This is a genomic window from Bradyrhizobium sp. LTSP849 (assembly GCF_000938255.1).
In the GTDB taxonomy this organism is placed as follows: domain Bacteria; phylum Pseudomonadota; class Alphaproteobacteria; order Rhizobiales; family Xanthobacteraceae; genus Bradyrhizobium.
This window is the reverse complement of the sequence record NZ_JYMR01000051.1, coordinates 229,382-439,694: the sequence shown is the minus strand read 5'-3', so window position 1 is coordinate 439,694 and position 210,313 is coordinate 229,382. Positions and strand designations below refer to the sequence as shown.

Genomic DNA, 210,313 nt, shown 5'->3' with positions numbered 1-210,313 from the left:
GACGACCACAAGCCGCTTGCGTCGCAGTTCGGCAACCACCGCCTGCTCATAGCCGCCGCTCGCCTCGATCCCAACCCGCTTGACCTTGTGGCGTTGCAGCCATTCCAGCAGCTCCGTGTAGCCTTCCGGTGTGTTCTCGACCTGGATCCGCTCGGAACTGCCATCGAGCGCCACATCGAGCTTGTGTTTGCCGGTATCGATCCCGGCACAGATCATGATACGCTTGGCCATCTTCCTCGACCCTCCCTTGTGAATGCGAACCTGAAGTTCGTTCAACCATGCGGGTCCCGATGAAGTGCCGACCGCGATCTTGCTACGAAACGCAGCCCTCAAGGCTTCGGTGGGCATCGATCCGATCGATCGGCGGCCCAGCTCGGGCGGCCACCCGGGCTGGGCCATTCCTCACGGAACGAGGCCATTCTAATCCGGCGCGCTAATACAAGGGTGGGCAAAGCGAAGCGTGCCCACCATTCTTGGTTCGGTTGCTGATGGATGGTGGGCACGGCGCAAGAGCGCCTTTGCCCACCCTACGACCGGCTACTCCATCACCAACGCCACACGCCCGATCGCCTTGCGGTCGAGCAGCAGCCGCATCGCCTTCGCATAGTCCTCCAGCGGCAGGCGGTGCGAGATGTTGGGGCGCAGCTTCCCCTCCTCCGCCCATTTCAGCAGCGCCTTCAGCCGCACCTCACCAAGCGCCGGATTTTTCCGTACCGCTTCGCCGGCGCGCACGCCGAGCACGCTGGCGCCCTTGATCAGCAGCAGATTGGTCTTCGCCGAACCGATGCCGCCGGTAAAACCGATCACCAGCAGCCGCGCGCCCCAGGCGATACAGCGCATCGAGTTCTCAAACGCCTCGCCGCCGACGGGATCGAACACCACATCGGCGCCGCGACCGTCGGTGATGCGCTTGACGGCATCGCGAAACGGCTCGCGGTCGTAGCGCACGAGATGATCGGCGCCGCGCGCCTTGGCGATCGCGAGCTTCTCGTCGCTGGAGGCGGTCGCGATCACGATCGCGCCCAGCATCTTGCCGATCTCAACGGCGGCCAAGCCCACGCCGCCGCCGGCGCCGTGCACCAGCAGCACCTCGCCGGGCTCGACCCTGCCGCGATCGATCAACGCATGATAGGCGGTGCCGTGGCCGGCGAGATAGGTTGCGCCCTCCGCATAGTCGAAGGTCGAGGGCAATGGCGTGAGCTGCGACGGCGTCACGACGACTTCATCGGTAAATGCGCCGTGGCGCATTTTCACGATGACCTTGTCGCCGACCGCAACACCCCTCACCTCCGCGCCCACCTCGGTCACATCGCCCGCGGCCTCCATGCCGGGCGTGAACGGCAGCTCCGGCTTGAGCTGATATTCGCCCGCCGCCATCAACACATCAGGAAAGTTCAGCCCGGCGGCACGGATCGCGACGCGCACCTCACCCGGCTTGAGTGGCCGGGAGGGAAACTCCTCCAGCCGCAAGGTCTCGGGCGCCCCGAGTTCGCGGCAAACAACAGCCCGCACCATCAGGCGGCACTCGCCTTGCGGCGCAGCAACGCCTCGCGGATCAGCGGCAGACGGTCATTGCCGAAATACATGTCGGTCTTGTCGACGAAGATGGTCGGCGAGCCGAAGCCGCCACGCGCCACGACCTCCTCGGTGTTGGCCTTGAGCTGGTCCTTAATGTCCTGCGCCGAAATGCCTGCGAAGAACTTTGGCTCATCGATGCCAACCTTCTTGCAGATCTCGGCTAGCACCGCGTCCTGCGAGATGTCCTTGTCGCCGCCCCAATAGGTCTCGAACACGGCGGTCGCGAACGGCACCATGTCCTTGCCAAGCCAGATGCAGCCCCGCATCGCCTTGACGCTGTTCACCGGGAACACCGTCGGTGGCATCTTGATCGCGAGGTTCGCCGAGCGCGCCCAATCCTGAAGGTCCTTCTTCATGTAGCGCGCCTTCAGCGGCACCGGTGTCTCACGCTGGGCGTAGACGCTGGGGTTGACCGTGTTGAAGATGCCGCCGACCAGAATCGGCCGCCAACTAATCTCGACGCCGAGCTCCTTGGCGAGCGGCTGGATGTTGTGGAAGGCGAGATAGGTCCAGGGGCTGGAGCAGTCGAAGAAGAATTCGATCATGGCGTTTCCTTATTACGTTTAGCTTCTCTTTCCTCCGTCATTGCGAGCGCAGCGAAGCAATCCAGAATCTTTCCGCGGAGGCAATCTGGATTGCTTCGCTGCGCTCGCAATGACGGGCGTGGCGGCAGCTTACTTCTTTCCCAACAATTCCTTCGCACGCTGGCCGAACATGATCTTGCGTGAATCCTCGTCGAACGGTTCCTTGACGAACTTGCCGATCGCAAGCCCCGCCTGCACCTGCGGCCGTGCGCGCACCTCGGCGTACCAGCGTTTCACGTTCGGATAGTCGTCGAGCGTAAAACCCTGCGCCTTGTGGGTCATGGTCCAGGGGAAGCAGGCGATGTCGGCGATGGAATAGTCGCCCGCGACATAGGCGCCGGTCGCGGCCAACTGCCGGTCCAGCACGCCATAAAGTCGCGCCGCCTCGTCGTGGTAACGCGCAATCGCGTAGGGAATCTTCTCCGCGGCGTAGAGCGCGAAATGGCCGTGCTGGCCGAGCATCGGCCCCAGCCCCGCCATCTGCCACATCACCCATTGGATGGTGGTGGAGCGGCCGCGCAGATCCGCGGCCAAGAAGCGGCCGGTCTTCTCCGCCAGATAGATCAGGATCGCGCCGGTCTCGAACGCAGAGAACGGTTCGCCACCATCGGCGGGTGCGTGATCGATAATCGCTGGAATGCGGTTGTTCGGCGAGATCGCGAGAAACTCGGGGTGAAATTGTTCGCCGGCGCGGATGTTGACGGGGATCACCCTGTAAGGGAGCCCGAGTTCCTCCAGCATGATCGAGATTTTCCAGCCGTTCGGCGTTGGCGCATAATAGAGGTCGATCATGACCTTTCCTTTGGCCTTCCCTGTCGCTATCGCCGGTTAAAATGACGACTTTCGTTGTTCTGTACCTCGACGTTAAGACATGGCAGGAAGGGGCGCAACATAACCCGCCGGAAGGGCCGCCATGCTGTTTCCAACCACGATCGCCGGCTCCTTGCCGAAGCCGGAATGGCTCGCCGAGCCCAACATGCTCTGGGCGCCCTGGAAGTCGCAAGGCGACGAGCTTCTCCGCGCCAAGCGCGATGCGACCATGCTTGCCGTAAAGGTCCAGGAGGATGCCGGCATCGATATCGTCACCGAGGGCGAGCAGGCCCGGCAGCACTTCGTGCACGGTTTTCTGGAGAAGATCGAAGGCATCGACTTCGCCCACAAGGTCGAGATGGGCATCCGCAAGGATCGCTACAAGGCGATGGTGCCGCAGGTGGTCGCGCCGCTCCGGCTCAAAGGCCGCGTCCACGCCGACGAGGCGCGCGTGGCGCGGACGCATACGAAGAAGAAGCTGAAATTCACCCTGCCCGGCCCGATGACCATCATCGACACCATCGCGGATCGCTACTATGGCGACCGCGTCAAGATGGCCTTTGCCTTCGCCGAGCTGCTGAACGAGGAGGCCAAGGCGTTGCAGGCCGACGGTGTCGATCTCGTGCAGTTCGACGAGCCCGCCTTCAACGTCTACATGGACGAGGTCAACGACTGGGGCATCAAGGCGCTGGAGCGCGCCGCGCAGGGCCTCACCTGCGCCACCGCCGTGCACATCTGCTACGGCTACGGCATCAAGGCCAACACCGACTGGAAGGAAACGCTCGGCGCGCAATGGCGGCAGTATGAGCAGATTTTTCCGGCGATCGATGCGAGTCCGATCCAGCAGGTCGCGATCGAATGCCGCAACTCGAAGGTCCCGCTCGACCTGCTCGCGCTGCTGAAAAACAAGATCGTGCAGGCCGGCGTGATCGATGTCGCCAGCGACACGGTCGAGACCGCCGAGGACGTCGTCCAGGTGATCGATGCCGTGTCGAAATTCGTGCCCAAGAGCAACATCATCGCCACCACCAATTGCGGCATGGCGCCGATGCGGCGGGAGATCGCGGAAGCCAAGCTGATGGCGCTTGGCGCCGGCGCTGCGCTGGCGCGTGAGAAGCTGGGCTAATGGCGGCGATCCGTCTGGCACTGATCATCGCTGCACTTCTGGTGGTCGTACAGGCTGCGCGCGCGGAGGACCGCTCCGTGCTGCTGAACTGCAAGGCGATGGTCGAGCATGCGTCGAAGGATACGAATACCGCGAGCGAGGCCGAGCTGACCCGCTGCCGTCAGGTGATCCGCGAATGGGCGCTGCGCGATGCGCGGACGACGGTGGATCAAGACGGTAAGCCGCTCCGCTAGCCGCAAGCCGTCGGATGCAGCACAGGTTGATATCCGGCGATCATCGCGCGCAGCGTGGAAGGCGGCGTCAGCAGCATCGGGCGATCGAGGGCGTGCGCATGCGGCGCGTAGCCCGCGGCTGACCACAACAGCGCCTTGCCCTGTGCGACCAGGAAGCAGTCATTGCCCTGCTGCACCATCGCGCCGTCAGGCAATTCTGCGAGCGGCATCGGCAGCGCATACAGCCGCTTCTTGCCGCGATCAAGGCGCTCGCGATGCAGCACCGCGTCCATCGCCTTCGCGCTGATGTCGCTTCCACCATTCCCCGCTTCCCACGCGGAGCAAAAGCGCTTGGCATCGTCGCGGCGACAGAAGAAGCAGGGCCGGTGGCCCGCGGCGAAGGCCGTAGCTTCGTCGAGGAAAAACAACTCGGTCCAGCTCCGCCGCGCCATCACCGACCGCCGCCAGCCGCGGAATTCACAGAGACAGGTGAGCCAGGCCGGAGAAGACCAGCGCTTCTTCAACAGCGTCTTGGTCGCGGGATCATGGATGATGCCGCGATTGCCGGTGAACATCCCGCGATGTGGCGTCGAGATGATCTCGCCGGTTGGCGTGACGCGGTTTTGCAGCGGCATGGCTGCCTCCACCCGTCATTGCCCGCGGGGCGAAGCAATCCAGAAATGCATCCGCGGAAGCAGTCTGGATTGCTTCGTCGCTTCGCTCCTCGCAATGACGGCGATACTCACGCCGCGCCGTCGCGGAGTGGCGGGTGGTAGGACAGCGCGGTGTCCCAGGGGAAGAAGATCCAGGTGTCCTGCGAGACCTCGGTGATGAAGGTATCAACCAGCGGACGGCCCTTCGGCTTGGCGTAGACGGTGGCGAAATGCGCATCGGGCAGCATCTCGCGCACCAGCTTGCCGGTCTTGCCGGTGTCGACGAGGTCGTCGACGATTAGGAGCCCCTTGCCGGTACCGCCCCCGAGCTTCATCGCCTGATCCGAGATGCCCTTGAGGACCTGGAGATCGCCCTGCTTGGTGTGATCGTAGCTGGCGATACAGACCGTATCGATCACGCGGACCCCAAGCTCGCGCGCCACGATCGCCGCTGGCACCAGCCCGCCGCGGGTGATCGCGATCACCGCGTGGAACGGGCCGACCTCATTGAGCCGCCAGGTCAATGCCCGGCAATCCCGGTGGAACTGGTCCCATGAGACCGGGAAGGCCTTGCCCGCGCGCTCCTGCGCGCTCAGTTCCGGTGTTTCACCAGCCATTATCGTCTCCCGCCATTCGTCTGCCGGCAGCTTCCTGCTACCGGGTGATGTTCAATCCTGCCAGCATTTCCTTCACCGCCGCCATCGCGGCCGCGAGCTTGTCCGCGTCGCGCGAGCGCACCACCAGATTGGTGTTCGGCTTCGAGTCCTCGTCCATGAAGGGATAGCTGCCGATGATGGTGTCGGGGTGGTCGGCGGCAATCGTCCGCAGCGGACTGCCGATGTCGCCCTCCCGCGCATTGGCGCGGACCGATTCGGACAGCATGCGAACGCCGGATTTCAGCTTGGGCGAGACGATGTCCATCATCGCCTGCATGATCGACGGCACGCCCGCCATCACGATGACATTGCCGATCTTGAAGCCGGGGGCCAAAATGGTCGCGCTCTGGATCAGCTCGGCGCCGTCGGGGATGCGGGCCATCCGCAGGCGGGCCTCGTTGAGATCCTGCTCGCTCCAGCGCTCGCGGAAACGGGCAACCACCTCCGGGTGGTGGTCGATGCCGACCCCGAACGCCTTGGCCACGCTGTCAGCGGTAATGTCGTCATGAGTCGGGCCGATGCCGCCGGTGGTGAAGACGTAATTGTAACGATGCCGCAGTGCGTTCAAGGCGGCGATGATGTCGTCCTCGTCGTCGGAGACGACCCGGACTTCCTTCAGGTCGATGCCGATATTGGTCAGGTATTCGGCGATGAAGCCGATATTCTTGTCCTTGGTCCGGCCGGACAGGATTTCATCCCCGATGACCAGAATGCCCGCCGTGACGATCTCGCTCATAACTTACGTCCCTCACCTTTCCCGCCGAATTTGCCGGGGTAACGCGTTGAAGTCACGCGGTTTTGCTGCCGAAATAAGCAGTCCTCAGCCATTTTTTCAGGCAAGCCCTCGGCCCATCCCCGGCAAATATCTCAAGTCCATGCTTATCGCGCTGGCCCGCCCCTTGCTACCACCTAAGAAAGTCATGCACTCTCGCCGCATGGCCAGGGAAACAAGTCGGGATCTATGGCAGTCGCGTTTGATGAAATGAACATTCCGGGTGGGGACCTTCGCCCCGCCTATCAGGAGCTGGCGCGCTGGCTCAAGGAGACGCCTCCCGAGGCGCTCGAATATCGCCGCCAGGAAGCCGAGCTCCTGTTCCGCCGGATCGGCATCACCTTTGCCGTCTATGGCGATTCCGAATCCACCGAGCGCCTGATCCCCTTCGACGTGATCCCGCGGATCATGTCGGGCAAGGAGTGGGCGCTGCTGGAGAAGGGGCTGAAGCAGCGCGTGCGCGCACTCAACATGTTCCTGCGCGACATCTATCACGGCCGAGATATCCTCCGCGCCGAGATCGTACCCGACGACCTGATCTTCCAGAACCCGGTGTTCCGGCCCGAGATGAACGGCCAGCAGGTGCCGCACGACATCTACGTGCACATCGCCGGCATTGATATCATCAGGGTCGATGCCAACGACTTCATCGTGCTGGAGGACAATGCGCGCACGCCGTCGGGCGTGTCCTACATGCTGGAAAACCGCGAGATCATGATGCGGCTGTTTCCGGATCTGTTCGCCCGCCACAGGGTGGCGCCGGTCGAGCGCTATCCGGACGAGCTGCTCTCCGCGCTGCGCTCGGTGGCGCCGCAAGGTGCCTCCGGCGAGCCGACGGTCGCGCTGCTGACCCCCGGCGTCTACAACTCGGCCTATTACGAGCACTCCTTCCTCGCCGACAAGCTTGGCATCGAACTGGTCGAGGGCCGCGACCTCATCGTCAAGAACAACGAAGTGTTCATGCGCACGACGGAAGGGGTGAAGCGGGTCGATGTGATCTACCGCCGCGTCGACGACGATTACCTCGATCCCCTCACCTTCCGGCCCGACTCGGCGCTCGGCGTGCCCGGGCTGATGTCGGCCTATGCGGCCGGCAACATCACGCTGGCCAACGCCGTCGGCACCGGCATCGCCGACGACAAGGCGATCTACTCCTACATGCCGGAGATCGTGAAATTCTACCTCGGCGAGGAGCCGATCCTGAAGAACGTTCAGACCTGGCGCTGCCGCGAGCCGAAGGATCTGGCTTACGTACTGGACAATCTCGGCGACCTCGTCGTGAAGGAAGTGCACGGCTCCGGCGGCTACGGCATGCTGATCGGTCCCGCCGCGACCAAAGCGACGATCGAAGCCTTCCGCGAGAAGCTCAAGCGCGAGCCGGAAGGCTTTATCGCGCAGCCCACGCTGGCACTCTCGACCTGCCCGACCTGCACCGCAAGTGGCCTCGCGCCGCGCCATGTCGACCTGCGGCCCTTCGTGCTCACGGGCAGCAAGAGCACCACGATCGTGCCCGGTGGGCTGACACGTGTTGCTCTCAAGGAAGGCTCCCTGGTGGTGAATTCGAGCCAGGGCGGCGGCACCAAAGACACCTGGATTTTGGACGAGTAGAGAGATGCTGTCGCGTACCGCCGAAAACCTCTACTGGCTCGCCCGCTACGTCGAACGGGCCGAATATCTCGCGCGCACCATCGACGCAACGCTACGCGTCACCGCGCTTCCGGCTGCCTATATCGGCAAGACCAATGAATGGGATTCGGCGCTGCTCACCGCCGGTGTCGCCGCGAGCTTCTATCAGCAATATGAAGAAGCCAACGAGCATAACGTCGTCGACTACCTCTCCTTCTCGGCGAACAATCCGTCCTCGATCAGGAACTGCATCGAGGCGGCGCGGCTGAACTCACGCTCGGTGCGCACCGCGCTGACCAGCGAGATGTGGGACACCATCAACTCGGCCTGGATCGAATTGCAGGAAGTCTGGAACAAGGGCACCTCGACGCGCGAGGATCTCGCAAAGTTCCTGCGCTTCGTGCAGGAGACCTCGCTGCGTTTCGACGGTTCGGCCTACCGGACCATGCTGCGCAACGACGCCTACTGGTTCTCGCGCCTCGGCCTGCATCTGGAGCGTGCCGACAACACCGCGCGCATTCTCGACGTGAAGTACCACGTGCTGCTGCCCGAGGAGGAGCATGTCGGCGGCCCGCTCGACTTCTATCAGTGGAGCTCGATCCTGCGCTCGGTCTCGGCGCTGACGGCCTATCACTGGGTCTACCGCGAGACGCTGAAGCCGTGGCTGGTCGCGGATCTGCTCATTCTCAACGGGACGCTGCCGCGCTCGCTGGCGAGCTGCTACGACAATCTAACGCGCAATCTCGACCAGATCGGCGTCGCCTATGGCCGCCAGGGCCCGGCCCAGCGCCACGCCCGCGGCATCCGCAACCGGCTCGAACACTCGAATATGAACGACATTTTCCAGCATGGCGTCCATGAATTCATTCAGGAATTCATCGCAGACAATTCCAGGCTGGGCGAAATCATCACAAAGCAGTATTTGATCTGATACTGCCGTCATTCCCGGGCGCCCGCAGGGCGAACCCGGAATGACGTCGCCAGAACAACGGTTCACCATGCGCCTGCGAATCCAGCACATCACGACCTATCGCTACGAGCCGCAGGCCACCAGCGTGATCCAGATCCTGCGCATGACGCCGTGCAGCCATGACGGACAATATGTGGCGGAATGGCAGATCGACGTCTCGACCGACACCAAGCTCGACACCCATGAGGACGCCTTCGGCAACGTCACCCACGTGCTGTCCTGTGGACCCGTCGGCGACATCAAGATCACCGCCGAGGGCCTGATCGAGACCCATGACACCGGCGGCGTGCTGCGCGGTGCCGACGAGCGCTTTCCGGCCGGCATGTTCCTGCGCACGACCGAATTGACCGAGGTCAATCCCGCGATGGCGGCGGTCACACGCCAGTTGCGCAGCGAGGCCGAGAGCGACACGCTCGGCTTCCTGCACACGCTGATGACGCAGATCAGCGAGCACATGACCTTCGACGAGGACCCGACCAACAGCGGCACGTCGGCTGCCGAAGCGTTCACGCTCAAGCGCGGCGTCTGCCAGGACTACGCGCATATCTTCATCGCCTGCGCCCGCACCGGCGGCGTGCCGGCGCGCTTCGTCTCCGGCCATTTTTTGCGCTCCGACGGCACGGTGCATCAGGACGCCGGCCATGCCTGGGCGGAGGCTTACGTCGACGGTCTCGGCTGGGTCGGCTTCGATCCCGCCAACAGCATTTGCACCACCGATGCCCACGTCCGCGTCGCGATCGGGCTCGATTATCTCGGCGCAGCCCCCGTGCGCGGCACTCGCTATGGCGGTGGCGCGGAAACGCTGTCGGTCGCGGTCAAGGTCGAGCAGGCCGGCCGTGGCGGCCAATCGCAGTCGCAATCTCAGCGGCAGAGCTAGACTAGGCGCACAGCCCCATCTCGCCAAGCGGCGTGGCCGACCGACCGCCTGAGCCGTGCTACATTCGCAGGATCAGATCAGACCCTGCGAGGCACCCCATGGCGACCGTAAAGCTGCTTTCGGACGATGAGCTCTCCAGCGAGGCGCGCGCCGTCTTCGACGACATCCGCAAAACGCGGCAGTCGGATTTCGTCAACAATTTCTGGCGCGCACTGGCGCATGATCCGAAGACGCTGCGGCGGACCTGGGAGAGCATCAAGGAGGTGATGGCGCCAGGCGCGCTCGATCCCAAGATCAAGGAAATGCTCTATGTCGCGGTTTCGGTGGCGCATGGCTGCAATTACTGCATCCATTCGCACACCGCCGCCGCACGGGCCAAGGGCATGACCGAGGCCGAATATGGCGAGATGCTCGCCATCGTCGGCATGGCCGCGGAGACGAACCGGCTGGTCACGGCGCTGGGCGTCCCCGTCGATGCGGCGTTTCTCGTCGATGGCCCTGAATAAGATAGGCTTTTGCTCCTCAGTGCACGGCGCCCGCAGGGAACAGGGGGTTTCATGCGCCCCCGAAATTGGCTACTAGTTTGGCGCCGATAAAAGCGCTCGCGTTCGGGGACTGGAAATGACCTATTGTTGCGGAATCCTGGTTCGGGACGGGCTCGTCATGATCGCCGACACCCGCACCAATGCCGGCCTCGACAACGTCTCGACCTTCCGCAAGCTGCACATCTTCAACAAGCCCGGCGACCGCATCATGGCGATCGCCAGCGCCGGCAACCTCGCCATCAGCCAGTCCGTGCTGTCCACCCTCACCGAGGGTCTGGAAGATCCGACCACTGGCGACATCGAGACGCTGATGAACGCGCCGACCATGTTCCAGGCGGCCCAGCGCATCGGCCGGGCGATCCGGGCGGTGCACGCCACCGAAGGCCCGGCGCTGAAATCCGAGGACGTCTCGTTCGACGTCTCCTTCCTGTTCGGCGGCCAGATCAAGGGCGCCCGCATGCGCCTGTTCATGGTCTACACGGCAGGCAATTTCATCGAGTGCACCACCGACACGCCGTACCTTCAGATCGGCGAGCACAAATACGGCAAGCCGGTGCTCGACCGCGCCATGCATTACGACGTCGAACTCTACGAGGCGCTGAAGACCGGCCTGATCTCGATGGATTCGACCATGCGCTCCAATCTCGGCGTCGGCCTGCCGATCGACGTGCTGGTGGTGCGGGCCGATGCCTGCGATGCCGATCTCAACCATCGCATCGAGGCGGGCGAGCCCTACTTCCACGATTTGCGCTCGCGCTGGTCGGCGGCCTTACGCGCCGCGCATCAGAACATTCCGCGGCCGCCCTACAAGAACGAAAAAGAACCCAAAACCTGACAGCTTAAGAGAAAAGGCAGGAAACGATGAGTGAAGCAAAGAAGATCGCAGTGGTGACGGGCGCCGGCACCGGAGTCGGACGCGCCGCCGCACTGGCGCTGATGAACACCGGCTTCACCGTGGTGCTCGCAGGCCGCCGGCTCGACATGCTCGAGGAGACCGCCAAGCTCGGTCCGGCCGGTAAGAGCCTGTGTGTCACGGCTGACATGACCAAGCCGGACTCGATTGCAGCATTGTTCGCCAAGGTGGCGCAGACCTACGGCCGGCTTGATGTGCTCTTCAACAATGCCGGCATGGGTGCCCCGCCAGTGAACTTCGAGGACCTCAGCCTCGAGCAATGGCAGGCGGTGGTGAACACCAACCTCACCGGCCCGTTCCTGTGCACCCAGCACGCCTTCCGCATCATGAAGGACCAGACCCCGCGCGGCGGCCGCATCATCAACAACGGTTCGATCTCCGCGCATGCGCCGCGGCCGTTCTCGGCCGCCTACACCTCGACCAAGCACGCCATCACGGGCCTGACCAAGGCGAGCAATCTTGACGGCCGCATGTACGACATCGCAGTCGGCCAGGTCGATATCGGAAATGCCGCAACGCCGATGACCGACCGCATGGTCGCGGGCCCCGGTGTGATGCAGCCCGACGGCACCATGAAGCAGGAGCCGCGCATGGACGCCAAGGCGGTCGGCGATGCCGTCGCCTACATGGCCGGCCTGCCGCTCGATGCCAACGTGCTGACCATGACGGTGATGGCGAGCAAGATGCCGTTCGTCGGACGGGGCTGAACTAAAAACTGAAAAACAACCCCATGCACAGTAGGCGTCAAGAGGCGCTTACTGCTGCTCGGCCGCCGGGGTGACGCGAGGTAAGTCCACGAGCTGCTTCAACAATCGTCATTGCGAGCGCAGCGAAGCAATCCAGGGTCTTTCCGCGGTGGAATTCTGGATTGCTTCGCTGCGCTCGCAATGACGGGAGAGAGAGCGAGCTCCCTACTCCAGGGTTTCCACCTGCCGCAGGCTTGGAAACAGCTTCATCCAGAGCAGCGCCACCGCGACGGTGCAGACGCCGCCGAGCACGGCGGCCGGCATCGCGCCGAACAGCGCGGCGGCCACGCCGCTTTCGAACTGGCCGAGCTGGTTCGAGGCATTGATGAAGAGGAAGTTGACTGCGCCGACGCGGCCGCGCATCTCGTCGGGCGTGGAAAGCTGCACCAGCGAGAAGCGGATCACGACGCTGATCGTATCGGCCGCGCCCAAAATGGCGAGCGACAGCACCGACAGCCACATCCAGGACGACAGCGCGAACACGATTGTGGCGATGCCGAACACGATCACCGCCTGAAACATGCGCATACCGACATGCCGCGTGATGGCGTGACGCGCCAACACCATGGTCATCGCCAGCGCGCCGACAGCAGGCGCTGCACGCAAGATCCCGAGCCCCATCGGGCCGGTCTGGAGGATGTCGCGGGCATAGATCGGCAACAACGCAGTGACGCCGCCGAACAGCACGGCGAACAGGTCGAGCGAAATGGTGCCGAGGATCGCGGGATTGCTCCGGATGAAGCGGACGCCGGCAAAAATATTGTCCGAGCCCGTCCCCTCCTTGGCGACCGCCTGCGGACGCGGCTGGATGAAGCCGGTCAGGATCATGCCAAAGATCCAGAACACCAGCATCACGGCATAGGCAAGATGCGGCGCGATCGCATACGCGAAGCCGCCGAGCGCAGGGCCCGTGATGGTCGCGACCTGCCCCGCACCGCTCGCGACCGCCGTCGCGCGCTGGAGCGATCCCTGCGGCGCGATCAGCGGCAAGAGCGCCGCGGTGGTCGGGCTTTCGAAGGCGCCGGCAATGCCGAGCACGAAGGTCGCGACAAAGATCTGCACTTCGCTGACCGCGCCGAGATAGGTGATGACGGCGAGATAGAGCGCGGTCGCGGCCTCCACGAGCTGGCAGAGCTGAACCACGCGCTTGCGCTCAAAACGGTCGGCGGCGTGGCCGGCGACGAACACCAGGAGTGCTGTGGGCAGGAACTGCACGAGGCCGACCATGCCGAGATCGAAGGCCGAGCCGGTGAGGTCGTAGATCTGCCAGCCGATCGCGACCGCCGCGATCTGGCTGGAAAAGCGCGACAGACTGCGCGAGAGCAGGAAGAACAGGAAGGCACGGTGGGAGAGGAGCGCGCGGGCGCTGACCGGCTGATTCGCTGCTATCGGCTGCTCCGTCATCGCCTCTTCGGTCACGCTTGGACTATCCGCCCCCTTGATGTCGATGCGCCCCGCGTGGCTGACGCAGAGGTGCTTGTCAACAGCGGGACACCTCTCGCAGTCTTCCGGCATTGCGTTTGCATCGCACGCGCGGCCATAATCATTGAGGGTTTGGGGACATCATGCTGCGGCTGCAATCGGCACTCGGCGTTTTCGCATTGCTGCTGATCGCGTGGGCGTTGGCAGAGAATCGCCGCGCGGTCTCGCTGCGCCAGGCGGCGATCGGCCTTGCCATGACCTTCGTCACCGCGATCGTTCTCCTGAAGGTGCCCGTCGTCGCGCACGCCTTCGGCGCCATCAACGACGCAGTCGGTGCGATCTCCGCGGCCTCGCGCGCCGGCTCCTCCTTCGTGTTCGGTTATATCGGCGGCGGTGCCCTGCCCTTCGACCTGAAAGTGCCGGGAGCCGATTTTATCCTGGCGTTCCAGGCGCTGCCGATCGTGCTGGTCATGAGCGTGCTGACGACGCTGCTGTTCTATTGGCGTGTGCTGCCGCCGATCGTGCGTGGCATGGCGTGGCTGCTCGAACGCACGCTTGGCGTCGGCGGCGCGGTCGGGCTCTCGACCGCCGCCAACATCTTCCTCGGCATGGTCGAGGCGCCGCTGTTCGTCCGGCCTTACCTCGCGCAGATGTCCCGAAGCGAATTGTTTCTGGTGATGACCGGCGGCATGGCCGGCATCGCCGGCACCGTGCTGGTGCTCTACGCGACGTTGCTGGCCCCGCTGATTCCCGACGCGGCCGCGCACTTCGTCATCGCGTCGGTGCTGGGTGCGCCGGCGGCGATCCTCGTCAGCCTGATCATGGTACCGGAAACCAGCGATAAGCGAACCGGCGGCGCGCTGGAGGATCCGGAGATGGAGGTCTCCAGCACGATGGATGCGATCGTGAAGGGCACCGGCGCAGGCCTCGAGCTGCTGCTCAACATCGTCGCCATGTTGCTGGTGCTGGTGGCGCTGGTCTATCTCGTCAACGCGATCCTCGGGCTTCTACCTGATATCGGCGGCGCAGCGATCTCGCTGCAACGGCTGCTCGGGCTGGTGATGGCGCCGGTGTGCTGGCTGATGGGATTGCCCTGGGATCAGGCGGTGACGGCCGGCAGCCTGATGGGCACGAAAACCGTGCTCAACGAACTGATCGCCTATGTCGACTTCTCAAAGCTGCCGCCGGGTACGCTCGATCCGCGCTCGCGCCTGATCATGCTCTACGCGATGTGCGGCTTCGCCAATTTCGCCAGCCTCGGCATCATGATCGGCGGCCTCGGCGTGATGGCGCCGGATCGGCGCGACGAGATCAACGCGCTCGGACTGAAGTCAATCGTGTCGGGCACTCTGACGACGTGTTTGATGGGCGCGATCGTGGGGGTCATTACGTGACTCCCGTCGTGATGTCGTAGCCTGGATGGAGCGCAGCGCAATCCAGGAAAGTATCTCCGTCGCAGACAGTCGCCCCGGATTTCGCTTCGCTCCATCCGGGCTACGAGCTGCCATCCCGCTCAGCCGCACAACTTCGTCTTGTCCAACATACGACGGACCTCACCCAGCTTGGCGCGGCACACCTCGGCCGCCATGGCCTTCGCCTCGCTGGACCGTCCTCGCGCGAGCAGCAACTGCGCCAGCAAGGCCTGCGCCACGGATCGCACCGACCCGCCCGCCACATCCGAGGTGGCGAGCGACATCGCGGTTTGCACTTCCGTCTCGGCAGGACCGAGGCTGTTCTGTTCAATGAAGTAGATCGCGCGGAACAGGTGGGCCCGCGGGTCTTTCGGGTAGCGGTTGACGAAATCAGTAGAACGGCTGGCCATCTCGCGCGTGCTCGCCGGCATTTCCGACGCGCGCATATACTGCCCGGCATCAGCGATGTAGGACCGATAATGAGCAGCGGCGAAGCCGGCGCAGATCAGTGATCCGGCGAATCCTCCGAGCAACACCATGCCAGCGCTTCGCGGCAGGCTGTCATAGGACCAGAAGGCGAGCCACGGCGTGATGGCAAGCGCGGCGCCGGCCAGCGCACCGCCTCCATGCGCATAATAGTTGACATTGCCGGAGGCTCCAAAGGCAAGCGGCAGCAGCGCTGGAACACCGAAGAAGAGCGACGTCTTCAGTCTCGATATCGTTTGATCGGCGTCCGCCTCTGGCTCGAAGCTCGCGACGAACAGCGCGGCGATCAGCCCGGTAATGGCGCCGGACGCGCCGACGCCCACCGAGCCGGGGCCATTGCCCAGGAGCGAGCCAGCCTCGCCGGCCAGCGCACTGGCAACGAAGATCAGCGAGAACCAGCCACGACCGATCAGGGGCTCCAGCCTGACGCCGACGATGAACAGCGCAACGCAGTTGCCGATGAGGTGCCCCTGGCTGCCATGCAGAAGCGGCGCAAGGCCAATCCGCCACCACTCGTTTCGTCCGACAACAAGGTCGTAGCCGGACGCACCCTGAGCGATCAGCGAGCGGACATCGAGTGAGCCGTCCCGCGCAATGTCGATGGCCAGACTGCGTTGCAGCGCGAAGATCAGGACCAGACCGAAAATCAGGGCAATGGTGAGGAAAGGGATATCGGCCAGAAGCTTGTTCTCGCCAAAAAGCGTCTCCTCACTGGACAAGGGCCGAGGTGCGATCGGCGCGGCGACGGGTTGAAATGATGCCCTTGGGGTTGGCGCTACGACGCCGCGTCGGCCAAAAGTATTGGTCGCCATGAAAACATGTCCCGCATTCTCACAGCTTCGAGTTGACGCGAGGAATATTTTCGACTGGTTAGCGACCGCCCTGCGGGACGGCTGAAACCATCCGAGTGGTAACTGCCCGGTTTTGCGGATCGGGCGCTTTCTAACGATCGCCTCACCGTCGGGGGCTGAGTTAGCAACGAACTCGTAGCCCGGATGGAGCGCAGCGCAATCCGGGAAAGTGCACCGTCACGCACGGTTTCCCGGATTTCGCTTCGCTCCATCCGGGGCTACAAGGACCCGATTCACATCAGCGGGTGCTCTAAACCAAAGCTGAGGCCGCGGTCCGAAATGCCAGGACCGCGCGATCGATATCCGCGTCGTCGATATGGCGATGGGTCACACAACGCAGGCGATGCCTGCCCCAAGGCCTCGCCCTCAGGCCCGCCTTCTCCAGAGCCCCCGACCACGCGGCGCTGTCGCGCCCGGAGAGAGAGACATCGACCTGCACGATATTCGTCTGCGGAATTGTCGCGCTGACCTTTGGATGCAACGCGTTCAGCGCATCACTCAGGGCTCGCGCACGTCGGTGGTCCTCGCCCAGACGCGCACCCATGACCTGAACCGCTTCCAGGCCGGCTGCGGCCAGGATGCCGATCTGGCGCTGCGTGCCTCCCAGCATGCGGCGGAATCTGCGGCTGCTGTCGATCACGGCGCGCGGCCCCGCAAGCACGGCACCGGCCGGCGCACTCAGGCCCTTCGATAGACACAGGGAGACCGTGTCGCAATGCTTAGCAACCTGATCCGGCGCCACGTCAAGGGCGACCGCGGCGTTGAACAGCCGCGCTCCGTCGAGATGCACCGGGACGCCGCGGGCCGAGGCCATGGCGTGCACCGCCTGCATATGCTCCAGCGGCAGCACGGCGCCGCTCGCATTGTTGTGCGAGGTTTCCATCGCGACAAGGGCGGTCCTGAGCTTAAGCCCCTCGCCCTGTAGCGCGTCCTCCAGCAAATTCAGGTCCATCGCGCCAGCGGTGCCGGCAACGGCGAAGTAAAACTGCCCCGTGAACGTCGCCGCCCCTCGTTCAGAGGTGTACATATGAGCACTGGATTCCAACACGATCTGTTCGCTGCGCTGCGACTGCGCCAGCGTCGCCAACAGATTGGCCATGGTGCAGCTCGGCACAAACAAACCGGCTTCCTTGCCCAACGCCGCAGCCGCAACGACCTCCAACTCCCGCGCCGTGGGGTCACCGTCCAGCCCGTCATCGCCGAGCGGCGCCGATGCCATGCGGGCATACATCGCTTCGGTCGGCTTGGTGACCGTATCGCTGCGCAGGTCGATAGGTGGCAACCCAGCGCCCGCCGGACTCGTGTCGTGTTGTGCCATTGCGAGAACCTCTAGAGCGCTTGATAGAACGCTTGGCGCGTCATTCGTAGACTGCCGGGTCGCCGGAATCGGTCGGGTTGGCCAGCGCCCGCTTGAGGGCGGCGCTCATTGGAAATTTCAGGTTGAGGCCATGCGGTGGGATGGGTGAATTAAAGTATTTGTCGTAGAGCGCCGCAATCTGTCCGTTCTTGATCAGGTCGATCACGGCCTCGTCGACCATCTTCTTGAAAGCAGGATCATCCTTGGGTTGGACGATGCCATAGGGCGCCGCCTCGAGGCTCTTGCTACCGATCTGGAAATCATCCGGCGTCCTGGACGAGGCGACCGTGGCATAGGCGAGACCGTCATCATTGGCGGTGCCGGCCACCCGGCCCGTCGACACCATCAAGAAGGTCTCGGCGGTGTCCTTGGCCGGCACCACCGTGATGCCAAGATTGTTCTTGGCGTTGATCAGCGTAATCACCTTGAAAGTCTGGCCGCCGGCTTGGGCGGCGATGGCCTTGCCGCGAAACGAAGCCGGGTCGTTGACATCGACCCCGCCATCCTTGCGCGCGACGAGGACGACCTGCGCAACGAAGGTGGTGGGAGCAAAGGCGACGAGTTTATGCCGCTCGATATTATTGGTCGTGTTGCCGCATTCGAGATCGATCGTACCGTTGGCGAGCAGCTGAATACGTGTCGCCGAGGTGATGGGATTATAGCGAATCTCGAGCTTGGGAAGCTTGAGCGCCGTCTTGATCGCCTGCACCACCCGTTCACAGATTTCCACGGTGTAGCCGATCGGCTTCTGGTTGCCGTCGAGATAGGCGAAGGGCACCGAGGTCTCGGGATACCCCAATGTGATCGCGCCGCTCTCACGGATCTTGTCCAGCCTGCTCGCACCCTGGGCCATGGCCTCGCTGGAAAGAAGAACGATAGCGACGGTCGCCGCGGCGAGTGCCTTGATCGTTGTCGCTTTCATGTCGTCCCCTTTTTTTCCCGAATGTCCGTGACGCCGCCCACGGTGGGCAGGCAACGACACGGCGGCTCCGTGCGAACGGCTTCATGCTCTGGACTATCGTCCAAAAGCCCGATCTGATGAAATTCCAGTTTCACACTCCCCTATACGGATTTGATATGGCCCCCAGACGCATGGGCTTGAAGCATGTGGAGGCTTTTCGGGCCGTCTTCGTGACGGGATCGATGACGCAAGCGGCTCAGCGCATGCATACCTCGCAGCCCCAGATCAGCCGCCTGATCGGACAGTTAGAAGCGATCACGCAATTCCCGCTGTTCGACCGCAGCGGCGGCCGCCTCCGTCCGACCGTGGACGGATCGCGCTTCTTCCAGGAGGTCGATAAGACTTTCATCGGCTTGGCCGGACTGGAGGCCAGCGCAGCCAGCATCCGCTCGTTCGGTATGGGTCGGCTAAGCGTTGCGGCGATGCCGCGCTTGGCCGGCGGCCTGCTGACGCGCATCGCGGCGCGTTTCAAAATGGATTATCCGCATGTGATGATCTCGATCCGGTCCGGCACGGCGAGCGCGGTGCACGACTGGGTCAGCTCCGGGCTTTGCGACACCGGGTTGGCCATGCTCTACGGCGAGGTTGCGGGGGTGCATGTCGAACCGGTGCTCAAGACCCGTTGCGTCGCAATCATGCCGAAGGCGCATCGTCTTGCGCAGAAGAAGACGCTGCGCCCGGCCGATTTCGCGGATGAGGCCTTCATCTCCTTCGCTACGGGCAGTCCGCTCTACGATCGCATCGATACGATCTTCGCGCAGGCGGACGTCACGCGCCGCATTGTTGCCGAGACCGATCTGGGCGCATCGGTCTGTGCCCTGGTCGCGGCGGGTCTCGGCATCAGCATCATCAACCCGATTGCCGCGCATGACGAAAGCTCTGGCGCGGCCCTGATCACGCGCCCCTTCAACCCGGCGGTCCCGGTTACGATCGCACTGCTCTATCCGCCTTATGCCGCGCGCGGCCGGTTGATCGATGCCTTCAGCGAATATGCTCGCAAGATCATGAGCGAGGAATTGGGTTATCTTGAGCGGTAGTCGGCCGTTAGTTGCCGTAGCCCGGATGGAGCGCAGCGCAATCCGGGTCAACCTTCTCCGCGGAGAGACTTTCCCGGATTTCGCTTCGCTCCATCCGGGCTACAAGTGGCCCGTCAATGACGAACGAGAGAGCGTCTACGCCTTCAGCTCCACCGTCTTGAACTCCGCCGGCAAAATCACCTCCAGCAGTTCGACGTCATCGGAATAATCCAAAATCATGTGCTTGATCTTCGGCGGCTGGGTCCAGGCGCTGCCTTCTTTCATCAAGGTCTCGCCCTCTCCGTCCATGTAGGTTTTCACCCAGCCCTTGAGCACGTAGACCATCTGGAAATCGACGGCGTGGAAGTGCAGCTTTGAGACTTCGGCCGGATTGCAGGGACCTTGCAAACGGATCACGTGCGCTTGCGCGAGGCCGTGGCTGGCAGCGGCGATGCCGAGATCGCGGTACTTTGCGTAGGCACGCAGACCGTCGGCCTTGAAGTCTTCCTCGCGATGATGGCTGATCGCGATGCGCTGCTTGGGCCGTGCGGATTTCTTCGGCGCGGTCTTGGCGGGCGCGGAGCGCGCCTTCGACTTCACGGCCTTGCGTGCAGATGATCTCGCTGCGGGCTTGGTGCCGCTCCGCTTCTTCACTGCGGCCTGCGCTGCGTTGCGCGATTTCGTTATCTTGGCCATGGACGGCCTCCCCTATTGTTATGGCGGAGAGGCTAACACGAAATGAGATATCGTAGGGTGGGCAAAGCGAAAGCGTGCCCACCACTGCCAGATGCGATCGCGGAGAGGTGGTGGGCACGGCGCGCAAGTGCGCGCCTTTGCCCACCCTACGAGTCCCGCTCGCCTCAATGCAGCCGAAACACACCGTCGACCGCGCGCAATTCCGCCGGCTTGATCAGCTTGGAATGCGCGACGGTCACCGAGTGAAGCGGACCATCGAGCTTCTGCTGCCAGAAGGCCAAGAAATCCTTCAGCGCCGGAAATTTCGGAAACATGTCGTAGTTCTGCCAGACGTAGGTCTGAAGCAACGATGGATGATCCGGCATCCGGTAGAGAATTTGTGCCGTCGTCAGCCCATAACCCAACAGCTGTTTCCGGAAATCGTCGGAAACGGCGCCTGCCCGCAAGCCCATGCCAACCTCCTTTGCAGGAGCGCATATTCAGGGGGTGGCTTCCCGGTACGCTGTTTACGAGCCACCCGGTGGAGATGCGCTCACATGAGAGAAATGTGACGCAAACTGACAATCCATCTCAAGCCCAAAAGTTTAACAAGTTGTTGAAATACAATGCGTTAGCAGCAGAGGCGGCTCCGTGCTAATACGGCCTCAAGGCCGGTTAACGATGGTAAAGAATTCTGGCACACAGCGCTTCTGAGTGCTTATTTTTCTGCTAGAAGCCCTTGCTCCCGCAAAAATCCTGGCTTATCTGAGCTTCACCCGCATTGGCACTCGCGGGCATCGATTGCTAACACCCTGAAAACATCAATCTGAGCAAAAGCTTAGGAGGACTGCATGAAATTCCGTCCGCTTCACGACCGCGTCGTGGTCAAGCGCATCGACGCAGAAGAGAAGACCGCTGGCGGCATCATCATTCCCGACACCGTCAAGGAAAAGCCCTCGCAGGGCGAAATCGTCGCTGTCGGCCCCGGTGGCCGCGACGAAGCCGGCAAGCTGATCCCGATCGATCTGAAGGTTGGCGACCGCGTGCTGTTCGGCAAGTGGTCCGGCACCGAGGTCAAGATCGACAATGAAGATCTGCTGATCATGAAGGAAAGCGATGTCATGGGCGTCCTCGACGTCCCCGCTTCCAAGAAGAAGGCGGCCTAAGAGCCCCCTCTCCCACCCAGCTAAACCCCTCAAGGAAAAATCCAGATGGCAGCTAAAGAAGTCAAATTCGGCGTCGATGCACGCGACAAGATGCTGCGTGGCGTCGACATCCTCGCCAACGCTGTGAAGGTCACGCTCGGTCCGAAGGGCCGCAACGTCGTCCTCGACAAGTCGTTCGGCGCTCCCCGCATCACCAAGGACGGCGTCACCGTCGCCAAGGAGATCGAGCTCGACGACAAGTTCGAGAACATGGGCGCGCAGATGGTGCGCGAAGTCGCCTCCAAGTCGGCTGACGCGGCCGGCGACGGCACCACCACCGCAACCGTGCTCGCGGCTGCGATCGTTCGTGAAGGCGCCAAGTCGGTTGCCGCCGGCATGAACCCGATGGATCTGAAGCGTGGTATCGACCTGGCTGTGGAAGCCGTGGTCGCCGACCTCGTCAAGAACTCCAAGAAGGTGACCTCGAACGAGGAAATCGCCCAGGTCGGCACCATCTCCGCCAACGGCGATGCCGAAATCGGCAAGTTCCTCTCCGACGCCATGAAGAAGGTCGGCAACGAGGGCGTCATCACGGTTGAAGAAGCCAAGTCGCTCGAGACCGAACTCGACGTCGTCGAGGGCATGCAGTTCGACCGCGGCTACATCTCGCCCTACTTCGTCACCAACGCCGACAAGATGCGCGTTGAGATGGACGACGCTTACATCCTCATCAACGAGAAGAAGCTCTCCTCGCTGAACGAGCTGCTGCCGCTGCTCGAGGCCGTGGTGCAGACCGGCAAGCCGCTGGTGATCGTGGCTGAGGACGTCGAAGGCGAAGCGCTGGCGACCCTCGTCGTGAACCGCCTCCGTGGCGGCCTGAAGGTTGCGGCCGTCAAGGCTCCGGGCTTCGGCGATCGCCGCAAGGCCATGCTCCAGGACATCGCAGTTCTGACCGGCGGCCAGGCGATCTCGGAAGATCTCGGCATCAAGCTCGAGAACGTCACGCTCAACATGCTCGGTCGCGCCAAGAAGGTGATGATCGACAAGGAGAACACCACGATCGTCAACGGCGCCGGCAAGAAGGCCGACATCGAAGCGCGCGTGGCGCAGATCAAGGCGCAGATCGAGGAAACCACCTCGGACTACGACCGTGAGAAGCTCCAGGAGCGTCTTGCCAAGCTCGCAGGCGGCGTCGCGGTGATCCGCGTCGGCGGCGCGACCGAGGTCGAGGTGAAGGAGCGCAAGGATCGCGTTGATGACGCGATGCATGCGACCCGCGCGGCTGTCGAGGAAGGCATCGTCCCGGGCGGCGGCGTCGCCCTGCTCCGTGCCTCCGAGCAGCTCAAGGGCCTGCGCACCAAGAACGACGACCAGAAGACCGGCGTCGAGATCGTGCGCAAGGCGCTGTCGGCTCCCGCTCGCCAGATCGCGATCAACGCCGGTGAAGACGGTTCAGTGATCGTCGGCAAGGTGCTGGAGAACAAGTCGTACGCTTTCGGCTTCGACTCCCAGACCGGTGAATACGGCGACCTCGTCAAGAAGGGCATCATCGACCCGACCAAGGTGGTCCGTACCGCGATCCAGAACGCTGCCTCGGTTGCGGCGCTGCTGATCACCACGGAAGCCATGGTCGCCGAGCTGCCCAAGAAGGGCGGCGCCGGCCCCGCAATGCCTCCGGGCGGCGGCATGGGCGGCATGGACTTCTGATCCAGCCGTTCAGGCACAGTCGAGAAATGCGAAACCCCGGCAGCGATGCCGGGGTTTTGTTTTGGGGCAAACTCTTCGCCCTTGTCATTCCGGGGCGCGTCCCTCTTGGGCGCGAGCCCGGAATGACGAAGCCGCTCACCTCACCTTCCCGATGCGTCCGCCGCGCGGCTCGCCGTTGGGCGCAATCGACCAGAATATCCAGACCGCCCGGCCGACGAGATTGTCCATCGGCACAAATCCCATCGCACTCATCGCGCGGCTGTCGGTCGAATTATCGCGGTTGTCGCCGAGCACAAACAGATGGCCCGGCGGAACCGTATAGACGGGCGTGTTGTCGTAGAAGCCGTTGTCGAAACAATCGTAGGTCTGGTAACTCGCGCCGTTCGGCAGCGTCTCGCGCCAGCGCCCGTTCTTCGTGCCTGGATCGAGCCCGCAAGAGGCCCCGCCGAACCCGCTCGCGAGAGCAACGCGTGTCACCGGCTTGTCGTTCAGCATGAGCTGACCCTGCCGCATCTGGATGCGGTCGCCGGGCAATCCGACGATGCGCTTGACGTAATCGACCGAGGTGTCCTTCGGGTTGCGAAATACAGCGACATCGCCGCGCTCGGGGGTTGATGCGAGGACGCGACCCGAGATCGGCGAATAAGGAAACGAATAGCGGCCGTAGCCGTAGGCATATTTTGCGGCGAGCACATAGTCGCCGACGACCAGCGTCGGGACCATCGAGCCTGACGGGATGTTGAACGGCTGGAAAAGGAAGACGCGAAACAGGATCAGCGGCGACCACAATGCCGGGACCAGCAGGATCAGGATGACGATCGCCTTCCATTCCCTGGATCGGGCTTTCGGCCGGATGGTGTCCTGAAGAGTGGTCATCGTTTGTCCTGCCGGAGATCGTAGCGATCGCAAGATTACGCAACCTGCGGAGGTGCGCAATCCCCGCTTGATGGATTTGGTCGTGCGGCTCGCGGGCTGCGTTCAACTGCGCTGAACCGCGTAACCGCCCCAAGCGATCAGTCGCGTGACAAATCCCTGAAGCAATGGCGTATCCATTCGATCGCGAGGCGCGTCGCCGGGTCGCGCTTCAGATGATTCTGCACCAGGAGCCAGACGTCGCGGCGCTTGGTGAGAAGTGTCGCGCGCAAACTGCGGTCGGAGAGCAAGTCCGCGCAGCTAAGTTCTGGCAGCACGCCGACCGCCTGATGCGACTGGATCATGGTCCTGACAATGCGGACATTGTCGGTGACGCAGCGCGCGTTCTTCACGCGCCGGGTGCGTAGGAACTGCGCTTCGGGAATGGCGTCGAGCTCGTCCGGAAAGACGCAAGCGATCGGCGCGTCATTTGGACTGTCGACCGGCTCGAAGAAATACAGCCGCAGATCGGCGAGTTTGGAGATGGTGAAATCGCCCTTCTCCGGCTTGCGCAGCCGGATGGCGAGATCGGCCTGCCAGCGCGAGAACTTGACGTTGCCGCTGGCGGTCAGGAATTGCAGGGTCAGGCCGGGGTGATCGCGCAGGAAGGCGCTGGCGTGCGGCGCCAGCAGCTCTTCGGCCACCGTATTGGTCGAGGCGATGCGCAGGCGGCCGACCGGGCCCGGCTGGCTCTCACCGATGCGATCGATCGCCGCGACATGTGCGGCCATCGCGCCGACATGCTCGAGCACCGCCTCGCAATGGCGCGTCGGCCGGCGCAAGCCATCGATCGCGTCGAACAGGGGCACGCCGAGATCGCGCTGGATCCGCGCAAGCCGGCGGCCGACGGTGGTCTCGTCGATGCGCAGCCGCGCGCTGGCGCCGGCATAGGTGCCCTCGTCCCTCACCGCGGCAATGATGCGCAGATCGTCCCAGTTCATGGCGGCGAACCTAGCAGGCGCCGCCCTATCCTGCAAATTTGCAGCCATATGCTGCAATAGTCCTGCACAATGGCAGGCCGCCGCCGCGCTAGTCTGGCGCCATCCGATCGTCTCGAAAGGCCTGACATGACCGCTCCAAAGACCCTGCTCGAACTTTCCGGCGCCGACCTCAATCCGCCAAACCTCGCTGACACCTGCCTCGTGCTGATCGACATCCAGAACGAATATCGCGCCGGTCCGCTGGCGCTGCCGGACGCCGAGCCCGCGATTGCCGCGGCCGCGTGCCTGCTGGCGCGCGCACGACAGAGCGGTGCGGCGATCTTCCACGTCGCACACAAGGGCCGTGCCGGCAGCCTGTTCGACCGCGAGGCCGAGCGTGGCGCGATCGTCGACAGCCTGGCGCCGCTCACGGACGAAGCCGTGATCGAGAAGGCGCTGCCGAACGCCTTTGCCAGCACCGACCTGCAAGCGCGGTTAGCTGTGACCGGACGCACCAACATCGTGATGGCGGGCTTCATGACCCATATGTGCGTCAGCTCGACCGCGCGCGCCGCGCTCGACCTTGGCCTGCGCACCACCGTCGCAGCCGATGCCTGCGCCACGCGCGATCTGCCCGACAGACGCGGCGGGACGCTCAACGCAAAAACCATTCACGAGGTCGCGCTGGCCGAGCTGTCTGACCGCTTCGCGCTCATCGTGCGCAGTGACGCGCTCGTCTGATCCGGGAGGTCGCATGCTGCAACTCTATTTCTCGCCGATGGCCTGCTCGCTTGCGAGCCGCATCACGCTGATGGAGGCCGGCTTGGATGCGCGCTACCACCTCGTGCATCTCCTGACCAAGAAGCGCATCGAGGATGATGCCGACTTCCGCATCATTTCAGCGAAGGGCGCAGTGCCGGTTCTGATCCTGGAGAATGGCGAGCGGCTGACGGAGAGTGCCGCGGTGCTGCAATATATCGCCGACCTGAAACCGGAGACCGGCCTCGCGCCGCCGCCCGGCCATGTCGATCGTTACCGGCTCCAGGAGTGGCTGAGCTTCGTCGGCACCGAGATCCACAAAGCGTTCCTGTTTCCGACCTTCTGGTACAAGGACGACGGCTCGCTCGCCAAGCCCCGTGCAAGGATAGCGCAGACATTGTCTGTGCCGGCCACGCACCTTGCGGATCGCAAATTCCTCGTTGGTGACTGCTTCACCGTCGCGGATGCCCACCTCACCTGGGCCTTGCTGCTGCTGCGCCCCGCAGGCGTCGACATCGCGCAATGGCCATCCTTGTCGGCCTATCTCGAGCGCATGCAGGCGCGGCCCACCGTGAAGGAAGCGATTGCGACGGAGATAGCGCTCCGCAAGACCGTGGCGGCCACCCCGGCGTGACAGGATGTCACGGTCGCCGAATTTGACGGTTCCACAGCGAGGGCATTGATGTCGGCGCGGCATGCGCTAGTCTGAGGGATATTTTTCGATATTTCCTTGGAAGGCATTCATGCGTGCTCTTTCCGGAATTTGCACTGCAAGATTTTCTCTGGCCCTCCTCGCCTGCTGGCTGTGCCTCGGTCCCGCATCGGCGGAAACGCGGGTCGCGCTGGTCATCGGCAACGGCGCCTATGCCAGCACAGCGCAGCTTCCCAACCCGCCGCACGATGCCGAAGACGTCGCGGGCTCGCTCAGGCGCAGCGGTTTCGAGGTCTACCAGGGTGTCGACCTGCGCCAGGCCGACATGCAGGACCTGACCATCCGCTTCGCGCGCGCCGCGAGCAGAGCTGATGTCGCCATGTTCTACTACAGCGGCCACGCGATGCAGTACAACGGCGTGAACTACCTGATGCCGATCGACGCCGTGCTGACCGACGAAGCGGATCTGAAGCGCTTCGTGCGGGTCGACGACATCGTGAACGACCTGCAACAGGCCAAGAACCTGCGCATCCTCGTGCTCGACTCCTGCCGCGACAATCCGCTGGCGGAAAACCTCAAGCGTTCTGCCGGCACGACGCGCGCCGCCTCAATCGGGCGCGGGCTGTCGAAAGTCGAAGCACCGCGCGGCACGATCGTGTCTTTCTCGACGCAATCCGGGCAGACCGCAGCCGATGGCAGCGGCCGCAACAGCCCCTATACGAGCGCGTTCCTGAAGCACATCGAGGAGCCGCAGGAGATCGGTGACGTCTTTCGCGACATCAGCAGCGACGTCTATGACAGCAGCGGCAAGACCCAGCTTCCGGAGCTGTCACTCTCGATCATCGGCAAGTTTTATCTGAACGGGCCGGTGTCGGTCACGGTGGCGCCAGCGCCTCAGGCCGCACCGCGAGCGGATCCTTGCGCGGCCGCCGAGGCCCATTGGAAGGCTGCGGACGGCATCGGCACGCTCGGTGCCTACGAAGACCATCTCGCCAGATTCCCGAATTGCATCTTCGCCAATCTCGCCAAGGCGCGGATCGAGGGCCTGAAGCAGAAGGTGACCTTGGCGCCTGCGGCCGCCCCCCGAGCCGGTGGAAGCAAGGATTTCGACGGCAACTGGGACGTGACGTTGAATTGCCAGACCAGCGGCAAGGCGCAGGGCTTTACCCGAGCCCTGGCTGGCACCGTTGCGAACGGCGTGCTTCACGCCGAGGCTCAGGGCCCGGGCGGCAACGTCAACCGGCTGGAAATCGACGGCCAGATCCCGCCGGACGGCAAGACCACCTTGAGCGCGCGCGGGACGACAGGGGCGAGCACCTATACGCTCAACAACATGCCGCCAGGCTCTCCCTACGCCTTTACGGTCGATGCGCAGTTCGATCGTAGCCGCGGCAGCGGCAAGCGCAACGAGGCGCGTCCGTGCAACCTGGTTTTCGTCAAACGCTGATCGAGCAGGAACCGGCGAGGCGCGTTGCGCCTCACTCGACCCGCGCGACCACCGCGAGCCTGCGGATGCCCTTGTTGCGATAGGCGTCGAGGAACGCGTAGTAGTCCTTGAACGACACGCAGCCGTTGGAATCGCCGTTCGGCCCGAGCATGAAGGTGTGGGCGAGCAGGCCGTCGCGGCCGTAGATCGCATTCTCGCCGCCGATCGGCGTCAGCCGCAGCGCGGGCACGCCGTGAAACAGCGCTTCGCGCGGCTTCAAATCGTAGATGTGCGGTGGCGTCACACCGCGCATGCGGACGCGCGAGGAACGGGGATCGTCGAGATTAGAGCCGAGGCCGGAATGTGCCTCGAGCTTGGTGCCGTCGGGCAGATACACCGTCTTCGCGGTGATGTCGTAGACCGCGGTCGAGCGGTCATACGGCGCCGAACCGCCCAGCATCGGGTTCTGCTCCTTCGGCGCGATGGAAGCGGTCACGCTGGCATCGGCGGAGGCATAGGCCAGCAAGCCGCCGGAGGGCTCACGCTTGCCCCAGAGCTTCTCGACCATCGATTGCCGCGGCCCGGTGATCGACATCACCGCAGCCTTGGCGCGATCGGCGAACGATTTGGTGGGCTTCGCTTCAGGCGCCGGCACGATCTCGGCCGGATCGGCCGAGGCCAGCTGCACCGGCGCGTCAGTGCCGCGCTTGGCCTTCGCGGCATCCGCGATCTTTTCAGCAACCTTGGACGGGCTCAGCGGCTTCAGCGCGTCCGCGACCTTCGCCATGACGGTCGGTTTGGCCGTCTCGGCAATTTTCGTTGCGGGAACCTGAGCTGCGACGCTCGCCGCATTCGAATCCACCCCTTGCGTCGCGGCGGCAGCAAAGCGTTCGTTGAACATTTCGCGCGAGATCGGCGTAACCACCTGCACCCGGTCGGGCAGCAGCGCAAAGGCTTCCTTGATGGCATCACCCGCCTCGCGCAGCGCAACCTTGGGCGCGCGCTTGATCACGGGCTCGTCGTAGCCAATGCTGCCGACAGTCGGATAGACGCTGGCGGCGAGGATGTTGGTGTAGACGGTCCAGCCGGCGCCAAGCACGGCGCAGCCGATCACAGCGGCGCCAAGCACGTTTTGGGTGGTCATTTTCCGGGAAGGCTTCCGATAAAAATTCAGACTCGGATTTTTGGACTTCCGTGCCGCGTTACTTTGCGCAGCGATACTCGTACTCATTCGCCTTGCGTCCAGGACGGTGTCACTAGGTCCCCCTTCGAAGTGCCGCTGGTCACGTTCCCAAGACAGCATCTCGCAGAGGGTCGGAGCGGCATTAAGGCTGCTTTTAGTTAAATGCGGATTAAGTTCTGGCAGATCTGGGGCAACTCGTTAACGCTGTCCCATTTAGAGAAAAAAGCCCGCAGAAATACGGACTTAGCCGTAGCTGTTAACCATGTTTCTCGGCCGGTTTGGCGCGATCCCAGTACGCATCCAACTGCGTCCTTTCCATGATCTTCAACACCACCGAACCGTAGCAACGAAGCATTGCGCGAGGCTGGCGTGCGCCGCCTTCCACGCGACGCTTGCCGGCCCAGGCTCGCGCGAAAATGCCGCCTGACCGAAAGTTGATCGCCGCCAAATCTGGAAATGTTGGCCGCGACAAAATAGCTCAGAGGCCACGGCACTTCTCAACAGCCTCCGCGCGTGATACGGTACCGTATCAAGATCGCCTTGAAATGTGCCGAGCGCTTGGAATGGAGGCTGGCATGACAAAGGTTGCACGCGCCGGATTTTTTGTCCTGGCGTGCTCGTTTCCATTGGTGGGATCAGCTCTCGCGCAGCCTGCGACCAATGCGGGCTGTATGTCGTCGGCATCGGCCGCCGGCACGCAGACCTGGCGCTGCGACAACGGCATCACCATCGTTGCTGAAAATGGCGCCAGATTTGAACTTAAGGACGCCAACCGCGACGGACATATTGACTCGATCGAGCTGAGCAGCAAAGCCCTGCTGGTCGAGGTGCCCAAGAAGCCCGGCGGCAATCCCTTCAAGGTGCTGACGCCGCAGGCGATCGCCGCGGTGCGCGGCACGAAATGGGCGGTCGATGTCGCTGACGCCAAGACCTCGGACGCCAAGACTTCGGACGCCAAGACCTCGGTCTTCGTTGCCAACGGCCGCGTCGGGGTGAGCCGCAGGGCGCGAGGCCGCGCCGTGGTGCTCGGCCCCGGCGAAGGCGTCGACGTCGACGCGACCGGTCCGCTGACCGTCAAGCAATGGGGCCAGCCGCGTGTCGATGCGCTGATGGCAAGACTGGGTCAATAAGGCTTGGTCAACGAGGCCTGGTCAGCCAGGCCCCAACAACAAAGCAGATTGCAGTACGACTTGATGAATAGACGCGTTCAGATCCTGGTGGCCCTCGTCCTCACCGCGCTGTGGGGCGCCGGCGTTTATGCCGCTCACGCCAACGGCCATCTGCGTTTTCTCGATCGGCTCGAGGCAACACTGACGGATCTGCGCACGCTCGCCCGCGGCGTGCAGCGGCCGCCCGATCTCGTCACCATCGTCGCGATCGACGACACCGTGGTGAAGCGCGGCGGCAGCTATCCGCTGCCGCGCGCCGATCTTGCGCGCGTCGTCGACACCATCGTGCAGTTCAAGCCGAAGGTCATCGCGATCGACCTGCTGCTGGTCGACCGCAGCGCCGCGATCGGCGACGCCACGCTGGCGCATACGCTGGCCACCGGTCCCATGGTCCTCGCTGCCGCTGCGATCTTCCCGACCGAGACCGTGGCGCCGAGCAGTGATGGGCCGCTCGCGGCCCTGCCGGAGGCGGAGCGCTTCCTGCTGCCGTTACCGGCGTTCGCCGATCACGCCGATGTCGGAATCGTCAACGTCGCGACCGGACAATCGGGCTCTCCCCTCTCCATCCCGATGCTGTTCCGGACCAGCGACAAGGTCGAGCTGTCATTTCCGCTGCGAGTCGCGAGCCGCGCGCTCGACAAGCCGCTGACGATCGCGCCCGACCATCTCATGCTCGGCGATCGCGCGGTGCCGACCGACACCGACTTTGCGCTGCCGATCACCTATTACGGCCCGCGCCGTACCATCCGCACTGTCAGCGCGCAGAGCATTTTTGACGGCACGCTCGATCGCGCCGCGATCGAGAACCGGATCGTCGTGATCGGCGCCGCGGTCGCCGGTGGCGGCGACTTCTTCCCGACGCCGTTCGATACCCTGATGCCCGGCGTCGAGGTGGTCTCGACCGCGATCACGCATCTCGTTGCCGGCGACAGCATCGTGCGAGACCGCAAGGTTCACATCGCCGACGCGCTCGCGGCGATCCTGCTGCCGATGCTGCTGGTGGGCCTGCTCGCCTGGCGGCGCAGCGCGCCCGGCCTCATCGCGGCAGCCACGGTGATGATCGCCTGGGCCGGGCTCAATGTGTTCGCGTTCACCCATGGCGTCTGGCTCAACGCCGCGACCACGCTCGCGGCTGCCATGCCGCCGGTTGCGATCTTTGCCGGCGTGCAATTGTGGGCGGGCGGACGCCGCACGCAATATCTCGCCGCCAAGAGCCGGTCGCTGGCACAATTCCAGGCACCCGCGGTGCAGGAGTGGCTGGCACGCGATCCCAATTTCCTGGCGAAGCCCGTCCGGCAAAATGCGGCCGTCGTCTTCATCGATCTCTCCGACTTCACCGCACTGAGTGAACGGATCGATCCGGACGAACTCCAGGACATTCTGAAGGCGTTCCACGTGCTGCTCGACAAGACCGCGGTCGATTGCGGCGGCATGATCACCAGTTTTCTCGGCGACGGCGCCATGATACTGTTCGGCCTGCCCAGCGCGATGCCCGATGACGCGGCGCGCGCGCTGAAATGTTCGATCGACCTGCATCGCGGCGTCGAAGCCTGGATCGCCTCGCTGCCGCCTGCGATCGGCGGTCAGCTCGGCTTCAAGATCGGCGCGCATTTCGGCCCGATCGTCGCCTCCCGTCTCGGCGAGAGCCACCAGCACATCACGGCAAACGGCGACACCGTCAACGTCGCGAGCCGGCTGATGGAGGTTGCGGCCCAGAACGGCGCGCGGCTCGCGATGAGCGATACGCTGCTAGATACAGCCGACTTCCTCGGTGATCCCGACAGCACGCTGAGAGGGCCGCTGCGCACACAAATTCGCGGCCGCTCCGGCACGGTCGCCGTCTGGTTCTGGCGCGATGAGAGCAAGCCGAGCCAGACCGCGGCCAAGACCGAGATGATGGACTGAATAGCCACCGCTGCCCACCCAACACTCCACCGTCGTCCCGGCGAAGGCCGGGACCCATACCGCGTGATCTATCGATAGGTGCAGGTGTGCGTACCGCGGGTAAGAACGGATAACGACCAGCCTTCGCCAAACTTCTCCCTGGGGTTATGGGTCCCGGCCTTCGCCGGGACGACGATGAGGAGGCGGCGGAGCCTCTTCGCAGCCTGCTACCGCGCTTCCGGCGGCGGCGAGCGGTCCAGCACGTCGCCCTTGGCGCCCTCCAGCAGATCGACACTATAGGTCTCGACGAGCAGCGGCCCGCGCTTGCGCTGCAACTCCGCAACGCGCGTCACTTGCGCAAAGAGGTCCTTGAGGAAGGGCTGGCCGTCGGGACGCAGCTCGTCGACATAGAGCAGCTTGCCCGCCAGCAGCTTTGGATCGGGCTCGCCCATGTTGACCCAGCGGATGCGCTGGTTCTGCTGCACCACGCAGGTGCCGTGCGGCAGATAGAAGGCAAGCCAGCCGGTGGTGCCGTAGTCCGGCGCGAGCACGCAGGTCGCGCCAGTGCGGACGCGCGCCGCTTCGATCCCCGCGGCAAGCTCACGCCAGCCGACGCCGACGCTGCGCACAGTCGCATCACGGCGATAGCCTGACAGCCAACCGGTGTTGGCCTGAAGGATCAGAGCTGCAAACATCACGATGCCAGTGGGTGCGGCCCAGCGCAGGCAGAAATCCACCAGGCGGCGCGCACGCGGCTTCCACTGCACGAGGTTGGCAGCCGCGGCCGCGGCGACGACAAAGGGCGGATAGACCGGTGCGAACCAGTTGGCCTCGACGCGCGCATGCAGCGAATGCCAGACGAAATAGGCGACGATGGTCCAGAACAGCGTCTCGATCAGCACGCGCGAGGCCAGCGCGCCGGCCCTGCGCCAGGTCAGCGCATGCAGTCCCATCGCGCCGAGGATGAAGACGAGCGGCGTCGCGAACGCGATCTGGGTTGGGATCAGCTCGGCAATGAAGACCGGGCGGAAATCCTCGATTTTGGCGCGCCCAAGCTGCTTTGCGAACGAGACCCATTGATGATCCGCATTCCAGAGGATCACCGGCGAGAACAGCGCGAGCGCAACGATGCCGCCGAGATAGGGCCAGGGTGAGAGAAACCAGCGTCGCAGTTTAGGTACCGCCGCGAGCCAGATCAGGATCGCAGGGCCAAAGAACATCGCGGTATATTTTGACAGCAGCGCCGCGCCGACGGCCGCACCGACCGCGAGCCACCAGACGCCGCGGCCGGTCTCCAGCACTTTTGCAAGAAAGAACAGCACGAAGCTGGAGGCGACCAGCAGCGGCGCATCCGGCGTCACGATCAGCGTGCCGACAGACGCCATCATCGTGACATTGAGCAGGATGGCACTGGTCGCAGCCACCCGCGCGCCACCGAACAGGATCGCGGCGGAGCGATAGATCGCGTAGCTCATCGGCAATGCGAGCAGGATCGAGACGAGGCGGACGCCGAGCTCGGTATCGCCAGCGATCATGGTGCCGGCGCGGATGACATAGGCGACCATCGGCGGGTGGTCGTAATAGCCGCCGGCGAGGCTCTTCGACCACATCCAATAATAGGCTTCGTCGAAGGTGATCGGCGTGAAGGCGGCCGCGACCAGCCGCAAGCCGACCAGCGCAAGGATCACTAGCGCCGTATTACGGACGATCCGCGCGTCAGCCCCGCCCATTACCGGTTTCCTTGACCCGTTCCCTGGCGCGCTATTTCTTGCGCCAGACGAACAGTCCGGACATCGCGTAGTTCCACACCACGCCCATCAGCGCGCCGGCCGCACCAGCAAGCCACCAGATCGGCTCCTGGTCGTAGACCGAGAAGGCGACGCCGACATTGGCAAGCAGGCCGACGCTGCACACGACGTAGAACATGATCAGGCCGCTCAGAAGCGCAAAGCCCTTCAGTCGCTGATCGCGATAGGTGAGGAAATTGTTGAGGATGAAGTTGCTGGTCATGGCGACGATGGCGCCGGCGGCCTGCGCCTCCGCGAACGGCACCTTGATCAGCTCGAGCCCGATGAACAGCGTGGTGAGATGCACCACCAGGCCGATGCCGCCGACCATCGCGAACAGGATGAAGCGCAGCGAGACGATGTCATTGCTCAGCTTCGCCAGCACCAGGCCGATAAAGTCCAGCGCGACCATGGAGTCGAGCTTACTCTCGCCGTGCTGGCGCTCACCGAACGTGTAGGGAATCTCGACCGCGCGCAAGCTACCATGCGCGGTCGCAACGAGGTCGAGCAGGATCTTGAAGCCGTGCACCGACAATTTCGGCGCCAATTCCTCGAAACGGTCGCGACGAACCATGAAGAAGCCGCTCATGGGATCGGCGATCTCGACCCGCAACATCTTCTTCGCGACTTCCGTGGCGAGTGCGCTGGCGCCGGCGCGCTGCTTGTTGAAGCCTTCGCTCTTGTAGCCCTCGATGTAGCGGCTGCCGACCACGAGGTCGGCCTGCCCGCTTGCGAGCAGCGACAGCATTTTCGGCAGCTGCGTCTCGTCATGCTGGAGATCGGCGTCGATCACGGCCGCATAAGGCGAGCTCGAAGCCAGAATGCCCTCGATGCAGGCGCCTGACAGGCCGCGGCGGCCGATGCGGCGGACGCAGCGCACGCGGCTGTCGCGCTGGGCCAGCGCGCGCACGACGTCCCAGGTGCCGTCTGGCGAATTGTCGTCTACGAACACGACCTCCCAGGCGATGCCGGCAAGCGACGCCTCCAGGCGCCGGTACAGCACCGTGACGTTGTCGCGCTCGTTGAAGGTCGGGACGACGACCGAAAGCTCCGGCGATCGCGAGTTCGCTTGCGGAGGAGTTTCGGGGCCCGGTCTGATCGCTTCATTCATGACGGCAGCGTATATCCGCCGCGTCCTGCGATGCCAAGGTCCTGCGATGCCAGCCGGGTTCTCGGGGAATGGCCCAAAAGGGGCCCTAAAATGCCAACGACCCCGGAACGGCGGACCGCGCGTACATCCGGCGCAGGCCAAGCTATTCCAAGGTCGTCTCAACAACGGAGATTGTTACTCAACGTTGCCGTTAGAAACTAAATAGGAACGACCAGACCGCTTCGCAAGGGGCCGAAAGTACCTTTTTCCGGCCGCTATTGGTTGGGCACTTCCTTAATCACCGGGCCTCGCGGTGCCGGCGCGGCAGGGGCCGCAGGCGCCATGGCAGCCGGCTCGGCCTTCGCAGGCTTGACGGGCTTGCCGTATTGGCCGATCGGCCCGAACACGACGGCGACCGCAAGCACGATCGCCGCGACGATCGCGCCAAAAATGCCACCCACCGACTCAGACGACATGCGAACCCGCCCCTGTTCCAGACGAGCCCAGTCTACCATGGATGAACGCGGAGCCGGAAGGGCCCCGGACCGCAACGGTAAATGGGACTATTTCTGCGGCGGCCTGTGCTTGACGAAGGCGGTCACGATATCCTTCTGCGCCGACTCCACCGCCCTGTTCGCGGTCGCGAGATGGGCGCCGGAATCGATGGTCGGATATTGCGTGGTGAGATAGTCGAGCAGCGCGACCCGGTAATATTGCCGCTCCGACGGACAGGCGCCGGCGACCGAGCGGCCAAAATCCTGTTCCGACAGGCCCTGATTGCTGTCGCGCGAATATTCCCGCGCCAGGCAATGCCAGTAATCGTCGCGGCCCTGCATGGCGAGCTTCTGCGCGCCCTTCGCATCGTCGTCGTCAGCCATGGTGGCAGACGTCATGGCAGCAGATGTCATCATCGCGAGCGCCGCTCCCATCATCAGTCTCCGCATCTTGTTCTCCTTTTTGCGCAGATTCCGTCGAGAGCTTAGACGGGACAGGGCAACTGGCCAATCACTTCTGGTTTGATTAGGATGACAGCCCTCCCCTCCTCGTCGATGTGAGATCCTCCCGTGGCCAAAGCAAAAACCGCGACCAAAAAATCCGGCAACATCTTCATCGGCGTCGGCGGCTGGACCTTCGAGTCCTGGCGCGGCGTGTTCTATCCCGAAAAGCTGACGCAGGCGAAGGAGCTGTCCTACGCGGCCTCGAAGCTGACCTCGATCGAGATCAACGGCACCTATTACGGCTCACAGAAGCCGGAGAGCTTTCGCAAATGGGCCGGTGAAGTCCCGGAGGATTTTGTGTTCTCGGTCAAGGGGCCGCGCTTCGCCACCAACCGCCGCGTGCTGGCGGAGGCCGGAGATTCCATCAAGCGGTTTTATGATTCCGGAGTGCTGGAACTCGGCGACCATCTCGGCCCCGTGCTCTGGCAATTCGCACCGACGAAGAAATTCGACGGCGTCGATTTCGGCAAGTTCCTCGAGCTGTTGCCGCGCAAGCTCGACGGCCGCGCGCTGCGCCATGTGGTGGAGGTGCGTCACGATAGTTTCTGCACGCCGGACTTCGTCACGCTGATCCGCGAGTTCGAGACGCCGGTGGTGTTTGCCGAGCACGGCAAATATCCGGCGATCGCCGACGTCGCCGGCGATTTCGTCTATGCCCGGCTTCAGAAGGGCAATGACGAGATCAAGACCTGCTATCCGCCGAAAGAGCTCGATGCCTGGAGCAAGCGGTTTCAGGCCTGGGCCGAGGGCGGTGAACCCGATGACCTGCCGAAGGTCGACAAGACCAAACCCAAGAAAGAGCCGCGCGACGTGTTCGCCTACGTCATCCACGAGGGCAAGGTGCGCGCGCCGGCCGGCGCCATGGAACTGATCGCGCGGGTGGCCTGAGGTGTTGCATGGCAAAGACGAGAAAGCTCTTCACCATCGGCTATGAGCAGACGCCGCCCAAGGCCGTGCTCGACGAATTGGAGCAGGCCGGCGTCAAGCTGCTGGTTGACGTGCGCGCGGTGACGTCGTCGCGGCGGCCCGGCTTTTCCAAGAAGCAACTCGCCGCAGGCCTAGATGAACGCGGCATCGCCTATGTCCACCTCGCCGCGCTCGGCACGCCGAAGGAAGGCCGGCTCGCCGCGCGCAGCGGGCAGTTCGACGTGCTGGAAAAGATCTATTCAAAGCACCTGAAGACGCCGCAGGCCCGGGAAGAGATGGACGAGCTCTCCGCGCTGGTGAAGAAGGCGGGACCCGTGTGCCTGCTCTGCTACGAGCGTGACCATACGCATTGTCACCGGCAGATGATCGCGGAGGTGATCGAGGAGCGGGATGGGGTGGCGGTGAGGAATTTGGTGGGGCGGCAGGTGTAGCTACACTGTCGGCGTCAGCCGTAGCCGTCATCCTGAGGTGGCCGCTTCTTCAGCGGCCCTCGAAGGACGACGGCGTGCCACGGAGGTTAGATCTCGGCCGTGCATCCTTCGCGGCTCGCAAGGGCTCGCACCTCAGGATGACGGAGAGAGCGCCTACCCCTCCCCCGCCAGACGGAACGTGCCTTCCATCATCTGCACACAGCTGCCGCCGACATGCGCAGACACGATCTTGCCGTCCTGCTTGCGCACGCGCGTCAGCAACAGGCTCGGCCGGCCCATGTCAAAGCCCTGTCCGACTGTGAGCTTCAACTCGCCGTCGCGCGTGGGATCGAGATCGGCGAACAGCGCGGCGGCCGCGACCGTGGCGCTGCCGGTGGCGGGATCCTCGGCGAGACCGCCGGCGCCGCGCATGAACATGCGCGCCTGCCGCTCGCAGGACACCTCCGTCGCGGGCACGTCGCGCGTGTAGAACCACACCGAGCGGGCGTCATCGCGTGGCAATACCCTGCCGAACGCAGCCGCGTCGGGCCTCGCCCGCTTGAGCGCATCGCGCGAGTGCACCTCCGCCACCAGGAACGGCGTTCCGACGCCGACGACCTGCGGCGCGTGGCGATCGACCTTGATGTCATCGGCAGTCAAGGAGATGCAGGCCGCAACGTCAGCGGCGGAAACCTCCGCCATTCGCGAGAGCGGCTGCGGCGCGGTGAGCTCGGTGCTGATCACCCTTCCTTGCTCCCGCACGATATCGACCGGGACCAACCCGGCTATCTCCTCGAACAGCAATCGCGGCTTCGGCTCTTTCGCGAGGCTCGCCAGCACGAAGGCGGTGCCGACATTGGGATGGCCTGCAAAGGGCATCTCCCTCACCGGCGTGAAGATGCGCACCTCGGCGTCATTGGCCTTGTCGCGCGGCGGCAGCACGAAGGTCGTCTCGGAATAGTTGAACTCGGTCGCGATCGCCTGCATCTGCTGCGTCGAGAGCCCGCCGGCATCGAGCACCACGGCGAGCTGGTTGCCGCCGAAGGCGCGGTCGGTGAACACGTCGACGGTGATGTAGCGGCGCTGCATGTGCGGTCCTCACGCAAGTGGCGACCGCAATCGGCCGCGTCACCGGCAGTCTACAAGCCGGCGACATCGCCCGTCATGCCCCAAAATTCGGAGCAATCGGAGCATTCACGACGCGTGTCAGAAACGGAAGAGCTGATACGGCGATGCCAGCACTAGCGTGCGCTCGCCTGGATCGGCGATCAGCACATCGAGGAATTGCCGGTTCTTTTCGTAAGTCTGTGCCGCCTCGAACTGCGTGTGCGGCCAGTCGCTGCCCCACAGCAGACGATCGAGGCCGTAAGCGTTGCGCAACAGCGGATAGGCCTCTTTCGCAAAATTCTCGCCGGCCGCGCCGTTGCGGTACGGCGCGGAAATCTTCACCCAGATTTTTTTCGTCGCGCCAAGCTTCAACACCGATCGAAAGCCGGGATCGGCGACCCCGAGCTTTGGATCGGGCAGCGCGTAGTGATCGAACACGACGGTAACGCCATGATCGATAAGCTGCGGCGCCAGCACTGCGAGATCGGACGCGTTGCGCTGGATCTCGACCTGCCAGCCCATCGCCTTCACTTGCGCAAGCAGCATCTTCCATTCGGCAGCGGTGAGATCGGGCAAGGGCTGGCCGACGAGATTGAGGCGGATGCCGACGACACCGGCACGATCGAGCGCGCGCAGCTCGTCTGCGGAGACAGCGAGATCGACGACGGCGATGCCGCGCAGGCGGCCGCTGGTCTGCTTCAGGCACTCGACCAGATAGGAATTGTCAGTACCGAGAAAGCTCGGCTGCACCAGCACGCCGTTGCTCATGCCATTATGGTCGAGCTGCTCGAGATAGAGCGACAGCGGCGCGTCATAGTCGGGCGCATAGCGCCGGCCCGGCGCGAGTTTCAAGCCGCGATGAAACACATGCGCGTGGGTATCGATCGTCGGCAAGGCCGTCTCACTCATGGCTCTGGTTGCGGTTGCCGTCGCGAGGGACGCCAGGCCCACACTGAATTGACGGCGCGTCAGGCCGCGCTGGACAAATGTCATGGTGGTTGCTCCCCATTCCCGTCAGACGCGCGCTGCCGCGGCCTGCTCGAACACCTTGCCGCGCGTTTCGGGCAGGAGCAGCACTGCGATCAGCACGAGCGAATAGGCAAAGGCCGCATCGATCCCGATCGCCGGTCCGAGGCCGATATGATCGCTGAGAAAGCCGACCAGGAACGGGAACGCGGCGGAGACAACGCGGCCAAAATTGTAGCAGAAGCCGACGCCGGTGCCGCGCACGCCGGCCGGATAGAGCTCGCTGAAAAGCGCGGCCATGCTGGCAGGAATACCGGCGGAGAAAAAACCGAGGGGGAAGCCAAGCACAAGCATCTGCGCATCGGTGAGCGGCGCGAAGATATAGACCAGGACGGTGGCGATACAGGCGCTCGCGAACAAGGCGACGTTGGCGCGGCGGCCGATGCGGTCGCTGATGATGCCGCTTGCGACACAGCCGCAGAAGAAGGCGGCGATGATGACGGCGAGATAGCCGCTCGAGCCCAGCACCGACAGATGCCGCACTTCGCGCAAGTAAGTCGGCAGGAACGTGGTCAGCGCGGCGTAACCGCCGTGGGCGCCGATGCCGAAGAGACCGCCGACCAGGGTCGCGCGCAGCACGTCGCGATGGAAGATGCCGGAGAGCGTGGCGAAGAGCGGCGCCTTGGCGTCGGCAGCCACGGCGCGCGGCGGCTCTTTCAAGCCGCGGCGGATGTAGATGATGAGGAGCGCCGGTAACAGCCCAATTGCAAACAGGATGCGCCAGGCGATATCCGCCGGCGCATAAGTAAAGACCAGCGCGGACAGCAACACCGCCGCGCCCCAGCCAACGGCCCAGGCGCTCTGCACCGAGCCAAGCGCCTTGCCGCGATGCTCGGCGCGGATGATCTCCGCCATCAGCACCGCGCCCACGGCCCATTCGGCGCCGAAGCCGAGGCCCTGGATCGCCTTGAGCACGAGGAGCTGGGTGTAACTCATTGCGAATGCGCTGGCGAAGGTCGCGAGCGCAAAGGTCAGAACCGTGATCTGGAGCGCCTTGACGCGACCGAAGCGGTCGCCGAGCGCGCCGCCGAGCCAGCCACCGAACGCGCCGAAGAACAGCGTGACCGAGCCGAGCAGGCCGGCGTCGGCCTTGCTGATGCCGAACGCTGCGATCAACGCTGGAATCGCGAGGCCGAACATCTGGACGTCGAGCGCGTCCAGCGCCCAGCCGCCAAAGCTTGCCCAGAACGTCCGCTTCTCAAGCGGCGAGCATTCGCTGTACCAGTTTGACATCGTTTCCCCCTGAATTCGTTATTGGTTGATCTTGTTGAAGTCCGCCGTTACCGGATCTCGGCGTGGTAGCGGAACCGGTCGGCCGGCCCGCGCGACCGTCGCCATTCGATTGGCCTTCGCTCCAGATCGAGCGCGAGGCGCTCGATCACGATCAGCGGTGCGTTCGCCTCGAGCCGCAGCAGGCGTGCCTGCATCTCGTTGGCCATCTCGACCGTCAGGACTTCATCGGCCGAGACCACGACCTCGCCGCAGCGCTCTTCGTAGAGCGGATAAAGCAAATCGCCGAACTCGGCGGTGTCGATCTCAAGTATTTCAGCGAAGCGCGATTGCTGGAGCCAGATCTCTTCGGCCAGCAGCGGCACATCGTCGATCAGCCGCAGACGCGACAGGCTGATCACGGGCTCGCCGACGGGGATGCGCAACGCGGAAGCAACAGCCGAAGTCGCCGCCACGCTCTTGCGCCGGATGATGCGGCTCTTCGGCACACGGCGCTCACCGCTCTCGGACTGGAAGCGGAAGAAGCGGAACAGCGAGGAGTTGAAGCGGGCCCGGCGCACGAAAGTGCCGCGGCCCTGCTGGCGCTCCAGCACGGCATCGGCGACGAGCTGGTCGATCGCCTTGCGCACGGTGCCGATGGCGACGCCGTAATGCGCGCCGAGTTCGGCTTCGGACGGGATCGGTTCGCCCGGCCGCCACTCATTGCGGTTGATCCGCGCGGCGAGGTCATCGCGCAGGCGCTGGTAGCGTGGCAGGCGGTCGTCGCGCACATAATTCATATAGTCATATAGATGACTATATGAAAATGGAGTCAAGCACTACCTGGATACCTCCAACGGTAAGGCTGTCGCGGACGTCCAAGCCGGGCTGGTGGACTTCACCAGCCCGGCTTCGTCTGCGTGATCGGTTAGTACGAGTACGCCGTGTTCGGCAGGCAGGGCGGCTGCTTGTAGGGCGCAGAAGCATACGCGCCCTCGGCCGGAGCCCTGATGCAGTAGTCGGCCGCCGCCTCGGTTGCAGCGCGCGGTGCGGCGACGTGGCGCGCTGATGCGGCCTGGGTTTGGTAGACAGCGGCGGCGATCACGGCAGCCGCAACAAGGGTCAATCTGGTCATTGGCTTTCTCCGGGTGACAAAGGCAAGCCGAGATTTTTCGGCTTCCACAGTGCGAGACCCGAAAGCTAGCAGAGATATTTCATCACGCGCCTTCACCGAAGCGCGACCTACATCAACGAAGCGCGACTCGCATTTGAAGGTGCGTTACCCCAACTGAAACACCGCCATCGGCTGCTCATAGCCGCGCACCGTGACCTCGCCGAGCGCCACGGCATCGCCGCCGTCGTCGCCCAGCGCCTCGCGGACGGAAGCGGAGATCAAGAACTGCGAGCCGAATTCCTTGTTCAGCGCTTCCAGCCGCGAGGCAAAATTCACGGTGTCGCCGATCACGGTGTATTCCTTGCGCCGGGGCGAGCCGATATTGCCGGCGACGACCTCGCCGAAATGGATGCCGATGCCGATGCGTAGCGGCCAGCTCGTCTGCGCATTGATGCGGTCCATCGCGGTCAGCATCTCGCGACCGGCGGCGACCGCGCGATGCGCGGCGTCGGAGGCCTCCAGCGGCGCACCAAACAGCGCAAGAAAACCGTCACCGAGAAACTTGTTCACGATGCCACCCTGGCGGTCGAGAATGTCGACCAGCACGGCAAAGGCGCCGTCGAGCCGGTCGACGACCTCCTGAGGTGTGCGCGACTGCGCGCCGGCGGTGAAGCCGCGGAAATCGACGAACATCACGGCGACACGGCGGAGGTCTCCGGCAGCACTCGTCCCCTCCGCCATCAACCGCTCGACCACCTGCGGCGAGACGTGTTGGCCGAACAGGTTCGTCACCCGGTCGCGCGCGGTGGCGGCTGCAATGCTCGCGGCAAATTGTCGCCGCAACTGCGCGCCGACGGAGCCTGCGAGCACGCCGCAGATCAGGATGATGGTGCTGCGTACGGCGTGAAAGTAGATCAGGGGTTCGCCGGCGTCGCTCACCGAATTGTAGTACAGCGCGACGACCAGGAGTTCGGTTGCGGCCACAAGTCCCGTGAAGGTGGACAACCAGAAATCCAGCCGGAGGGTCGAGAGAATGACGAAGATGAAATAGACCATTGGCAGCACGAAGCCCAGCGCCTGGCTCGCACCCATGCTGCGAATCTGGAGGATCAGGATGATCGTCGGCAGCGACGTTTCGATGAGGGCGCCGATATAGCGCCTGATCACCGGCAGATCGCGATCGAGCTTGAGGTTTCGCCTGATCTGGCTGTGGACCCAAACCTCGAAGAGGATGAAGCTCGCCAAGATGGCGTATTCGCGGACGAGCCCTTCCGTCCCATGCCAGACCCGGTTCACGATGGTCGGATCGATCAGGTAGGTTGCGGTGAGGAACAAGATTATGACGCAGCCGGTCGTGATCAGCGCCCTCACCCGCAACAGCTCGGTGCGCAGCACTTCCCGCGTCAGCTCGCGCTCGAACTCCTCCGACAGAACGGCGCGCCCGCCGGTCTTCCCGCTTGCAAAACCGACCATTCCACCCCCTCGATTCCGGGGCAGTCTGCCTCAATCCAGCGTGCGGCGGAAGCGCGTCACGGCGATGGTCATGGCGATCAGCATCAGGGCCGCCAGCGCCAGCGTGTCGAAGCGCAGATTCTGCATGGTGGCGCCCTTCAGCATGATGGCGCGGACGATGCGGATGTAGTGCGTCAGCGGCAGGCCTTCGCCGACATATTGCGCCCAGGCCGGCATGCCCGCGAACGGAAACATGAAGCCGGACAGCAGGATGCTCGGCAGGAAGAACATCATCGACATCTGCATAGCCTGGAGCTGGTTCTGCACCACCGTCGAGATGGTGTAACCGATCGCCAGATTGGCGGTGATGAACAGCGTCGAGAGCAGCGCCAAGAGGAACAGATTGCCGAGCACGGGCACACCGAACAGGAACACGCCGATGCTGATGATCAGGAAGGCCTGGACGAAGCCGACCAGCACGTAAGGGATGATCTTGCCGAACATCACCTCGACCGGCTTGATCGGCATTGACAGCAGGCTCTCCATGGTGCCGCGCTCGACTTCGCGCGTGACCGAGAGCGCAGTGAAGATCAGCATGGTCATGGTGAGAATGGTACCGACCAGGCCCGGCACGATGTTGAGGCTCGAGACCGCCGCCGGATTGTAGCGGGCATGCGCGCGAATCTCGAACGGCATCGCCGGGGGATCGCCGATATAGAGATCGTGCTGGAGCGCGGTCTGCACGACCATGCCGAGCGAGCCGAGCGCGGCGCTCGCCGCCACCGGATCGGTGGCATCGGCCGCGACCAGCAGCGCGGGCTTGTCGCCGCGCCGCACCGCGCGTTCGAAGCCGCGCGGGATCTCGACGCCGAACAGCACCTTGCCGGATTTGAGGAGGTTGTCGAAATCGTCGACGTCGTGCACCTCGTAGATGAAGCGAAAATAGGCGGTGTTCTCCAGCGCCTTCAGAATCGAGCGAGCGAGATCGGAATCCTCCTGGAGCAGCACGGCGCTCGGCAGATTGTGCGGCGTGGTGTTGATGGCGTAGCCGAACAGCAGGAGCTGCATCACCGGCAGCATCACGATCATCGCGAACGAGACGCGATCGCGCTTGAGCTGGATGAACTCCTTGATCAGCATTGCATAGGAGCGCCACCAGAAGCCGAAGCGCTCGCGGATTTCGTGTGCTGGCGCGGGACGATCGACGGCGCTCATTGGAAATTGTCCTTGGAGCGACCCATCAGCTCGATGAAGACGTCTTCCAGCGAAGGCGCCGACTTCTGCCAATGCAGGCTAGCTTTCTCGCGCCATGGCGCAATGCTCGACTCCAATGCGGCAACGTCGCGCCCCGAGACGTGCAGCGAGGTGCCGAACGGCGCCACCATGTCGATTCCGGGCTTGCCGGTGAGCTGCGCCGTCAGGCTGTTCAGGTCCTCGCCCGTCACCGTGTAGGTGGTGAGCGCGGATTTCGCGATCACCTCGTCGACGGTGCCGTGCGCCAAGAGATGGCCATAGGCAATGTACGCAATCTCGTGACAGCGCTCGGCCTCGTCCATGTAGTGGGTGGACACCAGCACGGTGAGACCGTCGGCCGCGAGCGCGTGGATCTCGTTCCAGAAATCGCGCCGCGCCTTGGGATCGACGCCAGCGGTCGGCTCGTCGAGCAGCAGCAATTGCGGATTGGGCAGCGTGCAGGCTCCCAGCGCCAGCCGCTGCTTCCAGCCGCCGGACAGCTCGCCCGCAAGCTGCTCCTCGCGGCCCGAAAGCCCGATCCGCTTGATCATGTCACGCGCGGCGCCGCGCGCGTCGCGCAAGCCGTAGAGCCGCGCGACGAATTCGAGGTTCTCGCGGACCGACAGATCCTGGTACAGGCTGAAGCGCTGGGTCATGTAGCCGACCTGGCGCTTGATCTTTTCGGCATCGCGCAGGATGTCGTAGCCGAGGCAGGTGCCCTCGCCGCTGTCGGGCGTGAGCAGGCCGCAGAGGATGCGGATGGTGGTGGTCTTGCCCGAGCCATTCGGCCCGAGGAAGCCATAGATCGAGCCGCGCTTCACCTGCATCGACAGATCGTGCACGACCTCGCGGCCGCCGAACGATTTACTCAGGCCCTTGACGTCGATCGCGATGCCATTGCCGCCGCTCATCGCTCGTCCGCCACCGGAGTTTTGGGATTGAGATAGACGCTGATGGGCTGGCCGACGCGCAAAGTATCCGGCCGCGACGGCCGCGCCTGGATCAGATAGACGAGCTTGTTGCGCTCATCGAGGCTGTAGATCACCGGCGGGGTATATTCGGCATTGGTCGCGATGAAATAGATCTTTGCGGTGAGATCGGCGGCGCAATTGTCGCAAGCGATCCGCACCTCGTCGCCGATCGCAAGTTTCGGCAACTCCGTCTCCGGCACGAAGAAGCGCAGCTTCATGTTGCCGGGCGGCATGATCGAGAGCACCGGCCGCTGCGCCGCCACCATCTCGCCCTCGCGGAAATAGATCTGCTGGACGGTGCCAGCGACCGGGGCAAAACCCTTGCGCCGCGCCAGACGCGTCTGCGAGGTCACCACGCGAGCTTGTGCGACCCGCAAATCCGAGACCGCGGAATCGAGCGTCGCCTGCGTACCGGAACCGGTCTTCCGTAAGGAATCCGCTCGGTCAAAGACCTGTTGCGCATTGGCCAGCGTCGCCTTGGTCTGATTGAGATCGGCGAGCTGGAGATCGTCGTCGACGTCATAAAGAGCATCACCGACCTTCACGGCGTCGCCCTCGCGGATGTCGAGCTTCGTGACCCGGCCTGCTTCGTCGGGGCTGACGAAGATCATGTCGGCCTCGACCCAGCCCTGGAAGCCGGGATCGCGCTTCTCGTTGCAGCCGGCAAGCCCGGTCGCGAGCATGACGGCCAATGCGAATGAAAAAAATGCGTGCGACGACCTCATGTCGTCCTCCGTTCGCCAAAAATCAAATCGAGATGGACGCGCAGCATGTCCTGAGCGTCGAGCGGCGCGTGCCGCGCAAACAGGCTCTGCCAGATCACCGCGATCATCGCCGGCGCGATCAGGATCTGCGGATAGCGCGCGAGGTTCTTCTCGCGGATTTCACCGCGGGCAATGCCGAGCTCGATCAGCGCGCGCATGCCGGCCATCCCGCGCGAGACGACCTCGCGATAGTAGAAGTCGGCGACGGACGGAAAGCGCGGCCCCTCCGCCACGATCAGGCGCACCAGATCGCCGCGCCTGGTGCCGATCACCTCTTTCAGGAAGTTGGTCGCAAAGGCTTCGATCAGATCGCGCACCGAGCCCGTGAGCGGCGGCAATGCATTGAGCCGCGCCACCACCGGCACGATCACGGTGCGCACCAGCTCCTCGAACATCGACTCCTTATCCTTGAAGTGCAGGTAGATCGTGCCCTTGGCGACACCTGCACGCTTGGCGATGTCGTCGAGCCGCGTCGCGGCAAAGCCGCGGGAGATGAATTCCTCCATCGCAGCCTCCACGATCGCTGCTCGCCGCTCCGCCGCGCGCGTGGTGCGGTTGGACGCAGGCGCGGCCTCTTCGCCAGCTTCGGGCGCGTGGCTCCTTGCTTGGGATGCGGCGGTTTTGGTGGGTTTCTTTGCCATCCCAAATTTATGACTGACTAGTCAGTCATAGTCAATTGAGGATCGAACCCCACGCACCACGATAAATAATTAGCGTTGACTAATGCATTAGTATTTACTAATTGATCGGTATGATCGAAGCAGCCCCAAATCCCGTCACCGCCGTGATGCGCGCCCTCGCCGATCCGACCCGCCGTGCCGTGTTCGAGCGCGTGTTCGAGAGCAAGGAGATCAGCGTTGCGGAGCTGACGCGCGGCAGCGGGGTGACTCAAGGAGCCATCTCGCAGCACCTGAAATCGTTGAAGCAGGCCGGCCTCGTCGCCGAGCGTGCCGAGGGCCGTAACGTCTATTACCGCGCCGCGCCTGAAGGACTCGAGCCGCTGGTGACCTGGATGGATCATTACGGCGTCTTCTGGCGCGAGCGCTTCCAGAACCTGCGTGACCTCTTGAAGGAGATCGACCCGTGAGTGCAGCCGAGCTGAAAGCCGAGACCAAAGACATCGTGTTGGACGAGGTCTTCCCTCACGCGCCCGAGACGATCTGGAAGACGCTGACCAGCGCCCAGCTGATCGCGCGCTGGCTGATGAAGCCAACCGGCTTCGAAGCCGTCGTCGGCAACACTTTCACGTTCCAGACCACGCCAGGCGGCAACTGGGACGGTGTCATCCATTGCCGCGTCCTGGAGGTCGTGGCTTTCAGGCGCCTCGTCTACGCCTGGAAGGGCGGCGATGAACGCAACACCGGCTACGGCGCCCCGCTCGACACGACAGTGACGTGGTCCCTCACCCCGATCGAAGCCGGCACGCGGATTCAATTGGTTCATGCGGGCTTCGTGCTGCCCAGGAACGAGAGTGCCTACACGGTCATGAGCGGTGGCTGGAAGAAGGTCGTCCGGCGGCTCGACGAAATCAGCGGCGAAGAGAGTTAAGGAGTTATCGCGATGGACAAGCCCTATACCGGCGGCTGCGCCTGCGGCGCGATCCGCTATTCGATTGCCAGTGAGCCTCTGTTCAGCAATCACTGCCAGTGCCGGGACTGCCAGCGCGAGAGTGGCACTGGCCACGGCTCGTACGCGACTTTCGCGCGCGACGGCGTCACGGTGACCGGCGAGGCCAGGCGATGGGACATGGTCGGCGACAGCGGCAATGTGAAGACGCGCGCGTTCTGCGCCGTGTGCGGCCTGCCGGTCTACATGACATTTGCCGCGATGCCCGGCATCTTCACCATCCGCGCCGCCAGCCTTGACGAGCCCACCCGCTACAAGCCGCAAGTGGTCACTTACGCCGCGCGCGGGCATGACTGGGATCATCTCGATCCGGGACTGACGAAGTTCGAGACCATGCCGCCGATGTGAGTGGTGCGCTCCCTCTCCCGCTTGCGAGAGAGGTGAAACAACAGCACCTACGTTCAACTATGAAACTTCAATCCATCGACGATCTTGTCGATCACCTTGCGCTCGGCGCGCATCGCGATCCCGACGAGATTGAGCTCTGTGCGCGCCACCGCCTTCACCACCTCGCGATTGGCCGCGTCATGCGTGGTCTTGAACATGTCCTCGGTATAGACCGCCGGCGTGACATCGCGCGCGAGTGCCCGATCGAGCGCGCGCGACAAGGCCGGACCATCGGCGCCATAGATCAGGATCGGCTGGCCGATCAGCGCAAGATATTTCGTGCCTGAGGCATCCCCATAGGCTTCGCCGATGCATTCCGGAAAGGCAGCGGCGACGCCGCCGGTCAGGAACGACGCGACATTGAGCTTCTGCCAAGCTTGGAGATCGTTGCGAATAACAACGGCAATCTTCGTATCGAACAGCATGAATTCTCCCGCACACATTCAAGCGTCGGGAAAGAAACGACAATTCCTCGCGCGCCGGCTGCGGACACGAATGTAACCCGAATTGTCCTATCGATCACAGTTGGGAAATTTCAATCGAGATGCGTCCGGCTGCGCTTCTCCTCGGGAGTCGAGTGGGCTATATATCGCGGCCCTGTCATCGAACTGTCATAAATTGAGTATGTCGGAAACCGGCGCGATCAAGCGAGCCATCGAACCCGTGCAGCGGCTTGCGAGGGCCAACGGCCATCTGGTTCCGGAGAACGGGAAGAAAATCAAGAACTCCGCCACCTCAGGCACAGCGTCTGGTTCCGAGTTCCCTGACAACACGCTCTCATCGCACGAAACTTCGCAGGCCGACCTCTTCGCCGATGACGCGCGTGGCGAGGCGACGACGTCGGAAACCTCTCTGTCCCGCGATGCTGCGCCACGCGCCACCGAGATCGAGCTCAAGCTGCTCGTGGATGCCGATCGCCTCGCCGATTTCAGGGACGCGCCCGTCATCGTTGCTAACGCGCGCAACAAGGGTTCGCGAAAACACCTCAAGGCCGTCTACTACGACACGCCCAAACGCGCGCTTCAACGCAACGGATTGAGTTTTCGGGTCCGCCAGAGCGGCGCGCGTTTTACGCAGACGATGAAGGCCGAATTCGGCAACGATCCGCTGCGGCGCGGCGAATGGGAGGCGAGCGTGCCCTCCATTGCTCCCGACATCGCGCTGGCGCTCCCCTTCATTCCCGAAAAGCTACGCGCCGATCTCGAACGACACCCGCTCGAAGCCGTCTTCACCACCGACATTCGCCGGCATCAGCGCATCGTCGACCTGCCGTCCGGCACAGTCGAGATCGCTTTCGACCAGGGTCAGCTGAAATCCGGCGATCGATCGATGCCGGTCAGCGAAATCGAGCTGGAGCTCAAGGCTGGCAACCCATCGGCGATCTATGAACTGGCGCTACGTCTCGCGGAGCATGGACCGGCCAGGCCTTCCATTCGCAGCAAATCCGCGCGCGGATTTGACCTCGCAGCCGAGACCTCGCCAGCCGCGAAAAGGCCGCGCAAGCTTCGCCTTGATCCATCCGCATCGCTTGACGAGGCATTTGCCACGATCCTGCGCGCCTGTCTGCATCATCTGCTCCAGTCGCTTCCCGCCGCCGAGGACGGGCGCGATCCCGAGGGCATTCACCAGCTTCGTGTGGCACTGCGCCGCCTCCGATCCGCGCTGGACCTGATGCGATCGGTGGTGTCGTTGAGCAAGCTCGATCTGCTGCGGACGGAAGCCAAATGGCTGGCACAAAATCTCTCCCCCGCGCGTGACTGGGACGTCTTCCAACAGGAGACATTGCGCGTCGTTGCACAAGGCTGCCCCGCGATTGCGGGCTTCGACGCGCTGGAGGAAGCCGTCGAGCAGCGCCGGGCGGCCAGCTACGACAAGGCGCGCATGGTACTGGCCGATCGCCGCGCGTCATGTTTCCTGATCGGGCTTGGCGGCTGGATCGAGACCCGCGGCTGGCGCAGCGACGTCGCTCCGGAACATCTGGGGCAACTGGCCGTGCCCGCCATGAACTTCGCGCAACGCATTCTCTCGGCTCAGCATACGAAAGTGCTCAAGCGCGGCCGTCGATTCAAATCGCGCACCCCGGAAGAGCTGCACCGGCTGCGGCTCGCCGCGAAGAAGCTGCGCTACGTCGCCGACTTCCTGTTGCCGCTTTACGGACAGCGAAAATCGGCCAAGCGCTTTTCCAAAGGGCTGGCCGACCTGCAACAACAGCTCGGACTCTACAACGACATGGCGACGACGGCTTCGCTGCTCGCAGATGTCGGCACCGAGTCCTCGGACAGCAGCACCGCGGCCGCCGCGATCGCCGGCTGGCAGGCCCACGCGATGGTCGGCGTCGAGCCACGCCTGAAGCAGGCATGGTCGGATTTCGTCAAGACCAAGGTCCCCTGGTCGGCCGAGGCACAGGACTGATCGACCGGGCAGCGACTTCCAAGGGCGGCTGTCAGCCTTTGGCGTCGCAGGCCCAGGCGCGGATCACGCATTCCTTGCCGCCAAATTTGTAGCATTCGCGCGTCGCGGCATTGAGCGTGGCCGAGATCCTCGGCTTCACGGCATAGCCATAGGCGCCGCAAGGGTTGGCCATATCGACCGACATCGCCGCACAGGCGCGCTTCATCGTCACGGTCGTGCAGTCGCCCTTGCACTGCTTCTGCGCCGCGGCGCGGGCCTCGTGCTCGGCGCCATAATCAAAGGCCTGGCCATAGGCGCCGCACTTGCCGACCGCAAACGCGCCGGCAGCCTGGGCTTCGGTGATGTGGCGGGCGCCGGCGACACAAACCGACAGCGCAAAGAAAAACATCGCGCAACGGCGCGCGACGACGTTCGAAACCATGGAAAACCCCTCCCCCCAAGGCAGGTGGGACGACTCTAAGCGCGGGACCGTTTCCAGATGGTGAACGGCGAGTTGAAATTGGGCGATCGCGAAGTGCCGTAGGGTGGATCAGCGAAGCGTAATCCACCAACTGTTTCACCGCGGAAACAGTGGCGTAGGGTGGGCAAAGCGTAGCGTGCCCACCAATTTAGCGATGACGTTATGGAGAGATGGTGGGCACGGCGCTATGCACCTTTGCCCACCCTACGCACCGTCATCCTCGCCGTGCCGCTTCCAGTGCCTGCGGCGTGTCGATGTCGAGGAAGGCGCCCTCGCCGTCGACGGCCACTTCGGCGACTGCCTCGGTGTGCCTGGCGATCAGGTGACGCGCGCCGACATCGCCGTCGAGCGTCATCAATTCCTTGAAGAAGCGGCGCGACCACAGCACGGGATTGCCGCGGCGGCCGTCGCTGACGGGAACGACGATGAGATTGCCGCGGTCCGGCGCAAAGCCGTCGATGAGACGGTCGATCAGGCCGGCATCGATCAGCGGCATGTCACCGAGACAGACCACGGCGCCGTCATAGCCTTCCGGCACGGCCGCGATGCCGGCCTTGACCGAGCTCGCGATGCCGCCGGCGAAATCCGGATTGCGGACGAACCTCACCTTCAGGCCCTTCAGCGCCTGCTCGACCAGCTCAGTCTGATGTCCGGTGACGACGATCACCTCGGATGCTTTCGAGGCCAGCGCCTGCTCGGTCGCGATCCGCACCAGCTTCTTGCCGTCGAGCTCGGCCAACATCTTGTTCGGGCCGCCCATCCGGGTCGAGCGGCCTGCCGCGAGCACGATGGCTGCGATGTTGCTGTTGCCCTCGGTCTCGGGCTTTGCGCGCGGCTGCGGCCGCGTCACGATCTCCATCAGGAGCCCGCCGACACCCATGCCCATCAGCTCGGAGCGCGTCACCTTGATGCCGGCCAAAAGCCGCATCAGCACCCAGTCGAACCCGTTCTCGACCGGCGAGCGCGCACAGCCGGGCGCGCCCAGCACCGGCACGCCGCCGACGCGGGAAATCAAAAGCAGATTGCCGGGATCGACCGGCATGCCGAAATGCTCGATCTCGCCGCCGACCTCGGTGACCGCGGCCGGGATCACGTCGCGGCGGTCGGCGATCGCGGAGGCCCCGAACACGATGACGAGCTCCGCGCCGAGCGCGAGCAGCTCCTTGATCGCCGCCGACAGCGCTGGTTCGTCGTGTTGAACGCGGCGCTCGGCGATGATCTTGGCGCCGGCCGGCGCGAGCCGATCAGCGGTCACGCGCAACGTCTTGTCGACCACCTTGGAGGATAGTCCCGGCAGCAGCGTCGAGACGATGCCGACGCGCTTGATGATGTAGGGCGCGATCTTCAGGACGTCCTTGCCGGCCGCCTCCACCGCGGCATCACGCAAGCTTCCTTCAACGCCGAACGGAATGATCTTGACGGTGCCGACCATCTCGCCCTCGACCACCGGCTTGAAGGCGGAGAGCGTCGCAAAGGTGATGGCTTCGTCGATATTATTGATGCGGTCGACCGCCCCGCGGTCGATCACCAGCAGGCCCGGGCGTGCGGCAAACAGATTGGCGCGGCCGGTGAAGGCGCGCTCGACATGGATGCCCTCGCCGCCGATCGCAAGCGCGATACTGGCGGCCGCGACGTCCTCGGAGACATCGCCCTCTTCCATCCGCACCACGACAACGTCCTTGATGCCGGCGCGCGTCAGCGCCTCGATCTCGGCGGGGCCGATCGTCGTGCCTTTCTTCAGCACCAGCGGTCCCTGGCGCAGGGTGTGGACGGTCACCCCGCCGATCGCGTCCTTGGGGCTCGCCGGACCGAACTTCATGCCGCTTCTTCTTTTTCCTTAGGAGGTAGCCGAAGCACCGCCGTGATCTCGGCCATGATCGACACCGCAATCTCGGACGGTGAAACCGCGCCGATCGCAAGTCCAATGGGGGCGCGGATGCGCGCCACGTCGCTGTCCTTGGCGCCCTGCGCCCGCAGCCGGTCGCCGCGCTTGGCGTGCGTCTTCCGCGAGCCAAGCGCGCCGATATAGAAGCAGTTGCGCTCGAAGGCGTGCAGCAGCGCGGGATCGTCGATCTTCGGATCGTGCGTCACCGCAACGAAGGCCGTGTAGGCATCGACATTGAGCGGCGGCAGCGCGGTATCGGGCCATTCGGCGACCAGCGGAATATCGGGGAAGCGCTCGGGGCTCGCAAAGGCGGTGCGCGGATCAATCACCGTGACGTCATAACCAAGCGAGCGCGCCAGCGGCGCCAAGGCCTGGCTGATATGGACCGCGCCGATGATGACGAGCTTTGCAGTCGGCGCGTAGACGTTGAGGAACAGTTTCTTGCCGCCAGCTTCGACATTGCCGCTCTTGCCCATGCGAAGCTGTTTTTCAAGCTCGGCACCCAGCGGGTCTTTGGCAAAATCCTTCGCCTTCACCAGGCGCTGCTCGCCGCTCTCGGTGTCCGTCACCAGGATCGCCGGCCGGCGCGCGGCGCGCTCGGCGTTGAGTTCGTGCAGGATCGCGAGCTTCACGACTAACCGACTTTCTCGACGAAGACGCGGATGGTGCCGCCGCAGGACAGCCCGACATTCCAGGCGGTCTCGTCGGCGACGCCGAACTCCAGCATCCTCGGCTTGCCACTCTGGATCACGTCCATGGCCTCGGTGACCACGGCGCCCTCGACGCAGCCGCCGGAGACCGACCCCAGAAAGGTGCCTTCATCGTTGATGACGAGGCTGGAGCCCGCCGGGCGCGGCGCCGAGCCCCAGGTCTCCACCACGGTCGCCAGCGCGACGCCACGGCCGGCCTTCTGCCAGTCCTCTGCCGCCTTCAAGATATCCTCGTCACGATCGAGCATGGTTGGCCTCTCAGGCTGCGGAGCGGATCAGGCTGCGGTGTTGCGGCGGCAGCGGCCGGGAGAGCGCGGCGATCAGCTCCTGGATCGAACTCAAATTATGCACGGGGCGGAATTCGTCAACGTGCGGGAGCATCATTTTGATGCCCTGCGCCTTGGCTTCGAAGCCGCTGAACCGCAAGAGCGGGTTCAGCCAGATCAGCCGCCGGCAGGACCGGTGCAGCCGATCCATCTCGAAGGCAAGCTTGGAATCGGCCTCCCGCTCCAGCCCGTCGGAGATCAGCAGCACGATGGCGCCCTGGCTTAGCACGCGCCGCGCCCACAATTTGTTGAAGTTGTGCAGCGAGCCCGAAATCCGCGTACCGCCGGCCCAGTCCTCGACCGCCGCCGAGCAACTCGCCAGCGCCTCGTCGGGATCGCGCTGGCGCAGCGCGCGGGTGACATTGGTGAGCCGGGTGCCGAACAGGAACACCGAGACGCGCTTTCGGGCGTCGCCGATGGCATGCAGGAAGTGGAGAAACAGGCGGGTGTACTCGCTCATCGAGCCCGAGATATCGAGCAGCGCCACGATCGGCGCCGGCTTCTCGATGCGCCCGAGACGGTGGATGTTGATGATGTCGCCGCCGGTGTGGAGCGAGGCGCGCAAGGTGCGGCGCAGGTCGAGCCGCAGGCCGCGCGGATCTGGCCGGTGCCGGCGCGTCAGAAGCTCGGCCTGCGGCAGCCGCATCCGCTCGATGGCGCGCAGTGCTTCGGTGATCTCCGCCGCGCTCATCTGCGCGAAATCCTTCTTCTGAAGGATCTCCTTATCGGACACCGACAGGCGCAGATCCTGCTCCTGGTGCTGCGGCGTCTCCGTCATCCGCGGCTGCGACATCGCCTCCTGCACCCGGCGCGCGGCCGCCGGCGGTTTCTTCTTGGCGCCATCTGGCAGCGGCACCGAATCCAGCATGTGCTTCCACTCCTCCGAAGCGCGGAAGAACAGATTGAAGGCCTGCTTGAAGATCAGCGCATGCTCGTGGCGCTTGACGAAGATCGCCTCCAGCGTAGTGAAGACGTCAGCGCGGCTGCCGATGTCGATCACCTGAAGCGCGTTCATGGCATCGATGACCGCGCCCGGCCCGACCGGCATGCCGGCCGCACGCAAGGCGCGGGCAAAGCCGACGATGTTGTCGGCGAACTGCTCGGTTTGCTCTGGCGCCAGATGGTTGATGGCCATGGTCTCGTATCCATCCCCTCGTCATTCCCAGGCGCGCCTAGCGCAAACTCGGAATGACGGCTAATCGCTCGTCGCTTCCTTCAGCACCTTCTGCAAGGTGTCGCCCTGCATCCGCGTGATGTCGTCCTGGTACTTGAGCAGCGCGCCCAGCGTGTCGCCGACCACCTGCGGGGTCAGCGAGCGGGCATCGAGCTCCGACAGCGCGGTAGCCCAGTCGATGGTCTCGGCGACGCCCGGCGATTTGTAGAAATCCTGGTTGCGCAGCGCCTGGACGAAGCGCACGACCTGCTGCGACAGTTTTGCGGAGATGCCGGGCACGCGCGACTTGACGATCGCTAGCTCGCGATCGGCGGCGGGATAATCCACCCAGTGATAGAGACAGCGCCGCTTCAGCGCATCGTGGATCTCGCGGGTGCGGTTGGAGGTAATGATGACGATCGGCGGGTGCGGCGCCTTCACGGTGCCGAATTCGGGGATCGTCACCTGGAAGTCGCTGAGGATTTCGAGCAGATACGCCTCGAACGCCTCGTCGGCGCGGTCGAGCTCGTCGATCAGCAGCACCGGCGGGCCGGCGACGTCAGGCTCCAGCGCCTGGAGCAGCGGCCGCTTGATCATGTAGCGGTCGGCGAAGATATCGGAGGACAACTGATCGCGATCGGTATCGCCGGCGGCTTCCGCCATCCGGATCGCGATCATCTGCGCGGCGCTGTTCCACTCGTAGACAGCCGAGGAGACGTCGAGGCCTTCATAGCACTGGAGGCGGATCAGCTTCCGCCCCAGCGCCGCCGACAGCACCTTTGCGATCTCGGTCTTGCCGACGCCCGCCTCGCCTTCGAGAAACAGCGGCCGGCCCATGCGCAGCGAGAGATACGTCACCGTCGCCAGCGACCGCTCGGCGAGATAGCCGCGCGATGTCAAAAGTTCGAGCATCGCGTCGACCGATGCCGGCAACGCACCGGAAGTATTGGCCGCTGAAGTCATGAAAGAGCCAGTCTCGCTACGCCCTCACGAGGGACAAGTATTGGGCCAATGCGCGAGGCCCATTTATTCCTTGGCATTGGCGGCGTCGACGGCGCGCCGCGTCAGCACCCCGATGAGATGCGCGCGATATTCGGCGCTGCCGTGGATGTCGCTGTTCAGCCCCTCCGCCGGCACGTCGATGCCTTCCAGCACCTTCGACGAGAAGCGCTTCTTCAGCGCCTCCTCGAACGCCTCGATGCGGAACACGCCATCGGAGCCTGCACCGGTGACAGTGACACGCACGTCCGAGGGACGGCGCGCCACGAACACGCCGACCAGCGCATAGCGCGAGGCCTGGTTGCGGAATTTGATGTAGGCCGCCTTCTTCGGCAGCGGGAACATCACCTTGGTGATGATCTCGTCGGCCTCCAGCGCCGTCGTGAACAGGCCCTGGAAATACTCTTCCGCCTTGAGCCGGCGCTTGTTGGTGACGATGGTCGCGCCGAGCGCGAGCACGGCGGCGGGATAATCCGCGGTCGGGTCGTTGTTCGCGAGCGAGCCGCCGATGGTGCCCTTGTGGCGCACGGCGGGGTCGCCGATCTGGCTCGCCAGATTGGCCAGCGCCGGGATCGCCTCACCGACGATGGCGGAGGTCGCGACCTCGGCGTGCTTGGCGGTGGCACCGATCACGAGCGAGCGGCCCTTCATCTCGATCGTATTGAGCCCCTCGATGTGGGAGAGGTCGACGAGATGCGGGGGGCTGGCGAGGCGCTGCTTCATGACGGGAATCAGCGTGTGGCCGCCGGCGATCAGCTTGGCGTCCTCGTTCTTCACCAGGAGGTTGGCCGCCTGCCGCACAGTCCCGGGGCGATGGTATTTGAATTCGTACATGTGGGTGTCCTGATCGCGGAATGCGCGCGCGGTTTACACGAGATCGGAGTTCGCCATCGCCTTCGCGCCGGCGGCGATCGAGGCGACGATGTTCTGGTAGCCGGTGCAGCGGCAGAGATTGCCTTCCAGCTCCTCGCGAATGGTGTGGTCGTCGAGCTCGTTGCCCTTGCGATGCACAAGGTCGATCGCGGTCATGATCATGCCCGGTGTGCAGAAGCCGCATTGCAGACCATGGTGCTCGCGGAAGGCCTCCTGCATCGGATGCAGCGGCGCGCCGTCGGCCGCCAGTCCCTCGATGGTCTTGACCTCATGGCCATCGGCCATCACCGCAAGCGTGGTGCAGGATTTCACGGCCTTGCCGTCGAGATGCACGACGCAGGCGCCGCACTGCGAGGTGTCGCAGCCGACATGGGTGCCGGTGAGCTGCAGATTCTCGCGCAGGAACTGCACCAGAAGCGTGCGCGGGTCGATATTGCCGGTAACAGGATTGCCGTTCACGATAAGGGAGATTTTTGCCATAAGCACTCTCTTCAGCGCCCCGACGGGTCCCGTCGAAGCGGTTTTTATAGTTATTCCAACCCATCATATGGGCCATTGTCCCCTTGGGCAACATCGCCCGGGACGCAAGCCGCCATGCCGAAAGGCAAGGGCCGCTAGCCCTGTACCGCCTTGGCGAAATTCGCAAAAAATTCGTCGGCCAGCTTCTTGGCGGTGCCATTGATCAGGCGTTGTCCAAGCTGCGCCAACTTGCCGCCTATCTGCGCCTCGACGTCATAGACGAGCAGTGTGCCGCCGTCCTTATCGGACAGCTTCACGACTGCGCCGCCCTTGGCAAAGCCGGCCACCCCGCCCTCGCCTTCGCCGGAAATCTTGTAGCCGTTCGGCGGGTCGAGATCGCTCAGCGCGACCTTGCCCTTGAAGCGCGCCGAGACCGGGCCGACCTTCATTTTCGCCACCGCGCGAAAACCGCCGTCGTCGGTCCTCTCGAGCTCCTCGCAGCCGGGGATGCAGGCCTTCAGCACCGCGGGGTCATTGAGCTTCTCCCACACGGCCTCGCGCGGCGCCGCAAGCTGGACTTCGCCGTTCATTGTCATGGCCATGGGGTGCCTCCCGGGATCGCAATAAGATAACGTTGCTCAAGTAACGCACGGAGGCCGCAAAGGAAAGGGCGGCGCCCGGCCACGTGCAATGCATATTCGCAACCGCAAAAAGCCTGCCGCGGGCGGTTTGGGATTGGCACGGCCGGGCCATGGTGGTTAGGTCCCGCACACCATGAGCACAGCCCTCTCCCCCCTGCTCGCGCCGATGCTGTCGAGCGCAGCCATGCGCACCGTCTGCGACGACCGTTCCACCCTCCAGAATATGCTCGATTTCGAGGCAGCTTTGGCACGGGCCGAAGCCGCCACGGGCGTGATCCCTAAGGCCGCGGTGGGGCCGATCGAGGCAGCCTGCAAGGCCGATTCCTTTGACATGACCGCACTCGCGGAGGCCGCGACGCGATCGGGCAATCTGGCGATTCCGCTGGTCAAGATGCTGACTGCCAATGTCGCGAAGGCCGACGGCGAGGCCGCCCGCTATGTGCATTGGGGTGCGACCAGCCAGGACGTCATCGACACCGCCACCATGCTGACGCTGCGCGCCGGCGTCGAAGCGCTGGATGCCGATCTCAGCCGTGCCATCAGGGGGTTTGCCGCACTGGCGCGGGCCCATCGCAATACCGCGATGGTGGCACGGACCTGGCTCCAGCACGCGCTGCCGATGCCGTTCGGGCTGAAGGCCGCCGAATATGCTTCAAGCCTTGCCCGTGCGCGCTGCCGCTTGCGACGGCTACGCCGCGAGGGCCTCGCGCTGCAATTCGGCGGCGCCGCCGGCACGCTCGCAGCGCTCGGCAATAACGGGCTCGCGGTGTCCGAGCGGCTGGCGCAGGAGCTGAACCTGCCACTGCCCGAAGCGCCCTGGCACACCCATCGCGACCGGATCGCGGAGGCTGCCGCGTGCTTGGCGATTCTCGCCGGAAGCTGCGGCAAGATCGCACGCGACGTCTCGCTGATGATGCAGACCGACGTCGCCGAGGCGTTCGAGCCCGCCGGCGTAGGCCGCGGCGGCTCTTCGACCATGCCGCACAAGCGCAACCCGGTCGCAGCCGCCAGTGCGCTCGGCTGCGCGACCATGGCCCCGCAGCTTGCCGCAACGATCTTTGCAGCCCAGGTACAGGACCACGAACGCAGCGCCGGTCCCTGGCATGCGGAATGGCCGACGCTGCCGCAACTGATGCTGGTGACCTCGGGCGCGCTCGCGGCGATCGTCGATATCGCCGAGGGCCTCGACGTCGATGCCGCGCGCATGCGCAGCAATCTCGACGCGACGCACGGCCTGATCATGGCCGAAGCCGTCACCTTTGCGCTGGCCGAGAAGATCGGCAAGAGCGACGCGCATCATCTGATCGAGGCCGCGAGCAAGCGCGCGGTCGCCGAGAAGAAGCATCTGCGCGAGGTGCTGTCGGCCGATCCGCAGGTCACCGCGCATCTCGCACTGGAAAAAATTGCGGCATTGTTCGAGCCGATGGCCTATCAAGGGGCTTCCCAAGCCTTGATCGACCGCCTGCTCGACAGCGTCGAGCGCGAATAGAACAGCCCTGAGCGGAACTAAACGGAGACGCCATCCATGCCCATGATCGATGCCGACGGTTGCCTGCTCAACGTCTCCGTCGAGGGCCGCGACGGCGGGCCGACCTTGATGCTCTCCAATTCGCTCGGCTGCACGCTTCAGATGTGGGAGCCGCAGATGAAAGCGCTGACGCAGGTGTTCCGCGTCATCCGCTACGACCGCCGCGGCCACGGCAAGTCCAGCGTCGCGCCCGCTCCCTACACGATGGAGCGATTCGGCCGCGACGTGCTCGCGATCCTCGACGATCTCAACATCGAGAAGGTGCATTGGTGCGGCCTGTCGATGGGCGGCATGGTCGGACAATGGCTGGGCGCCAACGCGCCGGAGCGGTTCGGCAAGCTGATCCTCGCCAATACCTCCTGCTACTATGCCGAGCCGACCAAATGGCTGGAACGCATCGACGCCGTGAAGAAGGGCGGCATCGCCGCGGTCGCGGATGCCGTGATCGCAGGCTGGCTGACCGCCGATTTCCGCGAGCGCGAGCCCGATGTCACCGCCAGGATGAAGTCGATGCTGCTCGCCACCCCCGTCGAGGGCTATCTCGCCTGCTGCGAAGCGCTGTCGACGCTCGACCAGCGTGAGCTGCTGCCGAAGATCAAAAGCCCGACGCTGGTGATCGCCGGCCGCCACGACATGGCGACGCCGATCTCGGCGGGCGAATTGATCCGTTCAAATATCCCCGGCGCGAGCATGACCATCATCGACGCCGCCCATATTTCCAATGTCGAGCAGCCACACGCGTTCACCGACGCGGTGGTGGGCTTCCTGACGCAGCGCTAGGCGCTATCCGGAGAGAACACATGGACGACCAGAAGCGCCGCGATGCCGGCATGAATGTGCGCCGAAAAGTGCTGGGCAATGCCTGGGTCGACAGGTCGATCGCCAACCGCAACGCCTTCAACACCGACTTCCAGGACATGATCACGCGCTACGCCTGGGGTGAGATCTGGACGCGGCCGCATTTCGACGAGCGCACGCGGCGGGTGCTGGTGATCGGCACCATGGTCGCGCTTGGGCAATGGGACGAATTCCGCCTGCATGTGCGCGCGGCGCTCGCGGAAGGCGGCTTCACCCCCGACGACATCAAGGAAATCTTGTTGCAGCAGGCGATTTATTGCGGCGTCCCCGCGGCGAACCACGCCGTGAAGGAAGCCTCAGCTATTGTGCAGGAGCTCGGCCTGCTCAAGGGCTAGCGGCGCTGGCACCTCGGCGGTCTGCGGCGCCATCGCCGGCCGTTCGATCACCAGCACGATGGCCGCACCGAGCAGAAGCAGGAGCTCGGTGGCGTGCAGCCGGAGCGCGGCCATCTCGCCGACCTTCGAGGCCATCATCATGCTCGCAAACGAGATCAGGCTGCCGATCGCCAGCGCAATGCCGAGCGCCTCGTCGCTGCCGCCGCTCTTGCGGGTGCGGGGAATGACGAGAAGCGCGAGATAGATCGCGAAGAACGCCACCACGGTCAACCGTCCGAGTGCCAGGAGCCAGGCGGCGCGCACCGTGCCGATGCCGGACATCTGGAGCTGGTCGCTGAGGAACAGCGCCACCGCGACGCTCGGCCGCTCGTAGAGGCCGTGCACCGGCGCTACCATGATGTTGAAGGCGACCAGGGTCCAGGCCGGAATGAAATAGGCCGCCAGCAATGCGCCGTTGACCGAGCCGATCCGCCAATTCCTGAACATGCCGCTTCCCGCTTCGCTGACCCGCGGCCCTCGACGGGCGGCGGATTTGCCACGAGCTAACTCGCATCGGACTGTGGCGGCAATTTAAACCGTTTGTTTACCTTAACCGCCCCGTCGAGCAGCGCGGCCGACGAAAAGGGCCCCGCCTTTCGGCGGGGCCTTCATCACTACCCTTCGTTCTTGGACTCCCAATTTCTTGGGCTCCCAAATCTACTTGTTGTCCTGATCGTGCTGCCCGCGCTGGCCGCCCTGCTGCTGACCGGGCTTGTCGCCCTGGCGCTGCGGATCCTGTTGCTGCTGGCCGGGCTTGTGACCGCCACCCTGCTGCTGGCCGGGACGCTGACCGGGGTTCTGGTTCTGCTGGCCCGGATTCTGGTCTTGCTGCTTCGTCATTGGGGGAAACTCCCTTGTTAGACGTCAGAGGCTCGATAACGGCTCGTGTCCGCTTTGGTTGCCTGCGGAACCCAATTCCTCGCAAATGCGGGAACCGGAACGCGAAATGACCTCTGTACAAACCTTTATGCCAAGACATGGCCAGTTGCAGCCGCCAGTTCCCTCCTGTTACAAAACGGAGAATGCTCGAGGGCTGCCGGGGCCCAAGAACTCTCTCTCAAGAGCTCCCTTTGAGCCGCGTCAGGTTTGGGTAACGGCAGCCTATGGATTATTTCACCCAGCAGCTCATCAACGGCCTCGTGCTCGGCTCGATCTACGGCCTGATCGCGATCGGCTACACGATGGTTTACGGCATCGTCGGCATGATCAACTTCGCCCATGGCGACGTCTTCATGATCGGCGGCTTCATCTCCCTGATTACCTTCCTGATCCTGGTCTCGTTCGGCCTGACCGCGATCCCACTGATCCTGATCGTGGTGCTGCTGGTCTCGATGGCGATCACCGCGCTTTATGGCTGGACCATCGAGCGCATCGCTTACCGGCCGCTGCGCCACTCCTTCCGCCTCGCCCCGATGCTGTCGGCGATCGGCATGTCGTTCGTGCTGGTCAACTTCTCGCAGGTGGCACAGGGCGCCCGTGTCAAGCCGATCCCGCCGCTCATCACCGGCGGCTACACGCTGCATGAGAGCGCGGACGGCTTCGTGATCCAGCTCTCCAACATCCAGATCATGGTGGTCCTCACCACCATCGTGCTGCTCGCGATCTTCACCTGGCTGGTCTCGCGCACGCGGCTCGGACGCGACATGCGCGCCTGCGAGCAGGACCAGACCATGGCGGCGCTGCTCGGCGTCGACGTCGATCGCACCATCTCGATGACCTTCGTGATCGGTGCCGCGCTCGCCGCGGTCGCAGGCCTGATGTACCTGCTCTATTACGGCCTGGTCGATTTCTTTATGGGCTTCGTCGCCGGCATCAAGGCGTTCACCGCCGCCGTGCTCGGCGGCATCGGCTCGCTGCCCGGCGCCATGCTCGGCGGCCTCGCAATCGGCCTGATCGAGACGTTCTGGTCGGCCTATTTTTCGGTCGAGTACAAGGACGTCGCGGCGTTCTCGATCCTGATCGTCGTGCTGATCTTCATGCCGACCGGCCTGCTCGGCCGTCCCGAAGTCGAAAAAGTCTGACGGACCGCCGCGTGACACCCATCCCGCACGAGACCAAGCACGCAAGTCGCACCGCCGGCATCCCCGCCCTTCTGAAGACCGCCTTGTTCAACGCGCTGATCGCGCTGGTGCTGTTCTCGCTGATGGTCGGCATCCGCACCGAGGCAGGCTCCGACGGCCAGCTCACCTATTGGACGCGCTTCGGCGAGCTTGCCTCCCTCGTCGCCGCGGTGTTCGGCGGCTCGATCGTGATCGAGCTGCTGCGGCAATGGATCGGTCCCAGCGGTGCCGAGAAACTGGTGCCGCCGGCGGTGCAGAACGGGATGTCGTTCGTCGGCCGCTACGTCGCACCGGTACTCCTGGGCTTTACGCTGCTGATGCCGGTCATCTTCTATGACCAGCGCTACATCCTCGACCTCGGGATCCTCGTGCTCACCTATGTGATGCTGGGTTGGGGGCTGAACGTCGTGGTCGGGCTCGCCGGCCTGCTTGATCTCGGCTACGTCGCGTTCTACGCGGTGGGCGCCTATTCCTACGCGCTGCTTGCGACCAATTTCGGCTGGTCGTTCTGGGTCTGCCTACCGCTCGCCGGCATCCTTGCCGCGTTCTGGGGCGTGTTGCTCGGCTTCCCCGTGCTGCGCCTGCGCGGCGACTATCTCGCCATCGTGACACTCGCTTTCGGCGAGATCATCCGCCTCGTCATCATCAACTGGCAGGATTTGACCGGTGGCCCCAACGGTGTCTCCGGCATTCCGCGTCCCTCCTTCTTCGGCATCCCGCTCGACAACAGCGACGACGGGCTCGCCGCCAAGCTCGGCATCGAGTACTCGCCGACCCATCGTATCGTATTCCTGTTCTACGTGATCCTGGCGCTCGCGCTGCTCACCAACTGGGTCACGATCCGCCTGCGGCGCTTGCCGATCGGCCGCGCCTGGGAGGCGCTCCGCGAGGACGAAGTCGCCTGCCGCGCGCTCGGCATCAACACCACGACCACCAAGCTCACCGCGTTCGCGACCGGAGCGATGTTCGGCGGCTTCGCCGGCGCGTTCTTCGCGACCCGCCAGGGCTTCATCAGCCCGGAATCCTTCACCTTCCAGGAATCGGCGCTGGTGCTCGCCATCGTCGTGCTCGGCGGCATGGGCTCGCAGCTCGGCGTGGCGCTGGCCGCACTCGCCATGATCGGCGGCTTCGAGCTGTTCCGCAGCCTCGAGACCTACCGCATGCTGGTGTTCGGCATCGCCATGGTTCTGATCATGATCTGGCGGCCGCGCGGCCTGATCGGCCATCGCGCGCCGACCGTTTATCTGACCAAGGCGCAAGCGATCTCCTCCGACCTCGTCAAAGAGGGACACGGATGAGCGGCGAGACCATTCTCAGCGTCGACCGGCTCACCATGCGTTTCGGCGGCATCGTCGCCGTGCAGGACCTGTCGTTTGCGGCCGAGCGGAACAAGATCACCGCACTGATCGGGCCGAACGGCGCCGGCAAGACCACCGTGTTCAACTGCATCACCGGCTTCTACAAGCCGAGCGGCGGCGCCATCCGCCTCACCCATGACGACGGCAAGACAATCGCGCTGGAGCGGCTCAACGATTTCCGCATTGCCAAGCAGGCCAAGGTCGCCCGCACCTTCCAGAACATCCGCTTGTTTCCCGGCATGACCGCGCTGGAAAACCTGATGGTGGCGCAGCACAACACGCTGATGCGCGCCTCCGGCTTCACCTTCCTCGGCCTGATCGGTGCGCCCACCTACCGCGACGCCGAAAAGCACGCGATCGATCTCGCCACCGACTGGCTCAAGCGGATCAACCTGCTCGACCGCGCCGACGACGCCGCCGGCAATCTCGCCTATGGCGACCAGCGCCGGCTCGAGATCGCGCGCGCGATGTGTACGGAGCCCGCACTTTTGTGCCTCGACGAACCCGCCGCCGGCCTCAATACGCGCGAGAGCGCGGCCCTCAGCGAGCTGCTGCTCTCGATCCGCAACGAGCTGGGCACCTCGATCCTCCTGATCGAGCACGACATGTCCGTGGTGATGGAGATCTCCGACCACATCGTGGTGATGGACCATGGCGTGAAGATCTCGGAAGGATCACCCCGTGCTGTCCGCGACGATCCCAAGGTGATCGCCGCCTATCTCGGCACCGACGAGGAAGAGGCCGTGGCCGTGATGGAGAGCGGGTCGTGACGTCGGCTGCGCCCCTGCTCGCGATCCGCGGCCTGCGTGCGGCCTATGGCAAGATCGAGGCGCTGAAGGGCGTCGACGTCGAAATCAATTCCGGCGAGATCGTCGCGCTGATCGGCGCCAACGGCGCCGGCAAGTCGACTTTGATGATGACGATCTTCGGCAAGCCGCGCGCCCGCGCCGGCCAGATCCTGTACGAAGGCCGCGACATCACCGACGTTCCCACCCACGAGATCGCGCATTTGCGTATTGCGCAATCGCCGGAAGGCCGCCGTATCTTCCCGCGCATGAGCGTGGCGGAAAACCTCCAGATGGGCGCGGACGCCACCGAATGCACGGACGCCGAGCGCGACGCGACGCTTGAACGCGTGTTCTCGCTGTTTCCGCGGCTGAAGGAACGCTACGTCCAGCGCGGCGGCACGCTGTCCGGCGGCGAGCAGCAGATGCTGGCAATCGGCCGCGCCTTGATGAGCCGCCCTCGGCTGCTCTTGCTTGACGAGCCCTCGCTCGGGCTCGCCCCGCTGATCGCCCGCCAGATCTTCGACGCGATCCGCACCTTGAACCGGCAGGACGGCCTGACCGTCCTGATCGTCGAGCAGAACGCCAATCATGCGCTCAAGCTCGCCCATCGCGGCTATGTCATGGTCAACGGCCTGATTACTCTCGCCGGAACCGGCGCCGAGCTGTTGCAGCGCCCCGAGATTCGCGCCGCCTATTTGGAAGGCGGCAGGCACGGCTAGCGAAACGCAGTGCGTCGCCGTGCCTGCCCATCCCTATTTCGCGGCGCAGCGGCTCTTCGCAACAGGCTTGCTCGTATCGTCGACTGCGCAGAACGGGATCGACCAAACAAAATCCGCGGAAAACGCCGCCGGAATCTGCCCGGTCGCACCAACCGGCAACGCAGCCGGCCCCCAGGGGCCCCCGATCTGCGTCGTCCAGTACCACTCGCCGTGGACGGGACCGAGCGGAGCGCCGGTCGTGTTGTCGAATCCGGCGATCGTGGTCGCCGAACCATCGGCGCCGAAGGCCGCACGAGAGTGGCAGGTCATGCACGACGATTGAAAGTCGAAGGTCTCCTCCGTGATCGAATTGCCGAGCCTGATGGCCATGCCGGTTGCATCGGTGAAATCGGTCTGGGATCCCTTCAGGCAGTAGAACTGGAATGCCGGGTCGAGCTGCGCCTCCTTGAACAGACTCGCGAGCGCCGGTGTGTGCGTGCACACCGGATAGGGCTTCGGATTGTTCGCCGGATTTTGGTAGCTCGGATCACTGGGATCCGGGATCGTCGTATCGGGAGCGACAGAGGCGTGCGTCGAGCCGAAACTGTCGTGGCAGCCGATATATTCGCAGCGGCCAGGATTGTTCCGATGCTCGAAGGTCGCCCACGTCCAGTTCGGCACCATCTTCGAGATGAGGTGCATGGAAACGAGGGCGTACTGCTTACCTGCCGCGGTGTTCACGTGGTAGAACTTGCCCGCATCAGCCGGACTGCCCGTATATCCGGGAATCCCGCTCTTGGTCGGATCCTGTGGGTCCAGCACAGGAAACCAGTTCGCCTTGACCTCGATTGCATCGGCAGGGAAGGACAGGAGCTTGCGGTCCCGCGTGAAGGTTTCGAACGCCTTTTGTAGACCCGAGATCTTGTGGAGATCATGCGAGACGATGAAGTCGAAGTCGATCTTGTTGCGGCGGGTCTCCTCGAGGTTATCGCCCTCTTTCAGCGGTCGCGGCGGCGGCAGAACGAAGGGTTGAAAGGCTCGTCCCTGCTTCCCGAGCTGGAACACGCGATCGGACTCGCGAATCTGCAACAGAATGTTCGGCCTCAGAACCTTCGGTGCGGGCGTGGTCGGCCATTGCGGGTTCATGTTGAATGTCTCGCCGTCGCTGGCCCAGGTCTCGAACAGCGCATTGTTGTTCCCCGCTGTTGCGCTCCCGGAGCTCACGTAGAGGAACAGGCACCACGAGACGCGGTCCGGGTCCGAAATCGCCGGGTTGAACGATTTGAAGATGTCTTCCTGCGTCGACGGCTTTGCACGAGGGGTGGCGACGCATTCGTTCAGACGCTGCAAGGCCTGGTCCGGTCCCTGCTGAGCGAGGGAGCACGGCGCCGTTGCGATCAGGACGCCAAAAATTACGAGTGGGAGGATGCCTTTCATGGAATTCTCCAATCAAAAAGAGTGCACGTCGATCAACGTCTTGTGATTGTATGAAATGAAAAATATCTCTTGTAGTTGATCATATTTCACGTGCTGCTGCAATCGCCGTCATTGGCCCGGAACGGGCTGGCAGCGCGCCGCGAAACCACGCGACGATGATGAGGTCACCTGAGGCCCGCTGGACTTTGCGATTGACGAATCCGACGCGCGTTCTGGGAAGCGGCACGCCCGGCAAGACCGGCCGTTTTGCCTGATGCGGCCCGAAGTGCTGCCGAATGTGGCGAGATATCTCCGTCAATGCCCGTATTTTGCCGGTGACTTCTCGCCAAATTCATTCAACAATGGCGCCGGTTTGGACCGGGCATGCCCCGGCAACTTCCATAGGCGACCACCCGCGAGGTATCTCATGAAATCACTGAAGCTCATCGGTCTGGCATTCGGCGCGTCGATCGCGCTGTCGAGCGCGGCGTTCGCGCAGGATGTCACCATCGCAGTCGCAGGCCCGATGACCGGCGGCGAATCCGCCTTCGGCCGCCAGTTGAAGAACGGCGCCGAGATGGCCCTGGCTGACATCAACGCCGCCGGCGGCGTCAACGGCAAGAAGCTCGCACTCGACATCGAGGACGATGCCTGCGACCCGAAGCAGGCGCGCTCGGTCGCCGAGAAGATCGCCAGCGCGAAGATGCCGTTCGTGGTTGGGCATTATTGCTCGTCGTCGTCGATCCCGGCCTCCGAGGCCTATGCCGACGGCAACGTGCTTCAGATCACGCCGGCCTCGACCAACCCGCTCTTCACCGAGCGCAAGCTCTGGAACGTGGCGCGCGTCTGCGGCCGCGACGATCAGCAGGGCCTGATCGCGGCGCAGTACATTGCCAAGAACTTCAAGGGCAAGAACATCGCGATCCTCAACGACAAGACCACCTACGGCAAAGGTCTTGCCGATGAAACCAAGAAGGCGCTCAACAAGGCCGGCGTCACCGAGAAGATGTACGAGTCCTACAACAAGGGCGACAAGGACTTCAACGCGATCGTCTCGCGCCTCAAGCGCGACAATATCGATCTGGTCTATGTCGGCGGCTACCATCAGGAAAGCGGCCTGATCCTGCGTCAGATGCGCGACCAGGGCCTCAAGACGATCCTGATGGCCGGCGACGCGCTCGCCGACAAGGAATACGCCTCCATCACCGGCCCCGCCGGCGAAGGCACCCTGTTCACCTTCGGTCCCGATCCGCGCAACAAGCCGAGTGCGAAGAAGATCGTCGACGCCTTCAAGGCCAAGAACATCGACCCCGAAGGCTACACGCTCTACACCTACGCGGCGATGCAGGTCTGGTCGCAGGCGGCGAAGAAGGCTGGCACCACCGACGCCAAGAAGGTCATGGAGGCGATGAAGGCCGGCAAATGGGACACCGTAATCGGCCCGATCGAGTACGACGCCAAGGGCGACATCAAGCAGCTCGATTACGTCGTCTACAAGTGGGACGCCAAGGGCGGCTATACCGAGATCAAAGGCAACGGCACCTGAGACAGGTAGCCTGACCTTTTCGCCAGATTGTCACCAACGCCCCGGTTCGCCGGGGCGTTTTCTTTTGCAGCACGCTCAGACGGCTGCGGAGAGTTCCCCGCCTGCCGCTGCCTGCGCCTTCCGGAGTGCTTGTAGCAGATCGTTCGGTCGAAACGGCTTTTGCAGGCAGATCACATCGGCAAGACCGGGCGCTTCGCCTATGAAATCGAGCGCCGTCATCCCTGAGACCGCCACGATCGGGAACCCAGGCGCTCGCTCGCGAATAGTCGCCATGACGTCGACGCCGCTGGTATCGGCCAGGAAAATGTCCACAATCGCAGCGTCGAAGGTCTCTTCACCAAAGGCCTTCAACCCGGCCGCACCACTCTCGGCCTCGACAACGTCATAATGGTTGACCCGGAGGACGATCGCGACCATGGCGCGGACGTCCTTCTGGTCGTCGACAATTAGGACACGGGGCATGGGAACAACTCCCGGATTCGTATCATTAATTGGTTCAATTCAATGGCGGCGTGCGGCAAGGCAGTATGGGTCCGTCCAGTAAAGCCAACCTTACCGATTCCCTATTCCGCGTCCCTGTCCAAGTTAAGTAAGCTGTAACCTTCGGTTGAGTCGCGGGCCCGTCCCCCCAGGACGCGCGCCCGGAGCCGGCTATCATGGCGACCAAGGCAGCCGGCCAACGAAGTCACGTGGACTACCCTTATGCCGACCCAGCGAGAGGTCAACGTGCACGCAAAGAACGACCGAAGCACATTCCTTTCGACCTTGCCCGCCACGCAGAACGATCGCACTGCAGCATTGGCGATCGTCGGTATCTCCGCGATCCTGTTCGCGCTGGCTGTCCCATTTGCGGGTACGCCGCTGCCGCCGGTGCCGGCCTTCGTGTCCAGCTACCAGTCGGCGCTCGCCGTCAGCGACATCATCACGGCCGTTCTGCTCCTGTCGCAATTCTCCGTCCTGCGCAGCCGTGCGCTGCTGCTGCTGTCGACCGGATATTTGTTCACGGCGGCGGCCGCGGTGACCCACGCCCTCACCTTCCCGGGGCTGTTCGCGCCGACCGGACTGCTGGGCGCCAGCACGCAGACCACGGTCTGGCTCTACATGGTCTGGCACGGCGGGTTCCCGCTATTCGTGCTGGCCTATGGGTGGCTGAAGGACGGCAACGGCAGCAACAGGATCGAGGGACCGACGGAGCGTTCGATCGCGCTCGCCGTCCTTGGCGTGATCGCAGCGATGATCGCCATCACCTGGATGGTCACTGCGCAGCACGATCTGCTGCCGGTCCTGCTGAGGGACGGCCGCTACACCACCACCATGATCGGCGTGGTGTCGTTCATCTGGTCCTTGAGCTTCGCAGCGCTGATCACGCTGTGGTTCCGCAAGCCGCACACGGTGATTGACGTCTGGCTCATGGTCACGATGTGCGCCTGGCTGTTCGACATCGCGCTGTCGGCAATCGTCAATGTCGCCCGCTACGATCTCGGCTTCTACGCCGGCCGCCTCTACGGCCTCTGCGCCGCGAGTTTCGTGCTCGCTGTGCTCTTGATCGAGAACGTCCGCCTCCAGGCGAACACGGTGGGCCTCGTCGGCCGGCTGCGCGAACAGTCGGCCTCCGACCGCGATTACTACGGCAAGCGCCTCGCGCTCTACGGCGCCGTCGTCGAATCCTCCAACGATGCCATCATCACAAAATCGCTCGACGGCGTGATCACGGGCTGGAACAGGGCTGCCGAGCAGCTGTTCGGCTATTCGGCCGCCGAGGCCGTCGGCCAGCCGATCGACCTCATCGTGCCCGAGGACCGCAAGGCCGAGGTCAGAGGCATCCTCAACCGCATCAGCGGCAACGAGTCGATCGCCCAGCACGAGACGGTCCGTATCCGAAAGGACGGCCGTCAGCTCGACGTCGTCATCAACGTTTCTCCGCTGCGATCGGACAGCGGTGAAATTATTGGCGCCTCCAAGATCGCCCATGACATCACCGAAGAGAAGCAATCGCGGGAGAAGCTGCGCCGCGAGACCGAGGAGCGCCAACGCATCTTCGAGACCTCGCAGGACCTGATCCTGGTCACCGACGGTTTTGGCAATTTCATCCAGGTCAGCCCGAGTGTGACCGACATCCTCGGCTACAGTCCGCAGGATATGATCGGGCACAGCGCAACCGACTTCATCCATCCCGACGATCTCGAGAACACGCGCAGCGAGATGCGCGCCGCGCGGCGCGGCCAGATCAAGCGCAGCTTCGAGGCGCGCTACTATCACTACGATGGTCACGAGGTCACGCTGAACTGGATGGGGACTTGGTCCGAGCCGGTAAAGCGCCACTTCTTCATTGGCCGCGACCTGACCGACAAGCAGGCCGCCGAGGCCCAGCTCCGGCAAGTCCAGAAGATGGACGCCATCGGCCAGCTCACCGGCGGCGTCGCCCACGACTTCAACAACGTGCTGACCGTCATCACCGGCACGATCGGCATTTTGGCGGACGCGGTGGCCGACCGGCCCGAGCTTGCTGCCATCACCAGGCTGATCGACGACGCTGCCGATCGCGGCGCGCAACTGACCAAGCATCTGCTCGCCTTCGCCCGCAAGCAGCCGCTTCAGCCGCGCGAGATCGACGTCAATGCGCTGGCGGTCGAGGCCGCCAAGCTGTTGCATCCTACCCTGGGCGAGCAGATCACCATCACGCCGCAGCTCACCGAGGATGCCTGGCCGGCGCTGGTCGATCCGAACCAGCTCACCTCCGCGATCCTCAATCTTGCGCTCAACGCGCGAGACGCCATGCCCGACGGCGGCACGCTGGTGCTGGAGACGCGCAACATTTTTCTCGACGACGGCTACGCCAGCATGAACGTCGACGTCACGCCCGGCAACTACGTGATGATCGCGGTCAGCGACACCGGCACGGGCATTCCGCCGGCCCTGATCGAGCGGGTGTTCGATCCTTTCTTCACCACCAAGGAGGTCGGCAAGGGCACCGGCCTCGGACTCAGCATGGTGTTCGGCTTCGTCAAGCAGTCCGGCGGCCACATCAAGATCTACAGCGAGGAAGGCCACGGCACGAGCGTGAAGATCTACCTGCCGCGCTCCACGGGCGTGCAGGAGACCGAGTACGAGGCGCTCCAGAACGTGCCGATCACCGGCGGCGACGAGAAGATTCTGATCGTCGAGGACGACGCACTGGTGCGGCAGTATGTCGTGACCCAGGTCAAGAGCCTCGGCTATACCGCGCTCGAAGCGGCCAACGCAGCCGAAGCCCTCATCATCATCGACGCAGACAAGGGCATCGACCTGCTCTTCACCGACGTCATCATGCCGGGCAACATGAACGGCCGCCAGCTTGCCGACGAGGCGGCCCGGCGGCGCCCCGACCTGAAAACGCTGTTCACCTCGGGCTATACCGAAAACGCCATCGTCCATCACGGCCGGCTCGATTCCGGCGTACTGCTGCTGGCAAAGCCCTACCGCAAGTCCGAACTCGCCAAGATGCTCAGGACGGCGCTTGCGAGTTGAGCCTGCGGTATCGGTGCGCTATCGCTAAGGCAGCAGCGCATGGAGTGCCGTCCTTGAAAAACCTTCTCACCGATATCGCCGGCGTTCGCGTCGGCCATGCCGAAGATACGAAAGTCGCCTCCGGCACGACCGCGATCATCTTCGATGCCCCGGCGGTGGCAGCGATCGACGTCCGCGGCGGCGGCCCCGGCACGCGCGAGGCCGCGTTGCTCGACCTCGCCAGTACGCTCGAGCGGGTCGACGCGATCGCGCTGTCCGGGGGCTCCGCCTTCGGCATCGATGCGGGCGGCGGCGTCCAGGCCTGGCTCGCCGAACAGGGCCGCGGCTTCCGCGTCCGCGAGGCGCTGATCCCGATCGTGCCGGGCGCGATCCTGTTCGATCTGCTCAACGGCGGCGACAAGGCGTGGGGCCGTTTTTCGCCCTATCGCGACCTCGGCTACGCCGCGGCGGTCTCCGCCGGGACGGAGTTTGCGCTCGGCAGCGTCGGCGCCGGCCTCGGTGCCACCACCGCGACATTCAAAGGCGGACTCGGCTCAGCCTCGGCGGTGACGACCGACGGCATCAAGGTCGCGGCGATCGTCGCTGTCAACGCGGTGGGCAGCGTCACCGTCGGCGACGGGCCGTGGTTCTGGGCGGCGCCGTTCGAGGTCGCCGGCGAGTTCGGTGGCCGCGGCCTGCCAGACGCGTTCACGGACGACATGCTCAAGATGCGCATCAAGGGCGGGCCTGCTGCAAGCGAGCGCGAAAACACCACGATCGGCGTCGTCGTCACCGACGCGGTGCTGACCAAGCCCCAGGCCAAGCGCCTCGCGATGATCGCCCATACCGGCTTTGCCCGCGCGATCTATCCGGTGCACGCCCCGACCGATGGTGATGTGCTGTTTGCCGCCGCGACGTGCGCGAAACCGATTGAGCCGGTCGCTGGCCTCACCGAGCTCGGCATGGTCGCCGCCAACGTGGTCGCCCGCGCGATCGCGCGCGGCGTCCACAGCGCGACCGCGCTGCCATTCGCCGGCGCGCTGCCGGCGTGGAAGGATCGGTTCGGCTAGGGCGTCAGAACGTGCGTCAGACGCTCATCGACATCGATGAAGCCGTGGCGCCCGACGATCCCTGCCCCTGACGTTGCATCAACTGCGCGAACAGGTCGTACGGCGAGGTGGCGGTGGCTGACGCGCCCGGCACCGTGGTCGTCATCTTGAAGCCGTCGGCATAGGTGACGGTGGTGGTGCTCGAGCCGTCGGAGCCGGTCGTCGTGGTCGAGGTCGACCCGCCGCTCGACGATGACGACGAGGAATCCGAGGCGTCGCCCGAGCCGCTCGCCGCCTGCGCGTGGTGGTGGCCACCATGATGGCCACTGCTTTTCAGCGCCTTCGACATCTCGTCCAGGCTGACGCTGCCGTCCGAATTGCTATCCAGCTTCGAGAACACGTCATCGGCCTGCGCCGTGTTGGTGCCGCCGGCGCCCAGCGCGCTCTCGAATTCCGACTTGCTGATCTGGCCATAGCCGTTCGCGTCGAGCTGCGAGAACAGATCCTTCAGCGCATCATCCCGGCTCGTCGATGTCGAGGACGTCGCGCTCGAGGATGATGTGGAGCTGGTCGAGCTGCTCGTGGCGCTCGTGCTGGCTGTCGACTGGCTTTGTGCCGCGAGCAGCGCGCTCATCGTCTCCGGCGAGATCTGCGCGCAATTGCCGGAATTGACCGACGAGGTCGCGCCAGTGCTCGTGCTGTTGCTGCTGGTGTCGATCGCAAATGGATTGGTCGTGCCTTGCGACGATCCCGTCTGCTGCGTCGCAGACGATTTCGAACTCATCAGTGACGAAATGGCGTCAAGCGCACTCGAAGCGGCGCCAAGGGCAAACAACATTGCACAACTCCAACCGATGCGGCACGCCGCAGCCAATGTTCTGGCGGTGAGGTCAGCAAGCTGCGTGCCAGCGCGAAAAGCTCAATGAAATCCGCGCCCACCGTGCTTTGCAGGACCCGGGAACATCGGCAATTCATGCCGCAGACGGCAGAATTTTCCGCCCACAGGAAGCACGCCGCCCCTGCATTGCCCGGCGCGGAGGCCCATGTTAGGCGAGGCCCATTCGTCTTTCGGCCGCCACGGGAAACCGCGCCATGACCCAAGCCTTCGCCCCCCGCCCCCTGGCAATTGCACCCTCGATCCTGGCCTCCGATTTCACCAGGCTCGGCGAAGAGGTGCGCGCGGTGGATGCCGCCGGCGCCGACTGGATCCATCTCGACGTGATGGACGGGCACTTCGTTCCCAACATCTCCTACGGCCCCGACATCATCAAGGCGATGCGCCCGCACACCAAGAAGATCTTCGACGCGCATCTGATGATCTCGCCCTGCGATCCCTATCTCGAGGCCTTCGCGAAGGCCGGCTGCGACCACATCACCGTGCATGCGGAAGCGGGCCCTCATCTGCACCGCTCGCTGCAAGCGATCCGCGCGCTCGGCAAGAAAGCCGGTGTCTCGCTCAATCCGGGCACGCCGATCAGCGCGATCGAATACGTGCTCGACCTGGTCGACCTCGTGCTGGTGATGTCGGTCAATCCAGGCTTCGGCGGCCAGGCCTTCATCCGCTCCGCGATCGGCAAGATCAGCGACATCCGCGCGATGGTCGCCGGTCGGCCGATCGACATCGAGGTCGATGGCGGCGTCGGCCCTGACGTTGCGGGCGCGCTTGCAGCTGCCGGCGCCAACGCCTTCGTTGCCGGCACCTCCGTGTTCAGAGGCGGCACGCAAGAGGCGTACAAGACCAACATCGCCGCGATCCGCAACGCGGCGCTCGGGGCACGCGGCGAAGCAATCTGAAGCACATGCGCCCGCAAATCTGCGGTTCTTACGGGTGTTTGCGACGCGTAATGCCTAAAATTGCAACCTAAATCCGTACTCCTCCGGACTTCCCTGATTCGCGCAAATCACCGCTAGTGATTCCTGCCTGCTTTTGACGGGAGCACATCATGACGACGACCCTGGTTTGGACTGGCGTGGCGTTGTGGATTGGTTTTTGCGCATTTGTTGTGTTTGGCCCATCGGAGGGACCGGTGAAGGTCACGGCGCGTTCCACCCGCATCATCGGTCGCGACCGTTATCGGGCCTGACGCCATGCGGATCGCGATCGTGAAGCGTCAGCCGAAGCGCAGGTGTCGTATCCCGCGCCGTCCGCACCCGAACCTCGACTATTTCTTCGGCCGGCTCGAACGCACCGAAGACGAGATGGGCGACGACGCCGGACCCGAGACGGCGGACCTGGATCACCCGTTCCGGTCACCGCGCCGGCATTGAAATCTTTTCTGGACCAGGACCGATGAAACCGCATTGCCCGAACTGCCTGAAGGAAATGACCAAGGCATCCGCCTCGCGTAACCTCTTCAACTGCGAACCCTGCCGCGAGATCATCCAATATTTCGGCGGCCATGCCGATCACGGCGAGTCCGGTCCGCGGTTCACCTGGCCGATCCGCCGCAAGCGCGTCGTCCACACCGCCCACGCGGCGTGATCTTTCCTAGCCCCACACCACGCCGGCGTCTGGTTTCGCCGTAGCCATCCGCGGCGGCCGCACCACCGTGACGGTGCAGGTCGCTTCCGAGGCCACCTTGGCCGAGACGCTGCCGAGCAGCGTGCGCCTGAACGAGCCCTGCCGCGCGCCGACGATGACATGGTCGACCTGGTTGACCTCCGCGAACTCCAACAGCGCGGCGGCGGGATCGACAGATTCCAGCACATGAACCGACAGCCGGCTCTCGTCCAATTTGAGTGGCGTGGCCCAATGCCGGAGCGCGACCAGGCGGTCGATATGCTTGTTGGAGCCCTGCTCGTCCAGGGTCCGGTCGATGGCGATGCGGTTGAGCTTCAGCACATTGACACAGGCGAGCCGCGCTGACGGCAGAGTTGCAAGGATGCGCTCCGTCGTCATGCGCAGCGCCTCGTTCAGCTCCGGCGCGCCTTCCACGGTATCGAGCGCGACGGCAAGGATGGGACTCGAGGCGATCTGCTCGGCGACATCCGCCTTTGCGCGCGGCTGCATGACGCCCTCGTTGAAGCGGCGCCGCAACGCAACGGTGCACGGGTCGCGCTTCATCCGCTCCGAGCGCGCAGTCAGCCTGACCTGGTCCGGATGGGCGAGATCGAAGGCGAGCTGCGCCGCGGTCGGATAGCGCCACTCCGGCTCGATCTCCAGGCACCGCAGCACTACTTCCTGAAGCCAGGGCGGATAGTCAGCACGTAGCTTGCGCGGCGGATGCGGATCGCGCCACAGCCTCCGCCGCATCGCGCGCAGCGTCTCGCCCTCGCCGAACGGACGTTCGCCGGTGGTGAAGAAATAGAGCAGCACACCGAGCGAGAACAGATCGCTGCGCGGATCGTCGCGCACCCCCAACAGCCGTTCCGGCGCCATGTAGGGCGCGGTGCCGTAAGGCAGGCGGAACTCGGCCTGCAACAGGTCGGGCAGATGGTTGTGGTGCGACAGACCGTAATCGATCAGCACCGCCTCGCCGCTCTCGCGGAACATGATGCTGCTCGGCTTGATGTCGTGATGGATCACGTTCTGCCGGTGCAAATCGGCGAGCGCGGCCGCGATCTTCGACACCAGCAACCGCGCCTCCTCGTAAGGCAGCGGCAGGTCGGGCAACCTCTTGTAGAGCGTGGTCCCGGCAATGCGCTCGATCACGGCGTAGGCCTGATGCGCGAAATCGCCGGTGCCGAAGCACGCCGGAACGTGGGGACCTGCGAGCCGCGGCAGGATCATCATCTCCATCTCGAACGAGACGATCGCCGCGGGGTCCTCGCCCTCCGAAGCCCGCGGGATCTTCATCAGCAGCGGCACGTCGATGCCGGGATGGGTGACGATCCACAGCGTCGCCATGCCGCCGGCATGGACGCATTCGCCGATGGTGTAGCCGTCGATCTCCGCACCGGGCTTGACCAGGGGTTGGGGCATCGGCTTCTAGCGCCCCTGCAACAATCGGTCGGCGAGCCAGGGCGGCAGGCCGTTCTCGCGGATCCTGTTCGCCGCGGTCGCGACGTCATAGGGCACGCGGCAATAGGTGATCTCGCAGGAGACGGTGTCGAACAGCACGAAGGCAGCCGCCGGATCGCCGTCGCGGGGCTGGCCGACCGAGCCGAGCACGGCGAGCCATTGCCGCCCACGCAGGAGCTGCACCGAGACGTCGGTCTTGGGCACAAAACTCGTCATCTTCGCCGTCACCGACATCGAATAGAGCGCGGGCCGGTGGATGTGGCCGCAGAAGGTGACGTGGGAAGGCGTCGAGATCAGGCTCTTGGCCGCATCCGCCGTCGAGCGGATATAGTGCCAGCGCTGGGGGCTCGAGGCCTCCGAATGCACGAACAACCGGCCGTTGTCCTCCACGCGCATCGGCAGCTCGGCCAGGAAGCGCCGCTGCGCCACGTCGAGGCGCCCGCGGGTCCATTCGATCGCGATCTGCGCCTCGACATTCATGGTCTCGGTCGTCGTGCTGACGGCTTCGTCATGATTGCCGCGTACAGCGACGGCACCATCGGCGACCAGTTCCATCGCGGTATCCACGACCCATTCCGGATCGGCGCCATAGCCGACGAAATCGCCGAGCAGGATGAACCGCTCCGCGCCCTTCGCACGCGCCACCTTCAGACACGCCTCGAACGCCTGCCGGTTGCCGTGGATATCCGAGAAAACCGCGAGAAGCACGCACCCTCCACCCTCAAATTCTTATTGGAAGCCGATAAGGCCAAATTGAGGGAGGTCAACAAGATGCGCCAGCGCGAGACGGTTTACCAGCGCACCGCTGATGTGATGGTGAAGAGCCTATTGCTCGTCCTTGGGCGGCATCCGGGGCGGCGGCAGCGGCGTGAACACGGCGCCTTGGGCGCCGGCCGGCGGCGCATTGAACTCGCCGGTCGAGGAGTCGCCGCCGCTGGTCTCGAGAATGACCTTGGGCGTCACATATTCCCGGACCATGTCGATCAGGCTCCCCTCGCCGCCGCCAAAGTCCGCGGCGCGCCCGCCTTGCGGATGCCCGGCCGCGATCTCGTTCTGCGCCGCGTGGGTCTTGTCGGCCAGCGTGTCATTATAGGGCACGCGAAACGCCCGGGGGATGCCGCTCGGGCGATGGTCCTCGTCCAGTTCCTCGACCCACAGATAGATCGAGCCGGGATCGCCCTCCAGCGAATGCGGCTCGACAATGCGGGCCTGGAGCAGCTTGAAGGAGGTCGGCAGCCTGTCGGTGCTGGCCCAGCCAAGCAGCCCGCGCATTTCCGTGAAGCTGACGACATAGAAGGCGCTGGTCACGACCACCGCGACCGCTTTCAGCGACCAGTGCAGACGCGCATAGACCAGCACGACCAGCAGCAGTGCACCGATCACGGCGTAGGCGACCGATAGCGTAAGTATGATCGTCGGCAGGCTAGTCACGGCGCACCCTCGCAGCGTTCTTGCTCACACCGGTGCTCGGGTCGAGATCGGCGCCGTTGCGCCAGCCGCTGCGGAACGTCTCCAGCAGCGATTTCGGCCGCTGGTCCACATTGACCACCTTGCCTTCGGAATCGAGCCGAAACCGCACCGCGGTCTTCTCGTCACCGGTGTGGTCGAGCGTGAATTTGTTGTCGAAGACCACCTGCGCGGTCGGATTCAGTTTCTGCACCTTCACATTGGCCGTCACCGGCTCGCCGGTCGTGGCCACGAAATGCGAGACGTTGACGGTGTATTCGCCGGCGACGATGCCGCGCACCGTTACGATCTCCTCGCGGATGGGCGAGGCGATCTTCTTGCCGTTGACCATGATGAAGTCGTTGGCCCCGCCCCGGTCGTCGCGATCGAGCGTGAGGAAGCCCGCCTCGCGATGGCGATACCAGGCAATGTTGCCGGCGGGATCCTGCACGAACAGGTCGAGATCGTCGGGATGATTGTCCGGCCAGTCCAGCGTGATCATGAACTCGGCCTTGGAGTCGATCTTGCCCTCCTTGGCGTCCGGCGAGACCGCAAGCAGCGCGAGAAAGAACAGGAAGGCGACCACCTGGAGCGCCTTGAACAGCATCACGCCCAGCGGATCGAACGGCTCCTCACGCGGATAGAGGCCGAAATCATCCATCATGTCGGCGTTCCCGGACGCCTGCGTTCCAGAGCCGGCGTGACATAGGTCTCGGTCAGGACCACGGCATCCGAAAATACCCGCTGGGTCGCGGTATCGAGCATGTAGTACTGAATGCGGACCAGGATGGAGCCGACGAGGCCGGCCAGCGTCGTGTACATCGCGACCGCCATGCCGTCGCTCATCAATCCCATCGAGGAGCGCATTGCGACCTTGTCGGCGGCATCGAGCCCGGCGATCGGCGCCAGCATGATGATGAAGCCGATGATGGTGCCGAGCAGGCCGAGCTTCATCAACGTATCCGAGACGAAGGCGCCAAACCCGTTGGAGCCGCGCAGGCGGTCGGCGAGCGTGCGCAGCAGCAGCGTCTGGTCGACCGGCCGGTAGTCCTGCGCGGCCGCCTTGGTCACAAGGCTATCGATGTGGTCCCGCACCAACCCGCGCGGCAGCGAGGTCGCGCCGGCGTCGAGCGCCTTGCTGCCCTCGGGCGCCGACAGCACCGCGCGGCAGCGCCGTGCCGCCGCGCCCTCGCGCGCAATCGCCCGCGTCCGTAGAAAACAGTGACCGCAGGTGACGACGTAGAGCAGCGCGATCACGCTGGAGATATAGGTCCGGTCCGAGGTCAACATCAGATGGATCAGGCCGAAGCGCCACAACAAGAAGACGGCGAAGATCGATAGCCCGGTGAAGATCATCCAGAACAAGAGCGCGCTGCGCTCGGATGGGTCGGCTGGTTGGCGCACGGTCGGACCAATCGTCATCGAACTCATGCTGCACCGCTCCTGGCCAGCAACGATTGGCCTGTAAGGATTTCTGGCCGATTAGATCAGAGCCGTCGCGCCCAGTCCAAAGAGCCATGCCTAATCCGGCTTGGGAAATTTGCCCGAGCAGCGATCCTGCCGTTCCCTGCGATTGGCAAGGCACGACGGCGTTGTTAGGCTGACCTTACCAAACGTTGAGGGTGATCGCATGCGCCTCGTGCTTCAGCTCGTCGCCCGTCTGCTTCTCATCGTCGCGCTCTGTCTGGGAGCCGCGACCGTATGGGCCACATTCGACGCCTATCGCAGCATCGACCGGGCCACCGCGGCCTCCGCGCAGCGGGTCGCGCAAGCGCTTCAGGCGCTGTACTGGCACGAGCTCTTGCTGCGCAGCAACAGAGCGCGCGAGCATCTTCTGCCGGTTCCGGACTGGCGCACCCTCGATATGATGAAACTGATCTCCCCCGGAGTCTGCATCGAGTTCCAGCCGGCCATCGCATTCGAAAAGCCACTCTGCGGCCAGAGCGAGGGGCTAGGCAAGACGCCGCCGCGCTGGTTTGCGTCGATCGTGCCGACCTTCCTCGGCAGCCATGCCGAGGTGGTGCGTCCCGTCAGTCCCCGCGCCGCAACGGCCGGCACCGTCGTCGCGACGCCGGATGCGGCGGCCACCATCTCGCTCGCCTGGGAGTACATCCTCAACGTGATCGACGTCGCGCTGCTGATGGCGGCGGCGATTGCACTGCTCGCGTCAATCGCGATCGCGCACACGCTGGCGCCGGCACGCGCCATTGTCATCGCCTTGCAGCGCATGGCGCGCGGCCAGTATCGCACGAAGCTGCCCCGCTTCCGCTCCATGGAGCTTGCGATGATCGGCGGCGCAGTGGAGAAACTCGGCGGCCAGCTGGAAGAAGCCACGGAGCAGCGCGCTGCACTGACACGGCGCCTGATCGAGATTCGCGACGATGAACGCCGCGCGCTCGCCCGCGAGCTGCATGACGAATTCGGGCAAAATCTCTCCGCCATCCTCGCCTTCGCCAACACCATCGAAACAGCGAGCGTGAAGGAGAAAAAGGACAACGGCATCGCGCAGGACGCGCGCATGATCTCGCAGGCCACGCATCAGCTGATGGCGTCGCTGCGCGATGCGCTGAAGCGTCTGCGCAATCCCCTGCCCGAGGAGCTCGGGCTGGAGGCGAGCCTCGTCAATCTCGTCGACAGCTGGCGTTCGCAAAGTGCGACACAGCCGACGATCCAGCTCGATCTCAGGGGCGACCTCACCGACATCAGCGGCCCGGTCGCGACGACCGCCTATCGCGTCGCCCAGGAATGCCTGACCAACGCGCTGCGCCACGGCGCCGCACGCGAGATCTCCTTGCACGTCGAACGCTGTGTGGGCGAGGATGATACGTTGCTGATCCGTGTCGAGGACGATGGCGGCGGTGATGCGGCACGCGTGGCGCAGTCGGCCGGTTTTGGGCTCACCGGCATCCGCGAGCGCGTGACAGCCGCCGGCGGCTCGCTGTCGATCCTGCCGGCCAATCGCGGACTCAGCGTCGCCGCCACCATCCCGCTCGCCGCGTGAGGCCGATATGAGCGAGGTCGCGGCAACAGGCATCTCCGTGCTGCTGGTCGATGACCATCCGATCGTCCGCCAGGGCTACCGGCGCGTGCTGGAGAGCCAGGGCGATCTCCATGTCGTGGCGGAAGCCGACAATGCCGCGGATGCCTATAGCGCCTTCAAGGTTCATGACCCCGACGTCATCGTGATGGATATCACGATGCCCGGCGCCAGCGGGCTTGAGGCGATCCGCAACATCCGCGCCCGCAGTCCGCGGGCACGCATTCTCGTCTTCACCATGCACAACGAGGCTGTGCTGGTGAAAGCCGCCTTCAATGCCGGGGCCTCTGGCTTCGTCACTAAGAGCAGCGAACCATCCGCCGTCGTCAACGCCATCCGCACTGTGGCCCGCGGCGAGCGCGCCATGAGCGACGACATCGCGCATGTGCTGGCCGAGGATAGCCTGTCACCAACCGGATCCGTGCTGGATCAATTGGGCGAGCGCGAGATCGAGATCCTGCGTCAATTCGCCGGCGGCGCCACCACCGAGCAGATCGCGACGCATCTCAATCTCAGCGTCAAGACGGTCCAGAACTATCACTATCTGATCAAGACCAAGACCGGCGCACGCACGGACGCGCAACTCGTGCGGCTGGCAGCGAGTTGTGGGCTGACGAGGATTTAGATTTGTCTGAGGTGCGAACCGTGCGTTTCTCCCTTTTCCCCTTGTGGGAGAAGGTGGCGCGAAGCGCCGGATGAGGGGTTCTATCCGCGCGCGTCAATCTGAAAGGGTCCTCCGCGGAGGCAAACCCCTCACCCGTCTCGCCGCCTTGCGGCGAGCCACCCCTCCCACAAGGGGCGAGGGTGCAGCGTCACTCGTGGTTCTAAGCCTTCAACCCGCGCAGCAGCAGCGCAAGCGTCGCGTCGACGCGCGCGGGCAGATCGGCGTCTTTCCACTCGTCGGCATGGGCCGGATGGTGGAAGCGGACGGTGGCATCGAAGATCGCGCGTGCGGTGGTCTTGACGTCGCTCACATCGAATACGCCCTGCTTCACGCCGTCGGTCAGGATCGCCGCGATCTGGTCGATCATGGTGTCCTTGTGACACCTGACGGCCGCGCACGCTTCGCGCGCCAGCGTCAGATAGGTCTCGAACATTTCGGGGTCGTCGAGCACACGCGAACGCTTGGCGGCGAACAGCGTGCGCAGCCAGCGGTCGAGCCGCACCGGCGCTGGGCCCTGCTCCTCAGCGATCTGGCGCAGCGGTCCGTCGATGCGGTCGAGCCAGCGTTTGGCAACCGCCTCGCGCAGCGAGGCCTTGCTCGGGAAATGGCGATAGACGCTGCCGTGGCTCACATCGAGCGCACGGGCAACGTCGACCACGGTGGCCTTGGCGAGTCCGTAGCGCCGCAACACGTCCTCGGTGACTTCGAGGATCCGCTCCGGCGTCAAGATAACGGCTTCGTTCATGCCAGCACCATGTTCCCTTTAAGGGCTCAGTTACCCGGCGATGGAGCTGCTTCCGAAGCGCCCGTGCCGGCCGTTTCGGAAAGCTCTCGCCTTAATGAGGCAGTTTTGCAGCCTGCGCCGCGATCTGGCGCGCAACCAGCAGATTGAGCCAATGCCCAATCGTACCAGTGAGATGGATGATTTCGGTCGTCATTGTCGTAAGTCTCCAAACACAGGCGGTTCCCGTTGTTCAATTTCGACCCTCGATCCCCATTTGTTTGGGACGTCGAGCCTCCGGGTCTGCCGCCAGACGCCCAATCGGAGCGTCCGACAACGGATATACACGTCTCGATGACAGATTTCAATATCTGTCAGTCAATGATCCGTGATTGATAGTTAATCTCTGAGATCCGGCTCGCCCTTGGCCTCACCGGACGGTCTGGTCGATAGCCCCTGGTCATCCCCCGTTCCCTCGGCCGGACCGTTTGTTTCGCTCTCCCCGCTCTGCTAAATCGCAGCGTAAACAGTATTTTGGCCGGAGCCGCGCCCCTTCTTGCTTGCCTTGGGGCGCGCCCTACCCGCCGCTTTGGAGCCGTCAGATGATCCCCCGCTATACCCGCCCGGAAATGGCCTCGATCTGGGAGCCGCAGACCCGGTTCAAGATCTGGTTCGAGATTGAGGCGCATGCGGCGGATGCCCTGGCTGAGCTCGGGACGATCCCGAAACAGGCCGCCAAGACGGTCTGGGACAAGGCCCGCAGCGCCACCTTCGACGTCGCCCGCATCGACGAGATCGAGCGCGAGACCAAGCACGACGTCATCGCCTTCCTGACCCACCTCGCCGAGATCGTCGGCCCCGAGGCGCGCTTCGTGCACCAGGGCATGACCTCCTCCGACGTGCTCGACACCTGCCTCAACGTCCAGCTCACCCGCGCCGCCGATTTGCTGCTCGCCGATCTCGACAAGGTGCTGGCCGCGCTGAAGAAGCGCGCCTTCGAGCACAAGATGACGCCGACCATCGGCCGCAGCCACGGCATCCATGCCGAGCCCGTCACCTTCGGCCTCAAGCTCGCTTATGCCTATGCCGAGTTCTCGCGCGCCAAGGAGCGCTTGATTGCCGCGCGCAAGGAAGTGGCGACCTGCGCCATCTCGGGCGCCGTCGGCACCTTTGCGCAGATCGATCCGCGCGTCGAAGAGCATGTCGCCAAGGCCATGGGGCTCGTGCCTGAGCCAATCTCGACCCAAGTGATCCCGCGCGACCGCCACGCGATGTATTTTTCGACGCTTGGCGTGATTGCCTCTTCGGTCGAGCGTTTCGCGGTGGAGATCCGCCACATGCAGCGCACCGAAGTTCTGGAAGCCGAAGAGTTCTTCTCCGAAGGGCAGAAGGGTTCGTCGGCGATGCCACACAAGCGCAACCCGGTGCTGTCGGAAAACCTCACCGGCCTGTCCCGCATGGTGCGCGCCTATGTGACGCCGGCGCTGGAGAACGTCGTGCTGTGGCACGAGCGCGACATCTCACACTCTTCCGCCGAGCGCATGATGGGCCCCGATGCGACCGTCACGCTCGACTTCGCGCTGGTGCGTCTGGCCGGCCTGATCGACAAGCTGCTGGTGTACCCTGCCAACATGCAGAAGAATCTCGACCGCCTCGGCGGGCTCATCCATTCGCAGCGCGTGATGCTGGCGCTGACGCAGAAGGGCGCGAGCCGCGAGGACGCCTACAAGCTGGTGCAGCGCAACGCCATGCCGGTCTGGCGCGGCGAAGGCGACTTCCTCCAGCTGCTGAAGAAGGACACTGAAGTGAAGAAATATCTCACCGATGCCGAGATCGAGGAGCAGTTCGACCTTGGCTACCACCTCAAGCACGTCGACACGATCTTCAAGCGCGTGTTTGGTGAGAGCTGACGCGCTTCCGTAGCCCGGGTGAGCGCAGCGATACCCGGGAATCCATTCACAGAAATCCCGAATGTCGCTTCGCTCATCCGGGCTACAACAGAACAACGGAATTCCCCCATGCCCATCGTCAACCGCATCGCAGCTCTCTCCGACGAAATGGCCGCCTGGCGCCATGACTTCCATGAGAACCCGGAGCTCCTCTACGAGGTCCATCGCACCGCCGGCATCGTCGCCGACAAGTTGCGCGAGTTCGGCTGCGACGAGGTGGTGACAGGCATCGGCCGCACCGGAGTGGTCGGCGTGATCCGGGGTCGCAAGTCCGCGTCCGGCAAGACCGTCGGCCTGCGCGCCGACATGGACGCGCTGCCGATCATGGAGACAGCCGACGTGCCCTATGCCTCCAAGATTCCCGGCAAGATGCACGCCTGCGGCCATGACGGCCACACGGCGATGCTGCTCGGCGCAGCCAAGTACCTCGCCGAGACGCGCAACTTCGACGGCACGGCGATCGTGATCTTCCAGCCCGCCGAAGAAGGCGGTGGTGGTGGCAAGGCCATGGTCGAGGACGGGATGATGACGCGCTGGAACATCGACCAGGTCTACGGCATGCACAACATGCCGGGCCTGCCCGAGGGCCATTTCGCGACCACGCCGGGGCCGCTGCTCGCCTCCTCCGACACCATCCGCATCACCGTCCACGGCAAGGGCGGCCATGCCGGCGCCACCCCGCACCAGGCGATCGACAGCGTCCTGATCGGCTCGCAGATCGTCAACGCGCTGCAATCGATCGTCGCGCGCAACGTCGACCCGTTGAAGTCCGCCGTCATCTCTATCACGCAATTCCACGCCGGCACTGCCTTCAACATCATCCCCGAGACCGCCGAGCTCAGCGGCACCGTGCGTACGCTCGACCCTGAAGTGCGCGATCTCGTCGAACGCCGCATTGGCGAAGTCGCCGACAACGTTGCCCGCGCCTATGGCGGCTCGGCGGAGACGAAATACACGCGTACATATCCGGTGACGATGAACCATCCGCGCGAAGCCGGCGTCGCCGCCGACGTTGCCCGCGACATCGTCGGTGCCGAACGCGTCAACGACCGCATCATCCCGATGATGGGCGCGGAGGATTTCTCGTTCATGCTGGAAGCGCGCCCCGGCGCGATGATCCTGGTCGGCATGGGCGACAGCCCCGCGTGTCACCACCCGGCCTACGTCTTCAACGACAACATCCTCGGCCACGGCGCCTCGTTCTGGGTGCGCCTGATCGAGACGGCGATGCCAGCGGGGTAGAGGTCCGTAGGGTGGGCAAAGCGAAGCGTGCCCACCATTTCACGCGGCGTTGCGGACAGAATGGTGGGGCACGGCGCGCGAAGGGCGCGCCTTTGCCCACCCTACGCAGCTCCTCATCCCTGATATTGCAGCACGTGCATGCCGGCGTTCCAGTCGGAGACGAACATCAGTCCGTCCGGCCGGACATAGGCGTCACAGGTCTTGGCTGCGAGCGCGACGTTCGGGCGGGGGTCGACCAGCTTTTTCGGTGTCGGCGGCACCCAGTACGCGATCTCCTTCGGCGCAAAGGCGTCCCTGACGTCGAACACCCTCACACCAGCATTGTTGTAGGTCGCAAAGATCGTGTCCTCGCTCTGGAACGAGCCCGGCCGGTTCTCGTGCAGATTATGCGGGCCGAAGGTGCCGTTGGTACAGAAATCGCGGTCGCGCGGGGTCGGCAGGGTTGCGATCGGCACTGGATTTTCCAGCGCACGCACGTCGAGAACGAATGTATGGAACAGGCCCTTGACGCAATTGTCCGCATTCGCTTCGTCCGCGACGATCGCAAGCTGCCGCTTGGGCAGCGGCAGCGGCGTATGCGTGCCACCGGCAAAGGGAGGCGACCAGTTGATGTGGGACATGAGCTTTGGATTCGTGGGATCGCTGATGTCATGGATGGTGAAGCCACCATCGCGCCAGGCGGCATAGCCGCGATCACCTGCCGTGATCATGTGATGGAGCGCGAAGCGCTTGCCCTTCGGAGTCGCCGGCTCGCCGGCGGCGCGGTTCATGCCCGGCAGCCACCATTTCGCGACGATCTCCGGCTTGGTGATGGTCTTGAGATCGACCACGCAAAGGATGTGATCGGTGAACCCGTCGAAATGTGCCGACACATAGGCGTAGCGGCCGCCCGGCCACCACAGCCGGTTGATGCCGAAGCCGGGCATTTCGAGGAACGCGATCTCGCGCATCTCGTTCGGTTTCGAGATGTCGTGGATCGAGAGGCCGGAGCGGAATTTCTTGGCCTTGGTGATGCTGTCGACCAGCGCGTTCTCGAAATAGCCGCGCATGTTGTCGTAGGACTGCATCGCGACGATATTGGCGCCGTTCGCAACCAGCAGCAGGTCCTCCGCCGCCTGCAAATGGTGAGTGCGGGTATATTGTCCCGCAGTGAAGAAATTGACCGGCTTCAGCGCACGCGGATCGGACGCGTCCAGGATCGTCACGCCATCGCTGAACATGTGTCCGACATAGATGTGGTCCCGATTGAACATCACCTGCACGCTGTCAGGCCGTCCGCCGATGTCGCTATAGGAGATGTGCTTGATGCCTTTGCCGATGCCTTCGGGCGGAATATCCGCCTCTGAAGCCCGTGCCGGCGTCGACCACCCAGGCAGCGCGGCGGACCCAAGCACGGCCGACAATTGTTGAAGGTGGTGGCGGCGAGAGAGTTGATGCATGGATTCCCCCCAAGTTTTTTTGGGGGGATGATGCTCGCTTGCGGCAAGGCATGCAAGCCTTGCGGCGTCCGCCCTCGTCTACGCCTGGACCACCTCGTGCCGCATCAAGACTAGTTGCACACTTCGTAGGAGCCGCCGGCGGCGGCATTCGAAGGGACCCTTCCGGCGATAATCCCGTTCACGAGCCGACATCCTTTCTGTACCGGGCGGCAGCCTGCCGAACTGCAAAATATCTGTCCGCTTGCCTCGGGCTTGGACGGCGAAGATTCGGTCGCCTTTCGCTCTGTATCGCGCCTCCTCGAATCCTCGCGCGTCGCAACCGGCTTCTTTTCCTTCTCGCATTCATTGTCATCGCCGACACGATAACCGGCGCGGCAGGTGATCTTCACGCATTGATCGCCGTCGGCCTTGAAGCCGAAGTTGCACACCAGCGGGCAGACCCGTCCCGGCTTCGCCTTCAGCGCATCGAGCACGTCGACGCTCGCGAGCTTCACGTCGAACTGGGTGCCGGCATATTTGTTGAACAGCATCAGCGAGCGCTGCGACGCGGCGCTCCAGTCGCCGTCTGCGGTGGCCGAAAGACAGCCGACGCGGCGCAATTCGCTCTGCACGGATTTGGCCAGGTCAACCGCCGATAAGGCGGATGCCGGCACAGGTGCGAGAGCAGCCACTTTCTGGCTCTCGGCCTCGGGCAACTGCCGGTCGGCTGTCTGCTTCGCGGTTTGCTCGGCCAACGTCTTCTCCGCGGCCCGCCTGGCCGCAAGCTCGGCTTTGGCTTTTTCCGCCGCCTGCTTCTCGGCCTGCGCTTTTGCCGCGGCGGCCTCGGCCACCTTGCGCTGCTGCTCGGCCGCCTCAGTCCTCGCCTGCTCGATCTGCTTTTGCTTCTCCGCCGCGGTCCGTGCCTCTTCGGCGACCTTGGCCGCCGCGGCCGCCTTGTCCTGCTCGGCCTTCTGGGCACGTTCGGCAACCAGCCTTGTCTTCTCCTGCTCGGCCGCCTTCGCTTTTTGTTCAGCCGACGCGCGCGTCTCCTCGGCGGCGATCTTGTTCAGCTGGCCCTTGGCCAGATTGGCGTAGAAGCCCTCGGGATATTGCGCGAGAAACGCTTCCCAGGCATCGCGCGTCGCGAGTTGGAGCGCGAGCTCATAATCCCTGCGAATGGCATCCTGTGGGTTGGCCTGCGGACCCGTCGCGGCTGGCTTGGCCGCAACCAGCGGAACATCATCGCCGCCGAGCGAGCCGTAGACATAGGGCTCCTGCTTGTAACCTGTGCTCTTGAGCACGTCGTCGCGCACGAAACCGAAGGCCTTGCGTAAATCAAGTCCCGGCTTCGGCAGGTGCTCGACCAGTGCGATGGCGAACGGGCTGTTTTTGGAATCGCCGTCGGATGCGGTCGAACCCGCCTTTGCCGCGAAGGCAATCATGGTGTTGGGGCTGGTCGGCTCGACCTTGGCCAACCCGCGTCCGATTGCGCGCGAAGCCAGCGTACGCTTCATCGTTTTCGCGAACGGGTTGTCGCGGCAGGCGTCCAGTATGATCAGGCGCAGCTGCTTGGCCGGTTCGACTGCGAACAGTGCACGTTCGACCGGAATGGTCTCGTCGAGAACATCGCCATCGGTTTCCAGCGTCGCATCGGTTGGAATGAGATAGTTGTTTCCGTCGAGCTCGATGCCGTGGCCGGCGTAATAGATCACCGCCATATCCGCATCGCGCGTCCTGCCGGCAAACTCGCGCAACATGCGCCGCATCTCAGTGGCGTTGAGATCCAGCCTGACGTCCACGGAATCGAAGCCAGCCTTCTTGAACATGCCCCCGACCAGAGTGGCATCGTTCACGGGATTGCCAAGCTTGGGGGCGCTTTTGTAGGCGGAATTGCCGATCACGAGCGCGACCCGCCGCTCGGCATGCGCCGGTCCGCAGGCGAGGCCCAACGCCAATATCAACAATCCAAATAGCCGAACAGGAATCACTTGCAGTCCCCCCGGATGCAATTCCACGAGACTATTCGGAGCTTCAGCGAATACCAATTCTTCCCATGTGACGCCTGTCACATAAAGCCTCTTGTGGGCCCATATTGACCGTGCGGCTAAGCGTCACGCCGCCGAGCTGAGACCAACGCCTGTTCCCATTCGAGTCCCTAGACCTGCACTACCTCGTGCCGCATCACGAACGGTGCCAGCAGCGTATGCACCTCGCCGGCAACCAATTCGCACTGGTCGGCCGAGAGCCCCGCAAGCGTCACGGTCGCGATCGAGCCGTGGCTGCCATGGGCACCGACCTTGACCTTGCAGTCGATGCCGCGCGCGGTGAGCGGGGTCAGCACCTTGGTGAACACCCGCTGCGCCGCGTCCCAGCGCAGCTGCGGCTTGAACACCTTGCCGACGCCGGTGACCGGCATCGGATCGATCGAGATGACCTGCACAGGTACGGCGGCACGCTCCGGTGTGCGCTCGCGCACCCACGTCTCAAGCTCGCCCGGCTCGACTTTTGCGCCCGGCTTCAACTGCACGTAGCCAACCGGCAATTCGCCGGCATAGGCATCGGGCTGGCCGACCACCGCGGCAAAACCGACAGCGGGATGACGGAACATAATCTCTTCGATCGGCGCCGGATCGATGTTGTGGCCGCCGCGGATCACGAGATCCTTGGCGCGGCCGGTGATCCAGAGATAGCCGTCGGCATCGAGCCGGCCGAGATCGCCGGAATTGACCCAGACCTCGTCGACGAAAGCGCCCTGGTTGTGCGCATCGTTGAGATAGCCGCCGAACACGCCCGGCCCGGCCATGATCACGACGCCAATCTCGTCAGGCGCGCAATCGCGGATCAAGTGGCCGTCGGCATCGAGCTGCACGATGCGCACGCGCGCATAGGGCATCGGCAGGCCGACCGAGCCAAGCCGGATCGGCCGCGACGGGTAGGCCAGCGTGTGCACGCTCGAGGTCTCGGTCATGCCGTAGACCTCGACCACCGGCAGCTTGAGCTTGTCCTGGATCGCCGAGCCCACGGCGACCGGGATCGCCGAGCCGCCGCCGGCGGCATATTTCAGGCTGGAGATGTCGGCATTGCCGGGCGGCACCGCCAGCGTTGCGGCAAGGACCGTCGGCACGCTCGACAGCGCTTCCGGCTTGAAACGCTCGACCAGTCCCCAGATGTTCTTCACCGAATTCGGATTGCGCCAGCCGCTCGGCGACAGCACGACCAGCGAGCCGCCAGCCGACAGCGTCAGCAGCACCTGCGTCAGCGATCCCCCGACGTGAAACAGCGGCATGCCGAACAGCATGTTGGCGCCCGGCTTCGACCTCAGCAGCAAATTGAGCGCCCAGGCCTGGTAGACCTGGTTGGCGTGGGTGTGCCGCACCAGCTTTGGCGTGCCAGTGGTGCCGCCGGTGTGGAAATAGGCCGCGATGTCGCTGCCCAGAATCTTGCGCCCGCTAAGCAGCCGGTCGGATGGCTGCTGCTTGATCAAATCGTTGAAAGCATAGATGCCGTTCGCCGGATCGCCGCCGCCAAACACCTGCACGATCGCCTTGAGATGCTTCAGCTGCGGCCTGATCTGCTCGACCTTCTGCCAGATGTCGGTGCCGGGCATCGGTCCAAGCGCCACCAGAATCGTCGTGTTCGCGGCTTCCAGAATCTCGACAATCTGGTGCGGCTCCAGCAGCGGATTGACGGGATTGGCGATGCCGGCGGCTTCCGCGCCGAACAGCGTCACGAAGGCATCGGGCACCAGCGGCAACATAAACGAGATGACGTCGCCCTTTTCCGCGCCGAGCGCATGAAACATGTTGGCGGCCTGCGTCACGCGCGCGATGAAGTCGCGATAGGTGACCACGAGTGGCGTGTCGGCCGGATCGGCATTTTGCAGAAACTGGATCGCCGCCCCGTCGGGGTTGCGGGCAGCACCGAGCTTGATGGCGTCATACGTGCTCTCGGCCGCGACGCGATCGGCGTAAGGGACCTGCTCGAAGGCCCGCACCTCCGCGTCCGTCGCCAGGTCCGGATAGTCGTTGCCGATGAACCGATCGAGCGCGTGGATGCCCGCCATGGAATTCCGTCCTCCCTCAGATGTATTTCCCCGCCCGCTGTCTTTTGACATTTTGGCTCGGCGAGGCCTCGACCGATTAGCCGGTCGAGCGGGACCACAATGATGGATGATTTGGCGTTCGTCTATTGCCGGATGCAACCGGCCGCTGGCGGCAAGGCGCTATCGGCACGACCGGCTTATGGGCGATCTGGCGTCCACCCTATCGCGTTGAAGGCGGCTGGTGCGGACATCACTTCCGGCTCAACAGTCGGCTTTCGCAGTATTGCATCCGCACGGTTCGAATCTGAAACCTCAATCGGGACGCCGGCCTTGCCGACGGCAAGCATCCCGGTCAGCTCCGGCGGCGCGGACATCACGTACCGGTCTGCCGCTTCGATCAGGCGGAGCAGCTCGTCGCGAATGAAGGCAGCTGACCATTCGGGCGGCAGACCCCTCACGGCGGCAAACTCGTCCGCCGGAATCGACAATGCATGCCGGCGGATTTCGTCGATGGTTCGACGCGGGGAAAAATTGGGCGGCTTGCCGGCTGCGGCAAGCACGAGTGGTCCGAGCGGACAATAGTCGCGGCCGATTGCGACGAGATCGGCGATATCGCGCGCTTTCGAGCGACCTGCCGCGGCAAGCACCTTGTTGATGGCAGTATCCGCCTGATGAAGACGGGCTCCCCATTCCTCGTCGCTGACGCGTGTAACGCGATCCAGCATCTTCCTGCCCATCGCAAAAGCTCTCGCGTCGCCGCGATCGATCATGGCGCGAGCGGCCACGGCGGCACGCGACCGCAGATCGGGAAGCCGATCGAGATCGACATTGTCGAGAATGCGTGGTCCGTAGAGACGAAGGGCGTTGTCGAGCAGCGATTGCAGATCCTTGGTCTGCCGGTGCTCTGCGCGCATCCGCGAGGCAAGCGCCAAGACTTCATCGCGCGCGGCCGGCGGAATCAGAACCTCGACGCGCACGAGGTCCGCGGCACCGCCCTGGCTTCGATATTTCCTGACACGCTTGTTCGCAGGGATCATTGGCTCGCCTCGCTCCGCGAGACATCAAACTATCACGTGTATCCCGGTTACGCGAATACGTATCCCGGTTACGGATAAGGTATTGATATGGTTATTCTTCGCAAAACATCTTCCAGGCACGATGAACCTCTCTGCATCATACGCGGACCAAGGACTGGCAACGGGTTCGCGGAACGGCGCCGCGTCACCACACGCGAGGACACCATGACCAGGGCGCTGAGGAATCGAACCGGACGGCTCGCTGTCATGCTTTCGATCGCCATCGCGATCGCCCTGCCGCGCGCCGCGCTCGCCGATGACCAGTTCGACAAGATGCGCGCCAAGATCGTGGCCTTCGTCGGCGACAAGATGGAAAAGCTGGGCGGGTCACGCATCATCTACAAGGTGGACAGCTCTGGCCTGCGCGAGAGCGTCGCCACGGATCTGCGCGACGACGTCTACAAGAACTTGCACGACGGCCATATCGCCTTCTCCAATCTTGCGATCCGCGACGGCGGCGTCGATGTAAAGATCGCGGACGCCAAAGGCCGCGATCAGCTCGCGCGCAAGCTCGCCTCAGCCGCGGACGGACTACCCTCGCATGCGATCGCCGTGACTGACGGCAGCGACGGAGCGGCCAGGCTCGCACCGACCGATGCCGCATCCGCCACACGGCTGAATGAACTCGTCGAAGATTCCATCGCCATGATCGAGCAGCGCCTCAAGGATTCCGGCGTCAAGCTTGTCAGCATCGTCCCTGACGGGGCCGACCGCATCCGCATCTTCCTGCCTGGCGTGACCGATCCGGAACGCATCACCGCGATCTTCGCCCGGAAGGTCAAGGTCAGCTTCCGCCTGGTCGATGCCTCGATGTCACCGGAGCAGGCGCAATCCGGCACGCCGCCCGAAGGCTCGGAAGTCCTGCTCGGCTTCAAGGACAAGCGGCCCTATCTGGTCGCCAAGGACAGTGTACTCGACGGCGCGGACATCAACTATGCGGCGCCCGGCTTTGCGGCCGGCACCAAGGACCCGGTCGCCTCGTTCCGCTTCAACGGACGTGGCACGCGGCGCCTCGCCCATGTCACGGAAGAGAACGTCGGCAGATCCTTCGCCATCGTGCTCGACGACAAGGTGATCTCCGCCCCCGTGATCCGCGAGCCCATCACCGGCGGCTCGGTCCAGATCTCCGGTAATTTCACCCTCGAGGAGGCCAACAGCGTCGCCATGCTGCTCCGCGCCGGCGCGCTGCCCGGGCACCTCACCCTCGTTGAACAGCAGGTCATCCAGCCCACCGCCAAGCCCTGAGGCGGAGATCGCTCCGCGCTCCGCCGCGCCCAGGTCCGTCCAAGACGCCCGCGAAGACGCCCGAGCCGCACCCGGCGCCCCCGAATCACGGGCGCGCCTAGGCCATATGCGCAACCAACGGGCAATTGCCGAAACCGCCGATCAGGCTAAAATTTGCCTCTTGCGACAAGACGGCCGGAGGTTTCATTCAAGCGGTCGTCATTCGATTTCGGCTATACCTACCAAGAATAGCGACCAGGACTGAAAGCCTTACGCAGGGACCATACCATGCCGTCCGGCAGCGCAGACATTTCGTCGATCCTCGACCGCATTCTCGACGCGGCAACGGATAACCTCAGGATCGCGAAGATCCTGGTCCAGATGGGTCTCGATCCAAACAACGTCACCTACGACGCGATCTTCAATCGGTTGCTGGAGATCTTTGTCCACAACATTACGCTAGCCAATATGTTCGCCACGGTCGGGGCCGGCTTCTTCGTCGCCACCCTCTTGATGCGGACGATGGTGCCGCTGCGCGTCGCCAACATGATCGGCTGCGCCTTCTTCGCCATTTTCGGTGCGCTCTCCGCCAATGTCTCGACGTTCGTCCTGTACCTGCTGCTGCTTCCGATCAACGCCGTACGCCTGCGGCAGATGCTCAAGTTGGTCAAGAAGGCGCGACATGCGGCAGAAGGCGACATGTCGATCGAATGGCTCAAGCCGTTCATGACCGAGCGCAAATATCGCCACGGCGATACGCTATTCAAGCTGGGCGATTCAGCCAACGAAATGCTCCTGACGGTCACCGGCAAGTTCCTGGTCAAGGAGATCAACGTCGAGATCGGGCCCGGCGCGCTGATGGGAGAGCTCGGCTTCCTGACGCCGGACAATCGGCGCACCGGAACGATCGAATGCATCGAGGACGGACAGGTGCTGACGATCACCTATGACCGGTTGCTCGAGATCTACTTTCAGGATCCGCAATTCGGCTATTATTTCCTGGTGCTGACCAGCCAGCGCCTCCTGCAAAACATCGATCGCTTGCAGAAGCAGGTAACCGCGGCGCGGTCAGCGACCACGAACAGGACTGCGTGATCCGGCTCCGCGGACCTGGTTCTGCCGCTCAGCTCAAGAGCAGCGCCATGCCCGGATCGCCCTTCTCCATCGCGCGCCGATAGGCTGGCCGTGCGCCGATCCGGCCGAGATAACTGACCACGTTCGGGCAACGCGCGAGTTCATAAGGCTGGAAGTAGCGCATCGTGGTGAGCGAGAAGCCCATCATGATGTCGGCGGTGGTGAAGGCGCTGCCCGCCAGATATTCGGCATCGCGCACGCGCGCATCGACCAGATCGAAGATGCGGTCGATGCGCACCCTGGTCGCAAGCAGCATCGGATTGTCCTCGGCGAGCTTGAGTCGGTTCAGAATCATCAACCGGCCCATGCCGGCTTGCAGCGTGCCGTTGGCGAAGTGAAACCAGTACAGGAATTGCACGAAATCGGGATCGTCGGCGCGGAGCACGAGGCGGCCGTGGCCGTATTTGGCAAGGATGTAGTCAACGATGGCCCCGGATTCGGCGAGCACGAGCTCGCCGTCGATGATGACGGGCGCAGCCCCGATCGGATGCAGCGCCTTGTAGTCCGGCGGCGCCAGCATGGTCACGGGATCGCGCGTATAGTGCTTCAGCTCGTAGGGGATCTCGAGCTCCTCGCAGAGCCAGACGATGCGTTCGGATTGCGATTTGCCGAGGTGATGAACGGTGAGCATGGGCGTCTCCAGCGGGCAGAACTCCGCGCGGCCCGCCGTCAGGCGACCAGGCTGCGCAGCGCCCCGATCATCTTATCCGGTGCATAGGGCTTGTTGAAGAACCGGCTTCGCTCCGGAAGCTCGGCATGCTCGAGCAGCATGTGTCCGGAGACGACGACCAGCTGGATCGGGGGCCAGCGATTCCGCACGATCGCGGCCAGACGCAGGCCATCCATCGAGCCGGGCATGTCGACATCGGTCAGCACGATCCGGATATCGTCGCGGCCTTCCAGCATGACGATCGCCTCATCGGCGTTCTGCGCGAAGATCGGCGCCAGTGCATCCTCAACGAGGTCGCCGGCAATCATCATCTGAAGCGGATCGTCCTCGACGACCAGCACCACCGGCTTTTTCAACTGCTGAACAGAACCCACGCTCAAGCCTGCATTGATGCGAGAGGAAAGCGCATCTCGGCCTTGAGGCCTTGGCGCGCCCAATCATAATCAAGCTTGCCGCTGAGGCCGGAGACCGTCGCGGCGACCAGGCGCGACCCATACCCTTGCGAGGCAGGCGGTGAGGCCAACGGGCCGCCGCTCTCTTGCCAAACGAGATGCAAATCCTGATCCGCGATGGTCCAGGTCACCCTCACCGTTCCGCCCTCAGAGCTCAATGCACCATATTTAGCGGCATTGGTCGCCAGTTCATGGAACACGAGCGCGATATTGTTGGTTGCGCGCTCGCCGACCGGCAATGCCGGCCCGCGAACGATCGAGCGCATATGCTCGTGCGGACGCAAAATCCGCACAATCAGCTCTTCGAGCCCCACGCCGTCAGGTGCGCCCGCACCGAACTGCCGTCGCACCAGCGCGTTCGCATCGGCGAGCGCGAGCACGCGGCCGGTCAGCTTGTCGGCCAGCTCCGCCTGCGAGCTCGAGGTCCGATTGCTCATGCGGATCATGCTGGCCGTGAGCGCGAACAGGTTCTTGACGCGATGGCTCATTTCTCGCGTCAGCACTTCCTGCGCGTGGAGCGACTGATTCAGCCGTTCCTCGGTCTGGATCATGCGCAAGGCCACGCCCGCAAACGCGGCCAATTCCGTCGTGGCCTGGACGTGGCCGAGATCGAAGTACCCCGGCTCCTTCGCAACCAGCCATAGCGTGCCTATGGCACCACTGCCCTTGACCCGCAGAGGCACGAGCAGCACCTCCGGCACGGTGATGTTCGCGTCCGCGATCCACGCATAGACCCGCTCCGGGCGGTCCATCAGGATCGGCCCGTCGAAATCAAGACAGACGCCGCAGGGGCTGTCGTTACGCGGCGTGGTCGCGCCTTCGAAGGCGGCGAGAACGCCCGCAAGGCCGAACCAGCGGAACAGCTCCTTGTCCTGTTCGAGGATGCTGATGCCGGCGGATTCTGCGCCGGAGATCTCCATGGCGAGCTTAACGAGCTGCGGCAGGATCTGCTTCGGCTGGTCCGACATGCGGTCGGCGATATCCTGAATCGCGAGCTTCTCGCGCAGGTGATTGCGCGGCGTGGAGGCTCGCCGGCCCAGTTCGGCCGTGATGAACACACCGGCAAGGGATTGAGGCAGCTCTTCGCGCAGTCCCACTTGTGCCCCACTCAACAACACAGAAGTTTCGTCTCGCAATCTGCCATCTGCCCGCCACCAGCCTCGGATCGTGCGTTCGGCGAGATGGCGCCCTACTCCGGCACCGCTCTCGCGCCGGGCGTCGGAATGACGGCCACACGTGAGTGAACCGTTCTAATGCGGGAAGCTCGGGGAAGTTCCGCGCACTCCGTCATTGCGCGCGCAGCCTCCTACCCCGCCTCGTCCGTCACCATGCGCGCCACGACGCGGTCGCGGCAGATGAAGTGGTGCCAGAGGGCGGCAATCACGTGAACCCCGATCAGCGCCAGCAGCACATAGGCAAAGAAGATGTGGCGGTCCTCATAGGCGTCCGCCGCCGCCTTGTCCGGAGAGGTGAATTGCGGCACGTGAAACAGGCCGAAGAAATCCGAGTAATTGGGCGAGCGCGCACCGGAATGCGCCCAACCCAGCGTCGCGACCAGGATGACGACGAGATAGAGCGCGCCATGGCTGACATGGGCGGCGATCTTCTGCCAACGCGAGGTCTCGGCTGGCAGTGCCGGCGTCGGGTTGATGGCGCGCCAGACCAAACGCAGCACGGTGAGCAGCAGGATCATGTAACCGATATCGGCATGGATCGAGCGATAGAAGAACTTGTCGGGACGCGCCGGGATGTGATTCATCCACCAGCCGAAGCCGATCATGCCGATGATCGCCAGCGCCAAAACCCAGTGCAGCCCCCGGGCGACGCTGCCCCAGCCGGCCTTCGTGTTTCTGATCATGTCGGCTCCCCGAAAATTTGCGGATGTCCCAAAACCGCAGCGCAGCATGGCTGCTGATAGCGGGAACATGCGGCAGTCGTGAAATGGAATCGTTCCAAATCGGCCTCCCGGGCTGGACGCCGCAAAACGGCCCAAAAAACCGAATGGTAACCATGCAGAGATAGGGTGAGGACGTGACTTATTCCCCGACGATCCTGGTGTTCGATTCCGGCCTTGGCGGGCTCACCGTGCTGCGTGAGGTCGTGGCCGCGCGCTCGGACGCGCATTACGTGTACGTCGCTGACGACGCCTTCTTCCCGTATGGCCACCATAGCGAGGACGAGATCATCGCCCGCGTGGTGCCGCTGATGGGCGAGCTGATCGGCACGCACGATCCCGATCTCATCGTCATCGCCTGCAACACCGCCTCCACCCTGGTGATGTCGCATTTGCGCGCCGCCTATTCCGTGCCCTTCGTTGGCACGGTGCCGGCGATCAAGCCGGCCTGCGCGCAGTCGAAAACGCGCCGCGTCTCGGTGCTCGGCACCAAGGGCACGGTGAAGCGCGAATACACCAAGGCGCTGATCCGCGATTTTGCGCAAGGCTGCGAGGTCACGCTGGTCGGCTCGCCCGAGCTCGCTTCGCTGGCCGAAGCCGCACTCAGCGGCCAAGCAATCGCCGACGGCGACATCCTCGCCGAGCTCATCCCCTGCTTCGTCGGCGATGCCAACGACGCGGGCGCACGCACCGACACGCTGGTGCTCGCCTGCACGCATTACCCGCTGCTGCTCGATCGACTGGAAAAGCTCGCACCCTGGCCAGTCGACTGGATCGATCCGGCGCCCGCGATCGCCCGCCGCGTTTCGGACCTGCTCGGCCCGCACACGGGCGGCATCGTGCAATCAGGCGCCGAGATGATCTTCACCTCGAACCGCGCGCACAGTCTCGCGGCAGCACTGACGCCGTTCTTCGGCGGCCGCGCGCCGACCTGACTTTCCGGGTTCAGGGCGCGCTGCTAGGTTGCGCCGTCGTCATCTCCGCGCAGGTCATCCCATGTCGGTCCCGACTACGCCGCTCAACCGTCTCCGCCAATTGTGGCGCGAGGGCCGCCCCGCCTTCGGTGCGATCGCGACGATCCCGAGCGTGCAGACCGTGCAGATCATGGCGCGCTCGCTCGACTGGATCATCGTCGATCTCGAACACGGGCCGATCGGGCTCACCGAAGCGCATGCGATGATCGCCGCCACGACCGGCACGCCCTGCACGCCGCTGGTGCGGATCGCGGCGAACGAGCCATGGCTTGCCAAGGCGCCGATGGACATCGGCGCCTTCGGTATCAACTTTCCGATGATCACCAATCGCGCCGACGCCGAGAAGGCGGTGCGCAGCGTACGTTACCCGCCGCGCGGCGATCGGCTCTGGGGGCCGTTCCACGCGCCGTTCCGCTGGGGCCAGTCGATGCCCGACTACATGGCCGCGGCCGATGACGAGATGATCTGCATGATCACCATCGAGCATGTCGACGCCGTCAACCGCATCGACGAGATCATGGCGACGCCCGGCATCGACGTCGCGGTGATCGGTCCCGGCGATCTCGCCACCTCCATCAACAAGCGCGGCCAGATGGACGATCCGGAATTGCTGGAGCTGATCGCGCGGGCTGAAGCCGGCATCCTCAAGAGCGGCGTGCCGATCGGCGGCGTGGCGCGCACTGCAGATCAAGCCAACGCCCTGGTCGACCGCGGCTACCGCGCGATCGCGCTCGGCTTCGACTGGTCGCTGTTCCAGCGCGGCATCATGGCGGCGTTCGAGGGGATCAAGCGCTAAGCGGTGTTAGTGATCGAGGCGAAGCCGGAGATTTACGGAGATAAGTCATTGAAAATAATATCAATTTATGCTTTCTACAGCACCAAGCTGGCCTCGCCGGCGCCTTGATACGGCGAACCGACCGGGCGCAGGCGGGTTGGTTCGTGCTAGAGCAGGCGGCGAGCGGGAGCCCCCCTCGCCGCTCTAATTTCAGTCCCCGGGAACCGGAGAACGATGCGCGGTCAACCAAAGAACATTTCGCAACCGCGTCGCCTGATTATCGACCTCATGCGCGCCTCGATGGGTGTGCCCTTCGTGTCGCTGTCCCGCCCGCTCAATATCCGCCCGCTGCTCGAGGCCCGTGCCGGGGCAGCCGCACCAGCCGGCTGGGCCGCCATGTTCGTCAAAGCCTTCGCGCTGGTTGCAAGGGATGAGCCGGTCCTGCGCACGGTCTACGCCAAATGGCCATGGCCAACGCTCTACGAGCTCCCCAAGAGCGTGGCACTGGTCGCGATCGCCCGGCTCGAGGACGGCGAGGAATGCGTGCTGCCGCAGCGAATCGCAGCCCCGGAGGCCATGTCGCTGGCCGAAGTCGATGCCGAGATCCGGCACGCCAAGACGGCACCGATCGCTGATGTCCCGATGTTCCGCAAGATCATGCGGGCGACCCGCCTGCCCCAGCCGCTGCGATGGCTATCCTGGGCGGTGGGGCTGAATTTCGGCCGGCAGCGGGGCAACTGGTTTGGCAGCTTTGCGGTGAGCTCCGTGGCCGCCTATGGCGGCGGCGAGCTGCACCCCATCACTCCCGGCCCCTTTATCGTCAGCTACGGGGTGGTGGAACCTGACCAGACCATCCATGTCGTGATCCGCTGGGATCACAGGGTGACCGACGCTGCCCCGATCGCCCGGGTCCTGACCCGGCTGGAACAGGTGCTGAACACTGAAATCGCTGCCGAATTGCGCGCGGCCGGGCCGAAGCCGATTCGGGCGGTCGGGACCTGATTTCGGGGCCAGTCGCATTGACAGGACAGCCCAAACTCTCCTAAAAGCCCCCTGCTCGCGGGCCGATTTCGGCCCGCGAAGCGTTTCGCGACCCGTGGTCCTGCCTCCTATGCTTTGGGGATCGGACCTGTCGGTGCCGGACCTAGGTCTGTCACACAGGAGGGCGCGTTTCCTCAAACCATGAAATCAAAGAGGACGCGATGACTAAGCGCAGTGAAGCCAAGTACAAACTCGACCGCCGTATGGGCCAGAACATCTGGGGCCGCCCGAAGAGCCCCGTCAATCGCCGCGAATACGGCCCCGGCCAGCACGGCCAGCGCCGCAAGGGCAAGCTCTCCGACTTCGGCGTGCAGCTCCGCGCCAAGCAGAAGCTGAAGGGCTACTACGCCAACATCAGCGAGCGTCAGTTCCACAGCATCTATGTCGAGGCGAGCCGCCTCAAGGGCGACACCGGCGAGAACCTGATCGGCCTGCTCGAGCGTCGTCTCGACGCGGTCGTGTACCGCGCCAAGTTCGTCTCCACAATCTTCGCCGCCCGCCAGTTCATCAACCACGGCCACATCAAGGTGAACGGCCGCAAGGTCAACATCTCGAGCTACCTGCTCAAGGTCGGCGACGTGATCGAGGTCAAGGAAGCTTCCAAGCAACTTGCCCACGTCCTCGAAGCCAGCCAGCTCCCCGAGCGCGACACGCCCGACTATCTCGAAGTCGACCACGGCAAGATGACCGCAAAATACGTGCGCATCCCCGCCCTCTCCGACGTGCCGTTCCCGGTGCAGATGGAGCCCCATCTGGTCGTCGAATTCTATTCGCGCTGATCATTCGGTAAATCTATCGCTCAAAGGCCCCGGTTTCCGGGGCCTTTTTGTTGTGGTAACGTACTGTCGATGTCCCAGACGACCAACCAACTCGCTAACATCGCTCCCTCGGCAACGCCAACAGAGGCCGAGCTTGAGGCATGGGCCAAGCTGCCCCGCGACGAGCAGGTTCGCCGATATCAGGAGCTGTTCGCCCAGCCCGACTGCAACAACTTCACCTCGGACACGCCGGACGACATCCTCGCCGCCGCCCGGCAACGCGTCGCCCAACGCCGCCATGGCTGAGTATCGGTTATCGGAGCGTACCCGGGCCGATCTGATCGACATTTACGACTTCACCGAGAGCCGCTTCGGCAAGTATCAGGCTGAGGCTTATTATGCCGGTCTGATCCGCTCCTTCGGACTTCTCGCCGACTTCCCCCTTGTCGGCCAGCAAGTAGATGAACTAGCGGTCGGCTATCGACGTTTTCGCTTCCAATCCCATCTGATCTTCTACACCGTGCAACTCCACCACGTCGAAATCCGTGCCATTATTCATGGCGCGCAAGACATCAGACCGCAATTGTTCGACTAGATAACGCGAGATTAGGCATGCTCTACACCCCTCCCCCGATCGATCCCAAGGCGCCGCCGGTGCGCATCAATCTGCTCTCGGACACGCAGACCAAGCCGACGCCTGCAATGCGCGAGGCGATGGCGCGCGCCGAGGTCGGTGACGAGCAAGTCGGCGACGATCCAACCGTGAATGCGCTGTGCGCGCGCGTCGCGGAGCTGCTCGGCAAGGAAGCTGCGGTCTACATGCCGTCAGGCACGATGTGCAACGTCACCGCCACGCTGGTGCATTGCCGCCCCGGCGACGAGATTTTGGCGCATGAGAGCGCGCACATCATCGCCCGCGAAGGCGGCGCGCATGCGGCGATCGGCGGCTTCCAGGTCACGCAGCTGAAGGGCCCCGACGGCCAGTTCACGCCGGAGACGTTCCGCAAGGCGCTACATCCGCGCACGCGCTACCAGCCGCCGCAGACGGTCGTCAGCGTCGAGCAGACCGCCAATATCGGCGGCGGCACCATCTGGAAGAAAACAGCGCTCGACGAGATCGTCGCGATCGCCAAGCAACATGGTCTCGTCACCCACATGGACGGCGCGCGCCTCTTGAACGCCACGGTGGCGAGCGGCATCTCCCCGCGCGACATGACAGCGGGCTGGGATTCGGCCTGGATCGACTTCTCGAAGGGCCTGGGTGCGCCGATCGGCGGCGTGCTCGCGGGCTCGCGCGCCTTCATCGACGCGGTCTGGCAATGGAAGCAGCGCCTCGGCGGCTCGATGCGGCAGGCCGGCGTCTGTGCGGCTGCCTGCATCTATGCGCTCGACCATCACGTCGACCGTCTCGCCGACGACCACGCCAATGCTCGCGCACTCGCCCGCGGGCTGTCGCAGATCGCAGGCGTCGAGGTGCAGGAGCCCGAGACCAATCTCGTGTTCTTCAAGCCCGACGGCGCTGGCGTCGCAGGCGACAAGATGGTCGCCGCACTCCGCCAGCGCGGCGTGACGCTTGCGATGATGGACGGCCGCATCCGCGCCTGCACCCATCTCGACGTCAATGCGGCGATGATCGAGGAAGCCATTGGCTACGTCCGCGAGATCGTGCGCGGGGCGTAGGTCCCGTAGCCCGGATGGAGCGCAGCGAAATCCGGGGACACATCGGCAGCGGTCCCGGATTGCGCTTCGCTCCATCCGGGCTACGCACGTCGCAAATGGCTTGAGATCACCGCCCCATCGCCTGATAGATCAGCGTCTTCAGCGCCAACTGAATCCGGCCGCGCTGTGACGGGGTCTGCACCATGAAGATCCCGAACAGATCGTCCTCGGGATCGATGAAGAAGAAGGTGCCGCCGACGCCGTCCCAGCGATATTCGCCGAGCGGCCAGGAGGTTCCCTCCGGCACCGAAGTGCGCACCGCGAAGCCGAGGCCGAAGCCCGAGCTTGCGCCCGGATAATAGTTCTGGTCGCGCGCGATCTTGGTCTCGGGTCCGACATGATCCGACGCCATCAGCGCGATAGTCTCGGGCTTAAGGTAGCGCCGGCCTTCGTAGCTGCCGCCATTCAGCAGCATCTGTGCGAAACGGGCGTAGTCGCCGATCGTGCCGACGAGACCGCCACCGCCCGATTCCCATTTCAGCGGCAGCCTGGGGTCGCGAACCTGCGTCGTCGGACTGATGTTGCGGTCATCCGGCATCGGCTCGGCAATGCGCGGGAATTTCGTGGGATCGGCGACGTAGAACGCGGTCTCGGTCATGCCGAGCGGATCGAGCAGCCGCTCCTTCTCGAACTGGAGCAGCGTTTTTCCGGAAATTACCTCGACGACGCGGCCCAGTATGTCGGTGGAGTAGCCATAGTCCCACATCGTGCCGGGCTGCTCGACGAACGGCAGCGTGGCGATCTTCGCAGCGAATTCGGCGTTGGTGAGATTACTGTGGAAGAGGTTCGCGTCGGCGTAGAGCTCACGCACCTTGCCGCCGCCATAATAGCCGTAAGGCAGCCCGGAGGTGTGGCGCATCAAATCCTTGATCGTGACCGGACGATTGAGCGGCTCCAGCGCCAGCGCGACCTTGCCATCCTCGGCCTTCTTCTCGACGCCGACCTTCATGTCGGCAAAGGCCGGAATATATTTCGAGACGGGATCGTCGAGCGAGAGCTTGCCCTCCTCGACCAGCATCATCGCCATGACTGACGTGATCGGCTTCGACATCGAATAGAGCCGGAAGATCGTGTCCGCGCTCATCGAAATCTCGGTCGCGACGTCGCGGACCCCGAAATTTTCGTAATAGACCGGCTTGTCGTGCTGCTGGAGCAGCATAATCGCACCCGGAAACTTGCCGGTCGCGATCTCGTTCCTGATGTAGTCGGAGACTTTTGCCAGCCCTTCGGGCGAGAGCGTATGCGCGCCCCGTCCCTCGGAGCCTGCTTGCGCACCGACTACGCCGAACAGAAGCACGAGCGCCGCGATCAGCGCGCGGCGCCCGCGCATGTCAATTCTCCATGGATTCATAGACCAGTTGCTTCAATGTCCGCTGCACGCGCTGGCGCTCGGTCGGGGTCTGCTCGAGCAGGACGAAGAACATGTCCTGCTTGGGATCGATCACGAAATAGCAGCCGGACGCGCCGTCCCATTTCAGTTCACCGAGATCGCCGGGCGGCGGCGGCTTGGCATTGCCGGGATCGGTGCGGACCGCAAGTCCGAGCCCAAAGCCGAAACCGTCACCGGGGAAGTAGAAATAATCGCGATCGACGCCGGAGCCAGGGCCGATGTGATCCTTGGTCATCAACTTGAAGGTCTCGGGCTTCAGATAGGTCTTGCCATCGAACGATCCGCCATTGAGCAGCATCTGTACGAAGCGCGTATAGTCGCCCATGGTCGAGACCATGCCGCCGCTGGCGGACTCCCATTTCTTGACCTTGGTCGGATCGTTCTCGCGGCCGACCCGGAAGTCGCTGTCGGTTGGCAACGGCTGCGCCATCAGCTTCTGCTTTTCGGGATCGGTGACCAGGAAGCGGGTGTCGTTCATTCCCAGGGGATCAAGAAGCGTCTCGCGCTCGATCGTCAGCAGGGACTTGCCGGTCGCGACCTCCATCACCCGCGCCAGGATGTCGGTGGAATGGCCGTATTGCCAGAGCCCGCCCGGCTGATTGTGCAGCGGCAGTTTTGCGATCCGCTCGGCGAATTCGGCGAGATCGAAATCGCCGGCGTAGATGTTGGCGTCGCGATAGGCCTTGCGGACCAGGCTGTCGCCATAGAAGCCGTAGGTGACGCCGGAGGTGTGCGTCATCAAGTCGTGCACCGTCATCGGCCGGCTCAGTGGCACGAGTTCGAGCGACTTGGTGCCGTCATCGGCTTTCTTCTCGACGCCGACCTTCATATTGGCAAAGGACGGAATGTACTTTGAGACGGGATCGTCGAGTTTGATCTTGCCTTCTTCCAGGAGCTGCATCGAGACCACGGCGGTGATCGCCTTGGTCATCGAAAACAGACGGAAGATGGTCTTGTCCGTAAGCGGCGCCTTGCTCACCACATCCTGTACGCCGAACGATTCCTTATAGACCGGCTTGCCGTGCTGTTGGATCAACACCATCGCGCCGGGGATCTTGCCGGTCGCGACCTCGTTCTTGAAGAACTCACTGACCTTGGCGAGCTTGTCCTGGTTGAAATGCGCGCCGGCTGGAATTTCGTAGGTGCCCTCCGCCCGCACCAGCGATATCGCGCCGAGCGATACCAGTGCGCCGCAGACAAGCGAGCGAAGTCCAAAATGCAAATTCATATCCCCTCCCCGGAACATGGGCCGGCGGAGTGTACTGACCGCGTCAGTCGGCACAAGGGCTGCCGTGCCGCGCCAAAACGTCCGTGTGAAGAGCGGCGCTCGTCTCCGAGAAGCAGCAAAATATGATTTGGGCGACCGAGGGCGCAGTCGGCAGGGTCTCGATCATTGTGCGGATCGCGATCTTCGCGGCCCGGTCGGCAGGAAAGCGGAAAATGCCGGTCGAAATTGCGGGGAATGCCACCGAAGTCACCTCATGCTTCCGGCATAACTCCATCGAACTGCGATAGCAGGAGGCGAGCAGATCGTCTTCGCCCAGCGTGCCGCCGTTCCAGACTGGTCCGACTGTGTGGATCACATGGGCGGCCTTGAGCCGGTAGCCTTTGGTGATCTTGGCGTCGCCCGTCTTGCAGCCGTGGAGCATGCGGCATTCGGCGACGAGCTCGGGCCCGGACGCCCGATGGATTGCACCATCCACGCCGCCCCCGCCAAGGAGCGACGAGTTGGCAGCGTTGACGATGGCGTCAACGCTCAGCGTGGTAATATCAGCGACAATGACCTCGAGCTCGGCGCCGCCGATCCGGCGCGTCAGCGTGGTCAAGCGTCAGGCCGCGACAGCGACGCCCTTCTCGGACAAGAGCTGCTGCAATTCGCCAGCCTGGAACATCTCGCGGATGATGTCGCAACCGCCGACGAACTCGCCCTTCACATAGAGCTGCGGGATGGTCGGCCAGTTCGAATAGTCCTTGATGCCGTTGCGCAGTTCTGCGGATTCGAGGACGTTGAGGCCCTTATAGCCGACGCCGATGTGGTCGAGGATCTGGACGACCTGGCCGGAGAAACCGCACTGCGGAAATTGCGGCGTACCCTTCATGAACAGAACCACGTCGTTCGACTTCACTTCGTTGGCGATGAATTCCGCGATGCTCATATCCGTTTCCTTCTGGGGCGGAGCCCTCAACAATCACTCCGGGCCGGCTCAGCCGATCTAACCCGATACTTGGCTATATATGTAGCCCAAACCGTTGTGCATCCAAAGTAAAATGGCGGCGACCGGCCCTGAGCAGCCGGCCTGGGCAGCCCTGCCTCTATTGCATGATGGCACGAATATCATCGCCGGGGAGGACTTTCATACCGTAACGGAGCCCCTATCTAGGACGAACCTTGGTTTTGGAACCGGGCAACGCAAACAACGTTCTCTTGTTCTGTCTGGAGAAAAACGTGACGAAACAAGCCTCAGCTACGGCCGCCGCCCCGCTTTCGTCACCGTCCTCCGCCTCAGGCAACCTCGCCCAGCGGCTGGAAGACGCCTTTCTCGCCGTCCGCAACGAGACCGAGCGCCGAGCCGCCCCCCTCTCGCCCGAGGACCAGCAGATCCAGTCGATGCCGGATGCGAGCCCAGCGAAATGGCACCGCGCCCACACCACCTGGTTCTGGGAGCAGTTTTTGCTAGGCGAGCACGCCCCCAGCTACCGGCCGTTTCACCCCGATTTCGCGTTCCTGTTCAATTCCTACTACGTCAGCGCCGGCCCCCGTCATGCCCGGAATCACCGCGGTGACATCACGCGGCCGAGTGCCGACGAGGTCGGCGCCTATCGTCGCTATGTCGATGCGGCGGTCGTGAAGTTCTTTCGCGAGGCCGGTGAGGACAGGCTCCGAGCCATCGCGCCGCTGGTCGAGGTCGGGCTTAATCACGAGCAGCAGCATCAGGAATTGATGTTCGCCGACATCCTGCACGCGTTTGCGCAGAACCCGGTCTATCCGGCCTACAATCCAGACTGGCGCTTCCCGGTCGCGACGCGAACGGCCGAGGACTGGCTGACGCTGAACGAAGGCATCCACACCGTCGGCCATGTCGACGACAGCTTTCATTTCGACAACGAGAAGCCCGCGCATCGCGCCCTCGTCGGCCCGGTGCAGATCGCACGCAATCTCGTCACCAATGGCGAATGGCTCGCCTTCATGCGCGATCGCGGCTACGCGACCGCAACGCTGTGGCTGATGGACGGCTTTGCTGCCGCCAGCAAAGAGGACTGGCAGGCCCCGGGCCATTGGCGCGAGATCGACGGCCAATGGCACGTGATGACGCTGGCCGGCATCAAGCCGATCGATCCCGACGCGCCGGTCTGCCACATCAGCTATTACGAGGCCGACGCTTTCGCACGCTGGGCGGGAAAGCATCTGCCGACCGAGATGGAGTGGGAGGTCGCCGCGCGCGCCGGCCAGCTCAACGACGCCTTCGGCATCGTCTGGCAGTGGACCCGCAGCTCATACGCGCCCTACCCCGGCTATCGCGCCATCGAAGGCGCGCTTGGCGAGTACAACGGCAAGTTCATGGTCAACCAGCTGGTGCTGCGCGGCTCCTCGCTCGCAACGCCCGCTGGTCACAGCCGTGTCACATACCGCAACTTCTTCTATCCGCACCACCGCTGGCAGTTCACGGGATTGCGGCTCGCCGACTACGCGTAAAATTCTATCCGACGACAAATGCGCGCCGGACAGCGCGTTCAGGAGAGTATCATGAATGTGCACGCCAGCGCTTTGGCCGAAGCCCATCTTCCCGACGAGCAGACCACCGCCTTCGCCCGCGAGGCCATCGAGGACCTGTCGCAGCAGCCGAAGAAGCTGTCGCCGAAATATTTCTACGACGCCACCGGATCGGAATTGTTCGAGGCGATCACGCGCCTGCCGGAATATTATCCGACGCGCACCGAGCTTGCGATCCTGAAGGAACGCGGCAGCGAGATCGCAAAAATCATTCCGGAGCACGCGGCGCTGGTCGAGTTCGGCGCCGGCGCGACGACGAAGGTCCGCCTGCTGCTCAATCAGTGCAAGTTCGCGGCCTATGTGCCCGTCGACATCTCCGGCGATTTCCTGAAGGCGCAGGCGAACGGCCTCAAGCGGGACTTTCCGTCGCTCGGCATCTATCCGGTGGCGGCCGACTTTACCACGCCGTTCGAGCTCCCCAAGGCGGTCGCATCGATGCCCAAGGTCGGGTTCTTCCCCGGCTCGACCATCGGCAATTTCGAGCCGGAGCAGGCCCAGGCCTTCCTCAAGAGCGCTCGCGAGATTCTCGGCCGAGGCGCGCAGATGATCATCGGCGCCGACCTCGAAAAGGAAGAGCGCGTGCTGCACGACGCCTATAACGATGCCGCTGGCGTCACCGCCCGCTTCAACCTCAATGTGCTGGTGCGGATCAACCGCGAGCTCGGCGGCAATTTCGACCTTTCCGCCTTCACCCATCGCGCGATCTACAATCGCGAGCGGCACCGGATCGAGATGCATCTGATCAGCAAGAAGAGCCAGACCGCGCGCCTGCTCGGCACGAGCTTCTCGTTCCGGGCCGGCGAGAGCATTCACACCGAGAACAGTTACAAATACAGCCTCGAGCGCTTCGCCGCGCTGGCGCAGGGCGCCGGCTGGCGGGTGCGCGAGAGCTGGACGGATGCGGCCAAGATGTTCTCGGTGCACGCGCTGGAGGCTGCGGAGTAAACTTGCGCCCCTAAAGCGCGATGAGATTAGGATGAATCGTCATCGCGCTTTAGCTTGTTGTTTGAGCATGATCTTATCGGAAAACCGCTTCGCACTTTTCCGGATCATGCTTTAGGGCCGCTCGGCCCTGATGGTCATGGTTGAGGGCTTGCGCGCCTGACCGGCCGGCAGACCGCCCGTCGTCGTGATCAGAATAGCGTTGCCGTCGATCCGGACGTCGCCATTCCAGCGGTCGCCAAGGGCGACGCTGCGGATTGTGGTAACGTTCAATCGCTCGTAGCGCTTGCCCTCGCTGTCGAAGGCGCGCACCGGTTCGGCCGTGAGAACATGCAGCGAATAGAACACGCCTGACCCGCCACCGCTGTAACTCGTGGTGACGACAAGCAGCTTGTTCGCGGTCATCCCGATGTAGCGATAAGCCTCCTCCTCGGTGAGAGCCTTGTCACCCGGGCTCGCCCTGCTCTGCGCGATCCAGGTGCTGTTGCGCCTGATCGGATCGGCATAGAGATTGCTGCCGGTCGCTGCCTTGACATCGATCGTGACGATGATGCTGCCGGAATCGGCAAGATCACCGTCGCCCATATCGCGGAAAATGTTCGGCGGGACCGGCTCCCCGCCGACCGTAAAATTCTGCCGGAGCTCGTCGATCGGGCTCGGGCCTGCGGCGCTTGCAATCGGCGCGGTCAATATTGCGCAGCATGCCAGCAACAGAGCGAGACGGAGTTTCACAAAGGCCTGCCATGGCGAGGAGGGTTTGCGATTAGACGCCTCCCCGCAGCCGGCGGTTCAATGCTCTCCGGCCTCTTCCGGCTTCGACCCCAGCGACACCGACTCCCACACTGCGACGACGATCATGATCACGCTGGTCACAACCGACAGCCAGAGCGGCGACAGATCGGCGGCGAACCACCACAGCACCAGCAGCAGAATGATGCCGATGCCGTGCGAGAGCTGGAGAAACCCGCGGATCGCGTGCTTGAACAGGACGGTGCCGACCAGGAACACCAGCGGGCCACCGACGGTGCTGATGATCGTTCGCAGATCCGAGTGGCCGGTCGGATGCTTCAGCACCAGTTCGTCCGAGACGGCGGTCAGAATGATGCCGGCGACGATCGGCATGTGCAGATAGGTATAGGCGAGCCGCGCCAGCCGGCCGGATTCGGCGGTCTTCGAGATCCGCTCGGAGCCGGCCTCCGCGCCCTTGTGGAAATAGATCCACCACATCGAGATGCTGCCGACGAACGCCGAGACGAAGGCAAGGATGTTGTCGGATGTCCAGTCCAGCTCTGCAAAAGTCGCACCGTTGACGACGACGGCCTCACCGAGCGCGATGATGATGAATCCGGCGCAGCGTTCGGCCATGTGGCCGCCCTCGACGGCCCAGGCCTCGACTGACGAGAACCCCAGCTTCGGCACCCAGAAGCGAACGGCGGGCGAGACATATTCGATTGTCAGCGCGACGATCCAGAACCACAGCCTCTCCTCCCCATGGGCCAGGCCGCCGAGGATCCAGAAGATCGCCGAGCAGGAGAGCCAAACCAGGATGCGGATCGAGTTGTGCCTGACCGCGGTGCGATGGCGCGGGGTTGCAAACAGCCAGAAGGCGGTACGTCCGACCTGCATGGTCGCGTAGGCGACGGCAAACCAGAGGCCGCGACCGTCGAAGGCGGTCGGAATCGTCGTCGACAGCACCAGGCCGCCCAGCATCATCAGGAAGATCAGGATGCGGACGGGCGTCAGATCGGGGTTGAGCCAGTTGGTGACCCAGGCGGTGTAGACCCACACCCACCACACCGCGAGAAACAGCAGCGTGACCTCGACCGCGCCGAGCGGCGTGAAGTGGTGCAGCAGGGTGTGCGAGACTTGGGTGACGGCGAAGACGAAGACGAGGTCGAAGAACAGCTCGGCATTGGTGACGCGGCTGGGCTGGTTCGGCACGATCACGCGAAACATCGCACCGCGCGAATTGTCCGCAGCCATGACCGTTCCCCCGTCGTGCGATCAGATCAGGTGCTCGTCAGATCAAGAGCAGTCAAGTACCTGGCACCCCGGTTTGCAGCGCCAGCGCATGCAGCACGCCGCCCATCTGGCCTTGCAGCGACTGATAGACGATCTGGTGCTGCTGGACGCGGGACTTGCCGCGGAAGGATTCCGAGATCACGGTCGCGGCATAGTGGTCGCCATCGCCGGCGAGGTCACGGATCGTCACCTCGGCATCGGGGATCGCTGCCTTGATCATCGCCTCGATATCGTGGGCGTCCATTGGCATTCGGGTCTCGCTCCTTCTGGTGTCGTTCGGCGTCGATTCGCTGCCGGGGTCCGGATCTGAAAGCCAAACTTGCCGGCGGGCCAAACTTAGCGTGAACGGTCTTCTACGTCACGCCTTCAGGCACTATATCCGTGATCCCATCAGGATAAAGGCACGACAAAGTGCCGCGCGCGGCAGATCGATCGAAAAGGCGTGAAATCATGAAGCTTCCAGGGCCCGACCACCCCATCACCATCACCCAAAACCCCCGGCGCGTCCGCGTGACCGCGGGCGATATCGTGATCGCGGAGAGCGCCAAGGCGCTGACGCTGAAGGAAGCCAAATATCCAGCGGTGCAGTATGTGCCGCGGGAGGATGCCAATATGGCGCTGCTGGAGCGCACCGAGCGCACCACCCATTGCCCCTATAAGGGGGACGCCAGCTATTACAGCATCAAGGCCGACGGCAAGACGCTCGACAACGCGATCTGGACCTACGAGACGCCCTTTCCCGCGATGACGGAGATTTCCGGCCATCTCGCCTTCTATCCGGACAAGGTGAAAATCGAGGAAGTGGGGTAGTCGCCTCGCCCACCTACACCGTCATGGCGTAGCCGCCGAAAGACGGCGTCGCTTCCGCTCGCCCATGTCCCGGCCGTCCACGTTCTTGGTGCTTCGGATACGGAAGATCGTGGATGCCCGGGACAAGCCCGGGCATGACGAAGGAGTGTGCCGATGCGGCGTCGCTACGCCCTGAAGAGTGTGAGCCCGAGCACCAGCAGCACCAGGAAGATCACGACGAAGACGTAGAATAGGAAGCGGGCGATATCGGCGGAGGCGGCCGAGATGCCGGTGAAACCGAGCACGCCCGCCACGATCGAGACCAGCAGGAAAATCAGCGCCCATTTCAGGATCGTCATCGCCAGCTCCAACATTGGCGCCGCTTTTCGCGGCCACTCGATCGTTTCGTGAACGCTAACTTCGCGGCGCGGAACTGGTTCCTGAGAGTGCCGGCTCGGCGCGATAAATGGCCGAAACTGCACTTGCTGAATCGGGTTCCCGGTTGCAGAGTCCGGCCGGGACAGGAGCGCAACCGGGGCGGCCATGATTACGATGTCACATTCGGCGACAGTCGGCGCCGATGTTCACGCCGCGCCAAAAGCCAAGGCGCGCAATTTGTCGCTCGACCGCGCCCGCACCTTCCTGACGCTGGTGGTGCTGCTGCATCACGCCGTCATTCCTTATACCTATTTCGGGCACACCGACCCGACCTCGTGGATCGGCTTCGACATCGTCGTGCTCGCCACCGACAGCTTCTTCATGGCGATGTTCTTCTTCCTGTCGGGGCTGTTCACCTGGCCGGGCATCGCGCGCAAGGCGCCGTCGGTCTTCCTGCGCGACCGCCTGCTGCGGCTGGGGCTGCCTTTTGCGATCGCGGCCCTCACGGTCATTCCGCTCGCCTATTACGCGATCGCACTGCGTCAAAACCCCGAACTGACCTTCGCGGCATTCTGGTGGAAGACGGTGACGGTTGGACCGTGGCCAAGCGGCCCGGTCTGGTTCGTGTGGGTGCTGCTCGCATTCGACCTCACCGCGAGCCTGCTCTACCGGGTCTCCGTGCACCTGGTCGATCCGATCAACCGCGTCTCACTTCGCGGATTTGAACGGCCGGTCGTGTTCTGGCTGATACTGGTCGTTATCACAACAATCGTCTACGTGCCGGCGCTGCTCTATTTCGGCGGCAACAGATGGTTCGAGTTCGGACCGTTCTCGGTGCAGGCGAGCCGCATCCTGCTCTACTTCGCCTATTTCTTCATTGGCGTCAGCGTGGGCGCGGCGAATTTCGATCACGGCATCCTCGGCGCCGACGGCCAACTGCCGAAGAGCCGCTGGCCCTGGGTGGTCGCGACGCTGATCCCGTACTGCCTGATGTGGGGAATGATCTACATCAAGCGCGAGATCCTGGGAAATCCCGACATACAGCCGCATTGGTATCAGGCGATCTACGGCACGCTCTTCGTGCTGTTCTCGGCCGCGATCCTGCTCGCGATCCTCGCCTTCTTCCTGCATTCCAAGGCGCCGGGCCCGAACCTGCTCGACCGCATGCAGGCGGATGCCTACGGCATGTTCCTGGTGCACTACCCGATCGCCCTGTGGCTGCAATACGCGCTGTTCGACTACGAGTGGCCTGCGATCATGAAGGCCGCGATCGGCTTCGTGCTCACGGTGCTGCTGAGCTGGGGCGTGACGGCGGCGTTACGGAAGATTCCAGGCGCCTCGCACGTGTTGTAGACGTGATCGTAGCCCGGATGGAGCGCAGCGAAATCCGGGGTCTTGCCGCAAGCAAAGTGGTCCCGGATTGCGCTTCGCTCCATCCGGGCTACGGATCCGAGATTGTGGCGGCGCCTTACGCCGCCTTCCCGCCCATATACTCCGGTAGCCAGCGCTCGAACGAGGCCCGCAGCGTGTCGATCGCGACCGGCGCCTCGCCCGCGATCGCAATCGCATCACCACCGGTGGTGCCGATCCGCACGCAGGGCACCTCACAGCCGCGCATCTTGGCGAGCACGCGGCCGGCCTCGGCCTCCGGCACGGTGACGAGATAGCGCGCCTGGTCCTCACCGAACCAATAGGCTTGCGAGACGAGCGAGCTAGGAGCCGCGAGCAGTTTCGCGCCGATGCCACTCGCCATCGCCATCTCCGCGAGTGCGACCAGCAGGCCGCCGTCCGAGAGATCATGCGCCGCGGTCGCGGTGCCCGCATGGATCATGCCACGCAAACAGTCGCCGTTACGCTTCTCGGCGGCAAGATCGACCGGCGGCGGTGCGCCCTCCTCGCGACCGCAGATGTCGCGCAGATAGACGGACTGGCCGAGCCAGCCATGGGTCTCGCCGATCAGGAGGATCGCCTCCCCCTCGGCCTTGAAGGCGAGCGAAGCGGATTTGGTGAAGTCGTCGAGCAGGCCGACACCGCCGATCGAGGGCGTCGGCAGGATCGCGCGGCCATTGGTCTCGTTGTAGAGCGAGACGTTGCCGGAGACGACCGGGAAGTCGAGCGCGCGGCAGGCGTCCGCAATGCCCTTCAGGCAGCCGACGAACTGGCCCATGATCTCGGGCCGCTCCGGATTGCCGAAATTGAGATTGTCGGTGATCGCGAGCGGCTTGCCGCCGACAGCGGTGATGTTGCGCCAGGCTTCCGCCACGGCCTGCATGCCGCCCTGATAGGGATCGGCCTCGCAATAGCGCGGCGTGACGTCGACGGTCAGCGCCAGGCCCTTCGGTCCATCCTGCACGCGCACCACGGCGGCATCGCCACCGGGGCGCTGCATGGTGTTGCCGAGAATGACGTGGTCGTACTGCTCCCAGACCCAGCGCTTGCTGCACATGTCGGGCGTGCCGATCAGCTTCTCCAGCGCGGCCCCGACGCCCATCGGCGCGGGCACCTCGCGCGCGTGCACGACCGGCAGCACCGCCGAGGGGACATGCGGCCGGTCATAGAGCGGCGCCTCGTCGCCGAGCTCCTTGATCGGCAGATCGGCCATGACGTCACCGCCATGCTTGACCACGAAGCGCTTGCTCGGCGTGGTGTAGCCGACCACGGCGAAATCGAGCCCCCACTTCTTGAAAATCGCCTCGGCTTCCTTTTCCTTCTCGGGCTTGAGCACCATGAGCATGCGCTCCTGGCTCTCCGAGAGCATCATTTCGTAGGCACTCATGCCGGTCTCGCGCGTCGGCACCGCATCAAGATTGAGGTCGACGCCGAGGTCGCCCTTGGCGCCCATCTCCACCGCCGAACAGGTCAGCCCCGCCGCGCCCATGTCCTGGATCGCGATCACGCAATCGGCTTCCATGATCTCGAGGCAGGCCTCGAGCAGCAGCTTCTCGGCGAAGGGATCACCGACCTGCACGGTCGGACGCTTCTCCTCGGACTTGTCGTCGAACTCGGCCGAGGCCATCGAGGCGCCGTGAATGCCGTCGCGCCCCGTCTTGGAGCCGAGATAGACGATCGGCATGTTCACGCCGGAAGCCGCAGCGTAGAAAATCTTGTCGGTATCGGCGAGGCCGACCGCCATCGCATTGACGAGGATGTTGCCGTCATAGCGGGTGTGGAAGCGCACCTGGCCGCCGACCGTGGGCACGCCGAAGGAATTGCCGTAGCCGCCAACGCCGGCGACCACGCCGGAGACGAGATGCCGGGTCTTGGCATGCTCGGGCGCGCCAAAACTCAGCGCATTGAGGCAGGCGATCGGGCGCGCGCCCATGGTGAAGACGTCGCGCAGAATGCCGCCGACGCCGGTGGTCGCGCCCTGATACGGCTCGATATAGCTCGGGTGGTTGTGGCTCTCCATCTTGAAGACCACGGCCTGGCCGTCGCCGATGTCGATCACGCCGGCGTTCTCGCCTGGTCCCTGGATCACCCAGGGCGCCTTGGTTGGCAGCCCCTTCAAATGGAGGCGCGAGGATTTGTACGAGCAGTGCTCGTTCCACATCGCCGAGAAGATGCCGAGCTCGGTGAAGGTCGGCTCCCGCCCGATCAGCTTCAGGATGCGCTCGTACTCGTCGGGCTTGAGCCCGTGGGCGGCAACCAGTTCGGGGGTGATCTTGGGTTCGTTCTTCATGGATTCGGGGCTTTCGGCGGCGGTTGGCCGTTCTTAGGAACATCGGGGGCTTCCGAAAAGCCCTTTATGGCGCATTTTCCCGCTGTCCCACGTTTTGCGGCCGGGGGGCGCAGGAACAGGAATTGCACGGCGCGGACGGATCGGATTTAAGGACTGAAGACCCGCAATTGAAGGCCCATTTCCTTGCATGAATTGACCAAAACGGTCCCTTCCGCCCGCCCGGAGCTGCATGTTGCGACCGAGGGGGAATTCGCGGGCTGGCAGACCTGGATCCGTGACAGCTTTGAGAACCATATCGGCCCCTTCTGGCACCGGATGGACGCGGACGGCCGCGTCCGCTGCGCCTTCCGGGTCGAGAAGAAACACCTCAACGGGTCCCAGAACGTCCATGGCGGCTGCTTCATGGCCTTCGCCGATTATTGTCTGTTCGCGATCGGCCGCAACGCGCTGAACAGCAAGGGCGTGACCGTCAATTTCGCCTGCGAATTCCTCGATGCCGGGCATGAGGGCGAGCTGATCGAGTGCACCGGCGAGGTCACCCGCGCCGGCGGTTCGCTGATCTTCCTGCGGGGCGAGATGACGGCCGGCGAGCGCCGGCTGTTCACCTTCTCCGGCACGATCAAACGGGTGAAGCGGAAGGTGCCGGCGGCGGGTGCCGTTGCCACCTGATTTGACTGGAACGCGCTCCTTGCGAAATCTGCTGCGGCGCAATCAAGGAGGCACGATCCCGAGCCCGCTGTGAGACCAGGATTCGGTTGACCGATGCGGCAACGCCAAGCGAGGTTCGTTGCATCAGCTCGACCGTGAGGAAACCTGATCAATGATTCATCCGGCTCGCATCTCGATTGGTGTTCTGATGATCGCCTTGTCTATCGGCGATGAAGCGACGGCGCGGGTGGCCCGTATTGTCGTCGATCAGACGATCGCGCTTCCCGACGGGCGCAATGAGAGTCTCTCGGGTCGCGCTTACGGAGAACTCGATCCCAAAGACCCCCTCAACGCCGTCATCACCGACATCCAATACGCACCGCTGAATGCACGCGGTCGGGTCGAATACGTATCTCGTTTCACTTTGACCAAGCCGAAGGACATGCGCAACGCGAGCGGTGTGCTCTGGTACGACGTCGTCAATCGCGGTCGTCCGGTCGCCATGAACAACAGCCCGAGTTCAATTGGGCCATCTGCCACCAAGCCGCAGGATTTTGGCCACGTGGCGCTGATCAGCGGTTGGCAGGGCGATATTGAGCAGACGACAGACAATTGGACCGTCCAGGTTCCTGTCGCGCGCAATGCGGACGGATCTTCGATCACGGGGGTCGTTTTGGCACGTATCGCCAACGTGCCCAAGGGCGTGAACACCCGTCCGCTGGGGATGCTCGCGACGTTGATCCCTTACGATGCCGCTTCACTCGATACGGCAAAAGCTCACTTGATGACGAGAAGCTCAGAAACACGCACTGGCGAAACTAGCGCCTCAGACAGCATCCCTGGCAGCGATTGGGCCTTCGCCGACTGCACGAAAGTTCCTTTTCCGGGCGAGCCTAATCCGCGTTCGCTGTGTCTCAAAAATGGATTCGATCCGAACCTGCTTTATCAACTCGTCTACGAGGCAAAAGACCCCAAGGTATTGGGTGTTGGCTTTGCCGCCATGCGGGATGTTGCTTCGTTCTTCCGCTTTGAAGCCGCCGACGATGAGGGGACGCCAAACCCGATTGCGGGAAGAATCCATCACACGGTCGTGCAAGGGATTTCGCAGTCGGGGAACGCGTTGAAAACGTTCATCCTGCTCGGCTTCAACCAGGACGAACAGAAACGCCGCGTATTCGACGGCGCCAACCCCCACATTGCCGGGAGGCTGACGTCCGCCAACGTGCGCTTTGGATTGCCGAGCGGCTCTGGCACCCTTTACGAGCCCGGCGGAGAAGGCGTGCTGTGGTGGACCTCCTACACGGACTCCAAGCGGGGGCGCCATGAGGCGAGCCTGCTGGACCGCTGTACAGCGACTGCAACGTGCCCGAAGATTTTCGACACGTTTGGCGCAAGCGAATACAATGCCCGATTGATGACGGTCGCTGAAACAGGGACCGATGGGAATGCCGACCTCCCTCTCCCCGCAAACGTAAGACGCTACTATTTCCCAGGCACCACGCACGGCGGAGGGCCAGGCGGCTTTGATCTGCCGACCCGGCCAGCGGCCGGTTGCGTTCTTGCTCAGAACCCCAATCCCGAAGATGAAACGATGAACGCGCTGCAAATCGCGTTGGTTGATTGGGTCGTGAAGGGAACGGAGCCGCCGCCAAGCGTCTATCCAACATTGGCTCGTGGCGATCTCGTTCCCAATACGATGGAAGCCATGCACTTTCCGTCGATCCCCGGCGTGCCATCGCCCACCGGTATGGCGGTTGGGCTATTCGACTACGACTTCGGAAAGAGTCTGGACTACCAAAATTTTTCAGGCGTCATCACGCAACAACCACCGACCATCAGGCAAATCATCCCCGCTCTGATGCCTCGCGTTAATCAGGACGGGAACGAAATGGCCGGCGTGGCCTCGGTCCTGCATCAGGTACCGCTCGGGACCTATACCGGATGGAATGCGACGGCGACCGGATTCTTCAAGGGCCAGTCTTGTGGCGGCGGATTGACCGGGGGTTACATCCCATTCGCCAAGCTGAAAAGCGACCGAGAGGCCGCCGGCGATCCGAGGCCGTCGTTGGAGGAGCGATACGGCACCCAGGCGGGGTATGCCTGCGCCGTGAAAACTGTCGCCAAACAGCAAGTCGCGCGCAGGTTTCTGAGATCGGAAGACGCCGACCGCCTGGTCGCGGCGGCGGCTGCCGTTGACAATTTTTCCGGCCTATCGCCGACTCCAGAAAGGATTAGCGTGGGCGAGGCGCTCTGCAAGAACTAGAGCATGATCCAGAAAAGTGTGCAGCGGTTTTCCGAAAAGATCATGCTCAAACAACAACCTAAAGCGCGATGACGATTCATCCCAATCTCATCGCGCTTTAGACTGAGCCGAATGCGCCGGCAGATACGGCTTCTTTCGCCAGATCACGCCGAGATCTGCTTCTCGGCGATCGACAGCCACTCGGCCTGCGCCTCGCGCAGATATTTTGGCGCGCGCCGCATCTGGATCAACAGCTCGTTGAAGACCAGGCGCGCCTCGGCAGTGCGGCCGACCATTTGCAGCAGCATGCCGTAGCGCACCCGCGCTTCGGCGCCCGGGAAGTAGTCGGCGACGGCGTGAAATTCCTCGAGCGCCTCATCGAGGCGGCCGACCTCGGCGAGCGCGCGGGCGTAGAGCAGATGCGCATCCGCTGAGTCGAAATCCGGCCATTGCTTCTGGAGATCGTCGAGCGTGGCGAGCGCGTCGGCCGGGCGCTTGGCGGAAAACTCGGCCTGCGCCTTGCCCAGTGCATAGAGGGGATCGTGGCCCATCGGCAGTGTCAAAATGTGGTCATAGTGCTGCTCGGCTTCACTGAAGCGGCCGATCTTCGCGCACTCTTCCGCCAGCGCCGCGCGATTGGCGATGGTGTCCGTGCCGGCCAGCCGATCGGACAGCTCACGATAGCGCTTCTCGGGATCGAGCCGGCTGGCGACGCGCTGGCGCGCCTGCCGCGCGCCGGGGCTCGAAAACCATTCTGGAATGAGCTCGACCGCGATATAGGCGAACGCGCCAATCAGCGGCACCATCAGAATGATAAAGGCCCAGGGCTGAAGGCGTCCGGTTCGCGAGGCGTGGTAGATCAGCGAAATATCGAGCAGCAGAACGATCAAAGCGACGGGCATGTGACATCCGAAAGCACAACGACAGCGCAAGATTCCTGATATCGCAACTGGCGCGACGGAACAACTTTGAGTTGCTCCTCTCCGCAAAAAAGCGACCTCGAACGCACACGCCTTGATGGCGACGTGGATTCAGTCGCGCCGATCGCTGTGGAGGTTCATGAGACGGAGAATCGACGCGGCAATTATTTGGCGTCGTCCGCAAGCAATTTCCGGTATTTCTCGACGTCGCGCGTCACGAGTTGCTGGAGCAACTCGGGCGTGTGCTCATTGTCGTCGGGTGCGACGGTCGAGAGTTCGGCAAAACGCTTCTTCACCGCGTCGGTTTCCACCGCGGTGCGCGCGGCGGCATTCAGCCTGGCGATGATGGCCGGCGGTGTGTTCTTGGGGGCGAACAGGCCGTTCCAGCCCTGCGCCTCGAATTCGGGCAGGCCCGCTTCCGCAGATGTCGGCAGATCAGGCAACGTGGCAAGCCGCACGGTCGAGCCGACCACGAGCCCCCTCACCAGCTTCTCGTTGATCGACTGCGAGACGGAGGCCGCCGCATCGCAGACACCGTCGATCTGGCTGCCGATCGCGTCCGTCAGCGCGGGCGATGCGCCGCGATAGCCGACCAGCGTGGCGTCGATCCCGGCCGCCGTCACGAAGCTCTTGCAAATGAGGTAGTTCGACGAGCCGACGCCGGCATGGCCGAGATTGATCTTGCCGGGGTTCGCCTTGGCGTAGGCGACGAACTCCTTCAAATCCTTCGCTGGGAAATCCTTGCGCAGCGCAATGATGCCGAAGGTCTTCGCCACCATCGCGATCGGCACAAAGGAATCCGGCGTGAACGGCAGTTTTGGATAGATGGTATAGGTCGCGGCATTGGTGCCGGCATTGCCGATCGCGATGGTGTAGCCATCCGGCTCGGCGCGGGAGGCGCGCGCCAGCGCGGTCGAGCCGCCGGCGCCGGCGACGTTCTCGATCACGATGGTCTGGCCGAGCGCGACGCCCATCTGCTCGGCGACGGTGCGCGCGATCACGTCCGACGTGCCGCCGGCCGCGAACGGCACGATCATGGTGATCGGACGCTTGGGAAAATCCTGCGCGAACGCAGCAGTTGCAAACGCAACGACAGCAATGGCGGCCGACAGCCGCTTCAACACGAATGAAATCACGCGGCCTTGTCCAGATGCTGAACGAGGCCTGCGAACAGGCCGCGGCCGTCGGTGCAGCCCATGATGTCTTCGACGTGGTTTTCAGGATGCGGCATCATGCCCAGCACGTTGCCCTTGTCGTTGACGAGGCCGGCGATGGAATGCGCCGCGCCGTTGATGTTGTGGCTCTCGTCGACCACGCCATCGGTGGAGCAGTAGCGATAGAGCACCCGGCCCTCGCCTTCGAGCCGCTTGATGGTCTCTTCATCCGCCTCGTAATTGCCCTCGCCATGCGCGACCGGCACGCGGATCACCTGACCGGCGTTGTAGCCGCGGGTGAACGGGGTGTCGGAGCGCTCGACGCGCAGATGGACGTCCTTGCAGATGAACTTCAGCCGCGCGTTGCGCATCAAGACGCCCGGCAGCAGGCCGGATTCGCAGAGGATCTGAAAACCGTTGCAGACGCCAAGCACGAGGCCGCCCTTGGCCGCATAATCGCGCACCGCATCCATCACCGGCGCCCGCGCCGCAATCGCGCCACAGCGAAGATAATCGCCATAGGAGAAGCCGCCCGGCACGACCACGAGATCGGTGCCGGCCGGCAGCGAGGTCTCGGCGTGCCACACCATCGTCGGCTCATGGCCCGAGATCAGCCTCAGCGCGCGCGCCATGTCGCGCTCGCGGTTGATTCCGGGAAAGACGAGGATGGCGGCTTTCATGGTTCAGGTTCCAACGCGTGCTGGGAATCGGGTTGGCCAGCGGGGGGCCAAATCGTGAAGAGACATAGCCATTTGACGGGAATTTTACCAGTGCTAGCCTCGCCGGGCGGCCTTGTACACAGGCCATAGCCACGGCACGTCTGCCCAACGATTTTGCCCGGGATTGATGCCATGAATGTCCCGTCGCTGCCCACATCCCAATCCGAACCGGTGTCCGCCGAGGGCGTCGTCGCCGCCGGCGCCTATGTCGACGGCCGGCGCGTCGCCAACATCGCCATCAGCGAGGCCTCCAGCTGGCGGGCAAAGCCCGGCCATGTGGTCTGGATTGGACTGCACGAGCCCGACATGGCGCTGCTCGGCGCGGTGCAGAAGCAGTTCGACCTGCACGAGCTCGCCATCGAGGACGCCAACAACGCCCATCAGCGGCCCAAGATCGAGCAATATGGCGAGGCCCTGTTCATCGTTGCGCGCACGGCGCAATTGATCGAGGGCCGGATCGCCTTCGGCGAGACTCACATCTTCATCGGCGATGGCTATCTCGTGACGGTCCGTCACGGCGCCTCGACCTCCTACACGGCAGTGCGCGAGCGCTGCGAGAGCTGCCCGCGCGCGCTCGCCCGCGGCGAGGACTACATCCTCTATGCGATCCTCGATTTCATCGTCGACAACTACTCTCCCGTGCTCGAGAGCATTCACGAGGAGGTCGAGGAGATCGAGGACTACGTGCTCTCGAACGCGATCACCAAGGCGCAGATCGAGCGGCTGTACATGCTGCGCCGCGACTTGCTGCGGCTGCGAAACGCCATCGGGCCCCTGGTCGAAGTCTGCCGCCGGCTGGAGCATGACGAGCTGTCAATGGTGCGCCCGGCCATGCAGACCCTGTTCCGCGACGTCACCGATCACGTCCGCAACATCCAGGAGCGCATCGATTCCATGCGCGAGGTGCTGGCCTTCGCCTTCGAAGCGAGCCTGCTGGTCGGCCAGGCCCAGGAGACCGCGGTCTCCAAGAAGCTCGCCTCGTGGCTTGCGATCCTCGCCGTCCCGACCGCAGTCGCCGGCATCTACGGGATGAACTTCAAGTACATCCCGGAGCTCCAGCTGGAATACGGCTACTTCATCGTGATGGGAATGATGGCGCTCACCTGCATCGGATTGTACTGGCGCTTCCGCCGCGTCGGATGGCTGTAGACCGGCTTCAGTGCCGTGTCGCGCTCGCGATTGCTTTCCAGGAGGACGAGAACGGCGGATTCATCTGAGCCACCTCTTTAGCCCTAGCTCACCGGTCGCTCGCTCGATCTCGAACCGCGGTAGCATTTCGAGCACTCTTGCCTTCAGGACGGACGCAGGGGTATCGGCCTGATAGATGTGCAGCAAGAATCCAACACGGTCCTCCGCCGCGACGATCAGAACAGTGCTGTCCTTCCCTTCACTAATACAAACCGCCCGACCATCCAGGCCACCTATCGAAACATCGAATACCGGACAGGAGGCGTTGGGTATTGGCGGCGGGCTACCACCGGGCCAGGGCATGTTCTGCAGGACCTGAAAAATGGCCCACTCATCCTTGGAACTACTCAACCATCCAGCCGGATCTACGAAGAACCCTCCGACTTTCGGCTCGTTCGCACACATCGGCTCAACGGTACATGAACACCCAAAACGCCCGTGCATATCCGAGCCGGCCTCCCGCTTGATGCCAGAGACGCCCAGCTTTGTTTCCGAAAGACTCAGATTGAACGAATAAAGCTGCTTCCCGCATTCCTGGAGAAGACCCGCACCGGAAGCTATTACGGGACTGCAGGTCGAATCCTGGGCCAAGTCCTGGGCCAAGGCTTTCGAAAATGAGGCAACCGAGATCAAACAAGCGATGACGGCAATCGCTCGCCTCATCCCAAGAGTTCGACCCGATAGTTCTCGATCACGGTATTCGCCAGCAGCTTGTCGGCGGCGTCCTTCAACGCCGCCTCCGCCTTGGCCTTGTCCGCGCCGGCGAGCTCGATGTCGAACACCTTGCCCTGACGGACGCTGGCGACGCCGTCGACGCCAAGCGACTTCAGCGCGCCTTCGATGGCCTTTCCTTGCGGATCGAGGATACCCGTCTTCAAGGTAACGGTGACACGTGCCTTCACGTCGAAATCCCCTTAGCTCTTCACCAGCACCGGGCCGGAGCCCGCCGGACGCTCGTTCTCCATGAGGATGCCGAGGCGCTTTGCCACTTCGGTGTAGGCCTCGAGCAGGCCACCGAGGTCGCGGCGGAAACGATCCTTGTCGAGCTTCTCGTTCGACTTGATGTCCCACAGACGGCAGGAGTCCGGCGAGATCTCATCGGCGACGATGATCCGCATCATCTCGTTCTCGAACAGGCGCCCGCATTCCATCTTGAAGTCGACGAGACGGATGCCGATGCCGAGGAAGAGGCCGGTGAGGAAGTCGTTGACACGGATGGCGAGCGCCATGATGTCGTCGATCTCCTGCGGCGTCGCCCAGCCGAACGCGGTGATGTGCTCTTCCGACACCATGGGGTCGTTGAGCTGGTCGTTCTTGTAGTAGAATTCGATGATCGAGCGCGGCAGCTGCGTGCCTTCCTCGATGCCGAGGCGCTGCGACAGCGAGCCGGCGGCAACGTTCCGCACCACCACTTCCAGCGGCACGATCTCGACTTCGCGAATCAACTGCTCGCGCATGTTGAGGCGGCGGATGAAGTGGGTCGGCACCCCGATGTCGTTGAGGTGCTGAAACAGGTACTCCGAGATCCGGTTGTTGAGGACACCCTTGCCCTCGATCACCTGATGCTTTTTCGCATTGAACGCGGTGGCGTCATCCTTGAAGTGCTGGATCAGGGTGCCGGGCTCCGGGCCTTCGTAAAGAACCTTTGCCTTGCCTTCATAAATGCGACGCCGACGGCTCATGGGGATGTACCGTGTTTTGTTGAAATCCATGTATTTGGTGTGCTCCGGTTACTAGGATTACGACCCACAGCGGAGCTGCCGTGAACAGCCTGGAACCCGCGGAAACAGAACAGGAACCAAGCTTTAGGCAACCTATCCGATTGGCTGTCCCAGCACAATCGATCCGGCTCATCCGATGCCAACTTATACCACCTTGCCTGCGGCTTAACGGCTCGTTGTTTTGCCGATTCGTGCCCCCTATCTAGGCATGCACCGGGGTCGCCGCAACGCAGGCTCCGCTCCGTTCAGCAGGGGATTGGGACAGGCATGACCACGTTCGACAAGCGCGAGGAAGGCTTTGAGAAGAAGTTCGCCCTCGACGAGGAGCAGAAATTCAAGGCGGAAGCCCGCCGCAACCGGCTGCTCGGCCTGTGGGCGGCCGAAAAGCTCGGTATCACCGGCGACGCCGCCGCGGCCTACGCCAAAGAGGTCGTTGCGGCCGACTTCGAGGAGGCCGGCGATGGCGACGTCCTGCGCAAGGTCACGGCCGATTTCGCCGCCAAGAGCGTCGCGGTCACCGAGCAGGCGATTCGCGCCAAAATGAGCGAGCTGATTGCGGTGGCGGCGGCTGAAGTGAAGGCGGGGAAATAATGGGGAGTGGCGAATAGCGAATCGGGCCTATTCGCCATTCGCCCCAATCAGCCCTCCTTGAAGCCATACTCCGGCACGTTGCCGCTGGCGCCGTAATATTTGTACGGCAGGAACTTGCCAGACATCGTGATCTTGACGCGGTCGCCCTTCGGGTTCGGCAGGCGCTCCATCACCATGTCGAAGTCAATCGCCGACATGATGCCGTCGCCGTACTCTTCCTCGATCAACGCCTTCCACGCCGGGCCGTTAACCATGACCAGCTCGTAGAAGCGATAGATCAGGGGATCGGTCGGCGGCATCGGCATGCCGCGCATCGGCGTTTCGTTCAGCATGGTGGTCTCGGACTTCGACAGGCCGAACAGTTCAGCGGCGTTGGCGGCCTGCGGCTTCGTCAATTTCATCTGGCCGAGGATGGCGCCCACAATGAGCACCTCCGAGTAGCCGCCGATCTGCTCGCAGATGTGCTTCCAGCTCCAGCCCTTCTCGCGCTTGATGTCGAGCAGCTTTTCCGTGAGGTCTTCGCGTTTCATGTCAGGCTCTCCCTTTTTTAAGCAGTCAGTCCGGGATTGGTCCCGGGTATCCGTGTCTGTCGTTGCTCTTCGCCGCTGGATGCGATCGTCAGCCCGGGCTTGCCGATGTGCACGACTGGCACGTTGCGCGGATCGTGATCGGGCTTCTCGGCGGTGAATGTCTTGCTGCGCGTCACCAGGAAGTCGATGATGTGGTTGCGCAGCGCGTAGTAGAGCGGATGGCGGTGCAGATCGGTGCGGCCGCGATCCCTGGGCAGCGGGTTTTCGACGACTTCAGCCAGCACCGCGCCCGGGCCGTTGGTCATCAGAAAAATCTTGTCGGCAAGATAGATCGCCTCGTCCACGTCATGGGTGATCATGAACGCGGTCTGCCCGGTCTCCAGACAGATCCGCCGCACCTCGTCCTGAAGCGTGCCGCGCGTCAGCGCGTCCAGCGCCGAGAACGGCTCGTCCATCAGCATCATTTTCGGCGTGATCGAGAGTGCCCGCGCGATGCCGACGCGCTGCTTCATGCCGCCGGACAGCTCGGACGGTCGCTTGTGTTCGGAGCCGGTCAGGCCGACAAGATCAATGAAAGTCTGCGCATGCGCCTTGACCTTGGCGCGATCCCATTTGCGCCATTTCGAGCTGACGGCATAGCCGACATTGCCGAGCACGGTGCGCCAGGGCAACAGCGCGTGGCTCTGGAAGATCACGGCGCGATCGAGGCTGGTGCCTGAAATCGCCTGCCCGTCGACGATGACCGCGCCCTCGCTCGGCGCGTCGAGACCGGCGAGGATGTTGAGCACCGTGGTCTTGCCGCAGCCGGAATGACCGATCACGCAGCAGAACTCGCCGCGCGCCATCGACAGCCACAGATTCTCGAACACGGTGGTCGTGGCACCGCTCGCGCCCGGATAGCGCTTGGCGATGCCTTCGATGGAGATGAATTTGTTGGTCACGACATCTACTCCGGAAACGTGACCATGCGCGTGAAGCGCGCGAGGATCTGGTCGAGCAGCATGCCGACGATCCCGATCAGCAGGATCGCGATGATGACATTGGTGATCGAGAGATTGTTCCACTCGTTCCAGACGAAATAGCCGATGCCGGTGCCGCCGACGAGCATCTCGGCCGCGACGATCACCAGCCAAGCGATGCCGATGGAGATGCGCATGCCGGTCAGGATCGTCGGCGCGGCCGCAGGCAGGATCACGGTGAAGGCACGCCTGAGCGTGCCGACCTCCAGCGTGCGCGCCACGTTGATCCACTCCTTGCGCACGCTCGCCACCCCAAAGACGGTATTGAGCAGCATCGGCCAGATCGAGCAGATGAAGATCACGAAGATCGCGGAGATCGAGGAATCCTTGATGGTGTAGAGCGCAAGCGGCATCCACGCGAGCGGCGAGATCGGTTTCAGCACCTGGATGAAGGGATCGAGCGCCTTGCTGAGTAACGGCGACATGCCGATGAGAAAGCCCAGCGGAATGGCGACGAGCACGGCGAGCAAATAGCCGAGGCCGACACGCGCAATGGAATAGCCGAGCTGAATGCCGAGCCCCTTGTCGTTCGGCCCGTTGTCGTAGAACGGCCGCTTGAGGTGCTCCCACAGCTTTGCGCCGACATCGAGCGGCCCCGGCATGGCTGATTTGCCCTGCGTCGCGGTCAGGCCCATCAGCTTGGCGTATTCCGGACTCATGGCAGCGACCGGCGCGGTCGAGCGCGTGGCGAGATGCCAGATGCCGAGGAATGCGGCGAGCAGCGCGATCGAGACGAGGCCTGCGCGGAGACGGAGGGAGGATGTCATTGCGCAAGACCTCTCCACACGTCGTCCCGGCGAAGGCCGGGACCCATAACCCCAGGGAGACGTTTGGCGAAGACTCGTTGTTCGGTACCGCTGCCTTCCGCAATCGATAGATCACGCGGTATGGGTCCCGGCCCCCGTGCGCAACGCGCACTAGGCCGGGACGACAGCGGAGAGGCAGCACGGCCCCTCACGATGCCTTCCTGATCTTGAAGCTCGCCACGTAATCCTCCGGCTTCGCCGGATCGAAATTCTTGCCCATCACCGCAAACGACTTGTAGCTGCTCGCCGGTGGCGACAGGCCCATCTCGGTCATCAGCTTCCTGGTGTCCGTCGCGAGATACACCTGCTCGGCGACCGCCTTGTAGTCGACATCGCCCTTGATCTGACCCCAGCGCTTCATCTGCGTCAGCATCCACACCGCAAACGACTGCCAGGGGAACGGATCGAAATCGACACGCTTGGCGTCGGTCTTCACGCCGCCGAGACCGTCGGCATAAGTGCCGGTCAAGACCTGCTCCAGCACCGTGACCGGCGCGTTGATGTAATTGGCCGGCGCGATGGCTTCCGCAATCTGTTTGCGGTTCTCCGCCTTCGACGCGTAGGCCGTCGCATCGACGATGGCCCGCGTCAGCGCGGCAAAGCTGTTCGGCGCGGTCGTGATGAATTCGCGGCTCGCAGCAAAGCTACAGCAGGGATGACCGTCCCATATCTCCTTTGACAGCAAATGCATGAAGCCGACACCATCATAGATCGCGCGCTGGCAGATGTTGTCGGGCGCGAGGAAGCCGTCGATGTTGTCGGCGCGCAAATTCGCGACCATTTCCGGCGGCGGCACCGAGCGCAGCTGCACGTCGGTGTCGGGATCGATCCCGTGCTCGGCGAGATAATAACGCAGCAGATAATTGTGCATGGAGTAGTCGAACGGGATCGCGAATTTCAGGCCCTTCCAGTCCTTCGGATCGCGCTTGTCCTTGTGCTTCATGGCGAGCACGATGCCCTGCCCGTTGATGTTCTCGATCGCGGGGACCGAGAACGGAATCGCATTCGCACCAAGCCCGAGCGAGATCGCGATCGGCATCGGCGCCAGCATGTGGGCGGCGTCGTATTCCTTGTTGATGGTCTTGTCGCGGATCACCGCCCAGCCGGCGGTCTTGACCACTTCGACGTTGAGGCCGTGCTTGGCGTAGAACCCGAGCGGCGCCGCCATGATGATCGGCGTGGCGCAAGTGATCGGGATGAAGCCGACCTTGAGATCCTTCTTCTCGGGTGCGCCGGTCTCGGCGAACACTTCGGTTGCCGTTTTGATCGGAAAGAACTGCGACAGCGCGGCAAGGGCAGTCGACGCACCGACCGATCTGAGGAACGCGCGCCGCGCCGCGTCCTGCGGAAACATCGCGCGCATCACGGCAGACGCCACCACGCCCTCGTAACGCTTCTCCTCGCTCTCGACCGGCTCGCAACGCAGCGCTGAGGCGGCCTGCTCATGCTCCGCCGCTGAGCGATGCTCGCCACAGACACAACCGGCACGAAGGTTTCGGTCGGGATCAAACGGATTGTCGAATGTGGACATCGGACCTCCTGCGCGCCATTGCGGGGGTGAATTACGCAAGGAGCATGCCACCCCCTCAAGCACTGCCAGTGCCTTGATGACGCAGGGATTTCGGTCGCACTTGGTCACTACGAAAACTCGTGTTATACGAAAAATCGTAATCAAATTACGAGATCACGTAATGGCAACGACGCCAATGCTTAGCCCCGACGAGGTGGCCCAGGCCATCGACCCGCGGACCGCGGCCTTCGAATCGTCGGTCGAGGCAACGCTGCTGGTGGACCCCTATGGCGACCAGATCATCGACGCCAATCCGGCCGCCTGCACCCTGCTCGGCTACGACCGCGCTTTGTTGCGGCAGACCAGGGCCAGCACCCTTCACACCGGCCAGCTCCCGGCGCTGACCGTCTTCACCCAGGCCGTGCTGCACAAGGGCGCCTACTGGACCACGACGCTGACGCCGCGTCATGCCACCGGGCAGGATCTCAGGCTCGAATATGCCGGCTGCCTCGTACGTCACGACAATCGCGTGCTGGTGCTGCTGACCCTGACCGATCTCGAAGCGCGCCACCGGCGCAATGTGGATGCCGCCGCCGAAGACCACATGCGCGGCGGGATTTCGACCTGGCAGCGGGTCGAACGTGTCTTTCAGGACATCGAGCGCGAGAACCAGTTGATCCTGCGCGCCGCCGGCGAAGGCATCTACGGCGTGAACGCCGAGGGCAAGACCACCTTCGTGAACCCCGCGGCCGAGCGGATGCTGGGCTGGACCGCCGAGGAGCTCGTCGGCAAGGAAATTCACCCGATCGTGCACCATACCCATCACGACGGCAGCCACTATCCCGACCATGATTGCCCGATCTATGCGGCGTTCCGCGACGGCGCGGTGCATCAGGTCGACGGCGAAGTGTTTTGGCGCAAGGACGGCTCGCCGGCCTGGGTCGAGTACACTTCGACGCCGATCCGCGACCGCGGCGTGGTGGTCGGCGCCGTCGTGGTGTTTCGCGACGTCAGCCAGCGGCGCGAGGCCGACGAGAAGCTGCACGCCGCCCTCGCCGAGGTCGACCGCCTGCGCGAGCGGCTTGAGCTCGAAAACGCCTATCTCCAGGAAGAAATCCGCATCGAGACCAATCCCCGCGGCATCATCGGCCAGAGCCAGGCGATCCAGAAGACGCTGCGCCAGGTCAAGCTGGTGGCGCCGGCCACCGCGGCCGTGATGATCACCGGCGAATCCGGCACCGGCAAGGAGCTGATCGCACGCGCCATCCATGAAGCCTCCGGCCGCAGCGACCGGCCGCTGATCCGCGTCAACTGTGCCGCGATCCCGCGCGAGCTGTTCGAGAGCGAGTTCTTCGGCCATGTCCGCGGCGCCTTCACGGGTGCGACGCGTGACCGCATCGGCCGGTTCGAGCTCGCCGATGGCGGCACGCTGTTTCTCGATGAGGTCGGCGAAATCCCGCTCGAATTGCAGGGCAAGCTGCTGCGCGTCCTCCAGGAAGGTGATTTCGAGCGGGTCGGCCAGGAACGCACGCGCGCGGTCGACGTCCGCGTCATCGCTGCGACCAATCGCGATTTGAAGCAGGAAGTGCAGCGCGGGCGTTTTCGCGAGGACCTCTATTTCCGCCTCAACGTGTTCCCGATCGAGACGGTGCCGCTGCGCGAACGGCGGGAGGACATTCCGCTGCTGGCCCAGCACTTCCTGACCCGCGAGAGCAAGGCGCTGAAGTCGAACCTGCGCCTGTCGGAGGGCGATGCGCGGCGGCTCACCCGCTACGACTGGCCTGGCAATGTCCGCGAATTGCAGAACGTGATCGAGCGCGCCGCGATCCTGTCGCAGAACGGCCGCTTGCGGATCGACCTGCCCGATCCCTCCGGAGCGCAAGCTCCGACCGGCGCGGCACGTCAGAAGGCCGATGCGCGGCCTTCGGTCATGACCTCGTCGGAGATGCGCGACCACGAGCGGACGAACATTCTCGCTGCACTCGAAGCGTGCGCAGGAAAAGTCTTCGGCCCCGGCGGCGCGGCGGAAATGCTTGATATCAAGCCGACCACGTTGGCTTCGCGGATCAAGGCGCTGGGCATCGCGCCTCGTCCGCGTGCGTTCGGCTCATGACGATTGAGGTCTGATCCGAATGCACCGGATCAGACCCCGCGTAGCAATCTCACGCCGCCTTGGTCGTAACCTCCGACGCAATCGGCAGGCCCTGCTCGATCGGCAGCGACGGATCGCGCGACCATTCGTTCCAGGAACCGAAATACATCCGCACGTCCTTCACGCCCGCGTTCTTCAGCGCCAGGAAGGTGTTCGAGGCGCGCGCCCCCTTGAAGCAGTAGAGATAGACCGGCGTGGTCGTCGAGATGCCGACGGTGGCGCATTCCGCCAAAATCTCGTCCTTGGACTTGAAGCGCGGGCCTTCGGCGGTCGGCTTCATCATGCGGTACCATTCCAGCCAGACGGCGCCGGGGATGCGGCCCTTGCGGGGGCAGAAATCCTTGCCGTAGGGCGACGAGCTGTCACCGATCCACTCGTCGACATCGCGCACGTCGAGGATGGCGATGCCGGGCTTGCCGACGGCGCCAAGCATGGTCTTCGCATCGATCAGGATCTCGCCGGCCTCAGGCACGATCGAGAACGAGGCTTTTGCGGGCGCCGGAACGTCCTTCGTCACGGGGAAGCCTGCGGCCGACCACGCGTCGAAGCCGCCATGCAGCACCTTCACCTTGGGATAACCGAGCATGGTGAGAAGGTAGTAGCCGCGGCAGGATTGGCCGAAGCCGGAATTCATCGACTGTTCGTAGATCACAGCCGTCTCCTTGCCGGAAAGACCGGCGCCGCCGAAGGCGTCAGCGAATTTCGTCTTGAGCTCGGCCATGCCTTCTGGCGTGGAGGTCGCCAGAAAGGTGAAAATCTCATGCACGTTGACGGCATTGGGCAGATGCCCGGCGGCGTAGGCGTCGGGGTTGCGGGTGTCGACGACGACACACGGTTCGGTTTTCAAGAGATCGGCAAGTTCGACGGCAGTAATCAGGACGTCAGTCATGGCAGCCTCTCCGTTGAGGTTGGGGGTCTTCGGGGGTGGGCACGTAAAAAATCAGGCGTCGGCGAGCATCTTGCGCAACTGCTTGGTTGCGGGCGTAACGATCGCGACGAAATAGGCCTCGCGCAGACGCCGCTGCACGCGGTGACTTTTGAGATAGCCGCGCGCGCCACAATGCAGCATCGCCGCATGCGCCGCCGCGACGCTGGCTTCACCCGCGCGAAGCCTGAGCGCGATCACCTTGCGCCAGTAGGTCTCCTCTTCGTTGTAGGGATCGCGCGCCAGCGCCATGGTTTCCGCCTCGAGTTCGGCGGCGAGATCGCGGAAATGCACGGGCTGTTGCGGCAGATAGCGGTTGATGTGACCGAGGGAGCCGTCGACCTCGTCCATGATGTTGATGCAGTCCCGGATCAGGCCGAGCGCCATGCCGGCCTGGAGCAGGATGAATCCGGCACGGATTTTCTTGACGAAGGGTGCCGCGGGGTCGGCGAGGATCAGCTCATCCGGCACGAAGACGTCGCGGAACTGCACGCCGTAGGTGCCGGTGCCGTCCATGGCGAGGAACGGCTTGCACGGCGTCAGCGTGATCGCGGGATCGGCGCAGTCGGCCAGGAACATCACGGTGCCGGGCTCGCCGCTTGCGATGCCCGGTTCGTCCTCGCGCTCGAAGATGGTGCCGAAGTAGTGGTCGGGGCCGAGATTGGAGACCCAGGGCAGCGCGCCGCGGACGACGTAGCCGCCATCGACCTTGCGTCCCTTCAGCTTGAGCTTCTCGATGCCGAAAAAGCTCTTCATCGGGTTCGAAAGCCCGGTACCACCGAGCACTCGGCCGGTCGAGAAGGCATCGCCGAAGCGTTTGGCGAGCTTCATATTGGTCGAGTTGGCGGCGTACCAGACCAGCGTGTTCTGGCACCACGCCATGAAGGCGGTGGCGCCGCAGATCTCACCGATCGCCGCCATCGCCTGGATGGCGCAACGCAAATCGGCTGGCCCTTCGTGCGGCATGTGACTGCCCCAGGCGCCGACCGTGCCGAATGCACGCAATATTTCGGCCGGATAGACCGAGCCGGCATCGATGCCGGCGGCGAGCGGCGCCAGCTGCTCGCGCGATATCCGCGCCACCTCATCCGCAATGGACGGTGCGGGCTGATCTAAAGCTTCGACCCGCGATAATGCCAGTGAACCCATGATCGTCTCCCGCACCTTTTCCATTGCCGCTGGCAGCTCAGATGCCGACCTCGAGATTGACCGGGCGGGTGAAGGTGTTGGCGACCGGCGACCATTGCTTCACATGGGCGACCAGCGCGTTGATCTCGTCCTGCGAGACGCCCTCGCACTCCATGTCGACCTTGACGCGCACGTCAGTGAAACCGACCGGCTTGTCCGAGGTGTCGCCGGTGCCCCAGACCGCGGTGATGTTGAGGTCGCCTTCGAGCTCGAGCTCGAGCTTGTTGACGATCCAGCCGCGATGCACGGCGTTGGCATGCAGGCCGACCGCGAGGCAGGAGCCGAGCGCGGCGAGCGAGGCTTCCGACGGATTGGGCGCGGTGTCGTCACCCAGAAGGCCCGGCGGCTCGTCGACGATGTAGGGCGGCAGATTGCGGATGTAGTTTGCGTGACGGAACTTGCCCTCCGCGACCGTCTTGCATTTCAAGGTCTTGATGACCTTCGGATTGGCCTTGCCGTTGGCGATCAGTTGCTCGAGCCCATTCTTGTCGATGGGCGCGAGGCAACCCGTCAGCACTGTTTTTTGAACGACGGCAGTCATCAGTTTTCTCCCTGGCAGCCGAGGAAATCGGCAGTGTACCGAACGGTCTGTTTCCTTGCATGGAGCGTGCCAGAGGCGGCCAAAATCAAAATGCGAAGCATTGGAGCCGCTTAGCGATGGCTGCCTGCGGATTGGTCAGCCGCCTCCTGCTCAAAGGCGGAGCAGATGTGCTTTCTCCTGCGAATCTTTTCAGCGCGGAACAGATGCGGCTTGCTGATGCGGCGCGGCTGCGGGTAAGTTTGGACTCATGGCCAAGCCCTCATCGAACAAGACGTCATCGAAGACGAAATCCAGTTCGCCGCACGCCGGCGCCGGCGAAGACGAGTCCGCGCGCGGGCGCCTGCTCAACGCGGCGACGCATCTGTTCTGCAAGAACGGCATCAACGCCACCGGCATCGATGCGATCATCGAGGAAGCCGGCACCGCGAAGACCACGCTCTACAAGCTGTTCGGCTCCAAGACCAACCTCGTCAACGCGGTGCTGGAGAGCGAAGGCAAGCAGTGGCGCGAATGGTTCATCGGCGCCATGGAAGCAGGCGGCGGCGACGCGCAGACCAAACTCACGCGCATCTTCCCCGCGCTGAAGAGCTGGTTCGCCGAAGAGCGCTTCTACGGCTGCCCCTTCATCAATGCAGTCGGCGAGCACGACAAGGACGCCAAGCAATTCCGCAACATCGCGATGAAGCACAAGAAGATCGTGCTCGGCCACATCGAGAAGCTCGCCGGCGAGCTGGGTTCGGCGGAGCCCCTGGTGCTCGCGCATCAGCTCGGGTTGTTGATCGACGGCGCGATCGTGGCCGCGATGGTGTCGCGCGATCCGGGTGTGGCCGATACGGCCGCGCTCACGGCGGGACCCTTGCTCAGGCAGTCAAAGGCGAAGAAGAAGCGCGCGGCGGACCAGCTCGAAGCGGTGTGATCGCTCCGTCCTCACGGCGTAGCCCGCATGAGCGCAGCGACATGCGGGACTTTTCCCCGGATATCGCTGCGCTCATCCGGGCTACGAAGATCTCGTAGGGTGGGCAAAGGCGCAAAGCGCCGTGCCCACCATTTCTACCTCAGTTGATCGATCGAAGATTGGTGGGCACGCTTCGCTTTGCCCACCCTACGAGGTGCGCCCCGCCTTCCGATCTCGCTGCAATGCGCCAGTGAATCGCTCGATCGCCTCGAGCACCGGTCGCTGATCGCCTGCAAAGAACCAATGATCATTGCCATCGAACTCGACAAATTGAGCACCAGTGATCCGGCTCGCGACATCGCGGCCGGCCGCGATACGCACGGCCTGGTCGTCCCGCCGGTGCAGCACCAGCGTCGGCACGGTTATTTGCGGCAGAAGGTGTCGCACGTCGGCGTCGCGAAACGCCTCGAGCACGGCCCAAACGCCGCCCGGACTGGAGGCCGCGCGCAGCACCCCGGCCCACCAAGCCCTTGCCTGGGGATCACCGGCAAGGCTCGGCGCGAAAGTTTCGATCCCGGCGGGGCTACCCCATTGCGCGATGAGTTGCTGGCGCCAAGCGTCATACTGGCTTGCGCGCAACGCGTGCGGATAGTCCGGTGCCCAACAGCCCTTTGCCAACGCGCCGAACAGAATGAGGCCGGTCGTGAGTCGGGGTTCATCGACCGCAAACCGGATGCAGGCCGGTCCGCATTCAGATGCGCCAAACAGCACGACGCGACGTGCGCCCGCTGCCCGCAGCACGGTGCGAATATCCTCTGCGGTGACATCAATACCCGGCGCTGATCCAACCCGGTCGGACAGCCCGATACCGCGACGATCGAACATGATGAGTCGCCCGAGCCTCATCAATGAAGTCAGGAATGCCCGGTTCGCGGGATTCTCCCAGGCGCGTTCCACATGCGACACGAAGCCGGGCATGACCAGGATATCGAGCGGGCCGCTTCCATAGGTCTGATAAGCCAAGTGCACACCGGCGCCTTGGACGTAGCGCGTTGTCGGAAGGGCGGCGAGCAATGAAGCCGCACCGGGGTCCATGAGGGCCTCGGTCTCAGCTTCCGGCGCGACCCCAAGCTCGTCGCGCAACCGCTGTGTCAGTGCTGCGAGGTGCCGTTCTGCCGCGCTTCGGTCGCCGGCCAGCAGCAGGCTGCGGATCAGATGTCGGCCATACACCTCGCTCAACGGATCGAGTTCGACCAGACGTCCCGCATGCGCGGTCGCTGCAAAGTGGTCGCCGGCGGTAGTCTTGTCCTGCACGAGACGCTCCAGCGCGTGCATGAGCCGTCCCCGCAGCGCTTCCCGGCGAAAGAACGCCCAATCGTCGAATTCGCGACAGTCGGCGAGAGCGAAGCCGGCGAGGAAGTCGCCGCTATAAATCGAGCAGGCTTCCTCAAAGTCGCCGCGGTCGCAGGCGCTTTCGAACAGATGCGTATCGACGCTGAGCTCGACCTCCGGAGACCATCGCAGGCTGGTGCGGTCGGTCTCGAAAACCGGCTGCCCCAGCGCCAGCTCGACGCGATGAAGCAGACGCCGCAATCGCGCGAGGCCGGTCTCGCGGTCAGTCTCGGGCCACAGCAACGTGGCAATGACATCCCGCGCGACGGCGCCTTTGGCCTCGGCGAGATAGATCAGCAGCGCAAGACCCTTGCGCAGGTTCAGCTTGATCGGGCGGTCGTCGGCGACAATCTCCGGGAATCCCAGCGTCCGGAGCGAGAAGGCGGCCATGACATTGTCCCTCCCTGTCGGCATCCCCAGGGGACGCGCAGGGGACGGTCTAGCGATAACAGTCAGGCCTGATCGAGCCCGATCGCCAGCGAACGGTTCAGGTTGTTGTATTCGGCGCCGTCACCGCCGGCACCATAAGGGAAAATAGCCATGTTCGCACGTGTGTCGCTACGCATTTCCTGCTGCTGCCAAATGGGAACACCACGATGAGAGCGGTTCTATGCAGTTCGTTCACCGGGCCGGGCGACCTGCGCATCGGCGAGATCGATGAGCCGAAGCCCGCCGTCGACGAGATTCTCGTCGACATCCATGCAGCCTCCGTCAGTTTCATGGACCAGTTGCTGGTCTCTGGCCTCTACCAGATGCGCCCACAGACGCCCTTCGTGCCCGGCACGGAAGCGGCTGGAATCGTCGTCGCGGTTGGCGACAAGGTCACGAAATTTCGTCCCGGCGATCGCGTGGCATGCAGCAGTTGGACCGGTGGCTACGCCGAACGGATGATCGCCAAGGAATCGAAGAGCGTGCGGCTGCCGGACGGCGTTGCGTTCGAGACCGCGGCGACGGTCCTGCACAATTATGGCACGGCCTATTATGCGCTGGTCGAGCGGGCACGGGCGCAACGCGGCGAAACCGTTTTTGTCACCGGCGCTGCCGGCGGGGTCGGACTCGCCGCCGTCGACCTCGGCCGCCATCTGGGCTTGCGCGTCGTCGCCGGTGTCGGCTCCGATGACAAGGCCGCCCTCGTGCGCGGCTACGGGGCCAGCGATGTCATCAACTATCGCAGCGAAGATCTGCGCGATCGGATCAAGTCGATCACCGGCGGAGACGGCATCGATGTCGGCTTTGACAATATCGGCGGAGCGATTTTCGAGCAGATCGCCCGGCTAATGAAGTGGAGCGGCCGGCTGATGCCGATCGGCTTTACCAGCGGCGAGATACCGTCGGTCCCGATGAACCTGCCGTTGCTCAAGAACTATTCCATCATCGGTGTCTTTGCCGGAGCTTGGGCGGAGAAATTTCCCGAAGAGGCCGCGCGGGTGAATGACATGCTGATGCAATTGCTGGCCGAAGGGAAGATCCGCCCGCACATCGATCGCGTCCTGCCATTGGAGCAGGTCGGGGACGCCATGCGCGCGGTGGCCCATCGGACGGTTCAGGGAAGAATTGTCCTCAAGATAAAGTAATGTCCACCGGTGACGACGAGAAAGGAACGGACCGATGACACCGATCATCATCGCCAAGCGCTATTGCGGTCCCCCGAACTCCGGGAACGGCGGCTATGTCTGCGGCCGACTGGCCCGGCACATTCCCGCCGGCGCGGAGGTGACACTGCGCGCACCGCCTCCTCTGGAGAAGCCGCTCGACGCCATCGCGGCGGACGACGGGACATGGGAGCTTCGCGACGGCGCCACGCTCGTCGCGACAGGGCGAGCGGCAAACGTCGAGCTTGCGCGGTTGGAGACAGCCAGCTTCGAGGAGGCCTGCGCCGCCGAATTGCTGACGCCGGTCAAGCCGCACGAGCATCCCCTGCCGACATGCTTCGTGTGCGGTCCCGCAAGGGCGAAGGGTGACGGCCTGCGCATCTTCGCCGGACCGCTCGGGCGTCATGCGCAGAAGCCGGTTCTTGCAGCGAGCTGGACACCGGATCCAAATCTGGCCGCGGGGGATGGCCTGGTCGCCCCCGAATTCCTCTGGTCGGCGCTCGACTGCCCCACCGGCTATGCCTGCAACTACAATCAGGAGAGCGATAGCTTCGACCAGGCGCCGCTCTTGCTGGGACGAATGTCGGCACGGATCGAAGCACGGCCGCCCCCCGGCGAACGCTGCGTCATCACAGCTTGGCCAACCGGCCGCGACGGCCGCAAACGAACGGCCGAAGCTGCGGCGCATAATGAAGCCGGGAGGTTGCTGGCCGTCGCCCGAACGACATGGATTGCGGTCGATCGCGACGTGCAGTTAGGTCGCGGGTGATTAACTGGATCTCGTCGGGTGGGCAAAGGTGCGAAGCGCCGTACCCACCATTTTTGCTTCAGCTCTGTCCAGCGACATGGTGGGCACGCTCCGCTTTGCCCACCCTACGAGACTTACGCGCTCTGCTCGATCATCTCCTGCAACCTCACCAGCTCCGCCTCCAGATCGCGCTCCACATCCGCCGCCCGCATCTCGATCACCCGATAATCGCGCGCCTCGAGCCACGCCCGCCGCGCCGACCGGTCGGCGGCGATGGTCTCCCCCTCGCCCGGGTTCACCAGCTCGATCGCGATCCGGTGCGGGAACGAGACGAAGTCCGGGATGTGCCGGCCGACCGGGGTCTGGCGTTTGAACCCTCCTGCAAAGCGGCGGTCGCGGGTCAGGGCCTGCCAGAGCAGACGCTCGGCGTCGGTCGGGTTGCGGCGGAGCAGGCGCGCGAGGCCGCGCACCGTAGAGCCGCTGTCGGGCGCGCCGGCCTGGCCGTGCTCGGCCAAAAGCGCGCGCAACCGCGTGGCCTGCTCGCCGTCGAGCACGCCGCCCTTGGCCGGGCCTTTGCGTCCCTCGGCGATCGCCATCACCACCCCGTGCAGGGTGTGCATGTCCTGCTTGGTCGGGTCCATGCGGGTAAAAATGTTGCGTAGATTCACCAGCATGGTGTCGCGCTTCTCGGCCGGCCGCAAAAACTCGACCTTGTCGAGCTCGCGGATCAAATTGTCGAAGAAGGCCTGGATCTGGTGCTGCGAAGCGCGCTCGGACCGCTCCGGCATGGCGTGCGGCAGCTCGCCGGAGGTCGCCCGCTTGAACCATTCATAGCCGACCAGCAACACGGCCTGGGCAAGGTTCAGCGAGGCAAAGCCCGGATTGACCGGGAAGGTGATGATGCGGTTGGAGAGCCCGACCTCCTCATTGGTCAGGCCCCAGCGCTCCCGGCCGAACAGGATGCCGGCCTTGCCGCCAGTCGCGACGTGACCGGAGATCTCGGCGGCGGCGGCTTCCGGACCCACCACGGGCTTGGCCTGGTCATGGGGGCGCGCGGTGGTCGCGAACAGCAGGTCGAGGTCGGCGACCGCCTGCTCGACCGTGTCGAACAATTCGACCCCTTCCAGAATGTGATCGGCGCCGGCCGCGGCACGCTGGGCGGCGATGTTGGGCCAGCCGTCGCGGGGTTTGACGATCCGCAAGGCGTGAAGCGCAAAATTACCCATGGCGCGAGCGGCCATGCCGATGTTCTCGCCAAGCTGCGGCTCGACCAGGATCACGATGGGACCGTCGAGGGCGAGGCCCGCCTTGCTCTTGTCAGTCCCCGACATCTCGTTTCGCTTTCACGCTGCCTCTCCAAGGCCTTGGAGAGATGCTCTCAGGAATTGATTCAAAGCGGGCCCCGGGGCCCGCTCCTCGTTCGCCTGTCGTTTGCCTGTCCTGACGAAATTCTCAAGGGAAATAACGGGTTGGATTCGACTTTTGAATCTCGCCTGTAACTTCAGGCCGGCCCCTGCGGCAGGGCGGCTCCCCGCCCCCCATCTGTGGAAGCTGGATGAGCTAAAAGTGCATAATCCCTTGGCTTTCGCCCGCCGCGTCCCGGTGCTAGGAGGGGGCGGATATTCCCGTGGCGCGCCAAAAGCGCCGTTCCCAAGAGGCTTCCCCGATCATGGCAAAAATCAAGGTGTCCAACCCTGTCGTCGAACTCGACGGCGACGAGATGACCCGGATCATCTGGCAGTACATCAAGGACAAGCTGATCAACCCGTTCCTTGACGTCGAGCTGCTCTACTTCGACCTGGGGATGGAATACCGCGACGAGACCAACGATCAGGTGACCATCGACGCCGCCGAAGCCATCAAGAAGGTCGGCGTCGGCGTCAAGTGCGCCACCATCACCCCGGACGAGGCCCGGGTGAAGGAGTTCAACCTCAAGCAAATGTGGAAGTCGCCGAACGGCACCATCCGCAACATCCTCGGCGGCGTGATCTTCCGCGAGCCGATCATCTGCAAGAACGTGCCGCGCCTGGTTCCCGGCTGGAGCAAGCCGATCATCATCGGCCGCCACGCCTATGGCGACCAGTACCGCGCCACCGACATCAAGTTCCCGGGCAAGGGCACGCTCTCGATGAAGTTCGTCGGCGAGGACGGCACCGTGATCGAGAGGGAGGTCTTCAAGACCCCGGGCGCCGGCGTCGCCATGCAGATGTACAATCTCGACGATTCCATCATCGACTTCGCCCGCGCCTCGCTCAATTATGGCCTGCTGCGCAACTACCCGGTCTATCTCTCGACCAAGAACACGATTCTCAAGGTCTATGACGGCCGCTTCAAGGACATCTTCCAGGACATCTACGACCGCGAATTCAAGAAGGAATTCGAGGCCAAGGGCCTGACCTACGAGCACCGCCTGATCGACGACATGGTGGCCTCGGCGCTGAAATGGTCCGGCGGCTATGTCTGGGCCTGCAAGAACTACGACGGCGACGTGCAGTCCGACACGGTCGCGCAGGGCTACGGCTCGCTCGGCCTGATGACCTCGGTCCTCCTCACCCCCGACGGCAAGACGGTGGAAGCCGAAGCTGCTCACGGCACCGTGACCCGCCACTACCGCGAGCACCAGAAGGGCAAGGAGACCTCGACCAACTCGATCGCGTCGATCTTCGCCTGGACCCGCGGCCTGTCGCACCGCGCCAAGCTCGACAACAATGCGGAGCTGGCCAAGTTCGCCAACACGCTGGAGAAGGTCTGCGTCGACACCGTCGAGGAAGGCCACATGACCAAGGACCTCGCGCTCCTCGTCGGCGCCGACCAGCGCTGGCTCTCGACCAACGGCTTCCTCGACAAGGTCGCCGAGAACCTCACGAAAGCGTTGGCGTAAGCCTGCGCATTATTTTCGCCTGACCGGGGTTAGACATCATGATGGGCCGCGCCCAAGCGCGGCCCATTCGTTTTGATATCATCGCGTGGAGACCGCCCATGTCCATCATCAAGTTCGCCGTCCCCTGCCTGCTGCTCGCAGCCATGATTGGACCAGCCGGGGCCGCGGAGCCGCTGCCCGCCGCCATCGCCGCCCCCGGCGAGACCGTCGTGCTCAGCGTCCATGCCGAGGGCGCGCAGGTCTATGACTGCAAGGCCGGCACCGACGGCAAGCTCGCCTGGGCTTTTCGCGAGCCGGTCGCGACCCTGCTTGCCGAGGGCAAGACGGTCGGCCGGCATTATGCCGGGCCGAACTGGGAGCTTGCCGACAGCAGCGCCGTGGTTGGCAAGGCGATCGGCAATGCGCCGGGCGCAACGGCCGCCGATATCCCCTGGCTGAAGCTGGAGGTCGCCTCCCGCCGCGGCAGCGGCGTGCTGACGCCGGTCACCACCGTCCAGCGCATCAACACCCATGGCGGCAAGCTCGACGGCGCATGCGACAAGGCTGGCGAGTTCAAAAGCGCGCCCTACTCGGCGGACTATATTTTCCTGAAGAAGGGCTGACCGCTCAGCGGTCGGTGCCCTCGCGCTCGGCTTGCGTCAGCTCTGCCGCCGCCAGATCGCCGGTCTCCTCCAACCGCGCTTTCGCGGTCTGGTGGACATGGGCGGCCAGCGTCGGCATGCGCGCGATCAAAGCGTGAAAATCCTGCGCGTCGAGCAGCAGCAGCCGGGTCTTGCGCATCGCGGTGACCGTGCCGCTGCGCTTGGTCTTGTGCAGCAGCGCGATCTCGCCGAAGAAAGTGCCGTCGGCGAGCCGTACCTGCTGGCTCGGCAGCGCGATCTCGACTTCGCCGGCGGTGATGAAATACATCGACGAGGCGGCATCGCCTCGACGGACCAGGACCTCGCCCTGCTCGATGGTGCGGGCCCGGAGCAGCCGCATGATGTCGGCGATCTCCGCGGCCGCAAGATGCGAGAACAGTGGCACCCGCGCCAGCATGCCCCAGGTCACGACGAAGTCGCGCCGCTTCAGCTCCTCGGCAAAGGCGGTGGAGATGATCGCGACCGGCAGCGCGATCATGGCAAAGCCGCTGATGATGGCAAAGACCGAGACGAATTTTCCGAGCGCGGTCACCGGCACGACGTCGCCATAACCGACGGTGCCGAGCGTCACGATCGCCCACCACATCGCGTCCGGAATGGTGCCAAGCTTGCTGGGCTGCACGTCGCGCTCGATCGCATAAAGCAGCGAGGCGAAGGTCAGCACCACGCCGGTCAGGATGACGATGCAGCCGATCAGCGCGCGCCGCTCGGCATGCACGGCGGCGAGCAGCGAGCGCATCGCCGGCGAGTACCGTATCAGCTTGAAGAACGGCAGCACACCAAGCGCAGCCAGCGTCGCGTGACGGCCGGTGGCCAGCACGATCGCCGCAGGCAGGAACGCCAGGAGATCAATGATGCCGAGCGCGGAGAAAGCATAGGAGAACCGGTCGGCGAGCGCGGATGCCTTGCGCGGTGTGTGGCCCGCCACCGTCCACAGACGCGCGGCATATTCCAGCGCGAAGATGACGATGGAAACAATCGTGACGGCCGAGAACAGCACGTCGAACTGCGCGTCCAGATCGGGCACCGAGGCCAGGATCATCGCAGCAACGTCGAGCACGATGACGCTGATAATCACCTGGATGAAGCGCGATCCCACTGAGTAGGCCAGCGGATCGTGCTCCAGCAATTCGTACAGGCGATCCCTTAAGTTGGGATCGCGCAAGCCACGTCCTCGCGGAACGGGGCCCACGACGGTCTACGCGCCCGCCATCGCTTTTTCGATCGCGGTCAACGCCTCGGACGCCTTGGCACCATCCGGGCCGCCAGCCTGAGCCATGTCGGGCCGGCCGCCGCCGCCCTTGCCGCCGAGCGCTTCGGAGGCGACGCGCACGAGGTTGACAGCATTGAATCGCGAGACGAGGTCGGCGGTCACACCAACCACGACACCGGCCTTGCCGTCCTCGGTGACGCCAATGATGGCGACCACGCCGGAGCCGATCTGCTTCTTGCCGTCGTCCGCAAGGCTCTTGAGATCCTTCATCTCGATGCCCTCGACCGCACGCGCCATCAGCTTGACGTCGCCGATTTCGCGCACGCCGCTCGCTGTGCCATTGCTGCCGCTCGCCGCGCCGCCGCCCATCGCGAGCTTCTTGCGGGCGTCAGACAATTCGCGCTCGAGCTTCTTGCGCTCGTCCATCAGCGCTGTGATGCGGGCCGGGACGTCGTCGATCGAGGTGCGCAGCTCGTTCGCCGCGGTCTTCGCCAGCGCCATGGTCTCGTTGGCATGCTTGCGCGCGTAGTTGCCGGTTAGAGCCTCGATGCGGCGCACGCCGGAGGCGACCGCACTCTCGCCGGTCAGCGTGATCAGGCCGATATCGCCGGTGCGCCTGACATGCGTGCCGCCGCAGAGCTCGACCGACCAGCCGAGCGCGTTGACGCCGCGTTCGCGCGCAGTCCGCCCCATCGAGACGACGCGGACCTCGTCGCCATATTTCTCGCCGAACAGCGCGCGCGCCCCCGCTTCGCGGGCCTCATCCACGCCCATGACGCGGGTGGTGACCTCGTCGTTCTCCAGCACAACGTCGTTGGCGATGTCCTCGACGCGGGCAAGTTCCTCCGCCGTGATCGGCTTCGGATGCACGAAGTCGAAGCGCAGCCGATCGGGCGCGACCATCGAGCCGCGCTGGGCGATGTGGTCGCCGAGCACCTGGCGCAGCGCTTCATGAATGAGATGCGTCGCGGAGTGATGGGCGCGGATCGAGGAGCGCCGCCGATGATCGACTTCGAGCGCGAGCGCGGTGCCGAGCTTTAGCTCGCCGCTCTCCAATGTGCCGATGTGAACGAAGAGATCGCCGAGCTTCTTCTGGGTGTCGGTGACGCGAAATTTGATCCCGCCCTCGCCCGTCAGCACGCCGGTGTCGCCAACCTGGCCGCCGGACTCCGCATAGAACGGCGTCTGGTTCAGCAGCAGCGCGCCGGTCTCGCCGGCCTTGAGGCTGTCGATTTCCTTACCGTCCTTGACGAGCGCGGAGACGACGCCTTCGGCGCTCTCGGTCTCATAGCCCAAAAATTCAGTGGCCCCGAGCTTTTCGCGCAGCGGGAACCAGATCGCTTCCGAGGCTGCCTCGCCCGAGCCCGCCCATGACGCGCGCGCCTTGGTCTTCTGACGTTCCATGGCGTCGGTGAAGGAGGCCTGATCGACGCTGATGCCGCGCGACTTCAGCGCGTCCTGCGTCAGATCCAGCGGGAAGCCGTAGGTGTCGTAGAGCGTGAAGGCGACGTCGCCGTCGAACATGTCGCCCTTCTTCAAGGAGGCCGACCTCTCGTCGAGGATCGCAAGGCCGCGCGTCAGCGTCTTGCGGAAGCGGGTCTCTTCCAGCCGCAGCGTTTCCTCGATCAGATTTTCCGCGCGCATCAGCTCGGGATAGGCTTGGCCCATCTCGCGCACCAGCGCCCACACGAGGCGATGCATCAGCGGGTCTTTCGCACCTAACAGCTGCGCATGGCGCATCGCGCGGCGCATGATCCGGCGCAGCACATAGCCGCGGCCTTCGTTCGAGGGCAGCACGCCGTCGGAGACGAGGAAGGCCGAGGAGCGCAGATGGTCGGCGATGACGCGGAACGAAGCGACGGTCTGCTCGTTCGGCCCGGTGCCCAGCGCCGACGCGGTCGCATCGATCAAATGGCGGAACAGATCGGTCTCGAACACGCTGTCGACGCCCTGCATGATGCTGGCCATGCGCTCGAGGCCCATGCCGGTGTCGATCGAGGGACGCGGCAGCGCCACGCGCTCCTCCTTCGTCACCTGCTCGTACTGCATGAACACGAGATTCCAGAATTCGAGGAAGCGGTCGCCGTCCTCTTCCGGTGAGCCCGGAGGTCCGCCCCAGATGTGGTCGCCGCGATCGATGAAGATCTCCGAGCACGGACCGCACGGGCCGGTGTCACCCATCGCCCAGAAATTGTCCGAGGTCGGGATGCGGATGATGCGGTCGTCGGAGAAGCCCGCGATCTTCTTCCAGAGGCCAGCCGCCTCGTCGTCAGTGTGGTAGACGGTGACGAGCAGCTTGTCTTTCTTGAGCCCGAATTCCCTGGTGATCAACGTCCAGGCCAGCTCGATCGCGCGCTCCTTGAAATAGTCGCCGAACGAGAAGTTGCCGAGCATCTCGAAGAAGGTGAGATGGCGCGCGGTATAGCCGACATTGTCGAGATCGTTGTGCTTGCCGCCGGCGCGCACGCATTTCTGTGACGTGGTGGCCCGCTGGTAAGGCCGCTTCTCGACGCCGGTAAAAACGTTCTTGAACTGCACCATGCCGGCATTGGTGAACATCAATGTCGGGTCGTTGCGCGGCACCAATGGCGAGGACGACACGATCTCGTGGCCGTTCTCGGCAAAGAAGTTCAGAAAGGTCGACCTGATCTCGTTGACGCCGCTCATGTTCATCCAATCGGGTGTGCTTGGGCCCGCTGACACGCCATCCAAACCGCAAGTTTGGGCTGATATCTGCGGACAGAAGCGCTTTTAGACAAGGCCAGCTTCGCTGTCCAGAAACTGTGCAGCGTGATCAGAGGGTTGCCGCAGGCGCGCAATCCCGTTGCAATCCCGTTGAAAGGCGCTGAAGCCGCGTTGACAGGCTTGGCCGGGCTGTGGTCTTTACCCATCTGTATCGTACGGCCACGTCGGGAGAGACCGGCACTGGTGCCGGCGCCGAAGGAGCAACCGCCCCGGAAACTCTCAGGCAAAAGGACCGCGTGGCTTTGACAGCATCTGGAAAGAGGCGCCGACGGGCATAAGACCCGGATTGCGTCCGCCGACGGGATAATACTCTCAGGCACAGCGACAGATGGGGCTTCGGGTGGTGTCCGCGGGGAATTGTCCTCGGGAACCGCCGAGGGCCCTGTGATGCTTTCGCGCGACGACCAAGATTCCCTTAAGACGACGCCCCTTCACGGGCTGCATGTGGCGCTCGGCGGCAAGATGGTGCCGTTCGCGGGCTATGACATGCCCGTGCAACATCCCGCCGGCGTGCTGAAGGAGCACCTCCATACCCGCAGCCAGGCCGGCCTGTTCGACGTCTCCCACATGGGCCAGATCGCGCTTCGGCCAAAGTCGGGCAAGGTCGAGGACGCTGCCCGCGCGCTGGAACGGCTGGTGCCGCAGGACATCGTCGCGGTTGCGCCGGGTCGCCAGCGCTACGCCCAGTTCACCAATGCGGATGGCGGAATTTTGGACGATCTGATGGTCGCCAGTTTCGGCGACCATTTGTTCCTGGTCGTCAACGCCGCCTGCAAGGAAGAGGACGAGGCGCATCTGCGCGCGAATCTGTCCAACGACTGCATCATCGATTCGCTGACCGAGCGCGCGCTGATCGCGCTTCAGGGCCCGAAGGCGGAATCGGTGCTGGCGAAATTGTGTGCAGAGGCGCCCACCATGAAGTTCATGGATGCCGGGCCGCACAAGGTCGCAGGCATCGACTGCTTCGTTTCGCGCTCCGGCTACACCGGCGAGGACGGGTTCGAGATTTCGGTTCCCGCCGGCGATGCCGAGCGCCTCGCCAAAACGCTGCTGGACAATCCTGACGTCATGCCGATCGGTCTCGGCGCCCGCGACAGCCTGCGGCTGGAAGGCGGGCTCTGCCTCTATGGCCATGACATCGACACCGCCACCACACCGGTCGAGGCCGCGCTGGAATGGTCGGTGCAAAAGAGCCGCCGCACGGGCGGTGCCCGCGCCGGCGGTTTTCCCGGCGCCGAAAAGATCCTCGCGCATTTCGACCAGGGCGCGGCCCGCCGCCGCGTCGGCCTGCGCACCGAGGGCCGCGCGCCGGTGCGCGAGGGCGCGCTGCTGTTTGCAGATAGCGCCGGCGGCGAGCCGATCGGAAAGGTCACATCGGGCAGCTTCGGCCCAAGCCTGAATGCACCGGTCGCGATGGGCTACGTGCCCACCGCGTCGAGCGCGCTCGGCACAAACCTCTTCGCCGAGGTGCGCGGCCAGCGTCTGCCGCTCACGGTCGCCGCCATGCCTTTCGTGAAAAACACCTACAAACGCTGAGGACTTAAGAAAATGACCACGACGCTGTACACCTCCGACCACGAATGGCTGGCCATCGACGGCGATGTCGCCACCGTCGGGATCACCGACTACGCGCAGTCGCAGCTCGGCGACGTCGTGTTCATCGAACTGCCGAAGGTCGGCCGCACATTGAAGAAGGCCGAAGCCGCCGCCGTCGTGGAATCGGTGAAGGCTGCCTCCGACGTCTACGCACCGATCTCCGGCGAAGTGCTCGAGGTCAACGACGCGCTCGGCAGTGAGCCGGCGCTGGTCAATTCGGATGCGCAAGGCAAGGCCTGGTTCTTCAAGATCAAGATTGCCGACAAGAGCGAGCTCGGCGGCCTCATGGATGAGGCGGCTTACAAGGCGCATACGGCGTGAGATGAAGCACACTCGAACCTCATTCTCAGTGTCATCGCCCGCGAAGGCGGGCGATCCAGTACGCCGCAGCCTATCGGTCCTAGCCGAAGCGGCTGCGTTTACTGGATGCCCCGCCTTCGCGGGGCATGACGGCGACAGCAACTCCTAGCGAGGACCCATGATGACCGCGCACCGCAAATCCAACGGCGACACCACCACTTTCGTTCGCCGCCATATCGGCCCCTCCGCGCGCGACGTGACCGCGATGCTGGAAACCGTTGGCGCCAAGAGCGTCGACGCGCTGATGGCGGAGACGCTGCCGGCCTCGATCCGGCAGGCCGCGCCGCTCGATCTCGGCAAGCCCTTGAGCGAGACCGAGGCGATCGCGCATATGGCCGAGCTGGCGCGCGACAATCAGGTCTTCACCTCGCTGATCGGCCAAGGCTATTCCGGCACGATTTTGCCCGCGGTGATCCAGCGCAACATTTTGGAGAGCCCGGCCTGGTACACGGCCTATACGCCCTATCAGCCCGAGATCAGCCAGGGCCGGCTGGAGGCGCTGCTCAACTTCCAGACCATGATCTGCGACCTCTCCGGGCTCGATGTCGCCAATGCCTCGCTGCTTGATGAGGCGACTGCTGCGGCCGAAGCCATGGCGCTCGCCGAACGGCACTCGAAGGTCGACGCAAAGGCCTTCTTCGTCGACAAGGACGTGCATCCGCAGACGCTGGCGGTGATGCGTACCCGCGCGGAACCCCTGGGCTGGACGCTGATCGTCGGCGATCCCCTCACCGATCTCGACAAGGCCGACGTGCTGGGTGCGCTGCTGCAATATCCCGGCAGTTCGGGCGCGGTGCGCGACCTCAGGCCTGCGATCAGAGCACTGAAGGCCAAGGGCGCACTCGCGATCATGGCCGCCGATCTCCTGGCACTGACACTGCTCGCCTCACCCGGCGAGCTCGGGGCCGACATCGCGATCGGCTCGGCGCAGCGTTTTGGCGTGCCGATGGGCTATGGCGGGCCGCACGCGGCCTACATGGCGGTGCGCGATGCGCTCAAGCGCTCGCTGCCCGGCCGCATCGTCGGCCTCTCCGTGGATTCGCGCGGCGCGCCTGCCTATCGCCTCGCGCTCCAGACCCGCGAGCAGCACATCCGCCGCGAGAAGGCGACCTCCAACATCTGCACCGCGCAGGTGCTGCTCGCCGTGATCGCCTCGATGTATGCGGTCTATCACGGCCCCGAAGGGCTGGCGCAGATCGCGCGGACCGTGCATCGCCGCGCCGCCGTGCTCGCAGCCGGCCTGCGCAAGCTCGACTTCGCGCCGCAAGCCGAAAGCTTCTTCGACACGGTGACGGTCGATGCCGGCGCGAAGCGTGCGGAGATCGTCGCGCGCGCCGTCGCTGAAAAGATCAATCTCGGTGTCGGCGACAGCACCTTGCGCATCGCGCTCGACGAGACCACGACGCCCGCAACCGTCGAGGCGGTCTGGCGCGCGTTTGGCGGCAAGCTCACTTACGCCGAGTTAGATGCGACCACGCGCGAGGCACTGCCGGAGGCCTTGAAGCGCGCGACCGCTTTCCTCACCCATCCGGTGTTCCACGCGCATCGCTCGGAGACCGAGATACTGCGCTACATGCGCAAGCTCAGCGATCGCGACCTCGCGCTCGACCGCGCCATGATTCCGCTCGGCTCCTGCACCATGAAGCTGAACGCGACCACCGAGATGATGCCGCTGACCTGGCCGGAATTCGGCTCCCTGCACCCGTTCGCCCCGCGCGAGCAGGCGAAGGGCTATCACGCGCTGTTCGCGCGTTTGGAGAAATGGCTGTGCGACATCACCGGCTATGACGCGATCTCGCTCCAGCCGAATTCGGGCGCGCAGGGCGAATATGCCGGCTTGCTCGCAATCCGCGGCTATCATGCCGCGCGCGGAGAGGCGCATCGCAAGATCTGCCTGATCCCCTCCTCCGCCCACGGCACCAACCCGGCCTCGGCCGCGATGGTCGGCATGGACGTTGTGGTGGTCGCCTGCGAAAAGAACGGCGACGTCGACGTCAATGATCTCCGCGCCAAGGCCGAGAAGCATTCGGCCAATCTCGCCGCGGTCATGATCACCTATCCCTCGACGCATGGCGTCTTCGAGGAGCATATCCGCGAGATCTGCGACATCGTCCATGGCCATGGTGGCCAGGTCTATCTCGACGGCGCCAACCTCAACGCGCAGGTCGGCCTGTCCAGGCCCGGCGATTACGGCGCTGACGTCAGCCATCTCAATCTGCACAAGACCTTCTGCATCCCGCATGGCGGCGGCGGCCCCGGCATGGGCCCGATCGGCGTCAAGGCGCATCTCGCGCCGTTCCTCCCCGGTCATCCTGCGACGCAGGCTGACGCAGCGGTCGGCCCGGTCTCGGCCGCGCCGTTCGGCTCGGCGTCGATCCTGACCATCTCATACATCTACATCCTGATGATGGGCGGCGAAGGTCTGAAGCGCGCCACCGAGATCGCGATCCTCAACGCCAACTACATCGCAGCCAGGCTCGATGCGCACTTCCCGGTGCTCTACAAGAACGAGAAAGGCCGCGTCGCGCATGAATGCATCGTCGACCCGCGTCCGCTGAAGACAACAAGCGGCGTCACCGTCGACGACATCGCAAAGCGCCTGATCGACTACGGCTTCCACGCGCCCACCATGAGCTTTCCGGTGCCGGGCACGCTGATGATCGAGCCGACCGAATCGGAATCCAAAGCGGAGCTGGATCGGTTCTGCGATGCCATGATCGCAATCCGGAAAGAAATCGCCGAGGTCGAGGCCGGCCGCTTTGAGATCGCTGCCTCGCCCTTGCGGCACGCTCCGCATACGGTGCACGACATCGCGGACGATAACTGGACCCGCGCCTACACCCGCGCCGAAGGCTGCTTCCCCGCGGGCAGCTCGCGCACCGACAAATACTGGTGCCCGGTCGGCCGCGTCGACAACGTCTATGGCGACCGCAACCTGGTGTGCTCCTGCCCGCCGGTGAGCGATTACGCGGAAGCCGCGGAGTAAGACGCGACGGAGGTTTCGTAGGGTGGGCAAAGCGGAGCGTGCCCACCACCTTTCGCCACGTTGGAATTTGGTGGGCACGGCGCTTGCGCGCCTTTGCCCACCCTACGGCAGTGAACGCGCCTCTAAGGCGCAACCAACAATCTGTTCTCGCGATCCCACCGCCAGAGCCGGTCATTGGTCAGCTCAGTACCGCCCCACCAGCGCTTGATTGGGTTGTGGCGCCACATGTCGGCTTCGCGCGCCAGAAGTGAACGCCCGAGTTCAGTCAGCGTAACCTTCCACTCGCTCCTGCCGAAGTAGCGGTCCTCGTTGTCGAACGCCGGATCGCCCAACAAGACCGGCGGGACCGAATATTCCCCCAGTTCGATCAAAGCATCTTGCGCGTCGGATCCGTCGAACACATCGCGAAGCCACCTCGCCTCGCAGACGATCCTCGGGTCAGTGTGCCCCTCGTTCACAAAGTCGAGGAGATCCATTTCGCTGGCACCGAGTCCCGTCCCCCTGTCCGGAAGCTCTTCAAGCACCGCAATCAGTGCCGATCGAAGTCTCGGCAGAATCATGAGATCCGTCATCAGCAGATCGAAACAGGATTCTGGCGTTTCAGCCTGATAAGCTCGCCAGGCGCGGCTTGCCGTCACCAGATGGTTGTCGGTCACCTTGAAGGAGGCAGCTTCCATTTTGCGACAGACTCCGGCGCATAGTTTGCAACAATGTCGTCCGTGTGCACCAGGCTCAGCTTCGTCGTGATCTCCTTGTAGGGGCGCAGCAGGTCCAGCAGCCAGACGAGCACAAGCTGATCGTTGGGCCGGGGATCGACCCATATTTCAATTGAGTCGAACTTTGCACACAGCTCAAGGAAACCGATATCGCGCGTGCCGAAACCGTTGAGCGAGCCGCGACAAACGTCGTCGAGCCAATGATCACCAGGATTGCAATGCTTCTCCGAACGCCGCTCCAACCCTTTCAAAAGTCGTTCTTCGGAAGGCAATTTCCTCCAGACGAAACGTAGATAGAATCCGAGCGCGAGATTCGCGACACCGGACTGCCGAAGCACGTCTTCCGCAAGATCGTTCGTGGCTAAAATCAAATGTGACACGATTGCCTCTCACGATATCGGCAAGGCCGGCCTGACGGATGGCACCTGCGGTGGACGAGTCGGTCGTCGCGGTCAGCCGGGGTCATGTTCGCGGTCTCACGGCTTTGTCAAGACAGGGCCGTAGCGCCACAGCCGATCATTGGTCAGCCGCGTGCCGCCCCACCAGCGATCGATCGGATTATAGCGGCTGAAATCTTCCTCCCCGGCCAGCACTGCTTTTCCGAACTCCGTCAACGACAGCCGGCTGCGGAGATAGACCGCGTGCCGAGCTCTATGGTTGCCATGGTCGATGGTGCGTAATTCGTCGCCCAACCCGGCTACATCCGGCTTGGGACCAAGCGCGAGGCCTTCGAGCAAATATCCCAGTTCGATCTCACCGAACACATAAGTGCCCCGTTGCGAGCGCAAATGGAACAACGCGTTCGTGTTCGCATACCCTCTCGCAAGCATCTCCAGAAATCGCAACTCGGTCATACCAAGTCCTGTCAACGGAGACGGCAGTTCTGCCAGAAGCTCGAGCAAGGCAGGCCGTAGCCTCAGCAAGGGACTCAGATCACGGTGAAGGAGATAAATGCAGGCCTCGGGGGTCGGCGCGCGGTAGGCCGACCAAGCCGACCTAGCAGTCTCGAACCCATCCGCAGTGACGTCCACAAGGGGAATAGAGCGGTCGAACTCGGCGAAATCACAATCAGGATAAAAAAATAGATCGGAGTCCAGCAATCGTAGCCCAAGCTTCTGCGCCAGTTCAGGACAACTGCCAAGGTGATCGAGCAACCAGACGAGTTGCAGTTGATCTCGGGGAGTTGCTCCGAACCAGAGTTCGATCTCGTCATACGGCTCGCAAAACTCGGCCAGCGACAATGAGCGCCCCTTGGCGCCCGGTGGCCAGCGGACCCAATCCGACCAGTGACCGGCTGGATCAATATCCTTGGTATAGGCTGCAAAATAAGCTGAAAGCTTTTCCGCCCGAGGGAGCGGCCCCCACGCAAATTGAAAATGGAACGGTATGACGATCTCGGTCAAACCCGATCGAGCAAGCTCACTCCCACCGCCCCAGCCAGTCAAGATTAGACGCTTCATCGCGCCACCTGGTCACTACAACGCAAAACGAAACGGGCACTGAAGACGTCGGCAACTCAACGTCCTCAGCGCCCGCTCCTCGCGAAAAACTCTTCGCGTTAAGGTCTACTCTTCCGCCGGCTCTTCGCCATCGGCGTCGCGCTCGGGGCTGCCGGCGAGAATCTGCTCGGCGATCAGGCCGGAGTTCTGGCGGATCGCGGTCTCGATCTTGGCGGTCATGTCGGGATTGGCCTTCAGGAACGCTTTCGAGTTCTCGCGACCCTGACCGAGGCGCTGGCTGTCGTAGGAGAACCAGGCGCCTGACTTCTCGACGATGCCGGCCTTGACACCGAGATCGAGGATCTCGCCCATCTTGGAGACGCCCTCGCCGTACATGATGTCGAACTCGACCTGCTTGAACGGCGGCGCCAGCTTGTTCTTCACCACCTTCACGCGCGTGGTGTTGCCGACCACCTCGTCGCGCTCCTTGATCGCGCCGATGCGGCGGATGTCGAGACGGATCGAGGCGTAGAATTTCAGCGCATTGCCGCCGGTGGTGGTTTCCGGCGAGCCGTACATCACACCGATCTTCATCCGGATCTGGTTGATGAAGATGACCATGGTGTTCGACTTGTTGATCGAGGCCGTGAGCTTGCGCAGCGCCTGGCTCATCAGGCGGGCCTGGAGGCCCGGCAGCGCATCGCCCATCTCGCCCTCGAGCTCGGCTTTCGGCACCAGCGCCGCAACCGAATCGATCACCAGAACGTCCACCGCGCCGGAGCGCACCAGCGTGTCGCAGATTTCCAGCGCCTGCTCGCCGGTGTCCGGCTGCGAGATCAGAAGCTCATCGATATTGACGCCCAGCTTGCGCGCATAGACTGGGTCGAGCGCGTGCTCGGCATCGATGAAGGCGCAGATGCCGCCCTTCTTCTGCCCTTCCGCCACCGTGTGCAGCGCCAGCGTGGTCTTGCCCGAGGATTCCGGCCCGTAGATTTCCACGACGCGCCCCCTCGGCAGGCCGCCGATTCCAAGCGCAATATCAAGCCCCAGCGAGCCCGAAGAGATCGACTCGACATCCATCGAGCGGTCGTTCTTGCCGAGCTTCATCACCGAGCCCTTGCCGAACTGGCGCTCGATCTGGGAGAGCGCGGCGGCCAAGGCCTTAGTCTTGTCCATGGAGGATCCTTCGACGATACGCAGGGCAGTGGTGGACATCGGGTCGTGCTCCTTATGGCGAGGATTCGGCTGAGGGACAAACGATTGGCGGGGCGGCTCGTCGATAAAAGCAATGTACCCTATTTGTTCCAAGTTCGCAATATGTTCTTTTGCGGATTTTGGCGCTGGCCTGTTTTAACCCCTAGTGGCCTAAGTTGAATTTCGTAGTGGCCTGATTTCGTTCGCGGACAGCCAAAGTCTGTTCATGTAACGAATAGATTAGATGGGACAGACTAGGCCGCCTTAGTTGGCGGCCCTAGAGATGCCCCGTAGTTCTCCGGATAAGAACGATTTATAGGATTATATAGAACCGTATTTGTTCTCAGACCGTGTATTTATAACCGGAACACGTATTAGTATAGCCGCCTCAGTTGGCGGCCTCTTTCCCATCTAGCAACTCGTCTATGCCGAGCCGCGCTGACTTTTTTGCATCAGCTTCGGTCGGGCCACTTAAGCCGCCAAATTTCGAGCCAACCCCGATCTTGGGATAAGCAATCCATTCCCATTTCTCGCTGGTGAATGCGTGAACGTCGTATTCCACATCGCGATGAGCGAACTTCATTAAAGTCCCTTTCCGTCGTCTTCATCGGGTTTGTACTCGAAAGGAAGTTCAAGCTGGTCGTGGAAGCGCGGCCGGTGCGCATCAAGCGTCTTGATGAACGTCGGATAGTCCGGGCTTACGGTCATATAGGCAACCGTTGCGCCCAAATGCTCCCGGAGCTTGGGATATCCAATATTGCGAGTGAGTGCCTGCGCCAACGTAGCTTTACGCCGACCGCTTGCATCCTTCGGGATCACGCGCTTTAGTTCTGTTAGCACTCCCGGCGCAATTCGCTTCCAAACGATATCGTTTGTGAGCGTCCCGAAATACTGCGGGCGTTTGACGGAGTCAGAATCATATTTGAGCCCACGCAATCGGAAAAGTTGCGCGTAAAACTCATCAGGAAATGTTTTAACCCACGGTTGCAATTCCTTAGTCACAAAAGCCTCAAGGATACGCGCAAGTGAATTTCGTGTGCGCGCGTACTGAAAACCCGTCGCCTCATCAACCAGCGCGATAATGCCCACGCGCGCGAATCCGCGAACTAAAATCTCGCACCGCTCAGCAATGTGCATCTGCTGCGCTTGCAGTTTGCCAGCACTACGCGCGTTTAGAACGACATCGCATATATCGGCTAGAATTGTTGCTGGGTATCCGTGCGCCAGTCCGCCCGGTGAGCGGAACTTTATTGGGTTCTGGACCAGCGCGAGCAACTCATTGGAAACAAACGGGGAAAGAATTTTTCCCTGTAGAAAAGACGTTAGTCGATCAGCACCATCGCGAACTGACCCACCGCCGTATTGGATACCAAGGCCGCCAACGACAACGCCTCTCTGGGAAAGAACTCGCGTTTCGTCATCGAGCACGTAGCAAGGGATTTCGATCTCGCCGATTCTAAGGGGATGGTCATCGTCCCCATGCGCGACACTCTTGATGTCGTTACCCCACCTTGCAGCCGCAGCTTTGGTGGCCAATGCCCTCCGCTCTTTCGCGGTCGTTCCCTCCATCCGAGCGACGCCGCCCCGAGCCTTCCCAGAAACCTCTTTCATGCTGGCATCTCCATTACTATGCCAGCATGATAGTATTTTTCACGGGACTTTGCAATGCGCCTTGCAAAATGCCAGCAACGGTGCATTATGCTGGCATGGTTGCTCAAGCACACACAAGCAAACGCCCCACCGGCCTTTCGGTTGGCGGGGCGTTTTTGTGTGCGGAAGCGTGGCAGAGTGGCCTATTGCACCGAGCTTACCCCTCGGCGGACCTTTGGGCGTCCAAACCCCTCGCAGGGTCCCGTCAGTTCGAATCTGACCGCTTCCACCATCAAACCAGTGGGGCCGTCGCCGTTGGCGCGGAAACGACCACCGATCACCGCCCCGGGGATGAGCCCGACGCGACAACCGTTCTGAGCAATATACGCCTTGGCGGGCGCCTATTCCAGAGTCGGGTGCAGGCCTGCTTCCGACCGCCGTGGCCTAGTTTGATTTGGGGAGTGGCCTGATTTGGAGTGAGCAATTTTGCTCAGACCTCGCGATGCGGATATGCAATTTTTGCTGGTACCGGGGTTTTGCATCATCCCCCTCGGGGCTGGAAAGCCGCCGCCCGCGACACAGATTAAGCGGGTGGCGTTTTTTCCATGAAGTAAGGCCGCCTCAGTTGGCGGCCTCTTCCGTTTCGGGTGGCTTATAATCGTCCGGGAACGGCAGCATAAAGTTGCCTCCCATTGTGGAAATTCCTTATCCAGCCGGTCCATGAATACGCGCCAGTTCGGCGAGTATTTCACGAACATTAAGACGGCGCGGCCCGTACCCGATTTTTGGTGCTGGTCTGCTTCCGACCGCCGTGGCCGAGCCTGAATTTTTGGGGCGGCCCAATTCGAAATGTTCACTTTGGAACAGAAAGCGGGCCGCCTGCATATTAGGATCGCAAGAACTCAAACCCAGCGGTTAGGACCCGGAAGACGAGGTTGTGTCATGGAGCGCCGTCGTTTCAAGCAAATCCATTCCCTCGAAGAACGTCTCGCCCAGGAAGCTGCACGGTTAAGAGAGCGGGCCAGAAAGCTGCCTCCCGGCTCTGAGCGCGAAGCCCTCCTCCGCAAAGCCCGCCAAGCCGAGACAGGCTCGCACATGAGCGAGTGGCTGAGATCGCCGGGCTTACAGGCGCCGGACTAAGGCAACAAAATTCGGTTCATGCCCAGTGCCGGAATCCGCATTTCCGGCACCCGCCTAAGCTTGCATTTAATGCTACAATGTATAACGCTTATATTTGTAGCGCTACATGGCGTCTCGTTTGAACAACCATAGGAGGAGTGATGAAGTCGATTGTCACGGTCGCTCTCGCACTATTCATCTTCGCTGGCTCGGTTGCGGCGCAAGCGCAGACATCGTGTGCCCCGAAATTCGGCCCAAAAATCACGAAGAGGTGGCAGTTGCACGACGGCTGCCACAGCAGGTACGCGCAGATGCTGGGAAAACCTTGCCACTAGGGCACTCGGCTCAGACATGACGAGAGGCCGCCTCGCTTGGCGACCTCTTTCATTGGTGCTGTCCGAATTCAAGTCCAGTGTCACAAGTTGGATTTGGCAGTGTCCTGATGTCCCGGGACCGGGCTGGTCCAATGGTCCTGTGCAACGGGATCGGGCCAGTTTGAGCCGAGCGGCTGGAGGACGATCCACGTCTCCGCAAGCTTCCCGTCCTCGAGCCGATACGACTGCATGCCGGCTTGCGTGACAGGTAGGTTGCTGTTCGGGTCGCGCCACCTGAACGTGAAGCGAAACCACGCGCGGTCGCCGACGAACATGTGATCGTAGACCGCCACGCGAACGCCGGGGCGCGCCTCTTTCATTTTGGCACGTTCCGCCGCGTAGCTTTCTGCGGTGACTGTCCGATCGCCGGTCGCCTCATGCCTGATGTAGGTCGGCCCAACACAAGTCGGGACCAGATCGTGTCGGTCTTCGTGCCAGACCAACTCCCATCGGTCGAACAAATCGCTGGTCACAGATTCTTTTGACATCGGGTCAATTCCTTCAAGAGGGCCGCCTCAGCTCGCGATCTCATCGTACTGCACCAGCCCCAATTCCACTGAAGACGATGCACATCAAGGACGCGCGAGCGAAACGCCATCATCATTCCGCAATCCTGCGGCACCGAAACTTTTCCGCGGTGTCCGGCTTTCTATCGGATGGCACCGCCACAGTGGGGATTTCGGTCATGACGGAAAATGCGCACCACGATGCGATCAGGCGCAATCACCTGCTGGAGGCGGCGCATGAGGAGATGGTGAAGTTCGAACGCAAGGAAAACGAGTTCCGCAAGAAGGACCGCGAAGAGCGCGCCGCCGAGCTCCGGCTTCCCCTGAACGCGATCAAGGTGCACTAGGCTCGCCAGGACCGGAGCCCAATGCCTGTTCCCCTCGAGAAGGGGCCCGGCCTCGCGCGTCCGCATGTAAAGCTCCCGGAGGCTGATTCTGCGCGATTCAGGTATCTAAATACCACGCTTAAGTCATTGACCAAGCAGCGAATTCGCCCAGCGATCTACTGTGCATGGGGTTGTTTTCGCGTTTTTGGTTGGGCCGCCTGTCCACCCGCGCCTACATCACCGCCAGCAGCACGATGCCGATGACCAACACCACAAAGCCAGCCGCCGTCGCGGCGGCAAATGACCGCTCTACCTTGTCCATGATGCCACCCCGCTATCGGCGCGCCACGTTTCCCCCATGGCTTCGCCGTGCGCGCCAAGTCTCGCCAACGGATGTGTCTGAAGTTGTGCGATCGGATGTCTGAATTGGGACGTGAGAGCGTCTCTAAACGCTTTGCCGCGAGCTTGCACAAGCTTGCGTAAGGCGCCTGTAAGCAGACTCGTCTAGCGTCGCCTTGCCCGGTGGACCAACACCGGGCCTCCATACCAGTCGATGACCCCGCTCTGCCCCGAGCGGGGTTTTCTGTGTCTGGCGCCCGAATCGCGATGCGACCGATCAGCTCGCCTCAGATCCATCGCGGTCCGTCAGGCTGTCGTAAGCTGAGCGGGCTAAGGTCATTCGGCTATGGTGTTGCAGCCCAGCACCTCAGCCTCCAATAACCTTCTACCCCGCCCGGCTCTCCCCTGGCGGGGTTTTTTCTTGCCGCGGCGCGCTCAGGCGCTGCCCTCCTCGCGCGTCAGCCGCAGCGAGAACGCGCGGATCGCGGGCGCCGCCAGCAGCACGATGGGCAGCATCGCGGCCCAGGCAATCAGCCACGACACCATCCAGTGCTGCACGAACAGCAACGCCGACGCCGCCGGAAAGCTCGCGATCCCCGCCGCGATCAGCGAGGTCAGGCCGGACTGAATGACGCCGAAGACGAAATGACTGTAGCGACGGGGAATGCCGAACATGGTGCACTCATGTTGCCTGCCGTCGTCGGACAAAGCAAAGCACATGCCGCAGCTAACCGCTCGCGTGACATCAGTGTCGTGAATTCGCCAGCGGCTCATGTCGGCGCGCCTCAGTGCGATCGGCCCGGCACGACAGGCCTTCGAAACGCCAGAAGGTGACGACGCTGGCGTTGCCGCACTGCTCGCAGACGAGCTTTTCGTCACCGAGCATGAAGCGTCCACGCTTGAACGCAAGGGAGGAAGCAGGCCGCCGGCAATGCGGACAGACCAGAGAGAAATTTCGTGCGCCCCAGCGCAGAACGAGATGTCTCAGCCAGTTCACGTCTTCCTCTTTGCGCCCGTCTCAGCGGCCTCCGAGCATCACCAGAGCATAGTCGCCGCGCACGCAAAAGTGGAAAACTGTGGGACGCGCGCATTCGCTTCGAATGGCCGCGGTGCCGACATCGCGCGCGAAACTGGTTCCACAAAGTGCAGGCATCGCGCCGGAGTTTCTTCGCCGCAGACGAGCGATTGGAACCGCGCTGGTGATGCTCTCCCGCTGCAACCAGCGCGTATTTGAATGATCCGTGGTTCTCCGGCCATGAACAGAGTTCCTGACCTAATGGCTAGCAGCGTCTCACAGCGGCGACGGCGGTTCCACGGGTTGCGACGGCGTCCGGTCTTTCGGAATCTGATTTCGCTTGTTTCGACCCGTGCGCGCTTCCAGGATTTCGGTGAACTGTCCACGACTTAACGGCAAATTTTACGTGGCGGCGGAATATTGTGACTCCCAACATGTTAGCCGTCATGGAAAGTGAAACGTGGAGGTGACCATGAATCACCGGGGCGTGGAGTTCACGGTTGCAAAGACAGCGATCCCGGGCGTCTGGCAGTGGCAGTTCCGGATCGGCGACCAGACCAAGGCGGGTCGGACCGAAACGAAGATCGAACTTCTCGCGATCCGTCGTGTGCAACTGCGTATCGATCGGGAGCTGAAGGCCATCGCGCGCAAGACGGCCTGAGCAAGACGGCGTGCATCGGCTGACCGACATCGGCGGACCCGGATTGGCTTTGTGCGCCGCAATAGGCCCTGTCGCGCGTAGCCACGTCGGGGCGCTCTGCGACGGCGTATTCCGTAGAGGACCGGAATTGATCTGCCCGCGGTTTGGGATTGCACTGGGCGTCCTCATGGCCTCGGGGCGCGGCCATCACGCGATCGGTGCCAGCCATGCCGCTCTATTTCTTTCGAATCCGGAACGGCCGCTATTCCGGCTGCGCCGACCATGCGACGGAGTTTGCCGATCGCTCTTCGGCCTGGAAGGAGATGACCAACGTCTGCGCCGACATGGCCGCGGGCATCTCCCGCAAGCTCCAGGAAAACTCGGAATGGCACATGGAGCTGCTCGACGAAGCCAAGGAACCCGTGTTCCGGATCCGCATCGTCGCCGAATCCCTCGACTAGGCCCGGCCGGCGCTAGTCGGCGCTAGGCAGCCGCCGCATGGTGAATTCGATGTCGCCGCCCGGCAATTCACGCCAGTTCTCGACTTCGCTCATATAGCCGGCCTTGGGGTAGCGGGCGAAGAAGGCCTGCGCTCTTGCCCGCGCCGCGGCGCGCGGCAAGGTGAAGCTCTCGCGCAGATAGCCGTCGCCGGCCTTGTCGCCCGGCTTTACGGACGCCTTGTGCCGGCGCGCCATCCGCTCGGCGAGATCCCGCGGACGATCCGCCATATCCTGCCTCCTCAACGCAACCCTCGTTGCGAATGTAGGACGCAGGCCGGGCGAAGTGGAGTCCCGGCCGGAGACGTCGCCGACCTCCGATCCGGACCACGGTCAGTTGGCGGCGGCGGTGCCGGCCTTTGTCTTCTTTGGCGCGCTGGTTGCGGCGGACGCCTTCGGCGCGACCGCCTGCTTCGGAGGATCGGAGCGCATGCCGCCCCAGGGATCGTTGGACGCCTTGGCGTCCGGAATCTTCTTCAGCGTTTCCTTGTAGGCCTTCTCACGCTCGGCATCCGCGGCCTTTTCCTCCGGGGTCTTGCCCGGGCCTTCCTGCAGTAAATTGAGATTGGGCATTTGCGCATAGGCCGGGCCCGCCAGCACAGCCAGCAGCACCGCCGCCATACGGAAAAGCTTCATCATTCACTCCTTGATCATCGATAGAGGGGCGGATCACCCGCGCCTTGTTATCCCAGTTACAGCCTCGAGCACCGCTGCCGGCCCGCTAGAGCCGGTCCGATTTGCACGATTTCGGCGAATGCAGCCAGTCGTCCCAAATCGGGCCGCACCGGGTGCACCCGTTCAGCGCGAGGCCGAGCGCGGCCAGGCAAAACACAAGGACACATCGACGCAACATCGTCCACCCGCTCCCAAGGGTGGCATCATATCGGGCGAAGTCAGGCATTTTCAAGCCGACGGGATCGACGCAGACCGGGTGACTTTGCCGCGCCAAAGCGGGCAGAATGGCTGAAACATCCGGCAACAGACGAGGAAACGGCCATTATGCCATCACAGCCAGAAGCCGAGTTCGGCATCGCCGACGCCAGACGCATCCTCGGCGAGGTCTTTGCGCCCTGGGTCCAGGATCTCAACCTCTCCGTCGAAAGTATCGATCACGTGCCGCCGCCGGATGCACCGGACTGGCAGCCGGGCGCGCTCTTGCGCATGGCGTTTTCGGAACGGCTGTGCCGGCACGGCGGCGTGATGTGCGGCCAGGCGCTGATGGCGCTCGCGGACACCGCGATGGTGATCGCGAATTTGGCCGCCAATCGCGGCTATCGCCCGATGACCACGGTGGACCAGACCACGCATTTCATGCGCGCGGTCTCGTCCTCGGATGTGCTGGCGGATGCGCGCGTGGTGCGGCTCGGACGCACCATGAGCTTTGGCCGCGTCACCCTGCTTTCCGCCACCGACAACAAGCAGGTGGCGATGGTGTCGAGCGCGTTCGCGATGCTGCCGGGATGATCCTAAAAGCCGAGAGCCGCAGTGCACGCCAGGCGCACCGCGGCTCTGGATGGCGATCACGCAGACGACTGAAGCGGCACCCGCCTCGGGCGTTGCGTTTCAAACCTTACTTGCCGAGCACTTCGTCGGCCGCGGTGACGATGCTGACGTTCGGATTGGCTCCGCAATAGGTGCCGAACTTCTTGGCGTTCTCGACGAACACGTCGGTGTCGATGATCGCATTGTCTTCGTCACCCTTGTACCAGCCATCCATCCAGGTCAGCACCATCTTGATGGTGTCGTCGCCGCTCTCGACGAACTGCTTGCAGCTCATGGTCGCGAGATCGATCTTGGTGGCGTGGGCGGGCATTGACGACAGCGCGAGGGCTGCGGCGAACAGAAGAGAAAGCGTGGTCTTCATCAGTATCTCCATCGGCGCGGGACGCCATAAAGGTAAAAGGCTTTTGGGGAAAGTCGGCGGAGGGACACTCCGCTTCAGTTTCGTAAACGAAGTCTGAAGCGCTGTGCAAGTAGCGCCAGTATTGAGTTTAGTTCAACGTAATTTCTATGCACTACTTCACAATCATCATTATGGATTAACGCGAATGATCGAGAAGCGTGCAGCGCAGCGTTACCGTGTTTTCAAGGGTGGCGCGATCACCTTTGACGACAGCGGAATCGCGTGCACGGTTCGCAACATGTCGGCAAGCGGCGCCGCGATCGATCTCGAAAACCCTGCCTTATTGCCGCAATCGTTCACGCTGTCGATTTCACGCGGCAATTTCATACGAGATTGTCGTGCGGTATGGCGCAACGACAAGCGCATCGGCCTCGCTTTCGTACAGTAGTGCATATGATGTGAATGGCCGTTCGTATCGCATGCACGATGCAACGTTACGCTCGTCTGATACGACGCCGGCGCCGCCAGCGAAGCACCGCGATCACGAGCGCGACGATCGCGAGCACGATCACTGAGGACGCCGCAAAGAATCGCCCGCCGGGGCGATCGATCGTGCGCGACCACCATGACGGCGCCTCGCCGGACCGCGCCAGGCGAAACGCAACCAGGCTGTCGCCGATCGACGTGCCGGCTTCGGAATGGCCGCCGGCTCCGATCGCGACATATTGCTCGCCCTTCCAGAGATAGGTCATGGGATTGGCGACGCCGGGCACCGGCAGCCGCCCCTGCCACAGCTCTTTTCCACTGCGCGCATCGAACGCACGCAAATAGGCATCCATCGCGCCGGTAAAGACGAGGCCGCCTTCCGTAACCGCAACGCCGCTGAGAAGCGGCGTACCCCACGGCAAGGGCATCCCGAGCGGCGCCAGATCCTCGGTGGTGCCGACGGTGGCGCGCCAGAGCGTTTTGCCGGCCTTGAGGTCGACGGCGACCATCTCGCCCCATGGCGGCTTGACGCAGATCATCCCGAGCCGCGACGTCACGACCGAGCGCGACATGGCGAACGGCGCGCCCTGCTGCTGGCCGAAATCATGCCCCGGCGGCGGGTTGAAGCCGGCCGCATCCGCGCGCGGGATCAGCTTGATGAGATGCGCGGCGCGACTGGTGTTGGCATAGAGGATCTGGTGGACGGGATCGAAGGCCGCGCTGCCCCAGTTCACGCCACCGCCCGTGAACGGAAACTCAAGCGTTCCTTGTGTCGAGGGCGGCGTGAACAGCCCTTCGTTACGCGCCTCCGCGAATTGCCGTTCGCATGCTGAGTTACTCAGACCCGGCAGCATCGTCAGCGCGTCCTCGGTCGATATTTTTTGCGACGTCAGCGCAGGCACATGCGTCGGGAACGGCTGCGTCGGCGAAAGTTGTTCACCCTCGGCGCCGCCTTGCGGCACCGCACGCTCCTCGACCGGCCACACAGGCTTGCCGGTGTCGCGATCGAGCACGAAGACAAACCCATGCTTGGTCGGCTGGATCACAACGTCGCGCTGACCTTCGCCGGTGTCGAGGCGCGTGAGCGTCGGCTGCGCCGGCAGATCGTAATCCCAGACATCGTGGTGCACGGTCTGGAACGCCCATGCGAGCTCGCCGGTTTCGATACGCAGCGCCACGACGGAATTGGCGTGCTCATTATTGCCCGGGCGCTTGCCGCCCCAGAAATCCGGCGACGGCGAGGAGGTCGGCAGGAACACCAGTCCGCGTGCTTCATCGACCGACATCGGCGCCCAGACATTGGCGTGGCCGGCCTCGATGCCGTCGCGCTTGAGCGGCTCGAAGGTCCAGCGCGGCTCACCGCTGCGCGCATCGAACGCGCGCACCATGCCGCTCGGCGCATCGACGCGGCGGTTGTCGCCGATCGAGGAGCCGACCACGACGACACCGCGGCCGACCGCTGGTGGCGAGGTAATCTGGAATTCGCCGGGCCATTCCAGCTTCATGCCGATGTCGAGCTTGATCTCACCGTTCTTGCCGAAATCGCCGCAGGGAATTCCCGTCCTCGCATCGAGTGCGATCAGGCGGACATCGTTGGTGCCCATGAAGATGCGCGAGCGACAGGCGGCATCGGGAGGCGCCTTGTCATCGATCCAGTAAGTGACGCCGCGGCAGACATAGCGATTGGCGGGCCGCTGATTGATGGCGATCTTCGGATCGTAGCGCCATCTTTGCGCACCCGTGCCCGGGTCGATTGCGATCACCTCGTTGAAGGGCGAGCAGAAGACCAGGCTGTCCTCGACGTACAGCGGTGTCGCCTCGAACTTGGTTCGCCGCATGACCGCAGGCGGCCGCGTCGCGAGATCTCCGATGTGAAATTCGAAGGCGCGGACGAGATTGCCGACATTGTCAGGCGTGATCTGCTGCAACGGCGAGAAGCGCGAGCCGCCGGGATCGCTGCCCCAACTCTCCCAGGCGAAGCACGGTCGCGCCGCCAGCAGCAGGAGCGCAAGAAGGCCGACCAGGTATCGCAGGCGGGTCAGCAATCCCCGCCCGCTTTACTTCGACTTCTTCGCGGGGTCGCTCGGGCGAGCGCCGCTCCACGGATCATACTTCTCCTTGGGCTCGGGAATGCGCTCGAGCGCGGCCTTGTAGGCCTTTTCGTCGACCTTAGGCTTGTTGTCCGTCTTTGGCCCCTCGTTGCCCCCACGCCGGCCGCCGCCGCCCATCTGGGCCTGCGCCGAGGCCGCCGTCAGCGCCAACACCGCGGCCGCTATGACCAAAATCCTCATTGCCTGCAATCCCCTCTCGTCTGGGGTACAAACTAGCCTGCAATCCCATAATAGCAAATCCTGCGGGTTCCACCGCTTCAGCAAATGTTGATCGGTCGGGACTTCGCCGGGTCGCATTCGCGCCTATCTGTTGGCCCGCAGGGGACCTTCACGAATGTTGCGGATTGTTGCTCATGTGGCGTTGATCGCCGGCGCACTCGCGCTCGGTGCTTGCGGCTTTGCCGACAGCCGCGCGCCCGTGCCTGAATTCATGCGCCTCAAGGAGGCCGAGCAGGCGCCGCCTGAACCGCCCCCGGACGTCAAGCGCGTGGTGCGCGAGCAGATCGATGTGGTCTTCATCAACACCTCCTATCCGCGCGAGGTGCATGTCGCCCCGCCCCATCACGAGGTGCGCGGACTGGGCTGGACGGCCTGCGTCCGCGCGCAACTGACCTCCGCCACCGGCTCGGCGCTCGGCCTCCAGACCTACATCGTGACGATTGCCGGCGGAAAAGTCGTCGACCGGCGACGCGCGGAGATCGACGACATCTGCGGGTCCGAGGTTTATGAGCCGATCTAGGCTCAGCTGGCGCTGACGCGAGATCGAGTTTCGGGAAAAACCTGTAAATCGGCCGGAACGATCACCGCCTCCCTTTCTTGTTACCACCGAGGGCAGTTTCGGAGGAGGACATGATGAGGACATTCACGATTGCGCTGCTGGCGGGCGTCGGCGCGCTGGCCGCGTCCGGCGGCGCGAAGGCCGCCGATGTTTACACGACCAGCGAATACACCAGTCCCGATCTCATTCAGGAGGTCCGGCTGGTCTGCGATGACGCCGGCAATTGCTATCGCACCCGTGGTGGCGCGCGCGTGATCGTTCGCGACTCCTATGACGCCATGCCGCGCGACCGTTATTACGAGCGCCGCAGCCATCGCGACTGGGACGATGGTCCGCGCGGCGGAGTCGGCATTCGCGCGCCCGGCGTCAGTGTGGGCGTCGGGGTCGGCGGCGACCGCTGGTAATCGATCAAGTCATGCAGGACGGGACCGGACGAAACAGCTCGTCCGGTCCTGTCTATTCTTGGCGTCTCATTCAGGTTTCGCGCGGATCGGCCGGCGTGACGACGCGCTCGACGACGGCAGTTGCGCGATGCCGAGCAAAGCTTCGCAGGCCTCAAGCAAACTGATGTTGCAGTTGCCTCGTGGACGACTCGATCCGAACGGTGTCGTTCTGCGCGAGTTCCTCGGTCAATACTGTGAATCGCACCAGCCGGGCGGGGCCGAAGGTCGTGGAAATCGCGACGTCGGCGGCATCCCTCCCCCGTGCGATGACGATACGTCCAATGCGAGGATGATTGTGGCGCGCGTCGAATGTGTGCCAGCGTCCACCGAGATAGACTTCGAACCAGGCACTGAAATCCATCGGCGCAGGATCGAGCGGCACGCCGATATCGCCGAGATAGCCGGTGCAATAGCGGGCCGGAATGTTCATGCAGCGGCACAGTGTCACCGCCAGATGCGCGAAGTCGCGGCAGACTCCGATCTGTTCCGCGTTGCCTTCAGATGCTATGCGGTCGCTTCGCGCAAACTGATAGCCAAACTGGATGCGATTGTGGACATAGTCGCAAATCGCCTGGACCCTCTGCCAGCCTCCGTTGACGCTGCCAAACAAAGCCCAAGCGAGCTCCGTTAGTTTCTGCGTGTCGCAATAGCGGCTGCCCAGCAGGTAGACCAGAGCTTCGTCCGGAAGGTCGTGAAGCGGGGCCTGCGCGGCATGGGGCACCACCGCGTCCGGGAGGCCGCTGTCTTCGATAATGAATTCGCTGCGCATCTCGATCTGGCCCGCGGGAGCGACCAGACGCGTGCAGACGTTGCCGAAAGCGTCCGCGTAATTTCTGGCGGCTACGTGAGGAGAGATTTGGATAGTATGATCGGTGAGCAAATCGTGCTGGCGGGTAGGATGGACAGTCAGCATCAGCACCATTGGAACGTCTTGAACGCAGTTGAATGCGATGTCGTAACCCGCACGTATTTTCAAGATCGTCTCCCGAGGCGTCACCGTTAACCGTGGCACGTCAAGCTCGGCAAGTCCCGTTTCGTTCCTCGGCAGAGCTGCTGAAATACAGGGCGGCCAGGCGGGATACCGGGCCTTTCGCGGACAAAATCGCCTGCAACGCTGGAACCGCCGCGAATTTAGGGTCATATAGTGCGGGCCCGAGGGCGCAGGATGACCATCTACTCCGTCCACCATCACACGACCTATCGCTACAAGCGACCGGTTAGGCCCGGGCGGCACCAACTGCTGTTTCGTCCGCGCGACAGTTTTGATCAGCGCTTGCTCGACTGCCGGATCGCGATACGTCCCGAGCCCGTCGAGATCCGCTGGATCCACGACGTGTTCGGCAACTGCGTCACGCTGGTCGACTTTGCGGCGGCGAGCGAAATCCTGGAATTCGACACCACGATTCGTCTCGAGCACACGCCAGAAAGCATCCCTGACTTCCAAATCGAGGAATACGCCCGTCAGCATCCGTTTCGCTATGACGAGCACGAGCTGCCGGACCTCCTGCCTTACATGCGCCGCCATCATGCTAGCGACGCGTCCGTCGACGAATGGTTGTCCAAATTCATTGTGCGTGGCGAGAGCCGGCCAACTGGACAGCTGCTGATGACGCTCAACGAGGCGATCGCCGAGGGCTTTTCATATCGGCGCAGAGCTTCGCCGGGAACGCAGACGCCCTCCGAAACGCTCGGCCTGCAACAGGGCACCTGTCGCGACTTCGCATTGCTGATGATGGAAGCCGCCCGTTCGCTCGGCTTCGCTGCCCGTTTCATCACGGGCTACGTCTATGTGCCCGACCGCGACGGACCCGTACGGCTCGGCGGAGGCTCAACCCATGCGTGGTGCTCGATCTACGTCCCGGGCTCGGGCTGGGTCGAGTTCGATCCGACCAACGGGATCGTCGGAAACCGTGATTTGATCAGAGTCGGCGTCGCCCGGACACCCGAGCAGGCCATTCCTCTTTCCGGTTCATATTGGGGAGAGGCTGACGACGAACTTGAAATGGCGGTCACAGTCAATGTGAAGACCGAGTCTCCCTCGCCTGAGGAGACGAACGTCGGGCCGACCGAGCAGGCGCCGTTATCGGCAATGAGACGTTAACAATACCACTCGAATTGAAGTGACGTCTCAACGGTATTTTCCAATCTTTGCGCTAAGCATGACCGCGTAACGGCGGCTCATGCCGGCGTGAACGGGGACGACGGGACGTGGTCGACATCGCGCACCAGGCTGCGATCAATCCGGCATCTGCAAGAGATGCCGCGACGACGCACGCGCTCGTCCCACTCGCCGCGATCGAGCCGGGTCAATGGCGCGCGCTTGCGCAGCGGGCGATCGAGCCGAACGGCTATTACCTGCCCGCCTGGGAGCTTGCCGTCAGCGCCACCGCGCGCGGCCGCACGGGTGCGCAGGCCCTGTCCGCATTCGACGGCTCCTCGACGCGATTGACCGGGCTGATGCCGGTGATCTCGCTCTGGCAGGCCTGGAACATTCCCCTGCCCGCTTTGGTGAGCGCGCATCCCTACGGCACGCTGTGCAGCCCGCTGATCGACCGCGACGCTGCGGCCGAGGCATCGACGCGCTTGTTGCAGCGGGCGCGCGAGGCCGGCGCACATGCGCTGATCCTGCGCGACGTTGCGCTCGAAGGTACCGCGATGGAATCGCTGAGAGACGCTCTCGGCCGCCTGAAGCCGCGTGTGCTCTCCTCCTACATCCGCGCCAGTCTCGATGCGACACAAGATGGCGACAAGCTGTTGCACGATGCGCTCGGTACGAAAAAACTCAAAGAGCTGCGCCGGCAGCGCCACCGCCTGGCGGAGCATGGACCTGTCACCTTCGAAGTTGCGCGCAGGCCGGATGAGATCAGGGCCGCGCTCGAAACATTTTTGCAGCTCGAAGCCAGCGGCTGGAAGGGCAAGCGCGGCACCGCGCTGGCCCAGGACACAGGCGATGCGACCTTCATCCGCCGCGCCGTCCCGGCGCTCGCGGAGACCGCGCAATGCGAGATTGTCACGCTCCGCGCCGGCACGAGTCCTGTCGCGGCCGGCATCGTGCTGCGCCATCAGGACCGCGCCTTCTTCTTCAAGCTCGGCATCGACGAACATTTTGCAAAATATTCGCCGGGCGTGCAGCTGACGCTCGACCTCACCCGCCATCTCTGCGCCGATCCAGCCATCGCGAGTGCCGATTCCACTGCAAGCGCCGATCACCCCATGATCAACCCGATCTGGCGTGGCCGGTTCGCGATCGGCGACGTGCTGATTCCACTGAGGCGAAACGATCCGGTCGTGGCGCTGATCCATGCCGCGCTGATTGCGCGCGGCATCGCGCGCGAGACAGCGCGACGCGCGATCCGCCTGCTCCGCAAATAAGCGAACGTTACTCCGCCGCCTGCGCGTTGATCTCCGCCGAGACCTGGCGGATGGCGCGCGCGAGCATGTTGGGATCCTGCGCGCCGGAGACGGCGTATTTCTGCGCAAACACGTAGGTCGGCACGCCGGAGATGCCCTTCTCGGCGGCTTCCTGTGCATCGGCCGTGACGCGCGCGACGTCCTCGTCGGTGGCAAGGCGCCGACGCACATCATCGGCGTCGAGGCCGATATCGGCGGCCGCCTGCACCAGCACGTCGACATCGGTGAGATCGCCGCCGTCGCGGAAATAGAGCTCCATCAGGCGCTGCTTCATCTCGGGTGCCTTACCGATCGCCTCGGCCCAGAGGATCAGGCGGTGGCAGTCGGTCGTGTTCGGCTGACGCGCCACGAGCTCCGGCCGGTAGGTGAGCCCCTCTTCGCTTGCGGCTGCGACGACGCGGCCGGCGATGCCTTTGTAGGCCTCGACCGAGCCGAACTTCTGGGTGAGATATTCCTCGCGGCTGATACCCTCGCGCGGCACCCAGGAATTGAGGAAGAAGGGGCGGAATTGCAGCTTGACCGGGACGTCGGGAACGAGCGCGAGCGCGCTCTCGATCCGATGCTTGCCGATATAGCACCACGGGCACACCACGTCGGAGACGACATCGATCTGGAGTGGCTTCAGTGCGCTCATACACGCCTCCTTCGGGCATTTGCCGTTTTGTCGGAAGATAAGCCGAACGGCGCCCGAGGCAAGGGCGCTAGGCCATATTTGCGGCCGTCTGCTTCAGCCATTCGGCGGTGCGCTCGTCGGCCGGAAAGAACGTCTCCAGCGCCAGCTCCGACAGGGTGATGTCGACCGGCGTGCCGAACACCATGGTGGTGGAGAAGAAACTGAGTATCCCCCCGTCATGGCGCAGCTTGAAGGGGATCGCGACATTGTCACTCGACAGCGGGCCCGCACGTGCCGGGATCGGATAGCTCTTCAGGTCGTTGTAGAGCTTGATCAGCTCCGGATCGGCCGTCGCCTCGCATTGCCGGTACAGGCGCTCGAGCAGATGCGCGCACCATTCGGCGAGATTGACGGTACGCGGCGCCAGCCCCTCGGGATGAAAGGCGAGCCGCAGCACATTGAAGGGCTGGCCGAGCAGCCGCTCCGGGATGCCCTCGAGCAGCGGCGCCACCATGCGATTGGCGGTCACCAGATTCCAGTGCCGGTCATAGGCCAGCGCCGGATTGGGCTCATGTGCCCTGAGCACGAGGTCGATCGCCTGACGGGCTGATTTCAAGGCGGGGTCCTCCAGCGGACGCTGCGGAAAGGCCGGCGCATAGCCGGCTGAGACCAGCAGCACATTGCGTTCGCGCAGGGGCACGTCGAGACGTTCGGCAAGCCTCAGCACCATGTCGCGCGAAGGCGCGGCGCGGCCGGTCTCGACGAAGCTCAGATGTCGCGCAGAGATCTCCGCCTCGCCTGCGAGATCGAGCTGGCTCATGCGCCGGCGCTGCCGCCACTCGCGTAAGTGGTCGCCGATATGGACCGGCTGGCCATGTTCGGTGCGTGCCGTGGATGCATGTGCGCTCATGGTCGAAAACCTAGCATGCGGATTTCAGCCCTTCCATTACCCCCGAGGTAATGGAAATGGGCATGTAACCGAATGAAATCACTGAATTTATTTTCGCGGAATCCGCTGGATACCGACAAAAATACCGACAGGCTCGCGCTGCCGAAATTCTCTCTGGTACTGGTGTGGCTCTCTTCAGAGCTCGTGCGCGAGTATTGGAAGCAAAAATCGTCCGCCTTCGATTTCTCCGGCTAAGCGTACCTCAGGCGTTGCCCGATACCGAGACGCTCTCCCTTCTTCAGCATCGCATGCCCGAGCGCAATATCGCTCAGTGAGAGGCCACGGTGCCATAGCAAGATGGTCTCGTCTTCGCTTTCCCGACCAGGCTTCAGCCCGGCGACAATCTGGCCGAGCTCGGCGTGGAGCGATTCTTCGGACAGCTTTCCGGCCTCAACATGGGCCCGAAGACTTCCAAACTTTCCGGACTTGCACTGGCCCCAATCGTCAACCACGAGCTTGCTCATGATATCGGTCAGAGACAGTTCGACCGCGCTCATGGTCCCATAGGGAACGACGAAGGCTCCGCTCTTGATCCAGCTCGTAAGGAGCATCGGTTCAGGTTCGACAAGGCGCGACGCTTCAACGACGATATCTGCCCCTTCAACGCAAGCTCGCCAGTCTTCGGTCGCAACCACTTTTTTCCCGAGGTCTCGACTTAATCGCTCTGCAAACTCATTCCGACTCTCCGGTCGCCTTGAATGGACGCGAATTTCATCGAAGGCGAAGAGGTGGTCCAACAGGCGGACATTCCAGTACGCGGTGCCTCGCGCCCCGATGTGCCCCAGTATCTTCGAATTCTTCCGAGCGAGATATTTGGCGCCTATTGCCGTCACCGCTCCCGTCCGCATGTCCGTTATGCCGCTCGCGTCCATGATGGCTCTCGGCACACCGTTGCGCGGGTCGAACAGCAGAAGCACCCCGAACTCCGAAGGCATTCCAGACTTGTAGTTATCGACGAAGTCACCAACGATCTTCACGCCTGCGGCGTTGTTGGCGGTGCCGAGAACTCCGCGAAGAACGTTGAAATGGCCGTCGGCCAACTTTGGCTCCAGATGAACACGCGGCTCAATAACCGCCTCCCCGCGGCCCTGTCTCGCGAGACCCGACTCAATCGCGTCCAGAACCTCTTGATCGGACAGTTTCAGTGCCTCGATGTCCTGGCGATTGAGATAAGTGAGATAGATTGGATCCATGAGGCGGTCTCTTCCAGTTTACAGCACAACGAGTCCGAAAAGATCAGAGCATGCTGCACGCGCGGCCTAGTTTGGCTCGGAGGCAATCCTCTGGGAGGTTGGCTGCCATTTCAGGAGCTTGCGCTCGAGGCGATTGGCCAACGCATTCATCCCCATCACGAACGCCAAGAGGATAAAAATGCCTGCGAATACACCGGCCGGATCGTAAGTCGAAGACGCATAATTGATAAACAGACCGAGCCCTGCGGTTGACGAGGTAAACTCCCCCACGATCACGCCGATGACAGCATAGGGTATGGCCATACGCATCCCCAGCAACAGAAACGGCGCGGCAGCGGGTAAATATATCTGTCGACCCAGCTGACGTTCATTTGCCCCCAAAACCAGGGCCAAATTAACGACATCCCGGTCGACCGATCGGACGCCGGCGAAAACATTATAGAAGACGAGAAAGAACACCATTGTGCCGGCCAGCATCACCTTCGACCAAATGCCGATACCGAACCAAATGACGAACAAGGGCGCCAAGGCGATTTTCGGTATTCCGTAGAATGCCATCACGTAGGGCTCGAAGATTGAGGCCGCGCGCGGAGAACGCCCAAGCGCATATCCGAGCAACAGCCCGAGCAGAACGCCGATCACATAGGATAGAACCAATTCCTCCCCTGTCACGCGGAGGCTTGGCCAGATTTCACCGGTGTAGAATAGGTCGATAAGACGCCATGCGATTTCCGTCGGCTTGCTGACATACGTCTCGCGTATCAATCGTCCGGACGCAAATTGCCAAAAGCAGAGCAACGTGACGCCCGGGGCTGCCAACAAAAGCGCCCGACATACGGGCGCCCAGATTCGTTTCGGCGATGGCGCGCGGAGTGAAGTCAGTGTCATCTGGTCGCTCATGCCGCACGCCTAATGTTGAGTTCGCTTCGAAATACGGACCACACCCGATCGTACGCTTCGGCAAAGCCTGGCGTCGCGTAAGGTTCGAACATGTCGCGAGGTCGTGGCAAATCGATGGGAATTTCGGCGATGACACGCGCGGGCCTGCGACTTAGCACGACAACGCTGTCCGACAACAATACCGCCTCGGTGATGTCATGCGTGACGAAGAGCACGCTTGCACCTTCGGTAGCCAGCATCGTCTGCAAATCATGCTGCATGACCATGCGGGTCTGCGCGTCCAACGCACCGAACGGCTCATCCATCAAGATCGTATCCGGCTTGTAGACCAGCATGCGTGCGATGGATGCACGCTTCTGCATACCGCCCGACAATTGATACGGGTAGTGCGATTCAAAGCCGGCGAGGTCGACGCGCTTAATAGCCTCCATGGCCTTCGCGCGGCGCTCGGCTAGAGTCATGCCACGCAGCAACAACGGAAATTCGATGTTCTCGATCATCGTCTTCCACGGCAACAACTGCGCCTGTTGTGGCACGAAGCCGATGGTACGATTCACGCTGGTGACCTCTCGATCATGGTGGAAGACCATGCCGACCGACGGCTTGAGAAGCCCTGCGGCCATTTGGATGAGAGTGCTCTTCCCACAACCGCTCGGCCCGATAACGCTGACGAACTTGCCCCGCTTCACTTCGAAGCCGACATCGCTGATGACCACGTTTGGTGCATCTCCGATTGGACTTGCGAAGCTCTGTTGAATCGCACTGAATCGGAGAACGCTTGCGCTTGCTGCTTCGGTCATTTTTCTCGTAATCCATTCTTCAGACGTCGCACGGGTCACATGCAGATTGGCAATCGGGAAGACGTCCCCCTTCTCGACTTACTACCGGGTACACGAAGCTGGTCTCGTCCGAACCTGCTCCATTCAAGACTCGTCAGGGGCCTTTGCGCTGGCCGCCTCCCCGCAGGTTCTGAGTTTATCTCCGACTTCCGGAGCGACGTGACGGAATATTGGGCACGGACGACGCAGAACGACAGCAGAGCAACTCGCCCAGGCTGAGAGATACGGCAAACGAATCCCGTCCGAACGACTTCACAAATCGCCCGGAACTCCAAACTTTGGCGCCGCCGAAGGTTTAAGGGCCCGGGTTACATAGTCATCCATCTGCGGCCTCCAGGCCTTCCATAGCTCCGACAGTCGGGTGATCGGCTCATCATGCAGGTCGACCCGGATATCTGCGATCGGCCAGGGAACGCGGTCAACAATAATCATGCCCGCCGAAAGCATTGGGCCGGCCTCGCCGCCAGCTGCCAGGCCAGCTTGCATGGCAGTGACCAGCCGATCGCCGAGTTCAGCATCGGCGGTCTCGTTGAATGCCGACATCATGCGCTTCGGCACTTCGGCGTTCGCAAGGAGGTTGCCGAGCGCAATCACATTCTGACCGTGGGCACTTGCGAAAATGCCGAGACTATGGAGTCCGGAATAGCATGCGGTCCGCCCGGAATGATCGAGAATCCCAAGTTGGCGGAATTCGATGTGTTCCGTGTTTGCACGAATCCCGGCAAGGATCGTATCAGCGTCCAGCCCGAGCTCCATCAAGGCAAGAGCGCGTGGCCCCAAGCGCGGATCGGTGATATTTTGGGTGGCGCAAACGCCGGCTCCGGCGCGGGCATAGGCGCATCGCGCCGCCACGCTCATACTGGACGACGCGATCGCGATTCCAAGCTGCCCCGTCTGATTACAGCGTCCACTTATTGAGATCGTCATACCGAGCTCCGAGCCCAACATCGCCCCACGATCATGCGATTATCGCTTGCCGATCAGCGAAGAAAATTACGATTTCCGTATGATGCGCTTCGCAAATCCAAATCCGGCGGACCACAATTTGTGTCACGAGCGCCCGCGAACCCGCGGCAATTGAAGGAACGGCCAAGGCTCCGGCATTTGACGGCATGGCACTTCGATCAGGGAGGGACGACGAGCCTCGATGGCTCTTGCCAGGGCACTCCTCAAGGCCTGCGGCCCTTCAGCGCGCATGGCGTCGATGCCAAAGCTATCCGCCATCCGCACGAAATCCGGGTTGGTCAGGTCTGTTGCGATGACGCGCTGTCCGTAGAGCTCACGCTGCATACGCTGGACGTTCCCGAATGCGCCGTCGTTGAAAAGCACCGTCACGAGAGGAATGTTGTGATGGGCCGCTGTAGCAAGCTCCTGCACGTTGAACATGAAGCCGCCGTCGCCGGTGATCGACACGACCGGGGTATCCGGTAATGCGTGTTGCGCGCCGAGCGCTGTTGGAAATCCCCAGCCCAGGGTTCCCGCATGCCCGGAGGAGAGATAGGTCCTCGGCAACCGCGTTTCATAACCGATGCGCGAGACGTAGCCGACCTGTGTCGATTCGTCGACGAGGATGCCATCGTCGGGGAGCACATCTCGGATCGCGCGCAAATAGTCCAACTGCGGACGCAGCACATTGAGCTTACCCGCGATCTCCTCCTTCAAGGCACGGCTCGATGCGACCCGACTATCACGATCCCCGACCGGCTCTCGTATCTGGTCATTGAGCCGCTGCAGGACATCGTGAGCCTCGCCACACAAGGCGATTTCGGGCTGGCGGCCGCATGACATCTCCAGTCGGTCGACATCCACCTTGATGACCCGCAGCTCTTCGTCGGATCCCCACTGCGTCAGCGGCAAATGCATCCTTGTTCCGATTGCAAGGACGACGTCGCAGCCCTTCCAGAGGGCGTGACCGGCGGTGAGATTAAGACTGAGCGGATGCCTATCGTCCAGCACGCCCTTCCCCATGCGATGAGCCACTACGGGCGCACCGAGCTTTTCCGCAAGTTGCCTCAACGGCAGACCAGCCTCCTGGGCCCCGCCCCCGACAAAGATCAAGGGGCGCTCGGCACGGGACAACAGGGAGGCCGCTCTCGCGAGAGCGTCGTCCTCGGGAGCCGGCGCAACGTCCGGCTCGCGCACGAATGCGGCCTTGATTTCGGCTCTCCGGGACAAAACGTCCATGGGCACTTCGATAGCTACGGGACGAGGACGGCCCGACCGTAACGCTGCAAAGGCCTCCGCAAAGTCGGCCGGCACATCCCCAGGCGCCGTTGTCCGCTTGGCCCACTTCGTCAGCCGTTCGAGGATGCCCAATTGGTCGGGCAATTCGTGCAGATAGCCAAGTCCCTTGCCGATTGCATGGCTTGGAATCTGACCCGATAGGCAGAGGACCTTCGCGCCGGCGCTGTAAGCCGTCCCGAGCGCGGCTGCGGTATTGAGCACGCCCGGGCCTGGGACCACGGCATAAGCGGCAGGCTTGCCGGTCGCCAGTGCCGCGCCCAGCGCCATGTAGGCGGCGCCCTGCTCATGTCGGGTATGCACCGCCTGGATTTCATTTCGGCGATCGAACAAGGAAACAAACAAGGCGTCGTTCTGGATGCCAGGAAGACAGTAGAGCGAGGTCAACCCGTGCTTGAGCAGCGCGTCGACAACCGCGTCCGCACCGCTCATTTCACGTGTCGTCTGTGGCGCGAGGGCTTCGTTCACCGTCTTACTCATCTGGAAGGTCAAACAGGTTCAAGACGGTGCCGATGTTCTTTGAAGCGGCCGAGTCCAGAATGTGCGCGCCCAGCATGACGTCGCTGATGGCGAAGCCGCGATGCCAGAACACGATGCGACCGTCGGCATCGGCACGCCCGGCCTTCGAACCACACGTCACCTCGCCAATCTCGGCGTATAGCTTGGCGCGCGTGAGTTCGCCGCTCTCGATCATCGGATGCAACTGCCCGCCCTTGCAGCACTGCTCCCAATCATCGACGATCACTTTCGAGGCTGTCTTGACCGTGTCCGGATCGACGGCCATTTTCCAGCCATAGCAAATGAGAAGGCAGTGCGGCGTCAGCCACTCGTCGCGGATCAGTATCTCGGGCTTCTCCAGACGGGTCGCCTCGACGACGATATCGGCGCCGCGACAAGCCTCTTCGGCAGTGGCGACGGCCACGGCCTTGATGCCGCATTCCTGCCGAACGCGTTGCGCCAGGGTCTCGCGCGTTTCGGGCCTCTTGCTGGTGATACGGACTTCGGCGATCTCGAACAATTTGGCGAGGATCGCGATATTCGCGAACGCAGTGCCCCGCGCGCCGACATGGCCGATGATCTTCGCTCCCTTGGGGGCGAGATATTTTGCTCCGATACCCGTGACGGCACCGGTTCGTTCCGTCGTCAAATCTGTCGCGTCCATCAAGGCCCGCGGCACGCCGGTTCTGGGATTGTACAATGTGAGCATGGCGACCTCGGAAGGAAGCCCGTGCTTGTAGTTATCGACGTAGTCCCCGATGACCTTGACGCCTGCCGTATCATTTGGGCCTGCCCAGCCCACCAGAATGTTGAAATGGCCGTTGTACCGGTCATCCAGCTGGATGTGGGCCTTCGGAGGCAGGACAACGTCCCGCCGTCCGTGCGCGGACAGGCCCTGTTCGATCAGCGAGAGCAGGACTTTTATCGGAGGCAGAAGCGAACGCACTTGCTTCCGATCGAGATAGCGGAAATCGACACGAGCCATGGCGGCTACCCCCTATTTGGCATTCTTCGCGAGTTCGACGTATTTGTTGGTCCAGAATGAGCCCGGCGCCGGCGGCGTTCGTCCGGAGTCTTCGACGAATTGGGACAACAGCTTGGCACGCTCTTCGTTGAGCAAACCGTCGTCACGGATTCCGTCAGCGAGCGTCTTGATGCTGACGCGCATCACTGGTTGAGGCAGCTTCGGGAAGAATTTTCCGCCAATCTTGTCGGCACTCCCCTCCAAATCGGAGAGCACCGCATGGTTGGCGGAATTCATCGCCCGTACCGTCGCGACGATCTTCTTCTGTGCGGCTTCGTTCGCGTCAGAGCGGCCAACGAGCACGAGACTCGGCATTCCCTTCCAGCCCGAAATATCGGTATCGGGCTCGATGACAGTTCGGCCGTATCCCGCCGCCTCCGCCAATGGTCCTTCGGGCGGCGACAACATGAATGCATCGATGCGCCCGTTCTCCAGGGCCGCTCCAAGTGCTGCGGCCGAACCGATCTGGACGACCTGGACATCCTTGCGACCGTCAAGGCCGCCGCGCGTCGCCAGCCAGCGAACGGTCCGGTCCTGAGCGCCTCCGACCACGGCGACCCCTATCACGGCGCCCTTGAGGCAAGCGATGCGTTCCTTGATCGGCATGCTCCTGGAAATGCCCGTTCGCTTGATCATCGCTTCGGACACGGTCAAATTGAGCGAGATCTTCGACATCAGCGAATAGATGATCTGGTACGGCTGTCCCTTCGCAACCGCCTCGAGAACTGAATCGCTACCTGTCGCGGCGATGTCGATGTCCCCGCTGTCGAGCGCCGCCAGGCAGGCGGGGTCTCCCCCGTTGATGGCTGCCCAGTTCAGATCAACTTGCTCCGCTGCGAACGTATCGTAGGCACGCGCGGCCCACACCGGGAGAAAGCCCAACGTCGTCGTGGCTTGGCCCATGCGCACGGTCTCCTTGGCCGCGGCGCTGGCTGGCCAGCGTGCGGATGCGGCGAGCGCGAACGTTGCGAGGGCAAATTGTCTGCGATCTATGTTCATGAAGCGCGTCATTCGGTCACTCCGGAATCACGGCGGTAGCATCGATTTCGACCAGCCATTCCGGCCGAGCCAGCGCCTGGACGACCAGGCCAGTCGACACCGGATAAACGTCCTTGATGTATTCGCCCATGGTTCGATACACCGCCTCGCGATGCCGCACGTCTGTCAGATAGACGACGACCTTGACCAGGTGTTCCATCCTGCCGCCGGCTTCCTCGATGAGCTGCCTGATGTTCTGCATGACCTTGTGGGTCTGCTCTACGGGGTCATGGCTCGCGATGTTCGCGGCGTCGTCGAGATTCTGCGGGCACTGCCCGCGCAACCACACGATCTTTCCACCCGAGGTAACGACCGCCTGACAGAGATCATTGTCCAGTTTCTGCTCCGGATAGGTGTCCTTGGTGTTGAACTTCCGGATTCGGTGATGTGCCACTCAGCTCTTCCTTTTGTTCTCTATTCCGCAATATTCCGCAATCGCCGGGTTTGATGTCCGGGGCGCCGCCGCAGCTTTGCCGCGATCGATCTCCCCGGCCCTCTCGTTATGATAGTCGCGATAGCGCCGCTGCGTGGAAATCCGATCCGCCAGGTACTTCGCGTCGTGCCAGACTCCCCAGATGAACGCTGAGCCTCTGCGCGACTGCCACGGCAACCCCAGGAAAAATATTCCGGGCTCACGCGATATGCCTCGTTGATGCCTCGGCTTGCCTGCCGGGTCGAAGGCGTCGACCTTGAGCCAGGAGTAATCCGACGAATAGCCCGTGGCCCAAATGACTGTATTTACCCCAGCCGCACGGAAATCGAGCTCACGCAGCGGATCGGTCAGACATTCCGGATCCGGTGGGATGATACGGGCCTCGGGCTCTTCGGGAAGTTCGAGGCCGGTGCGTTTGACGTAGTCGTCCGCCTCATCCAGTAGCGAGATGAGCGATTGATCTCCCATCGCGACGTTCTCCCGGAGATCATTGGCGAAAGTCACCTTGCTGTCGCTGTAAGACTTGGTCGAGCCTACGAGCATCATTCCTTCCTCGGCGAGCCGCCTGAAGTCTACGGTGTAACCACCGCGGGCGCCGCTCACGGAAATCGTGACATGCTCCGTGCCACGCGTCTTTGTCTCGATATCCCATTTTCCGAGGACGCCCAGCCACCAGCAAAAATCATACCCGCGGTAGGATCGCGGCGGCCGCTCGTGCGGACCGACCGAAAGATAGACGGCTCTGCCGGCACGGAGAAGCTCGTCGGCGATCTGCCCACCGGATGATCCCGCGCCGACGACCAGCACGCCTCCGTCCGGCAATTGCGCCGGGTTGCGATACTCGTTCGAGTGTATCTGGGTGACGCGCGCGTCCTTGGGTATGACGTCGGGGATCAGGGGAATCTGAAAAGGACCGGTCGCTGCAACAACGTTGTTGGCTTCGAATGTCCCTACAGACGTTTCGACGCGGAAACCCGCGCGGCCCTCAAGGCGGCAAACGGATGTGACGTCCACGCCGCACCGCACCGGGGCGGCAATCATTTCGGCGTAGGAGACAAAATAGTCCGCCACCACTTCCTTGGACGGAAACGAATCTCGATGACCCGGAAATTCCATGCCGGGAAAGCGGTCGTGCCATGCGGGGCCATTTGCGACCAGTGAGTCCCATCGCGCCGTCCGCCACCTTTCGGCGATTCGGTGCCTTTCCAGAACGACGTGAGCGATGCCGGCGGCGCTCAGATGCTCGCTCATGGCCAATCCGGCCTGACCTGCTCCGACGACAACCGTGTCAACTTCTTCTATCGGCATGACCGTTTTCATTCCCGGCTCGTTCGAACGAGGCGCGCATACAACACGGCTACGAAGTCTACTTAGGAGCAAACACGGCGGCGGGAAATTATGATTTCTCGTCGCACTGCTTAGGCCTCTCCTAAACACCCCCGATCAGGTCGTCGGCTACACGGACCATCGATGATCCCGTCGTTAGGGACGGCAGGTTATGGCCGCAGTGACGCGCGCATTGGTGCTCAAACAGCAAGATTTGCGTTTTCGATCTCCCTCGTCTCTTGATATCCCAAGACGGGGTCCCTCCGGGAAGCAGACGGCTCCTGACGATGCTCCCGGGAAAAGAGCACGTCCAAAACGTTCTTCGGAGGTTCATCCTCGGAAAATCCAATCCACAGAACAGTCTGCGGCCGCCTGTAGGCCCTGAACCGGCCGCTCGCGGACTGCCACGATAGCCGCCACCGGGCTCAGGACAGCATCATCCGCTATTTCAGTTCAGCATATCCCCGTTCGGCGGCTTCGCGTTCATAGGTAATGACGCGCGCATATTCCGCCGGATCGGCAGCGGTAATTGTCTTGATGTGGAGACCGTCAAGCACCGGCCGGTATACGGAATCGCTCGCCACGCGGAACAAGGCAGCGCGCAGCTTTTCAATCTGATCGGGTGGCGTCGCAATCGACGTTACGAAAGGAATGGCCGGACTCTCCGGCGTTTCGGCGAGCACGCGGATGGCGCTCACCTTCTCCGGACACAGCTCCTTGAAGAAACCGTAGGTCACGCAATCGATCGAGGCTGCGTCCAGATCGCCCGCTTGGACCTGCCTGATACTCTCGGTATGCGAGCGCGTCGCCACGACCGTTCCGAAGAAGGGCGCCTTGACGCCATGCCGGGCCAACAATAGCCTTGGCAGGTTCATTCCTGAATTCGAATGGATACTGTTGAGCGCGAACGTGGCGCCGCGCAGGTCTTCGATGGTTCGATAGGGGGATTCCTTGCCCACAATGACAAAGGCCCGATGTGTCGACGGACCGCAGCCCGGAAAGTCGTAAGTCGGGACGCCCAGAAAGGCGAATTGACCGCTGTAGATGGTCTGCAAAGGATAGCCACAGGCCTGGGAAAATAAGACCTCCGAGCCAATGGCATCCGGAACGGCGGGACGCGAGAACACAAGATCTGGTGGAATGGAGGCCAGCTTCTGGGCCCGCATTTCTTTCGACAACGCCTCCCAGAAAGCGGCGTTTTTGCCCGCCAACTCGGGAAGATTATACATCGGTAGGCTGGCGGTCAGCTCCAGCATCTGATCTCTCTCGTCAGCTTGGCGCGATCATGGCACGCGAGGCATGCTTTCGGTCGTTAAGGCGAGGGACAGCTTCCAGCAGCTCACGCCCGTAGTCGCTCTGGGGAGCCTTGAGAATCTGCCGCGTAGGCCCCTGTTCGACGACACGACCGAGGCGCATGATGATAACATCCTCGCACATCAGTCTGACAACCTCGATGTCGTGGCTTATGAACAAATAAGCGAGGCGGAATTCGCTCCTCAGACCATGAAGCAGCTTCAGAATGGCCGCCTGAACCGAGACATCGAGGGCGGCGGTCGGCTCATCCAGAATCAGCAAATCCGGGGCAGAGGCAAGCGCGCGCGCAATTCCCACGCGCGCCTTCTGTCCTCCCGATAGCTGATGAGGGTAGCGATTCAGCAGCTCCGGATTAAGTGCAACGCTGGTGGCGAGAGCTTCCACTTTCAGACGGATTTGCCGTTCGTCGGCCAACCCGACGAGCCTTCGAATCGGATCGGCGATAGCTGCGCCCGCAGTCAGATGCGGCGTCAGATTCTCACCCGTATCCTGAAAGACGTGTTGTATCCTCCGTCTCTCTGGACGGCGCACGAACGACGATGGCGACACCGCGCCGATGTCGATTCCCTCGAATGCGATGCTGCCGCCAGTATTGTCGATCAGGCGCGAGATCATCCGCGCCAGCGTGCTCTTTCCCGACCCGCTTTCGCCGACGACGCCGAGACTTCCCCCGCGAGCAATCTCGAAATTGACGTCGTCGACCGCGAGAACGTCGTGCGACCGCCATCCTCGCCCCTTGAACGATTTCGTGAGACGCGAGACTTTCAACATAGCGGGTGCCTGCACGCAACAAAATGCTGCGGAGAACGGGCGATCAAGGATAGAGGCGATGCATCGCAATCCGGTTGGTGACGATCGCATCTGGGCGCAAAGCGACAGGGCAGCAAAGGCCCCGCCAAGTCGGGGAGCAGGCCCGGTACCGTCCGAAGATCGTCGGCGCTCTCGGAATGCTGGGGAACGGATGCAAGCAATTGTTCCGCGTACGGATGCATCGGCGAGTAAGCCAACTGCTCGGCAGGCCCGCACTCGACGAGTTGTCCGGCGTGCATCACGGCGATGCGATCGCAATTCGCGGCAGCGAGCGCCAGATTGTGCGTGACCAGCAAGGTCGCCATCCCACGCCGTTGCGAAAGATCTCCGATGAGAGCCATGATCGCGGCTTCGGTTGTCACGTCGAGCCCGGTGGTCGGTTCATCCGCGATCAGAAGTTCAGGTTCACAGCCAAGAGCGAGCGCGATCCCGACGCGTTGGCACTGACCGCCTGAAAGTTCGAACGGATAATGGTCCGCGCGATTTGGATCGATGCGGACATTTTCGAGGAGCGACAGCACCCGGTCCCTCCCCGCAACATCGCCAAGCTGACGGCGCACGGTCATGATCGGATTCAGGCTCGCCCGGGGATTCTGGAATATCTGGGCGATCGCGGCATGCGTGCTCCGCCGCTCCCTGACCGGCTCGATGACGGCTCCGTGCCACCGGATTTCACCGCTCGCGATTCGGGCGGACCGATCCAGCAAACCCGATATCGCGTAGGACAGAACGGACTTTCCGGAGCCGCTTTCGCCGACGAGGCCGACAATCTCGCCGGGAGCAATACTCAAATCGATCCGATCCAGCGCCTTGACCGTACCGCGGCGCGTGGAAAATTCGATCGACAGGTTCCTGACTTCGAGCACTAGCGTCGTTCCCTGGCATCGAGGACGTCGCGCAAGCCGTCGCCCACGAGGTTGAGCGATAGAACCACCAGAACCAAAGTCATCCCCGGGAAGAGCGCGACCCACCATTCGCCCGTAATGATGAAGCTCGCGCCCTCTGCCACCATGATCCCCCACTCCGGCGTCGGAGGCCTGATCCCGAGACCGATAAAGGACAGAGCGGCAGCGTTGAGCATGGCCCAGCCCATCGTCAACGTCGCTTGAATCATGAGCTGGGGTACGGCCGTGGGAACGAGGTGAACGGCAAGAATTCTGAAAGGGCCGTTCCCGCTCACTCTCGCCGCCTCCACAAAGCCCATCTCGCGGCGTTGCTTCATCTCAGCTCGCATTGTCCGAGCATAAAACGGCACATTCACGATGGCTGTCGCATAGATGATGTTCTCGAGGCTGTTTCCGAGTGCGGCGACGATTCCCATAGCGAGCACGAAGAGCGGGAATGCCATGATCGTGTCTACGATCCACATGGCCAGGCGGTCGACGATTCCACCGAAGAAGCCGGCGAGACTCCCGATCAGGCCCCCGATGATGAGCCCTAACCCCACCGCAGACAGCGCAATGAACAGATCGAGACGTGTGGCGTAGACGATCCTTGTACATATATCCCGGCCCACCTGATCAGTGCCGCAAGGGTGTTCCCAGGTTGGGGGCTTGAGCGCTATCGAAGGATTGGTGGCGAGGGGATCATGAGACGCAACGAACGGACCAAAGATCGCAACGAGACAGATGATCACGATGATCGCCATCGTGGTCGCGGTCAGAGGGTCTCGACGCAAGCCGTCCTGGAGGGTTGCAGCAAACTCCATGTCCTACTCCGCAAGGCGCACGCGAACGTCGACGATCCCGTAAAGGACGTCGATCAGAATATTGATCAAGACATAGAGGAGCGCCACGCTGAGCACGAAGCCTTGCACGGCCGCATAGTCTGACGCCACGAGGGCTTGGAGAGCGTACGATCCGATTCCAGGCCAGGAGAAGACCTTTTCGACCACGACATTCGCGCTGATCAGAAACGAGAACACGAAGCCAGCCGTGGTCAGAACAGGCAGCATGGCATTTCTGAGCGCATAGACGTAGACCAGTCGCCACCTCGGCATATCGTAAGAACGGGCAGCCCGGATAAAGTCGCTGGAAAGCACCGTCAGCATCGCTCCTCGCGTGATCCGGGTCAGAGGTCCAATGCCGGAAAGCGCAAGCGCGATCGATGGAAGGACCAAATGGGCGAGGCCGTCCGTCACGCTTTCGTAGTCGCCCGCAAGGAATCCGTCGATGACGATCAGGCCGGACTTAACAGGCGGAGGAAGACCAAGTGGATCGATCCGGCCCAGAGGAGCCGGCGCAAGACCGAGCAGATAATAGAAGACGAAGACCAACAACAGGCCCGTGAAGAAAGAAGGCATCGACAACGCCGTCGTCGAGAAGAACCTGGCAGCGTGGTCGATCAGGCTTCCCTTCCGAAGCGCTCCGATGACCCCGAGCGGAATCGAAACCAGCAATGCGATCAGGAGTGAGAGCCCGGTCAACTCGAGCGTCGCCGGCATTCGCGCCGCCAGGTCCTTGACAACGGGCTGACCCGTTATCAGCGATTTTCCCAGATCGCCATGAAGCAGATTGACGACGTAGGAGACGAATTGCTCCAGCAGGGGCCGATCGAGAAGCATGGCCTTGCGTATGTCGGCGATCGCTTCGGGAGTAGGCGCCGCGCCGGCGAAGTAGACCGCCGGGTCCCCCGGCAGCAATCGCGTGAGGGCAAAGGAAACCAAAACCACGCCGAAGATGGTCGGCACCGCAAACGCGACCCGCTTGATGACCGATCGCAGCAGAGGAAACAACTTTCAGGCCTTTGCCAGGGTGCGCGCATCCACTTGACGATGGAACATATAGACGTACCCGTTGACATCCTGCTGAACCGCGACGTCCAGCACCGGCTGATAAAGCGGGATGTAGGGTACTTCCGTCATCGCGAGCTTGATGAATTGTTTCGCGATCGATTCGTACTCGGCTCCTTCTCGCGCCTGTCTCGCAGCGTTGAGCAGCTTATCCATCTCGGGGTTTTTATAGCTTGCGACATTGAAGACGGTATTTTGCCCGTGCCAGAGCCAACGGAAGTAGAAGTCCGCTCCGTCAAACCAGGCGCCGAAAACGTCGATCGCCATCGGCCAGTTCTTCTGGCTTCGTCTCGCAAAGAAGTCCGGAATTTTCTCGATCGTCAGCTTCACGCCGAGCTTGCCCAGTGCATCCTGAATGATGAGCGCGGCCGGCTCGTCGACTGTTGCCGCTCCAGCGTCGAAGTAGAGCTTGGTCTCGAACCCGCCCGCAAGGCCTGCATCGGCAAGCAGCGCCTTGGCCTTGTCGGGATCGTGGCTATAGGGGAACGGCTGCGGCCAGGAAGCGTCCCGAGGCGCATCTGTAGACGCACCGAACATCGGCTTGGCCCGTCCGTAGACCGCGCTCTCGATCACCTTTTCGTAGGGAATCGCATAGGCGATCGCCTGTCTTACCCGCACGTCGTCGAATGGCTTGGTTATCGTCGAAAGCGCAAGATACCTGAGGGTGTTCGCCTGCGGCGCCGACTCGATTTTGATCTTCTTGGCGGCAGCAATGTCGGCCACGTCGCGCGGCGGGAGATCACTCGCAACATCGGCGTCCGCCCGTTCGACCAAGGCCCGGCGGGTGCCGGCCGCGGGCACGGACCGATAGAGAGCCCGCTCTTGTTTGGGCAGGGTCCCTCCTTTCCAATCCGCGAACCGCGTCAGAATGATCTGCTCGTCGGGCTTGAAGGATTCGACCTTGTAGGCGCCTGAGCCCGCTGAATTGATCTTGGTGAATTCCAGCGCCCAGGGGTCGGCGGTTGTCGCGTGCGATTTGCAAAGCTCGCTGTTGTAAACGCCGGGCACAACAATCGCGAGGCTGGGGAGCGTAAGCTTGTCTCGCTTCAGAAGCTTGATCTTGAAAGTACGCTCGTCGACAACCTCGAACTGATTGACGTCAGTGAGTGAAACCTGCTCCATCTGACGCTGAGGGAAACCTCCGACCGATACGAAGCGGTCGAACGACCATTTGACGTCACGCGCGGTTATCGGCGCCCCGTCATGGAATTTGAGATCCTGCTTCAGCTTGAAGACGACCGCGGAATTGTCAGGCGCGATTTCCCAGCTTTCCGCGAGTTGCGGCTCGAGCTTGTCGTAGTCATAGCTGGGCACTCCGTTCGGCAAAATCTTCGTACCGAACTGGATCAGCCGGTCGTAGGTCATCATGCAAAGTCCGTAGGACGCACGATTTGCCCCCGGCGTGTGAACGTCCAGCGTATTCGAATTGGACTCCGACACGATGACGATGCGGCTTGATTTGGATTGGCCGTAGGCGGGAAGAACCAAGAGCGACGAAGCTGCACCCGCGGTAGCCAGCTCCAAGAACTGTCGACGATCCATTCGGTATGCTCTCCCCTGAAGAACGGCCACAATTTTGTATAGACATAATTCTGAAGTCAAGGGAGCATGCTGCACCGTATCCCTGGCAATCGCCAGTTTGACCGGTGCATTCGAGAAAAAGGCGGAGAGTATTTTGCTCTTCATTGGATCGCGATTTTTGAACCAGCCGATCCGGTCTGAGCGCGGTTCGAGTACGCAATCTGGAGACGGCGTGTCGGAGCGTGATCGAAAGCAATGCGGTTCAAGAAACCCGAACCAGATCGAAACAAAGCTTTTCTTGATCGACGGTCCGCTAGGCAGATATTCTGGTGTCCAATGATTGACCTGCACTTCCCTCAGGGAAAGCCGCGCGGCTCGTGACGGCCGGGCATTGTTTCGGATACGTCAGGAATGGCCGCCGCGACATCATCGATCGCCGTCGATCCTCACCCCTCCGCGCGATCCGCCGACAGCGCCGTCCCAGACTTAAGTCTGGGACGCGGCGCGCGAAGCTCAGCCAGAGTCCCTGGCGACAACCCTTTGCCGCAACCCTGGCCACCCGCGCTCCGGGATCGGCCAAACCCACAGGATTCCGCGCAGATGACGGCACTTGACGCCCCATCTTGGGCCAATAGAGTCAGTTCCATGCGGTATTCGCTTCGCCAGTTGGAGTATTTCATCGCTGCAGGGGAAACGCTGAGCATCACCTTGGCAGCCGAGCGAATTCATATCTCCCAGCCGTCGATCTCGACCGCAATCTCCTTCCTGGAGAAGGAGCTGGGCGTTCAACTCTTCATCCGTCACCATGCTCAAGGCCTGTCACTCACGCCCGCCGGGCGGGACTTGCTGCGCGAGGCGAAGAATGTCGTCGCGCAGGCCCAGCGCCTGTATGTCTTCGCGTCCGAGACGAGTAACCAGATCCGTGGGACGGTATCGCTGGGGTGCATGGTCACGCTCGCCCCGATGCTGGTCCCCGAACTGGTTCACTCCTTTACCACTGCCTTCGCGACGACGAAGGTTGCCCACATGGAAGCCAATCCTGAGCAACTTCTCGATGATCTGAGGCGATCGCGCATCGACGTCGCGATCATTTATGACCTGCAAGTCCCTGCCGATATCGACTTCATGCCACTGGCCCGGCTGCCCCCGCACGTCCTTTTGGCCGAGTCGCATCCTCTGGCGAGCCGGACCGCATTGACGCTGGAGGAGATGGTCGAGCATCCGATGATCCTGCTCGATCTGCCGCTGAGCCGGGAATATTTCCTTGCCTTGTTCATGAAGGACGGCCTCGAACCAAACATTTATGCGCGTTCGGAGCACATCGAGGTTCTCCGGACGATGGTGGCTAACGGACTAGGATACTCGCTTCTCAACATCAGACCGAGATCCGATCAGGCCCTGGACGGAAAACGCCTGAAGCGCGTGAGGCTGATTGGAGACAATCGGCCGATGGTGATCGGCACGGCCACCCTGAAAACCGTAAGCAAATCGCGGTTGCTCCAGGCATTCGAAAGCCACTGCCGTTCGTTTATCTCCGACAGTTACATACCCGGAATGGTGGCGCCGGTCTTCGACAAGACGAAGCGCAAGACAGGCCCGGAGAACAATGAGGAATCGTCGTGACGCTGCACGCAGGGCGCGCGCGGCGAACAGCTTCGACGTAACGGGAATTGAGATGCAAATCCAGGCCGATAGTTCTGCATCGGGACAATCCGATCTTCGCACCCAACCCGTCCCACGACAATCGGCCGACGCGTATCCATTCGATCTCGGATCCCACGGCCGAACGATCGCCACGACGTCGCCCGAGGCGCAGCATTGGTTTAACCTGGGACTGAACTGGTGCCTCGGCTTCAACCAGGAAGAGGGCGTGAAATGTTTTTACAACGCGCTGGCGTTCGATCCGGATTGCGTGATGGCCCACTGGGGCGTCGCGTATGGATCGGGCCCGTTCTACAATCTGATCTGGCGCGACCTGGGAGAGATCGAGGCTGACCACATCACGAAAGTGGCTTTCCATCATGTCCAGCGCGCGCTCGCACTAAGCGAGGGACGGGAGGATGCCGAACGTCATCTGGTCGAAGCCCTCGCGAAGCGGTTTCAGAAGCCGCACCACGTCGAACCGGAGCAGTACGATCGCTGGGACGATGACTACGCCGCCGCGATGCGGCGGGTCCACCATGCGTTTCCCGACGACCACGACATCATGGCGCTGTTCGTCGAGGCACTGATCACGCGGACGCCGCGCAAGCTCTGGGACGTCAAGTCGGGATTGCCTGCGCGAAACGCGGACACAGTGGAGGCGTCGCAGATCTGCGACAAGTCAATCGCATTGGCCGACAAACAGGGCACTCCTCTGCATCCGGCCATCGTTCATCTTCACATTCACCTGCTCGAGATGTCGAACGAACCCGAACGGGCCTTGCGATCGGCCGATGTCTTGTCGAATTTGTGCGCTGACGCCGGGCACATGAATCACATGCCGGGTCACATCTACGTCCTTTGCGGCGACTATGAGCGAGCCAAGATCGCAAGCGAGAAGGCCATCAAGGCCGACGATATGTACGCCGACTACGCCGGCTCATTGAATTTCTACGTAACCGCACGCTGTCACGACCTGCATCTGATGATGTTTACCTGCATGTTCCTGGGCCAATTTGCGCCAGCCATCGCAGCGGCCGACAAGATACGCGAGATGCTCACACCCGACATTCTCGGCGTCCGCAATCGCCCTAAACTGGCCAATACGACCGAAGGCTATTACTCGGTCAAGATGCACGTTCTGATCCGCTTCGGACGTTGGCAGGAGATCATCGATGAGCCGGTCCCGGCTGACAGCAACATCTTCCTGGTTACGATCCCGATGCACCACTACGCGCGCGCAATTGCACATGCGACGCTGAAGGACTTCGCGAAAGCCGACGAGGAGCGACGGCTCTTCCAGCTCGCCAAGAGCCGCGTGCCGCCGTCCAGACGCTTTCTCAGCAATTTTGCGCTCGACGTCCTGTCGGTCGGTGAAGCCATGCTCGAGGGCGAGCTGGAGTATCACAAGGGAAATTACGAGACCGGCTATCGCCATCTGCGGGAGGCAGTCCGGCGCGACGACAATCTCGGCTATACCGAGCCCTGGGCCTGGATGCATCCGCCGCGCCACGCGCTCGCCGCCCTCCTGATGGAGCAGGGACACTACGCCGAAGCGGAGGATATCTACCGCGACGACCTCGGGCTTACCAACAGAGTGCAACGCTGCACTCAGCATCCGGACAACGTGTGGGCCCTTCACGGCCTGGTAGAATGCCTGCAAAGGCGAGAGGAAACGGTCGAGCTGCCACTCCTGTCGTCGAAACTGGCAGCCGCTCTTGCAAAAGCGGACACACCAATAGCCTCGTCCTGTATGTGTAGGCTCGATGAATATCGTCCAACACGAACCTGTTGCTGTAACTGAACCGCTGTTCTACGCGCACCTGAGCACAGCTGGCCGAGCCTCGATCGAGAGACGAGAGCTACCCCGCCTGTTCGATCGTCGAACTCAGGGTGCGACCAGTTTCTTGCGGATGGCATAGCGGACAAGCTCGGCGGTTGATGACATGCCGAGCTTGCGCATCGCGGCTGCACGATGGGTCTCGACAGTCTTTACGCTTAATTTCAAGACAGCGCCGATGGATCTGTTGGTATGTCCCTCCGCGATGAGCTGAACGACGGCCTGTTCCCGAGACGTGAGGAGCGGCGCGTCCGGCTGGCCTTGCTTGTTCACCTGATAATCATGAAGCAACTTCTCCAGAAGGACACTGGTGAAGTATGGCCTACCGTCGAGCAATGCCTCGACGGCCGAAATCAGGTGATTTCTCGCGTCGGATTTGAACAAGAAGCCGCGTACGCCCGCCAGAATCGCCTCGGTCAACAGTTCCTCGCTCTCGTGCATCGTGAGGATCAGAACCTCGGTACGCAAATGCATCGACTTGAGGCGGCGACAGACCTCCAGTCCATTCATGAGCGGCATCGAATAGTCGACGATCACAATATCCGGCCGCAACTCTAACGCAAGTGCAACCGCCTCTTCGCCATTGGCCGCCTCACCGATGACGCTCCAGCTGGAACAGGTTTCAACGATTGCACGAAGGCCGGAACGTACAACTTCATGATCGTCCGCAATCACGATGCGTTTCACAGCGCTATTCCCGTGCGGCCCGCAACCTAGCGGCAATTCACAGAGATTCCTGGCTCCATCCCGCCATTCTAGCCGCGGTCACTGGAAGGGTTATCCAACATAACCCTCATGTTCGACAGCAAATGTACTGAAAGCAGGTCCGATCAGATCTCGATCAATCTGACGCGAACCGCGTACCGGACCAGTCCTGCGGTGGAGTTCACGCTAAGCTTACGCATCGCAGCCGCCCGGTGTGCCTCGGTCGTCTTGACGCTCAGGTTCAACATGCAACTGATGCTCTTGTTGCTGTTACCTTCTGCAACCAGCTTGACGACAAGCTGCTCTCGGGGCGTAAGCCCGCCGTGTCCCTCCATATCTGCCTTGGTGCAATTTCCGGTACAAAACGGCTTGTGGATCAGGAGGGACTCGACAGCGGCCATCAACAACTTGTTTGCGTCAGATTTCACCAGGAACGCGCGAGCTCCCGCCTCAAACGCCTGCTGCGCAAGAAGGTACGAGTTATGTACCGTAAAGATCAGCACCTCGGTTTGAAGAGGATACTCCTTGATCCGACGGGCGACCTCCACGCCCGTCATTCGAGGCATGGAGAAGTCGACGATAGCGATATCGGGTTGGGTTTGGATGGCAGCGGCAATCGCCCCACGACCGTCCTTGGCCTCCGCGACGATTTCCCAATCCGACCGCAGAGCCAGTACCGCCCGCAGGCCTGACCGCACCGCCTCGTGATCATCCGCGATAAGAATCCGTTTCATGGCTGGAGGCACTCCAATTCGCCGAGAAGGACCTACGGCGCCGAACGTCAGAGATCGGCCGGCGAGGATCGCATCACGGCGGTGACCAGATCATTGCGGACCTCGATAAGCTGCCATGGTGTGGGTCCGGCTTCGACAGTTGCGCTTCTTCATCGCGGCGCCACACGGGACGATCGCGCACAACAACGTCCCGGACCGGCGCATCGTCGGATTGAATTGAACATCGAGTGTGCCTCCGAGTTGCTGAAGCCTCGCCCGCATTGCCGGAATTCCGACGCCGACAGTTCCTGCCTTGGCGCCGCGTCTCACATCGCCGACAAGGAAACCGCGTCCGTTGTCGCTGATCTTGAGCCGAAAATGTCCATCGGTCGCATCGACGACGATTTTGACCTCGGTCGCCTTTGCGTGACGAAACACATTCGTGAGCGCTTCCTGGGTGACGCGCAGCAAGGCGTACTGGCTGTCGCGGGACAATCGATCCACGTCGGCCAGGATCCTCGTGCTGATTCGTAACGATGTTCGCGCAGCAAACCCTTCGGCGTAGCGCTCGATCGTCGCTTTCAACCCTTCAGCTGTCAGACTCTGGGGGTGAAGCAGATAAGAGAACGACCGGATCTCCTTCAGGGCCTCGTCGATCGAGGCGTCGATATCGTCGCAGAGACGCTCGGCATCGATCGGGCCGGCGAGGTGGGCCCGGACTCGCATGATTCCAAGGCTGGCGGCGATCAAATGCTGGCAGGTTGAATCATGCAGATCGGAAGCAATCCGCCGCTGAATATCTTCTTGGATGGAGGCCAGGCTAACGCTCCCCCACTCGTCGGCTCGCCCCGGCGCTCCATTCCCGAGCGGCTCCTCGCGCAATATCCGATGACTACCGATCACACGGACGACAATACCGTCTATGGAATCGAAGACTGGAGCTACGGTTGTCTCACATTTGCATCGAGGGCCACCAAGCGAAAGACAATGGCGAATCCTGACTTCGGCTCCCCGGGCCATGCAGGCGATGAGCGCATCACCAACGGACTTGGCGTCGCTGCTCTCCATGCATTCGGTGATATCAAGGTCGCGAACTTCCCAGGACGAAACACCAAGGCGCGCCTCGAAGGCCGGATTGATCGCCTCATATCCGAAGCGCCCATCATGCAAAGTATGTATCGCGAAGAGAAGGTCCGAAGCGTGGTCCCAGTAGAGACGGCCGCCCGCCAACTCAAACGCCATCCGCTCCGTAACGCTGGGTCTCTTCGGCTCGCCGGCATCAAGACCGAATACTTTCACGAAACTCACTCACTCTTCGGAAGAACTTTCAAATTCAAAACTGAGCCGTCCGAAAATGTCTCTCCCTCCCCGCCCACGAGACACCCATCAATCAGTAACTACATGACGTTCAACTCGGGGAATTATATCCCGCTCAGTACATACACACCACTAGGTAGTATTTTTCTGGCAACAGAATCACGCATGAGTGAGATGGATTTCGACATATCGATATGCAAATTGTGCCAGCCATGCCTGCGCCATTCGGCGGCACGTTCAAAGGCGATACAATACTGTCTAAAATGATTGACAGATCCGGGACGTCGTACGCTGCGAAGACGGATTATCGACGCCGTCAGCCAGGTGTATCGAGCACGGCTGTGATCTACCGGTTGCTGTCGCTGCTTTTGGTGCGCTTCTTTCCCTTCGCAGTCGGAATAGGCTGCGGCACGGGTGCAATCACGAGAGGATGGGACGGGGCCCGAAGGCGGTTCGTGCCAACGTCGTCCCTGAGTGCATCGGTATCGAGACGCTGGCCACGGTCGACAGAGTCGCGCGGGTCGGCAGCAACGGCCGATATCGCCATCGTTCCAATCGCCGACCCGATCAGCACAAACACCCATTTCGTCCGCATCGTCCAGACACCTATCAAAATGCGAAGTCAAGCCGGGGACCGACCCGGAGATCCCGATAGTTTCGCAACGCAACATTCGACGTCCGCACCTCGTAGAGCACGCTGGTCGTCAGCGACAGGTTGCTTGCAAAACTGTACCTCACGCCGATATCGGCCGAATAGAGCTGATCCTGCCGTCCCCTGTTCAATCCGTCCGTGAACCAATAGGCTTCGAACAGCGGCGCACTCACAATCGACCATTTGGGATCGAGCTTGACTTCTATTCCGAGGACCGCATCGAAGCGCCAGCGGCGCGCCTCCGCCAGATCGGAGAACCGATAGGTCAACAGCAACAGCGGCGACAGCGTGACGTTGTCGACCTGGAAGTCGCGGGCCACGGAACCCATCACGTCGTGCGAGATAAACGCGAGGTCACGGTAGACGCCGTCGAAATCGTAGCGATTCTCGTAAATGGCGGAGAACCGCCAGCCGTTCCAATTCTCGGTCAGGCGCCCTCCCAGGCGCGCGATCGCGGCATTTCCATCCTTCTCCGTCGCAAAAGCATCGTACTGCGCGCGCGCATAGAGCCGATAGGACAGGTCGTTTGTCAGATAACCGTCGAGCCTGACGCTGATGTCGGGCTCGTAGTAGCCATCGGACTTGCGGTTATCGCGGCTGAACAGCGCGTTGTCGGTGAAGGTCGGTGAGACGGAGCCCACAACGCTCCAGGATGGCACCGACACGGTACTCGTCCTCATCTCGGTGAGGTCAAGTTCAGCGGCCCAGGCGCTGCTTACGCTGAACGCTCCGAGAACCGGCAATACGGCAAATGAGCGTCGCATGGCTATCCCCACGGCTCTGCGAACACCACGACTCATGCCACGATGAACGAAAATTGTGGCGTGTTGGTGTTGAGGTTTTAAATCCTTGGTTGTTCTGGCGAAGGGAACCCGTGCTCGATTGTGACGCGCTAACCGTCACCCCCAAACCCGGCCGCCCTGTTTAGTAGTCCACCGCGTCCCTGATGATCGGGCAGGTCATGCAATGACCGCCGCCGCGGCCACGCCCGAGCTCCGCCCCGACAATGGTAATCACTTCGATGCCTTCCTTCCGCAACAAGGTGTTGGTGTAGGTATTGCGGTCGTAGGCAAACACAACGCCCGGAGAGGCACAGACGAGATTGGCACCGCTATCCCATTGGGTGCGCTCGCGCATATAAGCGTTGCCGCCGGTCTCGACGACGCGCAGTTTCTTCAGGCCGAGGGCTTCGGCCACGACATCCACAAACGGCTTCTCGTCCTTGTGCAACTCGACGCCCGCGGAATTGTTTGCGGGCCGATAGGAGTACGCCGTGATGTTGTTGACGATGTCGGGATACAGCAGCACGCAATCGCGGTCCGCGAAGGTAAACACGGTATCCAGATGCATGGCCGCGCGCAGCTTTGGCATGGCCGCCACGATCACGCGCTCGGCCGCCTTCTTCGCGAACAGGGCAGCGGCAACCTGGCTGATGGCCTGCCGCGAGGTCCGTTCGCTCAGGCCGATCAGGACATTGCCCTTTCCGATCGGCATTACGTCGCCGCCTTCGAAGGTCGCAAGGCCATGGTCCTTGGTCGGATCACCCCACCAGACATTGACCTTGCCAGCGAAATCCGGGTGAAATTTGTAGATGGCGGTCGCGAGGATCGGCTCTTCATGCCGCGCTGGCCAATACAGCGAATTCAACGTGACCCCGCCATAGATCCAGCAGGTCGTGTCCCGCGTGTACAGCGTGTTCGGCAGCGGCGGCAGCAGATATTCGGTCATGCCCGCAGCCTCGCGGACCAGTTTGAGCATCTCGCCGCCATGGGCCTCCGGGAAATCATGAGTCGACACACCGCCGATGAGAGTCTCCGCGAGCTCACGCGCCTTGAGGCCCTCGAGATAGGAGCGAAGCTCGTCAACGAGACCGAGTCCGACTTGATCGGGAACCACCTGATTGTCGAGAATCCATTTCCTCGCCTCCGGGATGGCGACGGTTTCCGCGAGCAGATTGTGCATTTCCACGACGTCGACGCCACGGTCACGCATTTTCTGCATGAAATCGAAATGATCGCGCTTGGCGTTGTCCACCCAGAGCACATCGTCGAACAGCAGCGTATCGCAGTTGGACGGCGTGAGCCGCTGATGCGCGCGACCGGGCGAGCACACCATCACCTTTCGGAGCTGACCGACCTCCGAATGAACGCCGAAGGCTGAGGAATTCACCATTGGTGGCTCCTTTCGTATTGGGGCTAGATGCTGATATAGCCGGTGGCGAGGCCATGGATACCGACGACACATCCGATCACTGCTACCGCGAACAAGACCCACTCGGCGGGCGTGAAGAGTTGTTTGCCCTGCTCTTTCCGCGTGATGTAGTAGAGGATTGTGCCGGGCGCGTAGATGATGAAGCCGAGCAACAGGAACTTCGTCCCGCCTGCAAACAACAAGAATATCGTGTAGATCGTCGCCAGAACCGCGATGATGGCGTCCTTGCGGAGATCGCGTGGATCCTTTTCGTAAGTCTCCCGGCGGAACACCAGCATCAACGCAAAGGCCGCGGACAGAAAGTACGGGATCAACGACAGGTGGCTGCAGAGCGACAGTGCGAAGGTGAAGGCGTCGTCGGAGAACAGCGTGGCGACCAGCACCGCTTGAATCAGCAACGTGGTCATCAGCAGTGCTGACGACGGCACTTGATTGGCGTTCTCGCGTGCCAGGAAGGCTGGCATGTCCAGCTTCTTGGCGGCCACTGATAGCACCTCCGCGGCCATCATCGTCCACGCCAGATAGGCACCAAGCACCGAGATGATCACGCCGGCCCCGATAAACACCGCTCCCCAATGGCCGACGGCGGCCTCGAGCACACCACCGACCGAGGGCTGGCGAAGCTGCGCGATCTCCGCGCGGGGCAGAATGCCGTAGGCCAGTATCGACACCGACGCGAACAGCGCCAACACGCCGAGAAATCCCGTGACGGTGGCGACGCCCACGTCTTCGCGCTTCTCCGCGAAGCGCGAATAATTGCTTGCGCCCTCGATCCCCAGGAACACGAAGACCGTCACCAGCATCGTCGCCTTGACCTGCGCGAACAGGTTGCCGTAGTCCCCGGCCGATCCGCCCCACAGGTTGTCCGCGAACACGGCCGGCTTGAGGTAGAAGATCGACAACACCACGAACAACAGCAGCGGAATGATCTTGGCGATGGTGACGACCGCGTTGATTCCCGCTGCTTCCTTCACGCCGCGCAGCACCAGAAAATGAAATGCCCATATCCCGACCGAGGAGATGAGCACCGCGGTCAGCGTATTGCCCTGCCCCAAAGCGGGGAAAAACGCACCGAGCGTCGACTTAATCAGGATCCAATACGACACGTTGCCGACGCAGGCGCTGGCCCAATACCCGAATGCCGAGAAGAACCCGACATAGGGCCCGAAACCCGCTCGCGCGTACGCATAGACGCCGGCATCCAGATCAGGCTTGCGGTTGGCCAGCGTTTGGAACACGAAGCACAGCATGAGCATGCCGGCGCCAGCGATGGCCCACGCGATGAGGGCTCCGTAAATACCGGTCGCCTGCGCAAAGTTGCGCGGTATCGAGAACACACCGGCACCGACCATGCCGCCCACCACCATCGCGGTCAGGGTCCGCAGTGGCAGCTTTTGTATGTCGGTATTCGCGCTCATGGGGGCATCCCGGTCATCTGCAATGCCCTCACGGCGACGCAGATAGCTGCTTCGATCATCACAGGTGCACTCACTTTGGGACGGGGAACATCGGGTTGACTACCTAGCCGGAGGCAAGGATTCCCCTATCGGGCTTCGCCCACACCTCTCTCATGGCTTGTGCAGTGCAGGATCGTCGACCGACTCCGTCGCGCCGAACCACGCGACATACAGCGTCGGCAAGAAGACGAGGGTAAGAACCGTCGCAACCAGCAAGCCGCCCATGATCGCGAATGCCATCGGCCCCCAAAACACCGTCGGCGCGATCGGGATCATCCCAAGGACAGTCGATACGGCGGTCAGCATGATCGGCCGGAACCGGGAGCTGCTGGCGTCGACCGCGGCCTCCCAGGGCGTCTTACCCAGGGCGCGTTCGGCGTCGATCTGACCGATCAGGATGACGGCGTTCTTGCTGATCATGCCGAGAAGCGCCAGCACACCGAGAATGGCGACGAAGCCGAGCGGCCTGCCGGAAAGCATCAACGCTGCGACCACCCCGATCAGGCCGAGCGGCGCCACGCTAAGAACCATGAACAGTCTCGGGAAGCTTCGGAGCTGCACCATGAGGACGGTGAACATGACGAAAAGCATCACGGGCACCACGGCCAGCACGGATGCCTGCGACGTCCGGCTTTCTTCCACGGTCCCGCCAACGACGACTCTGTACGGCAGCGGAAGCGTCTTCTGGAACTTCTCGATCGCCGGCAACAGCGAGGCGACCACGCTTTCCGGCAGTTGGTCGCCGGCGATAGCAGCCTGGACCGTCAAAGTCGGAATGCGGTCGCGCCTCCAGATGAGCGGAAACTCCTGGCCATACTCGAAGGACGCAAACTGGCTGAGAGGAACAGTTTGTCCGCCCGGCAGCGCCACCTGCAGATTGCGCAGACTGTCCAGCGAGACCCTCTGCTCGTCGGTCGCACGCGCCACGACGTTGACCAGATAGATATCGTCGCGGACCTGGGTGATGGGCGTGCCCGTGATGACTGCGTTCAGGACGGTCGCGATCGCCTGGGAGCTGAGGCCGAGTTGGCGCGCCTCGTTCTGATCGACGCGAATGCGCACCTGCCGATCGGGCTCCATCCAGTCGAAATTCACCTGCTTGGTTTCAGGACTCGACGCCACGATCTGTCCGACCTGAAGCGCGAGCTCGCGCACCCGTTCCACGTCAGGCCCACTGACCCGGTACTGGATCGGCCATCCAACCGGCGGCCCGAGCTCGAGCGGAGAAACGAAAGCGATGGCCTTGGGGAATTCTTCCGCCAGCATCCTTTCGAGCTTGGCATGGAGGCGTTCGCGCGCGGCGACATCCTTTGCGATCACCACGGTCTGCGTGAAGAAGTCGTTCGGGAGATGGACGTTAAGAGGCAAATAGAAGCGGATGGCGCCGCGTCCCACATAGGTGCTCCATCGTGCCACATCGGGGTCCGTCGCGAGCGCCGCATCCAGGCGCCTCGCCGCGGCTTCGCTCGCGTAAATCGAAGCGTTCTGGGGCAAGCTGACATCGACCAGAAGTTCCGGACGATCCGACGACGGAAAGAACTGCCGCGGAATCAGCGGCATCGCAAGGACCGAGGCGACAAAGAGCGCCACCGAGATCGCGATGGTCAGCCATTTTGCGCGCATCGCCGAGATCAAGAAGCTCCGGTACAGGCGGAAAATCCTGCCCGGATCCACCGAGTTGCCTTGCTTGGGCCGAACGAGGATCGCAGCGCCAAGCAGCGGCGTGAAAATGACTGCGACGAACCACGACACCAACAGTGCGATCGTGACGACGGCGAACAGCGAGAATGTGTATTCTCCGGCCGAGCTCGCGGCAAAGCCCACCGGAATGAAGCCCGCGATCGTCACCAGCGTGCCCGCCAGCATCGCCATCGCGTGGGTTCGGTAAGCGAAAGTTGCGGCCTCGACCTTGCTGGCGCCCTCCGCCAGTTTGGTGAGCGTCGCATCCGTCGTCGTCATTGCATCGTCGACCAGCAACGCAAGCGCGATGATCAGCGCGCCCAGCGATATACGCTGCATGTCGATGCCGAGCAGTCCCATGATCGGCAAGACGATCGCCAGCGTGAACGGTATGGCGAGCGCGATGATCAGGCCGGGTCGCACGCCGAGGCTGATGAAACTTACCACCATGATGATGGCGATCGCCTGAAGCAGCGAGACCATGAACTCCCGAATGGCATGATTGACCACGACGGGCTGGTCCGCGACCAGGGTGGGCTCGATTCCGATCGGGAGTTCCGCGGTAATCTGCGCCATCGCCTTTGTGATGTTGGCACCCAGTGCAAGAATATCCCCGCCATCCCGCATGGCGATTGCCAGTCCCACGGCCGGCTTTCCGTTGACCCGAAACATCGGCTGGGGCGGGTCGGTGTAGCCGCGACGCACGCGCGCGATGTCGCTCAGGCGAAGCATGCGCCCACCCGCGGAAAAATTGATGTCCGCGATGTCCTGCTCGGACTGGAACCCGCCAGATACCCGTATCGAGATGCTGTCAGTGCTCGTCTGTATCGTTCCCGCCGGACGCACAATGTTTTGCGACTGGAGCGCCGAAATAAGAGCAGACCGGTCGACGCCGAGGGCAGCAAGCTCCTTCGTGGAGAACTCGACGAAGATCACCTCATCCTGCTCGCCCAAAAGCTCGATCTTTGACACGTCCGGCACGAGCAGAAGCTTCGAGCGGATATCCTCGACCCGGTCGCGCAGCTCACGCTGGCTAAAGCCATCGCTGGTGAAGGCGTAGATAATCCCGAAAGTATCGCCGAACTCGTCGTTGAACCCGGGCCCGATCACTCCGGCGGGTAGCGTATGGCGCATGTCGCCGATTGACTTGCGCACGTGGTACCAGGTGTCCGTGACCTCTCTTGCGCTGGCACTACCTTTCAGATTCACGAAGACGGTCGAAACGCCTGCCTTCGTAAAGCTTCGCAGAAAGTCGAGATGCGGCGTTTCTTGCAAGCGACGTTCGAGGCGCTCCGTCACCTGTTTCATCGTCTCCTCCACGGAAGCCCCTGGCCAGGCGGCCTGGACGACCATGGTCTTGATGATGAAGGCCGGATCTTCGTTCCGACCCAGGCGGAAATAGAACAGCGCACCCGCGACGACCGCAATGATCATCATATAGACGACCAGCGAGCGGTGTTTCAGCGCCCAATCGGAGAGGTTGATGCCGCTCATGGCTCTGATCCGAGAACGCGGACCTTCTGACCCGGATGAAGCGCCTGGACCCCGGCGGTAACAACGACTTCACCGGTGTCCAGTCCCTGCGAAATTACCGCTTGGGCTTCGTCGAACTGTAGAACGTCCACATTGCGCACGGAGACTGTACTGGTGGTCGGATCGACGATCCACACGGCGGGGCGCTGGTTCATCCTGGTCAGAGCGGAGGACGGAATATCGATCATCGGCCCCGCACTCGTGCTCACCCGTCCGACGACCGATGCGCCAAGGCGCATCGCCGGCGGAGGATCGGTCAGACCGACCCTGACCTCGAAGGTCCGAGTCACGGCACTGGCCTGCGCGGCGACCTCGCGAATGCGCCCTTTCGCCTTGATACTCGGATCGTCAGCCACGCTGACCTCGACCTCCGGATCGGCCGAAGCCGACCTGATCAATTGAGAGGGGACGTCGAAAACAGCATCGCGGCCGTCTTGCCGCGCGATCCTCACGATCATCTGCCCGGCCTGCACCACCTCGCCGGCTCCCGGACCGGTAGCAGTTATCACGCCTGGCGCATCGGCTTTCAGTTCGGTGAAGCCGACCAGGTCATGCGCGGCACTCAGTGCGGCTTCGGCAGCATCGACCTGCGATCGCGCCGTTTGCTGCGCTTGGGTCGCGGCATCGTAGTTGACGCGCGTGGTCCAGCCCTGCGCCAGGAGCGTCTCCTGACGGTCGAAGTGATTGCGCGCCTGCGTCAGTTGCCCCTGGGCGGCGGCAAGAGATGCCTGTGCCTGCCGCAACGCATTCAGCTCGTTCTGGGACTCCAATCGCGCCAGCACCTGACCGCTTTTGACCCGGTCGCCGATCTTGGCGTCGTTGTTCAACAGCCGCCCGGATATTCGGAATGCGACATTCACTTCATCCTCGGCTTCGATCCGGCCGGAGAATGTCAGCGGTGTCGTGATCTTGCGTTTTTCCACGGTGGCCGTGCGTACGATACGCGACGCAGGCGCGTTATTCGTTTCCGCTTCCCTTCCGCAGCCTGCCAGCATCAACGACATTGCTGCGACCAACATCGATGCGACGACGTATCGGAGCGTGGATCGGCTGCCGCGCATGACCATGGGCTGTTCCGTTCCGGGCGTGGAATGTTGTCGGGCAGATCGGCCTTTCCGAGATTGCGGGTCCCGGCATTGATATCGACATTTTGCCGAAGGGCCCCGGCATCAACATCGGTAAATCTACTCGGTGCAGCCGGATGTAATCGTGGTTAGCCGCGGTTTGAGCCTTGGGAGATTCCTGAGACATGATCAGGCAATCACCCGATATCGCCGGTTCCGCTAACATCACATGATGCAATCGTCAGGTGAAGCATACGCTTGAAGAACAACGCTTGAACGTGGCTCCAACCGAAACGACGGATCAGGAGGATTCAAATGCGAAAGCTTATCTTGGTTGCAACCGCAATACTGGGGACACTGGCGATCGCGCCCGTCGCAGCACAGGCGCAGGCACAGCAGAATCAATGGTGCTCCAAGTTCAAGGGAATGACCAACTGCAGGTATTCCACCGAGGAGCAGTGCCGCGCGTCCAGGAGCGGAAGAGGCGGGACCTGCTTCGCTCGACAAGCGTCGCGCTAGTTGCGCAGCAGAGCCGCGAGATCCTACCCAAAACGATGGCGCCGGACGATCCGCTCGTGGGCGCCATCGGAGCCATTTTGGATGATGATGTATCGCTATGCCGGTTTGCGCCTCGATGCATCGCATGACCCGCGAATAGAGGCACCGGGCGCGGACGTGCCGCCGGAATTTAGGCTTGCCACCAGAAAAAGCCTTTCTTCCAAGCACGGCAGAGTTCGACGACGTAAACCAGGGGCAATCGAGGAAGCCGACATGACAGGCTCTTCAGTTGATCGACATGGGCGCGCGGCCGTCGCGGTTGGACAATTGTGGCCGGTCGCGGCGACCCGAGCCGCATTGTTCCTCTGCCTTTGGCTGGTGCTTGCCGGCGCCCATCCCGGAGATCTTCCTGCCGCGGCGGTCGCGATCGCCGCAGCAACCTGGACCAGCCTGCATCTGCTGGAACCCGGCAAATCGCGGCGGTCGCCTCGAGCCATTGTCCGTCTGGCGCTGCTTTTCCTGTACCACTCAGTGGTCGCCGGAGCAGAAGTTGCGGGACGCGCGCTGAATCCCCGGATGCGGCTGAACCCGGGGTTTGTGGCCTATCCAACCCGGCTTTCACGCGGCGTCCGGCAGAACGTATTCACGACACTCACCAGCCTGCTGCCTGGCACGGTCCCGGCCGGCGAGGAGAACGGGCAGATCATTTATCACTGCCTCGACGTCGAGCAGCCGATCGTCTCCGATCTCGCCGCCGAGGAAGCGGCACTGGTTCGAGCCCTCTACAATGACTGAGTTCCTGACGGCCGCCGTCGGCCTGATCCTGGCGATGTTGGCGCTCGGCCTGGTGTCGATATTGCGTGGACCGGGCGATGCCGACCGCATGATGGCGACGCAATTGATCGGAACGGCGGGCATTGCCGCGCTGCTGTTGCTCGGCACCGTGACGGGCGTACCGGCCGCCGTCGACGTGGCCTTGATCCTGGCGCTGCTCGCCACCTTTGCCTCCATCGCGTTCGTCAAGAAGGGACTTCCCCGCCTCGAAGCCGACGGAGTTGGTTCAGCGGAGGACGAATGAGCGTCGCACGTGACATCATGACGATTGCAGGCGTGTCGGTGGGCGCGTTCTTCTTCCTGGCCGGCACTGTCGGCCTGCTTCGCTTCCCCGACACCCTGACGCGCCTGCACGCACTGACCAAAGCCGACAACCTCGGCCTCGGCTTCGTCGTGCTCGGGTTGCTCCCGCAATCGGGAAGCCTGCGCGATGGGCTGAAGTTGATCAGCATCTGGATGCTTGCGCTGCTCGCAGGCGCCACTGTCTCGCAGTTGATCGCGCGCATGGTACGCCAGAGCGGAACGACCAGATGAACATCGCCACAGTGTTCGAGATCGTACTCGCTTCCGTGGTGCTGGGCCTCGCCATCTGGACAATCGCCGTCGCTGAAACCTATTCGGCAACGGTCGGCTTCGTCGCCTATAGCCTCCTGGTTGCGCTGATCTGGGTTCGTCTCGATGCTGTCGATGTAGCCCTGACGGAAGCCGCCATCGGCGGAGGCCTCGGCGGTGTCGTGCTGTTGGGGGCGGCTGCCCGGCTGCGCGACGCCGAGGCGTTGACAGTTGAACAAGCCAGCCCAATCGTACGCATGAGCGCGGCGATACTGTCCGCATCGATCACTGCAGCACTCGCTTTTGCGATCCTGCTTCTCCCCGATCCGGCACCGACGCTGGCGCCGACCGTCGTCGCGAATGCCGGAGCGACCGGAATGACCAACCCCGTCACCAACGTGCTCATGGCATTCCGTGGCATGGACACCATGCTCGAGAAGGTCGTGCTCCTGCTCGCCATCGTCGGCGTCTGGTCGCTCGCGTCCGATCGGGCCTGGGGCGGTCGTCCGGGACCGCGCCACCAAGCCGATCCGAACGGCGTTCTCGCGTTCCTTGCGCGACTGTTGCCGCCCGCCGGCATCGTCGTCGGCGTTTACATCCTGTGGACGGGAGCCGATCACCCCGGCGGAGCGTTTCAGGGCGGCGCAGTTCTCGCGTCGATGTGGCTGCTGGTCATCATGGCCGGACTGGCAGATACGCCACCCGTGAGCAGCCGATGGCTACGGCTCATCCTGGTGGCCGGACCCGGTCTATTCCTTGCCATTGGGCTCGGTGGGCTTTGGCTCGGACCGGCATTCCTTTCCTACCCGGCCGCATTCGCCAAGCCGCTGATTCTGGGCATCGAGGTCGCAATGATTTTGACGATCGCCGCGACACTCGGGCTCCTCCTCGCGGGCGCACCGGAAAGGAGTTCACAGTGACAAGTGGCGTGACGGTGTTCGGGTTGTGCGCCGCCGCTGCGGTCGGACTAGGGCTCAACGGCCTGATGACGAGCCCGCAACCGCTTCGCAAGATCATCGCGTTCAATCTGCTCGGTAGCGGCGTGTTTCTCCTGTTCGGCATCGTCGGACGGCGGGGCGCGGCAGCGGGCTTTGGCAACGATCCGGTGCCGCAAGCCCTGGTGATCACGGGGGTCGTGGTGGCGTTTTCCGCGACAGCCCTCGCGATCGCCTTGCTGCTTCGGTTGTTGAAGACCTCTGGCTCCACGACGCTCGATGATCCAGCACCGACGAGCCCGCACTCCGATCCATCCGGTGATTGATGTTGCCTCCCGCGCCCGCGCTGGCGACCACCGCGGGAGGCTTCCTGCTGGTGCTCTCGATCGTCGCGCCCGTCGCGGGCATCCTGCTGGCGTTCGTTCTCGGTGACCGGCACGTTCGGCAGGTCGCCTTCACCGTGATTCCAATCGGGTTGGCGATCGCCGCAGCCATTCTGCTGGCCCCGCCGGAAAGCGACGGCCCCCTCGTCTATCTCCTCGGTGCCTGGCCGCCACCGCTGGGCGTGGCGTTGCGCGCGGACGGGTTGTCGACAGTGATGCTCGCGACGACGGCGGTCGTGATCTGCGCGGTTGCCGTTTTTGCCGTGACCGATTTTCGTCCCGCAGCCGCGGACGCGCGCGCGCCATTCGCGTTCTGGATCCTGTTGCTGGCGATATGGGCGGCGCTGAACACGATCTTCGTCGGCGGAGACCTCTTCACCCTTTATGTCGCCCTGGAATTACTGACATTCGCCGCGGTGCCGCTGGTTTGCCTCGAGGGGCGCGCCGAAACGCTTCGGGCTGCGCTGCGGTATCTGCTTTTCGCGTTGCTCGGTTCGGTGCTCTACTTGCTCGGCACAGCCCTGCTCTATGGCCTCTACGGCACCCTCGACATCGTGCTGTTGTCGCGTCGCGTCACCGCGGTGCCCGGCGCGCTCATCGCAGCAGCATTGATGACGACCGGCCTCCTCGCCAAGACCGCCCTGTTTCCATTGCATCTCTGGCTACCACCCGCTCACGCTGGCGCGCCGGCGGCTGCGAGCGCGATCCTGTCCGGCCTGGTCGTGAAGGGATCGTTCTTCATCCTGCTGCGGCTCTGGTTCAACGTCATGCCCGGCCTGCCTGGCTTCGCTGTCACGCAATTGCTCGCCGCACTGGGAGCCGGCGCGATCGTGGTCGGTAGCATTGTCGCTCTGCGGCAGGAGCGTCTCAAGCTGCTGATCGCATATTCGACATTGGCTCAGATCGGGTATCTCTTCCTGATGTTTCCACTCGCCGTCGATGCCTCGGGCAAGCTCGATAGCGGCGGAGCCCTTGCGGGCGGCCTGCTTCAGGCGGTCTCGCATGCCACCGCGAAGGCGGCGATGTTCCTGGCTGTCGGGTCGATCTATGCCGGGCTGGGCCATGATCGCATTACCGGGCTGCGCGGCGTCGCGCGAGCCCTGCCCTTGAGCGTTCTCGCCTTCGCGCTGGGCGGCATCGCACTGATGGGCATTCAACCGAGCGGCGCGTCTCTTGCGAAGGAGTTGTTGCTCGAGGAGACTGCAAGGACTGGACAGTGGTGGTGGGCCGTCGTGCTCCAGGCCGGAGGAATGTTCACGACCGGCTATGTCGTTCTGGTCCTGGCCCATGCGCTCATGCCCTCGGATCAGCCAGTTGTGCTCACCGGACCGACGCCGCTCAGCCGCGACCTGCCGGCGCTTGCGCTGGCGCTCTGCTCGCTGCTGTTTGGTCTGATGCCTTGGGAACGTTATTTGCCGGTCCCATATGGCGCGGCATTGAAACTGTTCGGCATCGACGGACTCGTCAAACTGCTCCTGCCCGTGCTGGGAGGCGCGGCGCTTGCGATCCTGCTCAGTCCCGGGCCACTTCCGGTGATCTCCTCGGCTAGCTGGAACACGCTGAGGAGCGTGGTCGGCCTGTGCCGACGCTGCTCTGTTGAAGTCGGTAGGCGTGTCGAAAGAGGCGACGAGGTTCTTCGTCAATGGCCTGTAGCGTGCATCTCCCTGCTCCTCGTGGCCCTGCTACTCGCCGCGTCGATGTTCGCCTCAAACTGAAACATGCCAACACTCGCAGCGAACCGAAGAACTCCCCGGTCTGTATGATCGGGAACATTCTCTCCACACCTGAGGGTTTTCTCGGATGCCTATCGAGCGGCACGCCGTCTAGTCTCGAGTTCACACTATCACTCGGCGTCAGTCCTGCCGCGGGAGGTCGATCCCGCGGAGAATATGCGGGAGGTTTTCATGTCTGATCTGGTCGCGATCGTATACCCGAACGAGGCAAAGGCCGAACACGTCCGGCAACGGCTGCTCAAGTTGCAAAAGGAGTATCTCATCACCATCAGCGACGCCGTGATCGCGGTCAAGACCGAGTCCGGCGACATCAAACTCAACCAGCTCGTCAACACCACCGCGACAGGCGCAATCACCGGCAGTTTCTGGGGACTTCTGGTCGGAGTGCTCTTCCTCAATCCGATTATCGGTGTCGCCATCGGCGCCGCGTCCGGTGCGCTCGGCGGCGCCTTGTCCGATTTCGGCATCAACGACGCCTTCATCAAGGAGTTGTCTACCTCGCTCCACACCGGCAACGCCGCCCTTTTCGTCCTGATCAAGAACATGACGGCCGACAAGGTGCTTAACGAGATCAAGGATGCCGGGGGCGTCGTGCTGAAGACATCCCTGGACGAGACCAAGGAAAAGATTCTGCGTGACGCGCTCGCCAGTGCTCAAGAGCGACCTGCCGCCTGAACCGCCTACCGTCGGCCGCCCATCAATCGCAGCAGCATCATGAACAGATTGATGAAGTTGAGGTAAAGCGACAGCGCCGCAATGATGGATTTTCGGCCTGTCGTGGTTTCATTGTCATTACCGTCGTACATCGCCTTGATCCTCTGCGTGTCGTAGGCGGTCAGGCCCGCAAACACACCAACGCCCACGACCGAGATCAACCAATCAAGTGCGGTCGACCTCAGGAACAGGTTGATCAGGCTTGCGATGATGATGCCGATCAAGCCCATGAACAGGAACGTGCCCACGCCGGACAGGTTGCGACGCGTGGTGAAGCCAAAGGCGCTGAGGGCACCAAACATCAACGCGGCGATGACAAAGACGCGCGTGATCGAGGCGCTCGTGTAGATGTGCAGCAGTGTCGAGAGCGACACGCCGACCAAGGCGGCATAAGCGAAGAACAGAAGCCGCGCCGTTGCCGCCGACAGTGTGTTGATGCGCGAGCTGATGAAGAACACCAAACCGAGCGGCGCCAGGATGAAGACCCACATCAGCGGATTTTGCAGCAGTTCAGGCCCGGTGAGCTGGTAAGTCAGCCAGGCGACGATGGCCGTCAAGCCAACGCCCGTCGCCATGTACCGGTAGATGCGGAGCATGTAGGCGCTGATGCCGGCATCGACCGCAGATGTGCCGGGGCCGGCACCAGGGGCCGCCAGGTTTTGATCATAGTTTGACATCGCTCGCCTCCACGGCCGTCCGACGGAGCCGAACCTAAGGCCTCGGGCGTCGCCCGCGCATCCGATGATCACCTGAGTGACAGAGGGCAAATCACCTATCCCTTGCATGCTGCCTGAAGCTGCCGCTGCCTGCGCCCGGTTCCTTATCCCTTTGTTGGAGGCTCCTTACTGATTTGTCACTGGAAGTCGACAACGTCCGGACCTAATCCGGCGCCATGCGCTACTTCTTCCACATCGTCGATCGCCACGGGCTTTTTCCCGACGGGACTGGATACGAGTACCCCGATCAGGATGCTGCCGTCCTGCATGCAACGCGTATCGCGAGCGAGCTGGCAAGGGCCGGTGAATTCTTCCGCTCGAGCTTCGTGCTTATCGCTCGGGTTCCCCCTTCCGGTTCGATGGCCAGGCACGACCGGATCGCGACGACACCCTTGCGGAACGCCTGAGGCGTCTCGCTCGCGGGGGTCCGCACCGGCCCATTTCCTACCCCTGCTTCCTACATAGAAACCCGGATTTGCGGTCGGGAAAGCCGTCTCTAAGATTTTCGCCGAAAGCCTGACGGCATCGCGCGATCGGAGCTGCCTGCCGCCCTCGCCCCATGTCCGATCGGAAGGCCATTTTGCTCATGGCTCCTTCACCGACCGAGGTCGATCAAAAGCTGTCGCGCAATGCGCTCGTGGCGCTCGTGATCGGATCCATGATCGGCTCCGGGATTTTCGCCTTGCCGGCCTCATTCGGAAGGGCCACCGGAGTTCTCGGGGCAATGATCGCCTGGGCCATCGCCGGCACCGGCATGCTCATGCTGGCCTTCGTATTCCAGACACTGTCGCGCCGCAGGCCGGACCTCGATGCCGGCATTTACGCCTACGCCAAGGCCGGGTTTGGCGACTACATCGGCTTTGCGGCAGCAGCAGGCTATTGGATCGGCTGCTGCCTCGCGGACGTCGCTTGCCTCATTCTCATCAAAGCGACAATTGGACAGTTCTTCCCCATCTTTGGCGACGGTACGACGCCGGTTGCGATCGTTTCGGCGTCCCTCCTGCTGTGGGCCGTGCACATCCTAGTACTCCGGGGCATCAAGGGAGCGACCACGCTCAACACTATTGCAACGTACGCCAAGATCATCCCCATCGTTCTGTTTATCGGGGTGGCCATTTTCGCGATGCGGGGGGACCTCATCTCCCTGAATTTTTGGGGAACAGAGCATCCAACCGCAGGTTCGGTCCTCGCTCAGGTTCGCAGCACGATGCTGCTCACCGTGTTCGTCTTCGTCGGAATCGAGGGAGCGAGCGTCTATTCCCGCTACGCCAAGAATCGCTCTGACATCGGGATCGCAACGGTTCTCGGCTTCCTGAGCGTCCTGTGCCTTCTCGTCCTCGTGACTCTACTGTCTTACGGCATTCTGCCGCGGGACGAGCTGGGTGCGCTGGCGACGCCATCGATGGCCGGCGTGATGGAAGCGATGGTCGGCCGTTGGGGCAGCGTCTTCATCAGCATCGGCCTGCTGATCTCAATCCTTGGCAATTATCTCTCATGGTCGCTGCTCGCCGCGGAAGTTCTCCATTCCGCAGCAGTGAACCGCACCATGCCCTCGTTTCTC

216 protein-coding genes, 1 tRNA gene and 1 riboswitch (1 of these 218 only partly in view) are annotated in these 210,313 nt (G+C 63.1%); of the genes, 91 read left to right on the top strand and 126 right to left on the bottom strand.

All coding sequences use genetic code 11. The features are described from left to right. From UB31_RS41745 to UB31_RS30735, 4 genes are all read right to left on the bottom strand, one after another. A partial coding sequence (locus tag UB31_RS41745; RefSeq protein ID WP_045011530.1) for an IS110 family transposase occupies window positions 1-231 on the bottom strand: 231 nt, incomplete at its 3' end. A gap of 306 nt (window positions 232-537) precedes the next feature. Then, a complete protein-coding gene (locus tag UB31_RS30745; RefSeq protein ID WP_045013507.1) occupies window positions 538-1,515 on the bottom strand; it encodes an NADPH:quinone oxidoreductase family protein in 978 nt (325 codons plus the stop codon). Further along, window positions 1,515-2,123: a 2-hydroxychromene-2-carboxylate isomerase gene (locus UB31_RS30740; protein WP_045013506.1), complete on the bottom strand. Its 609-nt coding sequence runs from the start codon at window positions 2,121-2,123 to the stop codon at window positions 1,515-1,517. The genes UB31_RS30745 and UB31_RS30740 overlap by 1 nt, the downstream gene beginning before the upstream one ends. A gap of 129 nt (window positions 2,124-2,252) precedes the next feature. Further along, the gene (locus UB31_RS30735) at window positions 2,253-2,954 is read right to left on the bottom strand and encodes a glutathione S-transferase N-terminal domain-containing protein (protein WP_045008405.1); all 702 of its coding nucleotides are present in this window, start codon (window positions 2,952-2,954) and stop codon (window positions 2,253-2,255) included. A 121-nt stretch (window positions 2,955-3,075) separates the two neighbouring features. Here UB31_RS30735 and UB31_RS30730 point away from each other — a divergent pair, with 121 nt between their 5' ends. Next, window positions 3,076-4,098 carry a methionine synthase gene (locus UB31_RS30730; RefSeq protein ID WP_045013505.1) on the top strand — a complete coding sequence of 341 codons (1,023 nt, stop codon included), beginning with the start codon at window positions 3,076-3,078 and terminating at the stop codon, window positions 4,096-4,098. Beyond that, the gene (locus tag UB31_RS30725; RefSeq protein WP_045008407.1) at window positions 4,098-4,331 is read left to right on the top strand and encodes a hypothetical protein; all 234 of its coding nucleotides are present in this window, start codon (window positions 4,098-4,100) and stop codon (window positions 4,329-4,331) included. The genes UB31_RS30730 and UB31_RS30725 overlap by 1 nt, the downstream gene beginning before the upstream one ends. On the opposite strand, the gene UB31_RS30720 is transcribed toward UB31_RS30725, so the two are convergent. From UB31_RS30720 to UB31_RS30710, 3 genes are all read right to left on the bottom strand, one after another. Further along, window positions 4,328-4,945, bottom strand: a complete 618-nt coding sequence (locus UB31_RS30720) for a hypothetical protein (protein WP_045008408.1) — start codon at window positions 4,943-4,945, stop codon at window positions 4,328-4,330. The genes UB31_RS30725 and UB31_RS30720 overlap by 4 nt on opposite strands. Before the next feature lie 107 nt (window positions 4,946-5,052). Beyond that, a complete protein-coding gene (gene gpt / locus UB31_RS30715) occupies window positions 5,053-5,580 on the bottom strand; it encodes a xanthine phosphoribosyltransferase (RefSeq protein ID WP_045008409.1) in 528 nt (175 codons plus the stop codon). Window positions 5,581-5,617: 37 nt separating this feature from the next. Beyond that, window positions 5,618-6,355 (bottom strand): competence/damage-inducible protein A, encoded by a 738-nt coding sequence (locus UB31_RS30710; RefSeq protein ID WP_045013504.1) that lies wholly within the window; start codon window positions 6,353-6,355, stop codon window positions 5,618-5,620. Between the two features lie 225 nt (window positions 6,356-6,580). Here UB31_RS30710 and UB31_RS30705 point away from each other — a divergent pair, with 225 nt between their 5' ends. The 6 genes from UB31_RS30705 to UB31_RS30680 all read left to right on the top strand — a co-directional run bounded on the left by UB31_RS30705 (window position 6,581) and on the right by UB31_RS30680 (window position 12,029). After that, window positions 6,581-7,999 carry a circularly permuted type 2 ATP-grasp protein gene (locus UB31_RS30705; RefSeq protein ID WP_045008411.1) on the top strand — a complete coding sequence of 473 codons (1,419 nt, stop codon included), beginning with the start codon at window positions 6,581-6,583 and terminating at the stop codon, window positions 7,997-7,999. A gap of 4 nt (window positions 8,000-8,003) precedes the next feature. Continuing rightward, the gene (locus UB31_RS30700) at window positions 8,004-8,948 is read left to right on the top strand and encodes an alpha-E domain-containing protein (RefSeq protein WP_045008412.1); all 945 of its coding nucleotides are present in this window, start codon (window positions 8,004-8,006) and stop codon (window positions 8,946-8,948) included. A 67-nt stretch (window positions 8,949-9,015) separates the two neighbouring features. Next, window positions 9,016-9,864, top strand: a complete 849-nt coding sequence (locus UB31_RS30695) for a transglutaminase family protein (RefSeq protein WP_045008413.1) — start codon at window positions 9,016-9,018, stop codon at window positions 9,862-9,864. Window positions 9,865-9,962: 98 nt separating this feature from the next. Then, window positions 9,963-10,370 carry a carboxymuconolactone decarboxylase family protein gene (locus UB31_RS30690; RefSeq protein ID WP_045008414.1) on the top strand — a complete coding sequence of 136 codons (408 nt, stop codon included), beginning with the start codon at window positions 9,963-9,965 and terminating at the stop codon, window positions 10,368-10,370. 115 nt (window positions 10,371-10,485) lie between these two features. Continuing rightward, a complete protein-coding gene (locus tag UB31_RS30685; RefSeq protein WP_045008415.1) occupies window positions 10,486-11,244 on the top strand; it encodes a proteasome-type protease in 759 nt (252 codons plus the stop codon). Window positions 11,245-11,270: 26 nt separating this feature from the next. Then, window positions 11,271-12,029: an SDR family oxidoreductase gene (locus UB31_RS30680; RefSeq protein ID WP_045008416.1), complete on the top strand. Its 759-nt coding sequence runs from the start codon at window positions 11,271-11,273 to the stop codon at window positions 12,027-12,029. A gap of 204 nt (window positions 12,030-12,233) precedes the next feature. On the opposite strand, the gene UB31_RS30675 is transcribed toward UB31_RS30680, so the two are convergent. Continuing rightward, window positions 12,234-13,472, bottom strand: a complete 1,239-nt coding sequence (locus UB31_RS30675) for an MFS transporter (RefSeq protein WP_045008820.1) — start codon at window positions 13,470-13,472, stop codon at window positions 12,234-12,236. Between the two features lie 161 nt (window positions 13,473-13,633). Here UB31_RS30675 and UB31_RS30670 point away from each other — a divergent pair, with 161 nt between their 5' ends. Further along, a complete protein-coding gene (locus UB31_RS30670; protein ID WP_045008417.1) occupies window positions 13,634-14,884 on the top strand; it encodes a NupC/NupG family nucleoside CNT transporter in 1,251 nt (416 codons plus the stop codon). 119 nt (window positions 14,885-15,003) lie between these two features. Here the strand turns inward: UB31_RS30670 and UB31_RS30665 are convergent, their stop codons facing one another. From UB31_RS30665 to UB31_RS30655, 3 genes are all read right to left on the bottom strand, one after another. Continuing rightward, entirely contained in the window at window positions 15,004-16,200 is a 1,197-nt protein-coding gene (locus UB31_RS30665) for a rhomboid family intramembrane serine protease (protein ID WP_082078682.1), read from the bottom strand. A gap of 289 nt (window positions 16,201-16,489) precedes the next feature. Beyond that, a complete protein-coding gene (locus tag UB31_RS30660) occupies window positions 16,490-17,557 on the bottom strand; it encodes a threonine aldolase family protein (RefSeq protein WP_045008418.1) in 1,068 nt (355 codons plus the stop codon). 40 nt (window positions 17,558-17,597) lie between these two features. Further along, window positions 17,598-18,518: an amino acid ABC transporter substrate-binding protein gene (locus UB31_RS30655; protein ID WP_045008419.1), complete on the bottom strand. Its 921-nt coding sequence runs from the start codon at window positions 18,516-18,518 to the stop codon at window positions 17,598-17,600. 155 nt (window positions 18,519-18,673) lie between these two features. On the opposite strand from UB31_RS30655, the gene UB31_RS30650 reads away from it, so the two are divergent. Continuing rightward, window positions 18,674-19,594, top strand: coding sequence for a LysR substrate-binding domain-containing protein (locus UB31_RS30650; RefSeq protein WP_082078681.1), 921 nt, complete (start codon window positions 18,674-18,676; stop codon window positions 19,592-19,594). A 135-nt stretch (window positions 19,595-19,729) separates the two neighbouring features. Here UB31_RS30650 and UB31_RS30645 read toward each other — a convergent pair whose 3' ends face one another. Continuing rightward, window positions 19,730-20,269, bottom strand: coding sequence for a cupin domain-containing protein (locus UB31_RS30645; protein WP_045008420.1), 540 nt, complete (start codon window positions 20,267-20,269; stop codon window positions 19,730-19,732). A 164-nt stretch (window positions 20,270-20,433) separates the two neighbouring features. Continuing rightward, window positions 20,434-20,721 carry an usg protein gene (locus UB31_RS30640; RefSeq protein WP_045008421.1) on the bottom strand — a complete coding sequence of 96 codons (288 nt, stop codon included), beginning with the start codon at window positions 20,719-20,721 and terminating at the stop codon, window positions 20,434-20,436. A gap of 378 nt (window positions 20,722-21,099) precedes the next feature. Between UB31_RS30640 and UB31_RS30635 the strand changes: the two genes are divergently transcribed. Then, entirely contained in the window at window positions 21,100-21,414 is a 315-nt protein-coding gene (locus tag UB31_RS30635) for a co-chaperone GroES (RefSeq protein WP_045008422.1), read from the top strand. 45 nt (window positions 21,415-21,459) lie between these two features. After that, window positions 21,460-23,100 carry a chaperonin GroEL gene (gene groL, locus UB31_RS30630; protein ID WP_045008423.1) on the top strand — a complete coding sequence of 547 codons (1,641 nt, stop codon included), beginning with the start codon at window positions 21,460-21,462 and terminating at the stop codon, window positions 23,098-23,100. A gap of 135 nt (window positions 23,101-23,235) precedes the next feature. Here the strand turns inward: groL and lepB are convergent, their stop codons facing one another. Next, window positions 23,236-23,976: a signal peptidase I gene (gene lepB, locus UB31_RS30625; protein WP_045008424.1), complete on the bottom strand. Its 741-nt coding sequence runs from the start codon at window positions 23,974-23,976 to the stop codon at window positions 23,236-23,238. Between the two features lie 137 nt (window positions 23,977-24,113). After that, the gene (locus tag UB31_RS30620) at window positions 24,114-24,953 is read right to left on the bottom strand and encodes a LysR family transcriptional regulator (protein ID WP_045008425.1); all 840 of its coding nucleotides are present in this window, start codon (window positions 24,951-24,953) and stop codon (window positions 24,114-24,116) included. Window positions 24,954-25,079: 126 nt separating this feature from the next. On the opposite strand from UB31_RS30620, the gene UB31_RS30615 reads away from it, so the two are divergent. The 3 genes from UB31_RS30615 to UB31_RS30605 all read left to right on the top strand — a co-directional run bounded on the left by UB31_RS30615 (window position 25,080) and on the right by UB31_RS30605 (window position 27,790). After that, window positions 25,080-25,673, top strand: coding sequence for a cysteine hydrolase family protein (locus UB31_RS30615; RefSeq protein WP_045008426.1), 594 nt, complete (start codon window positions 25,080-25,082; stop codon window positions 25,671-25,673). A gap of 13 nt (window positions 25,674-25,686) precedes the next feature. Then, complete coding sequence (locus UB31_RS30610) at window positions 25,687-26,325, top strand: glutathione binding-like protein (RefSeq protein ID WP_045008427.1); 639 nt, start codon at window positions 25,687-25,689, stop codon at window positions 26,323-26,325. A 109-nt stretch (window positions 26,326-26,434) separates the two neighbouring features. Beyond that, complete coding sequence (locus tag UB31_RS30605; protein WP_045008428.1) at window positions 26,435-27,790, top strand: caspase family protein; 1,356 nt, start codon at window positions 26,435-26,437, stop codon at window positions 27,788-27,790. Between the two features lie 31 nt (window positions 27,791-27,821). Here the strand turns inward: UB31_RS30605 and UB31_RS30600 are convergent, their stop codons facing one another. Next, the gene (locus UB31_RS30600; RefSeq protein WP_045008429.1) at window positions 27,822-28,913 is read right to left on the bottom strand and encodes a DUF2778 domain-containing protein; all 1,092 of its coding nucleotides are present in this window, start codon (window positions 28,911-28,913) and stop codon (window positions 27,822-27,824) included. Window positions 28,914-29,527: 614 nt separating this feature from the next. Between UB31_RS30600 and UB31_RS30590 the strand changes: the two genes are divergently transcribed. Both UB31_RS30590 and UB31_RS30585 read left to right on the top strand, forming a co-directional pair. Then, complete coding sequence (locus UB31_RS30590) at window positions 29,528-30,082, top strand: FecR domain-containing protein (RefSeq protein ID WP_045008823.1); 555 nt, start codon at window positions 29,528-29,530, stop codon at window positions 30,080-30,082. A 63-nt stretch (window positions 30,083-30,145) separates the two neighbouring features. Beyond that, complete coding sequence (locus UB31_RS30585; RefSeq protein WP_045008431.1) at window positions 30,146-32,026, top strand: CHASE2 domain-containing protein; 1,881 nt, start codon at window positions 30,146-30,148, stop codon at window positions 32,024-32,026. 206 nt (window positions 32,027-32,232) lie between these two features. Here UB31_RS30585 and UB31_RS30580 read toward each other — a convergent pair whose 3' ends face one another. From UB31_RS30580 to UB31_RS30565, 4 genes are all read right to left on the bottom strand, one after another. Continuing rightward, window positions 32,233-33,735: a glycosyltransferase family 39 protein gene (locus UB31_RS30580; protein ID WP_045008432.1), complete on the bottom strand. Its 1,503-nt coding sequence runs from the start codon at window positions 33,733-33,735 to the stop codon at window positions 32,233-32,235. Between the two features lie 31 nt (window positions 33,736-33,766). Continuing rightward, window positions 33,767-34,903 carry a glycosyltransferase family 2 protein gene (locus UB31_RS30575; protein WP_045013503.1) on the bottom strand — a complete coding sequence of 379 codons (1,137 nt, stop codon included), beginning with the start codon at window positions 34,901-34,903 and terminating at the stop codon, window positions 33,767-33,769. Window positions 34,904-35,157: 254 nt separating this feature from the next. Further along, entirely contained in the window at window positions 35,158-35,358 is a 201-nt protein-coding gene (locus UB31_RS30570) for a hypothetical protein (protein ID WP_045008434.1), read from the bottom strand. Window positions 35,359-35,445: 87 nt separating this feature from the next. Further along, entirely contained in the window at window positions 35,446-35,826 is a 381-nt protein-coding gene (locus UB31_RS30565; protein WP_045013502.1) for a hypothetical protein, read from the bottom strand. A gap of 120 nt (window positions 35,827-35,946) precedes the next feature. On the opposite strand from UB31_RS30565, the gene UB31_RS30560 reads away from it, so the two are divergent. Both UB31_RS30560 and UB31_RS30555 read left to right on the top strand, forming a co-directional pair. Next, a complete protein-coding gene (locus tag UB31_RS30560) occupies window positions 35,947-36,768 on the top strand; it encodes a DUF72 domain-containing protein (protein ID WP_045013501.1) in 822 nt (273 codons plus the stop codon). A gap of 8 nt (window positions 36,769-36,776) precedes the next feature. Further along, window positions 36,777-37,238 (top strand): DUF488 domain-containing protein, encoded by a 462-nt coding sequence (locus UB31_RS30555; RefSeq protein ID WP_045013500.1) that lies wholly within the window; start codon window positions 36,777-36,779, stop codon window positions 37,236-37,238. Window positions 37,239-37,391: 153 nt separating this feature from the next. On the opposite strand, the gene UB31_RS30550 is transcribed toward UB31_RS30555, so the two are convergent. The 10 genes from UB31_RS30550 to UB31_RS30505 all read right to left on the bottom strand — a co-directional run bounded on the left by UB31_RS30550 (window position 37,392) and on the right by UB31_RS30505 (window position 46,734). Then, a complete protein-coding gene (locus UB31_RS30550) occupies window positions 37,392-38,306 on the bottom strand; it encodes a PhzF family phenazine biosynthesis protein (RefSeq protein ID WP_045013499.1) in 915 nt (304 codons plus the stop codon). Window positions 38,307-38,423: 117 nt separating this feature from the next. Further along, window positions 38,424-39,317 carry an amidohydrolase family protein gene (locus tag UB31_RS30545; RefSeq protein ID WP_045013498.1) on the bottom strand — a complete coding sequence of 298 codons (894 nt, stop codon included), beginning with the start codon at window positions 39,315-39,317 and terminating at the stop codon, window positions 38,424-38,426. 21 nt (window positions 39,318-39,338) lie between these two features. Beyond that, on the bottom strand, window positions 39,339-40,583 hold the full coding sequence (locus UB31_RS30540) for an MFS transporter (protein ID WP_045013497.1): 1,245 nt from the start codon (window positions 40,581-40,583) through the stop codon (window positions 39,339-39,341). Window positions 40,584-40,630: 47 nt separating this feature from the next. Further along, entirely contained in the window at window positions 40,631-41,359 is a 729-nt protein-coding gene (locus UB31_RS30535; protein ID WP_045013496.1) for a GntR family transcriptional regulator, read from the bottom strand. Window positions 41,360-41,487: 128 nt separating this feature from the next. Next, complete coding sequence (locus tag UB31_RS30530) at window positions 41,488-41,694, bottom strand: hypothetical protein (RefSeq protein ID WP_045013495.1); 207 nt, start codon at window positions 41,692-41,694, stop codon at window positions 41,488-41,490. A 144-nt stretch (window positions 41,695-41,838) separates the two neighbouring features. Next, window positions 41,839-43,146, bottom strand: coding sequence for an adenylate/guanylate cyclase domain-containing protein (locus UB31_RS30525; RefSeq protein ID WP_045013494.1), 1,308 nt, complete (start codon window positions 43,144-43,146; stop codon window positions 41,839-41,841). A gap of 30 nt (window positions 43,147-43,176) precedes the next feature. Next, window positions 43,177-44,340 carry an ABC transporter permease gene (locus UB31_RS30520; RefSeq protein WP_045013493.1) on the bottom strand — a complete coding sequence of 388 codons (1,164 nt, stop codon included), beginning with the start codon at window positions 44,338-44,340 and terminating at the stop codon, window positions 43,177-43,179. Then, complete coding sequence (locus UB31_RS30515) at window positions 44,337-45,269, bottom strand: ABC transporter ATP-binding protein (RefSeq protein ID WP_045013492.1); 933 nt, start codon at window positions 45,267-45,269, stop codon at window positions 44,337-44,339. The genes UB31_RS30520 and UB31_RS30515 overlap by 4 nt, the downstream gene beginning before the upstream one ends. Further along, complete coding sequence (locus UB31_RS30510; RefSeq protein WP_045013491.1) at window positions 45,266-46,054, bottom strand: HlyD family secretion protein; 789 nt, start codon at window positions 46,052-46,054, stop codon at window positions 45,266-45,268. The genes UB31_RS30515 and UB31_RS30510 overlap by 4 nt, the downstream gene beginning before the upstream one ends. Then, on the bottom strand, window positions 46,051-46,734 hold the full coding sequence (locus UB31_RS30505) for a TetR/AcrR family transcriptional regulator (RefSeq protein WP_156175624.1): 684 nt from the start codon (window positions 46,732-46,734) through the stop codon (window positions 46,051-46,053). The genes UB31_RS30510 and UB31_RS30505 overlap by 4 nt, the downstream gene beginning before the upstream one ends. A gap of 110 nt (window positions 46,735-46,844) precedes the next feature. Here UB31_RS30505 and UB31_RS30500 point away from each other — a divergent pair, with 110 nt between their 5' ends. From UB31_RS30500 to UB31_RS30490, 3 genes are read left to right on the top strand one after another with little or no spacing between them, the layout of a single operon-like run. Continuing rightward, window positions 46,845-47,180: an ArsR/SmtB family transcription factor gene (locus tag UB31_RS30500; RefSeq protein ID WP_045013490.1), complete on the top strand. Its 336-nt coding sequence runs from the start codon at window positions 46,845-46,847 to the stop codon at window positions 47,178-47,180. Further along, the gene (locus tag UB31_RS30495; protein ID WP_045013489.1) at window positions 47,177-47,641 is read left to right on the top strand and encodes an SRPBCC family protein; all 465 of its coding nucleotides are present in this window, start codon (window positions 47,177-47,179) and stop codon (window positions 47,639-47,641) included. Before UB31_RS30500 ends, UB31_RS30495 begins: the two co-directional genes overlap by 4 nt. A gap of 12 nt (window positions 47,642-47,653) precedes the next feature. Beyond that, window positions 47,654-48,067, top strand: coding sequence for a GFA family protein (locus tag UB31_RS30490; RefSeq protein WP_045013488.1), 414 nt, complete (start codon window positions 47,654-47,656; stop codon window positions 48,065-48,067). Window positions 48,068-48,120: 53 nt separating this feature from the next. Here UB31_RS30490 and UB31_RS30485 read toward each other — a convergent pair whose 3' ends face one another. Next, the gene (locus UB31_RS30485; RefSeq protein ID WP_045013487.1) at window positions 48,121-48,531 is read right to left on the bottom strand and encodes a DUF2000 family protein; all 411 of its coding nucleotides are present in this window, start codon (window positions 48,529-48,531) and stop codon (window positions 48,121-48,123) included. Between the two features lie 199 nt (window positions 48,532-48,730). Between UB31_RS30485 and UB31_RS30480 the strand changes: the two genes are divergently transcribed. After that, on the top strand, window positions 48,731-50,518 hold the full coding sequence (locus tag UB31_RS30480; protein ID WP_082078680.1) for a CYTH and CHAD domain-containing protein: 1,788 nt from the start codon (window positions 48,731-48,733) through the stop codon (window positions 50,516-50,518). Between the two features lie 31 nt (window positions 50,519-50,549). Here UB31_RS30480 and UB31_RS30475 read toward each other — a convergent pair whose 3' ends face one another. The 9 genes from UB31_RS30475 to UB31_RS30435 all read right to left on the bottom strand — a co-directional run bounded on the left by UB31_RS30475 (window position 50,550) and on the right by UB31_RS30435 (window position 57,985). Continuing rightward, entirely contained in the window at window positions 50,550-50,939 is a 390-nt protein-coding gene (locus UB31_RS30475; protein WP_045013486.1) for a DUF4189 domain-containing protein, read from the bottom strand. Between the two features lie 253 nt (window positions 50,940-51,192). Beyond that, window positions 51,193-52,797, bottom strand: a complete 1,605-nt coding sequence (locus UB31_RS30470; RefSeq protein ID WP_045008451.1) for an NTP transferase domain-containing protein — start codon at window positions 52,795-52,797, stop codon at window positions 51,193-51,195. Next, window positions 52,794-53,495 (bottom strand): XdhC family protein, encoded by a 702-nt coding sequence (locus UB31_RS30465; protein ID WP_045013485.1) that lies wholly within the window; start codon window positions 53,493-53,495, stop codon window positions 52,794-52,796. The genes UB31_RS30470 and UB31_RS30465 overlap by 4 nt, the downstream gene beginning before the upstream one ends. Before the next feature lie 2 nt (window positions 53,496-53,497). Further along, window positions 53,498-53,821, bottom strand: a complete 324-nt coding sequence (locus UB31_RS30460; RefSeq protein ID WP_007602422.1) for an XdhC family protein — start codon at window positions 53,819-53,821, stop codon at window positions 53,498-53,500. 10 nt (window positions 53,822-53,831) lie between these two features. Then, window positions 53,832-55,034 (bottom strand): vWA domain-containing protein, encoded by a 1,203-nt coding sequence (locus UB31_RS30455; RefSeq protein ID WP_045013484.1) that lies wholly within the window; start codon window positions 55,032-55,034, stop codon window positions 53,832-53,834. A 60-nt stretch (window positions 55,035-55,094) separates the two neighbouring features. After that, complete coding sequence (locus tag UB31_RS30450) at window positions 55,095-56,015, bottom strand: AAA family ATPase (RefSeq protein ID WP_045008455.1); 921 nt, start codon at window positions 56,013-56,015, stop codon at window positions 55,095-55,097. 63 nt (window positions 56,016-56,078) lie between these two features. Then, window positions 56,079-56,885, bottom strand: a complete 807-nt coding sequence (locus tag UB31_RS30445; protein ID WP_045008456.1) for an FAD binding domain-containing protein — start codon at window positions 56,883-56,885, stop codon at window positions 56,079-56,081. Between the two features lie 33 nt (window positions 56,886-56,918). Further along, window positions 56,919-57,404, bottom strand: coding sequence for a (2Fe-2S)-binding protein (locus UB31_RS30440; protein ID WP_045013483.1), 486 nt, complete (start codon window positions 57,402-57,404; stop codon window positions 56,919-56,921). A gap of 134 nt (window positions 57,405-57,538) precedes the next feature. Then, window positions 57,539-57,985: an SRPBCC family protein gene (locus tag UB31_RS30435; RefSeq protein WP_045008458.1), complete on the bottom strand. Its 447-nt coding sequence runs from the start codon at window positions 57,983-57,985 to the stop codon at window positions 57,539-57,541. Window positions 57,986-58,157: 172 nt separating this feature from the next. Between UB31_RS30435 and UB31_RS30430 the strand changes: the two genes are divergently transcribed. Genes UB31_RS30430 through pcaC form a run of 3 tightly spaced genes read left to right on the top strand, consistent with a single transcriptional unit; the run spans window position 58,158 to window position 60,745 of the window. Next, on the top strand, window positions 58,158-59,513 hold the full coding sequence (locus UB31_RS30430) for a 3-carboxy-cis,cis-muconate cycloisomerase (protein ID WP_045013482.1): 1,356 nt from the start codon (window positions 58,158-58,160) through the stop codon (window positions 59,511-59,513). A gap of 36 nt (window positions 59,514-59,549) precedes the next feature. After that, window positions 59,550-60,332 (top strand): 3-oxoadipate enol-lactonase, encoded by a 783-nt coding sequence (gene pcaD / locus UB31_RS30425; RefSeq protein ID WP_045013481.1) that lies wholly within the window; start codon window positions 59,550-59,552, stop codon window positions 60,330-60,332. Window positions 60,333-60,352: 20 nt separating this feature from the next. Further along, window positions 60,353-60,745, top strand: a complete 393-nt coding sequence (gene pcaC, locus UB31_RS30420; RefSeq protein ID WP_045013480.1) for a 4-carboxymuconolactone decarboxylase — start codon at window positions 60,353-60,355, stop codon at window positions 60,743-60,745. Here pcaC and UB31_RS30415 read toward each other — a convergent pair. Together UB31_RS30415 and UB31_RS40815 are read right to left on the bottom strand one after the other, a co-directional pair. Beyond that, window positions 60,707-61,231, bottom strand: a complete 525-nt coding sequence (locus UB31_RS30415) for a hypothetical protein (protein WP_045013479.1) — start codon at window positions 61,229-61,231, stop codon at window positions 60,707-60,709. The two genes, pcaC and UB31_RS30415, sit on opposite strands and share 39 nt — an antisense overlap. A 210-nt stretch (window positions 61,232-61,441) precedes the next feature. Further along, window positions 61,442-61,624, bottom strand: coding sequence for a hypothetical protein (locus UB31_RS40815; protein WP_082078679.1), 183 nt, complete (start codon window positions 61,622-61,624; stop codon window positions 61,442-61,444). A 263-nt stretch (window positions 61,625-61,887) separates the two neighbouring features. Here UB31_RS40815 and UB31_RS30405 point away from each other — a divergent pair, with 263 nt between their 5' ends. The 4 genes from UB31_RS30405 to UB31_RS30390 are packed head-to-tail and all read left to right on the top strand — an operon-like array spanning window position 61,888 to window position 65,709. Then, the gene (locus UB31_RS30405) at window positions 61,888-62,805 is read left to right on the top strand and encodes an ABC transporter permease subunit (RefSeq protein ID WP_045008464.1); all 918 of its coding nucleotides are present in this window, start codon (window positions 61,888-61,890) and stop codon (window positions 62,803-62,805) included. 11 nt (window positions 62,806-62,816) lie between these two features. Beyond that, window positions 62,817-64,142: a high-affinity branched-chain amino acid ABC transporter permease LivM gene (livM, locus tag UB31_RS30400; RefSeq protein ID WP_045008465.1), complete on the top strand. Its 1,326-nt coding sequence runs from the start codon at window positions 62,817-62,819 to the stop codon at window positions 64,140-64,142. Next, a complete protein-coding gene (locus tag UB31_RS30395; RefSeq protein WP_045013477.1) occupies window positions 64,139-64,972 on the top strand; it encodes an ABC transporter ATP-binding protein in 834 nt (277 codons plus the stop codon). The genes livM and UB31_RS30395 overlap by 4 nt, the downstream gene beginning before the upstream one ends. Continuing rightward, on the top strand, window positions 64,969-65,709 hold the full coding sequence (locus UB31_RS30390) for an ABC transporter ATP-binding protein (RefSeq protein ID WP_045013476.1): 741 nt from the start codon (window positions 64,969-64,971) through the stop codon (window positions 65,707-65,709). The genes UB31_RS30395 and UB31_RS30390 overlap by 4 nt, the downstream gene beginning before the upstream one ends. Before the next feature lie 33 nt (window positions 65,710-65,742). On the opposite strand, the gene UB31_RS39970 is transcribed toward UB31_RS30390, so the two are convergent. Beyond that, window positions 65,743-67,125 (bottom strand): hypothetical protein, encoded by a 1,383-nt coding sequence (locus UB31_RS39970; protein WP_050044883.1) that lies wholly within the window; start codon window positions 67,123-67,125, stop codon window positions 65,743-65,745. A gap of 406 nt (window positions 67,126-67,531) precedes the next feature. Here UB31_RS39970 and UB31_RS30380 point away from each other — a divergent pair, with 406 nt between their 5' ends. After that, window positions 67,532-68,650 (top strand): branched-chain amino acid ABC transporter substrate-binding protein, encoded by a 1,119-nt coding sequence (locus UB31_RS30380; protein ID WP_045008468.1) that lies wholly within the window; start codon window positions 67,532-67,534, stop codon window positions 68,648-68,650. Between the two features lie 75 nt (window positions 68,651-68,725). Here UB31_RS30380 and UB31_RS30375 read toward each other — a convergent pair whose 3' ends face one another. Continuing rightward, window positions 68,726-69,112 carry a response regulator gene (locus tag UB31_RS30375; RefSeq protein WP_045013475.1) on the bottom strand — a complete coding sequence of 129 codons (387 nt, stop codon included), beginning with the start codon at window positions 69,110-69,112 and terminating at the stop codon, window positions 68,726-68,728. 240 nt (window positions 69,113-69,352) lie between these two features. On the opposite strand from UB31_RS30375, the gene UB31_RS30370 reads away from it, so the two are divergent. Continuing rightward, on the top strand, window positions 69,353-72,157 hold the full coding sequence (locus UB31_RS30370; RefSeq protein ID WP_045013474.1) for a PAS domain S-box protein: 2,805 nt from the start codon (window positions 69,353-69,355) through the stop codon (window positions 72,155-72,157). Between the two features lie 53 nt (window positions 72,158-72,210). Continuing rightward, complete coding sequence (locus UB31_RS30365) at window positions 72,211-73,206, top strand: P1 family peptidase (RefSeq protein WP_045013473.1); 996 nt, start codon at window positions 72,211-72,213, stop codon at window positions 73,204-73,206. A 16-nt stretch (window positions 73,207-73,222) separates the two neighbouring features. On the opposite strand, the gene UB31_RS30360 is transcribed toward UB31_RS30365, so the two are convergent. Continuing rightward, window positions 73,223-74,023: an EF-hand domain-containing protein gene (locus UB31_RS30360; RefSeq protein ID WP_045013472.1), complete on the bottom strand. Its 801-nt coding sequence runs from the start codon at window positions 74,021-74,023 to the stop codon at window positions 73,223-73,225. Window positions 74,024-74,277: 254 nt separating this feature from the next. On the opposite strand from UB31_RS30360, the gene rpe reads away from it, so the two are divergent. The 4 genes from rpe (at window position 74,278) to UB31_RS30345 (ending at window position 75,667) form a co-directional block, all read left to right on the top strand. After that, on the top strand, window positions 74,278-74,979 hold the full coding sequence (gene rpe / locus UB31_RS30355; protein ID WP_045008473.1) for a ribulose-phosphate 3-epimerase: 702 nt from the start codon (window positions 74,278-74,280) through the stop codon (window positions 74,977-74,979). A gap of 149 nt (window positions 74,980-75,128) precedes the next feature. Then, window positions 75,129-75,269: a hypothetical protein gene (locus tag UB31_RS42290; RefSeq protein WP_197087462.1), complete on the top strand. Its 141-nt coding sequence runs from the start codon at window positions 75,129-75,131 to the stop codon at window positions 75,267-75,269. Window positions 75,270-75,273: 4 nt separating this feature from the next. After that, window positions 75,274-75,453, top strand: a complete 180-nt coding sequence (locus UB31_RS30350) for a hypothetical protein (RefSeq protein ID WP_045013471.1) — start codon at window positions 75,274-75,276, stop codon at window positions 75,451-75,453. A 22-nt stretch (window positions 75,454-75,475) separates the two neighbouring features. Beyond that, entirely contained in the window at window positions 75,476-75,667 is a 192-nt protein-coding gene (locus tag UB31_RS30345; RefSeq protein ID WP_045008475.1) for a hypothetical protein, read from the top strand. Between the two features lie 6 nt (window positions 75,668-75,673). Here the strand turns inward: UB31_RS30345 and UB31_RS30340 are convergent, their stop codons facing one another. From UB31_RS30340 to UB31_RS30320, 5 genes are all read right to left on the bottom strand, one after another. Then, window positions 75,674-77,107, bottom strand: a complete 1,434-nt coding sequence (locus UB31_RS30340; protein ID WP_045013470.1) for a serine/threonine protein kinase — start codon at window positions 77,105-77,107, stop codon at window positions 75,674-75,676. A gap of 6 nt (window positions 77,108-77,113) precedes the next feature. Beyond that, a complete protein-coding gene (locus UB31_RS30335; RefSeq protein WP_045013469.1) occupies window positions 77,114-77,854 on the bottom strand; it encodes a metallophosphoesterase family protein in 741 nt (246 codons plus the stop codon). A 117-nt stretch (window positions 77,855-77,971) separates the two neighbouring features. Continuing rightward, complete coding sequence (locus UB31_RS30330) at window positions 77,972-78,577, bottom strand: hypothetical protein (protein WP_045008478.1); 606 nt, start codon at window positions 78,575-78,577, stop codon at window positions 77,972-77,974. Further along, window positions 78,570-79,256, bottom strand: coding sequence for a DUF2135 domain-containing protein (locus tag UB31_RS30325; RefSeq protein ID WP_045008479.1), 687 nt, complete (start codon window positions 79,254-79,256; stop codon window positions 78,570-78,572). The genes UB31_RS30330 and UB31_RS30325 overlap by 8 nt, the downstream gene beginning before the upstream one ends. Further along, window positions 79,253-80,023 (bottom strand): MotA/TolQ/ExbB proton channel family protein, encoded by a 771-nt coding sequence (locus tag UB31_RS30320; RefSeq protein ID WP_045013468.1) that lies wholly within the window; start codon window positions 80,021-80,023, stop codon window positions 79,253-79,255. Before UB31_RS30320 ends, UB31_RS30325 begins: the two co-directional genes overlap by 4 nt. Before the next feature lie 199 nt (window positions 80,024-80,222). On the opposite strand from UB31_RS30320, the gene UB31_RS30315 reads away from it, so the two are divergent. Both UB31_RS30315 and UB31_RS30310 read left to right on the top strand, forming a co-directional pair. Further along, entirely contained in the window at window positions 80,223-81,593 is a 1,371-nt protein-coding gene (locus UB31_RS30315; protein WP_045013467.1) for a sensor histidine kinase, read from the top strand. Between the two features lie 7 nt (window positions 81,594-81,600). Next, on the top strand, window positions 81,601-82,254 hold the full coding sequence (locus tag UB31_RS30310) for a response regulator (protein ID WP_045013466.1): 654 nt from the start codon (window positions 81,601-81,603) through the stop codon (window positions 82,252-82,254). A gap of 199 nt (window positions 82,255-82,453) precedes the next feature. On the opposite strand, the gene UB31_RS30305 is transcribed toward UB31_RS30310, so the two are convergent. Further along, complete coding sequence (locus UB31_RS30305; protein ID WP_045013465.1) at window positions 82,454-83,038, bottom strand: TetR/AcrR family transcriptional regulator; 585 nt, start codon at window positions 83,036-83,038, stop codon at window positions 82,454-82,456. Window positions 83,039-83,616: 578 nt separating this feature from the next. Here UB31_RS30305 and purB point away from each other — a divergent pair. Continuing rightward, window positions 83,617-84,924, top strand: a complete 1,308-nt coding sequence (gene purB / locus UB31_RS30300) for an adenylosuccinate lyase (protein WP_045013464.1) — start codon at window positions 83,617-83,619, stop codon at window positions 84,922-84,924. Between the two features lie 108 nt (window positions 84,925-85,032). Further along, on the top strand, window positions 85,033-86,205 hold the full coding sequence (locus UB31_RS30295) for a M20 aminoacylase family protein (protein ID WP_045013463.1): 1,173 nt from the start codon (window positions 85,033-85,035) through the stop codon (window positions 86,203-86,205). A 113-nt stretch (window positions 86,206-86,318) separates the two neighbouring features. Here UB31_RS30295 and UB31_RS30290 read toward each other — a convergent pair whose 3' ends face one another. From UB31_RS30290 to UB31_RS42285, 4 genes are all read right to left on the bottom strand, one after another. Beyond that, on the bottom strand, window positions 86,319-87,644 hold the full coding sequence (locus tag UB31_RS30290; RefSeq protein WP_045013462.1) for an LVIVD repeat-containing protein: 1,326 nt from the start codon (window positions 87,642-87,644) through the stop codon (window positions 86,319-86,321). Window positions 87,645-87,754: 110 nt separating this feature from the next. Continuing rightward, window positions 87,755-89,584 (bottom strand): caspase family protein, encoded by a 1,830-nt coding sequence (locus tag UB31_RS30285; RefSeq protein WP_502691297.1) that lies wholly within the window; start codon window positions 89,582-89,584, stop codon window positions 87,755-87,757. Between the two features lie 194 nt (window positions 89,585-89,778). Next, window positions 89,779-91,686, bottom strand: a complete 1,908-nt coding sequence (locus tag UB31_RS30280; RefSeq protein ID WP_045013460.1) for an acyl-CoA synthetase — start codon at window positions 91,684-91,686, stop codon at window positions 89,779-89,781. A 176-nt stretch (window positions 91,687-91,862) separates the two neighbouring features. Then, window positions 91,863-92,702, bottom strand: coding sequence for a hypothetical protein (locus tag UB31_RS42285; RefSeq protein ID WP_063775650.1), 840 nt, complete (start codon window positions 92,700-92,702; stop codon window positions 91,863-91,865). 204 nt (window positions 92,703-92,906) lie between these two features. Here UB31_RS42285 and UB31_RS30265 point away from each other — a divergent pair, with 204 nt between their 5' ends. Further along, a complete protein-coding gene (locus UB31_RS30265) occupies window positions 92,907-93,986 on the top strand; it encodes a SecDF P1 head subdomain-containing protein (RefSeq protein WP_045013459.1) in 1,080 nt (359 codons plus the stop codon). Between the two features lie 267 nt (window positions 93,987-94,253). Then, window positions 94,254-95,060 carry a Crp/Fnr family transcriptional regulator gene (locus UB31_RS30260; protein ID WP_045008490.1) on the top strand — a complete coding sequence of 269 codons (807 nt, stop codon included), beginning with the start codon at window positions 94,254-94,256 and terminating at the stop codon, window positions 95,058-95,060. Between the two features lie 28 nt (window positions 95,061-95,088). Here the strand turns inward: UB31_RS30260 and UB31_RS30255 are convergent, their stop codons facing one another. The 4 genes from UB31_RS30255 to UB31_RS30240 all read right to left on the bottom strand — a co-directional run bounded on the left by UB31_RS30255 (window position 95,089) and on the right by UB31_RS30240 (window position 98,079). Then, the gene (locus UB31_RS30255; RefSeq protein ID WP_045013458.1) at window positions 95,089-95,730 is read right to left on the bottom strand and encodes a glutathione S-transferase family protein; all 642 of its coding nucleotides are present in this window, start codon (window positions 95,728-95,730) and stop codon (window positions 95,089-95,091) included. Between the two features lie 38 nt (window positions 95,731-95,768). Next, complete coding sequence (locus UB31_RS30250) at window positions 95,769-96,143, bottom strand: response regulator (protein ID WP_283806101.1); 375 nt, start codon at window positions 96,141-96,143, stop codon at window positions 95,769-95,771. A 2-nt stretch (window positions 96,144-96,145) separates the two neighbouring features. Next, window positions 96,146-97,318, bottom strand: coding sequence for a sensor histidine kinase (locus UB31_RS30245; RefSeq protein WP_245306100.1), 1,173 nt, complete (start codon window positions 97,316-97,318; stop codon window positions 96,146-96,148). A gap of 209 nt (window positions 97,319-97,527) precedes the next feature. Further along, complete coding sequence (locus tag UB31_RS30240; RefSeq protein WP_045013457.1) at window positions 97,528-98,079, bottom strand: cytochrome b; 552 nt, start codon at window positions 98,077-98,079, stop codon at window positions 97,528-97,530. Between the two features lie 173 nt (window positions 98,080-98,252). On the opposite strand from UB31_RS30240, the gene murI reads away from it, so the two are divergent. The 7 genes from murI to UB31_RS30205 all read left to right on the top strand — a co-directional run bounded on the left by murI (window position 98,253) and on the right by UB31_RS30205 (window position 103,343). Next, complete coding sequence (murI, locus tag UB31_RS30235; protein ID WP_045013456.1) at window positions 98,253-99,050, top strand: glutamate racemase; 798 nt, start codon at window positions 98,253-98,255, stop codon at window positions 99,048-99,050. A gap of 61 nt (window positions 99,051-99,111) precedes the next feature. After that, complete coding sequence (locus tag UB31_RS30230; protein WP_045008494.1) at window positions 99,112-99,885, top strand: HpcH/HpaI aldolase family protein; 774 nt, start codon at window positions 99,112-99,114, stop codon at window positions 99,883-99,885. Between the two features lie 213 nt (window positions 99,886-100,098). Continuing rightward, complete coding sequence (locus tag UB31_RS30225) at window positions 100,099-100,866, top strand: acyltransferase (RefSeq protein ID WP_045013455.1); 768 nt, start codon at window positions 100,099-100,101, stop codon at window positions 100,864-100,866. A 200-nt stretch (window positions 100,867-101,066) separates the two neighbouring features. Then, window positions 101,067-101,684: a 30S ribosomal protein S4 gene (rpsD, locus tag UB31_RS30220; RefSeq protein WP_045013454.1), complete on the top strand. Its 618-nt coding sequence runs from the start codon at window positions 101,067-101,069 to the stop codon at window positions 101,682-101,684. Between the two features lie 69 nt (window positions 101,685-101,753). Beyond that, window positions 101,754-101,969, top strand: coding sequence for a hypothetical protein (locus UB31_RS30215; protein ID WP_045013453.1), 216 nt, complete (start codon window positions 101,754-101,756; stop codon window positions 101,967-101,969). Beyond that, window positions 101,962-102,258, top strand: a complete 297-nt coding sequence (locus UB31_RS30210; protein WP_045013452.1) for a type II toxin-antitoxin system RelE/ParE family toxin — start codon at window positions 101,962-101,964, stop codon at window positions 102,256-102,258. The genes UB31_RS30215 and UB31_RS30210 overlap by 8 nt, the downstream gene beginning before the upstream one ends. A 17-nt stretch (window positions 102,259-102,275) precedes the next feature. Continuing rightward, the gene (locus UB31_RS30205; RefSeq protein WP_045013451.1) at window positions 102,276-103,343 is read left to right on the top strand and encodes a threonine aldolase family protein; all 1,068 of its coding nucleotides are present in this window, start codon (window positions 102,276-102,278) and stop codon (window positions 103,341-103,343) included. A 106-nt stretch (window positions 103,344-103,449) separates the two neighbouring features. Here UB31_RS30205 and UB31_RS30200 read toward each other — a convergent pair whose 3' ends face one another. Genes UB31_RS30200 through grxD form a run of 4 tightly spaced genes read right to left on the bottom strand, consistent with a single transcriptional unit; the run spans window position 103,450 to window position 106,928 of the window. Further along, on the bottom strand, window positions 103,450-104,712 hold the full coding sequence (locus UB31_RS30200) for a serine hydrolase domain-containing protein (RefSeq protein ID WP_045013450.1): 1,263 nt from the start codon (window positions 104,710-104,712) through the stop codon (window positions 103,450-103,452). A gap of 1 nt (window position 104,713) precedes the next feature. After that, a complete protein-coding gene (locus tag UB31_RS30195; protein WP_045008501.1) occupies window positions 104,714-106,000 on the bottom strand; it encodes a serine hydrolase domain-containing protein in 1,287 nt (428 codons plus the stop codon). A gap of 43 nt (window positions 106,001-106,043) precedes the next feature. Further along, a complete protein-coding gene (locus tag UB31_RS30190) occupies window positions 106,044-106,598 on the bottom strand; it encodes an O-acetyl-ADP-ribose deacetylase (RefSeq protein ID WP_045013449.1) in 555 nt (184 codons plus the stop codon). 3 nt (window positions 106,599-106,601) lie between these two features. After that, window positions 106,602-106,928, bottom strand: a complete 327-nt coding sequence (gene grxD / locus UB31_RS30185; protein ID WP_045008503.1) for a Grx4 family monothiol glutaredoxin — start codon at window positions 106,926-106,928, stop codon at window positions 106,602-106,604. Between the two features lie 239 nt (window positions 106,929-107,167). Here grxD and egtB point away from each other — a divergent pair, with 239 nt between their 5' ends. After that, window positions 107,168-108,466 carry an ergothioneine biosynthesis protein EgtB gene (gene egtB, locus UB31_RS30180; RefSeq protein ID WP_045013448.1) on the top strand — a complete coding sequence of 433 codons (1,299 nt, stop codon included), beginning with the start codon at window positions 107,168-107,170 and terminating at the stop codon, window positions 108,464-108,466. Between the two features lie 51 nt (window positions 108,467-108,517). Next, entirely contained in the window at window positions 108,518-109,489 is a 972-nt protein-coding gene (gene egtD / locus UB31_RS30175; RefSeq protein WP_045013530.1) for an L-histidine N(alpha)-methyltransferase, read from the top strand. 111 nt (window positions 109,490-109,600) lie between these two features. Here egtD and UB31_RS30170 read toward each other — a convergent pair whose 3' ends face one another. Genes UB31_RS30170 through UB31_RS30160 form a run of 3 tightly spaced genes read right to left on the bottom strand, consistent with a single transcriptional unit; the run spans window position 109,601 to window position 111,758 of the window. Beyond that, window positions 109,601-110,218 carry a hypothetical protein gene (locus UB31_RS30170; RefSeq protein ID WP_156175620.1) on the bottom strand — a complete coding sequence of 206 codons (618 nt, stop codon included), beginning with the start codon at window positions 110,216-110,218 and terminating at the stop codon, window positions 109,601-109,603. Window positions 110,219-110,275: 57 nt separating this feature from the next. Beyond that, window positions 110,276-111,469, bottom strand: a complete 1,194-nt coding sequence (locus tag UB31_RS30165; protein ID WP_045013446.1) for a low temperature requirement protein A — start codon at window positions 111,467-111,469, stop codon at window positions 110,276-110,278. 52 nt (window positions 111,470-111,521) lie between these two features. Further along, complete coding sequence (locus UB31_RS30160) at window positions 111,522-111,758, bottom strand: BolA/IbaG family iron-sulfur metabolism protein (RefSeq protein ID WP_008139419.1); 237 nt, start codon at window positions 111,756-111,758, stop codon at window positions 111,522-111,524. A gap of 200 nt (window positions 111,759-111,958) precedes the next feature. On the opposite strand from UB31_RS30160, the gene UB31_RS30155 reads away from it, so the two are divergent. Continuing rightward, complete coding sequence (locus UB31_RS30155; protein ID WP_045013445.1) at window positions 111,959-112,318, top strand: DUF427 domain-containing protein; 360 nt, start codon at window positions 111,959-111,961, stop codon at window positions 112,316-112,318. A gap of 164 nt (window positions 112,319-112,482) precedes the next feature. On the opposite strand, the gene UB31_RS30150 is transcribed toward UB31_RS30155, so the two are convergent. Next, window positions 112,483-112,656, bottom strand: a complete 174-nt coding sequence (locus UB31_RS30150) for a DUF1328 domain-containing protein (RefSeq protein ID WP_045013529.1) — start codon at window positions 112,654-112,656, stop codon at window positions 112,483-112,485. 184 nt (window positions 112,657-112,840) lie between these two features. On the opposite strand from UB31_RS30150, the gene UB31_RS30145 reads away from it, so the two are divergent. Then, window positions 112,841-114,028 carry an acyltransferase family protein gene (locus UB31_RS30145; RefSeq protein ID WP_045013444.1) on the top strand — a complete coding sequence of 396 codons (1,188 nt, stop codon included), beginning with the start codon at window positions 112,841-112,843 and terminating at the stop codon, window positions 114,026-114,028. 115 nt (window positions 114,029-114,143) lie between these two features. On the opposite strand, the gene purL is transcribed toward UB31_RS30145, so the two are convergent. Continuing rightward, window positions 114,144-116,354, bottom strand: coding sequence for a phosphoribosylformylglycinamidine synthase subunit PurL (purL, locus tag UB31_RS30140; protein WP_045013443.1), 2,211 nt, complete (start codon window positions 116,352-116,354; stop codon window positions 114,144-114,146). A gap of 183 nt (window positions 116,355-116,537) precedes the next feature. Between purL and UB31_RS30135 the strand changes: the two genes are divergently transcribed. Beyond that, window positions 116,538-117,023: a PaaI family thioesterase gene (locus UB31_RS30135; RefSeq protein ID WP_045008510.1), complete on the top strand. Its 486-nt coding sequence runs from the start codon at window positions 116,538-116,540 to the stop codon at window positions 117,021-117,023. A gap of 151 nt (window positions 117,024-117,174) precedes the next feature. Beyond that, the gene (locus UB31_RS30130) at window positions 117,175-119,265 is read left to right on the top strand and encodes an alpha/beta hydrolase domain-containing protein (protein WP_050044881.1); all 2,091 of its coding nucleotides are present in this window, start codon (window positions 117,175-117,177) and stop codon (window positions 119,263-119,265) included. A 143-nt stretch (window positions 119,266-119,408) separates the two neighbouring features. Here UB31_RS30130 and UB31_RS30125 read toward each other — a convergent pair whose 3' ends face one another. The 3 genes from UB31_RS30125 to purQ form a co-directional block, all read right to left on the bottom strand. Beyond that, the gene (locus UB31_RS30125; RefSeq protein ID WP_045008511.1) at window positions 119,409-120,146 is read right to left on the bottom strand and encodes a tetratricopeptide repeat protein; all 738 of its coding nucleotides are present in this window, start codon (window positions 120,144-120,146) and stop codon (window positions 119,409-119,411) included. 182 nt (window positions 120,147-120,328) lie between these two features. Continuing rightward, window positions 120,329-121,300 carry a tripartite tricarboxylate transporter substrate binding protein BugD gene (locus tag UB31_RS30120; protein WP_045008512.1) on the bottom strand — a complete coding sequence of 324 codons (972 nt, stop codon included), beginning with the start codon at window positions 121,298-121,300 and terminating at the stop codon, window positions 120,329-120,331. Then, entirely contained in the window at window positions 121,297-121,998 is a 702-nt protein-coding gene (gene purQ / locus UB31_RS30115; protein ID WP_045008513.1) for a phosphoribosylformylglycinamidine synthase subunit PurQ, read from the bottom strand. Before purQ ends, UB31_RS30120 begins: the two co-directional genes overlap by 4 nt. A 171-nt stretch (window positions 121,999-122,169) precedes the next feature. Between purQ and corA the strand changes: the two genes are divergently transcribed. Then, complete coding sequence (gene corA, locus UB31_RS30110; protein WP_045008514.1) at window positions 122,170-123,186, top strand: magnesium/cobalt transporter CorA; 1,017 nt, start codon at window positions 122,170-122,172, stop codon at window positions 123,184-123,186. 60 nt (window positions 123,187-123,246) lie between these two features. Here corA and UB31_RS30105 read toward each other — a convergent pair whose 3' ends face one another. From UB31_RS30105 to purC, 3 genes are read right to left on the bottom strand one after another with little or no spacing between them, the layout of a single operon-like run. Beyond that, the gene (locus tag UB31_RS30105) at window positions 123,247-123,888 is read right to left on the bottom strand and encodes a hypothetical protein (protein WP_045013442.1); all 642 of its coding nucleotides are present in this window, start codon (window positions 123,886-123,888) and stop codon (window positions 123,247-123,249) included. Then, window positions 123,885-124,127 carry a phosphoribosylformylglycinamidine synthase subunit PurS gene (purS, locus tag UB31_RS30100; protein WP_008135030.1) on the bottom strand — a complete coding sequence of 81 codons (243 nt, stop codon included), beginning with the start codon at window positions 124,125-124,127 and terminating at the stop codon, window positions 123,885-123,887. Before purS ends, UB31_RS30105 begins: the two co-directional genes overlap by 4 nt. A 12-nt stretch (window positions 124,128-124,139) precedes the next feature. Further along, window positions 124,140-124,907, bottom strand: coding sequence for a phosphoribosylaminoimidazolesuccinocarboxamide synthase (gene purC / locus UB31_RS30095; protein ID WP_008974302.1), 768 nt, complete (start codon window positions 124,905-124,907; stop codon window positions 124,140-124,142). Between the two features lie 306 nt (window positions 124,908-125,213). Between purC and UB31_RS30090 the strand changes: the two genes are divergently transcribed. Then, window positions 125,214-125,537: a DUF1476 domain-containing protein gene (locus tag UB31_RS30090; protein ID WP_045008516.1), complete on the top strand. Its 324-nt coding sequence runs from the start codon at window positions 125,214-125,216 to the stop codon at window positions 125,535-125,537. 47 nt (window positions 125,538-125,584) lie between these two features. On the opposite strand, the gene cynS is transcribed toward UB31_RS30090, so the two are convergent. From cynS to UB31_RS30070, 4 genes are all read right to left on the bottom strand, one after another. Next, on the bottom strand, window positions 125,585-126,067 hold the full coding sequence (cynS, locus tag UB31_RS30085; RefSeq protein WP_045008517.1) for a cyanase: 483 nt from the start codon (window positions 126,065-126,067) through the stop codon (window positions 125,585-125,587). A 17-nt stretch (window positions 126,068-126,084) separates the two neighbouring features. Continuing rightward, a complete protein-coding gene (locus tag UB31_RS30080; RefSeq protein WP_045008518.1) occupies window positions 126,085-127,008 on the bottom strand; it encodes an ABC transporter ATP-binding protein in 924 nt (307 codons plus the stop codon). Window positions 127,009-127,013: 5 nt separating this feature from the next. After that, entirely contained in the window at window positions 127,014-127,853 is an 840-nt protein-coding gene (ntrB, locus tag UB31_RS30075) for a nitrate ABC transporter permease (protein WP_045008519.1), read from the bottom strand. A 187-nt stretch (window positions 127,854-128,040) separates the two neighbouring features. Next, complete coding sequence (locus tag UB31_RS30070; RefSeq protein ID WP_045008520.1) at window positions 128,041-129,423, bottom strand: CmpA/NrtA family ABC transporter substrate-binding protein; 1,383 nt, start codon at window positions 129,421-129,423, stop codon at window positions 128,041-128,043. 160 nt (window positions 129,424-129,583) lie between these two features. On the opposite strand from UB31_RS30070, the gene UB31_RS30065 reads away from it, so the two are divergent. After that, window positions 129,584-131,515, top strand: a complete 1,932-nt coding sequence (locus UB31_RS30065) for a sigma 54-interacting transcriptional regulator (RefSeq protein ID WP_045008521.1) — start codon at window positions 129,584-129,586, stop codon at window positions 131,513-131,515. A 49-nt stretch (window positions 131,516-131,564) separates the two neighbouring features. On the opposite strand, the gene UB31_RS30060 is transcribed toward UB31_RS30065, so the two are convergent. The 3 genes from UB31_RS30060 to UB31_RS30050 are packed head-to-tail and all read right to left on the bottom strand — an operon-like array spanning window position 131,565 to window position 134,208. After that, window positions 131,565-132,443 carry a sulfurtransferase gene (locus UB31_RS30060; RefSeq protein WP_045013441.1) on the bottom strand — a complete coding sequence of 293 codons (879 nt, stop codon included), beginning with the start codon at window positions 132,441-132,443 and terminating at the stop codon, window positions 131,565-131,567. Between the two features lie 51 nt (window positions 132,444-132,494). Further along, window positions 132,495-133,628 (bottom strand): acyl-CoA dehydrogenase family protein, encoded by a 1,134-nt coding sequence (locus tag UB31_RS30055; protein ID WP_045013527.1) that lies wholly within the window; start codon window positions 133,626-133,628, stop codon window positions 132,495-132,497. 37 nt (window positions 133,629-133,665) lie between these two features. Further along, window positions 133,666-134,208, bottom strand: a complete 543-nt coding sequence (locus tag UB31_RS30050; protein ID WP_045008523.1) for an OsmC family protein — start codon at window positions 134,206-134,208, stop codon at window positions 133,666-133,668. Window positions 134,209-134,455: 247 nt separating this feature from the next. Between UB31_RS30050 and UB31_RS30045 the strand changes: the two genes are divergently transcribed. Then, entirely contained in the window at window positions 134,456-135,124 is a 669-nt protein-coding gene (locus UB31_RS30045; RefSeq protein WP_045008524.1) for a TetR/AcrR family transcriptional regulator, read from the top strand. A 186-nt stretch (window positions 135,125-135,310) separates the two neighbouring features. Here the strand turns inward: UB31_RS30045 and UB31_RS30040 are convergent, their stop codons facing one another. Next, complete coding sequence (locus UB31_RS30040; RefSeq protein ID WP_045013440.1) at window positions 135,311-136,885, bottom strand: bifunctional AfsR/SARP family transcriptional regulator/alpha/beta hydrolase; 1,575 nt, start codon at window positions 136,883-136,885, stop codon at window positions 135,311-135,313. Window positions 136,886-137,091: 206 nt separating this feature from the next. Between UB31_RS30040 and UB31_RS30035 the strand changes: the two genes are divergently transcribed. Both UB31_RS30035 and UB31_RS30030 read left to right on the top strand, forming a co-directional pair. Continuing rightward, entirely contained in the window at window positions 137,092-138,069 is a 978-nt protein-coding gene (locus UB31_RS30035) for an NADPH:quinone oxidoreductase family protein (RefSeq protein ID WP_045013439.1), read from the top strand. 34 nt (window positions 138,070-138,103) lie between these two features. Further along, window positions 138,104-138,856: a PaaI family thioesterase gene (locus tag UB31_RS30030; protein ID WP_045013438.1), complete on the top strand. Its 753-nt coding sequence runs from the start codon at window positions 138,104-138,106 to the stop codon at window positions 138,854-138,856. A gap of 113 nt (window positions 138,857-138,969) precedes the next feature. Here UB31_RS30030 and UB31_RS30025 read toward each other — a convergent pair whose 3' ends face one another. Further along, window positions 138,970-140,166, bottom strand: a complete 1,197-nt coding sequence (locus UB31_RS30025) for a TrmJ/YjtD family RNA methyltransferase (RefSeq protein WP_045013437.1) — start codon at window positions 140,164-140,166, stop codon at window positions 138,970-138,972. Window positions 140,167-140,504: 338 nt separating this feature from the next. On the opposite strand from UB31_RS30025, the gene UB31_RS30020 reads away from it, so the two are divergent. Both UB31_RS30020 and UB31_RS30015 read left to right on the top strand, forming a co-directional pair. After that, the gene (locus tag UB31_RS30020; RefSeq protein WP_045013436.1) at window positions 140,505-141,716 is read left to right on the top strand and encodes an NADP-dependent isocitrate dehydrogenase; all 1,212 of its coding nucleotides are present in this window, start codon (window positions 140,505-140,507) and stop codon (window positions 141,714-141,716) included. 98 nt (window positions 141,717-141,814) lie between these two features. Beyond that, on the top strand, window positions 141,815-142,318 hold the full coding sequence (locus UB31_RS30015) for a DUF3455 domain-containing protein (RefSeq protein ID WP_045013435.1): 504 nt from the start codon (window positions 141,815-141,817) through the stop codon (window positions 142,316-142,318). Window positions 142,319-142,322: 4 nt separating this feature from the next. On the opposite strand, the gene UB31_RS30010 is transcribed toward UB31_RS30015, so the two are convergent. Next, window positions 142,323-143,549, bottom strand: a complete 1,227-nt coding sequence (locus UB31_RS30010) for a cyclic nucleotide-gated ion channel (RefSeq protein WP_045013434.1) — start codon at window positions 143,547-143,549, stop codon at window positions 142,323-142,325. Between the two features lie 6 nt (window positions 143,550-143,555). Next, window positions 143,556-146,237 carry an alanine--tRNA ligase gene (gene alaS, locus UB31_RS30005; protein ID WP_045013526.1) on the bottom strand — a complete coding sequence of 894 codons (2,682 nt, stop codon included), beginning with the start codon at window positions 146,235-146,237 and terminating at the stop codon, window positions 143,556-143,558. Window positions 146,238-146,470: 233 nt separating this feature from the next. Next, window positions 146,471-146,559, top strand: a riboswitch (glycine riboswitch). 143 nt (window positions 146,560-146,702) lie between these two features. Here alaS and gcvT point away from each other — a divergent pair. From gcvT to gcvP, 3 genes are all read left to right on the top strand, one after another. Beyond that, window positions 146,703-147,851: a glycine cleavage system aminomethyltransferase GcvT gene (gene gcvT, locus UB31_RS30000; protein ID WP_045013433.1), complete on the top strand. Its 1,149-nt coding sequence runs from the start codon at window positions 146,703-146,705 to the stop codon at window positions 147,849-147,851. 12 nt (window positions 147,852-147,863) lie between these two features. Next, window positions 147,864-148,232 (top strand): glycine cleavage system protein GcvH, encoded by a 369-nt coding sequence (gcvH, locus tag UB31_RS29995; RefSeq protein WP_045013432.1) that lies wholly within the window; start codon window positions 147,864-147,866, stop codon window positions 148,230-148,232. A 160-nt stretch (window positions 148,233-148,392) separates the two neighbouring features. Continuing rightward, window positions 148,393-151,257 carry an aminomethyl-transferring glycine dehydrogenase gene (gene gcvP, locus UB31_RS29990; protein WP_045013525.1) on the top strand — a complete coding sequence of 955 codons (2,865 nt, stop codon included), beginning with the start codon at window positions 148,393-148,395 and terminating at the stop codon, window positions 151,255-151,257. Between the two features lie 122 nt (window positions 151,258-151,379). Here gcvP and UB31_RS29985 read toward each other — a convergent pair whose 3' ends face one another. The 6 genes from UB31_RS29985 to UB31_RS29965 form a co-directional block, all read right to left on the bottom strand. Next, window positions 151,380-151,934, bottom strand: coding sequence for a hypothetical protein (locus UB31_RS29985; RefSeq protein ID WP_245305633.1), 555 nt, complete (start codon window positions 151,932-151,934; stop codon window positions 151,380-151,382). Further along, window positions 151,910-152,353 carry a hypothetical protein gene (locus UB31_RS42710; RefSeq protein WP_245305634.1) on the bottom strand — a complete coding sequence of 148 codons (444 nt, stop codon included), beginning with the start codon at window positions 152,351-152,353 and terminating at the stop codon, window positions 151,910-151,912. Before UB31_RS42710 ends, UB31_RS29985 begins: the two co-directional genes overlap by 25 nt. 96 nt (window positions 152,354-152,449) lie before the next feature. Then, on the bottom strand, window positions 152,450-153,376 hold the full coding sequence (locus UB31_RS29980; RefSeq protein ID WP_245305635.1) for a hypothetical protein: 927 nt from the start codon (window positions 153,374-153,376) through the stop codon (window positions 152,450-152,452). A gap of 162 nt (window positions 153,377-153,538) precedes the next feature. Continuing rightward, the gene (gene recA / locus UB31_RS29975) at window positions 153,539-154,627 is read right to left on the bottom strand and encodes a recombinase RecA (protein ID WP_045008535.1); all 1,089 of its coding nucleotides are present in this window, start codon (window positions 154,625-154,627) and stop codon (window positions 153,539-153,541) included. A 367-nt stretch (window positions 154,628-154,994) separates the two neighbouring features. Further along, window positions 154,995-155,189 (bottom strand): hypothetical protein, encoded by a 195-nt coding sequence (locus UB31_RS29970; protein ID WP_045013431.1) that lies wholly within the window; start codon window positions 155,187-155,189, stop codon window positions 154,995-154,997. Continuing rightward, window positions 155,189-156,217 (bottom strand): P63C domain-containing protein, encoded by a 1,029-nt coding sequence (locus tag UB31_RS29965; RefSeq protein WP_045008537.1) that lies wholly within the window; start codon window positions 156,215-156,217, stop codon window positions 155,189-155,191. The genes UB31_RS29970 and UB31_RS29965 overlap by 1 nt, the downstream gene beginning before the upstream one ends. A 163-nt stretch (window positions 156,218-156,380) precedes the next feature. Here UB31_RS29965 and UB31_RS41735 point away from each other — a divergent pair. Further along, window positions 156,381-156,488, top strand: a tRNA-Val gene (locus tag UB31_RS41735). Between the two features lie 650 nt (window positions 156,489-157,138). Then, complete coding sequence (locus UB31_RS42705) at window positions 157,139-157,336, top strand: hypothetical protein (RefSeq protein ID WP_045008837.1); 198 nt, start codon at window positions 157,139-157,141, stop codon at window positions 157,334-157,336. Between the two features lie 394 nt (window positions 157,337-157,730). Here the strand turns inward: UB31_RS42705 and UB31_RS29960 are convergent, their stop codons facing one another. Further along, complete coding sequence (locus UB31_RS29960; protein ID WP_045013430.1) at window positions 157,731-158,177, bottom strand: ester cyclase; 447 nt, start codon at window positions 158,175-158,177, stop codon at window positions 157,731-157,733. A gap of 197 nt (window positions 158,178-158,374) precedes the next feature. Here UB31_RS29960 and UB31_RS41730 point away from each other — a divergent pair, with 197 nt between their 5' ends. Further along, entirely contained in the window at window positions 158,375-158,542 is a 168-nt protein-coding gene (locus UB31_RS41730) for a hypothetical protein (RefSeq protein ID WP_197087463.1), read from the top strand. Window positions 158,543-159,295: 753 nt separating this feature from the next. Here UB31_RS41730 and UB31_RS29950 read toward each other — a convergent pair. After that, window positions 159,296-159,535: a DUF2798 domain-containing protein gene (locus UB31_RS29950; RefSeq protein ID WP_045008540.1), complete on the bottom strand. Its 240-nt coding sequence runs from the start codon at window positions 159,533-159,535 to the stop codon at window positions 159,296-159,298. A 70-nt stretch (window positions 159,536-159,605) separates the two neighbouring features. Continuing rightward, on the bottom strand, window positions 159,606-159,857 hold the full coding sequence (locus tag UB31_RS42280) for a hypothetical protein (RefSeq protein WP_197087464.1): 252 nt from the start codon (window positions 159,855-159,857) through the stop codon (window positions 159,606-159,608). Between the two features lie 490 nt (window positions 159,858-160,347). Between UB31_RS42280 and UB31_RS29945 the strand changes: the two genes are divergently transcribed. Both UB31_RS29945 and UB31_RS29940 read left to right on the top strand, forming a co-directional pair. After that, complete coding sequence (locus UB31_RS29945) at window positions 160,348-160,536, top strand: hypothetical protein (RefSeq protein ID WP_045008838.1); 189 nt, start codon at window positions 160,348-160,350, stop codon at window positions 160,534-160,536. Window positions 160,537-160,742: 206 nt separating this feature from the next. Then, window positions 160,743-160,976, top strand: coding sequence for a DUF6894 family protein (locus UB31_RS29940; protein WP_045008541.1), 234 nt, complete (start codon window positions 160,743-160,745; stop codon window positions 160,974-160,976). A gap of 12 nt (window positions 160,977-160,988) precedes the next feature. Here UB31_RS29940 and UB31_RS29935 read toward each other — a convergent pair whose 3' ends face one another. Both UB31_RS29935 and UB31_RS29930 read right to left on the bottom strand, forming a co-directional pair. Then, the gene (locus UB31_RS29935; RefSeq protein WP_045008542.1) at window positions 160,989-161,243 is read right to left on the bottom strand and encodes a hypothetical protein; all 255 of its coding nucleotides are present in this window, start codon (window positions 161,241-161,243) and stop codon (window positions 160,989-160,991) included. 102 nt (window positions 161,244-161,345) lie between these two features. Further along, window positions 161,346-161,648: a hypothetical protein gene (locus UB31_RS29930; RefSeq protein ID WP_082078689.1), complete on the bottom strand. Its 303-nt coding sequence runs from the start codon at window positions 161,646-161,648 to the stop codon at window positions 161,346-161,348. Between the two features lie 363 nt (window positions 161,649-162,011). Between UB31_RS29930 and UB31_RS29925 the strand changes: the two genes are divergently transcribed. Continuing rightward, the gene (locus UB31_RS29925; RefSeq protein ID WP_045008544.1) at window positions 162,012-162,476 is read left to right on the top strand and encodes a PaaI family thioesterase; all 465 of its coding nucleotides are present in this window, start codon (window positions 162,012-162,014) and stop codon (window positions 162,474-162,476) included. Window positions 162,477-162,582: 106 nt separating this feature from the next. Here UB31_RS29925 and UB31_RS29920 read toward each other — a convergent pair whose 3' ends face one another. After that, the gene (locus UB31_RS29920; protein WP_045008839.1) at window positions 162,583-162,876 is read right to left on the bottom strand and encodes an HdeA/HdeB family chaperone; all 294 of its coding nucleotides are present in this window, start codon (window positions 162,874-162,876) and stop codon (window positions 162,583-162,585) included. Window positions 162,877-163,060: 184 nt separating this feature from the next. Between UB31_RS29920 and UB31_RS29915 the strand changes: the two genes are divergently transcribed. After that, window positions 163,061-163,303, top strand: a complete 243-nt coding sequence (locus UB31_RS29915; RefSeq protein ID WP_045013429.1) for a PilZ domain-containing protein — start codon at window positions 163,061-163,063, stop codon at window positions 163,301-163,303. A 46-nt stretch (window positions 163,304-163,349) separates the two neighbouring features. Here UB31_RS29915 and UB31_RS29910 read toward each other — a convergent pair whose 3' ends face one another. Both UB31_RS29910 and UB31_RS29905 read right to left on the bottom strand, forming a co-directional pair. After that, window positions 163,350-165,386: a pyrroloquinoline quinone-dependent dehydrogenase gene (locus UB31_RS29910; RefSeq protein ID WP_245305636.1), complete on the bottom strand. Its 2,037-nt coding sequence runs from the start codon at window positions 165,384-165,386 to the stop codon at window positions 163,350-163,352. Between the two features lie 12 nt (window positions 165,387-165,398). Continuing rightward, window positions 165,399-165,632, bottom strand: a complete 234-nt coding sequence (locus UB31_RS29905) for a hypothetical protein (protein ID WP_045008546.1) — start codon at window positions 165,630-165,632, stop codon at window positions 165,399-165,401. A 154-nt stretch (window positions 165,633-165,786) separates the two neighbouring features. Here UB31_RS29905 and UB31_RS29900 point away from each other — a divergent pair, with 154 nt between their 5' ends. After that, window positions 165,787-166,191 carry a hypothetical protein gene (locus UB31_RS29900; protein ID WP_045013428.1) on the top strand — a complete coding sequence of 135 codons (405 nt, stop codon included), beginning with the start codon at window positions 165,787-165,789 and terminating at the stop codon, window positions 166,189-166,191. Window positions 166,192-166,301: 110 nt separating this feature from the next. After that, window positions 166,302-166,634 (top strand): hypothetical protein, encoded by a 333-nt coding sequence (locus tag UB31_RS29895; protein ID WP_045008548.1) that lies wholly within the window; start codon window positions 166,302-166,304, stop codon window positions 166,632-166,634. Window positions 166,635-166,785: 151 nt separating this feature from the next. On the opposite strand, the gene UB31_RS29890 is transcribed toward UB31_RS29895, so the two are convergent. Then, window positions 166,786-167,649, bottom strand: a complete 864-nt coding sequence (locus UB31_RS29890) for a transglutaminase domain-containing protein (RefSeq protein ID WP_045008549.1) — start codon at window positions 167,647-167,649, stop codon at window positions 166,786-166,788. Between the two features lie 189 nt (window positions 167,650-167,838). Between UB31_RS29890 and UB31_RS29885 the strand changes: the two genes are divergently transcribed. Together UB31_RS29885 and UB31_RS29880 are read left to right on the top strand one after the other, a co-directional pair. Continuing rightward, window positions 167,839-168,774 carry a transglutaminase family protein gene (locus tag UB31_RS29885; protein WP_045008550.1) on the top strand — a complete coding sequence of 312 codons (936 nt, stop codon included), beginning with the start codon at window positions 167,839-167,841 and terminating at the stop codon, window positions 168,772-168,774. Window positions 168,775-168,881: 107 nt separating this feature from the next. Then, window positions 168,882-170,045 carry a GNAT family N-acetyltransferase gene (locus UB31_RS29880; protein ID WP_045008551.1) on the top strand — a complete coding sequence of 388 codons (1,164 nt, stop codon included), beginning with the start codon at window positions 168,882-168,884 and terminating at the stop codon, window positions 170,043-170,045. Window positions 170,046-170,052: 7 nt separating this feature from the next. Here the strand turns inward: UB31_RS29880 and UB31_RS29875 are convergent, their stop codons facing one another. Next, window positions 170,053-170,718, bottom strand: a complete 666-nt coding sequence (locus tag UB31_RS29875; RefSeq protein WP_045008552.1) for a DsbA family oxidoreductase — start codon at window positions 170,716-170,718, stop codon at window positions 170,053-170,055. 67 nt (window positions 170,719-170,785) lie between these two features. After that, window positions 170,786-171,607, bottom strand: coding sequence for a helix-turn-helix domain-containing protein (locus tag UB31_RS29870; protein WP_045008553.1), 822 nt, complete (start codon window positions 171,605-171,607; stop codon window positions 170,786-170,788). 72 nt (window positions 171,608-171,679) lie between these two features. Between UB31_RS29870 and UB31_RS41720 the strand changes: the two genes are divergently transcribed. Then, window positions 171,680-171,841: a hypothetical protein gene (locus tag UB31_RS41720; RefSeq protein WP_156163455.1), complete on the top strand. Its 162-nt coding sequence runs from the start codon at window positions 171,680-171,682 to the stop codon at window positions 171,839-171,841. On the opposite strand, the gene UB31_RS29865 is transcribed toward UB31_RS41720, so the two are convergent. From UB31_RS29865 to UB31_RS29790, 15 genes are all read right to left on the bottom strand, one after another. After that, window positions 171,838-172,839, bottom strand: a complete 1,002-nt coding sequence (locus tag UB31_RS29865; RefSeq protein ID WP_045008554.1) for an ornithine cyclodeaminase family protein — start codon at window positions 172,837-172,839, stop codon at window positions 171,838-171,840. The two genes, UB31_RS41720 and UB31_RS29865, sit on opposite strands and share 4 nt — an antisense overlap. 66 nt (window positions 172,840-172,905) lie before the next feature. Continuing rightward, a complete protein-coding gene (locus UB31_RS29860) occupies window positions 172,906-173,739 on the bottom strand; it encodes an ABC transporter permease (RefSeq protein ID WP_050032593.1) in 834 nt (277 codons plus the stop codon). Further along, window positions 173,736-174,539 carry an ABC transporter ATP-binding protein gene (locus UB31_RS29855; protein WP_045013427.1) on the bottom strand — a complete coding sequence of 268 codons (804 nt, stop codon included), beginning with the start codon at window positions 174,537-174,539 and terminating at the stop codon, window positions 173,736-173,738. The genes UB31_RS29860 and UB31_RS29855 overlap by 4 nt, the downstream gene beginning before the upstream one ends. Before the next feature lie 291 nt (window positions 174,540-174,830). After that, on the bottom strand, window positions 174,831-175,505 hold the full coding sequence (locus UB31_RS29850; RefSeq protein ID WP_045008843.1) for a DUF1028 domain-containing protein: 675 nt from the start codon (window positions 175,503-175,505) through the stop codon (window positions 174,831-174,833). Window positions 175,506-175,628: 123 nt separating this feature from the next. Further along, entirely contained in the window at window positions 175,629-177,287 is a 1,659-nt protein-coding gene (locus UB31_RS29845) for a thiamine pyrophosphate-dependent enzyme (protein ID WP_245305637.1), read from the bottom strand. A gap of 4 nt (window positions 177,288-177,291) precedes the next feature. After that, window positions 177,292-178,263 (bottom strand): ornithine cyclodeaminase family protein, encoded by a 972-nt coding sequence (locus UB31_RS29840; protein WP_210168185.1) that lies wholly within the window; start codon window positions 178,261-178,263, stop codon window positions 177,292-177,294. Window positions 178,264-178,314: 51 nt separating this feature from the next. Continuing rightward, window positions 178,315-179,340, bottom strand: coding sequence for an ABC transporter substrate-binding protein (locus UB31_RS29835; protein ID WP_197087465.1), 1,026 nt, complete (start codon window positions 179,338-179,340; stop codon window positions 178,315-178,317). A 16-nt stretch (window positions 179,341-179,356) separates the two neighbouring features. After that, window positions 179,357-179,773, bottom strand: a complete 417-nt coding sequence (locus UB31_RS29830) for a RidA family protein (protein ID WP_045008557.1) — start codon at window positions 179,771-179,773, stop codon at window positions 179,357-179,359. Then, complete coding sequence (locus UB31_RS29825; protein ID WP_045013524.1) at window positions 179,774-181,120, bottom strand: flavin-containing monooxygenase; 1,347 nt, start codon at window positions 181,118-181,120, stop codon at window positions 179,774-179,776. A gap of 461 nt (window positions 181,121-181,581) precedes the next feature. Beyond that, window positions 181,582-182,394 carry a phosphate/phosphite/phosphonate ABC transporter substrate-binding protein gene (locus UB31_RS29820; RefSeq protein WP_050032599.1) on the bottom strand — a complete coding sequence of 271 codons (813 nt, stop codon included), beginning with the start codon at window positions 182,392-182,394 and terminating at the stop codon, window positions 181,582-181,584. A 13-nt stretch (window positions 182,395-182,407) separates the two neighbouring features. Then, on the bottom strand, window positions 182,408-183,223 hold the full coding sequence (locus UB31_RS29815) for an ABC transporter ATP-binding protein (protein ID WP_050032601.1): 816 nt from the start codon (window positions 183,221-183,223) through the stop codon (window positions 182,408-182,410). After that, window positions 183,217-184,128: an ABC transporter ATP-binding protein gene (locus UB31_RS40795; RefSeq protein ID WP_245305638.1), complete on the bottom strand. Its 912-nt coding sequence runs from the start codon at window positions 184,126-184,128 to the stop codon at window positions 183,217-183,219. Before UB31_RS40795 ends, UB31_RS29815 begins: the two co-directional genes overlap by 7 nt. Next, window positions 184,128-184,970: an ABC transporter permease gene (locus UB31_RS29800; protein ID WP_045008561.1), complete on the bottom strand. Its 843-nt coding sequence runs from the start codon at window positions 184,968-184,970 to the stop codon at window positions 184,128-184,130. Before UB31_RS29800 ends, UB31_RS40795 begins: the two co-directional genes overlap by 1 nt. 3 nt (window positions 184,971-184,973) lie before the next feature. Beyond that, complete coding sequence (locus UB31_RS29795) at window positions 184,974-185,987, bottom strand: ABC transporter permease (RefSeq protein ID WP_045008847.1); 1,014 nt, start codon at window positions 185,985-185,987, stop codon at window positions 184,974-184,976. A 12-nt stretch (window positions 185,988-185,999) separates the two neighbouring features. Then, window positions 186,000-187,925 carry an ABC transporter substrate-binding protein gene (locus tag UB31_RS29790; protein ID WP_156175616.1) on the bottom strand — a complete coding sequence of 642 codons (1,926 nt, stop codon included), beginning with the start codon at window positions 187,923-187,925 and terminating at the stop codon, window positions 186,000-186,002. A gap of 294 nt (window positions 187,926-188,219) precedes the next feature. Between UB31_RS29790 and UB31_RS29785 the strand changes: the two genes are divergently transcribed. Together UB31_RS29785 and UB31_RS29780 are read left to right on the top strand one after the other, a co-directional pair. Beyond that, the gene (locus tag UB31_RS29785) at window positions 188,220-189,197 is read left to right on the top strand and encodes a LysR family transcriptional regulator (protein ID WP_045008848.1); all 978 of its coding nucleotides are present in this window, start codon (window positions 188,220-188,222) and stop codon (window positions 189,195-189,197) included. Further along, on the top strand, window positions 189,181-191,019 hold the full coding sequence (locus UB31_RS29780; protein ID WP_245305639.1) for a tetratricopeptide repeat protein: 1,839 nt from the start codon (window positions 189,181-189,183) through the stop codon (window positions 191,017-191,019). The genes UB31_RS29785 and UB31_RS29780 overlap by 17 nt, the downstream gene beginning before the upstream one ends. A gap of 84 nt (window positions 191,020-191,103) precedes the next feature. Here UB31_RS29780 and UB31_RS29775 read toward each other — a convergent pair whose 3' ends face one another. The 8 genes from UB31_RS29775 to UB31_RS29735 all read right to left on the bottom strand — a co-directional run bounded on the left by UB31_RS29775 (window position 191,104) and on the right by UB31_RS29735 (window position 202,384). Then, the gene (locus UB31_RS29775; RefSeq protein WP_045008563.1) at window positions 191,104-191,742 is read right to left on the bottom strand and encodes a response regulator; all 639 of its coding nucleotides are present in this window, start codon (window positions 191,740-191,742) and stop codon (window positions 191,104-191,106) included. Between the two features lie 143 nt (window positions 191,743-191,885). Then, window positions 191,886-192,494: a response regulator gene (locus UB31_RS29770; protein WP_045008564.1), complete on the bottom strand. Its 609-nt coding sequence runs from the start codon at window positions 192,492-192,494 to the stop codon at window positions 191,886-191,888. 90 nt (window positions 192,495-192,584) lie between these two features. Continuing rightward, window positions 192,585-193,781, bottom strand: coding sequence for a sensor histidine kinase (locus tag UB31_RS29765; RefSeq protein WP_245305640.1), 1,197 nt, complete (start codon window positions 193,779-193,781; stop codon window positions 192,585-192,587). A gap of 618 nt (window positions 193,782-194,399) precedes the next feature. Further along, a complete protein-coding gene (locus UB31_RS29755; RefSeq protein WP_045008566.1) occupies window positions 194,400-195,206 on the bottom strand; it encodes an outer membrane beta-barrel protein in 807 nt (268 codons plus the stop codon). 160 nt (window positions 195,207-195,366) lie between these two features. Continuing rightward, window positions 195,367-196,614 carry an arginine deiminase gene (arcA, locus tag UB31_RS29750; protein WP_045008567.1) on the bottom strand — a complete coding sequence of 416 codons (1,248 nt, stop codon included), beginning with the start codon at window positions 196,612-196,614 and terminating at the stop codon, window positions 195,367-195,369. Window positions 196,615-196,637: 23 nt separating this feature from the next. Continuing rightward, window positions 196,638-198,071 carry a basic amino acid/polyamine antiporter gene (locus UB31_RS29745; RefSeq protein ID WP_045008568.1) on the bottom strand — a complete coding sequence of 478 codons (1,434 nt, stop codon included), beginning with the start codon at window positions 198,069-198,071 and terminating at the stop codon, window positions 196,638-196,640. A 150-nt stretch (window positions 198,072-198,221) separates the two neighbouring features. Then, window positions 198,222-201,284 carry an efflux RND transporter permease subunit gene (locus UB31_RS29740; RefSeq protein WP_045008569.1) on the bottom strand — a complete coding sequence of 1,021 codons (3,063 nt, stop codon included), beginning with the start codon at window positions 201,282-201,284 and terminating at the stop codon, window positions 198,222-198,224. Next, window positions 201,281-202,384 carry an efflux RND transporter periplasmic adaptor subunit gene (locus tag UB31_RS29735; protein WP_082078685.1) on the bottom strand — a complete coding sequence of 368 codons (1,104 nt, stop codon included), beginning with the start codon at window positions 202,382-202,384 and terminating at the stop codon, window positions 201,281-201,283. The genes UB31_RS29740 and UB31_RS29735 overlap by 4 nt, the downstream gene beginning before the upstream one ends. Window positions 202,385-202,702: 318 nt before the next feature. Here UB31_RS29735 and UB31_RS40790 point away from each other — a divergent pair, with 318 nt between their 5' ends. The 8 genes from UB31_RS40790 to UB31_RS29695 all read left to right on the top strand — a co-directional run bounded on the left by UB31_RS40790 (window position 202,703) and on the right by UB31_RS29695 (window position 207,997). After that, window positions 202,703-202,906, top strand: coding sequence for a DUF3551 domain-containing protein (locus UB31_RS40790; protein ID WP_082078675.1), 204 nt, complete (start codon window positions 202,703-202,705; stop codon window positions 202,904-202,906). Between the two features lie 81 nt (window positions 202,907-202,987). Beyond that, window positions 202,988-203,680 (top strand): Na+/H+ antiporter subunit E, encoded by a 693-nt coding sequence (locus UB31_RS29725; RefSeq protein WP_245305642.1) that lies wholly within the window; start codon window positions 202,988-202,990, stop codon window positions 203,678-203,680. Beyond that, complete coding sequence (locus UB31_RS29720; protein ID WP_045008572.1) at window positions 203,673-203,963, top strand: MrpF/PhaF family protein; 291 nt, start codon at window positions 203,673-203,675, stop codon at window positions 203,961-203,963. Before UB31_RS29725 ends, UB31_RS29720 begins: the two co-directional genes overlap by 8 nt. Beyond that, window positions 203,960-204,253 carry a monovalent cation/H(+) antiporter subunit G gene (locus UB31_RS29715; protein WP_045008573.1) on the top strand — a complete coding sequence of 98 codons (294 nt, stop codon included), beginning with the start codon at window positions 203,960-203,962 and terminating at the stop codon, window positions 204,251-204,253. Before UB31_RS29720 ends, UB31_RS29715 begins: the two co-directional genes overlap by 4 nt. Then, window positions 204,250-205,191: a hydrogen gas-evolving membrane-bound hydrogenase subunit E gene (gene mbhE / locus UB31_RS29710; protein ID WP_045013426.1), complete on the top strand. Its 942-nt coding sequence runs from the start codon at window positions 204,250-204,252 to the stop codon at window positions 205,189-205,191. The genes UB31_RS29715 and mbhE overlap by 4 nt, the downstream gene beginning before the upstream one ends. Beyond that, complete coding sequence (locus UB31_RS29705) at window positions 205,188-205,532, top strand: NADH-quinone oxidoreductase subunit K (protein ID WP_045008575.1); 345 nt, start codon at window positions 205,188-205,190, stop codon at window positions 205,530-205,532. The genes mbhE and UB31_RS29705 overlap by 4 nt, the downstream gene beginning before the upstream one ends. Beyond that, window positions 205,532-207,304: a complex I subunit 5 family protein gene (locus UB31_RS29700; RefSeq protein WP_045013425.1), complete on the top strand. Its 1,773-nt coding sequence runs from the start codon at window positions 205,532-205,534 to the stop codon at window positions 207,302-207,304. The genes UB31_RS29705 and UB31_RS29700 overlap by 1 nt, the downstream gene beginning before the upstream one ends. 189 nt (window positions 207,305-207,493) lie before the next feature. Further along, the gene (locus UB31_RS29695; RefSeq protein WP_045008852.1) at window positions 207,494-207,997 is read left to right on the top strand and encodes a DUF1269 domain-containing protein; all 504 of its coding nucleotides are present in this window, start codon (window positions 207,494-207,496) and stop codon (window positions 207,995-207,997) included. A gap of 5 nt (window positions 207,998-208,002) precedes the next feature. On the opposite strand, the gene UB31_RS29690 is transcribed toward UB31_RS29695, so the two are convergent. Further along, window positions 208,003-208,713: a Bax inhibitor-1/YccA family protein gene (locus tag UB31_RS29690; RefSeq protein ID WP_045008577.1), complete on the bottom strand. Its 711-nt coding sequence runs from the start codon at window positions 208,711-208,713 to the stop codon at window positions 208,003-208,005. 215 nt (window positions 208,714-208,928) lie between these two features. On the opposite strand from UB31_RS29690, the gene UB31_RS29685 reads away from it, so the two are divergent. Together UB31_RS29685 and UB31_RS29680 are read left to right on the top strand one after the other, a co-directional pair. After that, entirely contained in the window at window positions 208,929-209,159 is a 231-nt protein-coding gene (locus tag UB31_RS29685; protein ID WP_045008578.1) for a DUF6894 family protein, read from the top strand. Between the two features lie 179 nt (window positions 209,160-209,338). After that, window positions 209,339-210,313, top strand: partial view of a basic amino acid/polyamine antiporter gene (locus UB31_RS29680; protein WP_045008853.1) — the 5' portion only. 465 nt of this gene lie beyond the right edge of the window; only the first 975 of its 1,440 coding nucleotides appear in the window; it begins with the start codon at window positions 209,339-209,341; the stop codon falls past the right edge of the window.

Excerpts from the sequence above, each read along its gene's own strand:
- UB31_RS30745 (WP_045013507.1), bottom strand. The coding sequence starts at position 1,515 with ATGGTGCGGGCTGTTGTTTGCCGCGAACTCGGGGCGCCCGAGACCTTG.
- UB31_RS30740 (WP_045013506.1), bottom strand. The coding sequence starts at position 2,123 with ATGATCGAATTCTTCTTCGACTGCTCCAGCCCCTGGACCTATCTCGCC.
- UB31_RS30735 (WP_045008405.1), bottom strand. The coding sequence starts at position 2,954 with ATGATCGACCTCTATTATGCGCCAACGCCGAACGGCTGGAAAATCTCG.
- UB31_RS30730 (WP_045013505.1), top strand. The coding sequence starts at position 3,076 with ATGCTGTTTCCAACCACGATCGCCGGCTCCTTGCCGAAGCCGGAATGG.
- UB31_RS30725 (WP_045008407.1), top strand. The coding sequence starts at position 4,098 with ATGGCGGCGATCCGTCTGGCACTGATCATCGCTGCACTTCTGGTGGTC.
- UB31_RS30720 (WP_045008408.1), bottom strand. The coding sequence starts at position 4,945 with ATGCCGCTGCAAAACCGCGTCACGCCAACCGGCGAGATCATCTCGACG.
- gpt (WP_045008409.1), bottom strand. The coding sequence starts at position 5,580 with ATGGCTGGTGAAACACCGGAACTGAGCGCGCAGGAGCGCGCGGGCAAG.
- UB31_RS30710 (WP_045013504.1), bottom strand. The coding sequence starts at position 6,355 with ATGAGCGAGATCGTCACGGCGGGCATTCTGGTCATCGGGGATGAAATC.
- UB31_RS30705 (WP_045008411.1), top strand. The coding sequence starts at position 6,581 with ATGGCAGTCGCGTTTGATGAAATGAACATTCCGGGTGGGGACCTTCGC.
- UB31_RS30700 (WP_045008412.1), top strand. The coding sequence starts at position 8,004 with ATGCTGTCGCGTACCGCCGAAAACCTCTACTGGCTCGCCCGCTACGTC.
- UB31_RS30695 (WP_045008413.1), top strand. The coding sequence starts at position 9,016 with ATGCGCCTGCGAATCCAGCACATCACGACCTATCGCTACGAGCCGCAG.
- UB31_RS30690 (WP_045008414.1), top strand. The coding sequence starts at position 9,963 with ATGGCGACCGTAAAGCTGCTTTCGGACGATGAGCTCTCCAGCGAGGCG.
- UB31_RS30685 (WP_045008415.1), top strand. The coding sequence starts at position 10,486 with ATGACCTATTGTTGCGGAATCCTGGTTCGGGACGGGCTCGTCATGATC.
- UB31_RS30680 (WP_045008416.1), top strand. The coding sequence starts at position 11,271 with ATGAGTGAAGCAAAGAAGATCGCAGTGGTGACGGGCGCCGGCACCGGA.
- UB31_RS30675 (WP_045008820.1), bottom strand. The coding sequence starts at position 13,472 with ATGACGGAGCAGCCGATAGCAGCGAATCAGCCGGTCAGCGCCCGCGCG.
- UB31_RS30670 (WP_045008417.1), top strand. The coding sequence starts at position 13,634 with ATGCTGCGGCTGCAATCGGCACTCGGCGTTTTCGCATTGCTGCTGATC.
- UB31_RS30665 (WP_082078682.1), bottom strand. The coding sequence starts at position 16,200 with ATGGCGACCAATACTTTTGGCCGACGCGGCGTCGTAGCGCCAACCCCA.
- UB31_RS30660 (WP_045008418.1), bottom strand. The coding sequence starts at position 17,557 with ATGGCACAACACGACACGAGTCCGGCGGGCGCTGGGTTGCCACCTATC.
- UB31_RS30655 (WP_045008419.1), bottom strand. The coding sequence starts at position 18,518 with ATGAAAGCGACAACGATCAAGGCACTCGCCGCGGCGACCGTCGCTATC.
- UB31_RS30650 (WP_082078681.1), top strand. The coding sequence starts at position 18,674 with ATGGCCCCCAGACGCATGGGCTTGAAGCATGTGGAGGCTTTTCGGGCC.
- UB31_RS30645 (WP_045008420.1), bottom strand. The coding sequence starts at position 20,269 with ATGGCCAAGATAACGAAATCGCGCAACGCAGCGCAGGCCGCAGTGAAG.
- UB31_RS30640 (WP_045008421.1), bottom strand. The coding sequence starts at position 20,721 with ATGGGCTTGCGGGCAGGCGCCGTTTCCGACGATTTCCGGAAACAGCTG.
- UB31_RS30635 (WP_045008422.1), top strand. The coding sequence starts at position 21,100 with ATGAAATTCCGTCCGCTTCACGACCGCGTCGTGGTCAAGCGCATCGAC.
- groL (WP_045008423.1), top strand. The coding sequence starts at position 21,460 with ATGGCAGCTAAAGAAGTCAAATTCGGCGTCGATGCACGCGACAAGATG.
- lepB (WP_045008424.1), bottom strand. The coding sequence starts at position 23,976 with ATGACCACTCTTCAGGACACCATCCGGCCGAAAGCCCGATCCAGGGAA.
- UB31_RS30620 (WP_045008425.1), bottom strand. The coding sequence starts at position 24,953 with ATGAACTGGGACGATCTGCGCATCATTGCCGCGGTGAGGGACGAGGGC.
- UB31_RS30615 (WP_045008426.1), top strand. The coding sequence starts at position 25,080 with ATGACCGCTCCAAAGACCCTGCTCGAACTTTCCGGCGCCGACCTCAAT.
- UB31_RS30610 (WP_045008427.1), top strand. The coding sequence starts at position 25,687 with ATGCTGCAACTCTATTTCTCGCCGATGGCCTGCTCGCTTGCGAGCCGC.
- UB31_RS30605 (WP_045008428.1), top strand. The coding sequence starts at position 26,435 with ATGCGTGCTCTTTCCGGAATTTGCACTGCAAGATTTTCTCTGGCCCTC.
- UB31_RS30600 (WP_045008429.1), bottom strand. The coding sequence starts at position 28,913 with ATGACCACCCAAAACGTGCTTGGCGCCGCTGTGATCGGCTGCGCCGTG.
- UB31_RS30590 (WP_045008823.1), top strand. The coding sequence starts at position 29,528 with ATGACAAAGGTTGCACGCGCCGGATTTTTTGTCCTGGCGTGCTCGTTT.
- UB31_RS30585 (WP_045008431.1), top strand. The coding sequence starts at position 30,146 with ATGAATAGACGCGTTCAGATCCTGGTGGCCCTCGTCCTCACCGCGCTG.
- UB31_RS30580 (WP_045008432.1), bottom strand. The coding sequence starts at position 33,735 with ATGGGCGGGGCTGACGCGCGGATCGTCCGTAATACGGCGCTAGTGATC.
- UB31_RS30575 (WP_045013503.1), bottom strand. The coding sequence starts at position 34,903 with ATGAATGAAGCGATCAGACCGGGCCCCGAAACTCCTCCGCAAGCGAAC.
- UB31_RS30570 (WP_045008434.1), bottom strand. The coding sequence starts at position 35,358 with ATGTCGTCTGAGTCGGTGGGTGGCATTTTTGGCGCGATCGTCGCGGCG.
- UB31_RS30565 (WP_045013502.1), bottom strand. The coding sequence starts at position 35,826 with ATGCGGAGACTGATGATGGGAGCGGCGCTCGCGATGATGACATCTGCT.
- UB31_RS30555 (WP_045013500.1), top strand. The coding sequence starts at position 36,777 with ATGGCAAAGACGAGAAAGCTCTTCACCATCGGCTATGAGCAGACGCCG.
- UB31_RS30550 (WP_045013499.1), bottom strand. The coding sequence starts at position 38,306 with ATGCAGCGCCGCTACATCACCGTCGACGTGTTCACCGACCGCGCCTTC.
- UB31_RS30545 (WP_045013498.1), bottom strand. The coding sequence starts at position 39,317 with ATGACATTTGTCCAGCGCGGCCTGACGCGCCGTCAATTCAGTGTGGGC.
- UB31_RS30540 (WP_045013497.1), bottom strand. The coding sequence starts at position 40,583 with ATGTCAAACTGGTACAGCGAATGCTCGCCGCTTGAGAAGCGGACGTTC.
- UB31_RS30535 (WP_045013496.1), bottom strand. The coding sequence starts at position 41,359 with ATGAATTATGTGCGCGACGACCGCCTGCCACGCTACCAGCGCCTGCGC.
- UB31_RS30530 (WP_045013495.1), bottom strand. The coding sequence starts at position 41,694 with ATGACCAGATTGACCCTTGTTGCGGCTGCCGTGATCGCCGCCGCTGTC.
- UB31_RS30525 (WP_045013494.1), bottom strand. The coding sequence starts at position 43,146 with ATGGTCGGTTTTGCAAGCGGGAAGACCGGCGGGCGCGCCGTTCTGTCG.
- UB31_RS30520 (WP_045013493.1), bottom strand. The coding sequence starts at position 44,340 with ATGAGCGCCGTCGATCGTCCCGCGCCAGCACACGAAATCCGCGAGCGC.
- UB31_RS30515 (WP_045013492.1), bottom strand. The coding sequence starts at position 45,269 with ATGAGCGGCGGCAATGGCATCGCGATCGACGTCAAGGGCCTGAGTAAA.
- UB31_RS30510 (WP_045013491.1), bottom strand. The coding sequence starts at position 46,054 with ATGAGGTCGTCGCACGCATTTTTTTCATTCGCATTGGCCGTCATGCTC.
- UB31_RS30505 (WP_156175624.1), bottom strand. The coding sequence starts at position 46,734 with ATGGCAAAGAAACCCACCAAAACCGCCGCATCCCAAGCAAGGAGCCAC.
- UB31_RS30500 (WP_045013490.1), top strand. The coding sequence starts at position 46,845 with ATGATCGAAGCAGCCCCAAATCCCGTCACCGCCGTGATGCGCGCCCTC.
- UB31_RS30490 (WP_045013488.1), top strand. The coding sequence starts at position 47,654 with ATGGACAAGCCCTATACCGGCGGCTGCGCCTGCGGCGCGATCCGCTAT.
- UB31_RS30485 (WP_045013487.1), bottom strand. The coding sequence starts at position 48,531 with ATGCTGTTCGATACGAAGATTGCCGTTGTTATTCGCAACGATCTCCAA.
- UB31_RS30480 (WP_082078680.1), top strand. The coding sequence starts at position 48,731 with ATGTCGGAAACCGGCGCGATCAAGCGAGCCATCGAACCCGTGCAGCGG.
- UB31_RS30475 (WP_045013486.1), bottom strand. The coding sequence starts at position 50,939 with ATGGTTTCGAACGTCGTCGCGCGCCGTTGCGCGATGTTTTTCTTTGCG.
- UB31_RS30470 (WP_045008451.1), bottom strand. The coding sequence starts at position 52,797 with ATGAAGTTCGGTCCGGCGAGCCCCAAGGACGCGATCGGCGGGGTGACC.
- UB31_RS30460 (WP_007602422.1), bottom strand. The coding sequence starts at position 53,821 with ATGCTCGATCGTGACGAGGATATCTTGAAGGCGGCAGAGGACTGGCAG.
- UB31_RS30455 (WP_045013484.1), bottom strand. The coding sequence starts at position 55,034 with ATGGCCATCAACCATCTGGCGCCAGAGCAAACCGAGCAGTTCGCCGAC.
- UB31_RS30450 (WP_045008455.1), bottom strand. The coding sequence starts at position 56,015 with ATGACTTCAGCGGCCAATACTTCCGGTGCGTTGCCGGCATCGGTCGAC.
- UB31_RS30445 (WP_045008456.1), bottom strand. The coding sequence starts at position 56,885 with ATGTACGAATTCAAATACCATCGCCCCGGGACTGTGCGGCAGGCGGCC.
- UB31_RS30440 (WP_045013483.1), bottom strand. The coding sequence starts at position 57,404 with ATGGCAAAAATCTCCCTTATCGTGAACGGCAATCCTGTTACCGGCAAT.
- UB31_RS30435 (WP_045008458.1), bottom strand. The coding sequence starts at position 57,985 with ATGGCCATGACAATGAACGGCGAAGTCCAGCTTGCGGCGCCGCGCGAG.
- UB31_RS30430 (WP_045013482.1), top strand. The coding sequence starts at position 58,158 with ATGAGCACAGCCCTCTCCCCCCTGCTCGCGCCGATGCTGTCGAGCGCA.
- pcaD (WP_045013481.1), top strand. The coding sequence starts at position 59,550 with ATGCCCATGATCGATGCCGACGGTTGCCTGCTCAACGTCTCCGTCGAG.
- pcaC (WP_045013480.1), top strand. The coding sequence starts at position 60,353 with ATGGACGACCAGAAGCGCCGCGATGCCGGCATGAATGTGCGCCGAAAA.
- UB31_RS30415 (WP_045013479.1), bottom strand. The coding sequence starts at position 61,231 with ATGTTCAGGAATTGGCGGATCGGCTCGGTCAACGGCGCATTGCTGGCG.
- UB31_RS40815 (WP_082078679.1), bottom strand. The coding sequence starts at position 61,624 with ATGACGAAGCAGCAAGACCAGAATCCGGGCCAGCAGAACCAGAACCCC.
- UB31_RS30405 (WP_045008464.1), top strand. The coding sequence starts at position 61,888 with ATGGATTATTTCACCCAGCAGCTCATCAACGGCCTCGTGCTCGGCTCG.
- UB31_RS30395 (WP_045013477.1), top strand. The coding sequence starts at position 64,139 with ATGAGCGGCGAGACCATTCTCAGCGTCGACCGGCTCACCATGCGTTTC.
- UB31_RS39970 (WP_050044883.1), bottom strand. The coding sequence starts at position 67,125 with ATGAAAGGCATCCTCCCACTCGTAATTTTTGGCGTCCTGATCGCAACG.
- UB31_RS30380 (WP_045008468.1), top strand. The coding sequence starts at position 67,532 with ATGAAATCACTGAAGCTCATCGGTCTGGCATTCGGCGCGTCGATCGCG.
- UB31_RS30375 (WP_045013475.1), bottom strand. The coding sequence starts at position 69,112 with ATGCCCCGTGTCCTAATTGTCGACGACCAGAAGGACGTCCGCGCCATG.
- UB31_RS30370 (WP_045013474.1), top strand. The coding sequence starts at position 69,353 with ATGCCGACCCAGCGAGAGGTCAACGTGCACGCAAAGAACGACCGAAGC.
- UB31_RS30360 (WP_045013472.1), bottom strand. The coding sequence starts at position 74,023 with ATGTTGTTTGCCCTTGGCGCCGCTTCGAGTGCGCTTGACGCCATTTCG.
- rpe (WP_045008473.1), top strand. The coding sequence starts at position 74,278 with ATGACCCAAGCCTTCGCCCCCCGCCCCCTGGCAATTGCACCCTCGATC.
- UB31_RS42290 (WP_197087462.1), top strand. The coding sequence starts at position 75,129 with ATGACGACGACCCTGGTTTGGACTGGCGTGGCGTTGTGGATTGGTTTT.
- UB31_RS30350 (WP_045013471.1), top strand. The coding sequence starts at position 75,274 with ATGCGGATCGCGATCGTGAAGCGTCAGCCGAAGCGCAGGTGTCGTATC.
- UB31_RS30345 (WP_045008475.1), top strand. The coding sequence starts at position 75,476 with ATGAAACCGCATTGCCCGAACTGCCTGAAGGAAATGACCAAGGCATCC.
- UB31_RS30340 (WP_045013470.1), bottom strand. The coding sequence starts at position 77,107 with ATGCCCCAACCCCTGGTCAAGCCCGGTGCGGAGATCGACGGCTACACC.
- UB31_RS30325 (WP_045008479.1), bottom strand. The coding sequence starts at position 79,256 with ATGATGGATGATTTCGGCCTCTATCCGCGTGAGGAGCCGTTCGATCCG.
- UB31_RS30320 (WP_045013468.1), bottom strand. The coding sequence starts at position 80,023 with ATGAGTTCGATGACGATTGGTCCGACCGTGCGCCAACCAGCCGACCCA.
- UB31_RS30315 (WP_045013467.1), top strand. The coding sequence starts at position 80,223 with ATGCGCCTCGTGCTTCAGCTCGTCGCCCGTCTGCTTCTCATCGTCGCG.
- UB31_RS30310 (WP_045013466.1), top strand. The coding sequence starts at position 81,601 with ATGAGCGAGGTCGCGGCAACAGGCATCTCCGTGCTGCTGGTCGATGAC.
- UB31_RS30305 (WP_045013465.1), bottom strand. The coding sequence starts at position 83,038 with ATGAACGAAGCCGTTATCTTGACGCCGGAGCGGATCCTCGAAGTCACC.
- purB (WP_045013464.1), top strand. The coding sequence starts at position 83,617 with ATGATCCCCCGCTATACCCGCCCGGAAATGGCCTCGATCTGGGAGCCG.
- UB31_RS30295 (WP_045013463.1), top strand. The coding sequence starts at position 85,033 with ATGCCCATCGTCAACCGCATCGCAGCTCTCTCCGACGAAATGGCCGCC.
- UB31_RS30290 (WP_045013462.1), bottom strand. The coding sequence starts at position 87,644 with ATGCATCAACTCTCTCGCCGCCACCACCTTCAACAATTGTCGGCCGTG.
- UB31_RS30280 (WP_045013460.1), bottom strand. The coding sequence starts at position 91,686 with ATGGCGGGCATCCACGCGCTCGATCGGTTCATCGGCAACGACTATCCG.
- UB31_RS42285 (WP_063775650.1), bottom strand. The coding sequence starts at position 92,702 with ATGATCCCTGCGAACAAGCGTGTCAGGAAATATCGAAGCCAGGGCGGT.
- UB31_RS30265 (WP_045013459.1), top strand. The coding sequence starts at position 92,907 with ATGACCAGGGCGCTGAGGAATCGAACCGGACGGCTCGCTGTCATGCTT.
- UB31_RS30260 (WP_045008490.1), top strand. The coding sequence starts at position 94,254 with ATGCCGTCCGGCAGCGCAGACATTTCGTCGATCCTCGACCGCATTCTC.
- UB31_RS30255 (WP_045013458.1), bottom strand. The coding sequence starts at position 95,730 with ATGCTCACCGTTCATCACCTCGGCAAATCGCAATCCGAACGCATCGTC.
- UB31_RS30240 (WP_045013457.1), bottom strand. The coding sequence starts at position 98,079 with ATGATCAGAAACACGAAGGCCGGCTGGGGCAGCGTCGCCCGGGGGCTG.
- UB31_RS30230 (WP_045008494.1), top strand. The coding sequence starts at position 99,112 with ATGTCGGTCCCGACTACGCCGCTCAACCGTCTCCGCCAATTGTGGCGC.
- UB31_RS30225 (WP_045013455.1), top strand. The coding sequence starts at position 100,099 with ATGCGCGGTCAACCAAAGAACATTTCGCAACCGCGTCGCCTGATTATC.
- rpsD (WP_045013454.1), top strand. The coding sequence starts at position 101,067 with ATGACTAAGCGCAGTGAAGCCAAGTACAAACTCGACCGCCGTATGGGC.
- UB31_RS30215 (WP_045013453.1), top strand. The coding sequence starts at position 101,754 with ATGTCCCAGACGACCAACCAACTCGCTAACATCGCTCCCTCGGCAACG.
- UB31_RS30210 (WP_045013452.1), top strand. The coding sequence starts at position 101,962 with ATGGCTGAGTATCGGTTATCGGAGCGTACCCGGGCCGATCTGATCGAC.
- UB31_RS30205 (WP_045013451.1), top strand. The coding sequence starts at position 102,276 with ATGCTCTACACCCCTCCCCCGATCGATCCCAAGGCGCCGCCGGTGCGC.
- UB31_RS30200 (WP_045013450.1), bottom strand. The coding sequence starts at position 104,712 with ATGCGCGGGCGCCGCGCGCTGATCGCGGCGCTCGTGCTTCTGTTCGGC.
- UB31_RS30195 (WP_045008501.1), bottom strand. The coding sequence starts at position 106,000 with ATGAATTTGCATTTTGGACTTCGCTCGCTTGTCTGCGGCGCACTGGTA.
- grxD (WP_045008503.1), bottom strand. The coding sequence starts at position 106,928 with ATGAGCATCGCGGAATTCATCGCCAACGAAGTGAAGTCGAACGACGTG.
- egtD (WP_045013530.1), top strand. The coding sequence starts at position 108,518 with ATGAATGTGCACGCCAGCGCTTTGGCCGAAGCCCATCTTCCCGACGAG.
- UB31_RS30165 (WP_045013446.1), bottom strand. The coding sequence starts at position 111,469 with ATGGCTGCGGACAATTCGCGCGGTGCGATGTTTCGCGTGATCGTGCCG.
- UB31_RS30160 (WP_008139419.1), bottom strand. The coding sequence starts at position 111,758 with ATGCCAATGGACGCCCACGATATCGAGGCGATGATCAAGGCAGCGATC.
- UB31_RS30155 (WP_045013445.1), top strand. The coding sequence starts at position 111,959 with ATGAAGCTTCCAGGGCCCGACCACCCCATCACCATCACCCAAAACCCC.
- UB31_RS30150 (WP_045013529.1), bottom strand. The coding sequence starts at position 112,656 with ATGACGATCCTGAAATGGGCGCTGATTTTCCTGCTGGTCTCGATCGTG.
- UB31_RS30145 (WP_045013444.1), top strand. The coding sequence starts at position 112,841 with ATGATTACGATGTCACATTCGGCGACAGTCGGCGCCGATGTTCACGCC.
- purL (WP_045013443.1), bottom strand. The coding sequence starts at position 116,354 with ATGAAGAACGAACCCAAGATCACCCCCGAACTGGTTGCCGCCCACGGG.
- UB31_RS30130 (WP_050044881.1), top strand. The coding sequence starts at position 117,175 with ATGATTCATCCGGCTCGCATCTCGATTGGTGTTCTGATGATCGCCTTG.
- UB31_RS30125 (WP_045008511.1), bottom strand. The coding sequence starts at position 120,146 with ATGCCCGTCGCTTTGATCGTTCTGCTGCTCGATATTTCGCTGATCTAC.
- purQ (WP_045008513.1), bottom strand. The coding sequence starts at position 121,998 with ATGAAAGCCGCCATCCTCGTCTTTCCCGGAATCAACCGCGAGCGCGAC.
- corA (WP_045008514.1), top strand. The coding sequence starts at position 122,170 with ATGAATGTCCCGTCGCTGCCCACATCCCAATCCGAACCGGTGTCCGCC.
- UB31_RS30105 (WP_045013442.1), bottom strand. The coding sequence starts at position 123,888 with ATGAGGCGAGCGATTGCCGTCATCGCTTGTTTGATCTCGGTTGCCTCA.
- purC (WP_008974302.1), bottom strand. The coding sequence starts at position 124,907 with ATGAGCCGTCGGCGTCGCATTTATGAAGGCAAGGCAAAGGTTCTTTAC.
- UB31_RS30090 (WP_045008516.1), top strand. The coding sequence starts at position 125,214 with ATGACCACGTTCGACAAGCGCGAGGAAGGCTTTGAGAAGAAGTTCGCC.
- cynS (WP_045008517.1), bottom strand. The coding sequence starts at position 126,067 with ATGAAACGCGAAGACCTCACGGAAAAGCTGCTCGACATCAAGCGCGAG.
- ntrB (WP_045008519.1), bottom strand. The coding sequence starts at position 127,853 with ATGACATCCTCCCTCCGTCTCCGCGCAGGCCTCGTCTCGATCGCGCTG.
- UB31_RS30070 (WP_045008520.1), bottom strand. The coding sequence starts at position 129,423 with ATGTCCACATTCGACAATCCGTTTGATCCCGACCGAAACCTTCGTGCC.
- UB31_RS30065 (WP_045008521.1), top strand. The coding sequence starts at position 129,584 with ATGGCAACGACGCCAATGCTTAGCCCCGACGAGGTGGCCCAGGCCATC.
- UB31_RS30060 (WP_045013441.1), bottom strand. The coding sequence starts at position 132,443 with ATGACTGACGTCCTGATTACTGCCGTCGAACTTGCCGATCTCTTGAAA.
- UB31_RS30055 (WP_045013527.1), bottom strand. The coding sequence starts at position 133,628 with ATGGGTTCACTGGCATTATCGCGGGTCGAAGCTTTAGATCAGCCCGCA.
- UB31_RS30050 (WP_045008523.1), bottom strand. The coding sequence starts at position 134,208 with ATGACTGCCGTCGTTCAAAAAACAGTGCTGACGGGTTGCCTCGCGCCC.
- UB31_RS30045 (WP_045008524.1), top strand. The coding sequence starts at position 134,456 with ATGGCCAAGCCCTCATCGAACAAGACGTCATCGAAGACGAAATCCAGT.
- UB31_RS30040 (WP_045013440.1), bottom strand. The coding sequence starts at position 136,885 with ATGGCCGCCTTCTCGCTCCGGACGCTGGGATTCCCGGAGATTGTCGCC.
- UB31_RS30035 (WP_045013439.1), top strand. The coding sequence starts at position 137,092 with ATGAGAGCGGTTCTATGCAGTTCGTTCACCGGGCCGGGCGACCTGCGC.
- UB31_RS30030 (WP_045013438.1), top strand. The coding sequence starts at position 138,104 with ATGACACCGATCATCATCGCCAAGCGCTATTGCGGTCCCCCGAACTCC.
- UB31_RS30025 (WP_045013437.1), bottom strand. The coding sequence starts at position 140,166 with ATGTCGGGGACTGACAAGAGCAAGGCGGGCCTCGCCCTCGACGGTCCC.
- UB31_RS30020 (WP_045013436.1), top strand. The coding sequence starts at position 140,505 with ATGGCAAAAATCAAGGTGTCCAACCCTGTCGTCGAACTCGACGGCGAC.
- UB31_RS30015 (WP_045013435.1), top strand. The coding sequence starts at position 141,815 with ATGTCCATCATCAAGTTCGCCGTCCCCTGCCTGCTGCTCGCAGCCATG.
- alaS (WP_045013526.1), bottom strand. The coding sequence starts at position 146,237 with ATGAGCGGCGTCAACGAGATCAGGTCGACCTTTCTGAACTTCTTTGCC.
- gcvT (WP_045013433.1), top strand. The coding sequence starts at position 146,703 with ATGCTTTCGCGCGACGACCAAGATTCCCTTAAGACGACGCCCCTTCAC.
- gcvH (WP_045013432.1), top strand. The coding sequence starts at position 147,864 with ATGACCACGACGCTGTACACCTCCGACCACGAATGGCTGGCCATCGAC.
- gcvP (WP_045013525.1), top strand. The coding sequence starts at position 148,393 with ATGACCGCGCACCGCAAATCCAACGGCGACACCACCACTTTCGTTCGC.
- UB31_RS29985 (WP_245305633.1), bottom strand. The coding sequence starts at position 151,934 with ATGGAAGCTGCCTCCTTCAAGGTGACCGACAACCATCTGGTGACGGCA.
- recA (WP_045008535.1), bottom strand. The coding sequence starts at position 154,627 with ATGTCCACCACTGCCCTGCGTATCGTCGAAGGATCCTCCATGGACAAG.
- UB31_RS29970 (WP_045013431.1), bottom strand. The coding sequence starts at position 155,189 with ATGAAGTTCGCTCATCGCGATGTGGAATACGACGTTCACGCATTCACC.
- UB31_RS29965 (WP_045008537.1), bottom strand. The coding sequence starts at position 156,217 with ATGAAAGAGGTTTCTGGGAAGGCTCGGGGCGGCGTCGCTCGGATGGAG.
- UB31_RS42705 (WP_045008837.1), top strand. The coding sequence starts at position 157,139 with ATGGAGCGCCGTCGTTTCAAGCAAATCCATTCCCTCGAAGAACGTCTC.
- UB31_RS29960 (WP_045013430.1), bottom strand. The coding sequence starts at position 158,177 with ATGTCAAAAGAATCTGTGACCAGCGATTTGTTCGACCGATGGGAGTTG.
- UB31_RS41730 (WP_197087463.1), top strand. The coding sequence starts at position 158,375 with ATGACGGAAAATGCGCACCACGATGCGATCAGGCGCAATCACCTGCTG.
- UB31_RS29950 (WP_045008540.1), bottom strand. The coding sequence starts at position 159,535 with ATGTTCGGCATTCCCCGTCGCTACAGTCATTTCGTCTTCGGCGTCATT.
- UB31_RS29945 (WP_045008838.1), top strand. The coding sequence starts at position 160,348 with ATGAATCACCGGGGCGTGGAGTTCACGGTTGCAAAGACAGCGATCCCG.
- UB31_RS29940 (WP_045008541.1), top strand. The coding sequence starts at position 160,743 with ATGCCGCTCTATTTCTTTCGAATCCGGAACGGCCGCTATTCCGGCTGC.
- UB31_RS29935 (WP_045008542.1), bottom strand. The coding sequence starts at position 161,243 with ATGGCGGATCGTCCGCGGGATCTCGCCGAGCGGATGGCGCGCCGGCAC.
- UB31_RS29930 (WP_082078689.1), bottom strand. The coding sequence starts at position 161,648 with ATGAAGCTTTTCCGTATGGCGGCGGTGCTGCTGGCTGTGCTGGCGGGC.
- UB31_RS29925 (WP_045008544.1), top strand. The coding sequence starts at position 162,012 with ATGCCATCACAGCCAGAAGCCGAGTTCGGCATCGCCGACGCCAGACGC.
- UB31_RS29920 (WP_045008839.1), bottom strand. The coding sequence starts at position 162,876 with ATGAAGACCACGCTTTCTCTTCTGTTCGCCGCAGCCCTCGCGCTGTCG.
- UB31_RS29915 (WP_045013429.1), top strand. The coding sequence starts at position 163,061 with ATGATCGAGAAGCGTGCAGCGCAGCGTTACCGTGTTTTCAAGGGTGGC.
- UB31_RS29905 (WP_045008546.1), bottom strand. The coding sequence starts at position 165,632 with ATGAGGATTTTGGTCATAGCGGCCGCGGTGTTGGCGCTGACGGCGGCC.
- UB31_RS29900 (WP_045013428.1), top strand. The coding sequence starts at position 165,787 with ATGTTGCGGATTGTTGCTCATGTGGCGTTGATCGCCGGCGCACTCGCG.
- UB31_RS29895 (WP_045008548.1), top strand. The coding sequence starts at position 166,302 with ATGATGAGGACATTCACGATTGCGCTGCTGGCGGGCGTCGGCGCGCTG.
- UB31_RS29885 (WP_045008550.1), top strand. The coding sequence starts at position 167,839 with ATGACCATCTACTCCGTCCACCATCACACGACCTATCGCTACAAGCGA.
- UB31_RS29875 (WP_045008552.1), bottom strand. The coding sequence starts at position 170,718 with ATGAGCGCACTGAAGCCACTCCAGATCGATGTCGTCTCCGACGTGGTG.
- UB31_RS29870 (WP_045008553.1), bottom strand. The coding sequence starts at position 171,607 with ATGAGCGCACATGCATCCACGGCACGCACCGAACATGGCCAGCCGGTC.
- UB31_RS41720 (WP_156163455.1), top strand. The coding sequence starts at position 171,680 with ATGAAATCACTGAATTTATTTTCGCGGAATCCGCTGGATACCGACAAA.
- UB31_RS29865 (WP_045008554.1), bottom strand. The coding sequence starts at position 172,839 with ATGGATCCAATCTATCTCACTTATCTCAATCGCCAGGACATCGAGGCA.
- UB31_RS29860 (WP_050032593.1), bottom strand. The coding sequence starts at position 173,739 with ATGAGCGACCAGATGACACTGACTTCACTCCGCGCGCCATCGCCGAAA.
- UB31_RS29855 (WP_045013427.1), bottom strand. The coding sequence starts at position 174,539 with ATGACCGAAGCAGCAAGCGCAAGCGTTCTCCGATTCAGTGCGATTCAA.
- UB31_RS29850 (WP_045008843.1), bottom strand. The coding sequence starts at position 175,505 with ATGACGATCTCAATAAGTGGACGCTGTAATCAGACGGGGCAGCTTGGA.
- UB31_RS29835 (WP_197087465.1), bottom strand. The coding sequence starts at position 179,340 with ATGAACATAGATCGCAGACAATTTGCCCTCGCAACGTTCGCGCTCGCC.
- UB31_RS29825 (WP_045013524.1), bottom strand. The coding sequence starts at position 181,120 with ATGCCGATAGAAGAAGTTGACACGGTTGTCGTCGGAGCAGGTCAGGCC.
- UB31_RS29820 (WP_050032599.1), bottom strand. The coding sequence starts at position 182,394 with ATGCTGGAGCTGACCGCCAGCCTACCGATGTATAATCTTCCCGAGTTG.
- UB31_RS29815 (WP_050032601.1), bottom strand. The coding sequence starts at position 183,223 with ATGTTGAAAGTCTCGCGTCTCACGAAATCGTTCAAGGGGCGAGGATGG.
- UB31_RS29800 (WP_045008561.1), bottom strand. The coding sequence starts at position 184,970 with ATGGAGTTTGCTGCAACCCTCCAGGACGGCTTGCGTCGAGACCCTCTG.
- UB31_RS29785 (WP_045008848.1), top strand. The coding sequence starts at position 188,220 with ATGCGGTATTCGCTTCGCCAGTTGGAGTATTTCATCGCTGCAGGGGAA.
- UB31_RS29780 (WP_245305639.1), top strand. The coding sequence starts at position 189,181 with ATGAGGAATCGTCGTGACGCTGCACGCAGGGCGCGCGCGGCGAACAGC.
- UB31_RS29770 (WP_045008564.1), bottom strand. The coding sequence starts at position 192,494 with ATGAAACGGATTCTTATCGCGGATGATCACGAGGCGGTGCGGTCAGGC.
- UB31_RS29755 (WP_045008566.1), bottom strand. The coding sequence starts at position 195,206 with ATGCGACGCTCATTTGCCGTATTGCCGGTTCTCGGAGCGTTCAGCGTA.
- arcA (WP_045008567.1), bottom strand. The coding sequence starts at position 196,614 with ATGGTGAATTCCTCAGCCTTCGGCGTTCATTCGGAGGTCGGTCAGCTC.
- UB31_RS29745 (WP_045008568.1), bottom strand. The coding sequence starts at position 198,071 with ATGAGCGCGAATACCGACATACAAAAGCTGCCACTGCGGACCCTGACC.
- UB31_RS29740 (WP_045008569.1), bottom strand. The coding sequence starts at position 201,284 with ATGAGCGGCATCAACCTCTCCGATTGGGCGCTGAAACACCGCTCGCTG.
- UB31_RS29735 (WP_082078685.1), bottom strand. The coding sequence starts at position 202,384 with ATGCGCGGCAGCCGATCCACGCTCCGATACGTCGTCGCATCGATGTTG.
- UB31_RS40790 (WP_082078675.1), top strand. The coding sequence starts at position 202,703 with ATGCGAAAGCTTATCTTGGTTGCAACCGCAATACTGGGGACACTGGCG.
- UB31_RS29725 (WP_245305642.1), top strand. The coding sequence starts at position 202,988 with ATGATGATGTATCGCTATGCCGGTTTGCGCCTCGATGCATCGCATGAC.
- UB31_RS29720 (WP_045008572.1), top strand. The coding sequence starts at position 203,673 with ATGACTGAGTTCCTGACGGCCGCCGTCGGCCTGATCCTGGCGATGTTG.
- UB31_RS29715 (WP_045008573.1), top strand. The coding sequence starts at position 203,960 with ATGAGCGTCGCACGTGACATCATGACGATTGCAGGCGTGTCGGTGGGC.
- mbhE (WP_045013426.1), top strand. The coding sequence starts at position 204,250 with ATGAACATCGCCACAGTGTTCGAGATCGTACTCGCTTCCGTGGTGCTG.
- UB31_RS29700 (WP_045013425.1), top strand. The coding sequence starts at position 205,532 with ATGTTGCCTCCCGCGCCCGCGCTGGCGACCACCGCGGGAGGCTTCCTG.
- UB31_RS29695 (WP_045008852.1), top strand. The coding sequence starts at position 207,494 with ATGTCTGATCTGGTCGCGATCGTATACCCGAACGAGGCAAAGGCCGAA.
- UB31_RS29690 (WP_045008577.1), bottom strand. The coding sequence starts at position 208,713 with ATGTCAAACTATGATCAAAACCTGGCGGCCCCTGGTGCCGGCCCCGGC.
- UB31_RS29685 (WP_045008578.1), top strand. The coding sequence starts at position 208,929 with ATGCGCTACTTCTTCCACATCGTCGATCGCCACGGGCTTTTTCCCGAC.